The following is a 199,885-nucleotide window of genomic DNA, read 5'->3' as shown; positions in this document are numbered from 1 at the left end:
GACGTTTTCAAGACGCGATGGCGGGCCCGTTTGAGGTTGGCGCACCCGTGCGTTGACACCCCTGCCCTTACCGAGGAGTCTGACGAACGCCAATGGAGGAGCGTCATGAACGTCGCGGATCTTCTGTGTAGAAAAGGCCCTCGCATCCTCAGCGTAAAGATGGACGAACCCGTCGAAACGGCCGTCCGTCTCCTCAGCCGCGAAAACATCGGCGCGCTGGTCGTCAAGGACAGCGTCGGGAACGAAGCCGATACCGTCGTGGGCATGTTTTCGGAGCGCGACCTCCTGCATGCCATCGCCCTGCAGGGCCCGTCGATCCTCAAGAAACCGATCGGCGAATTGATGTCCCGGCGGGTCATCCACTGCACGCCGAAGGACAGTCTGGCCCATGTGTTGAACCTCATGGACCAGCATCATGTGCGCCATCTGCCGGTGCTCGAGGAGCATCAATTGATGGGCGTCATCTCGATCCGCGATTTCATCGCGCTTCGTCTGGAAGAATTGCAGTCTCATTCGGCCAGTCCCTGAAACGAAAAAGCCGGATGCGGGCCACCGCATCCGGCTCTCTATGTGTTGAGGCGGTCAGCCAACAGTTCCCGGTTCGGGTGCTTCCTCAGGCTTATTCCGGATCTTGTCGATCAGAGCCGACAGAAGCGGCCAGAAAAGCATGAGCAGAGCAAAGCTCACGAGACCGCCGACCAGCCAATTCGACCAGAACACGCTCACGTCGCCCTGCGACACCAGCATCGCCTGCCGGAACGCGCTCTCCGCCATGTCACCGAGAACCAGCGCCAGCACCAGCGGAGCCAGCGGATAGTTCAGCTTCTTGAACACATAGCCAAGCACGCCGAACACCAGCATCACCGCGATATCGCCGACGGCATTGTGCACCGTGTAGGCGCCCACCGCGCAGATCACGAGAATGACCGGAGCGATGATCGAGAACGGGATGCGCAGGATCGAGGCGAAGATCGGAACCGTTGTGAGGACGACCAGAAGGCCGGCCAGATTACCGAGATAGATGGAGGCGATGAGGCCCCACACGAAATCCGGCTGCTCCACGAACAGGAGCGGTCCCGGCTGAAGGCCCCAGATGAGAAGGCCGCCGAGCATCACGGCCGCCGTCGGCGAACCGGGAATGCCGAGCGTCAGCATCGGAAGCAGCGCCGACGTGCCGGCCGCATGGGCCGCGCATTCCGGTGCCACCACACCTTCCAGTTCACCCGTTCCGAAGAACCGGCCGCGCTTCGACATGCGCTTGGCAAGGCCATAGCTCATGAACGAGGCCGGGGTCGCGCCACCGGGCGTGATGCCCATCCAGCAGCCGACGACGCTGCCACGGATCGCCGTGACCCAATATTTCGGCAGCGTCTTCCAAGTTTGCCACACCACCGTGGGCGAGATCTTCGCCGACTTGCCGCGGAAAGCGAGGCCTTCCTCGATCGTCAGCAGGATTTCACCGACGCCGAACAGGCCGATAACCGCGATCAGGAAGTCGAAGCCGCGCAGCAATTCCATGGACCCGAAGGTCAGGCGCAACTGCCCGGTCACGGTATCGAGGCCCACAGCTGCCAGCGCGAAGCCGAGCATCATGGCGGACAAAACCTTGAATGGCGATTCCTTGCCCATGCCCACGAAGGAGCAGAACGTCAGAAGATACACCGCAAAGAATTCAGCCGGACCGAATTCCAACGCGAAATCGGCAATCACCGGCGCCAGGAAGGTCAGCAGAAGCACCGCCACCGTACCGCCGAAGAAGGACGAAGTGAAAGCGGCCGTCAACGCCTGACCCGCCTGCCCTTTCTGCGCCATCGGGTGGCCGTCAAAGGTGGTCGCAACCGACCAGGGTTCGCCCGGAATGTTGAACAGGACCGATGTGATGGCGCCGCCGAACAAGGCTCCCCAGTAGATGGAGGAGAGCATGATGATCGCCGACACGGGCGACATGGCGAAGGTCAAAGGCAGCAGAATGGCCACGCCGTTGGCCCCGCCGAGGCCCGGCAGAACGCCGATGAGAACGCCCAGGGTCACGCCCAGGAACATGTAGAAAATATTCCAGGGATCGGCGAGCACGCCGAACCCCCCAATCAATGACATAAATGCGTCCACGGTCCCCTCCCGCGGCAGGGCTCATTGGCTCCCGCCGTCAATTTTTCTTATTATCGCGAGGCCGCCGGCCAATATTCCGGCGGCCTGGGTTCGTCGGAGAACTCAGAAGCCCAACGCGGCTTCGATCGGTCCCTTCGGCAACGGCACCAGGAACCAGACCTCGAACATCATGAACAGGAAGGCCGGCACGCCGATCGCGACAGGCGCGATGATCATCGGGTTGTATTTGCCGATCCACGCCATGAAGAACGCGATGAAAATGGCCGAGGCCACGTAGATGCCGAGAAACGGGATCAGCGCGACATAGACAGCGGTGGGGATGAACACCCGCAGCACGGACGAGAGCTGGCTGCGTTCGACGAAGGTGTTCAGGTCGGGACTCTTGGAGATGATCGACATCACCATCGTGATCCCGCTGGAGATCAGCATGATCAGCCCGATATAGAATGGGAAATATCCGGCCTCGGGTCCGTCGGACGCCCATGCGGCGCCAACCCGCACGGAATCCCACATCACGACCGCGCCTACGAGGACAAAGAGGCCTGCGACCACCGCGTCCACGGCGCGGGTCGAGACTGTGTATTGGCCGGGATCGCCGGCCGATTCATGTGACATGTTTCCGCCCCTCAAAAGATCGTTTATCGACGCCGGCTCTTCGTGGGCCGGTTTCATCAGGTAAACCGCACCCCGATTTTGGGTCGGGGTGCGCAGACCGGATCAGCTCTTTGTGAAGCCGGCCTTGGTCATCAGATCCTGGTGGCGTTCAGAGGCTTCCGTGAGCCATTTCTTGAAGTCGTCGCCCGTCAGGAACGTGGTGTTGAACGCACCCTTGGACATGAAGTCCTTCCATTCGGGCGTTTCACGAACCTTGTTGAAGAGGTCGACGAAGTACTGCTTCTGCTCGTCGGTCACGCCCGGGGGCATGAAGATGCCGCGAAGCATCAGATAATCGACGTCCAGCCCCTGCGACTTGCAGGTCGGGATGTCTGCCCAGCCCTGCGTCTCCGTCACCTTTTCGGTGTAGGGCATGGTCTGGTCGTCGAAGACGCACAGGGGGCGCAGCTTTCCGGCGCGCCAGTGCGCCACGGCCTCGATCGGATTGTTCACGGAAGATGTGACATGGCCGCCGACGAGCTGTGCCGCCACGTCGCCACCGCCCTTATAGGGCACGTAGGTGATCTTGTGGCCGGTCACCTGCTCGATGGCTGCCGTGATGATCTGGTCTTCCTGCTTGGAGCCGGTACCAGCCATCTTGAACTCATTGTTCGCGCCGGCCTTGAGCGCGGAGAGATAGTCCGCGGCCGTCTTGTATGGGCTCTCGGCATTGACCCACAGCACGAATTCATCGAGCGCCAACATCGCAACCGGCGTGAGGTCTTCCCACTTGAACGGAATGCCCGTCGCGAGCGGCGTCGTGAAGAGGTTCGACAGGGTGATGATGATCTTGTGGGGGTTGCGGTTCGACCCCTTGGCATCGAGGAAGCCCTCGGCACCCGCGCCGCCGGACTTGTTGATGACCACCAGCGGCTGCGGCATCAGATTATGTTTCTGAATCACGCCCTGCAGCATGCGGGCCATCTGGTCCGCACCGCCGCCCGTTCCTGCCGGAACGATGAATTCGACGGTCTTTGTGGGCTCCCAGGCAGACGCCGAAAGAGGAGCCATGGCAAATCCAGCGACGCACGCAGCCGTCAGCCCACGCGCAAAAAGCCCGTTAAATGAAATCATTTTGTTTCTCTCCCAGACGTCTGCCGCTTTTTTTGTGCGTCGAGCGCGGAACGGCTTCGTCGATATCTGCCCGGATGCCGGGCGACGGGAGAAGTATACGGGATGCCAAACTTATGGCAACAGCGCGTTAGCCTTTAGTCGAAGGTAAAAACAAGGGCGGCATTGTCCGGTTCGCGCCGCCCCTTGCGCCGTGCCGAGGCCCCTAGCTTTTCACGTGAAGAACGATCTTGCCGATGTGCTGGCTGGACTCCATCAGCGCGTGCGCATCGGCGGCCTGATCCAGCGGAAATTCCTTGTAGATGACCGGGCTTACCGTCCGCGTCTCAAGCAGCGGCCAAACCTGATCACGCAGTTTTGCGGCGATGGCGGCCTTGTCTTCCACCGGGCGGGATCTCAGGGTCGAGCCCGTCAGAACGAGGCGCTTCATCATCACGGGGAAGAAGTTCAGGCTGACCTTGGGACTCTGCAGGAAGGCGATCGAAACGTGGCGGCCGTCCTGTGCCATAACGGACAGAGTACGGGCGATGTAATCGCCGCCGACCATGTCGAGCACCACATCGACACCGCGGCCCCCGGTCTCGGCCTTGATGACTTCGACGAAATCCTCTTCCTTGTAATTGATCGCCCGGTCTGCTCCCGCATGCTCGCATGCCGCACATTTTTCGGCGCTGCCCGCCGTGGTGAAGACGTTCGCGCCAAAGGCTTTGGCGAGCGGGATGGCCGTCATTCCGATGCCCGACGAACCCCCGTGGACGAGGAAGGTCTCGCCCTTCTTCAATGCGCCGCGGTCGAACACATTGCTCCAAACCGTAAAGAAGGTCTCGGGCAGGGCCGCGCCCTCGGCAAAGGAGAAGCCGCTGGGAAGCGGAAGCACCTGCGCTGCGGGCACCACGGCATATTCCGCGTAGCCTCCACCCGCGAGCAGCGCACACACCCGGTCGCCGACCTTGAAGTCGCTGGCGTCATCACCCGTGGCGGCCACGATCCCGGCCACCTCGAGCCCTGGGATATCGGTCGTGCCGGCCGGCGGCTCATACTTGCCGAGCCGCTGCAGCACGTCGGGACGGTTGATGCCCGCCGCATGCACTTCGATGAGTAGTTCACCGGCGCCCGGCGCGGGAACCGGCCGCTTCGTGGGCGTCAGCACTTCCGGGCCGCCGGGCGAAACGATCTCGATTGCTGTCATCGTGTTTGGCAGGGACATGCTCTGGCTCCGCTCGGTTGGTGTTGCTGTGCGCTAGCGCGAATCGCGATCCGGGGAAACCGATCACGCGAGAAAAACGCGTCAGATGGGCCCAGCACAGGCCCGTGGCCCTTCAAGAAATGAGAAATCGGTTGGCAAACATGATGTTTCGGTTGCGGCCCGCGATTTCGGGCTCTATACCCCGCCCCGCTGGTGTCGGAGTGTAGCGCAGCCTGGTAGCGCACCACGTTCGGGACGTGGGGGTCGCAGGTTCAAATCCTGCCACTCCGACCAGCCATTCCCGCCCATTCATCGCCTTGCTGTGCTAGCAATGCGCGATGGTGGAGAAACTCTCCTTCGATCGTTCGCATCCCGGCCCCTACGGCCAGGCCATAGTCCTGTCGCCGCTTGTGCGGCGCGTGGTGGCCAACAATCCCGGCCCGATGACGTTCACCGGCACCGTTACCCACATCGTGGGCCGCGGCCGCGTCGCGATCATCGACCCGGGGCCGGACGATGGGGATCACCTCACCGCGCTTCTTGCCGCCACGGCGGGGGAAACCATCAGCCACATCGTCGTCACCCACACCCACCGCGATCACATCGACGGCGTGGATGCACTGCGCCAGGCCACCGGCGCGATCATCGTCGGCTGCGCTGCGAAACGGGCCGGTGTCGATGAGGCCGCCTATGCCCCCGCACTCACCCTGGATCATGGCGATCTCGTCGAAGGCGATGGCTGGACGCTGGAAACCGTCGCCACGCCCGGCCACACCCCGGAGCATCTCGCCTTCGCCCTGCGCGGGGAAAATGCCCTCTTCTGCGGCGATCACGTGATGGCGTGGTCGACGAGCGTTGTCCTGCCGCCCGAAGGAAAAATGCGCGCCTACAAAGCGTCGCTGCGCCTCCTGCTGGAACGGGACGAGACGACCTATTACCCCGCCCATGGCGCCAGCATCGCCGACGCAAAGCCCTATGTCGCGGCTCTTCTCGGCCACAGGCACGATCGCGAACGGCAGATCGTGGGCGTACTCCGCACGGCGCCAGCCGGCGTCGACGACATCCGTGTCGCTCTTTATCCGAATCTGGCGCCCCCGCTCACCGAGGCGGCGCGGCTGTCCATCCTCGCCCACATCGAGGAATTGCGTGATGAGGGGCTCGTGGAGATCTTCCCGGAGGGAGCATCCCTCCGCTATCGGCTCACCTAGTTCAAGGCTGCGGCCAGATCCGTCACGAAGCGCCGGATAAGCCGTGCATTGCTGCCGAAATCTCGCTGCCCCCAGCGCAGCGCGCTACGAACATCGATTCGCGCTCCGCCAGTTGCCGGCCTTATCTCGATCGACACGTCCTGCGGCAAACGCAGCACCGGTGTCGTCGCCACCGCTTCGATTCGCCAAACCGCGCCATCCATATCCGTGCCCAGAACGCGCCAGCCACGCGTGCCGACCAGTTCCCGCGCCACGGAGAAGACCTCCTCGGGTGGAGTGGCGATCTGGAGCGGCGCGATGTCGGGATAGGCCTCCGTCTGGACGGCAGCGGATTGTACGGGATAATCGGCAGGGTTGTCCTGCGCCGTCCGTTCTCCGGCGCTTCGCAGGAAGGCCGGCGGGCTGGCAGGGTCGGTCGCAATATCAGAGATCGCCGGAAGCCGCCAAAACATCGTCGCGTAGCCGACCGGCGCTGCCAAAACGACCAGGCCTGCAAGCGCACCTATTATTGCCGCCCCTCCCCCTCGCACGCCTCGCCACCAGATGACTGCAAAGGCGGCAAGGGACAGCACGATGGCCAGCACGGCCAGAAGTCCGGCGGCTCCCAACGACGCGACGCTGGCGACCGGCTCCAGACGATCCGAACGCTGCGCGAACACCGCGACGATTGCGACCGCGACGGAAAAGCAGCCCAGACGGCGCGACCAAATCGCGGTTCTGGCATAAGGCTCATAATCGGAGGCGCGAAATCGATTATTCACCGGCCTCTCCGAAAGACCCGGCCGCGGCTCTTGCGACGGCGGTGCGCCAATGGTTCAACGCGATGCTCATTGTTGCGGAGGAAAGCACATGGATCGGCACGTCGTTCTTCCTGGAGGGGAAAAGGTTCCGGCTCTCGGCCAGGGCACGTGGTTCATGGGCGAGCGGTCCGACCGGCAGGCCGACGAAGTCGCCGCCATCCGTCTCGGCATAGAGCTTGGCATGACGCTTGTCGACACGGCCGAGATGTACGGAGATGGCGGGGCCGAACTCATGCTTGGCGAAGCATTGGACGGTCTTCGCGATGACGTCTTCCTGGTCAGCAAGGTTTATCCGCACAATGCCAGCTTTGCCGGTGTCCAGGCCGCCTGCGAGCGCAGCCTGAAGCGTATGAAGACGGACAGGATCGATCTATATCTCCTGCATTGGCGGGGCGGCGTTCCCCTTGAGGAGACCGTGCGCGCCTTTGAGGAGCTTCAGGAGGCCGGAAAAATCCGCCATTGGGGCGTCAGCAATTTCGACACCGACGATATGGAAGAATTGCTCGATGTCGTGGGCGGCGAAGCCTGCGCCGTCAATCAGGTGCTCTACAATCTGACCCGCCGAGGACCCGACTTCGATCTCCTGCCATTTCAGCAGAAGACCGAAATCCCGATCATGGCCTACAGCCCGATCGAGCAGGGCCGCCTTCCCGTGCAAGGCCCTCTCTCCGAGATCGGCGTGAAATATGGTGTAAGCCCTTTCCAGGTCGCACTCGCCTGGCTGCTTCGCAGGCCGGACGTCATCGCGATCCCGAAAGCATCATCGCTCGAGCATGTGCGGGCCAATCGCGCAGCCGCGAACCTGATCCTGGATGCGGACGATCTGGCGGCGTTGGACCGGGCGTTTCCGGCGCCGACGCGCAAGCGGCCCCTCGAAATGCTCTGAAAAAGTACACGTCCCTGCCCGCAAAGAGTGATTGATCATTATGGCTGAATCTCAGGGCGCGCCGGTGTGTGGCGGGTGCGCGGGGCAAGACGTTCCCGTTGCAGAGCAGCTCGCGGCCAAGCGCGAGACTGTCATTGCCGCGCTTCGCGCAGCCGGCATCGAAACCAAGGTCCAACCTTGCGTGGACGCCCACGGAGCCGGACGCCGACGGGCAACCGTGCACGCCCGCAGGAGTGACGACAGGGTGCTGCGCGTCGGCTTCGCCGAGGCGCGCTCCCACCGCATCGTTGATCTGGCCGACCATTCCTGCCCCATTCTGGTGCCCGCGCTGCAGAACGCAGCAGAGCCGGTGCGGGCACTGGCACGGCATCTCGGCGCGACCAAGGCTCCGATCGATGCGGTGCTGACGGTCACCGAGGCCGGGCTGGACGTCGATCTGCGCGGCGTGGGCAAAGTGCCCGACAAGCTCAGGCTGGGCCTGGGCGAACTGGCCGGGCGGTTCGATCTTGCCCGGCTCTCACTTCACGGCGATGTCGTGATTGAGTTGCGGCCGCCGATGGTGCGGTTCGGCAAAGCGGAAGTCGTCCTCCCGCCCGGCGGCTTCCTGCAAGCGACCTTGCTCGGAGAAGAGGCACTGGCTGGCCTTGTGCTTGAGGGCGTCGAAGGAGTGAAACGGGTGGCCGATCTGTTCAGCGGGTCAGGCACATTCGCGCTTCGCCTTGCCGAGAAGGCCGAAGTGCGCGCAGCGGAACAGGACCGCCCGGCGCTTGCAGCGCTCGACCGCGCCTGGCGGCGCACACCGGGCCTGAAGAAGATCGAGAGCGAGGCGCGCGATTTGTTCAGAAGGCCCATGATGGCTGCGGAATTGAAAAATTTCGATGCCGTGGTGTTCGACCCGCCCCGCGCGGGCGCTGAACATCAAGCCCATGAAATCGCAAAATCCGTGGTCAAGCGTGTCGTGGCGGTGTCGTGCAATGCCCAAAGTTTCGCGCGTGATGTGCGCATCCTGATCGACAGCGGCTTCAAGCTGGAGACCGTGACGCCGGTGGACCAGTTCCGGCATTCGAGCCATGTCGAGATTGTCGGGCTTCTGGCTCGCTGACACGCAGAATGGCGTCCGCGTTTGCGAGCCTTAATTCCTGGTGATCTGATGAAGCGCGCCGCCCGATGAGATCTTCGGTGGCGGCGCACCGGCTGTCACGGAATATGTCACGTTGTGCTCGATGCCATGAACATCGAGAGTGGATGCACCGGCAAAGGTCAGCTTGACCCGATTTTGCGCTCCCGCCACTTCGACGACTGCGCCGTCGGCCGAACGCACGACGGTTTCGACCTCGTTCTCGGTGGCATCGACGGATAGCTTGGCCGTTTCACCGCCGACGACCTTGTGCCGAAGACCGTTGACGGCCAGATCGACCGCCTTCTCGAAACGAAGCTTATGGGCGTTTCCCTCAACGAAGATGTGGCCGCATGCGCCCGTCAGGCGGATATCGTTCTCCGACCCATAGATCCCGACGTCGCCGCCGTTGCAGGCAATGTCACGGCTGATGCCAACGCCTTCGATCACCAATTCCTCAGCACGCGCACTTGTGCATGCAGCAGCGGCAATAAGGGCAATGGCCGCTGGGAAACGGTACACTCTGGTGATCACGAGAAACGTCCTTTGCTTGCAGTCCTATCAGAGCCATTGGGCCTTGCCGTCCTCGAACATGAGAGCGCGCCCCTGAATGATGTCCTGATTGGGCAGGTCGAAATTCGGCATGCCCGTCAGCAGGCCGAGCAGAACACGGGCCACGCCGCCATGCGTCACCGCGAGCGTCGGCTGCCGAAGCTCGCCCAGCCAGGTTCGCACGCGGGCTGACAGCATTTCATAACTTTCGCCCGAGGGAGGCACAAACGCCCATTTCCCGGCTTCGCGGGCAGCGGCGCCGGCGGGGTCGTGCACACGAACCTCGGGCCAGGTGAAGCCGGCCCAATTGCCGAACGTCAGCTCCATCAGACGGGAGTCCATGCGGTAGCCGGATGTCGGGAGGTCCATGGCGCGGCGCATGATCTCCATCGTCTCCCGCGTTCGGCCGAGAGGACTGGCGACGAAGTCGAAGCCAAGCACGTCCGGACGCTGCTTTTTCAGGAAACGTCCGACAGCCTCGGCCTGCGCACGGCCGCGACCATTGATGGGGATGTCCTTCTGCCCCTGCAAACGGCCCGCAGCGTTCCAATCCGTCTGGCCGTGACGGACGACGCAGATGGGAAAGCGGGCCATGGCAGCCTCAAACGACGCTGATGTCGGGGGCGTTCGGGTTCTTCATGCCGACGATGTGATAGCCGCTATCGACGTGATGGATCTCGCCCGTCACGCCACGTCCGAGATCGGACAGGAAATAGAGGGCCGCATCGCCAACTTCCTCGATCGTCGTGGTGCGGCGCAGGGGCGCGTTCAGCTCGTTCCATTTGAGGATGTAGCGGAAATCGCCGATGCCCGAAGCCGCCAGCGTCTTGATGGGGCCGGCCGAGATGGCATTGACGCGGATGTTCTTTTCACCGAGGTCGGCCGCGAGATAACGGACGCTGGCCTCCAGCGCTGCCTTGGCGACGCCCATAACATTGTAATGGGGCATCCACTTCTCGGCGCCGTAATAGGTAAGCGTCAGCAGCGATCCGCCCTTGTCCATCAGCTTCTCGGCGCGTTGTGCGATGGCCGTGAACGAATAGCAGGAGATGTCGAGCGTCTTGGTGAAATTGGCAGCCGTCGTATCGACGTAACGCCCGGTCAGCTCGTCCTTGTCCGAAAAGGCGATGGCGTGAACCACGAAGTCGAGGCGCCCCCAACGAGCCTCCACTTCCGCGAACACCGCGTCGATCGTTGCCGGGTCGGTAACGTCGCAATGACCCATCAGGGTCGCGCCGATTTCCTGCGCCAGCGGTTCCACGCGCTTCTTAAGCGCATCTCCCTGCCAGGTCAGGCCGATATCGGCACCCTGATCGGCACACGCCTTGGCGATGCCCCAAGCGATCGAGCGATTGTTCGCGAGGCCGAGAACCAAGCCTTTTTTGCCGGCCATCAGGCCCTGGACGTCACGCATAGCTCTTCCGGGAAATAGGGGGTCGGGTGGGTCGTATCGCATGGGTGCGAAGAGGCTTCAAGCACCTGTGATTAACCATTGCTGCGAGGGTCGTAGGGCGCCGTTTCGCGCATCTTTTCGGCGAAGGCCTCAAGTTCCGTATCCTGATGCCGTGGCAGCACGATCCGGAGCGACACCAGAAGATCGCCCGCCAGCCCGGTCTTGCCGGCAAGACCCTTCCCCTTCAGCCGCAATGTGCGGTTTCCCGAGAAATGACGCGGCACGTTCAGATCGACAGTACCATCCAGCGTCGGCACGCGGACCTTGCCGCCCAGCACAGCCTCATAAAGCGTAACCGGCACCTCGACGCGGACATTCTGCCCGTCCGCCCGAAACTGGGGATGCGGTTCCACGCGCACGCTCACCAGCGCATCGCCGGGCGCACCACCATAAACCGAAGCAAGCCCCTGACCTTTCAAGCGGACGGATTTTCCCTCGGGTAGCGCGGCCGGGATCGAAACTTCGAGTTCCTTGCCCGTCGGCAGCACCACCCGCGTTTTCGTCCCGCGTGCCCATTCGACGAAGGGAAGGGACACATCTATCGCCACATCCTCGCCGGCGGGCGCCTGCCCCCTCTGCGCTCGCCCCTGCCCCCGGCCACCGCCAAAGCTCGTGAAAAGGTCAGAGAAGAGATCTTCCGCCGAGAAGCCGCTTTGCCCACCCGAGCGATGGGAAAAATTCTCGAAGCCACCAGCACCACCCGACTGGAAGCCGCCGCTGCGAGAGCCATTCCCGAATCCCTGGAAGCGGGGCTTGCCATCGGCATCAATCTCGCCGCGATCGAACTGCGCCCTCTTCTCGTCGTCGGACAGCAATTCGTATGCGCTGCTGATCGAAGCGAACCGCTCCTGCGCTTTTGGATCGTTGGGGTTGCGGTCCGGATGATGCGTTTTAGCGAGGCGCCGAAACGCCTTCTTGATTTCGGCCGCGGGCGCCGATTTTGCGACGCCGAGAATGTCATATGGATCGCGCATGCGCGTCAGTTACCCCGAAAGCGTGAGTTCACAAACTCTTCTGCTGGGGATGTAACTAGCTGTTGCTGAAATGCAACATCTACAATGTGGCCCGGGTCGTGGGGGCGATGTCCCATTGGCCATCGGCATTCAGGCAGGCACGACCGTTGAGGCGCACCTCCTGACCGTTCTCCATGCGCGTGGCAACAAAGTCGCGGCAGGTCTTCCCTGCATCGGTCACGGCCGGGGCGACCGGCGCAAAATTGCCGCGCGTGCCGGTGTCCGGATTGGCCCAGGGAACCGGCGCCCCGGTCTGGTTGCTCGTCAGCGCAAGACCAAGCGCTCCCCGGGCGTATCCCCAATCCGCCTGTGCGACGGGAGAATTTCCTTGGGTTGCCGGCGCAAGCGGTGCGCGCTCGACCGCAGCGGAACGGCCGGTTCCGGGCAAACTGCCCGTGACGTCCGGCTTGCTGCTACTCTTGCTGTCGCCCATCAGCGCACCCATCGGCATGCTGCATCCACCCAAGGCGAGCCCAAACAATGTGAGGGCGATCAAGCGCTTCGAATCGGGACGCGGCAAACGTGATGGGCTATACATGCGTTCCGCACTCAAGATGCTTCGCAGGCGATCCGCGCACCATGCACGAACTCGATTCAATTGGACACCCTGAACCCTTAACAAAGGATGACTTCACCTTTGCTGAGGAACCGTTTCTCCTCTTCCAGCAATGGCTTTCGGAGGCGGAGGGATCAGAGGTCAATGACGCCAATGCGATGGCGCTGGCAACCGTAGGACCGGACTTTTTGCCGGATTGCCGCACGGTGCTACTCAAGGGCTTCGATGCGGGCGGATTTGTGTTCTACACGAATTCCGACAGCGCAAAAGGCGAGCAATTGGCGGCCAATCCGCAAGCAGCACTGCTGTTTCACTGGAAATCGCTTCGCAGGCAGGTCCGCGTCAGGGGCTCCATCGAAAAGGTGTCTCCGGAGGAGGCCGATGCCTATTTCGTCACCCGGCCGCGTCAGAGCCGCCTGGGCGCCTGGGCGTCGCAGCAATCGCGGCCTCTCGAGGACCGGGCGCTTTTCGAGGCGGCCTATGAGGATGTGAACACCCGCTACCCCGGCGAGGACATTCCCCGTCCGCAGCATTGGAACGGATACCGGCTTGATCCCTCCGCCATCGAATTCTGGCAGGACCGGCCGTTCCGTCTGCACGATCGCATCGTCTTTCGTCGCGCCGCGTCGGACCAGGCATGGGCCCGGTCCAGATTGTATCCCTGAGGGATTTCGATGAGCAATCGCCGCACTCTTCTTCTGACCGGCGCCTCGCGGGGCATCGGGCATGCCACCGTCAAGCGGTTTTCGGCGGCTGGTTGGCGAGTCATCACCTGCTCGCGGCATGCCTTTCCTGAGAATTGTCCCTGGGCGGCGGGGCCTGAGGATCATCTCCAGGTCGATCTGGCGGATATCGAGAGCACGCGTGCGGCCATCGTCGAGGTGCGCAAACGCCTTGAAGGCGGGATGCTGCACGCCCTCGTCAACAACGCCGCGATTTCTCCCAAGGGAGAGGGTGGATCGCGCCTCGGCACGCTGGAGACGAGCTTCGAAGACTGGACCCGCGTGTTCCAGGTGAACTTCTTCGCGCCGGTTCTGCTGGCCCGCGGATTGGTGGAGGAATTGAAGGCGGCGCAGGGCGCGATCGTCAATGTCAGCTCGATCGCCGGGTCCCGGGTGCACCCCTTCGCCGGCGCGGCCTATTCGACCTCAAAGGCAGCCCTCGCCTCCCTCACGCGGGAAATGGCGTCCGATTTCGGGCCGCTCGGCATCAGGGTGAATTCGATTGCTCCCGGCGAGATCGACACCGCCATCCTGTCGCCCGGAACGGAGAAGATCGTGGAGCAGATCCCGATGCGGCGGCTCGGCCGTCCGGAAGAAGTGGCCAGCGCCATCTATTTCCTGTGCGCCGAGCAATCCACCTACGTGAACGGGGCCGAGCTTCACATCAATGGCGGCCAGCACGTCTGACCGTCCGCCTCAAAGCCAGTGCTTCATGCGGAAGATGAGGTAGGGCACGACCGCCGAGGCTGCCATGGCCATCAGGGCCATGGGATAGCCAAAGCGGAAATGCAGCTCCGGCATCAGATCGAAGTTCATGCCGTAGATGGATGCGATCAATGTCGGCGGCATCAGGATGACCGAGACGATCGAGAACAGCTTCATGATGTCGTTCTGCTCGATGCTGACCATGCCCACCGTTGCGTCGAGCAGGAAGACGATCTTGTCGCCCAGATAGGACGTGTGGTCGCGCAGACCGGCTGCGTCGGTCATCATGACGCCGAGCTGCGAGCGCATGTCCTTGCCGAAGTTCATGCCCTCGAACTTGGCTGACAGGAATCCCACCATTCGGGAGATCGAGACGAGGCTTTCGCGGGTCATCGACAGCAGATCGCCCCTTCGGCCGATGTCGTGCAGCAGCGCCATGTAATCCTTCTTCTGGCGCGCGGGGGCGTGCTGGCGGGCGAAGATGCGGCGCGAGATCTCGTCCACCTCGGCGCCGACGCGCTCCAGGATGTCGGCGGTGCGGTCGATGACGGCTTCCAGCAGACCGACGAGCAAAGCCTCTCCCGTTTCAGGGCTGCGGGCCATCTTGCAGATGCGATTGCTGAACAGCTTCAGCACGCGTGGCTCGCCATGCCGAACGGTGACGAGGCGGCCGCGGGCAAGGACGAAGCCGACATTGACGAGACCGGGGCGGCCCTGCTGGGCGCCGGCCAGGATCGACGCCGTCATGTAGCGAACGCCGTCCTCGATGTAGAGGCGGCTCGACACCTCGATCTCGTTCATATCGGCTTCGGTGGGCACGGGCGCGCCGATGCAGGCTTCGACGGCCTTGTCCTCCTCCGGCGTCGGGCGCAGGAGGTCGAGCCAGATCGTTGTTTCGGGCAGCACGTCTCCGGGTGCCCAGATGGAGGGGATAAGGACCCCCGAGGTGACGGAATAAACCGTCAGCATCAGACGGGGTCGAGGGGCTCTGTGCCGGTCGGACGACCGGCCGCATCGGTTGTGATCTTTTCCACGCGGGCTTCGGCCGCCTTGAGCTGATTGTCGCAATGGCTCTTCAGCGCATTGCCCCGCTCGTAGAGCTCGATGGATTTCTCCAGCGGAACGTCACCGCGCTCAAGATCCGCGACAATGCGTTCAAGCTCGGCCAGGGCCTTCTCGAACGGCATCGCCGCGATGTCCGAATTCGCATCGGTCATGGATCAGCCCTTCATCAATTCCGTGACGTGGGCGGACACCGAACCGGCCAGGCCCTGCAAATCGTAGCCACCTTCCAGCACCGAAACCAGGCGGCCGCCGCACAGGCGTTCGGCGGAATCCATCAGCTTGCGCGTCACCCAGGCGAAATCGTCTTCGACCATGCGCAGGCTGGCGAGCGGATCGCGCTCATGCGCATCGAAGCCGGCCGAAACGATGATGAGCTCGGGCTTGAAATTGTCGAGCGCAGGCAGGATGCGGTTGGAGAAGGCGGCCTGAAGCGCCGAGCCGCCATCGCCCGGCGCGAGCGGCGTGTTGAAGATGTTTCCGGCGCCCGTCTCACGCTCCGCGCCGCTGCCGGGATAGAGCGGCATCTGGTGGGTGGAGGCGAACATCACGCTCGGATCGTCGTAGAAGATGTCCTGCGTGCCGTTGCCGTGATGGACGTCGAAATCGACGATGGCGACGCGACCCAGGCCGTGAACCTTCTGGGCGTGGCGGGCGGCAATGGCGACGTTGTTGAACAGGCAGAAGCCCATCGCCCGTTCCTTTTCGGCGTGGTGGCCGGGCGGGCGGGAGGCGACGAACGCGTTCTGAACATCACCATCGAGCACGCGGTCCACCGCCTGAAGGGAGCCGCCGACGCCGCGCAGCACAACCTCCCACGTCGAGGGCTCCATCATGGTGTCGCCGTCGAGATAGACGTAGCCCTCGTTCGGGCGGGCGCCTTCCAGCGCATCGACGTAGGCGTTGGTGTGAACGAGACGGGTGACGTCGACCGGTGCGACCTCGGCCTTCTCGCGCACGAGATCGCGGAACGCGTCCTGATCCAGCACCGCCTCGACGGCGCGATAGCGGTCCGGCCGCTCGGGATGGCCCGCCGATGTCTGATGATTCGCGAAGCTGGAATGATGGAGAAGCAGTGTCGTCACAGGGCAATGTCTCTCAGATGTCCGTTGCGCGGAGGAGACACTTTCCCGCCCCGGATGGCAACCGCAATAAAGGAATGGCACGGGCGGCTTAAGCCCACGCCCTGCGCCGAAAGCCCGCCATTGGCAGGGTGCTCGAGCCGGGCACTTGCCCTTTGGCTCCATCCTCGATCGAACCCCTGGAGGGGCGCGCGGGACGCCGGGAGATTGACCGCTCCCGCGGCGGTCTGGCTCAGTCTGTTTTTTGAGAGCCAAACCAGTTTTGCACTCACCGGGGAAAGCCTCTCTCGAGGCGTCCCGCGCGCGGTGTGTGAGGCTTGCTGTGCCGGACCTCCAGAGGATTAACTTGTTACCCTCTGCTGTAATCCCTCGACCGCCCTGGGGCGTTGGCACACCCCGTACGAACAGCCGCCAAGTGGATCGAGACGGACGTCCTCGCCGCCAAGAACCGGCACCTTGGGCCTCCGGACAGGGCTTGCGAATCCTTATCCGGCCACCGCACCCCCGGTCCGCATGGTCGACGCCTCTAGATGCGCCCTCCGCGACCGGAAGTGAGATTTGCTTAACAGATTATAGGAATAAAGTCAATATTATTCCTATCGTTAGAACACCACGAAGATCAGCGCGGCGATGGCGAAGCCCATCACGCTGATCAGGGTTTCCAGCACCGTCCACGTCTTCAGCGTGGTCTTCACGTCCATGTCGAAGAAGCGGCCCACCAGCCAGAAGCCGGAATCGTTGACATGGCTGGCGATGACCGAGCCCGCGGCCAGGGCAAGCACGATGGCCGCACGGTCCATTCCCTCATAGCCCGCCGCGGCAACCGCCGGCTGGACGAGCCCGGCAGCGGTGATGAGCGCGACCGTGGCGGAGCCCTGTGCGATGCGGAGCGCCGCCGCGATCACATAGGACGCGATGAAGATGTGCATGCCGAGATCGTTCAAGGCGCCCGCCAGCGCCGCGCCGATGCCGCTCTCGCGCAGCACGCCGCCGAACATGCCGCCGGCGCCCGTGATGAGCGTGATGGCGCAGATCGGGCCGAGCGCGCTGTCGACCAGCTTCTCGACCTCGAACAGACGCCGGCCGCGGCGAACGCCCAGCACATAGGACGAGACGAGCACCGCGACGAGAAGGGCGATCGGCGTCTGCCCGAGCCCGCGCGCCACCTGGAACCAGCGATCGCTGCGCTCGAACACGCCAGCGGCCGCAAGAAAATCCAGCCCCGTGTTCATGAAGATGATCACGAGCGGCAGGAGCAGCAGCAGAATGACGGTGGAGGATTTCGGCGGGTTCGGATCGCGTTCGCCCTGTGGGCCGCCGGTAAGGATATCCGGGACCTTGACCGGGATGCGGTCGCCGATCCACAGACCGAACAGGTAGCTCGTGACGTACCAGGTGGGCAGAGCGATGACCAAGCCGACCAGCGTGACGAGGCCGATATCCGATTGCAGAAGCTCGGTGGCGGCGACGGGACCCGGGTGCGGCGGCACGAAGACGTGCATGACGGAAAACGCGCCGGCGGCCGGAATGCCGTAGCGCAGCAGGCCGCCGCCCAGCCTTTTGGCCACCGAGAAGATGATGGGCAGCATCACCACGAGGCCGGCGTCGAAGAAGATGGGGAAGCCGAAGATGAGCGAGGCGACACCCAGCGCGAAGGGCGCCCGCTTCTCGCCGAAGAGCCGGATCAGATCATCCGCCAGAGCCTGAGCGCCGCCCGAGACCTCGACCAGCCGCCCCAGCATGGCGCCGAGACCCACCAGCAGCGCCACGGTGCCGAGCGTGGAACCGAAGCCGGAGATCAGCAGCGGCACCACCTTTTCCGGCGCGATGCCGGCGGCGAAGGCCGTGAGAAGGCTGACCAGGATGAGCGCCAGGAAGGCGTGCATCTTGAAGCGGATGATGAGGACGAGAAGGAAGACGATCGCGGCGGCCGCGATCAGGAGGAGAGGGCCGGCTCCGAGAGCAGGTGCTGCGGCGACTGGGTTCATCGGAAGCTTCCTGGCCTACGCGGCCCATGAATTTTTCTAGAGGGACAGATCTGGGTTCAACGTGCCGCGCTCTTCGGTGGCGCAGCCGTCTGGAGTTCGGACACGTCCGGACCGAGGCCGAGCGCCTGCAAGGCATTCGCCACGACGACATACGGCGGCACGCCGACATCGATCTTCACGCCATCCTCATCGTCGCCCAGCTCTTCGAGAGCGGAAAACTGGGAGGCGAGCAACGAAACCGGCATGTAATGGCCGACGCGCTTGGCCATGCGCGCCTCCACAAGCGCGGGAGACGCGATGAGCTCGACGAAGCGAACATGCGCATCCGCCTGGCGCAGCACATCGCGGTAACGGCGCTTCAGGGCCGAGCATGTGATGACGCTGCTCTGGCCGGCCCGTGCCTGCTCGCTGACCCAGTCACGGATCAGAACGAGCCAGGGTGCCCGGTCCTCGTCGTTGAGCGGGATGCCGGCCGACATCTTCTCGATGTTCGCCGGAGGGTGGAATTCATCGGCCTCGGCGCTGATCCAGCCCAGCCGTTCCGCCAGTATCTGAGCGATCGTGGTCTTGCCGACGCCGGACGGCCCCATAACCACCAGGCACAGGCTGCGATCCGCAGCCTCTGGACGCTCGGACATCGGGTTTCCTCCCGCCGGCTTGCCATGCCGGCCTTCTTCGTTCCTGCGCGGGCGCTGACGCCCGCCTGTTCAGACAACATCACCAAGCGCGCCCGCCCGCAAGAGGGGAATGGCGCCGTGCCAGGGCATTTCGCAGAGCGCCGCGCTGCTCTATGGAAACGGGCATGACCATGGACAATGCCCCTGCCCTCATCGAAAACGCCGCTGCCGCATTGCGCGCCGGACGGCTCGTGGCCTTCCCGACCGAAACCGTCTACGGCCTGGGCGCGGACGCCTCCAACGGCCGGGCGGTGGCGGCCATCTACGAGGCCAAGGGGCGGCCGAGCTTCAATCCTTTGATCGCGCATGTCGCGGAGGTGGAGCAGGCTTTCGCGCTTGGCACATTCGACGAGCGCGCACGTGCGCTGGCGGAGCGTTTCTGGCCGGGACCTTTGACGCTTGTAGTGCCTGCCGCCGCAGACGGGCCGGTGCATGAGCTGGCGCGCGCGGGACTGCCGAGCGTGGCCGTGCGGGTGCCGTCGCACCCTGTGGCGCGTGCGCTGCTGAACGCCTTCGGCGGGCCCGTGGTGGCCCCGTCCGCCAATCGCTCGGGCCATGTCAGCCCCACACGCGCCGAGCATGTGGCCGCCGACCTCGGAGAGCGCGTGGCCGCGATCCTCGATGGCGGGCCAACGGAGATCGGGCTCGAATCCACCGTGCTGCTCTGCCTGCCGAATGAACCCGTGCGGCTGCTGCGCCCGGGCGGGATTTCGCGTGCCGAAATCGAGGCGGTGCTGGGCGAGGCGCTGGGACAACGGCCCGACGACGTGCTGGCACCGGGCATGACGGCGCAACATTACGCACCCTCGGCCCGGGTGCGGCTGGCCGCGAGTGACGTGAACGAGGGCGAGGCGTGGCTGGGCTTCGGCCCAAATGCGCCGCTCGGCGGTCCTGGCATCGCCCACCTCAACCTCAGCCCGGCCGGCGATCTGACGGAGGCCGCGGCCAATTTGTTCGCCTATCTGCGCGAGCTGGATGCGCTAGGGCCGTCCACCATCGCGGTGGCGCCCATTCCGATGGACGGACTGGGCGAGGCGATCAACGACCGGCTGGGGCGCGCGGCGCTGCGCTGATGCCTTTACGGACGTGCGGCGAACTCTAAAGTTGTAAAGATGGACACGTCCCGCCTTCTCGACCGCCTTTCCTCAATTATCGGTTCCGAACACGTCCTGACCGACGCGGACCCGGCCCGATATCTCGACGATCGGCGCGGTCTCTATCACGGCCGGGCGCTGGCGGTGGTGCAGCCAGGTTCGACGGACGAAGTGTCCGCCCTCGTGCGGCTGGCGGCCGAGGAAGGCATCCCGATCGTCCCGCAGGGCGGCAACACCAGCCTCGTCGGTGGCGCGGTGCCGGATGAGAGCGGACGCGCCCTCCTCGTCTCGCTGGTGCGGATGGATGCGGTGCGCGCGCTCGATCCCGACGGCAACACGATGATCGTGGAAGCTGGCGCGACCCTGGCCCAGGTGCGGCGCGCGGCGGCAAGTGTGGGACGGCATTTCCCGCTGAGCCTTGCGCCGGAAGAACGCTGCACGATCGGCGGCAATCTGGGCACGAATGCCGGCGGGCTGGCGGTGCTGGCCTTCGGCTCGATGCGCGACCTGACGCTCGGCCTCGAAGTGGTGCTGCCCGACGGGCGCGTCTGGAACGGCCTGCGCACGCTGCGGAAGGACAACACCGGCTACGACCTCAAGAACCTGTTCATCGGCGCGGAGGGCACGCTGGGCATCATCACGGCGGCGGCGCTGAAGCTGTTTCCGCGTCTGACCGCGCAGGCCACGGCGTTCGCGGGCGTGGGTTCGGTGGAAGCCGCACTTGCCCTTTTCCAGCGGGCACGGGCCGCGGCCGGGCCGTCGCTGACGGCGGCCGAATTCCTGCCGCGCTTCGGACTGGAGCTGGCAGTGCGCCTCTCGGGCGCGCCCGACCCGCTGGACGAGCCCTACCCCTATTACGTGCTGCTGGAATTGTCGTCCTCGGTCGACCAGGGGGTGCGGGCGCTGCTGGACGCGGTGCTGGAGGACGCCAAGGCCGTCGGCGAGGTGCAGGAGGCGGTGCTCGCCTCCCGTCCTGCCGAACGGAAAGCTTTGTGGATCCTGCGCGAATCGATGTCGGACGCGCAGAAGCTGGCCGGGGCGTCGATCAAGCACGACGTGTCGGTGCCGGTGGCGGACGTGCCTGCCTTCATTGCCGAGGCGAATGTCGTCGCGCACAGCGTGGTGCCCGGATGCCGGCCGGTGCCGTTCGGCCATCTCGGCGACGGCAACGTGCACTTCAACATCACCCAGCCGGACGGCGCGGACCCGATCGGCTATCTCGGCCGCTGGAGCGAGATGAACGATGCGATTCATGCGGTGGCGGCGCGCTTCAACGGCTCGATCGCGGCCGAGCATGGCGTCGGCCGCCTGAAGCGCGATCTGCTGCCGGGCGTGAAGGATCCGGTCGAACTCGATCTGATGCGGGCGGTGAAGACGATGCTCGATCCTCAGGGGCTGATGAACCCCGGCGCCGTCTTGCCGGAAACCGCCGGCGGCTCTATGCCAGCGGCATGAAAAATCGTCCTGAGATCGGCGTTTCGACGGCGGTGTTCCGCGATGGCCGGGTGCTGCTGGCGCGGCGCGCGGTCGGCGCGCTTCAGAATTTGTGGTCGCTTCCCGGCGGTCGTCTCGAGCATGGCGAGCGGATGGCCGAGGCCGCGCTCCGGGAGCTCGACGAAGAGGTCGCGGTGAAGGCCGAGATCATCGATCTCGCCGGGATCGTCGAGGTGATGCCCCGCGCGGAGGGGCCGCAATTCCACTTCATTGTGATGGCGTTCGCGGCCAATTGGGTGTCCGGTGAACCGCAAACGGGGCCGGAAGCCTCCGACGTGTGCTGGGCAGATCCCGAGACGCTCGACAATCTCGACGTCACCGACGATCTGCACCGCATCGTGGCGAGCGCGGCCAGGCTCGTGGCCGAGCGCGGCCGCACGTGACGATGCGCAAAGCGCCCGTTTTCGTGCTCGGTGCGGCACTGCTGTTGAGCGGACAGGCGCAGGCGCAGGGCTTGTGGGATTTTTTCCGGCAGCGGCCGCGTCAGGAGCAGGCAGCGCCGCCGCCCGCGCCTCCGCAATCGCCCCGCCCGAAACCTGCGGCACCGCCCCGACCCAAGCCGGCCACACCACCGCCGGCACCACCGGCCCCGCCCCGCCCCGTGCCGCCCGCGCCCTATGAGAAGGACATGCAGCGCCTGAGCGAGATCATGGGTGCGCTGCATTATTTGCGCCCGCTGTGCGGCGCCGGCGACGGCGATGTCTGGCGGGACAAGATGAAGGAATTGATGGACGCCGATTCCGGCCCGCAAGACCGGCGCGAGCGTTTCGCGGGAGCCTTCAACAGCGGTTATGACGGCTTCAAACTGACCTATCGCACCTGCACGCCCTCGGCACAGGCCGCGATCCGACGCTATCTGGCGGAAGGCTCCAAGCTGTCGCAGGAGATCGCCACACGGCACGGCTATTGAGCCGGATCAGAGCCGCAGGACGATATCCCCGAGCAGCAGCACGCCGCATCCGGCCAAAGCCAGCCCCGAAGCCACGTTGATCATGCGCAGCCAGCGCCGCCCGATCTGGTGGCGGTAGCGGCTGATGAGCGTGGTGAGACCCAGCACCCAGATGAGGCTGCCCGCCGCGACGGCCAATGTGAGCGTGATCGCGGCGGCGGCGTGCAGCCGATCGTCCGCAAGGTCGTCGATGCCGCTGAACACCGCCGCGATGGCGAACAGGGTGGCGGGATTTGCGACGGCAAGCGCAAACCCCGCCGCTGCCGCCCCAGCCCAGCTGAGGCGCGTATCATTGCGCAGGCCGCCATCCGGATTGACGCGGTGCAGCGCCAGGAAGAGACCGAGCACAATGAGCAGGACGCCGCCCAGAACCTGCACGAGGGATCGCTGGCCCTCCACAAGTTCGGAAATGGCGTTGATGCCGAACGCCGCCACGCCGGCATAGACCGCATCGCCGACAGTCGCGCCGAGCCCGGCCGTGAACGCGGGCCAGAAACCGCGATGGATGGCGCGGTGGATAATCATGATGTTAATCGGGCCGATCGGCGCTGCAACGGCTATGCCGACACCAAGACCGATGCCGATCAGAGACCAGTCGAGCAAACGCACTCCTCCGGCGGCAGAATCAGGGCCGTTGCCCCTGTCTGATTAATCGAGCCGCCCCAGACCCGCAATTCGCGGCTTTCGCCAAAACGCGCTAGGATCGCCTTTCGTTTCGCCTGCCGGAGGATCAACATGCGCCTTGCGCGGACAATCGCCGCTGCCTTCATCATCCTGATGCCGCATATGGCGCTGGCCCAGTCCGGAGAGGACGCTCAATCTCCACCGAATCCGGCCGAAGCCGCGGAAGCGGAAGACGGCGCAAGCAATGCCGCGACGGAGCGCCCCGAGGTGCTGTACGATCCCGGTCTTCTGCCCGAGCCCGTCCGGCGCATGCGCGAACGCATCATCGAGGCGGCCTTGTCCGGCGATCCCGAGAAGATGCGCGCCCCCATCGAGAGCAATGAGATGCCGCCGGTGTTTTCCTTCTCGGAGGAAGCCGGCTCCGACCCGATCGAGGGGCTGAAGAAGACGTCGAGCGACGGCACCGGCCTCGAGATCATGGCCATCTTGTCCGAGGTGCTGGAGGCTGGCTACGTCCATGTCGACAAGGGCACGCCGCAGGAAATGTATGTGTGGCCCTATTTCGCCCAATATCCCATCACCGAGCTGACGCCGGCGCAGACGGTCGAGCTCTACAAGCTCGTGACCTTCTACGACCTTGAGCAGATGAAGGAATTCGGCGCCTACAATTTCTACCGCGTCGGCATCGCGCCGGACGGCGTGTGGCACTTCTTCGTGGCGGGGGATTGAGGGTCCGCCTTCGTACGACCCCATCCCGGTTTACGGCACCCTGTTTGTCTGCGAACATTGCTTCCCACGAGAAGGAAGACGTCATGCCAAACTCAGCACGCGCTCTTCAGAACCTCGATCCCCAGAGCGAGATCGCCGAATTGCGGGCCCTCGTGGCCGCGCATGACGAGGAATTGCGCCAGCGCGATCTGCTGATGCGGGAGGTGAACCACCGCGTCGCCAACAGCCTGCAACTGGCCTCCAGCATGCTGCGCATGCAGGCCCACCAGGAAGCGGACCAGCACACGCGCGATGCGCTGGAGAAGGCCGGGCTTCGGCTGAGCTCGATCCAGCACGTGCACGGACGGCTCTATCGCTCCGGCGACATGCGCACGATCGAGTTCTCGCAATATCTGCGGGAATTGTCGTCCGAGCTGTCGGCCTCGATGCTGCACGAGCGGGAGGAACCCGTTTTCACCATCGAGGTGGATTGCGAGCGGATGCGCCTTCCGACCGACCACGTCTCGAAGCTCGGTCTCGTGGTCAACGAATTCGTGACCAACGCCTTCAAGCACGCGCAGCGCGCCGGGGAACCGTGCCTGATCTGCATCTGTGCGCGAAAGGAAGACGAACAGCGCCTCGTGCTCGAAGTGAGCGATACCGGTGAGGGCCTTCCCGAGGATTTCGACATGGCGCGGGTGCGCGGCCTCGGCATGCGGCTGGTGCGCTTCGTGGCCGGCAGTCTGGGCGGGGACGCCGGCGCCCGCAATCGCGAGGGCCAGCCGGGCGCCGTGTTCTGGGTGAACATCTCGGTCGCCCCGCCGCCGCCGCCCGCCCACGACGAACCGGGCAATTAGGCCCGCACCTCAATCGGCGGCGCAAGGAACCGAAGCGTCGCCGAACGCTTTTCGAGAACGGGGTGCGGCACCGTGCACACGGCGCCATTGTTCATCGAGGAGACGACATGGCTCAGAAGACTCTCGCCGAAATCTCGGAAAAGATGCGGGACATCGATTTCGCAGTGCTCAACACCCACACGGAAAACGGCGCCATCGCCGGGCGGCCGATGAGCAACAACCGCGATGTGGAATTCGACGGCGATTCCTTCTTCTTCACCTATGAGAGCGCGCGCACCGTCTCGGATATCGAGCGCGATCCCAAGGTGTCGCTGTCCTTTGCCGGCTCCAAGGGGCTTTTCGGCAAGCCGCCGATCTTCATTGCCGTCGAGGGCAGTGCCGAACTGATCCGCGACAAGGCCGAATTCGAGGCGCACTGGACCTCGGACCTCGATTACTGGTTTAAGCAGGGCATCGACACGCCCGGCATTGTGCTCATCAAGGTGCACGCCAGCCGCGTCCATTACTGGGACGGCGAGGAAGAGACCGAGCTGACGCTGTAAGCGTCAGCCGCGCGGCAATGTCTCCAGAAAGCGGACGGGTTCGCCCTGCCCGCTTTCGAGCAATTCGTTTTCCCACATGACGCGGCGGCCACGCACCACGGTGCCGACCGGCCAGCCGGTGACCGCAACGCCGTCGTAAGGCGTCCATTGCGCTTTCGAGGCGATCCAGTCGTTCGTGATGGTCTCGCGCCGTTTCAGATCGACAATCGTGATATCGGCGTCGTAGCCCAAGGCCAGCCGCCCCTTGCCGGCGATGTTGAAAATGCGTGCCGGGCCGGCGCTCGACAGATCGACGAAGCGCTCGAGGCTGAGGCGACCGGCGGCGACATGGTTCAGCATGGTGGGCACGAGCGTCTGGACGCCCGTCATACCGGACGGCGATTCCGGATAGGGCTTGGCCTTCTCCTCCAGCGTGTGCGGTGCGTGGTCGGAGCCCAACACGTCGACGACGCCCTGCTCGACGCCCCACCAGATGCCGTCACGATGCGCGGCCGAGCGAACGGGCGGGTTCATCTGCAGCTTCGTGCCAAGCGTGGCGTAAAGCTCATCGGTCAGGGTCAGGTGATGCGGGGTGGCCTCACAGGTCGCGACATCCTTGTGATCGGCAAGGAAACGCATCTCCTCGGCAGTCGAAATATGGAGGACGTGGATACGCGCGCCCGTTTCGCGGGCGATGCGGACGAGGCGTTGCGTGCACATGAGCGCGGCTTCGGCATCGCGCCAGACCGGATGGCTGGAGGGATCGCCCGGCACGCGCAGATTCTTGCGGGCGTTGAGACGCGGCTCGTCCTCGGAATGGAAGGCCGCACGGCGGCGAATGGCGGAAAGGATGTTGCGGACGCCCGCATCGTCATCGACGAGAAGCGAGCCCGTCGAGGAGCCCATGAACACCTTGACGCCCGCGCAGCCCGGCAGGCGCTCCAGCTCTGGCAGATCGGCCACGTTCTCGTGGGTGCCGCCAATGAAAAAGGCGTGGTCGCAATGCATGCGGCCCTTGGCGCGGGCCAGCTTGTCGGCCAGCGCCTCGGCCGTGATGGTGAGCGGATTGGTGTTCGGCATTTCGAACACGGCGGTGACGCCACCCATCACCGCGGCGCGGGAGCCGGATTCCAGGTCTTCCTTGTGGGTCGGGCCGGGCTCACGAAAATGGACCTGTGTGTCGATGACGCCCGGCAGGAGATGGAGGCCGGTGCAATCCACGATCTCGCCGGCGCTGGCCGATGACAGATCGCCAAGGGCTGCGACACGGCCGTCGCGCACGGCGAGATCCGCGCGGTGAACGCCGTCGTGATTGGCGATGGTGCCGCCCTTGAAGATCAGATCGTAATTGCCGGACATGCCATCCCCGCACTTGTGAGCCTCGGGACCCGGAATTACGTTCCGGCGCTCCGGCGCGCAAGGAGGTGCACCATGATGAAAGCCGCTATTCTGACCGATCGCGCCGTGCTGCGCGTGGCAGGCCCCGATGCGCCGCACTTCCTGCACAACCTCGTCACCTCCTCGGTCGAGAGCCTGAAACCGGGCGAGGCGCGCTATTCGGCGCTGCTGACGCCTCAGGGGAAGATCATCGCGGACTTCATCGTGGTTCATGCCGAGGACGGCTATTTGCTCGACGTTCCGACGGCGCGAATCGAGGATTTGAAGAGGCGGCTGACGCTCTACAAGCTCAGAGCCAAGGTTACGTTAACCATCGAAGATTATGTCGTAGCTGCGTTTTTCGGCGATTTCGAAGGCGATGCATTAACCATGGGCGTCGTCGAGGATCCTCGGCTGGCGGCTCTCGGGCGGCGCGCTTTGCTGCCGCGCGACCAGGTGGGCGATCTCATTGCGGCACAATATGCGCAATTGGTGGACGAAGCGGCCTACCACACCCACCGCGTCAGCCTCGGCGTGCCGGAGGGTGGACGCGATTTCGGCTTCGAGGATGCGTTTCCGCACGAGGCCGATCTCGACCAGCTCGGCGGAGTCGATTTCCGAAAGGGCTGCTATATCGGCCAGGAAGTGGTGAGCCGCATGCAGCATCGCTCGACAGCGCGCACGCGCGTGGTGCCGGTGCGGCTATCCGGCCCCGCCCAGCCGGGTGACGAAATCCTGGCCGGAGAACGCAAGATCGGCACGCTCGGCTCGGTGGCGGACGACCGGGCGCTTGCCTTGCTGCGCATCGACCGCGCCGACGACGCGCTTGCGGCGGGTGAACCGATGATGGCCGGCTCCGCGCAGATCGTGCCGGTCAAGCCGGACTGGGCACGGTTCCGCTTCCCCGGCGAGCCTCTGCGCGACGCGGCTCAGTAAAGATCAGCCACGCCCGCGATAATTCGGCACGCCCTGATCCGGCGCCCACACGCCTGCCGGCAATGTGCCGTGCTGCCAGAACACGTCGATGGGGATGCCGCCGCGTGGATACCAATAGCCGCCGATGCGCAGCCAGACCGGCTCGATGGTTTCCACGATGCGCTTGCCGATGCCCACGGTGCAGCTTTCGTGGAACGAGCCGTGATTGCGGAACGAGAACAGGAACAGCTTCAGCGATTTCGACTCCAGCAGGTGCTGACCCGGCAGATAATCGATGACCAAGGTCGCGAAATCCGGCTGTCCCGTCACGGGGCAGAGCGCTGTGAATTCCGGACAGGTGAAACGGGCGATGTAGGCGGTGTCGGAATGCAGGTTCGGCACCCGTTCGAGCACCGCCTCTTCGGGCGCTTGGGGAACGCCGACGCTGTGGCCGAGCTGGAGGTTTTCACTGTTCATGAGGGATCTCTGTGCGGCCCAAGTGGACGGCCGATCGGGTTCTTGAAACGCCGGGCGATTGCTGCGAGGTATCCGTGATGTTCATCACGCCGCACGATCGTTCGGGGTTCCTGGCTGCCGCCATGGACCATTGCGCGGCCCGCACGGTCAAGTCGGCCATCCGGCGGGGCACATCGTCGTGAGTGCCGTGCTTCAGGCAGACGGCAAGGCACGCTGCCGCTGGCCGGGCACGGACCCGCTCTATCTCACCTATCACGACACGGAATGGGGCGTGCCGGAACATGACGACCGGGCGCTGTTCGAAAAGCTGGTGCTGGACGGATTTCAGGCCGGCCTGTCGTGGATCACCATTCTGCGCAAGCGCGAGAATTTCCGCGCGGCGTTCGATGACTTCGAGCCCGAGAAGATCGCCCGCTACGACGCGGCCAAGGTGGCGGCGCTGATGGACGATGCCGGCATCGTGCGCAATCGCCTGAAGATCGAGGGCGCGGTGCTGTCCGCCCGGGCCTGGCTGGAGATCATGGAGCGGGAGCGCGGCTTTTCGGATCTGCTGTGGGGCATAATGGGCGGCCAGCCGGTGCAGAACCGCTTCGCCGATTTTGGCGACGTGCCCACCGAAACCGAACTGGCGCGGACAATGTCGAAGGAGTTGAAGCGGCGCGGCTTCAAATTCTGCGGGCCGACCATCGTCTACGCCTTCATGCAGGCGACGGGCATGGTCAACGACCATCTGGTGGGCTGCTTCCGCCATGAGGAATGCGCGAGGCTGGGACATGGCCATGGCCAATGACGCGCCGCGCGCTTGGCAGCGCATGCTGTCCGGCCGCCGCCTCGATTTGCTAGATCCCTCGCCGCTCGATATCGAAATCGACGACATTGCCCATGGACTGGCGCGGGTGCCGCGCTGGAACGGGCAGACGCGGGGCGCGCACATCTTCTCGGTGGCGCAGCATTCCTTGCTGGTGGAACAGATCAGCCGCGCGCTGAAGCCCAACCTCGCCGACAAATGGCGGCTCGCCATCCTGCTGCACGACGCGCCGGAATATGTGGTCTCCGACATCATCAGCCCGTTCAAGGCGGTGCTCGGCGGCTCCTACAAGGACGTGGAATTGCGCCTGATGCGGGCAATCCATGTGCGCTTCGGCCTGCCGCCCGATCTGCCCGACATGCACCGCAAGGTGATGAAGCGCGCCGATCAGGCCGCCGCCTATCTCGAGGCGACGCGGCTAGCCGGCTTCGAACATGCGGAAGCGGTGAAGTTCTTCGGCCGCCCGGCCGGCGTGCCGGCCGATCCGCAGCTCGATCCCTGGCCTGCAGACACGGCCTCCGAACGCTTTCTGGCCCGTTTTCACGAACTCGTGCCCTGAGCGAACCGCCCACTGGAATGCGGCGGCGCATATTTTGTGGCAGGATCGTGCAGTTCTGCAACGGAGCGGCGATGCTGGCCTGGGACGATTTCAAGCTGGTGAAGGCGGTGGCGGATGCACGCTCGCTGGCCGGCGCCGCCGAGCGGCTCACCGTCAACACCTCGACCGTGTTCCGCCGCCTCGGCACGCTGGAGGCGCGGCTGGGGGCGCGCCTGTTCGAACGCAAGCGCGGCGGCTATTCGCTGACACCCGCGGGCGAGGAGATGGTGGGCCTGGCCTCGCGCATGGCCGATGACGTGGTCGCCTTCGAGCGCCGCATCGCGGGGCAGGACCTGAAACCGTCCGGCGACCTGCGCGTCACCACGAACGACGCCCTGCTCATCAATCCTCTGACCCCGATCCTCGCGCGCTTCCGGCTCGCTTATCCCGACATTCGGCTGGATGTGGTCAGCAGCAACGAGGCGCTCAACCTGTCGCGGCGCGACGCCGATGTGGCGATCCGCGCCACGGCCCATCCGCCGGAAACCCTGATCGGACGGCGCATCGCCGACATCGTGTGGGGCGTCTATGGGCGTGAGGATGAGCCGGAGGCGGAGGCGCTGGAGGAACTGGCCGAGCGGGACTGGGTGCTGCCGAGCGAAAGCCTGACATCCATCCGCATCGTGCGGCGCGTTCGCGACCTCGCTCCGAGGGAGCGGCAGGTGTATGCGCTGAGCACGGTATCCGGCCTGGCGGACGCCATCCAGGCGGGCATCGGCATCGGACCCCTGCCCTGTTATTTCGGCGCGGCGATGGGATTGAAACTGCTGCTGCCCATCGAACGCGACAGCGAAGCCTCGCTGTGGCTGCTGACCCATCCGGACATCAGGGGCAGCGCCCGTGTCCGGGCGTTCCTCGATTTCGTGGGCGGCGAACTCAACCGGCTGAAGCCCGCATTCGAGTGTCGCGACTGATCAGACGCCTTCGTTCGTCCAATTGCGGACGGTGTAGAAGATGTGACGGCCGATCTTCTCCTCCTTCACCATGTCGCGGATCCAGCGGGGACGGACATAGGTGGCGTGGTAGTGCGTCGAGGGGCCGATATCGGGCAGGTAGGCGCCGTTGATCAGAGTGTCGTCGGCGATCTCCTGAGCCTTGGCCCAGGATTCGCGGTCGAAGATGCGGTCGGGAATGCCGTCGCAGGCGAACGAGAACTGGCAGCGGTTGCGCTTGTTCTTGTTCTCGTAGACCACGCCGCACACGTCATCGGGATAATAGGGCGAGCGCGTGCGGTTCATGACGACCTGCGCCACGGCATATTGGCCGCGCTCGGGCTCGCCGCGCGCTTCGAAATAGATCGCCTCGGCCAGGCATTTCCTGGACCGCGCGAGATCTTTCTCCGGCATGTCGATGGTCGAAACGGACGATTTGAAGCGGGGCGCGATCAACGTCGCCGGTGCGACCTCCGCGGGAAAGCTGCCATTGGGCGTCAGCGCCGCGGTGATGAAGACGGGGGTCGGCGTCACCGTGCGGCCGCCCGAGGGCGTGAGCGAACCGGAGCGTGCGGCCTTCGGCGAGGCCTCGGAACGGGCCGCGAATGCAGTGCGCATGGCGGCCGTGCGGGCCATTTCGAGCGGCTGGGCGAACGCGAAGCGGGCGTTGACACCCCGCCCCCGGCTCGGCACGTCCACGAATGCGGGCGATGGCTCGGATGTGATCTCCGGCTCGGCCGTGGCGACGACGAAGCCTGACGAATGGGTTTCCGGGCTTGTCGGCGCGGCGAGATCGAAGGCATCGATCGGCACAGCCTGAATGTTGGGGCGCTGCGGCGCTTCCGTCAGATAGGTGCGCCAGCGGGTGCCGACCGCCGGCTGAGCGTGCCCAAGCGCGGCCGCATCCTGGAAGGCGATGACGCTCGGGAAGAACGCCGTCGCCGTGACCATGAGGCCGAAGGTTACGAGGGCCTGGCATGAAGACCGCATCTGGCCGTTCCAATCCGTCGCGCGTGTCCGGAAAGCCGGAGTGGCGCAAAAGCAACAACGGATTGGTTATCGAGCCTTAAGGTTGAGGCGCGGTTAATTCGCGGCGTTTCGCATTGCGCAACGTGGCCTGCGCCGCCGCCAGACGAGCGATCGGGACGCGATAGGGCGAGCACGAGACGTAGGTCAGCCCCAGTTCCTGGCAGAACGCGATGGAGGCCGGATCTCCGCCGTGCTCTCCGCACAGGCCGATCTTCATGCCGGGCTTGGTCTGCCGCCCGAAATCGGCGGCGATGCGCATGAGCTGGCCCACACCGTCGCGGTCGATCGAGCTGAACGGATCGAAGGGCATGATGCCCTTGAGGATGTAGGAGCCGAGAAACGTGCCGGCATCATCCCGCGACATGCCGAACACGGTCTGCGTCAGATCGTTGGTGCCGAAGGAGAAGAAATCCGCCGCACGTGCGATCTCCGCGGCGCACAAAGCCGCGCGCGGCAATTCGATCATGGTGCCGATGCGATAGCTGAGAGCGGCGCGCATCTCGATCTCGACGGCCCGCGCCGTGGCCTCGATGTGGGACCTGACGAGTTCGAGCTCGCTGCGCATGGACACGAGCGGCACCATGATCTCGACCTCGACGGCGGCTCCGCGCTCAAGGCCGACCTCCACCGCCGCTTCGAAAATGGCGCGCGACTGCATCTCCACGATCTCGGGATAGGCGATGGCCAGCCGGCAACCGCGAAAGCCGAGCATGGGATTGAATTCGTCGAGCTCGGCCTGCCGCCGCTTCATCTTCTCGGCCGACATGCCGAGCGATCTCGCGATATCGGCGGTGTCCTCCTCCGTCTTCGGCAGGAATTCGTGCAACGGCGGATCGAGCAGCCGGACGGTGACGGGCCGGCCCTCCATGATGCGGAAGATGCGGGCGAAATCGCCGCGCTGGACCGACAGGAGCGTGCCGAGCGAGGCGCGGCGGCGGTCCTCGCTCTCGGCGAGGATCATCTCGCGCACGGCGCGGATGCGCGCGGCATCGAAGAACATGTGCTCGGTGCGGCACAGGCCGATGCCTTCCGCCCCGAAGCGATGCGCCACCGAGACATCGCCCGGTGTGTCGGCATTGGCGCGGACGCCAATGTCGCGCACGGCATCCGCCCATTCCAGTACGGTCTCGAAATCGGGCGGCAGTTCCGGCTCGGTCATGGGGGCGGCACCTTCCAGCACCTGCCCCGCCGTGCCGTCGAGAGTAACGATATCGCCGGCCTTCAACTCCATGCCGCCGGCGAACATGACGCCGGCGCGCTCATCGACGCGGATCTCTCCGGCGCCGGTCACGCACGGCTTGCCCAGGCCTCGCGCCACGACGGCGGCGTGGCTGGTGCGGCCACCGCGCGCGGTGAGGATGGCGGACGCGGCATGCATGCCGTGAATGTCCTCGGGCGAGGTCTCGACGCGGACCAGAACGACACGCTGGCCATCCTCGGCAAGACGTTCAGCTTCACCGGGCGAGAAGACGATCCGGCCCCAGGCCGCGCCCGGCGATGCCGGCAGGCCCTTGGCGATCACGCAGCGCTGAAACAGCGGGTCAATGGTGGGATGGAGCAGCTCATCGAGCAGGTTCGGCGCGATGCGAAGCAGTGCCTCCTCGCGGGTCGCAGCACCGCTTTCGACGCGCCGCACGGCGTCTGCGAGCACGCGCTTCGCCCGGGATTGCGGAATTGCCGTGCCGTCCTTGTCCAGCGATGCGCCGGCCATCTGCGTTTCACCCCTTGTCGTTTTCTTTTGTGACCGGCGGATGCCGATCAGACAACGACTTTGCCCGAATATGACGTTCCGCAGATGAACGCGAAACGAACAAACGGCCGGTGCGGGGCACCGGCCGTTGTCTAATCAACGTCGTTCGAACGCCCGATTACTGCGCGGGAGCGCTCGACGGAGCACCCGGATCGGGCTGAGCCGGCGTGTCGGGCTGGATCGGAGCCGACGGCGCGTTGGCCGGGGCGTTGTCTGCCGGCATGGCCGGGGAAGCCGGAGCCGGAGCGGATTCAGTGGTGGCCGCGCGGCCGGTCTCGGCCGGAGCCTCGATGGCGGCCGGCTCATTGCTGGCCGTGTCGGTGTTGCCGCCGAAATAGAGGTAGCCGAGAACGCCGGCGCCAAGCACCAGCGCGGCGACGATGAACCAGGACATGCCACCGGTGCTGCCGCTGGCGGTGTTCACCGTCGTCGTGTGGGGCGTGTTCGGATCGACGCGGGGACGGGCGACGGGATCGTTCGGATCGGTGTAGCTCATGAATTCCTCCTCGGATTGATCGTTTGAAATGTACGGGGTTCGGGGATCAACGCCCCAGAAGCCCGGACAGACCGATGAAGATCAGATAGATCGCCACAATGTAATTCAGCAGCCGTGGCATGATGAGGATCAGCACGCCAGCAAGCAGGGCCACAATCGGCTGCAATGTGACGATATTGATCTCCACGATCTTCATCCTTCCTTCGAGACATCACGCATCTGGTGAGACTCTCCGAAGGTGGAACGTTCAATGTGCGAGGCGGTTCCCGATTATTTGATGCCGGCCGCCTTGATTTATTGCGAACGACAACAAGTACCTGAGTAGTTTTGCGAGGATGGCGGTTGAACTCCGCCCATCCCTGCTGGTTCGCTCACCCCTCGATGCGCGAGAAATCCGCGACGTTTCGCATGGCCGCACGCAGGCGGCCCATCAGCTTGAGGCGGTTCAGCCGCAGTGCCGCATCCTCGGCATTGACGGTAACTTGGTCGAAGAAGGCATCGACCGGCGCGCGGAGCACGGAGAGGGCCTGCATGGCCTCGCCGAACGCTTCGCGATGCACGGCGTCGCGGGCCCGATCCTCGGCGTGGTCGAGGGCCACATAGAGATCGCTCTCCTCGATCTCGGTGAAGGCAGCGGGATCAGGCATGCCCTCGAAGGCACTCTCGCCGTCCTTCTTCTCCTCGGCCTTGAGAATGTTGGCGGCGCGCTTGAAGCCGGCCAGCAGGTTCTTGCCGTCCTCGGAGCCGAGGAAGGCGCCGAGCGCCTCGACGCGGCGGGTGATGAGTACGAGATCGTCCTGCCCGCCGAGCGCGAACACGGCGTCCACCAGATCGTGCCGGGCTCCCTGCTCGCGCAGCTGGACCTTCAGGCGGTCGGCGAAGAAGGCGAGGAGGTCTTGCAGACTCTTTTCGTTCCCAAAGAACTCAGCTGCATCTTCAAGAGCCACAGCCTTCGTCGATCCGGCAAACAGAACAGATTCGCGTTCCAGTGCCTCACTGCCGAACTGATCCGCCATAGCTTCAAGGGTCTGAAGTTGCTCGCTACTATCTCGATAATACGAATGCAGTTCGTGAGCGGAGATTGACGTAGTTAAAATTGAACGTATTTCGATCCGCAACTCGTTGTCCAACACGATCCGGATCACGCCCAAAGCCGCGCGGCGCAGCGCATAGGGGTCCTTCGAGCCCGTCGGCTTCTCGTCGATGGCCCAGAAACCCGTCAGCGTATCGAGCTTGTCGGCAAGCGCAACCGCAATGGAAACCGGCGCGCTGGGCACACGATCGCCCTGCCCTTGCGGCTTCCAATGCTCCTCTATTGCCGCGGCAATCTCTGCGGGTTCGCCCTGCAACAGCGCCAGCTTATGGCCGGCAAGACCCTGCACTTCCGGGAACTCGCCCACCGTCTCGGTGACGAGGTCGGCCTTGGCAAGGCGGGCCGCGCGCTCGGCCGCATCCGGATCGGCGCCGACGAGCGGCGCGATCTCACGGGCCAGGGCCGCGATGCGCTCCACGCGTTCGGCCTGAGTGCCCAGCTTTTCGTGAAAGACGATGTTGTCGAGCTTCTTCGCACGCTCGTCGAGCTTCACGCCGCGATCGGTGTCCCAGAAGAACTTGGCGTCCGACAGGCGGGCACGCACCACACGCTGATTGCCGGCGACGATGGCCGCGCCGCCGTCCGTGGCCGCGAGGTTCGAGACGAGGATGAACTTGTTGGCCAAACGGTCGCCGCGCTTGAGCACGAAGCATTTCTGATTGGCGCGGATCGTGGTGCGGATCACCTCGTCCGGCACGTCGAGGAAGCTTTCGTCGAACGACCCCATCAGCACGATGGGCCATTCGACAAGGCCGGACACCTCGTCGAGCAGTGCGTCGTCCTCGACCAGTTCGAGCCCTTGTGCAAACGCCAGATCGCGCGCGTCATTGCGCATGATCTCGCGCCGGCGCTCGGGGTCGAGCACGACCTTGGCCTTTTCCAGCGCGGGCACGTAGTCGTCGAAACGCTTCACCAATATCTCGCCGGGAGCGAGAAAACGATGACCTCTCGTGACATTGCCCGAGGCGATGCCCTCAACCTCGAAGGGGACGATCTCCGGCTCCTCGTTGTGGGTGCCGAAGGTGCAGAGGATGGATTGCAGCGGCCGCACCCAGCGCAGGGTGCCGGTGCCCCAGCGCATGCTCTTCGGCCACGGGAATGCGCGGATGATGCCGGGCAGGATCTCGGCGATCAGCTCTGCCGCCGGGCGGCCGGGCTTTTCGGTGACGGCGATGTAGAAATCGCCCTTCGGATCGTGCTGCACCCGCGCCTGCTCGATCGAGTCCAGCCCCGCGGCCTTGAGGAAGCCCTTCAGCGCCCCCTCCGGCGCGCCGACGCGCGGACCCTTGCGCTCTTCCCGCCGGTCCGGCTGGCGGCCCGGCAGGCCCTGCACCGTCAGCGCCAGGCGACGCGGCGTGGCAAACGCCTTCGCGCCTTCATAGGTCAGACCCGCATCGACCAGAGCGTCGGTGACGAGCTTGCGCAGATCGTCGGCGGCGCGAGCCTGCATGCGGGCGGGGATTTCTTCGGAGAGGATTTCGAGCAGAAGATCGGGCATGGCGGCCACAGCCATACAGAGCGCCGCAAGAGGTGTCGAGCACGCAGAAGTGCCCTTAAGCATCCCGTTAAGGTTGTAATGGAAGATGATGGGCTCACAGCGGTTCGGAGCCCGGCTTTCGGTGTTTTAAGACCATGTCGCACATTCGCCTGGGGCGCCTTGCCGCGCGGCTGTTCAGTTCTCGGTGGATGGGCCGTCTGATGATCCTCCTGTTCCTGCTGGCCGTCCTTGCTTTTGTCCTCGTGGCGAAGGAAATCGAGCTTCTCGAACATTTCCGCACCTATACGGCGGCGCAGGACCTGCTGGACCTCGAGGAGGTGCTCGCGCTGACGGCGATCTGTGTTGGCGGGTTGCTGCTGTTCGCGCTGCGGCGCGTCATCCTGCAGAAGCGCGAGATCAAACGGCGCGAGGCAGCGGAGAATTATGCGCTCAACCTTGCCTGCCACGATCCGCTGACCGGCCTGCCGAACCGCCGCCATTTCATGGACGCGGTGGACCGCGCCATGACGGAATTGCCGCATGGCGAGCACGTGCATGCCGTGATGCTGATGGATCTCAATTCGTTCAAGGCGATCAATGACATTTATGGGCATCCGATCGGCGACGAATTGCTGATCGAGCTGGGGGGAATGCTGTCGGCGGCGGCCGGCAATGACGGCATGGTGGCCCGCCTCGGCGGCGACGAATTCGCGCTGATGGCGCGCGATCTGGCGAGCCCGGACGAAGCGGCTCGGCTCGGCCGTCGCCTGCTGGCCGTGCTGGAAAAGCCGATCCGCACGGCGCGGGGCGAGCACCGCCTCGGCCTGGGCATCGGCATCGCGCTGGCCCCTCGCGACGGCACCGAGCGGGCCGAACTGGTGCGTAAGGCCGATGTGGCGCTCTATCGCGCCAAGGCGGAGGGGTCCTCGTCGCTGTCGTTCTTCGAGCAGGAGATGGAAGCTCATCTCCGCGAGCGAAGCTATGTGGAACAGGAATTGCGCACCGCGCTCGACCTGAAGAGCATCGCCCCCGCGTTTCAGCCCAGCCTGGATCTCGAGACCGGACAGGTCACGGGGTTCGACGTGGTGCCGCACTGGTCGCATGCGATCCTGGGAGTGATGAGCCCGAAACGCTACGTCTCCGTGGCGGAGGATTCGGGCCTGATCCGCGACCTCACCGAGCAGGTGCTGCGGCAGGCCTGTTTTCAGGCCGCGACATGGCCATCCGAGCTGACATTGTCGTTCCGCCTGGCCGATGCCCTGATGCGCGACCCCGGATTGAGCGCGCGCGTGCTGAAGATCGTCTCCGACACACGGCTCGACCCCGCACGGCTCGAGATCGCCGTCAGCGAAGGCGCGGTGATGCGCGACGTCGACGAGAGCCGCAAGGTTCTCACGCCCCTGCGGCAGGCCGGCGTGAAGCTGGCCCTTGCCAATTTCGGCACAAGCTATGCCAGCATCTGGCATCTGCGCGACCTGCAGTTCGACAAGCTGAAGATCGACCGCAGCTTCATCGAGGATCTCGACCACAATCCCAACAGCGCGGTGGTGGTGCGCACGATCCTGGGGCTTGGCCGCGGACTGGGCCTCGCCATCTCGGCCGACGGCATCGAAAAGCCCGAGCAGCGCGACCTGCTGCACGATCAGGGACTGGAAGAAGGCCAGGGCCGCCTGTTCGGGCGCACCCTCACGGGCGAAGAGGCGATCGCGCTCGTCAGCCGGCAGGCGCTCGGACAGATGCCGCGCTAATGAGCGGGATGCAGGCGGGGATCGAGCGCAAATTGCTCCTGCCCGAGCAGATCGTACGAGCCGGCGGCTTTCGCTGCCACGAAGACGACGTTCCAGCTGTGCCGCGAGACGGCGCTGGGCACCAGGACGAATGCATGCCGTGCCAGAAGATCATCCCCGAACGCCTGCTGCCCTGCGCCGGGAATGCCGGGAACCAGCCAGTTTGGATTGGGCACATCCTCAGGCTGGACCACATGGGCGCGATCCGGGTGCCGGATGCGCGCCGAGGTGAGGATGTGCGGCACGGTGTCGAGCGCCGCGAAGCCCTTATGCACCGCGACTTCCAGAATCGCCGTCGCGGGATCGAGCGCGCAATAGACCGCGCGCATGCCCCGGCTGTTCCAGCGGCCGCCAGCGCGGTAGGCACCCTCACCGCTATCCCAGGACGGGGCGAATCTTTCCGCGTCGAGCCGCCAGAAGATGATATCGGTTCCACCGAGCGCCGCAGGCAGCGGCGTCACACATAGACCCCGTATTCGAGGCGGGTCAGAAGCTCCTCGACCAGTTCGACACCGGCCGGCGTGGCTAGAAGGTCGATGGGGCGTCGGCCGTCGAGCCCGACGGCCGGCTTGTCCAGCCAGGTCTCGGCCTCTTCCTGAGAGCCGAAAACGGACGTGGCGCGCGACAGGACTTCCGCGAACTTCCAGGCCTTGCCGCTCTGCTCCTGGCTGAGCGTCTTGCGCGCCTGTTCCTTGTGCCGCTGGAAAGTGCGCAGGCTCATGCCCACCGCGCGGTCGAGCGAGGCCGTCTTCTGAATGTTGAGGACGCGCAGATTGGCCAGCAGCGCGGTGAAGGCGCGCACCGGCAGGCCATCGAGCAACAGATCGTGCGCGTCGATGGACCGGCTCAGCGTATGCCGCAGCACCGCGGGCCCGCCGAGAAGATCGGCCACCCGGCCAACCTCACCGCGACCGCCGCCTGAAACATCCTGATGCGTCATCTCATCCACCCTGAAGGCATCCGCCATCTGTCGTCGATTAATATGACAGCTGACGCGACGGCTTCAAGGGGCGCGTTTCAGGCCGGAACCGCTTCCGGGGAAATCCCGCCGCCAGCCGCCGTCCTGAGCCAGGCTGCGCCACAGGCCTTGGCCAGTTCGCGCACGCGAAGAATGTAGCTCTGCCGCTCGGTGACGGAGATGACGCCGCGTGCATCCAGCAGATTGAAGACATGGCTGGCCTTGATGCATTGGTCATAGGCCGGCAGCACCATCAGGTGGCGCTCGCCCGCCTCTCCCTTGCCCAGCAGCGAGCGGCATTCGGCTTCCGCATCGCGGAAATGGCGAAACAGCATCTCGGTGTCGGCATGCTCGAAATTGTGCCGGGAATATTCCTCCTCGGCCTGCTTGAACACGTCGCCATAGGTGATGCGGGCTTCGCCCTCACCGCCGTTGAAATTGAGGTCGAAGCCGTTGTCGACGCCCTGCAGATACATGGCCAGACGCTCGAGGCCATAAGTGAGCTCGCCCGCCACCGGGCTGCACTCGATGCCGGCGACCTGCTGGAAATAGGTGAACTGCGACACCTCCATGCCGTCGCACCAGCATTCCCAGCCGAGCCCCCAGGCCCCGAGGGTCGGGCTTTCCCAATCATCCTCGACGAAGCGGATGTCGTGCAGCGCGGAATCGATGCCGATCGCCTTCAGCGATTCAAGATAGAGCTCCTGAAGGTTCGGCGGGTTCGGCTTCAGGATGACCTGAAACTGGTAATAATGCTGGAAGCGGTTGGGATTTTCGCCATAGCGGCCATCTTTCGGACGGCGCGAGGGCTGGACGTAGGCCGCGTTCCAATGCTTCGGCCCCAGCGCACGCAGCGTCGTGGCGGGATGGAAGGTGCCGGCGCCGACTTCCATGTCATAGGGCTGCAGAATGACGCAGCCGCGCTCCGCCCAGAAGGTCTGCAGGGTGAGGATCAGGCCCTGGAAGGATTTGGTGGGGCTGAGGGAGCCCGAGAGGTTCTGAGACATGGCCGGCGCGGTTGTGAAACGGGCCGGCACCCTAGCCAGCGGGCCTTGCGGCGGCAAGCCGCGACGAACTTACGGAGCGGGTCGCCAATCGCCGGTTTCCGGATCGCGCCGCAGAACCGGCCGGTCGTCCGGCGTTTCCGGGCGAATCTCATCAAGCTCGGCATTGATGCGCCGCCATTCCCGACGAGCCCAGCGCGCACCGTAAAGCGTGAGCGCGGCGAGAGCGGCAACTGGCAGAAGGGGTGGCATTCTCCGATTCTCCTTTTATCGGGAGCATTATGCGGGAACACGAGCCAGATCGCAGGGATGTTCCGGTCTCGATGAACGCCGGCTGAACACAGCCCTCAGAACGAGTTCAGCGCTTGCGCGTTAGACATCGTTGCATGGGGCGCACCGTTTCCAACGCCGCGCCCAAGGAGACACAGCATGTTTCGCAAACTTGCCCTGATCGTCGGAGCCGTCGTGGCTCTCGGAGGCGGCGTCGCGGCGACGTCCGCGCCGGCATCCGCCCAGCCGGCAGCCCGCATCGTCGTGGCACCGGCCGAAAATCTCGTGAACGTCCAATATTACGGCGAGCGCTATTATCCGCGCCATCGCGACCGCTATTACGATGACCGCCGCTATCGGGATCGGCGCTACCGCGACTACGGACCGCCGCGTTTCCGTGGCCCGCCGCCCCGCCATTGCGAGCGCGTTGTGGTGCGCAAGCGCGTCTATGGCGAATGGCGCCGCGTGGTGGAGCGTCGCTGCTATCCCCGCCGCTATTATTGATCGACTGCACGTGAACTTCGGGAGGGTGCCTTCGGGCGCCCTTTTGCGTTCAGGCCATGATGATGGGCTGCATGTTCCGGTGAATGGCTTCGGCCTGTTCCGAAAAAGTGCCGTCCTCCCCATTCAGAACGAGCGGCGGCAGAATTCGAAGCGGCGCGCGGCTTCCCTTCGTGCCCTGGGCCAGAACGCGGACAGCCAGCGCATCGGCCGTCGCATGGACGAACCGCAGCGCGACATTGCCGAACCGGCCGTCGAGCGCGGCCAGCAAGGGCGATAGCGCATCCGGCCGATGAATGATGCTGAACGTGCCCCCCGTTCTAAGAATGCGGGCAGCGGCGCGGCTCCAATCCTCGATCAGACCCGGCCCGGCCATATGGGCAAGGGCCTTGCCGTGATCGGGGGAACGGCGACCACGCGCATCGTGGAACGGTGGATTGGCGAGAACGTGATCGACCACCAGATCGGGGAAATCGCTGCCGGGCCGGCCCAGCGTGCAGACGTCTCCGACGCACAGGCGGGTGCGTTCCGACAGGCCGTTCCGCTCGGCATTGCGGCCGGCGAGCGCGGCAAGTCCGGGATCAATCTCGACGAGATGCATGCGCACATACGGAAGCCGTGTGAGAACAGCCAGGCCGGCGGCTCCGACGCCCGCCCCGAAATCGGCGATGTCTTCCCCCTCCCGCGCATCGATCATGGCGGCCACGAGCACGGAATCGCTGCCGGCGCGATGGCCCTTTGCGGGCTGAAACAGCTTGAGGCGGCCGCCGAGAATGGCGTCGTCCGTCAGAGGGTGCTCGGTCATCGCGGAGGACGCAATTCGTGGCCGAGGCCGTTTTCCCGAAGGATGCGGCGCGCGCGATGGATGTGATCCGCCGGCACCAGCACGCGCCGGGCAATGACGCCCAGCGATCCTTCAAGCACGCTCATATTGCCGTCGAACACCGCATGCTCCACACCGTCATCGTCGAGCAGCGACCGGACGAACGATATCAAGACGAGATCGTTGGTACGTAGCAATTCCTCCACCCGAATCACCCCCGTCGTCACGTCCGCGCAACCAATGAATACTTGCCCGCGACAGCAGGCGATGCATAAGGTCCCCAGCACCAGCGTTCAGGAAGGATCCTCGTGGGAGTAGTCATACCGCTTGAAGGCACGCGCCACGATGCCGAATCCGAACTCGATGCGCTGTCCAATCTCGTCGCCGCCGATCTGACACGCGTCAATGAACTGATCCTGTCGCGCACGGGGTCCGACGTTCAGATGATTCCGGAAGTGGCGAACCATCTGATTTCGTCCGGCGGCAAGCGGCTGCGTCCCCTTCTCACTCTCGCGACGGCGCAATTGGCCGATTATGGCGGCGACGGGCATATCCGCCTGGCCGCGGCCGTCGAATTCATGCACACGGCCACGCTGCTCCACGACGACGTGGTGGACGAGAGCGAGATGCGCCGGGGCAAGGCCTCCGCGCGCATGGTGTGGGGCAATCAGGCCAGCGTGCTGGTGGGCGATTTCCTGCTGGGCCAGGCCTTCCGCATGATGGTGGAAGTGGGCTCCCTGCGCTGCCTCGACATCCTCTCCACCGCCGCGACCGTGATCGCCGAGGGCGAGGTGATGCAGCTCGCGGCCGCGAAGAACATCGCGACAACGGAGGATGAATACCTCGCGGTGATCCGCGCCAAGACAGCCGCCCTGTTCGCCGCCGCCTGCGAAGTCGGGCCCGCGCTGACCGGCGCGCGCGACCAGGAGAACGCCTGCCGCGCCTATGGCGCCAATCTGGGCATCGCCTTCCAGCTGGTGGACGACGCGCTCGATTATGGCGGGCGCGAAGCCAAGCTCGGCAAGAAGGTCGGCGACGATTTCCGAGAGGGCAAGATCACCCTGCCCGTCATCTTCGCGGTACGCCGGGGCTCTCCGGGCGAGCGTGATTTCTGGAAGCGCACGCTGGAGGCCGGACAGGCCGACGACGAGGCTCTGGGCACGGCCATCGATCTTCTGCACCGCCATGGCGCCATCGACGAGACCCTGGCGCGTGCCCGCCATTACGGCACCATGGCGCGCGACGCGCTGGCGCTGTTTCCCGACAGCGAGCCCAAGCGCGCAATGCTGGACGTCGTGGATTTCGTGACGGCACGGGCGCGCTGAGCGCCCTTACCGCTTTCAGCGCAGCAGAGTGGGCTTCACCCAATAGGCCGGATGCGCGGCACGGAGGCTGCGCGCGGCGCGCGCGGCTGCGTGGCAATCGTCGAACAGGCCGAACACCGTCGCGCCTGATCCCGACATGCGCGCGAAGCGGCACCCTTCAGTCCCGGCAACGGCTTCCAGCGCTTCGCTGATCTGCGGTGAGAGCGCCCTCGCCGGCGGTTCAAGGTCGTTCACGTCATCGTTCAGGAGGCCGAGCAAGGCCTCGAACCCGACGGCAAAATCCGGATCGAAACTCGGCCGCGACGGGCCCGGCGCGCCGGGCTTGAGTTTGAGCGCGCGGAACACGTCGGCCGTGGACAGGTGAACACCCGGATTGACCAAGACCGTGTAAAGCGGCGGCAGCGCCATGGGCGCGCTGACCTCTTCACCACGACCACCGAACATGCGGGCGCTGGGCGTCAGGCAGACCGGCACGTCCGAGCCCACTTCGGCGGCCGCCTCGGCGATGCGGGGATCGGCGATATCCAGCCCGTTGAGCTGCGCCAAAAGGCGCAAAGCGGCCGCGGCATCCGACGAACCGCCGCCGAGGCCGGCCGCGACCGGGAGACGCTTCTTCAGAGTGAACCGGCCAAGGCGGAGGCCCGGCACCCGCTCTTCGAGAGCGCGGCCCGCGCGAATGACCAGATTGTCGCTGTCCGGCCCGGCCGCTGCAGCCGTTGGACCATCGATGTCGAGGCCGAAGGAGCGCTCCGGATCGAGCGCGACGAGATCGCACGTGCCGGCAAACGCCACGAGGCTTTCAAGCTCGTGATAGCCGTCGATGCGGCGGCCGAGCACCCGCAAGGTAAGGTTGATCTTCGCGGGTGCGCGCGCGGTCAGGTTCACGCCGGCAATTTCCTGTGGTGCGGGTGTCAGGTCAGTTGCGGCCGGTGGCCGGCTCGCCGGGTGTCGGAACGTCAGCCCGGCTGTCCTTTTCGGTCCCCACCGGATTCTCTGGAGGCGATGCCGGCGCGGGAGAAGGAGGCGGCACGGGCTCGCCGCGTTCCGCCGCACGCTGGGCGGCGATCTCGGCCTCGACGGGCTCCAGCCCTTCCTTCAGCTTGCGCTCGATGGGACCGCGCTTTTCATCCTCGATGTCGAGCGAGAGCGCGTGCAGCCATTGGAAGCGGGCTTCCAGCTTGCGGTCGGTCTTCCAGTAGACGTCGCCGAGATGGTCGTTGATTTCCCAGCTCTGCGGCTTCTGCTCGACGGCGCGTTCCAGCTCGGTCGTGGCCTCGGCGTATTTGCCGAGTCGGTAATAGGCCCAGCCCAGGCTGTCGATGATGTCGCCATCGTTGGGGCGCAGGTCGACGGCCTTCTTGATCAGCTCCAGGCCCTTGTCGATGTGCATGCCGCGATCGACCCAGGAATAGCCGAGGTAATTGAGCACCACGGGCTGCTCGGGATCGAGCTCGTTCGACTTGACGAGATCGGCTTCGGCGCGCGGAAAATCCTTGCCGGCGTCATAGGCAACACCCCGCGCGAAGAAGAGCGCCCAATCCGATTTCTTCGCCTCGCCCTCGATCAAGGCCACGGCCTTGGAGAAGGTCTCGGCGGCGGCGGGGTAATCCTTCTTGCGGTGCAGGAGGTTGGCCAGCGCGACGATCGCGTCGCGATCCTTCGGATCTTCGGCGATCAGGGTGCGCAGCCGCGTTTCGGCTTCCGCCTCGCGATTGTCCTGCGCAAGGTTCGCCGCGATCTTCAGATCGACGTCCTCGCTGAAGCCCGAAGATTTCGGCAGGACCTCGTACAGACGAATGGCCTCGGTGTGCTGGCCGAGGTTTTCCTGCACGTCCGCCAAGGTCAGCAGCGCGAGCTCGTGCTCCGGCTTCAGATAGAGCGCCAGATTGAGATAGATGAGGCTGAGTTCCACCGCATCGCGATTGGCGAGCTGGCCGAACACGAACAGGATCTCGGCAATGCCATCGGCGGGAGACGTCGCAACCGGCGGCAGCTTCCTGTTTTCTTCCAGCGCCTTGATCGAGGCGTTCAGAAGGGCATTGCGGGGCGTCTGCTCCGATAGCGCGCGGTAGACCGCCAATGCATCATCACGCTTGCCGGCACGGGCCAGGCTGCGCGCATAGGCGTCCACGATGACGTACATGGACTGATCGGTGCGGTAGGCCGCAGCGAGCCGTCGGTCAGCCTCTTCGAACCGGCCCGACGCTTCGGCGATCAGGCCGCCATGCAGATCACGGAACAGCTGCGACAGCTCGCTTCCCGTCAGGCCATCGAGCGTACGCAGCGCCCTCGCAGGCTCCTTAGAGCCCTGCCACGCCCAGGCGGAGGTGATGATGCCGATGACATCCGGCACCGAGTTGCGCGGGACCTTGCCCAATTGCGTGCGCGCGGTGACGTAATGCCGCTTCTTGATGGCCTGCGCCGCGAGCGCGAGACGCGCCCAGCGATTCGTCGGGTCCATGGTCACGATGCGCTCGGCCAGCGGAAACGCGCCCTCGACATCGCCGCTTGCCAGCGACAGGCGCATGGTTCGGTCGAGCAATTCAGGATTGCCGGGATCGGCCTTCAGCGCGGCGCGCAGGTAGATCGCGGCGGAGCGAATGTCGCGATCGGCCGCGGCAGACCGCCCCGAGAGGTAATTGCCCATGATCGATGGGCCCGGCTCGGGAAGACCGGCATCCGCCGATTCACGAGCGAAGACAGGTGCGGCAGCCAGAGCGCCAGTCACAAGCGCCGTGGATACGGCCAGACAGATGCGGAATTTCACCAACGGCCCTCGAATGGTGGATGGAGCGGCGTTCGGCTCCCGCCGGTCGATCTATGGAAAGACGGCCTTCATGGCTTTTTATCGTCGGACGCCCCGTGTTCCAAGCGCAAACCGAAATGCGAGGCCGGCGCGCCGGGCGAACCACCCCTACCTTTATCCCTTTGGCGGAGCCGTTCACCTCAATCCGGCGTGATCCCGGCGCGGAAGCGCGATAGAAAGAAGGGATGACCCATCCGCACGCCTCTCTTCCGGCCGAAGACGCCGCACGCCTCCTGGCGTGGTACGTGGAGATGGGCGTCGATCTGGCCATGGCCGAAGAAGGCTGGGACAGGTTCGTGCCGGTGGACACGGCACCTCTGCCCACGGCTTCCGCGCCCGAAATCACCGAATCACCGGCCTGGCCGCGGCCGCGCGAGGAAGCGGCGCCCGTGCCCAGCGCGGCGCTGGTGCGGCCACAGGACGAGCTGATCGCCGACGCCCGTTCAGCCGCGAGCACCGCGACATCCCTCGACGAGTTGCGCGCGCTGCTGGAACGCTATGACGGCATTTCCCTGAAGCGCAGCGCCACCCAGCTTGTCTTTTCCGACGGCAACCCCGATGCGCGCATCATGCTGGTGGGCGAAGCGCCGGGACGCGATGAAGACCGCGAGGGCCGGCCCTTCGTGGGCCGCGCGGGGCAATTGCTGGACCGGATGCTGACGGCCATCGGACTGGACCGCAACGCCGTCTACATCGCCAATATCGTGCCCTGGCGGCCTCCGGGGAACCGAACGCCAACGCCGCAGGAAACCGAACTCTGCCTGCCCTTCATCCGGCGGCAGATCGAACTTGCAAACCCCGATATCCTCATCCTGCTCGGTGGCTCGGCGGCCAGCAATCTGACCGGAGTGAAGGAAGGTATCCTCAGGATGCGCGGGCGCTGGATGGATTATTCCACGGGCACACGGACGATCCGTGCCCTGGCCACGCTGCACCCCGCCTACCTGCTGCGCACGCCCTTGCAGAAGCGTCTGGCCTGGCGCGATTTCCGGGCGTTGAAAGAGGAAATCGCCAAGCTCTGAAACGAAGGGTTGCTCCCGTCCTTTCTTCGCCCATTGAACCTCCGGGCGGGCCGTGCGTTCTTTCCTGCGCGCGGCAAGCTCGAAGGGGGTAGACATGCGGTGGGGTGATCTCAGGCAGAGCGGAAACGTCGAAGACCGGCGCGGCATGGGCGGCGGCATGCGGATGGGCGGCATCGGCATTGGCGGCCTGCTCATCGTCGGTGTGCTGTCCTGGGCGACGGGCATCGACCCGCGCCTGCTGATGAGCGGCTACGAGATGGTTCAGGGCGGCGGTCAGAGCCAGCAGCAGGCGGGCCGCGAAGGCACGCCGACCGACGAGACGGGACGCTTCGTCGCCTCCGTGCTCGGCAGCACCGAGGATGTCTGGAATCAGATTTTCAAGGAAAACGGCCAGACCTACCGCCAGCCGCGCCTTGTCCTGTTCAGCGGCGCGACGCAGACGGCCTGCGGGCTCGGCCAATCGGCCATGGGCCCGTTCTATTGCCCGCCCGACCGGCAGGTTTATCTCGACACCTCATTTTTCCGGGAAATGGAGCAGCGGTTCCGTGCGCCCGGAGAGTTTGCGTCGGCCTATGTCATCGCGCACGAAGTGGGCCACCACGTGCAGAACCTGCTCGGCATCATGGACAAGGTGAACGAGCAGAAGCAGCGCGGCTCCCGCGCACAGGCCAATGCGCTGTCGGTGCGGGTGGAGCTGCAGGCTGATTGCCTTGCCGGCGTCTGGGCGGCGCGCACGCAGAAGGGCGTGATCGAAGACGGCGATATCGAGCAGGCGCTCAACGCCGCGAGTGCCATCGGCGACGACCGCATCCAGAAGCAGACGCAGGGCCAGGTGGTGCCGGACTCCTTCACCCACGGCTCTTCGGCGCAGCGCGTGCGCTGGTTCAAGACCGGCTACGACAACGGCCGGGTGCAGGCCTGCAACACGTTCGCAGCCCAGAACCTCTAGGCCGTCATTCGGCGGCGGCGGCGCACCAGCCGCCAGCCCAGCCGAGCGGCCCCGCGCGTGACGATCATCCCGATCAAACCCGCGAACCAGACCACAAAGGCCAGGAAGTTCTCGGCCAGCACGCGCACCATGCGCACGCCCCCCTTGAAGGCGCGCAGGCTGGTGCGTCCGGTCAGCTCCACTACGCCACGTGTGGTGCGGCCGAAACGCGTGGTCATGATCGACAGATCCGCGAGCTGCTCCGGCGTATTCGCGTAGCGCAGCAGCCGAACGCTTTCCCCCGGACCGGTGATATCGGCCATGTGGCGCACGTCGCCGACCATCCGTGACAGGTCGCCCGTGGATGCGCGCCGGACCGCGACAGAAGCCGCCTCGCGAACGGCCGCTGAATCGAAGCGCGCCGCTGCCTTCACTACATTGCCCATTTCGTCGAAATCGACGCTGGCCCGCACCGCCCGCCCCAGCGAGCGGCCGAGGCCGGCGGTGAGATGTCCGGCACGGCGCGCCACCTTCAGCACGGAAATGCCGAGCTTGGCGGGCAGGCCCATGCCGCCCGTTGCGACAGTCGCGCCGGTTGCCGCGAGACCGACGGTCGCGAGACCCAGCATCAACTCATCGTAAGGCTGCCCGGTCAGCATCAGCCCGCCTTCGTGGATGATGTCGCGCACATCTCCCACGACGGTGAGATCCGATGTCACCGCGCCGGCGAGCCCCGCCACGCTGGCGCCCTGCCCCGTGACGAAGCCGGTGCCGAACTCAAGCGCGTTGCGCTGGGCCGCCGCACCAGGCTGCTCGGCAGCGGCGAGACGCTCGAGAAGATCGGGCCGAAGCACATGACCGTGCTCCACGGCAAGGTCGGCGTACATGCGCGCCTCCTCGACATCGCCCCGCCCCAGCGCCACCTCCATCTTCTCCTCGATGGCCGGCGCCGTGATCTTCTCGCGCAATTCGCGCGCGATCGCTTCCTCGGGCTCTTCCGGCAATTCCGCGTCGGCGAGCGCCAGTACGGCGACTAGCGCGAGGCTCACCAGCAAAGCTCCCCACAGGATGCGGCCCATGATCGCTCCCCTTGCCCCGTCAAGGCACGGACGGTTGAGAAAGACGGGACGCAGTGCCATCTAGCCCCGACAGGAGAAGCCCATGCCGCGCATCGATGAGAGCCGCCCCTTCATCCCGCTCAGCATAGCGGTGCTGACCGTTTCAGACACGCGCGTTCTGGCCGACGATCGATCCGGCGACGTTCTGGTCGAGCGCCTGACGACGGCAGGTCACACTCTGGCCGAGCGGGCCATCGTTGCCGATGAGGTGGAAGCGATCCGCGAACAGGTGGCGCACTGGATCGCAGACCCGAAGGTCGATGTCGTCATCACGACCGGCGGCACCGGCTTCACCGGGCGCGACGTGACGCCGGAAGCGCTGGAACCCGTGTTCGAAAAGCGCATGGATGGCTTTTCGACCATCTTCCATCGCATTTCCTTTGAGAAGATCGGCGTTTCCACGGTTCAATCGCGGGCGACGGCCGGCGTGGCCGGCGGCACCTTCATCTTTGCCTTGCCAGGATCGCCCGGCGCCTGCCGCGACGGCTGGGACGGCATCCTGCAAAGCCAGCTCGATTATCGCCATATGCCCTGCAATTTCGTGGAGATCGCGCCGCGGCTCGACGAGCATTTGCGGCGCGGCGCGAAACCTCAGGAATAGAACCGCGCCACGAAACGGGCTGGCACGCGAAGAGCCAGAAGGCCCGCGCCGAGCACACGGCCGAACCCGGGCTTCGGGCGGGCGCGGACGTCCGGAGCAGCCGGAATGAACAGGCGTGAGCGCAGGCGCACCAATCGCCTCCCTCCGATGCGCTGGACGAGATCGGCATATTCCAATCCCGGAACGGGACGCACGCCGCCGATCGCCTCCAGCAGCGAGCGATGGACGAGCACGGCGCCTGCCCGTACGCGCAGATCCACCAGATGGCCGAGACGGGCGATCAGCCCCTCCGCATCCTCTTCGCCCTCCACGGTAAATACAGCCGCCCGATAGGGCGTCGCCCCCTTCCGCTCCTCCCGCTCGACGAAAAGCCTGGCTTCGCGGGTCCATGCCGCATCCGGCTCGCCACCGGGCTCAACGAGGAGGAGCCATGCCCCCTTGGCCCGGCGAATTCCTTCCGCCAGCCGGCCGGCCCGGCCACCGGGGCCTTGCGCATACACGCAGCCGCAGCCTTCGGCGACTTTCCTGATGCGTTCGCTTGACGACCCGTCGACCACCACCACGTCGCGCACCGTGCCGTCGGCGGCGGCGGGCACGAGCGCACTCAACGTGCCAATCAGGGCATCCTCGTTTTCGAGGCTGGGTATCACGACGCTGATCATGAGGGCGCGTTATAGCACGCCGCATTCGCAGCAAGGGCCATTCCACACATTTTCGATACTTGCCCGTTTGTTCTCTTTATGTTCTAGTCGAGCCAAGGAGATCATCATGGCAGCGACGGCCTCTCTGCTGACTTACGAACGCGATGAGCTTGTCGGCGAGGCCCAGGCCGAGATTGCGCCCGAACGGCGGCGCGGCCGCGGTGCCCGCGCCAATCCGGACGGCCGTTTCGAGCCTTATGCGCGCGTGCTGGAGGATGACGGATGGGAAGGGCTGGCCGATCTGCCCCCCTTCAAGACCGAGATTTCGTTCGAAGCCGCGCGCAAGATCATCACCCGCAACGAATCGCCCGACATTTCATTCGACCGCTCCATCAATCCCTATCGGGGGTGCGAGCACGGCTGTGTCTATTGTTTCGCACGGCCGACCCATTCCTATCTCGGCCTGTCTCCAGGGCTTGATTTCGAGAGCAAGCTGACGGTGAAGCCGAACGCGGCTGAGCTTCTGGAGAAGGAACTCGCGAAGCCGGACTACGAAGTCCGCACCATGGCGCTGGGCACCAACACCGATCCCTACCAGCCCATCGAACGGCATTACCGCGTCACACGCGGCGTCATCGAGGTTCTGGCCCGGACGCGGCACCCCGTGGGAATCGTCACCAAATCGTCTTTGGTGACGCGGGACATAGACCTGCTGGCTCCAATGGCGGCGGAAGGACTGGCGCGCGTCGCCATCTCGATCACGACGCTCGATCCGAAGCTGGCGCGCGATCTCGAACCGCGCGCTCCCACGCCGTCGAAAAGACTGGAGACCGTTCGGAAGCTGAGCGAGGCCGGTATTCCCGTCACCGTTATGGTGGCGCCCATCATTCCCGCATTGAACGATGAAGAGATCGAGCGCGTGCTCGATGCCGCCCGCGCGGCCGGAGCCGTGAGTGCCGGATATGTGCTGCTGCGCCTTCCCTACGAAATCAAGGATCTGTTTCAGGAATGGCTGGCCGAACACAGGCCCGACCGCGCAAAGCACGTCATGAGCCTCGTTCGCTCGACGCGGGGCGGCAAGGATTACGAGGCGGAATGGGGAAAGCGCATGATCGGCGACGGCGTCTATGCCTGGACGATCGGCCGCCGCTTCGAGCTGGCAACGCGCCGCCTCAAGCTCAACGCGGAGCGCAAACCGCTGCGCAAGGACCTGTTCGTGCGGCCGGTACGCGCCGGAGAACAATTGAGGCTGTTCGCATGATGATCTCTGCTGCCCGTCAAACCGATTTAAGCTCGGCCTGCTCCGCAAGCGTCGTTCTGGCGGATGGTCGGCGTCGCACCAGATCCCTCCCGTCTCCTGCAGATAGAAAGCGCCGCTCGATGGTCATGGAATCGCGCATCAGCGTCATCACGCTCGGCGTGGCCGATGTGGGAGCCGCTGCAGCCTTCTACGGGCGCGTCGGTCTGGTGAGATCGCGCGAAAGCGATGGCAGCGTGGCGTTCTTCCAGCTTGGCGGCGGGCTTGTTCTTGCCTTGTTCGGACGAGAGGACCTGGCCCAAGATCAGGGCCTTGCCTCCCATTCGCCGCCAGGCGGCATGTCGATCGGCTACAACACACGGTCCATGCTGGAGGCCGACAAGCTGATCGCAGCATTCGTCGCATCCGGCGGAACACTGATTCGCGAGCCGGCGCGCACATTTTGGGGCGGATACAGCGGTTACGTGGCCGACCCGGACGGGCATGTCTGGGAAATCGTCCACAACCCCCATTGGCGATTGGATGACGAGGGCCACCTCACCCTTCCGGATTCCAAGCCGGCGACATAATCGCGGAACAAGCTGACGACTCGTCCTTCGCATGGCATAGGATTCGGGATGGCCGTCGTGAAGCCCGCTTCCAAACAGATCCGCCGTGTGCCCGGACCCGACTTCCGACGGGAACGCCGCTCCATAAAGGATGGATGCGAGATCGTGGCCGGCGTGGACGAGGCCGGTCGTGGACCGCTGGCAGGCCCGGTGGTTGCGGCGGCGGTCGTACTGAATCCCCGGAAGATTCCGAAGGGCCTCGACGATTCGAAAGCGCTCACGCCTGAAAGGCGCGAGGCCCTTTACCTCGACATCATGGAACACGCCGAAGTGGCGTTCGTCTCTGCTTCACCGGCGCGCATCGACCGCGACGACATCCGCAAGGCAACGCTTTGGGCGATGTGTGCCGCAGTCAGCGCATTGCCGCGCGCGCCCGGCCGCGTCTTCGTGGACGGGAAGGAATTTCCGAACGGATTGCCCTGCCCGGCTGAAGCCGTCATCGACGGCGATGCCAAGCTCGTATCGATTGCTGCGGCGTCGATCATTGCGAAAGTGACGCGCGACCGGCTCATGCGGCGATTGGCGCAGAGCGTCGAAGGATATGGATTCGAGCGGCACGTCGGATATGGAACCCGCGAACATCGTGCGGCTTTGGCCCGATTGGGCCCCACCTGCCATCACCGCCGCAGCTTCGCGCCGGTGCGTCTTGCGTGGGAGATACGAAGCGGCGGCGAGCCACTTCAAAAAGAATTAGCGCTCCTTACGGAGGGCGATCAGCTGATCAGCTGAGAAAGCCGGTCAGCCAGAGCACGATGATGATCGGGAGCGGAATACCGATCAGCCACAAAAGACCACCCTTGAACATTTTTGCCTCCAGAAACCTTGCACTTGTGGGGAATGCACGGTGGCGAGGCTTGTTCCTGTATGCCCAAGAAAAAAGCCGCTCCGAAGAGCGGCTTTTTCTATTTTTTGATGAACTTTTTCAGTGAAGCTTGGTGCGGACTTCCTGGAGACCGCGCTGCAGGAGCTCGTCACCCGCGGCACCGGCCGTCTTGCTCTGCAGAATGGTCGCCGCAGCGGCCGTCGCGGCATCGGCCGCAACCGCACGGACCTCCGCTAAGGCCTGAACCTCGGCCTGGGCAATCTTCACTTCCGCCATCTTCGTGCGACGGGCTACGAAGTCCTCGGCCTTGGTCTTGGCCTCATCGGCAATGCGCTGGGCCTCGGTGCGGGCGGACGCGACAATCGCCTCTGCCTCGTTCTCGGCGTCAAGCCGCTTGCGCTCGTATTCGGCAAGGACGCGCTGTGCCTCTTCGCGCAGACGGCGCGCCTCATCGATATCGTCAGCGATGCGCTTGGAACGTGCGTCGAGCGAACCGATGATCTTCTTGTGAACGCCGACATACATCATCAGGACGATGAAGATGATGAAGGCTGCGAGGACCCAGAATTCGGCAGTCATCAACATCCGCGTCAGCCTCTCAAAGTGGCGTCGACCGCCGATTCGACTTCGGACGAAGAGGGTTCCGCACCGGACAATTGTGCGACGATGGCCGACGCCGCGTCCACGGCGATGGTGCGCACATTGACCAGGGCCTGAGCCTTGGTTTCAGCGATCCGCGCTTCGGACTGCGCAAGACGCTCAGCAAGCTCGGCTTCGATGGCCTTGCGCTTGATGGCGGCTTCCGCATCCACTTCCGCACGGGCCTCGTTCGCGATCTTCTGGGCGCTGGAACGCGCGGCTGCCAGGGATGCCTCATATGAAGCGATCGCGGCATCCGTGTCGTTGCGCAGACGCTGCGCCTCGGCCAGATCGGTGGCGATCCGGTCGCTGCGAACCTCCAGCACCGACGCGATGCGCGGCAGCACGAAGCGGCTCAGCAGGAAGTAGAGCAAGCCGAAGGTGATCGCGAGCCAGAGAATCTGGGACGCGAAATAGGTCGACTCGAACGGCGGGAAGGCTCCGCCATGTGCCTCGTCGTGCAGCTCCGCCGACTGCTCGACGCTCTGCTGCAGATCGTGCTGAAATTCTGCTTCAGCCTGCGCCAAGAGCAGGACGTTCTGTGCCATCGTCACTTTCCCGTTCGGAGAGAACGCGGGCGCCGGATTATCCAACGCCCGTCAATGCGAACTCAGACGGCGAACAGAAGAAGAAGCGCGATGAGCAGGGAGAAGATGCCCAGAGCTTCCGTCACGGCGAAGCCGAAGATCAGGCGCGGGAACTGCGCATCGGCAGCGGACGGGTTGCGAAGCGCGCCCGTGAGGTAGCTGACGAAGATGTTGGCCACGCCGATGGCGGCGCCAGCCATGCCAAGGGTCGCGATACCGGCGGCGAGGAACTTTGCGGCTTCAGCGTCCATGATAAACTCTCCTAGATAAAGTGATGTGCTGAACTTCGATGCGCCGAACTCAGTGCCCCGGATGGAGCGCGTCGCTGAGATAGAGGCAGGTCAGAAGGGTGAAGACGTAGGCCTGAACGAAGGCCACGAAGAACTCGAAGCCCGTGAGAGCGACGGTCATGGCGAGCGGCAGGATACCGAGCACGAGACCGCCGGTGCCAAGCGCACCCCAGAGGCCGACGACGAAGCCCGCGAAGACCTTCAGCGTGATGTGGCCCGCCAGCATGTTGGCGAACAGACGCACCGAGAGGCTGATGGGGCGCGACAGGAACGACACGATCTCGATAGCGACCACCAGCGGCAGAAGGTAGCCCGGAATGCCCTTCGGCACGAAGACGTTCAGAAACTTCATGCCGTGCTTGACGAAGCCGTAAATGATGATGGTGCCGATGACGATCAGCGCCAGCGCGAACGTCACGATGATGTGGCTAGTGACCGTGAAGGCGTACGGCACCATGCCCAGCAGGTTCGCGACCAGCACGAACATGAAGAGCGAGAACACCAGCGGGAAGAACCGCATGCCCTCGTTGCCCGCCGACTGGCGAACCGTCGAGGCGACAAATTCGTAGGAGAGCTCGGCCAGCGACTGCCAGCGGCCCGGGATGAGCGAGCGGCCCTGCATGGCAAGCATGAGGAAGCCCACCGTCACCACCACGGTGATGATCATGAACAGCGAGGAATTCGTGAAGGCCAGAGGCCCGCTGCCGATGAGGGGCGTGATGTTAAACTGGTGGATCGGATCCATGTTTTCTTCCACACCTATCCGCCAGTGGAACCGCGCTCCCGGTCAAGGGCGGCGGAACGCAGGATGTTGAGCACGCCGGCGGCAAAGCCGAGCATCAGAAGCACGATCAGGCCCCAGGGGCTCGTTCCAAGGGCCTTATCGAAGAACCAGCCAAGGCCGGCACCTACGATCACCCCCGCAGCGAACTCGCTAGCGAGCCGCAGCGCCTGGGCCATGCCCTGAGCCGTCGAACTCGCATTCGCCAAGGATCCTTCGTCAGCTCCTGCCTTTGGACGCGCCTTTTTAAGGGCAGCATCCAGCTTGCTGAGCCGATTTTCGAGATCCCCCTCGGAATCTGGCACGCCCGCACCTTCAGCCCGGCCATCCAGGTCCTTGCTCATACCAGCATGATCCTGTCCAACCGGCGGCACCCACCTGCCAGCCCTGAAATTTGCCGGCACCATAGTGATGCCTCATTCTCAAGTCAAGGAAACCTAGACAGGTCTCAACCCGCTGATTTCACTTGTCTTTCCCATAATGGGAGCTGCGTCAGACCGCCTCACGTAGTTGTTCGGCGGCTTCCAGATCGACGGAGACCAACTGGCTGACGCCCCGTTCGGCCATCGTGACGCCAAACAGGCGGCTCATCCGGCTCATGGTCACCGGATTGTGGGTGACCACGAGGAAGCGCGTGTCGGTATCACGGCTCATCGATTCGAGCAGATCGCAGAACCTCTCCACATTGGCGTCATCGAGCGGCGCATCGACCTCGTCGAGGACGCACAAAGGCGCGGGATTGGTGAGGAAGATGGCGAAGATCAGTGCCATCGCCGTCAGGGCCTGCTCGCCGCCGGACAACAGGGACAGTGTCTGCGGCTTCTTGCCGGGAGGCCGTGCGATGACCTCCAGCCCTGCCGCAAGGGGATCGTCCGATTCGATGAGTTCCAGCCTGGCCTCGCCGCCTCCGAACAGGTTGGCATAGAGCTTCACGAAATGCGCATTTACGGCCTCGAAGGCCGCTGTCAGGCGCGTCTTCCCCTCGCGATTGAGGGACAGAATGGCCTGGCGCAATTGGCGGATCGCCTCGGTGAGATCGTCGCGTTCGCGGACGAGCCCGTCATGGCTGGCCTGCACCTCCTCCAATTCCTGTTCGCCGCGAAGATTGACGGCCCCCAGTCTTTCGCGATCCGCTTTCAGGCGCTCGAGGTCCATCGGGGAGCCGTCCTGAACGCGGCGATCCTCGTCGGAAAGGCCCGCCTCGACCAAGCGGGTCCAGGCCTCCCGCGCCCGTGCGCCGGCTGCCTCGCGGCGCGCTTCCTCACGCGCCAGAATCTCGCGGGCTTCGCCAAGCAGCTTCAACGCGTCGCGCGCGTCACGGTCGGCCGCGCCTTGCCGCGCTTCCGCCGCCGCCAGACCATCTCGCGCGGCGCGATCATCGGCCTCTGCCCGCTGGAAAGATTCGCGCAAAGCGCGCCGTTTCTCGGCAACAAGGTTCGGCATTTCGGCAAGAACGATCCGCTCCGATTCGGCCTCGGCGCGGCGTGCGCCCATCACCGCCAGACGCTCGGCCGCACCTTCGCCACGCGCCTGCCACGCGGAACGATCCCGCAGCAATGTTTCACGGCTTCGAACCCTCCTCTCCCGTTCGCGCCCAAGCGCCGCGTGATTGGCGCGCACGTCGGCGGCAATGGCGCGCTCGCGTTCGACCCGCGCCCGGGCATGGTCGCGCGCCTGTTCGACTTCGTGGCTGTCCGCCAAAGCGGTCAGGGCGTTACGGGCAGCCTCCAGTCGTTGAGCGGCGTCCGCCTCATCATTGGCGAGCCGGGTTTGCGATTCGGCCAGGGCGGCACGACGTGCCTCGTCGCGCGCGGCCAGACGCTCCGCCTCGACCCGACGATCCCGGGCGGCCTCAACGGACTTTCGGGCGGCACGCACGGCCTCGCGGGCGGCCTGTTCACAGCGCGCAGCATCGACGGAGGCCTGCCGAGCGGCTTCGGCATCCGCCTTCACGGCGGAGAATTTTTCTCCGGCCTGCGCGATGGCCTGCTCCAATTCCTTCAGCCGGTTGCGGCCGGCGAGTTGGCGCGCGAACGGCGTTTCGGCCTCGGCGGTGGCGGTAAAGCCGTCCCAGCGCCACAGATCGCCTTGCGCGGAGACGAGGCACTGACCGGCGGCAAGATGCGGCTGGAGCGCCGCGCCATCGTCGCGCGTCACGAGCCCTGTCTGCGCGAGGCGGCGGGCAAGCTCCGGAGGTCCATCCACATATTGCCCAAGCGGCTCAACACCTGCCGGCAGGGACGGATCGTCCGCAGGTGCGGCAAGGCGGGCCCAATAAGCGGGCGCCGCTTGATCGAGCGGGATCGAGAGATCCTCGCCGAGAGCCGCCACGAGCGCGGCCTCATAACCGGGCGCCGCCGAAACGCTGTCGATCAGCGGCGGCCATAACACGGCCTGACCGGGGTCGATGAGCTTCGCCAGCGTCTTTGCCTCCACTTCCAGGCGGCGCAGGGCGGCCTCCTGTTCGTGGGCCCGCTGCCGTGCATTGGCCTCCGCGGCACGAAGATCCGGAAGCGCCGCCTCGGCCGAGATCGCCGCCGCCTCGGCGTCCGACAGAATCGAAGACGCTCGGTCCAGCTCGGCGCTGAGAATTGCGAGGCGCCGCGCATGATCGCTGCCCTCAAGCGCGCGTTGCTCGACGGCAAGCCGCTGAAGCTCCACGCCCACGCGGCCCAGACGCGATTCCGCTTCTTCCCGCGCACGACCAAGCTGGGCGCGCTCTGCATCGCGGGCCGCGAGCACGGCGTTGATGCGGGTGAGTTCGGCCTCAGCCTCCGTCAGCGTTTTCGCCGCCGCGGCCATGCGCCGTTCGGCGTCGGCTTCACGCTCCAGCGCTCCGCTCTCTTCCGCGTCGAGCGCTGCGAGGTCTGCCTCGAAGCGGGCGAGTGTTTCATTGGCGTCGGCAGCAAGGGCCGTTTCGCGTGCGTGATCGTCGTCGAGCTGGGCGAGGCGACGGATCAGTTCGGCGAGCCGGTCCCGGGCCTGCCGCTCCTCACGGTCGAGATCATCGCGTGCGCGCCGCAGCCGGGCCAGAGCGGCACCCGCTGACGCTGCAGCGTCACGCTGGGCGGGAAGCTCGTGCGCGGCGACCGCTTCAGCGCGGGCCGCTTCGGCCTGCGACAGGGTGCGGGCGGCAACAGCGCGCTCGGCCTCCGAGACCGCGTCTTCGGCCGCTTTCTTCTCGGCAAGCGCCTCCGTGTGCGCGCGGGTCAGAAGCGCGCCTTCGAGACGTCGGATATCGGCAGAAAGCTGGCGATAGCGTGCGGCCTGGCGGGCCTGACGCTTCAGGCCTTCGATCTGTCCGCGAATGCGCTCCAGGACGTCTTCCACCCGCACGAGATTCTGCTCGGCGGCGCGCAGCTTCAGCTCGGCCTCATGACGGCGGGCGTGCAGGCCGGCAATCCCCGCGGCCTCCTCCAGCACACGGCGGCGGGCTTCGGGTCGGGCGTTGATGATTTCGCTGATCTGCCCCTGCCGCACCAGAGCCGGAGAGCGGGCACCCGTCGAGGCATCGGCGAACAGCAATTGCACGTCGCGGGCGCGCACCTCGCGGCCGTTGACGCGGTATGTGGAGCCCTTGTCGCGCTCGATGCGTCGGGAGATTTCAAGATCGTCGACTTCGGTGAAGGGCGATGGCGCGCGGTGGGCCCTGTTGTCGAGGACGATGACGACCTCGGCGTTGTTGCGCGAGGGCCGGCCACCCGATCCGGCGAAGATGACGTCGTTCATCTCCGCCGCGCGCAGGGCCTTGTGGGAACTCTCGCCCATGGCCCAACGCAGGGCCTCGACAAGATTGGACTTGCCGCAGCCGTTCGGGCCCACGATCCCCGTGAGCCCCGGCTCTATGACGAGCTCCGAGGCATCGACGAAGGATTTGAACCCGACCAGGCGAAGGCGCGTGAGCTTCATGCCAGACCGTTCATCCGGCGCGCGCCCCGCCCGATGCGGAGTTCAGGCGCCTCAGCTCTTGAGAAGCGGATCGATTTCCTTCGACAGCTCCTCGATGGTCATGCTGCCGCGACGGATCTTGCCGTTGATGAAGAAGGAAGGCGTGGAGCTCACGCCGAACTTTTCCGAAGCGCGCTGGCGAACCGCCATCACGTTGTCGAGCAGGTCCTGATTCGACAAGCAGGCGTCGAGCGACTCCTGTGTAAAGCCCACCTCCTTGCCGAACGCCTGGATCCACTGGAACGGGTCCGCCGCATCCAAGAAGGCGCGCTGCTGGGCGAAGAAGGCGTCGATGATGGGATAATATTTCGACTGGTCCGAGCAGCGGGCAAGCATGAAGCCGGCGGTGGCGTAATTGTCGAGCGGGAATTCGCGGAAGATATACCGCACCTTGCCGCTGTCGATGTAGTTCTGCTTCAGGGCCGGGAAGGTCTGGGTCTGGAACACGGCACAGTGAGGACAGGTCAGCGAGGCGTATTCGACGATCGTGACCGGAGCATTCTCCGCACCCAACGCGATATCCGGCAGCGCGCCTTCGGCCATCAGATCGCTGACGCTGACATCGCCGGCCGCCGGCGTGGACTGCGAGGAAGCGGCGCTCGTCTGACCCGAATTCTCGGTCGCGCCGTCGCTGACGGGGGTGTCCGATTCCTCGGAGCATGCGGCCAGGCCGGCGGTCAACACCAGCGCGGCCAACAGACTGGTCAGGGTAGAACGTTTCATCGCGACACCTGTGCGGCCGGCTGGCCTGGATGATTTGGCGGGGGCTCTGCCAACGATGGAAATGTGGCGAGTTTATGCGCCTGCGCGCCTTTTAACGCCATTGTGCGTGCGATACAGCCCGCCCGAGCCGTTTTAATGCCTCGGCCAGGCGGTCGTCCTCGATTCCGCCGACGAGGTCCTCGAGACGCTTCTCCTGCGACGGATCCACCTTCGGCTCGGCGGGAATTGCGGCGGGCCGGATATCGACGGGCCCCTGCTTGAGCTTGAGCGAACCGACGCAGCGCCAGCCGAAATAGCGGTTGATGCGCTCGATCAGGGCCGGCCCCTGCATCTGTAATTCGAGTGCGAAAGCACCTTCGACCTGGATGAGGAGCACCGCCGGCTCGCGGGCGCCCTCCTCCGCCTTGCGGCGCGGAAATGTCAGCTTCAGCGGACGCGAGCGGCGGGCGAGATCCGGACCCGCGATCTCCGCCCAGCGCAGCACGATCTCTCCGCCTGCAAAGCCCTGCTTGGCGAACGTGTCGCCCACGACCTTCGGCACGAAGTGCGCGAGCGAGCGGGCATTGGGACGGCTTTTCGGAGCGGACGACATGCTCCATATGCCTCATGAAAACGCAGCGCCGTCAAACCCGGCGCCAGACAAACGGCCGATGTCCCCATCCTCCACACAAAGTGCGGCGCAAATCGCGGCGCCCGATCCGTCCGATCTGCTTGCATGGTACGACCGCCATCGCCGCCGCCTGCCCTGGCGCGCGCTGCCGGGCGAGCGTGCCGACCCTTATCGCGTCTGGCTGTCGGAGATCATGCTGCAGCAAACCACGGTGGTGGCAGCCGGCCCCTATTTTCAGCGCTTCCTCGACCGCTTTCCCGATGTGCACGCGCTGGCGCAAGCACCTCTCGACGACGTGCTGCGGCTGTGGGCCGGGCTCGGCTATTATGCCCGCGCACGCAATCTCCATGCCTGTGCGAAAACCGTAAGTGAGCAGCATTCCGGGGTCTTTCCGGACACCGAGGAAGGCCTGCTCGCCCTGCCGGGCGTCGGCCCCTACACGGCGGCGGCCATTGCGGCAATTGCGCATGACCTTCCCGCGACCGTCGTGGACGGAAATGTGGAGCGAGTGGTCTCGCGCCTGTTCGCCGTTGAGGACGAGATGCCGCGCGCAAAGGCCCGTCTCCGCGCACTGGCCGCGACGCTGACGCCGCAAAAGCGCGCCGGCGACTTTGCCCAGGCGATGATGGATCTCGGCGCGACGATCTGCACGCCGCGTCGCCCGGCCTGTGCGCTCTGCCCGTATCGTGATGGCTGCGCGGCGCGGGCGCTCGGCCTGCAGGAGACGTTTCCCCGCAAGGCAGCGAAGGCAGAACGGCCGACACGCTATGGCGCGGCCTTCGTGGCGCAGCGTTCCGATGGCGCGATCCTGCTGCGGCGGCGGGCGGAAACGGGACTCCTCGGCAGCATGGTGGAGGTACCGGGGTCGGATTGGGGCCCGGCACTCGACGAGGCTGCCGCGCTCAGCCGCGCGCCGATGCGGGCCGTTTGGACGAAAGCCGGCGATGTCCGCCACGTCTTCTCGCATTTCGCACTGCATCTGGCCGTCTATCGCAGCCATGTCGAAGACGATGTCGCGATCCCAGATGGTTGCTGGTGGTCTCACGAAGTCGATGCCGAGGCGCTGCCTGGAGTGATGAGGAAGGTCGTGGCAGCCGCGCTCGTCTGAGGCCGGCCTCTATCAGACGACGACGATGCCCTCGTGCTTGGCTTTGTTGTCCGGCTCGACATGGATCGTGACGATGGCGCCTTCGATATCCTTTTTCAGCGCGCGCTCCAGACAATCGCAGATGTCGTGCGCGGACGAGACATCCATGTTGCCCCGGACCACGAGGTGAAAATCGATAAACACCGCCCGGCCGGCCTGCCGCGTGCGGATGTCATGCGCCTCGATCGCACCGTCCGCTCCGCGCGCAATGATGGACCTGATCTGGTCGAGCGTATCGTTCGGCACCGCTTCGTCGAGCAGACCGCCCATGGATTCCCGCATCAGTTTGTAACCCATCCACACGATATTGAGCGCGACGAGGGCCGCCAGAAGGGGATCGAGAATCGGCATGTCGAACACGACCGCCGCGACAAGGCCGAACAGAACGCCCACCGACGTGATCACGTCTGTCATCAGATGGCGCCCGTCGGCGGCCAGCGCAGGCGATTTTCGCCGCGTGCCGATATGAACGAGATATAGCGCCCAGCCGAAATTCACTGCAGTGGCCGCCATGTTGACCATGAGGCCTTCGATGGGGGCATCGAGCGGCTGCGGAGCGAGGAAGCCGGCATAGGCCTCGCGCAGAATCGAAACCGCCGCGAGGACGATCAGCACGCCCGCGAGAACAGCGGACAGATATTCCGCCTTATGGTGTCCGTAGGGATGCTTCTGGTCCGCAGGCTGGATGCTGAACCACAGCGCCCACAAGGCCGCCAGAGAAGTTACGACATTGATGACGCTCTCAAGCGCATCTGAATAAAGCGCAACCGAACCAGTAAGCGTGTAGGATAACGCTTTCAGGCCAAGGACAAGCAGACTTATCCCAACATTTCCGACGGCAATCTGAAGAAGAAGCCTGTCCGACGACATGATATACCTGCCCGCACAAGGCCGTCCCGACCCTGTCGAGGCAGGCGAATAGACCCGCTGCCGGGTTCTGACAACAGAGATCTTTGCAGATGCGAGGCGTTCGCGAGTCTAGACCGCGCCGCTCGCCATTTCGGAGCGGATCTGCGTGCGCAGATCGTCGATGGGAGCGAGGCCTTTCGGCGTGTCGTAATGCCAGAAGGTCCAGCCATTACAGGCGGCGGCATTCTGGACGAGAGCCCCGATCTTGTGGATGGAGCCGATCACATTCGCATGGGTCAGGGTACCATCCGCCCGGACAAGGGCGTGAACGCGGCCCTTCGAATCGGTAAGACGCGCGCCCGGATGCAGCAGGCCGCGTTCGATCAATGCGGAAAAAGCCACGCGGGGCGCCTCGCGCTTGGCCGGGGTCTCGGCCAGAACCTCGTCCGGAAGGGTATGGATTCCGGCAAGGCGTGCGCGAGACGCCTCCGCGTAGGTGCGATCTCGCTCGATCCCGAAGAATGAGCGCCCGAACCGCTTCGCAACGGCAGCCGTGGTGCCCGAACCCGAAAAAGGATCGAGAATCACGTCACCACGCTTGGTTGTAGAAAGCAAGACCCGCGCCAGCAGAGCCTCAGGTTTCTGAGTTGGGTGGACCTTGCGGCCATCTTCGTCCTTCAGGCGCTCCGATCCCGTGCAGATGGGCAGCAGCCAGTCCGAGCGCATCTGAAGGTCGTCATTGCCGGCCTTCATAATCTCGTAATTGAAGGTGTATTTCGCATCCGCCGAACGCGCGGCCCAGATCATCGTCTCATGCGCGTTCGTGAACCGGCGGCCGCGAAAATTCGGCATCGGGTTGTTCTTGCGCCACACGACGTCGTTCAGGATCCAGAACCCGAGATCCTGCAGGATGGCGCCGACGCGGAAGATGTTGTGGTAGGAGCCGATGACCCACAGCGCCCCATCCGGCTTCAGCACGCGGCGAGCGGCCAAAAGCCATGCGCGTGTGAACGCGTCATAGGCTTCGAAGCTCGCGAAACGATCCCATTCATCATCCACTGCATCGACTAGCGAATGATCGGGGCGGTGCAGATTGCCGTTCAGCTGAAGATTGTAGGGAGGATCGGCGAAGATCAGATCGACGGAGCCTGCCGCCATCTTCGACATTTCGGCCACGCAATCGCCCACGATGATCTCGTGGCTGAGGGAGATGTCCATCCCAGGCGCGCGCTGGGGCGCCTGGGTACGCAATACCGATCTGGACATTCAAGACTCTCGACGCGTGACCTGACGCCGACAATTTGAATGATCAACCTTAAGAGATACCTAAATGCCATGGTTAACAGGAGGTTAGCGCCCGGAATTAACGCCTTGCGAGATGTGTCAGCGGGTGCCTGACGGCGTGTCGAAGCCGACGCGGAAACTCCAATTGCGCAAGCCGCGCCCATCGACCGGCAGCACGCCGAGATCTTCCACATGAGTGAAGCTAACGCCTGTCTGCCCCGTGGGGATCGAGGCCTGGATGCGGGTAACGCGGGAGATCACCGGCTTATCGTCCGAATCCAGAACCACGAACCGAACGGGCACATCGACCCCGGTACCGGTGACGCCCTTCGGGCCCTGCATCACGCGGCCGGCCACACCGATGCGCAACCCGACATTCCCGCCCTGATTGGTGCATTCCCGGGCGATATCGCCGAACCGGGCCTGATTGCGGACGGCGAGGATGTTGCCCTCCTGACCGCGCTCGTAAACCGTATAGGCAGCCGTGCCGGCCTGGATCGACACCGAGGGGCAATAGACCGTCTCCTGCCCGACCGTAACGGTCTTCGGGGAGGATGTGTTGAAGGCGAACAGATTGGCCAGCCGGTTGCCGCCGCCGGCATCGGAATCGGCACGGTTACTGGAGCAGCCTGCAAGAATAATGGCCAAGGCCGCCAATGATGCGGCCTGCCTTGCGCGAGCAAAAGCGGTAACGGCCCGATTGTTCATGCCCCAAACCCTCCGGCGTCCTCTGCGACCAATGCGTCGCCCCAAGCGGCCGCTTTATAGCGCGGGAAGGGCGGAGCTTGACAAGAGCGGTGTGTGCCCCCCATTTCGCGGATGTCATGACGCTGCAAAAGCCCCCTCTGAAGGTTCTTCTGTGCGCGCCGCGCGGTTTCTGCGCCGGGGTCGTGCGGGCCATCGACGTCGTCGAGCAAGCTCTGAAGCTGTTCGGCGCGCCGGTCTATGTGCGCCACGAGATCGTCCACAACAAATACGTGGTCGAAAGTTTGCGCCGTAAGGGCGCGATCTTCGTGGAAGAGCTCGACGAGGTTCCGGACGGAGATGCGCCGGTCGTTTTCTCGGCCCATGGCGTCGCAAAGACCATTCCCGCCGAGGCGCAGCGCCGCAATTTCACGGTTCTGGACGCGACCTGCCCATTGGTGACCAAGGTGCACCGCGAGGCGGAAATCCACCACAAGCGCGGCCGCGAGATCGTGCTCGTCGGCCATGCCGGCCACCCGGAAGTGGTGGGCACGGTCGGGCAGCTGCCCGATGGGGCGGTGAAGCTCGTGCAGACGGTCGACGACGTCGAGCATTTCGTGCCGAACAATCCGGAAGCGCTCGCCTTCGTGACGCAGACCACGCTTTCGGTGGAAGAGACGTCCGAGATCGTGGAGGCGCTGAAGCGGCGGTTTCCGAAAATCATCGGCCCGCACAAGGAAGACATCTGCTACGCGACGACGAACCGGCAGGAAGCCGTGAAGTCCATTGCCGCGCAATGCGATGCGTTCGTCACCGTGGGCTCGCCGAATTCCTCGAATTCGCAGCGCCTGCGTGAAGTGGCGGAACGGATGGGCTGCCCCTATTCGCAGCTTGTCGACAGCGCCGAGCAGCTCGATTGGTCGCAGCTTCAGAATATCCGCACGCTGGGCGTGTCCGCCGGCGCCTCTGCCCCCGAAGTGCTGGTGGAGCGGATCATCGATGCGTTTGCCGAGCGCTACGAGGTGGAAGTGGAAACCGTGGCAACCGTGGAGGAGAACATGTTCTTCCCCCTGCCTCGGCCGCTGCGTGGCGCTGCCGCCTGAATTTGGACTTTTCTCAAGTCCGCTGCGTGTTTGACGGCTGGCCGGCCAGCCGGTAACACGCAGCCTGTGCGGCCTGACCGCGCCTTCTCCAGACCGACGCGAGCCGATGGCCGTCTACACAACAGTGCCCGAGGACGACCTCGTCCGTTTCCTCGCCGGCTACGACCTTGGCAAGCCGCTTTTCTTCAAGGGCATAGCCGAGGGGGTCGAGAACTCGAACTTCCTGCTGCGAACGGACAGGGGACGGTTCATCCTGACGCTCTATGAGAAGCGCGTCAGTGCGGGAGACCTGCCATTCTTTCTGGGCCTGATGGAGCATTGCGCCGAACACGGCCTGCGCTGCCCCTTGCCCGTCCGTGATCGCACGGGCGAAGCCCTGAACGAGATCTGCGGCCGCCCGGCCGCGATCGTGACCTTTCTCGAGGGCCTGTCCCGCACGCGGCCGGATGCGGAGCATTGCGCGCAGGCCGGCAAGGCGCTCGCACAATTGCACCTCAGCGCACGCGACTTTCCGCTCAGCCGCCCGAATGCGCTGAGCGAGGAAGGCTGGCGGAGGCTGGCCGAACAGGCCGGCGAACGAGCGGATGACGTGGTCACGGGCCTGTCCGGCGAGATCGCCGACGAGCTCGCCTTTCTGGGATCGCGCTGGCCGAGGGATCTGCCCAGCGGCATCATCCATGCCGATTTGTTCCCCGACAACGTGCTGTTCCTCGACGGATTTACGCCAGGAATCATCGACTTCTATTTCGCCTGCACAGATCTCCTCGCCTACGACCTCGCCATCTGCATCAACGCATGGTGTTTCGACGCCGACCATCAATTCGACGCCGAACGCGGGCGCGCGCTGATTACGGCTTATGACGGAGCACGGAAGCTGGATGATGCAGAGATCGTCGCCCTGCCGCTGCTGTGCCGGGGCGCGGCGCTGCGCTTTCTTTTGACGCGCCTCGTCGATTGGCTGTCGGTTCCGACTGGCGCGCTGGTCAGGCCCAAGGACCCGCTGGAATATCGTCGTAAGCTCGCCTTCCACCGGTCGGCGCGTGACGTCTCGGCCTATGGATGGTCACGATGAGCACCAGCGTGGACATCTGGACGGACGGCGCCTGCTCCGGCAATCCCGGGCCCGGCGGCTGGGGCGCCATCCTGACCATGGGCGACCTCAAGAAAGAGCTTTCCGGCGGCGAGGCGCTGACGACAAACAACCGCATGGAGCTATTGGCCGCGATCCGCGCGCTGGAAGCGTTGAAGCGGCCCTGCACCGTCAATGTGCACACCGACAGTCAATATCTGCGCGGCGGCGTCATGGGCTGGATCGCAGGCTGGAAGCGCAATGGCTGGAAAACGGCCGACCGCAAGCCGGTCAAGAATCAGGATCTCTGGGAAGAGCTGGATCGCCTGATGGCGATGCATGACGTGACCTGGCTATGGGTCAAAGGCCATGCCGGCAACGAGAACAACGAACGCGCCGATGAACTGGCGCGCGAGGGAATGAGGCCGTTCAAGCCGAAGAAGCTGTGAACGGCCCCTTTCCGAAGGATCAGAGGTGCTCGAGGACGTGCTCGGCCTTGGTCTTGTCGGCCTTCGGCGGGGCGTCCTCGACATCGAACCACGTAACCGCGCCGTCCTCGACGATCATCGCATAGCGCTTCGAACGGGTGCCGAGACCGGCCTCGCCCAGATCGATGTCGAGACCGATCGACTTCGCGAAACGGCCGGAGCCGTCGGCAATCGCCTCGACTTTTCCTTCGGCGTTGGAGGCCTTGATCCAGGCGTCCTGCACGAACACGTCGTTGACGCTGGTGACGACGATGCTGTCGACGCCCTTGGCTTTCAGTGCGTCGTAATTCTCGACGTAACTCGGCAAATGGTTCTTGTGGCAGGTGGGCGTGAATGCGCCGGGCACGGCGAACAGGACCACTTTCTTGCCTTTGAAGATCTCATCGGTGGTCTTCTTCGCCGGACCTTCCGGCCCCATCACGGTGAAGGTGGCTTCGGGAATCTTCTCGCCAATCTGAATCGCCATGGCAGACCTCGCAAAAACTAAATGAAAGCACGCCGCATCGTGCGACACGGCCTGCCCCATCTAGGGAGAGCCAAGGCTCCCGTCGAGAGGAAGGGCAACGGATATTGCCCGGCCATCGGCCACCGCAACGAGCGTGAGACCGGTCGGATGGCTGGATTTGCGCAATTGCAGGCGGTAAATCCGGCTGCCATCGCCCCTTTCGGCAAGACGTTTGGGCAGGGCCGACAGAACGCCATCGGGATCTTCCGCGAACAGATCGACCATCTTGGCAGTCTTCGGCGCACGCACCGCGACATCGACCGCATGGGGCTCGGAGCCGCGCACCGCCGAAACGATCGCGAGGTCGTCATCGTCGCCCAGGATGGACGCTGAAGGCACGCGCTGCTCGAAGCCCGCCAGCCGCGCCTCGCTCATCGCATCCGCCCCCGCGCCCGGCTTGAGCTCCAAGGCAAGCTGCGCACTGGCCGGCACGCAGATCGTGCTGCACAGACCGAACTCCATATTCAGGCGCAGATCCACCGGCTTGGCCGGGTCTTCGGCCGTGAGGCGCAGCGGCAGGATCACCGACCCCGAATAGCCAGCGGATTGCGAGGTGCCGTCATCGAAGCGGCGCGGCGCGGGCCACAGCACCTGGGCCGAGGCCAGATTGTGCGATCCCGCGAAATCGATCCGCGGGGGAAGGCCGACAGGCCCCGGGTAAAGCCAATAGGTCTTCCAGCCGGAATCGAGCTCGATGCTGAGCCCGGCGCCAAGCGGCGTATCGTCGCCACTCGCGGCAAACAGGCGCAGATCGGCCGCGCCCTCGCGAACGGTGCTGGATTGCGCGAACCCCATCCCCGCGGAAGCGGCAAGGAACAGGGCGCCGAGAAGCGAAGTTGACAGCGAGGATCGCGCATTCATGGCGGGTGGGCCTAACCTCTCCCGCCTGCGCGGGCCAGTGAAAAGGGCGTGAAGGGCGATACGATGGTTCGCAACATCTTTCAAAGCATGCCGGGCGTGCCTACACTTGGCGGCATGGATCTTGTTCATTCACGCACGGACGAAGACGGATATCTCGATGGCCAGCTGATCCTGGCCATGCCCGGAATGGCGGACGAGCGATTTGCGCGGGCCGTGATCTATGTGTGCGCCCATTCGCAGGAAGGCGCCATGGGCATCATCGTGAACCAGCCCGCGCCAAACATTCATTTGCCGGAACTGCTGATTCAACTGAACATCATTCCCGAGGATGAGAACATCCGGCTCCCGCCGCGCGCGGAGCAGATGGCCGTGCTGCGGGGCGGCCCTGTCGAAAGCGGACGCGGCTTCGTGCTGCACAGCGCGGACTTCTTCATCGAGAATTCGACGCTGCCGATCGACGATCACATCTCGTTGACGGCGACGCTCGATATCCTCAAGGCGATCGCCAACGGCGACGGCCCCTCGTCGGCAGTGCTGGCGCTGGGGTATGCCGGCTGGGCGCCCGGGCAGCTCGAGGGCGAGATCCAGGCCAATGGCTGGTTGCACTGCCCGGCCGATGCATCCCTGATCTTCGATACGCCGAACGAGGCGAAATACGACCGGGCCTTGCGCACTTTGGGCATCGAGCCGGCGATGCTTTCGTCCAACGCCGGCCACGCCTAAACCCGCCGCACGGCGGAAAGCGGTTTTTGCGTCAGGCGGGGCCGTTGGTCCGCAACGCACCCATGACGGCGCGCCGCGCGTTCGAGATCGGCGACGATTTCTCCGGATCGATGCCGAGAAGCTTTTCGACCGCCTCCGCCGTCATCGCCTCTCCGAACGCCGCGCCCTGAGCGAACTGGCACCCGAGCTGGTAGAGTTCGACCGCATCGGAATCCGTTTCCGCACCTTCGGCGATGACATCGAGGCCGAGTTCGCGGCCCAATTGGATCATCGACCGCAGGATCGCCATGCGGTGCGTCCTGCTCTGCTGGCGCAGGAAGCTGCGGTCCATCTTGACGGTGTCGAAGGCGAAGCGCTGGAGATATCCTAGGCTGGCATGGCCGGTGCCGAAATCATCGAGCGCCAGTCCGACACCCAGCTCCCGCAAGCGCTCCAGCACGTAGGCCGCACGCTCCGGATTCTGCACGACCACGGTTTCCGTCAGCTCCAGCTTCAGGGAGCCGCGCACAATGGTGGCACGCGACAGAACGGTCTTGAGATCCTGAAGAAGATCCTGACGATCGAATTGCTGGGCCGGCAGATTGACCGACAAGAACAGCGGCGGATCGACCGGCAGACGTCGCTGCCACTGGCCGAGCTGACGCGACGCGCGATCCAGCGCAAACAGGCTGAAATCGACGATCAGGCCGATTTCCTCCGCGACCGCCAGAAATTCCGCCGGAGGCCTCGTCCGGTAGCGCGGATGCTCCCAGCGCAGCACGCCCTCGAAGCCGACGATGGTGCGATCCTCAAGCCGAACGACGGGACGGTAGAGGACGCGAAGCTCCTCCCGCTCCAGTGCGCGGCGCAATTCGCCTTCCAGCGCCGAACGATCGGTTCGGGCCGTCCGCATCGACGGCTTGAAGATCTCCGTGCGGTCTCCGCCCATGCGTTTTGCCTGCAGCATCGCCATCTCGGCGTCGCGCACGGCCTCCTCGGCAGAGGTCGTGGTTCTGGGATCGACCATGACGAGGCCGATGGAGCCGGTGACCACGATGTCGCGGCCGGAGAAGCTGATCGGCGAGGCTAGAGCCTTGCGCAGCGCGTCGGCGAACGCGCCGATGCCCGGCCCGTCCGTTTCCGACAACAGGAGAATGCCGAATTCGTCGCCGCCCAGCCGGGCCAACGCATCCGGACGCTTGAGCAGTCGTCCCATACGGCGCACGAGCGTCAACAACAGAGTGTCGCCGACAGTCTGGCCCACCTGCTCGTTGATCTTGCGGAATTCATCGAGATTGATGGTGATGATCGTCAGGCGGATCGCGTCGTCGGCCTCGGCGAAGGAAAGCGCGCTCTCGATGCGGTCGAGGAACAATTGCCGGTTGGGGAGACCCGTCAGATTGTCCTGCACGGCGTTGGACAGGAGCCGTTCCTCGGCCTGCCGCGACTGGGTGATGTCGATCATGGTGCCGACGCAACGCGTCACCTCGCCATGAGGCGCGACCACGGGGCGCACGCGCAGCAGCATCCACACGTAATGACCATCCTGCGCGCGGAAGCGGAACTGCTCGTTCAAACGGCCCCGACGCTCGGTGACGATAAGGTCGAGCGCGGTGCGGAAGCGGTCCCGGTCGGCCGGATGCAGGACGTCGAGCCAGCTTGCGGCGGGCGCATGGAGATCGCCCTTTTTCAGACCCAGCAGATATTCGAAATCCTGCGTGACGTGGATGCGGTCGGCGGAGACGTCCCAATCCCAGACGATGTCGCCCGCCCCCGTGAGCGCGAGCGCGCGGCGCTCGAGATCCGAGCCCAGACCGTGCGCGAGACCGGCCCCGGCAAAGGCGTGCTGCATGACCGTGAGGGCAATCAGCAGGAGCAGAAGAACGAGGCCGCCTGTCAGTGTGGGGCTCGCCAGATCGCTGACCACGACGCCCGATACGACAAGTCCGCCGGCAGCTACCCACGTGATGAGCAGAAACCAGGTGGGGATGAGCATGACCGCGCGGTCGAAATTATGGAGCGCCAGCCAAACCACGACGCCGAAGCCCAGAACCGCGACCAGAAGAAGCGAAATGCGCGCAATGCCTGCCGCGATGGGGGCGTCGATCAAGGCAATACCGAACAGCGCCACAAGGCCCACGAGCCAGACCGCCGCGATGTGGGTGAAGCGGACATGCCATCGGTTGAGATTGAGGTAGGCGACAAGGAACACGATCATCGTGGCCGTCAGGGCCGCTTCCGCCCCTGCGCGATAGACGTGGTCCTCGCCCGGCCCGAGGTCGAAAATCTTGTGCCAAAAGCCAAAATCCACGGCCAGGAAGACAAGCACCGCCCACGCCAATGCGGCCGCTGCCGGGAACATGGCCGATCCCTTCACCACGAACACAATGGTGAGGATCATGGCCAACAGGCCGGCGATGCCGAGGACGATGCCCTTGTAGAGCGTGAGATCGTTGACGCTGTCCTTGTAGGCATCCGGGTCCCACAAATGCAGCTGCGGCAGGGTGGAGGATCCGAGCTCTGCAACGAAGGTGACAGTCGCCCCCGGATCGAGCGTGACCCGGAAGATGTCGGTGTCCTGAGCGTCCTCGCGGTCCGGGCGGAAACCCTGGCTCGATGTTACATCGACGAGACGCTGGGAGCCGAGGTCGGGCGACAACAGGCCCGAGCCCGTGAGGCGATAATGGGGCGCGACCAGAAGGCGGTCGATCTGTTCGTCGGACTGGTTTGTGAGGGCGAACACCGCCCAATTGGTGGGACCGCGCACATGCCCGCGCACCTCGATCCGGCGCACGATGCCATCAGCGGCCGGGGCTGTCGTGACCTGCACGCGATCGCTGTCGCTGGCAAAGCGGGAGACGACCCGCGTCAGGTCGATGGCCGAACGATCGGGAGGAACGATGATCGGCTCGAGCGCCGAAGCCGCATGGCCGGCCGTGGCCAGCCCGCACACGAGCAGCAATAGACAAATCGCAGCCTGAACGAGACGCAATACCAAAGTCCCCCACGGCGCAGAACATACGCCGTCATGCGTAGACGCCGCACCGGTGAACCGCAACGCCGCCAGACCTAAAAATCAGCGCAAGGGATCGCCCTTGAGATGGGCGAAAAGAAGGTGATCCTCCCAATGCCCGTCAATGCACAAATATTGCCGTGCATGACCCTCGCGCACGAACCCTGTCTTTTCGAGAAGCCGGATCGAGGCTGCGTTGACCGGCAGGCACGCCGCCTCGATCCGCCGAAGGCCGACGCGATCGTAAACGAATGGAATGGCGGCCCGAACACCTTCCGTCATGTAGCCGCGCCCGTGGAATGGCTCTCCCATCCAATAGCCGAGCGTGCAGGTCTGGGCGACGCCGCGGCGCACATTCGACAAGGTCAGCCCGCCGATCAGCGCATCCGTTTCGGCAGAGAACAAGAAGAAGGTGTAGGACTGGCCGAGCCGCCGATCGCCCAGATAGCGCCGGAGACGACGCCGGAAAGCCGGCCGGGTGAGATCATCGGATGGCCAGGTCGGTTCCCATTTCTGCAGGAAACGGCGCGACCGGCCGCGCAAATCGGCCCATTCCTCGTAATCGCCGGCGCGGGGAGTGCGCAGAAAAACGCCCTCCCCCTGAAGCACCAGATCGGGTTCGTCGGAGGTCAGGGAGCGGGCGAACATCGCCGGTCAGGCCGCGGCCCGGGGGGTACGCAGGCGTTCCGCCAGCCGATCGGCATGCGGCAGGCCGGCGAGCGGCCCGATAGCGGCCAGGGCCGGCGGCGCCGCGAGCATGGCTTCCGCCACGCGACGCACGTCGCTCACGGTCACAGCATCGAGACGCGCCATGATCTCCTCGGTCGGCACGATGCGGCCCAGCGTCAGGATCTGGCGCACAAGGCGTTCGGTCCGCGCGGTTGGCTGCTCCCGAACCAGTTCAAGGCTCATGCGCATCTGCGCTTTCGCGCGAAGTATCTCGCGCTCGGTGGCGCCGAGCGCGGCATCCGCGATCTCGTCCAGCATGACCGGCATCAATTCGCGAATATCATCCTCGCCGGTGCCGGCGTAGATGCCGAACAGGCCCGTGTCGGAAAACGACCAGTGGAAGGACTGGATCGTGTAGACCAACCCCCGCTTCTCGCGGATTTCCTGAAACAGGCGGGAGGACATGCCGCCGCCGAGCAGATTGGCGAACACGCCAAGCGCAATCGCGTCCTCGTCTCCGAAGGCACGTCCCGGAAAGCCCAGCACGAGATGCGCCTGTTCGAGATCGCGCTCCTCACGCACGTCGCCACCGGTCCAGGATGCCGGCGAAACAGCATGAGAAGGGCCTGCGGGAAGGCCGCCCAGGCAATCGGCGACCTGCGCCACGATCTCCTGATGATTGACCGCGCCCGACGCGGCAACGATGCCGCGCGGCGCATGATAATGGCGCGCAAGGAATGCCGAGATCGCATCGCGGTCCATGGCCTCGACCGAATCCGGCGTGCCGAGGATCGGACGTCCAATGGCCTGACCCGAGAAGGCGACGTTCTGAGCGAGATCGTAGACGAGATCGTCCGGGGTATCGTCGACTGCGCCAATCTCCTGAAGGATGACGCCCTTCTCGCGAACGAGCTCCTCCTCCGGAAACAGAGATCCGGTGAGGATGTCGGAGAGGATGTCGATCGCCAGCGGCACATCGGTCGCGAGAACACGGGCGTCGTAGGAGGTCTGCTCCACGCTGGTCGCGGCATTCAGATCGCCGCCGACCTCCTCGATTTCCTCGGCGATGCGTTGCGCCGTGCGCCGCCACGTTCCCTTGAATGCCATATGCTCCAGCAGATGCGCGAGGCCGTGCTCGCTCTCGGCTTCGCTGCGCGAGCCGGCGCCGAACGCCACGCTGATCGCAGCGGTGCCGACATTCTCCATCGTATCGGTTGCGACCGTCAGTCCGTTCGGCAGGATGGTGACCTCAATGCTCACGAGATCGCCTCCCGCGCCGATCGGCAGCGCGCCGCGACGAATTCCTCGATGGCGGCAAGGTCGTTCGGCACCACGCTCATGCGTTCGCGCCCGCTGAGAAGGTCGGCGAGATGCGGCGGCAGAGCCGGATGCTCCCCCGTTGCGGCGACAACCGCATCCGGGAATTTGGCCGGGTGAGCGGTGCCGAGCACCACCCGTGGCACGGCCGGGTCGTGCGCCAGAGCCTCACTCTGCGCGAGCGCGACGGCGGTATGGGGATCGGCAAGATATCCCGAATCACGGCGCAGGCGGCGCAGCGTCTCCGCGACGGCTGCTTCGTCCGCCCGACCGGCATCGAAGTCTCCGCGAATAGCGGCGAGAGGCCCCTCGGCGATGGTAAAGGCGCCGGACTGGCGCAGCGAATCCATGTGGCGGCGCACCGCGGCCGCGTCACGCTCTCCGGCCTCGAACAGAAGGCGCTCGAAATTCGACGAGACCTGGATATCCATCGAGGGCGATGAGGTGGGATGCACTCCCTTCACCTCATAACGTCCCGTCTCGATGGTGCGGGCGAGGATGTCGTTGGAATTGGTGGCCACCACGAGCCGCTCGATCGGCAGGCCCATGCGCTTGGCGACCCAGCCGGCGAAGACGTCGCCGAAATTGCCGGTCGGCACCACGAAGGACACCGGGCGATGAGGCGCACCAAGAGCGACCGCCGAGGTGAAGTAATAGACGATCTGGGCGACGATGCGGGCCCAGTTGATGGAGTTCACCGCGGCGAGGTTCATGCCGTCGCGAAAACGGTGATCGTTGAACATGGCCTTCACGAGAGCCTGGCAATCGTCGAAATTGCCCTCGACGGCAACCGCGTGGACATTCGGCGAATCGACCGTCGTCATCTGGCGGCGCTGAACGTCGCTGACGCGGTTGTGCGGGAACAGCACCACGACATCGACCCGCTCGCTGGTGCGGAAGGCTTCGATCGCGGCTCCGCCCGTATCGCCCGACGTGGCGGCCACAATGGTCGCGCGGTCTCCCCGTGCCGCCAAAGCATGGTCCATCATGCGGGCAAGAAGCTGCATGGCCACGTCCTTGAAGGCGAGCGTCGGGCCATGAAACAGCTCGAGCACGAACTCATTCGCACCCGTCTGCACGAGCGGAGCGACGGCCGGATGCCGGAACGTTGCGTAGGCCTCGTCGATCATCCGCCGGAGATCGGCCGCGGGGAAGGCATCCCCGGTAAACGGCGCGATGACGGCTTCAGCGACGTCCGCGTAGGAACGCCCGGCGAAGGACGCGATGGTATCGGCATCGAGAACAGGCCATTCGCGCGGCACATAGAGACCGCCATCGCGGGCAAGACCGGTCAGTAGAACGTCAGAGAAGCCGAGCGCCGGTGCGTCGCCCCGCGTCGAGATGTAATCAAAGGTCATCGGCCGGTCCTGGAATGGATCGTCAATCTAGAGTTCACTCGCGGCTGCGGCAAGCACGCCTCACAGAGTGCGCCGGAGCCGCCAGAGATGGGCGATAAGCACGGCCGCAAGGGCGCCCGCCAGCCCATACCAGGTCAGGGCATATTCGAGATGCCTGTTTGTGAAGGACAATCGTGTCTCCCCACCCTGCGGCAATCCTTGCGGACCACTGTCCCTGGCGTCGATGGTGAAGGGCGCGACCTCCTGCAAACTCAGGCCGGCGGCGATGGCCGCCGGATCGCGGGCGTAGAACAGGCGGTCTTGCGGCTTGTCGTCCGGCGTGAAGGGATTGCGGTCTTCCGGGCGGCGCAACAGCCCCTTCACCTGCACCTCGTCATCCACCTGCGAACCTGGGCGGCTCGCGGGCTCGGCACGATCGAGCGGCACGAAACCACGATTGACGATGATTGTGCCGCCCTCGTCACGTTCGAGCGGCGTCAGCACCCAATAGCCAGCCCCTGCAAGCGGGCCCCGAGCCTCACCCAGCAATGTGTAGACCCGCACTTCGAGATCGTTGCGGAAGCGCCCGCGCGCCTCGACGGGCCGATATTCCCAGGCATCGAGATCGAGACTTCGCCAATCGGCCGGAGGCGGCGCGTTCGTGACCGGCTCGGCCACGCGCGCGGATATGCGGGTGACGAGAGCCTCCTTCCATGACAGCCGCTGAAGCTGCCAGGTGCCCAGGCCGATGAGGATGGCAAAGGCGGTCGCAGACACAAACAGGGTAATCAGAAGACGGCGCGACATCGGCTTTTCCGGGGGATCATCGTCAGGCAAAAAGGACCCCGAATGCAGACCGGGCGCCCTAGGGCGCCCGGCGGGAAGGATCAGTGACCGCCGGCCACCGGGCCGCCGTAACCCCACACATAGATGGAGATGAACAGAAACAACCACACCACGTCGACAAAGTGCCAATACCAGGCAGCCGCCTCGAAGCCGAAATGCTGCTTCGGGGTGAGATCGCCCTTGTAAAGACGGAACAGGCACACAGCGAGGAAGATGGTGCCGACGATGACGTGGAAGCCGTGGAATCCCGTGGCCATGAAGAACGTCGCGCCGTAGATGTGGCCGGAGAAGCTGAACGCCGCATGGCTGTATTCGAAGGCCTGGAGCAGGCTGAAGAGCACGCCGAGCGCACAGGTGATCCACAGCGCCTGCTTCGCGCCCTGGCGATCCCCATGGACGATGGCATGATGCGCCCAGGTGACCGTGGTGCCAGACGTCAGCAGGATCAGCGTGTTGAGCAGCGGCAGATGCCAGGGATCGAAGGTCGCGATGCCCTGCGGCGGCCAGACGCCGCCAAGCACCTCGGTCCGCTCGAACTGGTGAATCTCGTTCGGGAACAGCGCCGGGTCGAAATAAGCCCAGAACCATGCCACGAAGAACATCACCTCGGAGGCGATGAACAGCATCACGCCATAGCGGTGATGGATCTGCACCACGCGGGTGTGTTCGCCGGCTTCCGCCTCGTTGCGGATGTCCCGGAACCACATTGCCATCACGTAGAGCGTAAGCAGCAGGCCCGGCGCAAGCGCCCATACCGTGCCGTCATGCATCGTGTAGATGCCACCGAGAGCCAGGAAGAAAACGGCAATCGTGGCCACCGCCGGCCAGGGGCTGGGCGGTACCATATGGTAGTCATGGTGCTTGATGTGCGCCTCGGCCATGTCCGTCTCCGTCACAATCCTCTTTGCGGCCGCCGCCGCTCGTTCATCAGGTCAGGGGCGCTTTGCGAGGCCGGCCTGCTTTGCAGGCGGCTGCGCGGCAAAGAACGTATACGACAGCGTGATCGTATTCACATTGTCCATTTCCGCGTCTTCCAGAAACGACGGGTCGACAAAGAACTGAATGGGCATGTCCAGCTTTTCGTTCGCCGTCAATTGCTGCTGGTCGAAGCAGAAGCATTGTATCTTGTTGAAATAGGCACCGGTGGTATCGGGCGTCACATTGTAGGTCGCCGTACCCCAACTGTCCTTGCCCGAGCGGTTCCTGGCCTCGAAGAAAGCCAGATTGGCCTCGCCTACCCGCACCACCATCTCGCGCTGGACAGGCCGGAAACCCCAATCGAGCCCGGGGGCGACGTTGGCGTCGAATCGCACGCGAACGGTGCGGGAATGAACCGCATCGGGTGCGGCCTGCGCGACTTGGGTGGTGCCGCCGAAGCCCGTTGCCCGGCAGAACAGATCATAGAGCGGAACAGCGGCATAGGCTGCGCCAACCATCGAGGCAACGAAGATGCCGCAATAGAGCGCCGTCCGACGATGGCGTCGTTGCAGCTGGGCCTGACGATCTTGATCCGAAACGGGCTGGTTCGCCATGGCTCAGAGGTTCCGCTGCGCCACGTCGGCACCGAGCCGGAAGATGGTGACGAGGTAGAACAGAACGATCAACCCGAACAGAACGAGCGCGAGCGCAATGTTGCGTTGCCGACGACGGCGAAGCTGCTCTTCCGTCAGGACGATGCCTGAATGCTCCGGCGGCTGCTCGCTCACGCCTGTACCCCGCCGATACCAGCCTCTCCCAAGAGCGTCGCGAACAGGACGAACAGGTAGAGAATCGAGAACGCGAACAGCTGGCGCGCCGCCTGGGAGGCCGGAGCACCTTCACGCTGGCGATAGACACGCACGGCAAGCAGAAGGAATACCGCGCCCATAGAGATCGATACGGCGCCATAGGTAAGCCCACCGAAGCCCATCCAGTAGGGCGCCGTCGCCAAGGGGGCCAACAGGATCGAATAGAGCAGGATCTGGCGGCGGGTCTCGCTCTCTCCCGAGACGACGGGGAGCATGGGCACGCCGGCGTTGGCATAATCGCCCGACTTCAACAGGGCCAGCGCCCAGAAATGCGGCGGCGTCCAGAAGAAGATGATCAGGAAAAGCACGATGGATTCGATGCCGACCGACCCCGTTGCGGCGGCCCAGCCGACCATGGGTGGGAACGCGCCGGCCGCACCGCCGATGACGATGTTCTGCGCCGTCCAGCGCTTCAGCCACATCGTATAGACGACGATGTAGAAGAAGATGGTGAAGGCCAGCAGTGCTGCGGCCTGCCAATTCGCCGCGAGGGCAAGCGTGCCGACGGAGAAAGCCGACAGCACGATGCCGAACGACAGAGCCTCTCCGGGCTCCATACGGCCGGCCGGAACCGGACGCCCGCGGGTGCGCGTCATCACGGCGTCGATATCGGCATCCCACCACATGTTCAACGCGCCGGCCGCACCTGCGCCGACGGCGATGCACAGCAGCGAGATCGCAGCCAGGACAGGGTGAATGCCCTGAGGGGCCAGCACCATGCCGACCAGAGCCGTGAAGACGACGAGCGACATCACCCGCGGCTTCAGGAGCGCCACGAAGTCGCGCACTTCCGCCCGGCTCGGTTCAGCGAAGCCGGTGGACAAGGCAGACGATTGTTCGGTGGTGAGGCTCATGGGCCCGTTTCATCCTGCTTGTCATGAACCGGCCGGACCGAGGCCCGACCGGTGTGTTCTCTTTTGCCGTCCGCGCGACCTTACTGAACGCGCGGCAGCGTCTCGTACGGATGGAAGGGCGGCGGAGACGACAGCGTCCATTCCAGTGTCGTTGCGCCCTCACCCCACGGATTGTCGCCAGCGGGAACCTTGCGGGCGAAAGCGTGGAACACGCCGTAGAGGAAGATCAGAACCGCGAAGCCGGAAATGTACGACCCGATGGAAGACACGTAGTTCCAGCCCGCGAATGCATCCGGATAATCCGCATACCGGCGCGGCATGCCGGCGAGGCCCAGGAAGTGCTGGGGGAAGAATACGAGGTTCACGCCGATGAAGGTGACCCAGAAGTGCAGATTGGCGATCTTCTCGGAGTACATGTAGCCGAACATCTTCGGGAACCAATAGTACCAGGCCGCGAAGATGGCGAACACGGCACCGAGCGACAGCACGTAGTGGAAGTGCGCCACCACGTAATAGGTGTCGTGGAGGTAACGGTCGATGCCTGCGTTCGACAGCACGACACCGGTGACGCCGCCCACCGTGAACAGGAAGATGAAGCCCATCGCCCAGTACATCGGCGTGCGGAACGAGATCGATCCACCCCACATCGTGGCGACCCACGAGAAGATCTTCACGCCCGTCGGAACCGCGATCACCATGGTGGCGAACACGAAATAGGCCTGCGTGTTTACCGAGATGCCCGAGGTGAACATGTGATGGGCCCACACCACGAAGCCGACCACGCCGATCGCGACCATGGCGTAGGCCATGCCGAGATAACCGAACACCGGCTTGCGCGAGAACGTCGACACGATGTGGCTGATGACGCCGAAGGCCGGCAGGATCAGAATGTAGACTTCGGGATGACCGAAGAACCAGAACAGGTGCTGGAACAGGATCGGATCACCGCCACCCGCCGGAGCGAAGAAGGTGGTGCCGAAATTGCGGTCCGTCAGCAGCATGGTGATCGCGCCCGCCAGAACCGGCAGGGACAGCAGAAGCAGGAAGGCGGTAACCAGCACGGCCCAGGCGAACAGGGGCATCTTGTGCAGCGTCATGCCCGGAGCGCGCATGTTGAAGATGGTCGTGATCAGATTGATCGCGCCCAGGATCGACGAGACGCCCGCGATATGCAGAGCCAGGATGGCATAATCCATGGCCGGCCCCGGCTGGCCCGACGTGGAGAGCGGGGGATAGATCGTCCAGCCGCCGCCCGCACCGTTGGCGCCGGCAGGACCGGGCACGAACATCGAGATGATGAGCAGGATGAAGGCCGGGATCAGCAGCCAGAACGCGATGTTGTTGATGCGCGGGAACGCCGTGTCGGGCGCGCCGATCATCAGCGGTACGAAATAATTGGCGAAGCCGCCCATCAGCGCCGGCATGACCATGAAGAAGATCATGACCAGAGCGTGCGCCGTGGTGAACACGTTGAACATATGGGGGTCGCCGAAGATCTGCATCCCCGGCTCCTGCAGTTCCGCGCGAATGGCGATCGACAGCGCGCCACCCACGATCCCCGCGAACACCGCGAAGATCAGGTACATGATGCCGATGTCTTTATTATTGGTCGAATAGACCCAGCGGCGCCAACCCGTCGGGTGGGCGTGCGCCGCGTGTTCGTGACCGACGGCTATGCTCTTCGCCATGATCGCTTTACCTCTCCCGACCCTGATCAGCGGCTTGCCGAAACCGTTGCGTCAGCAACGATCTGCGGCATGGGGTTCATTGCAAATTTCTGCCGGGCTTCGTTGAGCCAGACTGCGTATTCGGCTTCGCTGACCACACGCACGGTGATCGGCATGAAGGCGTGGTCGCGGCCGCACAACTCGGAGCACTGGCCGTAATAGACACCCTCGCGATCGGCGCGGAACCACGTCTCGTTCAGGCGGCCGGGAACACCGTCCACCTTGATGCCGAACGAAGGAACGGCGAACGAGTGGATCACGTCAGCCGCGGTGACCTGAACCCGAACCACCTTTCCGACCGGCACGACCACGTCGTTGTCAGTGGCGAGCAGACGGGGCTGACCTTCCTTCAGATCGGCTTCCTGGACCATGACCGAATCAAAGCCGAAATCGAGCGCGCCGGCCTCCGGATCGGTGGCCTTCTCGACGGCGGCCTGCGGTGCCTCGGCGGAACCCTCTGCCGGAGCCGCTTCACCCGTGGGGGCGGACGCGGTCTGATATTCGTAGGACCAATACCATTGCTTGCCCGTGGCCTTGATGGTGAGGTCGGCGACCGGCATGTCGTATTGCGCGAACAGAAGGCGGAACGAGGGCACCGCGATCACGATCAGAATGATCACCGGAGCGATCGTCCACACCACCTCGATGAGGGTGTTGTGAGTGGTTCGCGATGGGACGGGGTTCTTCTTCTCGTTGAAGCGGACGGCGCAGACGATCAGCAGGGCCAGCACGAACAGCACGACCACGACCATGATGATGGTGATGAACGTGTTGAAGCCGTGCATCTGCTCGGCAATGGGCGTGACAGCGCCCTGCATGTTGATCTGCCAGGGAGACGGCTGCCCCGTACCGGCCATCGCAGGGGCCGCGAAAAGGGCGAAAAGCGAGACGGCGGTCAGCCGAGAGGCGATGCCTGGGGTCATGTCCGGGGCGCACTCCTCAGAGGCGAAAGCATGAAGAAACCTGCCATAGGGCGGCAGCCCCTGGCCGGAGGTTGCCGTTCAAACACAAAGGCGACAAAGCCGCAACTTTGGTGCAGTTCCAGTCTATGCGGCATATGGGCGCGAAACAATCCATTCCGCTGCGCGCCTTCGCTCCGCCACAGTGCTGCCCTTGACTCGTCGCGACCGCATGCTAGGCGGAACCGGGATGTTGCCGCATGATGCGGCCCCGATCAGAACAGCCGAGCTGCCAATGTCTATTTCCCTGCGCCGCACCGGAATTCCGCGCCTGCGTCATGCTCTCGCGGTGTTGCTGGCGGGAACGATCGCTCTCGGATCGGCGACGCTGCCGGCGGCCGCGCAAGGGGCCGTGCGCGCCAGCCACGGTGATTGGCAAATCCGCTGCGATACGCCTCCCGGCGCGCAAGGCGAGCAATGCGCACTCGTGCAGAGCGTGACCGCGGAAGACCGTCCCAATGTCGGCCTCTCGATCATCGTGCTGAAGACGGCCGACAATCAGAGCCGCCTGCTGCGAATCCTGGCACCTCTCGGCGTTCTGCTGCCGGCTGGCCTCGGCCTTCGAATCGATGACGCGGAAATCGGACGCGCCGGCTTCGTGCGCTGCCTGCCCGACGGCTGCGTGGCCGAGGTGGTGCTGGACGATGCCCTGATCGGCAAGCTGCGAAACGGCCAGAACGCCGTGTTCATCATCTTCCAGACGCCTGAGGAAGGTATCGGCGTGCCGGTCTCGCTGAACGGATTCGGGCCGGGATACGATTCGCTGAAATAAGCGATCAGCCGTTCCGCAGGAACATGACCTGCGAATCGCCGTAGGTGCGCGTTTCGAGAGGGACGAACCCAGACGGCGGCTCGAACGCGATGTCAGCGGCCTCTTCCATCACGACGAGGGCGCCGGGGACGAGCCATCCTCCCTCACGCGCCGATTTAAGCGCCTGCTCACCAAGGCCCTTTCCATAGGGCGGATCGGCGAAGGCGAGGGAAAACGGCGCGACCGGATGTGCCGTGCCGAGCTTCGTGGCGTCGCGGCGGAAGATGCGCGAAATGCCGGCAATGCCAAACGCCTCGACATTGCCCCGCAGAAGGCCCCTCGCCTCCACACTGTCATCGACGAATTGGACATGGGCCGCGCCGCGCGACAGGGCCTCGATGCCCAGCGCTCCCGTGCCGGCAAACAGATCCAGCACGCGGGCATCGCGCACCGGATCGTCATAGGCGTGCGACAGCACGTTGAAGAGCGCTTCACGCAGCCGGTCCGAGGTGGGCCGGATGGTGGAGGTCTTCGGCGTCAGGAGCGCGCGCCCTCTGAACCGGCCTGCAACGATCCGCAATTTTCGTCAGCCTCTGGTGCGCGGCTTACCGCCACCACCGCCCGATGGCCGAGGCTTGCCACCGGTCGGACGACCTCCGCCGGGCCGATTCGGACCGGAGCCGGGCCCCCGCCCGCCGGGGGATCCGTCCCGTGGCCGTTCCGTGCGTTGGCCGCCGAACGGGCGATCCCCGCCGGCCCGGGGTTTCCCACCAAAGCCCGGTCTTTCGCCGTCGCGGCGCGGAGGACGTCCCTCGCGCGGCGGTCCGGAACGATCCGGACGGTCGTCCCTGTTGCGGGGTGTACGCGGCGCGCCGTCATCGCGGCGCGAAGGTCGGGCATCTCCGTGCTCGCGCGGCGGACGGCGGCCTTCGGAAGCGGGACCTGCGCTCGGGCGATCCGGCCGAGACCGGAACGGGCGCGGGGCGTCGCCATCACGCCGGGGCGGTCTGTCTCCCCCCTCGCCGCGCGAGGGCCGGCCATTGTCAGCCCGGGTCTCGCGGGGGCGGAACGAACGGGGGGCTTCCCCATCCCGTTCACGCTGCGGGGGGCGGCCAGGGCGTCCGCCTGTCCCACCGCGACGCTGTCCGCCCTCGTCGTCCCGACGCTGCGGACGGGAATCCCGATCCGGCCGGGGCGGACGCGGCGCGGACGAGCGGTCCTCGCGGGAAAGGTGATCACGAGGCGCGTCATTGTCGCGACGCGGTGAACGTCCATCAGGGCGGCGCTCGCCAAATCCGCGATCGTCACGCGGCGGGCGATCTCCCATCGGACGGGAGGGGCGCACCGGCTTTTCCTTCTCGATACGCTGGACCAGCACGCGGCGGCCCTTGCGATCCGTCGTCAGGGCATTGGTCTGCCGGACTCCTTCGCGCGGCTCATCCCGCATCGGTCGCTTCGCCTTGACCTGTGTGCGATCGACCACCGGAGCGTCGAAATCGCAGCCGGCCTCATCGGCGAGACTGCCGAGCTGGTCACGCAGGTAGCGCGTGCGGATTTCCTCGACCGTGCCTTCCGCCATGTCACCGAGCTGGAACGGCCCGAACGAGACGCGGATCAGGCGGTTCACCACGAGCCCGATATGCTCGAGGACGCGGCGAACCTCGCGGTTCTTGCCCTCGCGCAATCCAAGTGTAAGCCAGACATTGTCTCCGGTGCGGCGGTCGATCTCGGCGTCGATGGGGCCGTAGCTGAAGCCATCGATCTCGACACCCTTGCGCAACCCCTCCAGCACATCGGGCGTGACCTCGCCGAAGGCGCGCACACGGTATCGCCGCAGCCAGGCGGTGTCGGGATGCGACAGGACGCGGGCCAGGCCGCCGTCATTGGTGAGAAGCAGCAGCCCCTCGGTGTTCAGATCGAGGCGGCCGACCGACACCACGCGCGGCAGTTCGCGCGGAAGCACCTCGAAGACCGTGCGGCGGCCTTCGGGATCCTTCGCAGTGGTCACCAAGCCGCGCGGCTTGTGATAGAGCCACAGGCGGGTGCGCTCGCGCGCGGGCAGCGGCTGGCCGTCCACGGTTACGCGATCGCCCGGCCCGACATTGGTTGCGGGCGTGGTGATCGTGCGGCCGTTGACGGCGACGCGGCCCTCCTCGACCATCAACTCGGCATCGCGGCGGGAGGCAAGGCCTGCGCGGGCGATCACTTTTGCGATGCGGGCATTCTCGGCGTCGGCGGCTTTTCCGCCCGCCTTCGGTTCATTGATGTCGGTCATGGCGCTCGCCTATCACGCGATCCGTCCGGCGCGAAGAGGAAGTTAGAACATGCCGCGTCGCGACGTCATGGCAAGCGCCCTGGAAGAAGCCGTCAAGGCAGGGGAACGCGGCGAGGTGCCGGTCGGCGCGGTGATCGTGTGCGAGGGCCAGATCCTGGCCGCTGAGGGCAACCGCACGCGCGAGCTCTGCGACCCCACCGCCCATGCCGAAATGCTGGCCATTCGCGCCGCGGGCCGGATCCTCGAGTCGGAACGGCTGATCGACTGCGATCTGTGGGTGACACTGGAGCCCTGCCCCATGTGCGCGGCGGCGATCTCGTTCGCCCGCATCCGGCGGCTCTATTTCGGCACCGACGATCCCAAGGGCGGCGGCGTGGTGAACGGGCCGCGCCTCTACGAGCAGCCGGTGTGCCACCACGCGCCGGACGTCTATGGCGGGTTCGCCGAGACCGAGGCGCGCGGCCTGCTGCGGGATTTCTTCCGCAGCAGGCGCTGAATTTTATCAGTTCTTCTCGAACGCCACGGTGATGTCGAGTTCGACCTCGTCGCTGACCGCCGGCACGTATTTGCCGATGCCGAAATCGCTGCGCTTGATCGTGGTCTCGGCGGAGAAGCCGATCGTTTCCTTCTTGTTCATCGGATTGGTGCCGGCGCCCGAGAAATCGGCGTCGAGGACGACGCTCTTCGTCACGCCGTGAAGCGTCAGGTCGCCGGTGATGCGCGCATCGTCGCCATCGATCTCGACCTTCGTGGACTTGAAGGTCGCGGTCGGGAATTTCGTCGCATCGAAGAAATCGGCGGTCTTCAGATGGGTGACGAATTCAGGACTGGTGGAAACGACGCCGTCGATCGGGATCTCGATCTCGACAGAGGCCTTTTCCGGCGCCTTCGGGTCCAGCGTCAGGGTGCCGGACGAGGCGCCCAACATTCCATACAGGTCGCTGAAGCCGAAATGATCCACGGTGAACACGATTTGCGAGTGGGCCGGATCGGCGCTGTAGGTGCCAGCGGTGACGCGGCTCGTGTCCGCGGCGCCCGGCACCCCTTGGGCCTGTGCGAAGGCGGGCAATGCAGTGGCGCACAGAACGCCGGTGGCGATCAGAATCTGCTTCATGGCGATGGTCCTCGCATCATGGGTTTTGGGCGCTGCCAAGCAGCGGAGAGACTTGCAGCAAAGCCGGACAAAGCGGCGGAAGCTAGCCCGCCCTCGTTGCATCACGGCATGTTTATGCGTGCAGACGCGCGGCATCAGCGGCGCTGGAACAGCCGTTCCAGATCGGCACGCGACATCGTCACGAAGGTGGGGCGGCCGTGATTGCATTGCGCGGCCAGCGGCTCGGCCTCGATCTGGCGCAGCAGCGCATTCATTTCCTCGGGCTTGAGGCGACGGCCGGCGCGGATCGAATGATGGCAGGCGAACGTGCCGGCAAGCCGGTCGAGCCGCTCCTGAAGCGGCAGGGCCGCGCCCCATTCGGCGAGGCCGTCGGCGAGATCGCGGATAAGATTCGCCACGTCGAAATCTCCGAGCGCCGCCGGGGTCTCGCGCACCAGAACCGCGCCAGGACCGAACGATTCGATCACGAGGCCAAGGGCCGCAAGATCATCGGCCGACGCGGCGACACGCTCGGCTTCCGCCGGAGCGAGATCCACGATTTCGGGTACGAGAAGCAATTGCGTCTGCGGCCGGCCTCGCGTGCGTTTGATGGCTTCGAAGATCAGGCGCTCGTGAGCCGCATGCATGTCGGTGAGGACGAGGCCGTCCTCGGTCTGCGAAACGATGTAGGTATCGTGGATCTGGGCCTTTGCCGCGCCGAGCGGGTAGGCGATGGCCTCGTCCGGTGTGGCGTCGGCACGGGGATCTGCGGAGGGCGGCATGTCGAAACCCGCCTGCCGCTCGAACAGACCGGGCCCGGCTTCGGCAAAGGCTAGCGCGGCTTCCCGGGGCGGCGCGGGACGCAGCGGCATCGGCCGCGCCCAGGATTGCGCGGAAGAGGCGAGCGGACGGAATCGGCTCTCGGCGAATTCCGTGCCCGTGCTGGTGACGCGCGTCGCACCCTGCGTGAGAGCATTGCGAAGAGCGGAGACGATCAGGGCCCGCACCAAAGCCGAATCGCGGAAACGCACCTCGGCCTTTGCCGGATGGACATTGACGTCGACCTCGCGCGGGTCTGCCTCGATGAACAGCGCGACCACGGCATGCCGGTCGCGCGGAATGAGATCGCTGTAGGCGCCACGCAGAGCGCCGAGCAGCAGGCGATCCTTTACCGGCCGGCCATTGACGAAAAACAATTGATGCGCGGCCGTCGCGCGATTGTAGGTCGGCACACCGGCGAGCCCTGTCAGGGCGAAGCCTTCCCGCTGGGCGTGGATATCCAGCGCGTTGTCATGGAAATCGCGACCGACCACATCCGACAGGCGTGCGCGCATGCCCGCCGGGGTCCAATCCTGGGCGGCGAAACGGATGGTGCGCCCATCGAGCGCCAGAGTGAAATCGATCTCGGGATGAGCCGCGGCGAGCCGGCGCACGATCTCGGCGGCGGCCTCATTCTCGGCCCGATCGGATTTCAGGAATTTGAGCCGCGCGGGGACAAGGCCGAACAAATGCTCAACCTCGATCCGGGTGCCGTGTGGATGCCCGGCGGGCGCGATCTGACCCACCAAGCCATTTTCCACGATCAGTCGAGCGGCATGTTCCGCGTCCGCCGGACGCGAGGTGATCGCGAGGCGCGCCACCGAGCCGATGGAGGGCAATGCTTCGCCGCGAAAGCCCAGGAAACGGATGTCGAGCAGATCGTCGGAGGGCAATTTCGACGTGGCGTGACGCTCGACCGCCAGCGGCAGATCATTTGCCGCCATTCCGTGGCCGTCATCGACCACGCGGATAAGGTCCTTGCCGCCGCGCTGCAGGGCGATCTCGATGCGCCTTGCGCCGGCATCGAGCGCGTTCTCAACCAGCTCCTTCACGACGCTGGCCGGGCGTTCCACCACCTCGCCCGCGGCGATGCGGTTGGCGAGGTTTTCGGGAAGGCGGCGGATGGTCATGATTCGAGGAGGATCACCGCTCGCTCCTTCAAGGGCAAGCGGTGATCCTCACGCCTGGGGATAGTGGCCGACGGGCTCAGGCCTCCGCGAGGTATTTCTTGGCGAGGATCTTGCCTTCTTCCACCGCCGGCTGGTCGAACGCATCGACGCCGAGAAGCTGGCCGGCGATGATCGTCTCCAGCATGAAGTGCATGAGAAATTCGCCAAGCGAACGCTCGTCCAGGCGCTCAATGTGCAGCGTCCGCACCGGGCGACCGTTCTTGGCCAGGGTATCGGCCGTGGCACGGCCCTGGGCCGCCACGAGATCGCCCACGCTCTTGCCGGCGAACAGGGGCTCGCACGCCCGTTCCGCAAGATCATGATCGAGAACCGGCCCCGAGCCCGCAACGCCGGTGGTGACCACTGTGAAGAGCTTGTCGCGCGGGCCGCCGAGATGGAGCTGCAGCTGGCTGTGCTGATCGACAGGACCGAGTGCACGCAGGGGCGTGGTGCCCTTGCCGTCCTTGCCGAGGCTTTCCGACCAGAGCTGGACCCACCAGGCATTGGCCCGTTCCAGCCGGTCGGCATAGGCCATCATGACGGTGATGTTGCGCTTGTCGTCAGCGGCAGCGATCTGCAGCGCCGCACCCACGGCCGACGGCACGTCCTTCGGCTCGGCGCCGTCGAGCACGGGCTTCAATGCCGCGCCCGCGCCCGCACGGATTGCCTCGATATTGAGACCCGCTGCCAGCGCCGGCAGCAGCCCGACATTGGTGAGGACCGAGAAACGACCGCCGACGCCGGTATCATGCTCAAGAAAGCCCACGCCGAAAGGCTCGAGCAACGCACGCAGCGCGTTGCGCTTGGACGTCTCGGGCTCGGAAATGCCGAAGATGCGGCGGCCGATCTCATCGCCGAAGCCCGCTTTGCGCAGCGCCTCGATGACCGCGATGCATTGCAGGATCGTTTCGCCGGTGCCGCCCGATTTCGACGTCGCCACGAAATGCGTGGTCTTCAGAGGCAGTTTGCGCAGGAGGGCGTCCAGCGTCAGCGGATCGAGATTGTCGAGGAAATGGAGGCGCGGACCGTCGCGAAAGAAGCTGAGGCCCGGAACGTTGTAATCGGCCAATTGCGCCAGCGCCTGGCAGCCGAGACTTGACCCGCCGGTGCCGAGGAAGACGAGATCGCTCGCGCCGGCGACGATCTGCGCGGCCATGTCGCGAATGGCCGGCAAGTCCTCCGTGTGCTCCGGCATCCGCAGGATCGGGAGCGTGTTGTCGCGATAGGCCGCGCGCACCCAATCGAGCGCCGCGCGGGTTTCCTCAAGCCTGGCCGCATAAGCGGCATCCGGGATGCCCCCCTCCCCGATCGAAGACGTGAAGGCACGGTCGACGTTCTGGGTGACGGACATGTTGGTTCCCGCATTGTGAAATGACGGGTGTTAACCTAGCGCACGCTGCACGAAGGAGAAGCGACAATCGGTTGTACCGGCGCGATTATTGCGCCGGCGCCGCTTCCTTCGCCGCTGCCGGGTCAATGCCACCACGGCTCTCCGAACCGAAGCCGACAGGCTTCCCCACGGCAACGACGAGAAGATCGCCGTTGCCGAGGAGCCGTGCTGCCACGCGCTTCACATCGTCCACCGTGACGGCCTCGATCAGCGCATTGCGGTTGTCGATGTAGTCGATCGGCAGGCGGTTCAGACGAATCTGCTTGAGGCCGCGCGCGATCTTCACGGAAGAGTCGAAGTTCAGCGCGTAAGAGCCCGTCAGATATTTCTTTGCCTTGACCAGTTCGTCCTCGGTCGGGCCGTCCGCCGCGAAGGTCTTGAACTGCTCCTCGATAAGAGCGATCGCCTCGCCTGCCCGCTCGTTCTTGGTGGCCACGCCGCCGGCAAGGATGCCGGAGCGATCCATGGGATCGAGGTAGGAATAGACCGAATAGGCCAGCCCGCGCTTCTCACGCACTTCGCTGAACAGGCGCGAGGTGAACGTGCCACCACCGAGGATGTGGTTCATGACCACGGCGGGAATGTAATCCGGATCATCGCGCACGAGACCGCTGCGGCCGAACAGGATGGTGGTCTGCGGGACATCGAGATCGATGATCTGGTTTTCGCCGATGTTCTGCGGCGTCGTCTCCGCCACTGCCTTCAGCTGGGGCTCTGCCGGTAATGCACCGAAAATGCGGTCGAGTGCCGGGCCCAGTGTCGCGGCATCGATCGCACCGACCACGGCAACGACCAGATTGGAGCGGGCGAAATTCTTCGCACGAAAGTTCATGAGGTCGTCGCGCGTGATGGCGGCGACGCTCTCCTCGTTGCCGATGGTGCGCAGACCGTACGGATGGTTCGGGAAGGCGGCCGCGGCGAAAGCTTCGTGCGCGATGTCGCCGGGATCGGTGGAATTGTGCCGGATGCGGGCGAGCGTCTGGGCGCGGATGCGCTCGATGGGCTCGGCGTCAAGGCGGGCTTCGGTGACCGCAAGGCGCAGCAATTCGAACGCTTCGTCCTTCTTCTCGGCGAGCGTCTTCAGGCTGCCGTCGAAGCTGTCGCGCGTGGCGCCGAACGCCAGTTCTACCGACGTCTCCTCCAGGCGCTGCTGGAAGGCCTGCGAATCCAGATCGCCCGCGCCCTCATCGAGCAGGCCCGAGAGCAGATTGCCGACACCCGGCTTTACCGGATCGTCCTGCGCCGAGCCGCCACGGAAGGCGAATTCCATGGAGATCAGCGGGACCGTGTTTTCGGAAACGAGCCACGCCTCGATACCGCCGGGAGAAACCACGCGCTCGATCTTCGCCGCAGCGGATGCAGAGTGAATCATCAGGATGCTCATCGCAAGGAAGAGAAGGCCGTGGCGGATCATTGCGCCTCCCCGGCAGACGGTGCGGATTCCAGCAGGCCGGTCACGGATTGGCGTGCGACCAGGACCTCGCGGGCGGCTTTCACCAGATCCTCGGCGGACACGGCCTTGATGCGCTGCGGCCAGTCGATCACGTCCTGCACGCTCATGCCCGTGGTCATCGCGGCGCCGAAGGTGCGGGCAAGCGAGGCCTGGCTGTCGAGGTCGTAGATCGTATCCGCGATCAGGCGCGTCTTGGCGCGGTCGAGTTCTTCCGTCGTCACGCCATCCTTGATGAGGCGGGCGATCTCGCCCTCAATGGCCTTTTCGAGAGCCGGCAGTTCGATGCCGGGGCGCGGCAGCGCATAGACGGCGAAGCGGTTGGTATCCAGAGCGGTGCCGCTGTAATAGGCGCCGGCGGAAGCCGCCACGCCCTGCTCCACCACAAGGGCGCGGTAAAGACGGCTCGTCGAGCCGCCGCCGAGGACAACCGAGAGCAGGTCGAGAGCATAAGCCTGATCGCCCTCCGCCGTGCGATAGCTCGGCGCAAGATAGACGCGGCTCACGCTGGGCTGACGCACGCGTGGATCGGATAGGGTCACTTCGCGCGCGGCGAGCTGGCGCGGCTCCTGCGGGCGCTCGCGCTTCGGCGTCTCGAAGCGACGCGGCACCTTTGCGTAGGTCTCGCCGGCCAGTTTCTCGACCTCCGCGCGGTCGACATCGCCCGCCACGATAAGGATGGCGTTGTTGGGCGTGTAGAACCGCTCGTAGAACGCGATGGCGTCCTCGCGATTGAGGGTCTGCATCTCGTGCTCCCAGCCGATGATCGGGAGCCCATAAGGATGGTTCATCCACAGGGTGGCCGAAACGGCTTCGGAGAGCTGGGCGGATGGGTCGCTGTCGGTGCGCATGCGGCGCTCTTCCAGGATGACGTCACGCTCGGGCAGCACCACCTCGTCGGTGAGGACGAGATTCGTCATACGGTCGGCCTCGAACTCCATCACCGTCTTCAGCGCATCCTTGGGCACGCGCTGGAAATACGCCGTGTAATCATAGGACGTGAACGCATTTTCCTGCCCACCGAGCTCGGACACCGTGTTCGAGAACTGGCCAGCCGGATGCGTCTTCGTGCCCTTGAACATCAGATGCTCGAGGAAATGGGCGATGCCCGACTTGCCGCGCGGCTCGTCCGCCGAACCGGCGCGATACCAGATCATGTGCGTGACGACCGGGGCACGGCGGTCCGGCACGACAACGACCTCGAGCCCGTTGCCGAGCGTGAAGGTGTCCACCTGAGGGCTGACGCCCGTTGCGGTCTGCGCCATGGCAGCCGAGCCGAAGGCGGCACCGCACAAGGCAGCGCCGATGAATGCGTTGGTCATGGTGCGGAAGAGCTTCTTCATAAAGACCGGAGGGGTGCGAGGCCGGGAATGGCGCGTGTGTCCATCACAGCTAAGGCATCATATGGGCACGAACGCGCCGGCTGGAATGGGCCGCCATCACTTATGCGTGCGCGGCGGCCCTTCCCCGTCAGTTGAAGGGGTTGAGCTTGGAGAAGAAACTCTTTTTCGGCTCGCCCGTCTTCGGGTCGATATTCGCCGCGTAAGGCTGGTTCGGCGACGGTGTGCGATAGCCGACCGGCGGATCAGTGAGACGCTTGCGCTCCGGCTCCTGAACGAAGACCGTCGGATCCACCTTTTCCTTTTTCTTGATCGCCCGGAGTTCCTTCGGGCTCAGAACCTGGTTTCCACGGCCGGCAGAGGATTCATATTCGCTGCCCGCGCCGAGCACCACGCGCTTCTCCTGCCGGTTGATCTGGTAGATCTCCTCGGCGGCGTTTTCGGAATATTTGCGCTTGAACTGATCGGGAACGCGATCAAGCTCCTCCTCCCGGGCGCGGCGGGCGGCATCCGGATCGTTCGGCCATTGCGGATTGGCCGCGGTCAGGGCCTTCTCGTCCTCGGGTGGGGGAAGAACCTCGTATGACGGCGGCAGGACCAGAGGCGCGCGCTCACCGTAATTGATGTGCTGCTCCTTTTTCGACTGCAGGCCGAGATCGACCATGATGTCGTCGAAGGTCTGCGCATGCGCCGGCGCACCGGCAACCGACAGGGCCGCAGCCGCGGCAAATACAGCAAGAATCGGTTTCATATCTCTCGGCTCGGTCCCGTTCCGGAGCGGCCTCCCCAGAAGCCGCTTCAACCTTCATTCCCAGCCGCGGGCGCTTTCGCCTCTGCCGACTGGTTGCCCCGCCAGAGCGCACCATACAGAAGCAAAGCCACGCCGACAACGATCGCGGCGTCGGCAATGTTGAAGACGTACCATTCGAAGCTGCCGGCATGGAGCAGAACGAAATCGGCCACCGCCCCATAGGCTGCGCGATCGATGGCGTTGCCGACCGCGCCACCGAGGATCAGCCCGAGCGCCAATGCGGTGAAACGCGAGCTTTCCTTCCTCAACCAGAAGATGAGGAAAATGGACGCAATGACCGACACTGCCAGCAGAACGAGGCGCCCGATGAGCGTATCCTGCTGGAAGAGGCCGTAGGAAATGCCCCTGTTCCAGACCATCACGAAATCCATGAACGGCATGATGGGCACGCGCCCGCGACCGGCCAGTTCATAGACGAACAGCACCCAAAGCTTCAGCGCCTGATCAGCGACCAGAGTGGCGAGTGCGACCAGGAGGCCGAGGCGAAAGGCAGAATTCATGCGGCGTTTTTCGCCGCCCGCCATTCCCGCATCGCCGCCGCGTCGCGCGGCGTGATGTCCGGGAATTCCGGATCGCTGCCGACCTCGGGCGTGATCTTCCAGGAACGGGCGCATTTGTGCCCTTCCGCCTTCGCGGGCACCACGGCGACGCCGGGCACGTCATCCAGACGGAACGCATCTTCCGGACCGTCGCTTTGGCGAAGCGCGGCATCGGACGTGATGCAGATCTCGGCAAGGTCGACGCCCTCGAAGGCCGCGCGCAAGTCGACATCCGTGACGTGAACGATCGGAGCCGCTTCCAGGCTGGAGCCGATCCTTTTGTTGGAACGCTCGATTTCCAGCGCCCCTGTCACGACGCGGCGCACGCGGCGGATCCGCTCCCATTTCTCGGCGAGCTCATCATTGCGCCATTCGTCCGGAACGGCGGCAAAGTCCTCCAGATGGACAGAGCCGTTATCGTCGGGATGGCGCAGCAGCCAGGCCTCATCCGTGGTGAAGGGGATGAGCGGCGCCAGCCATTTCACCACGCAATCGAAGACGAGATCGATGACGGAAAGCGATGAGGCCCTGGCGTGCGAGGACAGCGGGTCGCAATACAACGTGTCCTTGCGGATGTCGAAATAGAACGCCGACAGCTCATTGGTGCAGAAATTCATCAGGGCATAGAGCGACTGACGGAAATTGTAGACGTCGTAACCGTCACGCACCTCCTGCTCCAGCCGCCACAGCTCGTGGAGGATGTAGCGCTCGGCCTCCGGCATGTCGGCTGGATCGACGCGGCGCGCGGGATCGAAATGGGTCAACGCGCCCAGCATCCAGCGCAGCGTGTTGCGCAGCTTGCGATAGGTATCGACCGAGGTCTTGAGAATTTCCGGGCCGATGCGCAGATCGTCGGAATAATCGGCGGCGGCCACCCACAGGCGCAGGATATCAGCGCCTGATTTGGCGATGACGTCCTGCGGCGTCGTGGTGTTTCCGAGCGATTTGGACATCTTGCGGCCCTGCTCGTCGAGCACGAAGCCGTGCGTCAGCAGGCTGAGATAGGGCGCCTGCCCGCGGGTGCCGCAGCTTTCCAGCAGCGAGGAGTGGAACCAGCCGCGGTGCTGGTCCGAACCCTCGAGATACATGTCGGCGGGCGTCTGCAGCGCCGGCTCACCTTCCAGCACGAAAGCGTGTGTCGAGCCTGAATCGAACCAGACGTCGAGAATGTCGTGGACCTTCTCGTACTCGTCGGCCGAATAATCGTTGCCGAGGAAGCGTGCGCCGCTTTCATCTGCGAACCAGGCGTCCGCACCTTCGGCTTCGAAAGCCTCGCGGATACGGGCGTTGACGCGCTCGTCGTTCAGGATTTCGCCCGTGGCCTTGCTCACGAAAACGGTGATCGGCACGCCCCAGGCGCGCTGGCGGGAGATGACCCAATCCGGCCGGGCCTCGATCATGCCGCGCAGGCGGTTCTCGCCCTGCGGCGGGAAGAATTGTGTGTCCGAGATGGCATTAAGCGCGCGAGCGCGCAGCGTATCACCCTCCCCGCCGTCCAACGCCCCATCCATGGCGATGAACCATTGCGGCGTGTTGCGGAAGATGAGCGGCGCCTTCGAGCGCCAGGAATGCGGATATTGATGGCGCAAACGACCGCGCGCGAGCAGATTGCCCGCCTCGATCAGCGCCTTCATGACGGCGTCGTTGGCGCCGCCATCCTTGCCCTTATCGTCGAGCACACGCACGCCCGTTCCCCCGAACAGCGGCACGTCCGGGAAATAGGAGCCGTCCGGCTGCACGGTATGCGGCACCGCGGTGCTGATGCCGAGCGATGCGATGTGTCGCTGCGACTTGATCCAGAGGATGTAGTCGTCGGCGCCATGGCCGGGGGCGGTGTGGACGAAGCCCGTGCCGGTGTCGGCGGTGACGAAATCGGCCGGCAGAACGGGGATTTTGAAGTCGTAACCCTGCGCGTGAAGGGGATGCTGGCAAAACGTAATTTGCTCAGGATCAACGCCACGAAGTCTTTTGAATTCGGTTACGCGAGCAGCAGAGAAAGTTTTTTCCGCAAGCTCATCCGCCAAAACTAAAAGATCGCCTTTTTGGACCCAGTTATCCGCGGCAAGTCCTTCTTGCGTAACGAGAAAAAGGCTGTACTCAATATCCTCAGAATAAGCGATGGCTCGATTGCCGGGGATCGTCCAGGGAGTAGTGGTCCAGATAACCACAGAGGCTCGCTGAAGCTCCTCGTCTTCCTTCATAGGCTCAGAAGCAGGGACCTCTCCGATCAAGCGGTTGCCGTGGGATTTCGGCGACGTAAGAGCATGCTTAATAGGGAACTTCACGAAGATCGTGGGGCTGGTGTGCTCGGCGTATTCCACCTCGGCCTCGGCAAGTGCCGTGCGCTCGACGATGGACCACATCACGGGCTTGGAGCCGCGATAAAGCTGGCCGGAGGCAGCGAACTTCATCAGTTCGGACGCGATGACCGCTTCGGAGCGGAACTTCATCGTGGTGTAGGGATCGGACCATTTGCCGACCACGCCGAGCCGCTGGAACTCCTCGCTCTGCACGCCGATCCATTTCTCGGCATAAGCGCGGCATTCGCGGCGGAAATCGACGACCGGCACCTCGTCCTTGTTCTTGCCGGCCGCGCGGTATTCCTCTTCCACTCGCCATTCGATAGGCAGGCCATGGCAGTCCCAGCCCGGCACGTAGGGCGCATCGAAGCCGCCCATCTGCTTGGTGCGAACCACGAAATCCTTCAACACCTTGTTGAGCGCGTGACCGATGTGGAGATGGCCGTTGGCATAGGGCGGGCCATCGTGCAGCACGAACTTCTCGCGCTCGGCAGACTTCTCCCGCAACCGCTCGTAAATGCCCAGCTCCTTCCAGCGCGCCAGCATATCGGGCTCGCGCTTGGGCAACTCCGCGCGCATGGCGAAGTCGGTCTTGGGCAGGAACAGCGTTTCGGAATAATCGAACGCGGCGGCTTGTGTGGTGTCGGTCATGGCGCGGCGCTTCTACCAAGTGGCCGCGCCATGGGAAAGGTGCATCGCGCGAAGGATCAGACGATCATGCTCGCAATAGCGGGGTCGGCCGGCGCGGCGGCGATGGTGCGTGCGCGTTCGGAATCGTGGCCCATCTGCGCGACGAGCTCGTCCACCCCCGCGAATTTCAGCTCCGGCCGGAGATAAGCGAGAAATTCCACCGCGAGTTCCTTGCCGTAGAGATCACCGCTGAAATCGAACAGGAAAGCCTCGAGGAAAGGAGGACCGTCCTCGTGGAATTGCGGACGGCGGCCGAAATTGGCCACGGCATCGTAGACCCGCCCCTCCACCGCGACCCGCACGGCGTAAACGCCTTGCGCCAAAGGCGTATCGGCTGGCAGGACGATGTTGGCCGTGGGATAGCCGATGGTGCGGCCGATCTTGTCGCCATGCACCACCTCGCCGAGCACGAACCAACGGTGTCCGAGCATGAGATTCGCGCCCTCGACATCGCCGGCCGCAAGACGGGCGCGGATGGCGCTGGAGGAAACCGGCTGGGCACCGCCATAGGGCGGAATGATGATGGTGGTGAAGCCGTGGCGCGGCCCGGCCTCCGCCAGAAAAGTGGGCGAACCGCCCCGCCCTTTTCCGAAATGAAAATCGAAACCCACGACCACGGTGCGCACCGCGAGCGCACCGACCAGGACGCGGGCGACGAAATCCTCCGCCTGCATTTCGGCCATGTTCGCATCGAATGCCAGTTCCAGCATCGCATCGATCGGCGTGTGGGCCAGTACCTGATGCTTTTCGCGCGGCGACGACAGGCGCGGCAACGCAATGTCGGGTCGAAAGAACAATCGCGGATGGGGCTCGAACGTGATCCCGACCACAGGCCCCTCGGGCACCGCCTGTCGGGCGGCATCGAACACCGCCTTGTGGCCGCGATGAACGCCGTCGAAATTTCCGATGGCCACGGCGCCCCCGCGCAGCTCGTCGGAAACATCCTCCAGCCGTTGCAGGATAGGGAGAGCACGAGGGGAACGAAGGGGCACGAAGACAATCCAGCGGAGGGGATGCGGCGCGGAACCTGACGCCCTGACCCTGTCCGGTCAAGCATAGCGGGGATTTACGAGAGCGCGACGTTGGGATTAGGACTGAGCCCATGAACAAGATCGACCCACCGCCGCGTTCCGGCAGCGAAGCCCAGGTGCATTATCTGGACGGCGATTTCCGCGTGATGAAGCCCGGCAGTTTCGTGCGCTGCGCGATCACGGGAGCCGCCATTCCGCTGGACGAATTGCGCTATTGGTCGGCAGACCGGCAGGAGGCCTATGCCAGCCTGCAGATCGCCGTCGACCGGCTGAAGGAACTGGGCCTCTTGCCGACGCAGCGAAAGGCCGGCTGACACCGGCAACTTGATCGTCACCCGGCGCGCAGGTGGGACAACTGGCTCCGAACCGCCGTTTCCTTCTCGAAACGCAGCGTGACCGGCAGAACATGCGTGCTCGACGCCAGCTCCGCGAGCGGGCCTTGAGCCGGTCGGCCGATCCGCACCCGATCCTTTTCCGTCGTAACGAGGATCAACTCATCGCGCCGGGAGCGATCGAGAAGGAGTGCGGCGTCTTCCGCCGTCAGCGGCCGGTGGTCTGCGAAGGAAACGAGGTCGACAACATCGGCACCGGTCCGGCGAAGCGTGTCCGCGAATTTCTCCGGGCGGCCGATTCCGGCAAAGGCCAGAACGCGACGGCCTGGGAGGCCGACCGCGATCTCGGGATCGGGAACGAGGTGGGCGCGGTGCACCGGCAGGGCCGCTGCGCGTGCCAGATCGGCGACGGCCTCTCCCGCTTCACCCTCTCCGATCAGGACCAGAGCGTGCGCACGGGGCAATTGGCGGCCGAGAGGCGCGCGCAACGGCCCTGCCGGCAGACACAGCCCATTCCCGATGCCGCTCCCGCCATCCACCACGAGAAACACGAGATCCTTTCGTAAGGAAGGATTCTGAAAACCGTCGTCCATGACGATGACGCTGCCATGCGCCGCCGCGAGCGATGCGCCGGCCACGCGATCGCGTGCGACGATTGTGGGAGCGGTACGCGCCAGGAGAAGCGGCTCATCGCCAGTTTCGGCCGCGCTATGGATTTGCGGGTCCACCAGAAGCGGGCCGACCGCGCGTCCGCCGTAGCCGCGGCTGAGAAAGACCGGGGCGTGGCCGAAGCCCTTCAAAAGCTCTGCCACAATCAGAGCCGTCGGGGTCTTGCCGGCCCCACCCGCGACAGGATTGCCGATGCAGACGACGGGAAGCGGCGATGGCGCACCCTCCTGCGCCATTCGGCGAGCCGTTATGGCGCCGAGGACGGCGCCCAGCGGCGACAAGGCCCGTGCAAAGAGGGTTGGCGGCGTCCGGGACCAGAAGCCGGGCGTCCGCATCAGGAGCGGTTCAGCGAAAGCTGCACGAGATAGGGATCGAGCGCCGTCAGCGTGCGCTCCAGCGCGCCGCTGTGCTGCTTCATCACCTCACCCGCCGCGCGCTTCATCGATTCCCGTTGGGAAGGATCGCTCATCAGCTCGGCCACCTGGGTCGGCAGCTCCTCGCCATCCTCGATCCTGACGGCACCACCGCAATCATCCAGCATCCCATAGATGTCCGTGAAGTTGCGCACATGGGGCCCATGCAGGATGGGCACCCCTAGTTTGGCCGGCTCTATCGGGTTCTGGCCGCCGTGCTCGACCAGCGAGCCTCCAACAAAGGCAAGCTCGGCGAGACGATAGAACAGGCCGAGCTCACCGATCGTGTCCACGATGAAGACATCTGTGTTGAACGCGGGCTCGGCCTTCTGCGACCTGAGATGCGGACGCAGCCCCGCCGCCTGGACCTGGGCAGCGAGCAATCCCGCGCTGTCGGGATGGCGCGGCGCCACGATGGTCAGAAGATTGCGCACATCTTCCCGGAGGGCCGTGTGGACGTCGATCAGGGAGACGAACTCACCCGGGTGAACGCTCGCTGCCAGGAAAACGCGACGTCCGAATGCCGCGGCACGCAGGCGCGCGAGAGGCTGAGCGGAGGCCGGTGGTGGTGGCGAATCGAATTTGAGATTGCCGATGCTGCGCACATTGGGCGCCCCCAACGCCTGAAGCCGCTCCGCATCTCCGTCGCTCTGCGCCAGGCACATATCCACGCCCGAGAGCAGCACCTTGATGGCACGCGGGCTGCGGCGCCAGCGTTGGAAGGAATGGTTCGACATGCGGGCATTCGCGATCACCACGGGGATCGCCGCCCGCTTCAAGGCCATCAGCATGTTCGGCCAGATCTCGGATTCCGTGAGGATCGCGATGTCCGGCCGCCAATGGCGCAGGAAGCGGCGAACGTAGGACGGCACGTCCACCGGGATGAATTGATGGATAGCGCCCTCCGGCAGGCGCGTTTCGGCGAGCCGGGCCGACGACACGGTGCCCGTTGTCACGAGAACGTGGACGCCCCGATCGCCAAGCGTCTGGGTGAGCGGCAGGATGGACATCAGCTCGCCCACACTCGCCGCGTGAAGCCAGATCAGCGAACCCTCCGGCCGCCCGACGCCGGCACGCCCGCGCCGTTCGCCGATGCGCTCTGCCATCTCCTTGCCTTGCCGGCGACGACGGGCCAGCAGGAGGCGTGCGGCCGGCGCGCCCGCGATCGACAGCAGGCCGCGATAAACGCTCAGGAGAAAGGCGCGCTCAGCCATCGCGGTCCTGCCACACATCGCCGCCCACGATCTCATAGGCCCGGGCATGCACATGGTTCAAATGGCGGCCGACATCCAGACGTGCGCGCTCCATCACCTCTTCATCGGCATCCGACGGCACGAAGACGGGCTCGCCCAGCACCATCGCACCACGCCCGAAGGGCAGGCTGAGCGTGGCCCGGTCCCAGGAATTGAAGTGGATCTTGCGGCGCGTGACCACGGCGACGGGATAGATCGGCCGGCCTGACAATCTCGCCAGAACGACGATCCCCTCCCCCACGACGCCGCCGATCTTCGGCACGTCGGCCGTGACCGCCACCGAGGTGCCTTCCTGCAGCGCACGGATCATCTGGCGAAGAGCCTGCATGCCGCCCCGTTTCAACAGTTTGCGCTGGCTGCCCTCGCCACCGGCGCCGCGAATGGTGCGGACACCCAGCTTCTCGACGGCGATCGCATTGATCTCTCCATCGGCATGACGCGCAACAAGTGCCGCAATGGGATATCCCTTGGGCCAGCCGATCGGCGCGAAGACGTGCTGCCCATGCCACATCGCGATGATGACGGGCATGTTCGCCGCCAGGGCCGCGTCGAAACTGCCGGGCTCGACGGTCCAGCGCGTGGTCTTCTCGACCACGCGAACATAGGCCGCGAACAGGCTGCCGAGCGCGTTCAGCACGAAAGGCGTGCGACCGATCTTCTTCAACATGGCGAAGGATTCAACGAGCCGCCTTCTCAGACCATGGGTTCGAGCAGGCGATGCAGGTGCACCACGAAATAACGCATCTGGGCATTGTCGACGCTGGCCTGGGCCTTCGCCTTCCACGCGGCATAAGCGGAGCGATAATCCGGATAAATGCCGACCACATCGAGCCCGTCCAGATCGCGGAAGCGGAGCCCCGAGATATCGTCGAGTTCGCCGCCGAACACGAGATGGAGAAGTTGCGTGGACTCGCGTTCCTGCGGTGTCGTGGTCGTCATTGTCGGCTCCTGTCAGGCCCAGGTGTTGGTCTGGCGGGCTGCGTCGGTCAACGCAAGTCGCAAAGCCCCGTTCAAGGGTTCTCGCGCGCCGATCAATGGCTGGTGAACGGGCGCGGGCCGATTGTAGATAGGCAGCGTTCCATCGAGTTCGAGAAGCGCGCCGCCGGCTTCGGAAAGAATAAGATCGGCGGCCGCGATGTCCCAATCCTTCGCGCGGGTGCTGGCGATAGCAGCATCGACACGGCCCGCCGCGACGGAGGCCATGCGATAAGCGAGCGCATAGACATAAGGCGCGCGCGCGATGCCCACGGATGCGCCAGTGCCCTCGAGGCCTTCCATCATGGTGCGGGGGCCGATGACGCGGGCATCCCGGATTTCCGGATGGACCGAAGCCGACAGGACCTCATTGTTGAGACGGGCCCCGCTGCCGGAAAGGGCCTCGAACATCTCATCGCGTGTCGGATTGAAAATGGTGCCCAGAACGGGGCGGCCGTGCTCGACCAGTCCGATCGACACCACCCATACAGGCACGCCCTCCACGAAAGCGCGCGTGCCGTCGATGGGATCGACCACCCATACCCGCTCGTGTTCGAGCCGTTCCGGCGTGTCCGTCGTCTCTTCCGAAAGCCAGCCGATGTCCGGATCGAGCTCGGTCAGGCGCGCTTGCAGGAAACGGTCGACCTTGATGTCGGCCTCGGTGACGATGGAACTGTCGCCCTTGGTCCATTTCTTCGCCCCGTCCCGGGCGAAATCGAGGGCGATGTCGCCGGCTTCGCGAATGATCTCCGCGACATTGGCCTGCAGGGATTGGAGAGCAGTGCTGGATATGGCCGAGCCCAAGGATAGCTCCTGACGCGTCTTGGTGTGCGGTGGTTAACCTCTGAGGCGAGCGGTAGCAAGAGGCCCGCGGCCATGAGCGAGTGAGAAATCGTTCATCATACCCGTCAAGTTACTCTTAGTATTCCGGCAAAGCATTTTATACCATTATTTCTGGTCACTTCCGCTTAACCAGAACTCTTAAGGCCTTCTGCTCCGCTCGACTGGCATTGTCGTGCCATGAGATCGAGAGCCGTGCACGACGCGGCCACAGAAGGAGAGTCTTCGTGAGGCAGCAGAACGAAGTCCAGGCCACTTTCGGCATCACCCGCCGCGTCGACCCCGCCGCCCTGCCGGCGCGCTTCGTCAGCCCGGATGCGGCGGCGAACGACGGTCAGCGGAACGTGGTCCTGGACGCGGAGCGCGTGGTTCTGGCCCGGCGGCTGGGGCCAGTGGCGATGAAGATCGAGCTGCCGCTGACCAGCTATCGCGGCGTCGTGGTTCGGATCATCCCCGGCCTGACGGAGGCCGAGGATCGCATCAGCGTCGTCCTCGTCCACGCCGACCGCGCGCTCGACGTACCCCTGTTCGAAGCATCCGACGATTGCGACGTGATCGCCGAATGGCGGATGTGGGGTTCCATCCTCAACCTCCCCCTTCTGATGGAAGGGCTGGATGGCTATGTGTTTGCGGCCGAAAGCCGGCTTGGCGATGTGGTGGTCGATACGCCGCTGGCCCGCCGCCGCCATGCGTTTCTCAGCAAGCGCCGACCGCGCTTCGCATCGCGCCGCCGCATGGGCACGAAGCCCATGGCCTCGGTCTATGTGAGGTAGGAAAGGTCAGAACACGCTTGGAAGGATCGCATCCAGCGCCAGCCCGGCGAATAGAATGATACCGGCCGGATGGTTGGATCGGAAAAGGGCAAGGCATTGGCGGGGATCGGACGGGCGCAGCGTCCAGACTTGCCAGAGGAGATGACCGGCAAAGAGCACAAGTCCGGCGAAGGCAAGAGGCCCCGCACCGGCAACGATCACGGAAACGAAGACGCAAGCAATCGTCAAAGCATAGAACGCGCTGAGCCAGATCTTTACTTGCTCGCCGAACCGGATGGCGGTGGAGCCCACGCCGGCCAAGGTATCGTCTTCGATATCCTGCAGCGCGTAGATCGTGTCGTAGCCGATGATCCAGCAGATGGCGCCGAGATAAAGAACCAGAGGTGCGACATCGAGCGCGCCGAACACCGCGGACCAGCCCACCAGAGCGCCCCAGCCGAAGCAGATGCCCAGATTGATCTGCGGCCAGAAGGTGATGCGTTTCATGAAGGGATAGGTGATGACCGGCACCACCGACGCACAGCCGAGCAGGATGGTGAAACCGTCAAATTGCAGCAGCACGACCAGCCCGGCGATGAGCTGGACGGCCAGGAAGGCCGCCGCGCCGCGTGTCGTGACTTGGCCGGAGGGAATCGGGCGCGACGCCGTTCGTGCGACACGGGCGTCGATGTCGCGATCCACGATATCGTTCCAGGTGCAGCCGGCGCCGCGCATGGCCACGGCACCCACGAAAAACAGGATGATGTTGACCGCGCTCGGCAGCTGGCCCGACGCGATCGCCGCAAGCGCCGCGGCCCAGGCGCATGGCCAGAACAGGAGCCAGAAACCGATCGGCCGGTCCCAGCGCGCCAGGCGCGCGAACGGTTTCAGCCAGTGCGGGGCATGGCGATCGACCAAGTTTCCCGGCGGGGCATCGGCGACGGACGAGGTGACGGGCGGCATGTGGCCGATAAGCCTCAACGCCTCGCCCTCTGCAAGTGCCGACTGGCCGGGACCCGGAAAATCATTATCTTGCCCACGCGTTGTGCGGGAGAATTGGACCCATGCGTCTTTTCGGTAAGTGGTTCGTGGCTTTTGGACTGGGTTGTTTGGCGGCATCGCCCTCGCTGGCGGCGCAATGCGTCCCCGCAAACGGCTTTCAAGGCTGGCTGTCCAGCTTCAAGGGAGAGGCAGCATCCCAGGGCATCGGCCGCAAGGGATTGGCGATCCTCGACGGCGTTTCCTACGATGCCAAGGTCATCGCATTCGACCGCAAGGTTCGCGCCGCGTTCAAGGGCAGCTTCGAGCAATTCGCCGCGCAGCGCGTGACGGCCGGCCGCGTCAGCAAGGCGCGCGCCTACCTCAAATCGCACAAGAGCCTGTTCGATCGGATCGAATCGCAATTCGGTGTTCCGGCCCCGATCCTTCTTGCCATCTGGGGCATGGAGACCGATTTCGGCGCTGTGACCGGCAAGCAGCCCATCATCAACGGCCTCGCCTCGCTCGCCTCGGATTGCCGGCGTCCGGAATTGTTTCAGCGCGAGCTGATCGCCGCCCTCAAGATCATCGACCAGAACATCCTGTCCGTCGCGGAAATGCGGGGCGCGGGCCATGGCGAGCTTGGCCAGACGCAGTTCCTGCCCTCCTCCTACCTGAAATACGCCGTGGACTTCGACGGCGACGGCAAGAAGGACCTGATGCGCAGCCAGGCCGACGTGCTGGCCTCCACCGCCAATTATCTGAAGGGATATGGCTGGCAGCGCGGCAGCGGATGGCAGCCGGGCTCGGCGAATTTCTCGGTGCTGGCGGGCTGGAACAAGAGCTCGAACTACCAGCGGGCCATTGCGCTGTTCGCCGACAAGGTGGCCGCCGGCCGGTGATCGCGCATGGCGCAGTATGATTTCTCGGCGCCGCGCCTCTTCGTCGAAGACGACCTCACCGCCCAGGGATCCCTGACGCCGCCGCCCGAAGCGCAGAATTATCTGCGCAACGTGCTGCGGCTCGGGCCCGGCGGCTCGGTGCTGGTCTTCAACGGGCGCGACGGTGAATGGCTGGCCATTATTGAGGAGGCCGGCAAGAAGCGCATCGACCTCCGCCTCGATCGGCAGATGCGCCACCAGACCCCTGCGGGCGATCTCTGGTATCTGTTCGCGCCGCTGAAACATGCCCGGCTTGATTATATGGTCCAGAAAACCGTCGAGATGGGCGCTGCCCGTCTCTGGCCGGTGATGACGCAGCGCACGCAGGCCAGCCGGATCAATCTCGACAGAATGCGGGCCAATGCCATCGAAGCCGCCGAGCAATGCGGCATCCTCACCCTGCCCGAGATTGTCGACCCGCAGTCGCTGCGCAGCGTGCTTGAGAACTGGCCCGACGGGCGCGCCCTCATCTTCTGCGACGAAAACGCGGAATCGGCCGACCCCCTGCCCGCTTTGCAGGCCGTGCGCACGCGCCCGCTGGCGGTGCTCATCGGGCCCGAGGGCGGCTTCGACGAATCAGAACGCGACCGCCTGCTGAAGCTTCCCTCGATCGTGCGATTGTCGCTTGGCCCCCGGATCCTCAGGGCCGACACCGCGGCCGTCGCCGCTCTGGCACTCGTTCAGGCCATTGTCGGTGATCGGGACACAACAGGAACGTGACCTTCGGGCCACAGTGTTGCAGTGTTTCATCGCCACACGCTGTCGTGAGGCTGTTTCGTCTGGCGAAAAGACCGGGCCGCGAAGTATGGGTCGGAAAGTTCGGACACCGAATACATTGCTTCTTAAGGTTTTGCCGCCCATGTCGCACGATTTCAATTCTGCCCGCCTGAGCCGCCGCGCCTTCGTGGCCGGGTTGCCGCTGTTCCTCGCGGCCTGCCAGACGGCCGGAACCTCGACGCCGACGACCTCTCTGGTCACACCGGTGGACCCGAACAATTCCGGCCGCACACGCGTCGTGAACGGTTACGAGGCGATCACCACCGAGCCGTGGCCGATCGCCGCGATCGACACCTCGAAGATCGATCCGCGCTTTCTGCGCCAGGAAGTCTCGAACCCCACCCGGGAAAAGCCCGGCACGATCGTCGTCGATACGCAGAACAAGTTCCTGTACCTCGTCGAAGACGGCGGACGTGCCCGCCGCTACGGCGTGGGTGTCGGCCGTGACGGCTTTGCCTGGAACGGCCGCGCGATCATCGACCGCAAGCAGGAATGGCCGAAATGGCATCCGCCCAAGGAGATGATGGCGCGCGACCCGGAAGCTGCGAAATGGCCGAACGGCATGCCCGGCGGCATCACCAACCCGCTCGGACCGCGCGCTCTCTACCTCGCCCAGAACGGCAAGGACACCTATTACCGCATTCACGGCACGACCCAGCCGCATTCCATCGGCAAGGCCATGTCGTCGGGCTGCATCCGCCTGTTCAACCAGGACATCATCGACCTCTACAACCGCGTGCCGATCGGCTCCGAGGTTGTGGTGATGCAGGCCGGAATCGCCTGAACCAAGGCTGGACGGAGGGCGGTGGAAGGCATACCTCTATCGCCCCACTTCCGCGAAGGACCTCATGGCGCGCGACGAGATCGACATGACACCCATCGAATCGCGCGACGAGCTCGTCGCGTGGTTCGAAGCGGGTGAGAAGCCTGCCCAGGCATGGCGTATCGGAACCGAGCACGAGAAGGTCCCCTTCCGCAGGGAAGATCACAGTCCCGTTTCCTATGAGGGACCGCGCGGCATCCGCGCGCTGCTCGAGGGCATGCAGGCCCTTCTCGGCTGGGAGCCCATCGTCGAGAACGGCAACATCATCGGCCTTCTCGACGTCACCGGCGGCGGCGCGATCTCCCTGGAACCGGGCGGCCAGTTCGAATTGTCCGGCGCCCCGGTCGAAGATCTCCACGGTACCTGCCGTGAGCTTCATTCCCATCTCGCGCAGGTCCGTCAGGTGGCCGAACCGCTCGGCATCGGGTTCCTGTCGCTGGGCATGAGCCCGAAATGGACCCTGGCGGAGACGCCGGTCATGCCCAAGCGCCGGTATGAGATCATGTCGGGCTATATGCCCAAGGTCGGCACGCGCGGGCTCGACATGATGTTCCGCACGGCTACCGTGCAGGTGAACCTGGATTTCGGCTCCGAAGCCGACATGGTGAAAAAGCTCCGGGTCAGCCTGGCGCTGCAGCCCATCGCGACCGCGCTGTTCGCCAATTCGCCCTTCACCGACGGTGTGCCGAACGGCCTGCTCTCGATGCGGTCGGAGATCTGGCTCGACACCGATCGCAACCGCACCGGCATGCTGCCCTGGGCGTTCGAGGACGGCATGGGCTATGAGGCCTATGTCGATTACGCGCTCGACGTGCCGATGTATTTCGTCAAGCGCGGCGACGTTTATCACGACGTCACGGGCGCTTCGTTCCGCGATCTCCTCGCCGGCAAGCTCGACCTCCTGCCCGGCGAGCGCGCGACCTTGTCGGACTGGTCCAATCACCTCACGACGATTTTCCCTGAGGTTCGCGCCAAGAGATTCCTCGAAATGCGCGGTGCGGATGTCGGCCGAACCAGCCGAATCTGCTCATTCTCGGCCTTCTGGGTCGGCCTTCTCTACGACGAGGCCAGCCTCGACGCGGCCTGGGACCTGGTGAAGGACTGGACCGCGGAAGACCGTGAAACTTTGCGCCGCGATGTGCCGAAACTCGGCCTGCGCGCGCAGATCCGCAACCGCCGCGTCCAGGAATTGGCCCGTGACGTGCTGGCAATTTCCCATGCCGGCCTCGCCGCCCGCAACCGCGACAATGGCCTCGGCGACGACGAGACCGTCCATCTCGGCACGCTCGACCAGATGGTTGAGAGCGGCCATACCAACGCCGACGACCTTCTGTCCCGCTGGCGCGGCCCCTGGGCCCGGTCGATCGAGCCGGCCTTCTTCGAGGAGGCTTATTGAGCCCGTCGCTGGAGCGGCGCCTTTTGCAGGCGGCAGTTGCTGTCGGCGGCATCGTACCTGTGGGCGCCGGTCTGGCCGGCATCCTGCTGGGTGCCGGCATGGTTCCGGACGGTACGGCCGCGGGGTTCTCGCTCGACAGCCACGTCCGCTATCTTTCCGGCCTTCTTTTGGGCATCGGCCTCGCCTTCTGGGCGGCCATTCCGCGCATCGAGCAGCATGAGCGGCGCTTTCGCCTGCTGACGCTCATCGTGTTCATTGGCGGACTGGCGCGATTGTTCGGCCTCGCGAAGGGTATTCCCTCGGGGCCCATGCTGTTCGGCCTCGGCATGGAATTGGTGACGACGCCTCTGATCTGCCTGTGGCAGAGCCGTATCGCTCGCATCAGCGGCGTGAATGTCGTCCATCAGCAAGGCTCGTTGGTCGGCTGAAGCCGTTTGCGGCACAAGCGGTTATGGTCGACCTTCCAGATGCCCGCAACGCCCGCCCGCTCCTCGGCTCCGTCGAGATCGTTCTGATCGTCTTCGTGGTTTTCGCGTGGAGCACCAGCTGGGTCGGCGTTCACCTCCAGCTTGGTCACGTGCCTCCGGAAATCTCGGTGATGTGGCGGTTCGTCCTTGCCGCCGTGTTCATGGTGGGGTGGTGCCTCGTCCGGGGTGAGAAGCTGCGGGGCTTCACGGCGCGCGAGCATCTGATGTTTGTCGGGCTCGGCCTGACCCTGTTCTCGATGAACTTCGTCCTGTTCTATTACGGCGGCCTGACCCTCGTCTCCGGCATGCTGTCCGTGGTGTTCGCCCTGGCGGCGCCCGGCAATGTGCTCATGCAATCGCTTGTGCTGAAGCGCCCGGTGCCGGCGCAGGTGGTCGCTGGTTCGATCATCGGCGTGTTCGGCGTCATGGCGCTGTTCGCGCCGGAGGTGATGGTCTCCGGCATCGGCCATATCGGCGGCCTTGCCGTCTCGATGATGGGAACGATCGTGTTCTGCACGGGCAATCTGATATCGGCCCGGGTGCAGGAGCGCGGCGTGCCCCTTGCATCCGCCACGGCCTGGGGAATGCTTTACGGGGCGGGCATCCTCGCCGCGTCATCGGCCCTGCGCGGGCTGGAGTTCCGGATCGACTGGTCGGAGGCCTATATCGGCTCTCTGATCTACCTCGCCCTCGTCGCGTCGGTCGTCGCCTTCATGTCGTATCTCTCGCTGCTGCGGCGGCTCGGCCCTGCAAGGGCCGGCTATCTCACGGTGCTCTTCCCCGTTTTCGCCCTCATGATTTCCACTGTTGTCGAGGGCTATCAATGGACGATCTGGTCGTTTGCCGGGGTTGCTGCGGTGGCGTTCGGCAATGTCCTCGTGCTGTGGCGCCGCTGAATTCTATTCCGCGGCGAGAGCCGTCTCGGACAAATTGTCGAGGCTGGCAACGATGTGATTGGCCAGCGCCTCACGCACTTTCGTGGGCTGGTGAGCGGCACGCACAAGCGCGATCTTGATCGGCGGCAGCGGCGGAAAGCCATCGGCCATGGTCAGCACGCGCATTCCGGGACGCAGCGCCGATTCGGCCGCCACCGATACAGCCAAGCCTGCGACCACCGCCGCATTGATCGCCGTGGAATTGGGGCTGGCGTACAGGATCCGGTGGGGACGATTGATCTCCGTCAGCACCCGCACCGCGCAGGTGCGCCATTCGCAGGGACCGTTCGAGAGCGCCAGAGGCAGGGGGTTTTCCTCATGCGCCGTGCCGCGCTGCGATGTGACCCAGTACAATTGCTCCTGGCGGATGACCTGGGCCTCCGCCGCCACCGACGCCGCGTGGGTGATGATGGCCAGGTCGAGCGCGCCATGTGCGATGCGCTGCAACAGCTCCACCGATGGCTCGCAGATAACCGTGACTTCGGCACGCGGATTGGAGCGTGAGAAGCGCGCCAGGATTTCCGGAAGATAGCGGTCGGCGTAATCGTCCGGAACGCCGAGGCGGACATGCCCCGCCACTTCGGCATCGGCCATGGCGGCCAGGGTCTCGTCCGACAATTTCACGATACGGCGGGCGTAACCCAGCAACCGCTCACCCTCGGGCGTCAGGCGGGATTGACGGCCATCGCGCACGAAGATCGGCTTTCCGATGCGTTCTTCCAGCCGTTTCATCTGCATGGAAACGGCCGATTGCGTCTTGAACACGATGTCGGCGGCCCGTGTGAACGAGCCGGAATCCGCAATGGCGACAAAGGTTTTCAGCTGATCCACGTCGAGCAGATTGCTCATATCGCAGCGTCCATCACATTATATGATGACAAATATTAGAAGCATTCGTTTGTCTTATCAATGGAGCGAGGCCATCTTCCCCCTGCGCGGCTTATCCGCGCAGGAAAGGAGAACACCATGACGCACACGACCAATGTCGCATGGGTTGCCCCTGGCCTCGCATCTTTTCACTTGCGCGATTTCGCGCGTGCCATCGGCGCGGCCTTCCAGGCGATCCTCAACCGTTACAGCGCGGGACGCGCGCTTGCCGGATTCGACCAGCGCATGCTTGCCGACATCGGCCTGACCGAGGCCGATGTTTCCTCCGCCTTCTCGGAGCCCTTGTGGCGCGACCCGACGCTGCGGCTGTCGGTGCTTGCGGTGGAGCGCCGCACGGCACGTGTTCGGCGCAAGCAGAGCGCAGCTAGCCTGGCCACGTCTCGGCAGGGTCTTGCCGCAACGTGCTGACGATCTGATGTGGGAGCGGCTCCCGCCGTTCCCACATCGTTCTTACAGGTATCTCAGAGGGTTCAGTCCACGCTCGCACCGAGCGCGCGCCAGCCGATGTCACGCCGGCAAAAGCCATCGTCCCATTCGACGAGGTCCACCGCTGCATAGGCCCGGTCGCGCGCCTCGAACAGAGTATTGCCGCTGGCTGCCACGTTCAGCACGCGGCCGCCATTGGCGAGAATGCGGGAACCTTCTTCCCGTGTTCCGGCCTGGAAGATCGTGACGCCCGGGAGTGCGCCAGCGTCATCGAGGCGGCGGATTTCGCCCCCCTTGCGCGGTTCACCGGGATAACCCTCGGCCGCCATGACGACGACAAGAGCTGGATCCGATGCAAAATCGGCGCTCTGGTCGGCAAGATTTCCCTTCGCCGTCGCCAGAAGAAGATCAAGCAGATCGCCTCCGTATCGGCGCATCAGCACCTGGCATTCGGGATCGCCGAAGCGAGTGTTGTATTCGACGAGCTTCGGCCCCTTCGGCGTCAGCATGAGGCCGGCATAGAGCACGCCGCGAAAGGGATTTCCGAGCGCCTTCATGGCCCGCACGGTGGGACGCACGATCTCCGCGAGGACACGCTGCTCCAGCTCTGGCGTGAACACAGGCGCGGGGGAATAGGCGCCCATGCCGCCGGTGTTGGGCCCTTCATCGCCGTCGAAGACGCGCTTATGGTCCTGCGCGCTGCCGAAGGGCACGACGCGGTCACCGTCGCAGAGGCAGAAATAGCTGACCTCCTCGCCGGTCATGAATTCCTCGATGACCACCTGCTCGCCGGCGCGCCCCAATGCGCCCTCGAACATCATGTCGATGGCCTCCTCGGCCTCTTCGACGCTCTGCGCCACAACGACCCCCTTGCCGGCGGCGAGGCCATCGGCCTTGACCACGATGGGGGCGCCCTGGGCCCGCACGTAATGCCTGGCGGCTGCGGGTTCGACGAAGCTGCGATGGCGCGCCGTGGGGATGCCGTAGGTGGCGCACAATTCCTTCGTGTAGGCCTTCGACCCTTCGAGCTGGGCCGCGGCGCGCGTCGGCCCGAAGGCGGGGATGCGAGCCGCCTCCAGATCGTCGACCAGACCCGCCACCAGGGGCACCTCCGGGCCGATGACCACAAGACCGATCTCGTTGTCGAGGCAGAACCGGACGACAGCCTCATGATCGGCAATATCGAGGGACACGATCTCGGCATGCTGCGCGATGCCGGGATTGCCGGGAGCGGCGTAGAGCCGGGTCAGCTTCGCGCTCTGAACCAGCTTCCAGGCCAAGGCATGTTCGCGCCCGCCCGAACCGATGAGAAGAACATTCATTCCGGCACCTCCGGCGCTCTTCTAGCGGCCGCGCACTTGCGCGTCACCCGTCGCGACCATGTTTCCCCGCGTGATCGACGGGTGATAGACTCCGTTAATGCCCACAGAGGAATCAACCAGCTCGAACGCGCCGGAGCTCAGTGTCTCCGAGCTTTCGTCCAGCCTGAAGCGCACCATCGAGGATGCGTTCGGCTATGTGCGCGTGCGCGGCGAGATTTCCGGCTATCGTGGGCCGCATTCGTCGGGCCATTGCTATTTCTGCCTGAAGGATGAAGGCGCGCGCATCGACGCCGTCATCTGGAAGAGTGCGTTCGCCCGGCTGAAGGTGAAGCCCGAGGAAGGGCTCGAGGTGATCGCCACCGGCAAGCTGACCACCTTCGCCGGGAAATCCAGCTACCAGATCATCGTGGAGAGCATCGCGCCGGCGGGCGTCGGGGCGCTCATGGCGCTTCTGGAGGAACGGCGGAAAAAGCTGGCGGCTGAAGGGCTGTTCGACGCCGCACGCAAAAGGCCGATCCCCTATCTGCCGCAGACGATCGGCGTCGTGACATCGCCCACGGGCGCCGTGATCCGCGACATCCTGCACCGGCTGTCCGACCGGTTCCCGCGCCACGTTCTGGTATGGCCCGTGCGGGTGCAGGGCGAGACGAGCGCGGCGGAGGTGGCCGCCGCCATTCGCGGCTTCAATGCTCTCGATCCGAGCGGCGCGATCCCCCGCCCTGACGTGCTCATCGTGGCGCGAGGCGGCGGCAGCCTCGAAGATCTTTGGGGCTTCAATGACGAAGCCGTGGTGCGCGCGGCAGCGGAAAGCGCCATCCCGCTGATCTCCGCCGTTGGCCACGAGACCGACACGACCCTCATCGACTTCGCCGCCGACCGACGCGCACCCACCCCCACCGGCGCGGCCGAGATGGCGGTGCCGGTGCGCAGCGAACTACTGGCCGGACTGGGCACCTGCGGCGCCCGGCTGCTGGGCGCACTGGGACGCTACATCCAGAACCGCCGTACCGAAGTGCGCTCCGCGGCCCGTGCGCTGCCGACGTCCGACACGCTGTTTGCCGCGCCACGGCAGAAACTGGATTCACTCGGCGCGCGGCTGGGCCCTGCCCTCGTCGCACACGAGCGGAAGAAACGCATCGCCTTTTCCAACGCCGCCGCGCATCTGCGGAAAGGCATTGTGCTCGGCCGGGTGCAGCGGTGCGGCGATCAGATAGACGCGCTCCATCGCCGGGCCTGCCGGGCGCTGGACACCAACACGACCGGCTGGCGCCGGCGCTGCGACGTGTCCGCCAAGCGCCTCGTTCCGGCCTTGCCATGGCGGGTGCTGAACGAGCACCGCCAGCGCCTTGCCGCCGTGCACAATCTTCTGCGCGCCTTCTCCTATGAACGCACGCTGGAACGCGGCTTCGCGCTGGTGCTCGATCCTTCCGGGGCCGTCATACGCTCGGCAAAGGACGTGCGGACGGGCGATGCGCTACAGCTGCGAATGCAGGATGGTAACATCGCCGCATGTGCCGGCGAGAAAAGTGCGCCTCCGATCGAACCTCCCCCACAATCGGATGCGCCTCAGCCTCCGAAAGTGCCCCGCGCCCGACGCAAAGTGGTCGAGCAGCAGGAAGATCTGTTCGGCTGAGCCGTCAGGCGTTCCAGCTGAGGCGCTGCGCCCAGCCGACGGGCATGGGACGAGCCGCCTGCAGGATATCCTGATAAGCATCCGGACGCGGCGGGTGACCGATATCTGCGCCATGAATGCCGCCCGTGACGAACAGGCAGTCCACGCCGAACCGGTTTGCGCCGGCCACATCGGTGATCATGCTGTCGCCGATTGCCAGAACGCGCTCCTTGCTCACGCGCGCGCCGCGATATTGCTGCGCGATCTCGAGCGCACGCTGATAGATGCCGGGATAGGGCTTGCCGATGTGCAGCACCTCGCCGCCGACTTTCTCGTAGAGATCGGCGATAGCGCCCGCGCACCAGACCAATGTGTTTCCACGTTCCACCACACGGTCCGGATTGGCGCAGATCAGATGGAGGCCGTGCGCCTGCATGTTGACGAGGCGCTCGCGATAATCCTCCGGCACTTCGTTGATGTCGTCGTCGAGGCCCGTGACGACGGCGAGCTGCGCCTCTTCCGGCACCACGAGTTCGAGCCCTTCGAAGATGCCTTCATCACGCTGCGGTCCGACGGCATGGACGAAGCGAACGCCCCTGCGATCGATCTCCTCGCGCGTCACGGCGCCCGACGTGATGACGCCATCATAGGCGTCCCGCGGTACGCCAAGGCTGTCCAGCATCGACACCACAGCGGACGTGGGCCGCGGCGCGTTCGACACCAAAACAACGGTGCCACCGCCTTCGCGAAACCGAACCAGCGCATCCGACGCGGATGGCCAGGCCGCGACGCCATTGTGCACCACCCCCCAGACATCGCAGAAAATCACGTCGTATCGGGAGGCAAGCGCGGACAGGCCGGTGCCGGGCGGGAGGGTGAAGACGTCGCTCATGATGCGGGGACCTGACCCATCCGGACGCACAAGGTCAAGCCCGCTTGCGCATCACCACTTCATCCAGCACATTGAAAGGACTGATTTAACGACCTGTTAACGCTTCGGCCACACGATTGCCTTTTCGCATGCCTAGGATGCCGGCGTTGAACAATTAGGAGGTGCGGGTCATGACGGGCTGGACAGGACGATTCGGGCCATTGCGCTCGAGAGTGCTTGTGGTGGAGCCCGATCTGTCCCGCGCGCGTCTGGTAGCCGCTGCCATCGCCGCCCGGCTTCCCCAGGCCGAGGTGGAAATCACATTCTCATTGTTTGCTGCCGAGGAGCGTCTGGCCGCCGTGCCTTTCGCGGCCGTGGTGGCCGGTGCCCGGCTGGGTGGCGGACCTCAGGATGTGATGGAACGGCTTAGGGGTAAGGTAAGGGGGCCCCTGATCGTGCTCGGTGTGAAGACCATGCCGGAAGCCCTTGAGGCCATGCGCCTGGGCGCTGAAGATGCCCTGATCCAGCCCGTGGTCCCGCACCTCGTGGCGGAACGCCTGGCGGCGCGGATGGCCGAGCATACGGCCAAGATCGCGGACCGCGCTCTGTCGATCTCGCGACGCCCCGTGACCTTGGGACTCGGCGGCCAGGCCGCCGAGTGACCTTTCAGAGTTTGCGTCGCAGCAGATACACGCCCGTGCCGAAAGCGATCAGGCATATCGCCAGCATATAATGGGCGTGTGCCAACGGATCGTTGCGCAGCATGAGCGTCAACAGCATCGGGGTCAGGCCGCCGAAGATCGCATACGACACGTTGTAGGCGAACGACACGCCGGTGAAGCGCACCGCCGCCGGGAATGATTTCACCATCACGAAGGGCACCGCGCCGATCGTTCCAACCGTAAAGCCGGTGATCGCATAGAGCGGCATCAGCCATTCCGGGTGAACGTGGAGCTGCGTGTAGAAAACGTAAGTCACCGCCGCGAGGACGAGGCTGCCGACGATGAAGAAGCGGCCGGCACCCACCTTGTCGACAATCCAGCCGGCCAGAACGCAGCCGAAGGAGAGGCACAGGGTGGCGAGGCTATTGGCCTCCAAGGATTGCACCGCGGTGAAGCCATATTGCTTCTGGAGGAAGGTCGGCGTCATCAGGATCACGACGACGATCGCAGCCGACAATACCCATGTCAGAAGCATCGAGACGACGATGGCCGCGCGATGATTACGCACCACGGTCTTCAGCGGCAGTTCCGACGCCAGGGCCTTCTTCTGCTTCATCTCCTCGAAGATCGGCGTCTCTTCCAGCCATCGGCGGAGATAGACGGCGACCAGCCCGAACACGCCGCCCAGGATGAAGGGAAAGCGCCAGGCGAAATCGTGCACTTCCTGCGGGGAATAGATGTTGTTCAGCGCGGTGGCGACGAGCGAGCCGAGAAGGATGCCGGCCGTGAGACCACAGGTCAGCGTGCCGCAGGCATAACCCACATGCCGGTCAGGAACGTGCTCGGCCACGAAGGTCCAGGCGCCTGGCACCTCGCCGCCGATGGCGGCACCTTGAGCAACGCGAAACAGCAGCAGGAGAAGCGGCGCCACGACGCCCAGCGTTTCATAGGTCGGCAGCAGGCCGATGCCGAGTGTGGACACGGCCATCAGCAGAATGCTGAGCGCGAACATGCGCTTGCGGCCCAGAATGTCGCCGAAATGCGCGAGGATGATCCCGCCGAGCGGACGCGCCAGATAACCGGCGGCGAAGATGCCGAAGGTTTGGAACTGGCGCAGCCAATCGGGCACTCCGGGCGGGAAGAACAATTCACCCAGCACGGCCACAAAGAAGACAAAGATCACAAAGTCATAGAATTCCAGGGCACCGCCGAGCGCGGCCAGCGCGAGCGTGCGGTAGTCCCGGCGGCCCAGCCGCCTGGCATCGGAAAGAGTGGCATCTGTCATCGGAAAGGTCTCATGTCCCGCCCGTCGCGGCCGGACATCTTTATCCGTCTGCGGAATGGAAAATTGCGCTGCTCTTAGCCCCATTCCTGCGCCCGGGGAATAGGCAAGGAGCCCTTACCTTATGCAACCTTCGATTCCGGCGCCGAAGTGTGGCCCTACCGCACGGGCGCGCTTGCTCCTGTGCGGCGTGCGCGCTACCACCGCGCCATGTCCAAGGAAAAAGACAATCTTCTGAAGGCCCGGTCCGCCCGGGGCTTCGCCGATCGCGGCCCGTCCGAGCTTGCCGCAACCCGCGCCATGACGGACACGATCCGCCGCGTCTATGAATTGTGGGGCTTCGAGGCGCTGGAAACGCCGTTCGTCGAATACACGGACGCGCTCGGCAAATTCCTGCCCGACCTCGACCGCCCGAACGAAGGCGTCTTCTCCTTTCAGGACGACGACGAGCAATGGCTGAGCCTGCGCTATGACCTGACCGCGCCGCTGGCCCGCTACGTCTCGGAAAACTGGGACCGCATCCCGAAACCCTTCCGCAGCTACCGGTTCGGCCCGGTTTTTCGCAATGAGAAGCCCGGCCCCGGCCGCTTCCGGCAATTCCTGCAATTCGATGCGGATACGGTGGGCTCCGCGAGCGTCGCTGCCGATGCCGAGATGTGCATGATGGCCGCTGATACGCTCGAGGCACTCGGCATCGAGCGCGGCCAGTACGTCATCAAGGTCAACAACCGCAAGGTGCTCGACGGCGTGATGGAAGCCATCGGCCTCGGCGGCGAGGAGAACGCGGCCAAACGGCTGATCGTGCTGCGCGCCATCGACAAGCTTGACCGGCTGGGTGTCGAGGGCGTGCGTGCTTTGCTGGGTTCCGGCCGAAAGGACGAAAGCGGCGATTTCACAAAAGGCGCCGGGCTGGACGAGGCCGCGGCCGACCGGGTAATCTCCTTCGTCTCGGCGCGCGCGGACGTCGCCACCGACACCATTCTCGCCCTCGGAATGCTGGTCAACGACACCTGCGGTGAACAGGGCGTGGCCGAGCTCGGCGAGATCGCGGCCGCGGTCGATGCCGCCGGCTATGCCGACCGCGTCATCATCGACCCATCGGTCGTGCGCGGCCTCGAATATTACACGGGCCCCGTTTACGAGGCTGAACTGACGTTCGAGGTCAAGGACGAGGACGGCCGCCCGATCCGGTTCGGTTCGGTCGGCGGCGGCGGCCGCTATGATGGCCTCGTGGCCCGCTTCCGGGGCGAGGCCGCGCCGGCAACCGGGTTTTCCATCGGCGTCTCGCGTCTTCAGGCGGCCCTTGCCGTGCTTGGCCGCGCGGTGCCGGAGCAACCAGGCCCTGTTGTGGTGCTGGTCATGGACCGCGACCGCACCAGCGATTATTTCGCAATGGCCCGCACGCTGCGCGAGGCCGGCATCGCCGCCGAGATCTATCTCGGCTCTGCCGGCATGAAAGCGCAGATGAAATATGCCGACCGACGGCGCTCTCCCGTCGCCGTTATCCAGGGGTCGAACGAGAAGGCCGCAGGGGAAATCACCATCAAGAACCTCGTGCTCGGCGAGCAGATGTCGGCCAAGATCGCGGATCGTTCGGAATGGACCGACAGCCGCCCGGCCCAGGTGACCGTCGCGGAAAGCGCACTTGTCGAGACCGTGCGGGCGATGCTGGGAGATATCTCGGGCAGCTAATCCTGCAGGCTGGAGAGCGCTTCATGGATGTCGGAATCCTCCACGAACGCCAGCGCCTTGCGGATCTTGGCGGCCTGCGTGCGACGGCCCTTGCGCATGACGAGCAGCACCGTCTCCGCGCCGCCTGCGCACGCCGGATCGCCACAGGCGATCTGGCTCACGGTAACCCCGTCCTCCTCGCCCATACCGAGGATCTGCCGCACCTTGGCGGCGATTGCGCGGGACTTTTCGGCAGCCGCCTCATCCCGGCGGCCCAGCGAGAACAATCTCATGCCGGGTTTTTGCCCCAGCAATGCCGAGCGCGCCAGCCGTAAAGAGGGATGAGGCATCTTTCCCGCCGAAAAGCCTCGCTCCCGGGCGGTGAGATTGCTAGACAGCGGACGAACCCGCACACGGTCCCGAGAAGAGATGCCCTCTCCTTTCCCTAACGACGCCGACTTTCTCGCGCGCCTCACCGATCACGGCTATGTCCGCGTCTTCCCGCCGATCCTGCAACCGGCGGGAGTCTTCATCGACGTGCTTGGCGAGGATCTGCGGCGGCGCATGTTCCTGACGGTCGATGCCGACGGCACGGAAATGTGCCTTCGCCCGGATCTGACGATCCCGACCGCGCTGGAGCATATCGGAACCGGACGGCCGAACGCAGAGGCCGCCTATTGCTATCTCGGGCCGGCTTTCCGTCACCGCGAAGCGGGCCATGGCGAATTCCTGCAGGGCGGCATCGAGATTTTCGGCCGTCAGGATCGCGAGGCCGCTGACGCCGAAATATTGTCGCGCGCGGCCGAGGCGATCGACTTCTATGGCATCGACGGTGCTGAGTTGCGGATCGGCGACCGTGCGCTGTTCAACGCCTTCATCGACGCGCTCGATATCCCAGCCGGATGGCAGCGCCGCCTGCTGCGCGACACCAATGGCGACGGCGCGCTGGGCCGCGACGTCGCGGCGCTGACGCCGGCCTCCGGATCGAACGGCGATCACACCGCTTTTCTTGCGGCGCTGGATGGTGCCGATCCGAAGGCGGCGAAGGCCGTCGTCGAGGATCTGCTTGCCATTGCCGGCATCAGCCAGGTGGGTGGGCGCACGGCCGGCGACATCGCCGAACGCTTCCTCGAACAGGCGCGCCTTCGGGCAACGTCCATCCTGCCCACGGTCACACACGAGGCGCTGACGGCTTTTCTTGCCATTCAGGGAGATCCGGTTTCGGCGCTGGGTGATATCCGGGCGCTGATCGTGGACGCCCGGCTTTCCGGCGCGTTGTCGTCCGGAGACGACGAGGCCGCCCCGCTCCGCGCCGCGCTGGATTCCTTCGAGACGCGCACCGAATTGATGCGTCAGGCAGGTCTCGATATCGAAGCCATCCGCTTCTCCACCGCGTTCGGCCGGCAGCTCGACTATTATACCGGTCTGGTGTTCGAATTCCGCGTGCCGTTGCGACCGGAACTCGGCCCGTTGGTCGGCGGCGGCCGCTACGACGACCTGATCCGCCAATTGGGCGCCGAAGCCTCTGCCCCGGCGGTGGGCTGCGCCATCTTTGTCGAACGCATCAAGGAGGCCATGCTGTGAGCAGCGAACCGCTTCTTCTGGCCGTTCCTTCAAAAGGCCGCCTTCAGGAAAACGCCTTCGCTTTCTTCGCCCAGGCCGGCCTGCCCTTCGTGCAGCCACGGGGTGCACGCGATTATCGCGGCACGGTCGCGGGCCTCAACGGCATGGCCGAGGTGCTGTTTCTGTCAGCGTCGGAGATCGCCAAGGAATTGAGCGCCGGCAATGTGCATCTGGGAGTGACGGGTGAGGATCTCATCCGCGAGCAGATCCCCGATGCGGATGCGCGCGTGCTGTTTCTCGCCCCGCTCGGCTTCGGTCCGGCCACTGTCGTCGTCGCCGTTCCGCAGGCCTGGATCGACGTGCGGACGATGGCGGATCTCGACGACATCGCCACCATCTTCCGCAGCCGACAGGGCCGTCCTCTCCGCGTCGCCACGAAGTACATCACGCTGACGCGGGCCTTCTTCGCGCGCCACGGTCTCGGCGATTACCGCATCGTCGAAAGCCTGGGAGCGACCGAGGGTGCACCCGCCTCCGGCACGGCCGACGTGATCGTAGACATCACCACGACCGGTGCGACGCTGACCGCGAACGGGCTCAAAATCCTCGATGATGGCGTGATCCTCAAAAGCCAGGCCAATCTGGTGGCGTCATTGCGTGCGCCGTGGGGCGACACCGCCCGCGAAGCCGGACGCGCCATTCTGGCCCGGCTCGGCGCTGCCGCGCGTGCGCGTGCGGTGCAGGAGGTCAAGGCGCTTCCCGATGGCGATCTGGTTTCGATCGCAGCAGAAGCCGCTGCCCGCTTTGGCACCGTTGCGCCTTACGGCGCGGGCCAAGGCCCTCTCATTCTGCACGCGACGAAGGATGTGATCTTCCCGCTCGCCGACTGGCTCATGAGCCTGGGCGCAGAGACAGTACAGACCACCAATCTGGATGATGTGTTTCAAAGGGGTAATCCCCTCCACGAAAAGCTGATCGGATCTCTTCCCTCCCCCTGAACGACAAAAGGCCCGCTTAAAGCGGGCCTTTTTCTTGCGTCCGGCTGGACCTCAGAGCGGCGGTGCGCGACGGCCGCGATAACCGAAGATAGCTGAGATCAGGAACAGCACGATCGCGACAAAGAAGATGATCTTCGCAATACCGATCGCGGTGCCGGCGATACCGCCAAAACCAAGAACGGCCGCGACCAGAGCGACGATCAGAAAGACGAGTGCCCAATAGAGCATCTGAATTCTCCTTGAAAGCGGATGTTACCGCCGGTTGCCTCTGGAACGGTGTCTCCCGTTCCTTGTCTCATCAACTTTGCTGCATCCAAAATGGTTCCTCTTCGAAGGAATCCGCACATCTACCGGGACAAACAAAAAGGGCGCGACCGAAGTCGCGCCCTTTGTATTTCTGCGGAGAGGCTTTCTTAAAAGTCCATGCCGCCATTGAAGTCGGTTGTTGCCGACTTCAACCATTCCAAGTAATGGGCGGCTTTCATGGACTTTCTTAGAAGTCCATACCGCCCATGCCGCCCATGCCGCCGCCGGGCATGCCGCCCGGCATGCCGCCAGCGCCTTCGCGCTTGGGAGCATCGGCAACCATCGCTTCCGTGGTGATGAGGAGCGAGGCAACCGAAGCCGCGTCCTGGAGAGCCGTGCGGACAACCTTCACCGGGTCGACGATGCCGAACTGGATCATATCGCCATAGGCTTCCTTCTGAGCGTCGAAGCCGTAGGTGGCTGCGTCGTTCTCAAGCACCTTGCCGACAACGATGGAGCCTTCGACACCTGCGTTCTCGACGATCTGGCGGATCGGGGCCTCAAGCGCGCGCTGCACGATCTTGATACCGGCCTGGATGTCGGCGTTGTCGTCGGTGAGACCGTCGATGGCCTTGCGAGCGCGGAGCAGCGCAATGCCGCCGCCGGGCACGATGCCTTCTTCAACCGCGGCGCGGGTCGCATTGAGAGCGTCATCGACGCGATCCTTGCGCTCCTTCACCTCGACCTCGGTCGAGCCGCCGACGCGGATAACGGCAACGCCGCCCGCGAGCTTGGCCAGACGCTCCTGCAGCTTCTCACGGTCGTAGTCCGAGGTGGTCTCCTCGATCTGCGCCTTGATCTGGCCAACACGGCCCTGGATGTCCTCGGACTGGCCGGCGCCGTCGACGATCGTGGTCTTCTCTTTCTCGATCACGACCTTCTTAGCGCGGCCGAGCATCTGGAGCGTCACGTTCTCGAGCTTGATGCCGAGGTCCTCGGAGATCACCTGGCCGCCCGTCAGGATGGCGATGTCCTCGAGCATGGCCTTGCGGCGATCGCCGAAGCCCGGAGCCTTGACGGCCGCGACCTTGAGGCCGCCACGCAGCTTGTTGACGACGAGCGTGGCCAGAGCCTCGCCTTCGACGTCCTCAGCGATGATGATGAGCGGACGCGAGGACTGCACGACAGCCTCGAGAACCGGAAGCATCGCCTGCAGGCCGGACAGCTTCTTCTCGTGGATGAGGATGTAGGGATCCTCGAGGTCGGCGATCATCTTCTCCGCGTTCGTGATGAAGTACGGGGAGAGATAGCCGCGGTCGAACTGCATGCCCTCGACCACTTCGAGCTCGGTCTCGGCGGTCTTGGCTTCCTCGACGGTGATGACACCCTCGTTGCCGACCTTCTGCATCGCATGCGCGATCATGTCGCCGATTTCCTTCTCGCCATTGGCGGAGATGGTGCCGACCTGCGCGACTTCATCGGACGAGTTGATCTTCTTGGCCGAAGCCTTGAGGCTCTCGATGACCGCGGCAACGGCGGTATCGACGCCGCGCTTCAGGTCCATCGGGTTCATGCCGGCGGCAACGAACTTGGCGCCTTCCTTGACGATGGCCTGGGCCAGAACCGTCGCGGTGGTGGTGCCGTCGCCGGCGAGGTCGTTGGTCTTCGAGGCCACTTCGCGCACCATCTGGGCGCCCATGTTCTCGAACTTGTCCTCGAGCTCGATCTCCTTGGCGACGGTCACGCCGTCCTTGGTGATGCGCGGCGCGCCGAACGAGCGGTCGATGACGACGTTGCGGCCCTTCGGACCGAGCGTGACCTTGACGGCGTTGGCGAGGATATCGACGCCACGGAGCATCCGCTCACGGGCATCGGCGGAAAAACGTACGTCTTTCGCGGCCATTGATGTGTTCCTTGTCTGAATTCAGAGATGAAAAGGGGCGGATGCTCAGGCGATGACGCCGAGGATGTCCGATTCCTTCATGATCAGAAGGTCTTCGCCGTCGATCTTGACTTCGGTGCCCGACCATTTGCCGAACAGAACCTTGTCGCCAGCCTTCACGTCGAGCGGGACAAGCTTGCCGGATTCGTCGCGCGCGCCGGAGCCGGCAGCGACGATCTCGCCCTCCTGGGGCTTCTCCTTGGCGGTGTCGGGAATGATGATGCCGCCCTTGGTCTTCTCTTCAGCGGTCAGGCGGCGGACGACCACGCGGTCGTGCAGCGGACGGAAGTTCATGGTGGGTTTTCCTTCAGGTATTCGCCGGGTGGCGAGCCTCGAATTTCGGTGCCGTTAGCACTCACGCGGGGTGAGTGCCAAAGGCGATCGGGAGGTAAGACGAGGCGTGGATTTTGTCAAGGAAACGGGCGCGAACCGCCGGGCATTTTCTTTGCGGCCACACCCCACCATGACGATCCGATACGACGTCAATATGGCGGTGTCGCCGCCCGGTGTACGGCTTATCGCCGTTCGCCCATGGCAGCTGTCAGAAATGACGCCAGATCGTCCGTGACGTGGTCGACATAGGGCCCTTGAAGGCTGTCCTCCGCGTGCATTGCGCGTTCGGGAACGTCCTCATCGGCGGGCACCACGAGAACGGTCGTCATGCCCAAAGCGTGAGGAACCGCGAGGTTGCGCGCCAGATCCTCGAACATGGCCGCGCGCTCCGGCTTCACGCCCAAAAGGCTGACGAAGCGGTCATAGGCGGCACGTTCGGGTTTCGGCACAAAATCGGCCTGCGCCACGTCGAAGATGTCGTGGAAGAGATCGCCAAGCCCGAGCGAGGCCGCGCACCGCTCGGCGTGATTGCGCGAGCCATTCGTCAGCACGTACCGTTTCCCGGGCAGCGCGCCGATCGCCTCGATCAGGGCCGGATTCGGCACCAATCGTTCGTGCGAAACATCGTGCACGAAATCCATGAATTCGTGCGGGTCGACGCCATCGACCTCCATCAGGCCGCGCAGGCTGGTGCCATAGCGGCGGTAATAATCCTTCTGCAGGGCGCGCGCCGACATGCCGTCCATGCCGAAGCGGTCGGCGATGAACATCATCATGCGCTGGTCGATCAGCTCGAACAGACGGCAGGACGGCGGATAAAGCGTGTTGTCGAGGTCGAAGATCCAGGTATCGACGCGTTCGAAACCGCGTCGCTCAGGACGTGTATCTTCGGCCATCGGGCTCACCTCAGCGCGTGACGAGAGTGCCGGCACCGTGATCGGTCAGGAGCTCCAGCAGCACGATGTGCGGCACCTTGCCGTCGAGGATCACCACGCCCTCCACGCCGCGTTCCAGCGCGTCGATGCAGGTTTCGACCTTCGGGATCATGCCGCCCGTAATGGTGCCGTCGGCGATGCGCATGCGGCTTTCATTGATCGTCATCTTGCGGATGAGCGTCTTTTCCTTGTCCAGCACGCCGGGAACGTCCGTAAGGAACAGGAGGCGGCGAGCACGCACCGCGCCGGCGATGGCGCCGGCAAACGTGTCCGCATTGACGTTAAAGGTCTCGCCCCACCGCGAGGCGGCGACGGGCGCCACCACGGGAATGATGTCGGACTGCGAGGCAAGCGTCAGGACGGCCGGATCGACGGCCTCCGGCTCGCCCACGAAACCGAGATCGACATCATCGCCGCCGGTCGGCACGCTTCTGTTGAGAGGCGCATATTTGCGTGCGGTGACCATGTGGCCATCCTTGCCGCTCAGGCCGATGGCGCGGCCCCCGGCCGCGTTGATGGCGGCGACGATGCCCTTGTTGACGAGACCCAGAACCATCTCGACGACTTCCATCGTCTCCTGATCGGTGACGCGGAGACCGTCATGGAAACGGCTCTCGATGTTCAGCCGCTTCAGCATGGAGCCGATCTGCGGACCACCGCCATGGACGACGATGGGATGCAGGCCCGACAGTTTCAGCATCACGATATCACGGGCGAAATCGCGGGCGGCGCTCTCCTCGCCCATGGCGTGGCCGCCGTACTTCACGACGACGGTTGCGTCGTCATAGCGCTGCATGTGCGGCAGCGCCTCAGCCAGGATGCGGGCGCGATCGAGGGGGGAGACGTCGGAGGTCATGCGGCGCAGTTCCGGTGAAGAAGAGATTGGGTTCTTAACGGCTTGAGCAAAGACGCTCAATCCATTGCGCGGCCACGTGGCAATAACGCGGCAATGCCGAGAATGAGCCAGCCCGCCATCATCGACATGCCACCAGTGGGCGCCGCCATCGGGAACAGGCTCTGCCCCACGAAATGGCGCATCACCAGATCGCCGGAGAACAGCATTGTTCCGACCGTAAGAACGACGCCTCCAGCCACGAACGCGCGCCCGGCGCCGGCAAAGCGGCCGAACAGCCCGAGCGCGATCAGGACCGGCGCATGAAACAGCAGCATCTGCGAAGCCGTGCCGAGGAAAGGCGCGGCCATGTGCGTGGAGGCGGCGGCGAGCGCCACGCCCGCAATGCCGAAGAGAGCCGCGACGAGGATGAAAAGACGACTCATTACACCGGCCGCTCCGCAACGAGACGGGCGATGGCCGCTTTCAGCTCGGCCAGCCCTTCCCCCTCCCGGGAAGAGGTGGCGATGATTTCGGGATAGGAGGCGGGACGCCGCGCCAATGCCGCCCTCACCTCGTCCTTGCGAGCCTCGAGCTGTGCCGGCTTCAACTGATCCACCTTGGTCAGCACAACCTGGTAGGACACCGCCGACGTGTCGAGCATATCGAGGATGGGAACATCGGTGTTCTTGATGCCGTGACGGCTGTCGATCAGCACGTAGACCCGCCCAAGCTGGGGACGGCTCCGCAGATAAATGCGGATCAGCCGTGTCCAGGCATGGACCTTGTCTTCCGGGGCCGCGGCGAAGCCGTAACCCGGCATATCGACCAACGTGAGCCGGTCCCCGATGTGGAAGAAGTTCAGCTCCTGCGTCCGCCCGGGCGTATTCGACACCTTGGCGAGAGTCTTGCGTCCCGTCAGCGCGTTGACGAGGCTGGACTTGCCGACATTGGAACGGCCGGCGAAGGCGATTTCGACACCCGCGCTTTCGGGCACCTGATCGAGTTTCACCGCTCCCTTGATGAAGGTGCACTCGCCGGCGAACATCAGCCGGCCGGGCTCCGCGAAAGCATCGGGTGCATCATCCTGGGGCGTGGCGTTGGGAGGCGGGGTCTCGGACATGAGGGCAGATGTGGCCGTAACAGGTGCGCCGTCAACCTGCGAGCGCGCAGGTTCGCCCCTACCATGCCGTCAGCATCTTTCAAATTAACGTTTCGGTAACCATAAAAACTCATGGCGACGCCGGTCGTCGCCATGACGCGCGTTCCAGCAAACGTGTTCATCAACGGTTTGGACGGATTGTGTAAAGTTCCGGACAGATCAGGCGTAGAGTTGCGAGTCGCCCATGAAGACCCAATCGCTCATCGTGCTTGCCGGCCTGCTTTCCCTCAGTGTCCCGGCCGTCGCACAGGATTATTATTACCCCCGCTCGGAGCGCTATTCCGAGCGCTACGTCCGCGAGCCGCGCGTCGAATATGTCGTGCCGCGCTACAGCCGGCGCGAACCTCTGTATGAGGTAGAGCCGAATTACCGGCCGCCCCGTATCTACGCGGTTCCGGATGGGCGTCCCTATGTTCGGGAGCGGCCGCGTTATGTGCGCCCTGTCGAGCCGTCGTCACCACGGGCCACTGCACCCTCGGTTTCCAAACCGATGCGGGCCCAGCCGGCTCCGGAATTCCAGAAGCAGGTGGTCTCCTACAACGGCCGGGAAGCGCCGGGCACGATCGTGATCGATACGTCGAAGCGCTTCCTCTATCTCGTGCAGGACGACGGCACGGCGCTGCGCTACGGCGTGGGCGTCGGCCGGGACGGCTTCTCCTGGACCGGCAGCCACAAGGTGACGGCGAAGAGGGAATGGCCGAGCTGGCATCCGCCGGCGGAAATGCGCAAGCGCCGTCCGGAACTGCCGAAGATGATGGAAGGCGGCCCGGATAATCCCCTGGGCGCACGCGCGCTCTATCTTGGCTCCACACTTTACCGAATCCATGGCTCCAACGAGCCCTGGACGATCGGCCAAGCGGTCTCGTCGGGTTGCTTCCGCATGACTAACGATGATGTCGAAGATTTATATGAGCGCGTGCCGGTGGGCGCCAAAGTCGTCGTCATCTGATCCGGCTCATCGAAAAGCCTACGGAACCCGCCGGCATGCCGGAGGGTTTTTCGTATGTCTTCTCATGATCAAAGCCCCATGAACCTCTCGCTTCACTTCAGCCGGCTGGCCAATTACGTGGCGCAGGCATCCGGCCGCCCGACGACGTTTGCTCTGTGCGGCGCGTTCGTCATCCTGTGGGCGGTGACGGGTCCGTTCTTCGGCTTTTCCGACACTTGGCAGCTCGTCATCAATACGGGCACCACCATCGTCACCTTCCTCATGGTGTTCCTCATTCAGAACACACAGAATCGAGACGGCGCGGCGATTCAGGCCAAGCTCGACGAGCTGATCCGCGCCAGCGCGGCGCAGAACACGTTCGTCGGCATAGAACGCCTGACGGAGGCCGAGGTCGAGGAAATCCGGGTGAAGTGCGAGGAGCGCGCCCGCCGCGAAGACCTCGCGGAAGAGGCTGAGGACGCGGCGGACGAGGCCGAAGAACGGGCTAACCGTAAGGCCGATCTCGCCGCGGAGCGCGCAACAGCCAGCTGACGCTCAGCGCGCGGCTTCGATCTCGCGGCGCAAATCGCGTGCAGCGGCTTGCGGATCGGCCGAACCGCAGATGGCCGAGACCACCGCCACGCCATCGGCCCCCTGCGCGATAAGATCGCCGATTTGACTCTGGGCCAATCCGCCAATCGCAACCACCGGCCGGTCCACCAATTTTCGCACCCGGGCAAAACCATCGATTCCAATAGCCGCGCCGGCATCCGATTTCGTGGAAGTGCCACGGACGGGGCCGATGCCGACGTAATCAACGAATGGAAGATCGTCGCGCGAGGCTTCGAACTCATCCGGCGAGCCGATCGAGAGGCCGAGGATCAGGTCTGGTCCCGCGGCGCGTCGTGCATCCCGCGCGCCCATATCGTCCTGGCCGAGATGCACGCCATCGGCTTCGACCGCGAGCGCAACGTCGACGCGATCATTGATGATGAGCGGGATGCCCCTCCCCTTCAGCAGACCTCGCAGGGCGCGCCCGTCCTCGACGAGTTCGCGAACCGGGAGATCGGGATCGCGCAATTGCACGATGGTGACGCCGCCGGCGAGAGCCTCTTCGACGAGGTCCAGAAGATTGCGGTCGCCGCAGGAGGTGCGGCCCGCCACGAGATAGAGCGACAGATCGAATTTAGGGGTCATGGGGCCGCGATCCTAGGCAGAGCGCAACAGGGCGGCAAGAGACGCTGAACCTTGCGGCGGGGTCGAACGTTCTGAGAGGACAGGTCATCGAGGCGAGGAGGGTGCGCATCATGAACGATAACGACCATCTGCGGGCAGACCAGGACCCCAAAGAGAGCTACGGCGAGAAGAAGCGCGAAGAGAAGAAGCTGGAAAAATCTGTCGAGGACACATTCCCCGCCAGCGACCCGCCCGCCGAGACCCAGCCCGGCAGCGGCATCACGGAATCGGAAGTTATCGATGAAACCAAGATTCGGCGGTGATGCCTTCACACCGGCGTGAGGATGCGAAAAAATACGCATGTGCTGCGCAGGGAGCACACAATCTGCCCGTTTGAAAGTCAGTCTCCCCGTCGGGGGAGAGCAAGTAGGAGGATGAGCGAGTGAGAAAGATCATCACCTGGTGCGTTGCGTCCATCATGGCGGCAAGCGCCTTCGTCGTGCCGGCTTCGGCCCAGATCGCAGGCACCCGCGCACCGGTCGCGGCCGCAGCCCAGGTCTCCACGGATGTCGAACAGGTGCAGCACCGCCGTCATTGGCGGGAAGGTCGTCACTACCGCGGCCATCGCCATTATCGCGGGCATCGCGGCTATTACCGCGGACACCGCGGCTATTATCGTGATCGTGGCTATTATCGTGGCCATCGCTATTACGGCCATCGCCGCCATAACAGCGGCGCGGCGGTTGCAGCGGGCGTGCTCGGCCTCGCCGCCGGTGCAGCCATTGCCAGCTCGGCCAACCGCGGCGGCAGCCATCATTCCTATTGCGCCTCGAAGTATCGTTCCTACGATGCGCGCACGGGCACCTATCTCGGCTATGACGGCCGTCGTCACGCCTGCCGCTAAGAAATTCCATCCCGGATGGACGGAAAGCCCCGCTTCGGCGGGGCTTTTTCGTTCGAATTCAGCCCAGCGGGGTGATGTGGTTATCCCACATGTAGCGGTCGAGATCGCTGCCGGAGACTCGCGAGAGCTGGTGCCCCTCGGCGCGCGCCATTCGTATCCCGGCATTGCCGGAACTGACGATGAAGGTTCCGGCCAATGGGGCCGCGGCCACGCCGCAAACATCCGGCAAAGTGGCCATGCCGAGATAGCGCCCGGTCAGCCTGTCCCAGAACGCAGCCTTGTTTCCGCGTGGACTGGTGGCGGCGATCAGCCGGCCGGACGCGTCGAGCTTCACCGCGCCCGTATAATTGTCGAGGAGGACGATTTCCTCCTCCGGCATCTCCAGCATGCGGGTGCGCCCATCGGACGTAAGGGTGCCGACAAGCGGCTGGATCTCATCGTCCGGGCCTTCGAACTGGCAAGCAAAAACGGCTTCCCCGTCCGGCGCCATTGCGAGATGGCGCACGGACAGGCCGCTGAGATCCCGCCCAAACGTCACCTTGTGGCGCAAATCCCCCGTGCCGGGGTCGCACAACGACAGACTCGGTTCCATCTTGTCGGCATTGAGGACCTCACGGCCGCTTGCCGGATCGGTGCGCGCGCCGCCATTGGCGACAAGAATGAGTTTTCCGCCGGGCATATAAGCCACGTCGTGCGGCCCGATGCCGTGGGTCGGCTGCTCGCCGATGCGCGTGTAGCCAGCCGCAACATCATAGATGCCAAGCACGCCCAGCCCGGCTGCCACATCGTTTTCGGTGGCGTAAAGCAGCCGGCCATCCGTCGAATAAAGCCCATGGCCGTAGAAATGACGGCCCGCCGGGCTGCGGATCAGATGGCGCACTTCCCCCGTGCGGCGATGGACGATGGCCGTCCAGTCACCCGGGCGACGCGCGAAGACGGCGATGTCCGCGTTGAACGGATTCAGTGCGATGTCATGGCCGCGATCGGGCAATCGCGTCTGGAACAACAGGCCGCCTTCGGGCGAAAATACGGCAACGTGCGAGACGCCGTCGCCATCGTCACAGGAAGAGACATAAAGCTGCTCGCTGTCGGCGCGTCCGGGCCCCGCCGCGAACGAGGCCGCAAGTGCCAGCAGAAAGGAGCGCCGGTCGATCTGCATCAATCGCCATCCAGGCTGTTGAAACCCACCATGACGCCCAATGCGGGAGGCACGCTGGCAGCGGTTTCCTCCCCGGCCATGCGGATGGCGTTTCGCAGAAGAAGAAGTTCCCGTCCGCCGTTCACATTGCCGACGAGATCGGACACCGGCGCGCTCAAATGCACCGCTCGATCCTCCGCTTCCCGCAATGCGCGTGTGGCAGGCGCATCCTCACCGACGACCGCTGCCGCGAGATCCGCAGCGGCCTTCAGATTGGCGGCGAGCACGCGGCTCGAAAGCCCGCTTCGCCAGAACTGGGCGGCCTTCGGTTTCGCCTCTTCGAGGCTGGGCCCCAGCGGCACGTCGATCTTGCGGTCACCGATCACGCCGAATGCTGTCACGAGATCGGTGGCGAATCGGGCCGCCATTTCGCGAACGACCACCTCATTGGCGGCATCGAGGCCGGCGGCAAGCGCTTTCCAGGCGTCCGCGACCTCATCGGATATGGCGGCGACATTATCCGCCATGGCACGGCCGGCGGCACATCGCCGGCGCCCCGGTTCATCGCTCGCCGCAAGCCGCGTGCCGGCATTGTCGTCGTGGAGCAACCGTTCGAGCGCCGCCAGCCCCTGAACGGCGACGCTTTTTCCCGGCATCGCCTGGGCGTCGATGCCGTCTTCGGCCAGAAGCCGCGTCAGTGCCCGGTCGACCTCGTTTCGGCGCTCCGGCCAATAGAGAAGGCGTTCATGGCGGAAGCCTTCCGAAACCGGTCCGAACCGGACGAGATCCACAGCCGACCAGGCAAGCGCCGTTTGGGCGAAAGCGTGCTTCAGCGCACCCAGCCCTTCGGCGGATGGGGCGGTGCAAAACATGTCCCAAGCCTGCTTCTGGCCGATAGCCGCATCTCTCAGCACCATGTAACGAGGCGCCACAAAATCGCGCGCCAGACGAATGACGATGGCTTTTTGAGCGTCCGGACGGACCGTGGCGTTTTGCGCCGATGCGGTCGTCGCGCCGAATAGAAAAACCAGAAGGCAAAGAACGGCGCGCATCACAGCCCCTCGACGAACCGGATCAAGCGGACACGCTCGGATTCAGACAATTCCTGCACGCACACTCGGGCCGCCATGGCCTCGCCTCCGTGAAACGCGATCGCCGTGGCGACATCCGGGGCGCGGCCATCGTGCAGCAGGCCCGTTCCGTTTGCGAGCGCAGCGCGGATGTTCCACAGCGGCGCGGTGCGCCATTCGGTCGAGGCGACACCCGGCTCCGTCGCACCACCATCGAGCCCGGGACCGAGATCGTGGAGCAGAAGATCGGTGAAGGCGGCGACATCACCGTTCGCAGACGGCAGTGTCGGCACATGGCACGCGCCGCAGCCCGCAGCAGTGAACAGACCTAAGCCCTCCGGATCCGGCCCGGCCGGCATCGGCGCGGGCACGTTCGCCAGAAAGGCTGCGAGCATCGCAACCAGATCGTCGCGAATCTCAGGCCGACCGCCCTCCCCGCCGGACGGTGCGCCACGGCAGGCTGCGCTCAGGCAATCGCCCCAGGCTGCCGGAAAAGCGATGCTCGACATGCCGATATCGGTCGCGAAGGCCTGTTCCACCTGGTGGTGCAAGGTTGCGCCTGAGGCCTTGAGCCCGAACCGGCCGACGGATATCCGCCCGTCTGCGCCTTTCACCCAGTTCACACGGCCGGAAATGCCGTCGCCGTCACGATCGTCGGGATCGGCTCGCGCGAGGATCGCTTCGTCCGGCACCTCCGCCAATAGCCCCAACCCGCGCAGATCCGGGGCGGCACGCAAGCCCGCGAGGGTGCCCGGTGCGAGAGGGCCGTCCGCAAAATCCGTCAACAAAAGCGCACCGGCTTTCATGGCGACGCGCGCCTCTGGCACGAAGCCCGGCACCGCTGCGCTCTGTATCTGGCTGCCATACAGCGGATCGGGCTGGCCGGCCGCATCGCTGAGCTTCACCACCATGCCCTGATGGGTGAACTTCCCCGCCGCGTCCGATGCGGAGGAGGCACGGCCCAGCCCCTGGTGGCAGGCCGAACAGGCCCGCGCGTTGAACACCGGACCCAGCCCGTCATTCGCCTTGGTGGACGACGGCGCCGGAACCCAGGCGCGCTCGAACAACGCCTTACCGATCGCATTCGTCAGATCGCCCCGTGCTAGCGCACCGAGGGGCAAAGCGACGCTCAGGGCAAAAGCGAGGACAAGCCGCCACCGCATCACGCCACCCGGAACCAGCCCATCATGCCGTTCTCCTGATGCTCCAGAATATGGCAGTGGAACATCCAGTCTCCTGGCGCCGCGACGAAGGCGATCTCGATTCGCTCCCTCGGCTGCAACAACACCGTATCCGCCGTGAAACGCGGCAGGTTTTGCCGGGAGGCCGAGACCACCTCGAACATGTGGCCATGCAGGTGGATGGGATGGGGATGGGGGGTCGCGTTCATCAGCTCGGCCACATAGGTGCGGCCGGACTGGAGCTGCGCGAGAGGTGGCGGAAGCTTGCGGTGATCGCCGGCGGGCCATTGGATCTTGTTGATGGCCCACATGCCCTGCTGGCCGGCGCAGAGATTATCGAGAAGCGCTTTCGCCAGCGGATCGTCCGACGGCAGGCCGGCCACGACGGCCGCGGAGCCACCGCTCGACGCCGTGAAGTGAAATTCCAGCCGCTCGGCGTTCGCCATATCGGGGCTTGGCACATGCGGCGCATAGAGGACGCGCGCCTCGACCGGACGCTCGGGACGATCCGGACCTTCGGCCGTGAAAACGGCGAGCGGCCATGGTTCGGCCGAGAAATAATCCAGCATGCGGAAGGAGTGCCCTGCTTTCGGAACACGCACATGCACGTCGATGCGCATGGCCGGACCCATGCGCCACAGATGCAGAGGAAACGGAGCGATGGCGTTGCCGTCGGTTGCGACGACGAAGGCGTCAGCACCCTCGATGCCGAGATCGATCATCCGCGTCGGGTCGACGCTGAGGATGCGCAGCCGGATGTCGCCGCCGGCCGGTACTTTGGCCGCATAGGCCTCGACACCGTTGACCGTGCGCAGGGTGCCGAAGGTTCCCGCTCGTCCTGCGCCTTCGGGCGTGAAGAACGGCAGCCATTCCCCGGTCTCGCTCAGCCGCCAATCCTTCATGGCCAGCACATGCTCGGCATCGAATGGCGCAGGCTCATCGCCCTCGACGATCAGAAGACCGGCCAGCCCGTGGCCCAATTGCTTGGGCGTGTCGCAATGGGAGTGGAAGAAGAAGGTGCCGGTATCGGGCGGCGTAAAATCGTAATCGTAGCTCTCGCCCGGCTCCACCGGTGGCTGGGTGATGTATTGCACCCCGTCCATTTTGTTGGGCAGGCGGATGCCATGCCAATGGATGGACGTATGCTCGGGCAGACGGTTTTCCAGACGCACGCGCATCCGATCGCCAAGGCGGATGCGGATCGTGTGAAACGGGTCCTCGTTGTAGAGCCACAACGGCGCCTTCGGACCGCCGAGAACGCCGAAGCGCGCCTTGGTCTCGGCCGCCACGAGCTCAATGTCATGGGTGCGGCCGGAAGGCATGGGCGGCGCGGCCGGAAGCGATGGCGCGGCGCGCGCACCGGAAATGCGCCCGGCGAGAGCCAGAGCCCCCACCGCGCACAAGCCCCCTAGCGTTGCACGCCGCGTCAGCATCACCGGATCACTGCACCGCGGAAGGATTATCCAGGCTGTCGGAACCCTCGATCTCGATCTTGAAACCGAGCTTCGCGACCAGCGCCTCGATCGCTCGCGCCTGGCCGACGAGGCCATCGACGGCAGCCTGGACGAGCTTGTTGCCCTCCTCATTGCCTTCGCCGATCATCTGGTCATAGGCCTCGGTGCCGTCGTCAGCGCGCTTCTTGATCGCGGCCAAGGCGGCCTCGGCCTTGTCCATGGCGGCATCAAGGGCCTTGGCTTCGTCCGGCGCCTTTTCAGAGGCGTAGGCGGCGAGGCTTGGCCCCTTGGTTTCCTTCCCGTCGGCCGCCTTGTAGGCGCCCTTGTAGATGCCGATCATGCCCACCTGATCGTAGTAATGCGAATTGTGGGTGTTGTCGGAAAAGCAATCGTGCTCCTCCTCCGGATCGTGAAGGATGAGACCGAGCTTGATGCGCTCGCCCGCCAATTCGCCATAGGACAGACTGCCCAGACCGGTCAGGATCGTGGCGAGCCCTTCGTCGGCGCTCTTTGCGGCCACGTCCTTGCGGGCGTCACCATCCTTCTCCCAGGCCTCGACGATCTCCTGGAGATCGTCGATCAGAAGGTCCGTCGCCGCCTTCAGGAAGGCGCGGCGGCGCTCGTTGTGGCCGCCCGTGCCGCCCTTTAGAAGGTAATCGGTGTGCGGCCGCGCGCCTGCTCCGGCATCGGTGCCGTTGAGATCCTGGCCCCAGAGCAGGAATTCGATGGCGTGGTAGCCGGTCGCCACGTTCGCCTCGACTCCGCCGGCCTCCTGCAGTTTCTGCAAGAGCTCCTTGTCGATCTTCGAGGCATCCACCTCGTCACGACCGATGCGGATCTTCTCGTTGGCGATGACGTTGGCCGTGTAGAGCGGATTGTCGTCGGAGCTCTCGCCATAGCTGCCAGCATCGACATAATCGATCAGCCCCTCGTCGAGCGGCCAGGCGTTCACCTTGCCTTCCCATTCGTCGACCACCGAATTGCCGAAGCGGAAGCCCTCGGTCTGCTGGTAGGGAACGCGCGCGGCCTTCCATGCGTCCTTGGCGGCCGCCAACGTCTCCTCGGAGGGTTTGGCAAGAAACGCGTCGATGGCGGTCTGAAGCTTTTTCGCCGTCGCAAGGCTGTCCGAATACATCACTTCCGCCAGATCGGCGTAATGCGTGACAACGGCTTCTGGCTTGGTCGCGGCGAAGCCGGGGTTTGCCAGCGCAAGGCTCAGCGCGGCTGTCGAGAACAGGACGGACAGCGATTTCATTGGAGGGCTCCTCTTTCCCACGCAGGCATGGCGGGCGACCGAATACCTGCTAGAAGCACCCGCAATCTGAAGCTGTCAACGAAATCGCATCAGACTGTATTTAGAATAAATCGAATATGCAGGATCGATACTTGATGAATTCGGTTTCAGTTCTTCTCTAGCCGAAGTTGCAACTATTGTGAGTCGGGATTCCCACGAATCTCGCGATCAGCGCTCACACCAGAATTCCGGGCCATCAGGCCAGCGCCGGGCAAGCCCTTCCGCAAGCAGCGTCTCACCGATGTCTTGCCGACCAACGGACACGTCCGCCAGCGTTCGGCCATAACGGTCTCGCCCCTTTCGCATGATCGATATCGTTCCGCTGTTCAGAAGGTCGAGCAATCTCTCTGCGGCACGTCCCCCAAGCGCCCGCTCCGCGGCACCCCGCAAAAATTACGATAGGTCTCGGGCGCGTCGATGTTGCGGATGCGGATACTCTCCTCATCCAGCCGAAACGTATCGCCATCGATCACACATGAGCGGCCCCGCCCTTTCACGCACATGCTGAAGCCTTCGACGCGGATATCCGAGCCGGGTGCCTGAGCGTTGCCGAAAGAGATCGACGTGGAGGGGCTCCGGGCCGGAAGCAATGGTGGACCGACCAGATCTCCGAAACCATAGGCACCGATGACGGCTACGATAATGATCGCTGCAGCGACGGGGCCAGCTGACCGAAAACGACGACGGGGCAAAAGTGAGGAATGGGCGCGAAGTGGCGCTCGTCTGGCGTGTCTCATACGCCAATAGATATCTAGGGTTGATTACCTGAAGGTTCGCCACCCTGGGTAGACATAGGCTCTCACGCGCGCAGGGTTCGATCGCCGCAATCCCGGACAGCAGGGAGCCTCCACCTTCTATCGGTGCGCTGAATGCCCCAGAAAGTTCTTGAGCTGCGGTGTCTGAGGCATCTCGAACAGGCTTTCAGGATCGCCCTGCTCGTGAATGCGGCCTTCGTGCATGAAGACAAGGCGGTCGCACACGTCGCGTGCGAACCGCATTTCGTGAGTGACCATGACCAATGTCATGCCGGAACGGGCGAGATCACGCACGACAGCGAGAACCTCGCCCACGAGTTCGGGATCGAGCGCGGAAGTAATTTCATCGCACAACAGCGCAACCGGGCGCATCGCCAAAGCACGCGCGATAGCGACACGCTGCTGCTGGCCACCGGACAATTGCGCCGGATAGGCGTCGAATTTCTCGGACAACCCAACCAGCCCGAGTGTCTCCTGGGCGATCTGCCTGGCTTCGTCACGCGAAACCTTGCGCACGACCTGCTGCGCCAGCATCACGTTTCGGCCGGCGGTGAGATGCGGGAAAAGGTTGAACTGCTGGAAGATCATGCCAACCTTCATCCGCAGCCGGCGCAGATGCACCTGATCCTGCAGCATGTGCTCGCCAGAGACGAGGATCGAACCCCCGTCGATCGTTTCCAGGCCGTTGATACAGCGCAGCAATGTGCTCTTGCCCGATCCGCTGCGTCCGATGATGGCGACGACCTGACCAGGCTCGATGTCGAGATTGATGCCCTTGAGAACCTCGGTGTCGCCGTAGCTCTTTCGGACCTCAGTAATCGCGATGATTGCCATAGAGTCTCCGCTCGAGTAAGCGGCTCGCCTTGGATATCGGCCAGCACATGCAGAAGTAGATGATCGCCACCATTCCGTAGACGGTGAACGGCTTGAAGGTTGCGTTGGCGATGTTGTTGCCCGCCTGGGCAAGCTCTACGAAGCCGATGATCGAGGTCAGTGAGGTGGACTTCAGGATCTGCACCGTGAATCCAACGGTCGGTGGAATGGCAATGCGTACGGCCTGAGGGAGTATGACGTGCCGCATCTGCTCGAAACGGCTCATACCGAGGCCCGCCGAGGCATCCCATTGACCGCGATTTATGGATTCGACGCAGCCGCGCCAGATCTCGGCGAGGAATGCGCTTGCCCACAGTGTGAGTGCGAACCCTGCGGCGGCCCAAGCCGGCAGCCGCAACCCCACTTGCGCAAGACCGAAGAAAACGACGAAGAGCTGCATCAGCAGCGGCGTGCCCTGAAGGAACTCGATGTAGGCCCGCGCGCCGTTGCGCAGCCCTGGATGACGGGAAATCCGCAGGAACAGAACCACCATTCCCAGCGCGCTGCCGCCCAGCAGGCACACCAGGAACAGCACCAACGTCCAGCGTGTCGCCGCCAGCAGATTGAAGAGAATGTCGGTGAAGGAATAAGCGACCATCTCCGACCTCACTTCCCGGAAAACAGAACGGGCAGCCGGCCGAGCAGCAGTCTCAAAAACAGCGCCATCACCAGGTAGGTCACGGTGGAGAAGAAATAGGTCTCGAACGCCCGGAAATTGCGGGTTTCGATAAACGACGTCGCGTAGCTGAGATCCTCGACCGAGATCAGGGACACCACGGCGGAGCCGAGCATTGCGATGATGATCTGGGAGGTCAGCGCCGGCCACACCCGCATGAAGGCGGGAACGAGTGCGACATGGAAAAACACCTCCGTGCGCGACATGCCAAGGCTCAGACCGGCCTCGATCTCGCCGGAAGGCGTGCCCGAAAGGCCGGCACGGATGATCTCGGTGGCGTAGGCCGCGACGTAGATCGTCATGGCCAGATAGGCCGCTTGCATCGGCGTCAGGCGAACCGCGATCTCAGGCAGGCCGAAAAAGAGGAAAAAGAGCTGGACCATGAAGGGCGTGTTGCGGATGGCCTCGACATAGGCCACCACCGGAGGACGCAGGCTGCGAGGACCCCAGCTCAGCACCCACGCGAACAATGTGCCGAAGGCCACGCCCACTATCGATCCCACGAAGGTGAGCTTCAGCGTGACGAAGATTCCGCTCACGATCAGTTCGCTGTAGTCGGCCACCCAATCCAGGTACATTTCCAGCGCCTTTCGGTGTCAGGGCAGCCGACCTGCGGCCACCGCCGGATCAGAGATCGGCCGGCAGCGGCGCCTTCATCCATTTCTGCGAGATGGCGTTGAGCGAGCCGTCGCTTTTCGCCTTGGAAAGCGCCTCGTTGACGGCCGCCAGCATGGCGGTTTCGCCCTTGCGCACGCCCACGTAGCAAGGCGAGTTCTTGATCAGGAATTTGAGCGCTAAGGGACGGGCCGGGTTGCTGTCGGCAACCGAGGCCACCACCACATTGGCGGCGGCGACCGCTTCGACCTGCCCCGACAGATAGGCGCTGAGCGTGCTTGCCGTGCCGTCGAAACGGCGGATCTGGGTGCCGCTCGGCGCAAGGGCAGTGAGATCCAGATCCTCGATAGTCCCCTTGCCCACCCCGATGGTGACGCCTGCCAGATCGGCGGCCTTCGTGACGGCGAGCGACGTGCCACCAAACACGCCGCTGTAGAAGGGCGCATAAGCCTGGCTGAAATCGATGATCTTCTCGCGCTCGGCGTTCTTGCCGAGACTCGCGATGACGAGATCCACACGCCCGCTCGACAGGAAGGGCACCCGGTTGTTGCCGGTGATGGGGACCAATTCGACCTCGACGCCAAGCCCGCGACCGACAAGACCGGCGACCTCGATATCGTATCCGATCCGGGTACCGTCGGGCGAAAGGGTGCCGAACAACGGGTTGTCCTGGGGAACGCCGATGCGAACCGTGCCCGCCGCGCGGACATCATCCAGTTGATCGGCGAAGACTGGTGTCGCGGCGGCGCCTGCCAAGAAAATCACGGCTGCAAGCAAGGATCTGCGGTCAAGCATGTGAGTTCTCCGTTTGACTGATGGACGAGGTGCGGCCCTGGGGAGCCTCGAACCGGGTGACAAAACGAAACAGAGCCGCCGCGCCGCGTGCGATGTCTTCCGGGCTCACATATTCCGCCGGATGATGGCTGAGCCCGCCTTTGCAGCGCACGAAGATCATGCCGATATCGGTGATGCGGCTCATGGAATTGCCGTCATGGCCCGCGCCGCTCGGCAGATCGATAACAGGGCTTCCGTCCGCGATGATCGCCTCCCGAATGCGCTCGCTCAGCCAGGGCGCGCAAGGCACGGTATCGCCTTCACCGAGGCGGGTGATCTCGACGCCCAGGCCACGCCGTCCGGCAATGGCGCCGATCTCGGCCTCCACCGCCGCGAGCGCCCGACGGCGGACGGCATTGTCGAAAGACCGGATGTCGACCGAGAAGCGCACATGGCCTGGAATGACGTTCATCGCCCCCGGACCGACCTCGAGCGCGCCGACCGTCCCGACGGAATCGACCCCATTGCAGATCTTCTCGATGGCCAGCACGCATTCCGCCGCACCGGCGAGCGCATCCCGGCGGCTTGCCATCGGCACGGTTCCGGCGTGCCCGGCCATGCCGGACAGATCGACCCACAAGCGCCCCGCACCCGAAATGCCGCTGACGCAGCCCAGGGCGACATCGTGCTCCTCGAGAACCGGCCCCTGCTCGATATGAAGCTCGACATAGCCGAGCAGATCTGTCGGCGCGATCGCCGCCTCCGGCACACGTTCCGGATCGAGACCATGCGCGACCAGCGCCTCAGCCGCGGAAGTGCCGCCCTCGTCGCGCAACCGCAATTGGCCCGGTTCGAACCGGCCGGCCACCGCTTTGGCACCGACTATGCCTGAGCCGAAACGCACGCCCTCCTCGTCCCCGAACGCGGCAATCTCGATCGCGAACGGCATTCGGGTGTCGGCATCCTGCAAGGCCTGGACGCAGGCGATCGCGGTGACGACGCCGAGTATGCCGTCGAAACGCCCCGCATCGCGGACCGTGTCGATGTGGGAGCCGAGCATCAGGGCCGGTTGCCCCGGCTCCCGGGCTTCGTACCTGCCGATCACATTACCGGCCGTGTCGAGGCGGACAGACATGCCCGCCTCCCGCATCCATTCCGCCACCAGAGCCATGGCGTCCGCCATGCTCGCGCTGAGCGCAAGCCGGGTGAGACGCCCGGCATCGGAGGACAGCGCCGCCAGTCCATCGATCCTCGCCTGGATCGCCTCGGCGGAGAGAGGGCTGATATCCTGTGTCGAGATCGGTGAGGTCATGACGGCGACCAGCCCTTGAATCAGGGAAGTGCGGCGGTGACGATGACCTCGACCAGATCACCGTCGGGCATGATCGACTGCACGAAGGAGCGCACCGGTCCGCAGCCTTCCGGCACCCATTCGCGCCAGATCGCGTCAAACTCCGGTTTGCGGTCATGGTCGGTGATGACGACCTCGGCCTTCAGAAGGCGCGATTTGTCGGTGCCACCCTCGGCGAGTCGGCGGTCGAGCTCTGCCAACACGTCATGGATTTGCCCTTCCAAATCCTTGCTCTGGTCGGGGGCGCTGGCGACACACCACACAAATCCACCGCCACCAGGAAAGCGGTACACGCTTGTGCGAGACTTACCGTTTTGGGTGGGAAAGCGCGTGATGTCGGAGGTTTCGGTCGGCACTTGGGAAGCATCCATCTGTTGGTGGCGGGCCGGTTTGCGCAGCAACCTTCCAAGCAGGAAAAGCTCCGCAAACTGGTCTGAACAGTTATGGCAGCCGCCCAATGAGATGCAATTGCCCAAACGTTGCTGGCATAAAATTTGCTCACGAAGTCTATTTATTTTGCAGTAAATGACGTTTTATTTCTCAGAATTGTTGCCACCCCATGTGGACCGACCACTTGTCCGAGCGTGGAGTCCTTCTCACCCAGATTGCCCTTGCTGGCGCAATCGCTTTGGATTAGCGCTCGGCGCCTGGGGTCGCGATGAAGATGATTACGGACGGATCTTCGGGGGGCAAACGCACCGTCGCGGATCAAATTTCGATCGAATTGCAGAGAATGATCATCGAGGGCGAGATCGATCCTGGAAAACCTCTGCCGTCGCAACGCGACATCGCAAACAGGTTCGGCGCGAGCCGAACATCGGTGCGCGAAGCAATCTCGGCACTTTCAGCGGCGGGGTTGGTTCAGGTCGAGCACGGGCGCGGCGTATTCGTTCGCTCACCGAGTGCGCAGCCCAGCCAGAACCGGCCCTCAAGCTGGATGTTCGACGGAACGCTGGCGCTCCGGGACGCCTACCAGATCCGCGCCCTGATCGAACCCTTCGCCGTGCGGATCGTGACACCCCTGCTGTCGCGCGAACATCTTGCCCGGCTTACGTCGATCATCGAGAACACGGAATCTCATCTCCTATCCGGAGATTATGTGGCATTGGCGAAAGAAGATTTCGCGTTCCACTTCGTCTTCGCCGAGCTTTCAGGAAATCAGCTGTTCGTCGATATCCTCTCTCGCTGCGCTTCCCTGCTCCCACCCGCCTTGGGGTCCGGCGCATCGATGATCGTGGAGGAGCACTCCGCGATCATTGAAGAAGTGGCGATGGGGCGCGGCGATTCCGCCGCGCATATGATGCATGACCACATCATCGGCGCCGCGAGCCGCGCCGGGATCACCCTCCCCGCTCCGTCCAACAGAAGCTGATCGCAACGTCTCCCGGCATCTCAGAGGCGGAGAGTGATCTGAGCATTCGTCGAGACGCGATGAAACAGCGAGAGCTCGATCAGACATGGAGCGGTGGATAGCGGGGACAGCCGTCAATCCGCACGATCTGCGTATGTTGCAAAACAGGCTTCGTCGCCTGATCGAGCGAAACATCGGAGAAACAACGGGATAGATGGTACAGCTACCCCGGCTCGAACGGGGGACCCCCAGATCCACAATCTGGTGCTCTAACCAACTGAGCTATAGCTGCACGACGGCGTTGGCCTATGGCGCTTACCTAAGAGAATTTGCGCGCCACGGCAAGACCGTGCTGATGCCTTGTTCACACCGCACGCATTAACTCTAGTTTTAATGATCTCTGGGGAGGCGGCGGGGCTCGATAGACGATGGTTCAAGGATGATCTAAGCGTTTAACGTCTTCTTAACCCTCAGGGGAACCATGGACGACGTCGCGCCTCTTCCGGACCTCGCCGACCTGCCGCAACTGGCAGGCCGCCGAAGCGATTCCGCGCCCACCTTCGTGGTGAGCCGAGAGGATGGAGCGATCCTTTGGAGCAACACCGCGGCCGCGGACCTGCTCCGTGCCGACCATGGGCGGCATCTCGGTCTCAGCGAACAATTCGCACGATTCCCCGTGCCCCGCCGTGGCTTTCGGCTGATGCGCCTCGCTTTGGCAGGCGATGAGGGCTCCGAGGTGCTCGTTTGCCGGGCGGAATGGATCGACGTCAATGGAGAGGATGCGGCCCTCGTGGTTGCCCTGAACACTCCCGCGCTCTCGGTGCGGTCGGCACCTGAAATTGATGCGCCGGTGCTGGCAGAAGAGCCGACGATCGCGCCCGAGCTCGCAGCGCCGGAGCCTTTGCCGAAGCCGATCCGTTTCACGTGGCAATCCGATGCAGACGGCCATGTGATGCAGGTTTCATCCGAACTGGTCGCCGCGTTCGATTCAGCTAAGGATATCGTCGGCCGCTCGTGGGACGATATCGCGAACGCTGTCGACACCGACGAGGCCGAACGTCTTTCCGACGCCTTGACGCGGCGCGATACCTGGAGCGGCATCGTCGTTCATTGGACGCTGCCGGAGGGGCGCATCGTTCCCCTGGAACTGGCGGGGCTGCCGCTCTACGACCGCGCCCGTGATTTCAAGGGTTTTCGTGGGTTCGGGGTCATCCGATACGCCCCCATGTTCGCTCCTTCCGATCAGGCGGCCCGTACTTCAATCCCCGCAGAACTTGATGCCAGTGCGTTGGAGGAACATCACGATTCGGATTCTGTGATCTCCGACGACAGTTCGGACGATGCGCAGACCGCACCTCTGGAACAGGCGGCCTTCATGCTGTCTCTCCTTGCCGAGGCGGAACCCGAAAGTTCTTCCTCGACGATCGAGGATGCCGCATTGGAGAATGCAAGCCTCTCGCCGCCCGAACAGGAAGAGGAAGAGGAAGAGGAAACAGACGAAAGCTCGCCTGAGTCCCGGGAGGATCGATCCCCCGTTTCTGCCCCGATCGTGCCCTTTCCGGTGTTCGGCCGCCCAAATCTGAAGCCGAACGAACATTCGGCGTTTGAGCAGATCGCACGCGCCCTCGGCGGCTCATTCCCGTTACGCCCTGCGGCAGCGACGGCGCGGCAGGTCGAAGATGCACCGCCCGCCCCGCGCCGTCCCGAGCCCCGGGCCCAGCTTCCGGGTACCGATTTTCCGGGGGATTTTAGTGATGTTCTCGACGCCGTGCCCCACGGTATCCTGATCCATCGATCCGGCACGGCTCTGTTCGCCAACCGCTTCCTGCTCGACCTTGCAGGGCTCGAACACCTGGACGCCCTCAACCGACACGGCATCGACCGGCTGATCGACGCGCGCGACGTCTCAGGTGTGCGTCTGCGGGGCGCAGGCGACATTTCCCTGCCGGTGCAGGCTCAGATCCGGGCCGTCGGCTGGAATGGAGAACCGGCCAGCCTCTCCCTCATCACGCCCGTTTCGCCGCCGCCCGTTCTGGAGGCTGACGAAACCGTGCGCCAGTTGCGGGCGATCCTGGACACCGCGACGGATGGGGTGCTGGTGCTCGATGAACAGGGGCGGATCGTCTCGGTCAACCGCAGCGCCGAAGCCCTGTTCGGCTATGAGTGCGCGGAACTGGAAGGCCGGCATTTCACGCTCGTACTGGCCACCGAAAGCCATCGAAGCGCGATCGATTATCTGGACGGCATCCGTGCCAACGGCGTCGCTTCGGTTCTGAACGACGGACGCGACGTCGCCGGTATCGCGCGTCGCGGCGGAGCCATCCCCCTGTTCATGACACTGGGTCGGGTCAGCGAAGGCAATGAAGCACGCTTCTGCGCGGTGCTGCGAGACCTCACCCAGTTCCGCAAAGCCGAGGAAGAGCTGCGGGCGGCCAAGGTGAAGGCCGAACGCGCCAGCTCCCAGAAATCGGACTTCCTCGCCCGTATCAGCCATGAAATCCGCACGCCCCTCAATGCCGTGCTCGGCTTTGCGGAACTTATGATGGAAGAGCGCTTCGGTCCGCTGGGCAATCAGCGCTACCGGGATTATCTGCGCGATATTCACGAATCAGGCGCCCACATCATCAGCCTGATCAATGATCTGCTGGATCTGTCGAAGGTGGAGGCGGGCAAGCTCGATCTCGACTTCACCAGCGTCAACATCAACGAGATCGTTGCGGGCTGCGTGGCCCTGCTGCAGCCACAGGCCAATCGCTCCTCCATCATCATCCGCACATCGCTTGGGCCGCGCATGCCCGCCGTGGTGGGCGATGCGCGAAGCCTGAAGCAGATCGTGCTCAATCTGCTGTCGAACGCTGTGAAATATACGCCTGCCGGTGGGCAGGTCATCGTCTCAACTGCCCTCACCGATCTCGGGCAGGCCGTCATTCGCGTGCGTGACACAGGGCTTGGCATGAGCGAGACCGAGATCACAACCGCACTCGAACCCTTCCGCCAGCTCTCCACCAGCAATGCCGGTGGCAGCACGGGTCTCGGCCTACCACTCACCAAGGCGCTGGTGGAAGCCAATCGGGCGACGTTCGCCATCCAGAGCGCGGTCGGTGCGGGCACCCTGGTCGAGGTGATTTTCCCGCCCACACGGGTTCTCGCGGAATAATTGCAAAGAACCCCTCCGTAGAAAGCCGGACATTGACTCCTCGGCCCGCAGACCCCAATTATACGTACGAGGCTTGTAATTTAGATTTCTTCTAAACTGGCGGCAGGAACCCGTTCTTCATGATCGTCTGCTCATGTAATGTGCTTAGCGAACGGGCCATCCGCGAAGCTTGTTCGGCGCCGGATCAGGCGCCCCGCACGCCAGGACAGGTCTATCGTTGTCTGGGCTGCAGCCCTCAATGCGGTCGCTGCTCCCGCACCATCCGCACCATCATCGACCAGGCTTTGTCGGTGTGCCCGGCCGCCTGCGCGGTCTGCCCGAACCATGGTCATCATCACGGCGCGGACAACGAAAACAGCACCCTTCCCCACCTCAGCGAACTGACCCATCTGGACGCTGCGGAATAATCTTCTCGATTTTTTTGGCGTGTCGGCATAGCCCCTTGCCATTGGCCATTCATCACTTTAGAACACCTCTAAACAAGGTGCGAGGAGAACGATTGTGAAGGGTGACCAGAAAGTCATTGAATATCTGAACCGGGGCCTGCGCTCCGAACTGACGGCCGTGAGCCAGTACTGGCTCCATTATCGCCTGTTCGACGATTGGGGATTCCGGGACCTGGCAAAGAAATGGCGCGCCGAGAGCATCGAGGAGATGCAGCACGCCGATCGTTTCATCGACCGGATCATCTTCCTCGAAGGGTTCCCGAACCTTCAGGTTCTCGACCCGCTGCGCATCGGCCAGTCCGTGGTCGAGATCCTCGAGAGCGATCTGGCCGCCGAGAACGATGCCCGCGCGCTCTATCTCGAAGCCGCCAAATATTGTGACAGCATCAACGATCGCGTCACCAAGGAGCTGTTCGAGGATCTGGCGTCCGACGAGGAAGGCCATATCGACTTCCTGGAGACCCAGCTCGAGACGATCCGCCAGATCGGCGTGGAGCGTTATTCGCAGCACCACATCGGCAAGTTCGAGGACTGATCTTCGAACGCTGCCCTGCAAAAAGCCCGGACAATCGTCCGGGCTTTTTCATTTTCAGCTGCTCGCGGTCTATCCCGCCTTGGCGAGCACCGGTGCCGCGCCGCCCTGCTCCGCCATGCGTTCGGCGCGTTCGCGCTCCAATTGGGCGCGCCGCGTCATGATCGAAACAACGACCACGACCGTCGCGACCATCCCGATCAGGATCGTGCAGATGGCGTTGATTTCCGGTGTCACGCCCAGTCGCACCGATGAGTAGATCCTCATCGGCAGCGTGGTGGCGCCCGGTCCCGTGGCGAAGCTCGCGATCACGAGATCGTCGAGCGACAGGGTAAAGGCCAGCATCCAGCCCGCGATCACCGCCGGTGCGATGATTGGCAGGGTGATGACGAAAAAAGTCTTGGTGGGTGTCGCACCGAGGTCCTGGGCTGCCTCTTCCAGCGAACGGTCGAAGCTCAGCAGTCGCGACTGCACGACAATCGCGACGTAGCACATGGAGAACGTGATGTGGGCGAGCGTCACGGTCCAGAAACCACGCGCCACCCCCAAAGCCACGAACAAAAGCAGGAGCGACAGGCCCGTGATGACTTCCGGCATGACGAGCGGCGCGTAGACGAGCCCGGAAAACAGGGTACGACCTCGAAAGCGGCCATGGCGGACAAGAGCAAGCGCAGCCATCGTGCCAAGCACGGTCGCGACGCTGGCCGACAGGAACGCCACACGCGCGGTGATCCACGCAGCATCCAGCAGCGCCTGATTTTGCAGCAACGCGCCATACCAATGGGTGGAGAAACCACCCCACACCGTGACCAGCCGCGACGCGTTGAAGCTATAGACGACGAGGATCACTATCGGGATGTAGAGAAACGCGAACCCGAACGTGAGCGCCACGAGATTGAAGGAGGACAGGCCTTTTTTCATCGGTCGGCCTCCAGCTGGCGCTGCTGGAAATTCTGGTAGATCACGATCGGAATGGTCAGGACGAGCAGCAGCAGTACGGCCACCGCCGCCGAAACGGGCCAGTCGCGATTGAGGAAGAACTCGTTCCACAAGGTACGGCCGATCATCAATGTTTCGGAGCCGCCGAGCAGATCGGGGATGACGAATTCGCCGACCGCCGGGATGAAGCAGAGGAACGAGCCCGCGATGACGCCCGGCAGAGACAGGGGGAAAGTGATCTGCCAGAAGGCGCGGATCGGCGGCGACCCCAGATCGGCTGCCGCCTCAAGCAAGGTGTCGTCCAGCTTTTCGAGGGCGGCATAGAGCGGCAGCACCATGAACGGCAGATAGGAATAGACGATGCCGATGAAGACCGCCTTCTCGGTGTTCATGATGGCGAGCGGCGTGTCGATGACGCCCAGCCAGATCAGGAAGGTGGAGAGCAATCCCTCCGGTTTCAGTATGCCGATCCACGCATAGACGCGGATCAGAAACGACGTCCAGAACGGCAGGATGACGAGCATCAGCAGCATGGGGCGGATGCTCTTGGGCGCGCGCGCCATGCCATAGGCCAGAGGATAGCCGATCAACAGCAACAGCAGCGTCGAGATCGCCGCGATGCGCAGGCTCGACAGGTAGGAATTGATGTAGAGCGCGTCACTCGCCAGAAAGGCGTAGTTGTCGAGCGTGAAGGTCCGGACCTTGTCCCAGGTGCCCGACACCCCGTCGGCCAAGACGCTGAAATTCGGCAGATAAGGCGGCTGGGCGATGGTGCCGGTCGACAGGCTGATCTTCAGCACGATCAGGAACGGCACGAGGAAAAAGGCGATCAGCCAGAGGAAGGGGAGCCACAATTCGAGGCGCCGCATCCATCCCGACCCGCCCGCAGGATTGGCCATGGCTCTACCTCATGCCGTGAGAAGAACGCCCTGCTCGGGCGCCCAATTGAGCCAGACCTTGTCTTCCCAGGATATCGGACGCTCGACCAGCCGCGTGCGGTTGGCAACCGAGACCTTGACAATATCGCCGGTGGCGATCTTCACCCGGTAGATCGACAGATCGCCGAGATAGCCGATGTCCCACACCTCTCCGGACAGAACGTTCGGCGTTCCGGGAGCAGGCGCTTCGCGCGAGATGAGCATCTTTTCGGGGCGCAGGGCCAGCCATGCCTCCGAACCGGAAGCCGCCGAGACATTTCCTGCCAGCTGGATGGGAGCTTCCGCCCAGGCGCTGCGCAGGATGGCGAGATCGCCCGACTTCTCGACGGTGCCAGGAATGATGTTCACGTCGCCGATGAAGTCTGCCACGTAGCGTGAGGCGGGCTGTTCGTAGATCTCGCCTGGTGTGGCCACCTGCACCATGCGCCCGCGATTCATCAGGGCAATGCGATCTGCCACCGTCATGGCCTCTTCCTGATCGTGGGTGACGATGAGGAACGTCATGCCGAGCGTGACCTGAAGGTCGGTCAGTTCGAATTGGGTCTCCTCGCGCAGCTTGCGATCGAGCGCGCCCAGCGGCTCATCGAGCAGCAGCACTTTCGGCTTCAGCGCCAGCGAGCGCGCCAGGGCTACACGCTGCCGCTGTCCCCCGGAGAGCTGGTGCGGCTTGCGTTTGGCGAAAGGCTCCAGCTTGACGAGCTTCAGCATTTCCTGAACGCGCGCCTCGCGGTCAGCCTTTGGCATCTTCGCCTGCTTCAGGCCGAACGCGATGTTGTCCGCCACGTTCATATGCGGGAACAGCGCGTAGGACTGGAACATCATGTTGACGGGGCGCCGATAGGGCGGCACGCCGACGAGGTCCTGCCCCGCCAGCAGGATGCGGCCCGATGTCGGTTCCTCAAACCCAGCGAGCATGCGCATCAGGGTCGTCTTGCCGCAGCCCGATGGCCCAAGCAGCGCGAAGAACTCGCGCTCATAGATGTTCAGCGTCAGGTTATCGACCGCCGTGAAATCACCGAATGTCTTGGTGACGTTCTCGAATCGGATAAGCGGCTTCGCATCTGGGTCAGTCCACGGGCTGAACGCCCTGCGGATCGGACCCAGCGCGGCTTTCAAGGGCGCAGACGGCATGGACGGGCTCCTGCCGGAGGGCGCAAAATTGCGCCCTGCCACGGCCAAGCGAGGGGCGGGATCACTGACCGGTTTTTGCGCGGGTCCATGTCCGCGTAATGACACGCTGCAGTCTGGGATCTTCCACGGTCGACACCGTGTAGAGGCGCTTCAACGTCTCGGCGTCCGGATAGATCGCAGGATTATCCAGGATTTCCTTGTCCACGAATTGCTGCGAAGCGAGGTTTGCGTTCGCATAGGCCACGTAATTGGTCGCCTTGGCGATCACCTCGGGCCGCATCATGTAATCGATGAATTTGTGCGCGCCCTCGGTGTTCGGAGCATCGGCAGGAATGGCGAACTGGTCGAACCAGAGCTGGGCGCCTTCCTTGGGAATGACGTACTGGATTTCGACGCCTTTACCGGCCTCTTCGGCACGGGTGGCCACCTGGAACACGTCACCCGAATAGCCGACGGCCACACAGATATCGCCATCGGCCAGCGCGTTCTTCCATTCGTCGGAATGGAATTTGCGGATGTGGCTGCGAACCTTGCCGAGATGCTCGCCGGCTTTCTCGATATCGGCGGCGTCCTTGAAGTCCGGCTTGACGCCGATGAAGTTCATCACCGACGGAAGCAGGTCTTCCGCCGAATCCAGCACCATGATTCCGCAGGACGCCAGCTTCTCGGCGTTGGCTGGATCGTAGATCAAACCCCAGGAATTGACCGGCGCATTGGGCAACGCCGCCTTTACCTTGGCCGCATTGATCCCGATACCTGTGGTGCCCCACATATAGGTGACGGAATATTCGTTGCCCGGATCGTAGATCGAAACACGATCCCGGATTTCCGGCCACATGTTCTTGAGGTTCGTGAGCTTCGACTTGTCGAGCTTCTGGAACACGCCGGCCTTGATCTGGCGGCTGAGGAATGTCGCGGTCGGCACGACGATATCGTAGCCCGTGCCGCCGGTCAGCAGCTTGGTCTCGAGCAATTCATTGGTGTCGAACGTGTCGTAGACCACGTTGATGCCGGTCTCGGCCGTGAAATCCTTGAGGATCTGGGCGTCGATATAATCCGACCAATTGTAGATGCGGATTTCCTCGGCCTGGGCAGACATCGCCCCGAGCGAGAACGTGGCAAGCGCGACGGCCGCGATGGGCCTAAGGAGGCGAGAAACCATCATCCGTTGCTTCCTCAGCTTGAGCGATTCAGACCTGCTCCAACGTTACGAAGCAACGCGCTGGCGCACAAGCCGTTCTCCCTATCGACGAGCGGCAAGGCCCACGATGTGCGGGTTGACGGTTTCCGCAACGCCCGGCACCATTATCGCGATCGGCGGACGCCCGTCCGTCGCAGGCACAATGGAGCGCCGCCGGACCGAACGGTCCGGACCGCATGGATCGACCGGACATTCTGTTCCGGACGATGCGGGGCCGACGCAATATGCGCATGAGCAAGAAGAAGATTCAGAAGGACGCCGCCGCCTCCCTGCGCGGCGTGGCGAACGTGGATGAGGCGCGCGCCTGGGTGAAGGCGCGCGGCATCGAGGAAATGGAATGCGTCGTGCCCGATCAGGCGGGTGTCGCGCGCGGCAAGATCATGCCTGCCTCGAAGTTCTTCAACGCGCCGGCGATGAACCTGCCCTCGTCCATCTTCCACCAGACGATTTCCGGCGAATATCCGGACGACGACGTTCCCGGCGCGGGAGATCCCGCCGATGCCGACCTCGTGCTGGTGCCCGACTTCTCGACGCTCACCGTGGTGCCTTGGGCCAGCGATCCGACGGCGCAGCTCATCCATGATTGCTTCAAGCGCGATGGTAGCCCCGTGGAGGTAGCGCCGCGCCAGGTGCTTCGCCGCGTGATCGACCTTTATGCCCGCAAGGGCCTCAAGGCCGTGGTGGCGCCGGAAATTGAGTTCTATCTTGTCAAGCCGAACACCGATCCGGATTATCCGCTGGAGCCGCCGGTCGGCCGTTCCGGGCGGCCTGAGACGGGGCGTGTGTCCTATTCGATCTCGGCCGTGAACGAATTCGATGACCTTTTCGAGGACATCTATGATTTCTCGGAATCGCAGGGCCTCGAGATCGACACCCTCATCCATGAGGAGGGCGCCGCGCAGATGGAGATCAATCTGCGCCACGGCGATCCGCTCGCTTTGGCCGACCAGGTCTTCATGTTCAAGCGCACGATCCGCGAAGCGGCGCTGACCCATAACATCTACGCCACTTTCATGGCCAAACCGATCGCCAACGAACCCGGCTCGGCCATGCATATCCATCAATCCGTGTGGGACACGAACGGCCGCAACATCTTCTCCGACAAGGACGGCGGCCCAACGCCGGAATTTTTCGCCTTCATCGCCGGCCAGCAGAAATATCTGCCGCATGTGATGTGCATCCTGGCGCCGTACGTGAACTCCTATCGCCGGCTGACCAAGGCGGCCACGGCCCCTATCAACGTGGCGTGGGGCTATGACAACCGCACCACGGGCCTGCGGGTGCCGCCGGCCGGTGCCGAAGCCCGTCGTGTCGAGAATCGCGTCCCCTCTTCCGATGCAAATCCCTATCTCGCCATCGCCGCGAGCCTGGTCTGCGGTTATCTCGGCATCGAGGAAGGGCTGACGCCGACCGATCCCGTCGAGGGATCCGCGCATGGCCTCGATTACGACCTTCCACGTGGGCTGCTCGAAGCCGTGTCCTCATTCGAACAATGCGAGCCATTGCGCGTTCTTCTCGGCGAAGCCTTCGTGTCTTCTTATGCGGCGTTGAAGCGCGGCGAATATGAAACGTTCATGCGGGTCATCAGCCCCTGGGAACGCGAATATCTGCTGCTGAACGTGTGAAAGAGGGCGCGGGCTTTATCGTCCGACGCTGTCGATACCGGCCACATAAAGCCGGATCGCGTGGCCGCACGAATATGGATTTCGACCATTTCTCTTGGTGTCCAGCCTCGGGACGAAATGCAGCTGGCTTTGGGTACGTGTGGGTATGACGGACACCTTTTACGAGCTCTCGGCCCCTCCGCTTCCAGCCTTCCCCCCTCTTTCCACCAACCAGCGCGTGGAGATCTGCGTCATTGGCGCAGGATTTACCGGTCTCGGCGCCGCGCTGAAGCTCGCCGAAAGCGGACGCAGCGTAATGCTGCTGGACCAGGGGCGCGTCGGCCAGGGCGCGTCGGGGCGCAATGGCGGCCAGATCCATACAGGCCTGCGGCGCGATCAGATTTTCCTGGAAAACAAATTCGGTCCCGAGGCCGCGCGTCAGTTATGGGATTTGAGCCAGAGCGCCGTTGCTCATCTCGATGCATGGATTGCCCGCTACGACATCGACTGCGATCGGCGGAACGGCATGATCTACGCCGATCACCGCGCCCGCCTCGTCTCCTCAAGCCATGATTATGTCCACCATCTGCGCTCGCATTACGCATACGGCAAGGCGGAATCCCTCAGCCGTGAGGCGATCCGCGAACTTGTCCGCTCCGACGATTATCATGGCGGCATGCTGGATCGGGGTGGCGGTCATCTCCACCCTCTGAAATACGCCCGGGGCCTGGCCAAGGCGGCCGCGGGGCTTGGCGTCGTCATTCACGAGCAGAGCAAGGCACTGGCCATCGAGCCTGGATCTCCGGCGAAAGTCCGCACCTCCGGCGGCACGGTAACGGCGGATTGGGTGGTGGTGGCAGGCGACAGCCTGATGCAGGGCCTCGTTCCGGATGCCGACACACGCATCCTGCCCATTGCCAGCACCGTCGCCATCACCGAAAAGCTAGGCGAAAGGTTGCGCGATTTTCTGACCAGCGACATGGCGGTCGCCGACAGCCGTTTCGTGGTCAATTACTTCCGCCCCACGGCTGACGGGCGCCTTCTGTTCGGCGGTGGCGAAAGCTATTCGAACACCCACGTCGCCGACCCCGAAAAGCTCGTGCGGTCGGCCTCCACGGCCGTTTTCCCCGCCTTGAAAGACGTCCGGTTCGATCATGCCTGGAGCGGCATCGTCGGCATCACCGTCAGCCGCCTGCCTCTTATCCGTCTCGCTCAGCCCAACGTGCTGCTCGCCGCGGGCTATTCAGGTCAGGGCGTGGCGCTCGCACCCTTCACGGGCGCCGTTCTCGCCGATGTCATTCTAGGCAACGCGCAGTGCTTCGAAGTGCTCGCCCGCCTTCCCTCCTCGCCTTTCCCGGGCGGGAAGGCATTGCGGCATCCGCTGATGGTGCTTGCCATGCTGTATTACGCCGCGCGCGACCGGATGTGAGCGGCCGTCGTTCACCCGATATTCAGCCATAATCGTGGAAGATCATGCGTCTGGTGGTCCTGAATGACCGTATCGCGCCGAACCGGCGACAGGGTGTTTGCCATGCGTATCACACGTCTTCTCATTTCCTCGGCGGCGATCTCGGCGCTTGCCGTGACGAGCCTGCCTGCCATTGCCATGCCGGCCGCGCCGGCCAGCGCGATCGGCGCGCCGTCTTCTCTGATCAAGGTTCACGATCATCACACCGGGGCGGTTGCGGGCGTGGCTCTCGGTGCCGGGCTTATCGCCGGGGCTGCCATTGCCAGTTCGAACCGGCCCCGCGAGGTCTATATCGAGGAGGCGCCTCCCCCGCCGCCGCGCACCCGTGTTTATTACGAGCGGCGTGAGACGGCCGATCAGGCCGTGCAGGCCTGCGCACGCGGGCTGCTCGACACGGCTCGCCGAGAGGGCGCCTACGATTCCGAGGTCGGCTTCATCGATTCCGTCATCGAAAAGCCGGACGGCGGGCACCGCGTCGAGGCTGAGATTACGCTCGTTTATCCCCGCTACGAGAAGACCTCCACGGTCGTTTGCCACACCGAGGATGGCTATCTCGTCAGCGCCCGCACAGGCTATTGAGCTCCACCGCCGAGTGAAATTCCAGGCCGGGCCCATCGCCCGGCCTTTTCTTTGCCGCAAGACCCGAGGTTCCGGCGCCGCGACATAGACGCGCTTCTCGCCGCCCAGGCTTGGTCAAATCGCGTCACACCGCCTAGATCAGATCATCGATCTCGCGGAAGCCTTCCATGACGTCCGATCCCTCGTCTCCGAATTCGGCCCGCCCGGCCGCGTCCTCCTATCGCCTGGCCGCTCTCGACCCCGATTTTCTTCTCCAGGAATCGATGCGCGGCGTGCGCTTTCTTCTGGAATACGCCAAGGCCGAGGACCGGCTGCAAGACTGGGCGGTGCAATCCACCATCGTGGTGTTCGGCAGTGCCCGCATCCTGCCGGGCGGCAGCGCCGACCCTGAAGACGCGACGGCGCCTCTGCTGCCCGGCGCGAAGCCGCGCGCGGGCTCTCGGTCGGCGCATTGGTATGAGGAAGCCCGCCGGTTCGCGCAGATCGCCTCAGAACGTGGGGGTGCGTTGAACACGCGGGATGGATTGCGCCGCAACGTCATCGCGACAGGTGGCGGGCCCGGCATCATGGAGGCCGCCAACAGAGGAGCGGCCGAAGCCGGCGCGCCGTCGATCGGCTTCAACATCCGCTTGCCCTTCGAGCAGGAGCCGAACGCCTATTCCACGCCCGATCTCACCTTCCTCTTCCATTACTTCGCAATGCGGAAGATGCATCTCGCGATGCGGGCAGCGGCTCTGGTCGCCTTTCCCGGCGGCTTCGGCACACTCGACGAATTGTTCGAGGTGCTGACCTTGCGACAGACGGGCAAGGCGCCCGCGGTCCCGATCGTGCTGTTTGATCGCGCTTATTGGACCAAGATCATCAATTTCGATGCGCTGGTGGAGGAGGGCATGATACGCGCCGACGACCTCGCGCTGTTCGATTACGCCGATAGCGCGGAAGAGGCTTGGGACCATCTCGTGGAGCATGGATTGCCCATCTTCCCCATGCTCGATATGTAATTATTCCACCTTTAACATATCCGTCGCCGGTGTTATGTCTGCCGGGCACCGCATATGGGCGGGCCGTTGGCGGAACGATGCGTTATTTTCCTATTTTCGTGGACCTGAAAGAGCGGCTGGTCCTGGTGTTCGGCGGCGGGGAAGCCGCAGTGAACAAGATCCGTCTTCTGCTGAAGACAGGCGCGCAAATCCGTGTCCTGGCAGACGATGCAGCGCACGATATCGCGGACCTCGCTGCCTCATCCCTGATTGATCTGCGTCCTTCCGCCGATCCCGCGAGCGTCGATCTTTCGGGAGTGGCCCTGATCATCTCCGCCGCCGGCGATCCGATCGACGGAGAGATTTCCCATCGGGCGCAGGCGCTCGGCATCCCCGTCAATGTGGTGGACCGTACGGAATTGTGCAGCTTCATCACGCCGGCGATCATCGATCGCGGCACGGTGCTTGCGGCCATCGGAACCGAGGGCGCGGCTCCGGTGCTGGCGCGCCGTCTGCGGGCGCGGCTGGAAAGCCTGCTGCCCGCACGGCTCGGCGCGCTTGCCGACCTGATCGGGTCGAGGCGCGAGCGCCTGAGTCACGCGGCACCCGACATCGCGGACCGCCGCATCTTCTGGGAACGTGTCGTCGATGGGCCCATCGGCGCATCCGTCCTGGCCGGCCGGGACACCGAAGCAGCAAACGCCCTCGACGCGTTGATCGACCAGACGAACCAAGAGGGTCCTCAGCCCCGGCGGGGCACGGTGTTCCTGGTAGGAGCCGGTCCGGGCGACCCGGAACTCCTGACGCTGAAAGCACTTCGCATCCTGCAGGACGCTGATGTGATCTTTCACGACGATCTCGTCACCCCAGAGATTCTCGATCTGGCGCGCCGCGATGCGGAACGCGTCTTCGTCGGCAAAAGGGCGGGCTCGTACTGCGTTCCGCAGGAGCAAACCAATCACTTGCTGGTTGAGGCAGCCGGGCGCGGCCTGCGTGTCGTCCGGCTCAAGGGCGGCGACCCCTTCGTATTCGGCCGCGGCGGCGAGGAGATCGACGCCATGGAGAAGGCCGGCATCGATGTGGTGGTCGTGCCGGGCATCACGGCGGCGCTCGGGTGCGCGGCCGAGGCCGAATTGCCGCTGACCCACCGGGAAGAGGCCGCGCGCCTTGTCCTCCTCACCGCCCATCGCGCGGCCGATGCCGCAGCCATCGATTGGTCCGGCCTCATTGCGCCTGACATGACGCTCGCCATCTATATGGGCAAAGCCAGCGCTCCATTGGTGGCTGACGGTCTCATCGCCGCCGGTCGGGACCCTTCGACCCCCGCCGCGGTCCTGGCGCGTGGAACGCGTCCAGATGCCAGCCATGTCGCAGGCCGGTTGGAGGAATTGCCCGCGCTCGTCGAGCAGGCGGGAAACGGGCCCGCTTTGCTGGTGCTCGGCGAAGTGGTGCGGCGCTCGAAGCCCTGGCGTCTCCGGGCCGCCATTCTGGCCGCAGCGCCGGAGATGACACTGGAACTTGCGGACTGACGACATGTTCGATCTTGCAACAATATCGACGAAAGACGTGACGGACCGCGCCGAAGCGCTCGACGCCCGGCTCACCGATCAGCCACCTCATCAGGTTTTGGAAGCCATCCTGTCGGAGAGTTTCGAGGGCGGCCCCGCTGTCGTGTCGTCCTTCGGCACGGAGTCTGCCGTTCTGCTGCACATGGTGGCAGAGATCGACCCCAAGGTGCCGGTCCTGTTCCTCGATACGGGCATGCTCTTTCCGGAGACGCTGGCCTATCGCGATGCGTTGCAGGAGCAGATCGGCATGACCGATATCCGGATCTTCACGCCGGATCCGGAAGATGAGCGGAGGCTGGACCCCGAGGCCATGCTCTGGTCCAGCGACACGGAGGCCTGCTGCGGATTCCGCAAGGTTCTGCCGCTTGCGCGCGCTCTGGATGGGTTCGGCGTCTGGTTCAATGGCCGGAAGCGCTATCACGGCGATAGCCGCTCTGCCCTGCCCGTGGTGGAAGCCGACGGCCCGCGCATCAAGGTCAATCCGCTCGCGAACTTCACCGGCCAGGACATCCAGACCTATTTCGTTCGCCACCATCTGCCGCTTCATCCGCTGCAGGCTCTCGGCTTCTCCTCCATTGGCTGCATGCCCTGCACCAGCCGCACCCGCCCAGGAGAAGGTCCCCGTTCGGGCCGCTGGCGTGGCAGCGCCAAAACCGAATGCGGCATTCACATCCCCTCCAACTAATTACGTATTATTTATGTTATGAAAATATTGATCCATTGCAGTTATGTTTTTTGTTGACTGATTAAGTCGAGTTGCGCAGTCTATTTCTATCAACCCCCTCGGGTTATCGTGATCGGGCTGGAGCAAATCACATGCTGAAACGACTGACACTGGCACTTGCAGCGGCGACCATCGCCGTTCCGGCCTATGCCGCCGATATCTCTCTGCTGAACGTCTCGTACGATCCCACGCGTGAATTGTATGAAGCTTTCAACAAGGCGTTTGCCGCCCATTGGAAGAAGGATCACCCCGGCGATACCGTCACGATCAAGCAGTCGCATGGCGGTTCCGGAAAGCAGGCGCGGTCGGTGATCGACGGCCTCGACGCCGACGTCGTCACCCTGGCCCTCGCCTATGATGTGGACGCGATCGCCGACAAGGGTTTCCTGTCCGGCGATTGGCAGAAGCGCCTCGAAGACAATTCGGCGCCGTATACGTCCACGATCGTGTTCCTCGTTCGCAAAGGCAATCCGAAGGGCATCAAGGATTGGGATGATCTCGTGAAGGACGGCGTCTCGGTCATCACGCCCAACCCCAAGACATCCGGCGGCGCGCGCTGGAACTACCTCGCTGCATGGGCCTTCGCGAAGAAGAAGTATGGCAGCGACGAGAAGGCCCAGGACTTCGTGAAGCAGCTTCTGGAGCACGTTCCGGTGCTCGACACCGGTGCCCGGGGCTCGACCGTTACCTTCGTCGAGCGCGGCCAGGGCGACGTGTTGCTGGCCTGGGAGAACGAAGCCTATCTCTCGGTAAACGAGCTCGGTCCGGACAAGTTCGAGATCGTGACCCCCAGCCTGTCCATCCTGGCCGAGCCCACGGTCGCTGTCGTCGACAAGGTTGTCGACAAGAAGGGCACGCGCGAGATTTCGGAAGCTTATCTGAAATATCTCTACTCGCCGGAAGGCCAGGAACTCGCAGCCAAGAACTATTACCGCCCCCGCGACGAGACGGTGGCTGAAAAGTACAAGGACAAGTTCGCCAAGGTCGACCTTGTCACCATCGACGATGAATTCGGCGGCTGGCGGAAGGCCCAGAAGGACCATTTCGAAGATGGCGGGACCTTCGACAAGATCTACACGAAGTAAGAACGGATAACGGGTCGGCCAATGGCGACGACATTCATTGGCCGGCCCGCGCGCCGGCGCGAAAAAAGCGTGATCCCCGGCTTCGGGATCACGCTCGGCCTCACGATCACCTGGCTCACGCTGATCATCCTGATCCCGCTGGCCGGGCTTTTCCTGAAGACGAGCGAGCTGACGTTTGACCAGTTCCTGGCGATCGTCACCAGCACCCGCGTCCTCAATTCACTCCGGATCAGTTTCGGCATCGCTCTGGCAGCCGCCGCCACCAACGCCGTTCTGGGACTTATCGTCGTCTGGGTTCTGGTGCGCTACCGCTTTCCCGGCCGGCGCGTCTTCGACGCCATCGTCGATATTCCCTTTGCGCTGCCGACGGCTGTGGCCGGCATCGCCCTGACGTCGCTCTATGCCAGCAATGGCTGGATCGGCAGCCTCCTGGAGCCGCTCGGCATCAAGGTGTCATACACGCCGCTCGGTATCTTCGTGGCCCTGGTCTTCATCGGACTGCCCTTCGTGGTGCGCACCGTACAGCCCGTTCTGGAAGACCTCGACGGCGAGCTGGAGGAAGCGTCATCCAGCCTCGGCGCCTCACGCTTTCAGACGATCACCAGGGTTGTCCTGCCCAGCATCCTGCCCGCGCTCCTGACGGGGTTCGCGCTGGCGTTCGCACGGGCGGTCGGTGAATACGGATCGGTCATCTTCATTGCCGGCAATCTGCCGAACGTTTCAGAAGTGGCCCCGCTCCTCATCGTCATCCGCCTTGAGGAATTCCGTTACGCCGACGCCACTGCCATCGCGGTCGTGATGCTGCTGGCGTCCTTTGCCCTTCTCCTCGTCATCAATCGCCTGCAGCGCTGGTCCGAAGCGCACAGACGGCCTGCCTGAGGACCTCCATGTCGTTCACTGACGCCGCCCCTCTACCGACCGCGCTTTCCCAGCGGACCGTCGAACGCCAGGTCCCAAGGTCCGTGCGCGCCGAGCCGCCTCTGGTGCGCTGGGCCCTGATTGCGATCACGATCGGCTTCCTGTCGCTGTTCATCGTTCTGCCGCTGGTTGCCGTTTTTCAGCAGGCGCTCTCCAGAGGGTGGGACACCTACATCAGCGCGCTCACCAACGACGACGCCGCCCACGCCATCTATCTCACGCTGGTGGCCGCGGCGATCTCGCTGGTCTGCAACGTGATCTTCGGACTGTGCGCCGCCTGGGCCATCGCCAAGTTCGAATTTCCCGGCAAGAGCGTGCTGATCTCGCTGATCGACCTGCCGTTCTCCGTCTCGCCGGTCGTGGCCGGCCTCGTCTTCGTGCTGCTGTTCGGCGCGCAGGGCTTTTTCGGCAGCTGGTTCATCGAGAACGATTACAAGATCATCTTCGCCCTGCCCGGCATCGTTCTGGCCACCGTGTTCGTCACCTTTCCTTTCATCGCACGCGAACTGATCCCGTTGATGCAGGAACAGGGGACGGAAGAGGAAGAGGCCGCCATTTCACTGGGCGCGTCAGGTATCGCCACCTTCCTCAAGGTCACGCTGCCGAACATCAAATGGGCGCTGCTCTATGGTGTGCTGCTCAGCAATGCGCGGGCCATGGGCGAATTCGGCGCGGTCTCGGTGGTGTCGGGCCATATCCGCAGCCAGACCAACACGATGCCGCTGCACATCGAGATTCTCTACAACGAGTATCAGTTCGCAGCGGCGTTCGCGGTGGCTTCGCTGCTGGCGCTTCTCGCCCTCGTCACACTCGTTCTGAAAACCATCCTCGAACATCGCCTCGCGGAAGAACACCGGCAATGAAGATCGACGTCCATTCCATTTCGAAGACCTTCGGGACGTTCAAGGCGCTCGATGATGTCAGCCTCAACATCCGTTCAGGAGAGCTGATCGCCCTGCTCGGCCCATCGGGCTCCGGAAAAACCTCGCTGCTTCGCATCATCGCCGGTCTGGAATGGCCGGATGCGGGTGATATCCATTTCGACGGCGCGGACGCGCTGCGCCTCAGCGTGAAGGAGCGCGACGTCGGCTTCGTGTTCCAGCATTACGCGCTGTTTCGGCATATGGACGTGTTCGACAACATCGCCTTCGGCTTGCGCGTGCGACCGCGCCGCATTCGCAAATCGGAAGCGGAGATCAAGGCGCGGGTCGAGAAGCTGCTCGACCTCGTCCAGATCGGCTCCCTTGCCCGTCGCTATCCCACTCAGCTTTCCGGCGGCCAACGGCAGCGCGTGGCGCTGGCCCGCGCATTGGCCATCGAGCCGAAGGTACTTCTTCTCGATGAGCCGTTTGGAGCGCTCGACGCCAAGGTCCGCAAGGATCTGCGGCGCTGGCTGCGCGACCTGCACAACGAGTTGCACGTTACGTCCATCCTGGTCACGCACGATCAGGAGGAGGCGCTCGAGGTGGCCGACCGCGTTGTCGTGATGGGGCACGGAAAGATCGAGCAGGTCGGCACCCCGGCCGAGGTCTACGACACGCCGGCCACAGCCTTCGTCCACGACTTCATCGGTGAATCGGCCATCTTGCCGGTGAACATCGACACCAATGGTGCGATTCTCGTCGGCGCAGAGAAGCTTGGCCTCGATGCGCAGGGCACGCCCTCCGGCCCGGCCCGCCTTTTCGTCCGGCCGCACGACATCGAAATCCGCGCCCCGGGGGCCGGCGCCCTGACGGCCCAGGTCCGCGCCATCCGCACCTTCGGGCCCACCAACCGCGTCGACCTCGATATCCCGGTCGATGGTGGCACCGCGACGCTGGAGGCCGCCTTCACCGCCGGCCATACGCCGCGTGTGGGGGATGTCGTCGGCCTCGTCCCCGAGCGTTACCGCATCTTCGCCGGCTGAACGCTGCCCGAGGTTGACATGCGGGCGTCACGCGGGCGTCTTGATGCGCTGCGCGTGATAGCGCCCGCGACGCGGGTCCGCGCCGCAGCCTCCGGAGATTCCGTCATGCCTGACGCCAAGAACCTTGCCCGCTTTCTCGCTGTTCCGGCGGACGACGAAGATGACGCCGTGCTTCTGACCATCGAAGCGGAAGACGGCACCAATGTCAGCTTCAAGGCCAGCGCAGAGCAGGTCGAGGACATCATCGACACGCTGGACATGCTGTTCGGCGACGACGAAGATTAAGTCTTGCCTGTCGCGAGCCGCATGGCGGCTCGCATTTTCCTTAAATAGCCGAACGAAAGGACGCCCCGATGCCTCTCACCGACATGGGACGCGACCCCCTCGCCAGCAGCACGGAGCTGCGCTGGCAGATGACGGACGGCGAAAAGGCAGTGGTGATTTCCACCACTGTCGACGTCATCTACGCCATGGAGCCCGGCGCGACCGACGAACCGGTCAACCGCTTCGAGCGCTACCGCCCCCACCTCAATTCCATTGCCAGCCGGAAATTCGACGCCGGCCAGATCGAAGATGGCGGCATGGTGCGGGTCCGCCAGCCGGACCTCTACGTCGCCTAGCCGGCAGACCTCCGCGATTCTTCCTCTTTCGACTAACCCGCCTTGTCGGCTCCACCCCGCGAGCCGACATCTACGGCCTTGGTCAACCGAAAGGAACGCATCGTGAGCAGCAAACATTTTGCGCCGCCCGGGCCGCTCGGCTTCGGCGGCGCGCCGCTGGGCAATATGTTCGACGTGGTGGATGACGCCACCGCCCGATGCGCGCTGACCGCCGCCTGGGATACGGGCGTCCGCTATTTCGATACCGCGCCCCATTATGGAAGCGGGCTTTCGGAACACCGTTTCGGAGAGGTTCTGCGGCGCTTTCCGCGTGCCGATTTTACCCTCTCCACAAAAGTAGGCCGGCTGCTCCGCCCGGACGCATCCGCAGAGAACCCGCCTTTCAAGCAGGGTCTGCCGTTTCGTCCGGACTACGATTATTCCTACGATGGCACGCTGCGGTCGATCGAGGACAGCCTGCAGCGGCTCGGCATGTCGCAAATCGAAGTCGCCTTCATTCATGACATCGCCGCCGATCATCACGGTGCCGAATGGGAGGAGATGTTTGCCACCGCAATGGAGGGATCGGCCCGTGCGCTGATCCGCCTGCGCGATGAGGGCGTCATCAAGGCTTGGGGACTGGGCGTGAACCTCACGGAACCGTGCGTGCGGGCGCTTCAGGAATCGGACCCGGACGTGTTCCTGCTGGCCGGGCGCTACAGCCTGCTGAACCAGCCGGCCCTGGACGAACTTTTTCCGCTTTGCGCCCAGCGCGGCGTGCATGTGGTGGTGGGCGGGCCCTACAATTCCGGGCTGCTGGCAGGCGGTCGCACCTTCGAATATGCAGACGCGCCACCCGAAATGGTGGCCAAACGCGACCGCATCTCCGCCATCTGCGAGCGCCATGGCGTGGACATCCGCGCAGCCGCGCTGCAATTCTGCGCTGCGCATCCCGTCGTTGCCGCGATCATACCGGGCGCGAAATCGGCGCGGAAGGTCGAAGACAATGCCCGTCTGATATCCGCGCCGATACCGGGCGAACTCTGGCAGGAACTCAAGAACGAGGGAATCCTTCCCGAAGACGCCGCGGTTCCTGCCGGCTAACCGGCACGCGCGCGGGTCAATTCGGCGGAGCGGCGAGATTCAGCTCCTGAATGCACACCGCGACACTGCCCAGCAGAACGGTCTGAATGCGCTCCATCTGGGCGGCCTCCGGCTGTGGGCCGCCCATCGCCAGCATCATCAGCGTGGTGGCATCGCTCATGCTGATGCGGTCGGCCAGCTTGTTCGCCACGCACTCGCACGAGCGATCGATCAAGCCCGGCGCCAGAAAGGCGGCCCGCTGATCATCCTTCAGCTTCAAGCAAGCCGTCGTTCCGGCCTGCACAGCGGTTGCGCGGAACTGACCCGTGAGGCCCGGCGCATTGGCGTCCTGCGCGAACGCCGCCGCACTCATCATCATCAAAGCCGCACAGACGGCGCTTCCCTTGAACACTCTCATCGGCCCCATCGTTTCTCTGCGTCCGTCATCCCGCAACATCGGCAAGACAAGGCGCCTTTTTCAAGACGCGCACCCAGGCTAAAACTTCATGGCCGCCAGCATCCGGCGAGCACGGCGCGCCCTTACCATCCCGAACGGTTGCGATCCAGCAGGTCAGGCGACAGCATGCTTTTCTCGTCGAAACCGTAATAGTCACTCGCTAGATCCGGATAAGAGAATCCGTTCTTGAAATCTGCCGTCTTCGCGGAGATGTCCTGGATCTCCACATCCTGCAATTCCTTGAGCGTCGCGGAAGGATCCAGGATTTTGGTAATGGGGATCAGATGCCCAATTCCGAGCCTCTTCAATCTCTTTGCCGGGGCGCCAAGATCGAAAACGACCGGGAAGACATCGAGCCGCAAAGCCTCCGACAGAGTGAAGCTGTATGTCTCGGGCAGGATCGACGACAGAAAGAAGAGGTCTGGATTTATTCCGGTAACGATCTCTTCCAATTGATCCGTCGTGTAACGACCGTGGACGGTGACGGCCCCGGTCTTTTCCAGATCCTCGTTGCGCTCACTGGACCCCACGAGATGGAAGTGAATCCGCGCTCCGGACGTCTGGCACAAACGCGCCATCTCCAGAATAAGCTTCAACCCTTTGTGTTCCCCGAGCGTTCCCAAGAGAAGGACTTCCCGCGTGGTCCCATGACCTTCTTTGGCTCGCGTGATGTGCCTTGAGATGCGCGGCTCGGCATGCGGCCGTACGAGGAAGCGCAGTTTGGGGAAGTAACGCCCCATTCTGTCCGCGACGTCCTGATCCGGAACGTAGATGTTGCGGCTGCTCTCCAGAAAACGCAGATGGCGTAATCTCCAATCGAAGACATTGACTCGCCCGAACGGCGATGAATCCCGGCTGATGCAGCTTTCACAGAAGCTCCGGGGCGGCTCTCCGCAGAACAGGCCGCTGCCATCGAACAAATGCACACGCGGACACACCGTCATGTAGTCATGAAGGGTCACATCGAAGGTCAGCCGCAGCGTCTGGAACACCGCCAAGAAGAAATCCGTGGCAATGGCACTGAATCCAGCAAGATGCTGAACATGGACATGATTTATTCCGAGTTCCCGGAGAACGATCCCGAAACGCTCGAAATCATATCGGACGTCGAAACCTTGGATATTCACAATCTCCGGCGTCCCGCTGTCCTCGATTGAGAACTCGACGTCATGGCGATGTGTCGGGCAGCACAGATAAACTTTGAAGCCTTGGCGTTCGAGTTCAGCCGCATGGTTCCGCACATGCTGCTCCGTGCCCCCTCCCCAATTGTGGGCGATCAGCAAAATGTTGCGTCCTGCGACAGATCCCAATTTTAGCCGTGCGACGTCGATCCTCTCTCTGACCACCGCCGCGGGGTCATCGCGGATGTGCTCGTCCACAGCGGGGAAGTAGAAGGGATGCAGTTCGTCCATCACGCGGCAGGCCTGTTCGATCCGGTCACGCTTCTCGGCGCCGAACGACGTGCCCCCGTAATGCCGAACGAAAACATCGGCCGCGAGAACGTTGCGATACCCCGCGGCGGCAGCGCGGCAACAAAGATCGTTCTCTTCTCCGTAGCCCTTCCCAAAACGGGCATAGTCGAACATTCCAACATGGTTCAGCACGCTTCTCTTGATCAGCATGCAGAAGCCAACTCCTGTCGGGAGATCTATCAGCTCCCCACGATTGACTTCGGCGCATAAGAGATCGAGCCGTTGATCCGATATTCCGAGATCAGCCACATTGTCGGATATATTGCGCGGGTAGCTGCAAATCTCCGCATTGCTCGAAAAAGGCGTCACCGTTCCTATCCGAGGCTCGCGGTATGCCGCCTCATACATCCGGTCCAGCCAATCGTTGTGGACTTCCGTGTCGGAGTTCAGCAACAGAACGTCTCGCTCGGGATGGAGCGACATGGCAAGGTTGCACGCCTGCACGAAACCAAGGTTTTCCCCAGCGTCGACAAGCTCGAAGGAGAAGCGTCCGGCCAGTTCCCGAAGCGCGTTTCTCAAATCCGGATCCGGGCCGTGGTCGTCCACGACGACAAGCCGGAAAGGCGTTCGCTGGACGGCTGCCAACACGCTGTAGACGCAGCGCAGCGTCTCGTCATACCCCTTGTAGACAGGCACGATCACGTCGATGAGCGGCGCCTCGGACGATCGATAAATTGCGCTTAACTGGTCCCACTCTCCGGCGGAGGGCGCTTGCGGTGGCGGAATTTGCGAAACCGGCACATCGAAGAATCGCTTTGGGCTCGCGATGGTCACAGTGCGACCCTTTTCCCTCGGATCCATCGACTGGCAGATCTGAAGGCTCGGGCGAATGCGCGCAGCGGCCGCGTAAATCGCCAGGATGAGGATCTCTCGATTTTCGACAAGCGAAATCGGAGATCTTCGAGTTCGCCGAGCGAGCCCGCATTATGCGTATCCTCCTCCCTTAGATGTTTCTCACGTTCACCCTGCAATTTCTGGAGGAGGTATTCTCTTATTTGAAATCGCTCGATGTCCTGCCGCGCGATTTCGTCTCCGCTTAAGCCAAGGTTCAGCAGAAGCCGAAGAAGAAGCTCGGGCCTTCGATCAAAAGGCGTCAGATCGCCAGAACGTGGCGCTTCCTGAAGGGCGCAGATGAGATCGCCTGTCGAGGCGACAGGCTTCAGCACAATTCCTGCGGTGACCGAGGGGGCATCGCGGCCTTTCGGAAGCGCGAGAAGGAACGTTTCCGTCGCGACCCCGAACATATTACCAGCGTTCGACTTGATGTTGCGTGGATTGAACGCGTCAGCCTGAACAATATAGGTCTCGTAAGGATATGATCTCAGTTGATCTCTGGCCGCGATCGCGCGTTGAACATCATCGATCTCGATAGAGATTACCGGGTTCTGCATTCCGATGATTTGAGACGCGCCTGAAATAATTGCGCATTCGTCTCCTCGAGCGCGAATTTTCAGAAGAGAACATTCCGTTACGTCCAAATCATCGACACGGATGACAGGAATCCCATCGTCTTCGGACACGCTCTGCGTGTGTCCCTTCGGTGAAACGACGTCAGGCCTGCCCCAGGCCGCAGGGCTGTGGACCACCACATTCTCGGTTGAATTGTTCTGCACATTCGCAGCGAGAAGGGCTGACAGGATCTCACGCGTTTCGATCGAGACAACGCGCCCGCTGCGTCCCAGCGCTTCCGCAAATGCGAGGGTGTGCACGCCGATATTCGCGCCGACTTCCACGACGGTGCTTCCGGGCCGAACGAATTGCAAAAGAAAGGCGAGCTCGTTCTCGGCCCACTCACCGTAATGTTCGAGCGACCTCCCGACGGTGTCATCGTTTTGGGGGAAGAACAATCGTCCGTGCTTGGACCGGCATATGGCGATGTCGCCCCCCTTCAGAGCGGGGAGAAGAACCTGACCGTTAGGCGGCGTTACAGGGCCGGAAAGACCTTGCGTAAGACCTCCTTTTGCGAGCACCCTACGATCCCCTCAACCATAGCGAGAAGATATACACCCAAACCCACTGCGATCAAGGAGGACCGTTCACAGCCTTAGAACACTATCGTTGGAAGTTCTCATAATAAATCGACTGGCGAATTGGATAATTAATCCAATGACTTATCCAGGAAACAAGATCTCTATAGGTAACATATCTGCCGAGCAATTGACGCTGGAAACAAGCGGCTCTGGGATCGAGATCGACATCGCACAACCTTCGAGTGTGCATCATCTCCACATCGTGGCCGGGCCGGCGTCGTCCGTGAAGATCGGGCAGAATTGCGTGCTCGGGTCGCTCTTCGTCTATGCCAGCGCCAATACGCAAGTCGTCATCGGAGCAAATGTGGGATTCAATGGTTGTGTGCGGCTCCTGCTCCACGAGCCCAAGGCCATCCATATCGGCGAAGGGTCTCTTTTTGCCGGCGGGATCGATGTTACCGTCAGTGACATGCACCCGATCTTTGATCTCGACACCGGTGAGCGTCTGAACAAAGCGAAAGACGTCATCATCGGCAAGCATGTGTGGATCGGCCAGCACAGCCAGATCCTGAAAGGGGCGGAGATTGGAGACGGATCGGTCATTGGAGCCGGATCCATCGTTACCGGTAAGATCCCCGCGAACCGGATGGCCGCTGGAAGCCCGGCTCGAATCATCGGTTCCCGTCGGGTCAGATGGGAGCACGTCTTGAGGGATTAGCCGGAGGCGGGACGCCGAAAGCCCCCGCGAATAATAGGGCTAAACGCTATCAGCCTCAGGGAGCGGGAGGCGTGGTGCCCAGGGACGGAATTGAACCGCCGACACTGCGATTTTCAGTCGCATGCTCTACCAACTGAGCTACCTGGGCATCGAAGCAGGGCACTGCCCGTTCGAGTGGCGCGGTTATAGAAAGCCGAATGCCGGCTGTCCAGCCGCTATTTGTCATCTTTCTGCGATGTGGATATCGCGTCGGGCGGCGCTTCGTCGGTCTCGATGCGGTAGACACCGCCAAGCCAGCGGTGCAGGTCCACGTCGGCGCAACGCTTGGAGCAGAAGGGGCGGGATTCCGGCATCGCCGGCTTGCCGCAGATCGGACACGGCCTGGCGCCCTCCGCAGCGCTCACGCCACACCTTCCAGCGGATTGCGCCATCCCTGGTGCACCTGCAGCCCTTCGCCCTGCAACAGGCTCAGCGTCTCGTACAGCGGCAGCCCGACGACAGCCGAATAGGAGCCGACCAGCTTCACCACGAAGCTGCCTGCGATGCCTTGGATCGCGTAGCCGCCGGCCTTGCCGTGCCATTCGCGCGAGGCGATGTAGCTGTCGATCTCGCCACGGGACAGATGTTTGAAGCGCACGCGCGTTTCCACCACCCGGCTGCGCTCCTTGCCACGGGGCGTGATCATACACAGGCCGGTATAGACGCGATGCGCACGGCCCGAGAGCAGACCCAGACATTCCTCGACATCTTCCAGCGTCTCAGCCTTGGGCATGATGCGGCGGCCGACCGCCACCACCGTGTCGGCGGCCAGGTAGAAGGCACCCTTCAACGCTTCATCCTGCTCGCCGATCGCGCGCGATGCCTTGGCCTTCTCCTCGGCCAGCCGCTGGGCCAGCACGCGCGGGCGTTCGAACCGGCCCGGCTCTTCATCCAGGCTGGCGGGCAACAGCGCGTCCGGCCGCAGGCCGATCTGCTCCAGCAGAGCGAGGCGGCGCGGCGATGCAGAGGCGAGAACAAGCTTGGGACGGCCGGTCATGTCGGCGCTCGAAGAAACGGACAGCGCGAGGGCGCGGTCACTTGAAGCGGTAGGTGATGCGGCCCTTCGTGAGATCGTACGGCGTCATCTCCACAAGGACACGGTCGCCGGCCAGAACCCGAATGCGGTTCTTGCGCATGCGCCCGGCGGTGTGGGCGACGATCTCGTGCTCGTTCTCGAGCCTCACGCGGAACATCGCATTCGGCAGGAGCTCGGACACCACGCCCGGGAATTCGAGCATTTCTTCTTTATTCGACATGAACACCTACGTTCGAAGGCGCCTGCTGCGACGAGCGGCGCCAGCTTCTGGACAATTGGATAACGCACCCGAACCATGCGGCCGGATCACACCCTTCATGGAAGGCGCGAAACCTAGCCAAAGCCGGACATTTTCACAATGTCCGATCGCCACCGTCCCGATGAAGACAATCTCCATATGGGATTTGATCGCAATACGCGGAAGGGTTCGCCGCGTTATTGATCCCAATTCAACGACACGAGAAGCGTGAACAGACGCCGCGCCGTATCGAAATCCATGGAGATCTTGCCGGACAGACGCTCCGTGAGAATGGTGGCCGATTCGTTGTGCAGACCGCGCCGGCCCATATCGATTGCCTCGATCTGAGAGGCGGACGCGGTGCGGATGGCAGCATAATGGCGCTGGCAGATCGTGAGGTAGTCCGTCACCATCCGGCGAAAAGGCCCGAGCGCCAGCAGATGCGTGACGATCTCGCGCCCGTCTTCACCCGAGACCGCGAACACCAGGCAATTGTTCGCCACCAGAAGGCGAAGCCGATAAGGACCGTCATCCCGCCCGATGGCGGCGAAGCTGTTCTCTTCGAGAAGATCGTAGATGGCGACTTCGCATTCGTGCTCGGCTTCGGCGCTGGCTGCGCCAAGGGACGCCTCGTCGATATCGACCGCGATCAGCCGGTTGCGGGCAGGCCCCTGCGAGGTGCTGCCCTCACCCATCAGGCGTCCTCGCGCAACCGGATCTCGACGGAACGCGCGTGGCCCTGCAAGCCCTCCGTTTCGGCCAGACGCACCGCAGCCGCGCCGATCTTGCGAAGCGAGGCCCGATCGCATTTCAGGATCGAGGTGCGCTTGACGAAATCGAGCACGGACAACCCCGACGAGAAGCGCGCGGAACGTGCGGTCGGCAGAACATGGTTCGAGCCGCCAACGTAATCGCCAATCGCTTCCGGCGTGTGGGAGCCAAGGAAGATGGCGCCGGCATTGCGCACCTTCGCCGCCAGGGCATCGGCATCCGGCGTCTCGATCTCGAGATGCTCGGGCGCCAGACGATCGACTAGCGGCACGCAGGCATCGAGCTCCGGCACCAGGATGATGGCGCCGTGATCGGCCCAGCTCGCGCCCGCAATGTTGCCGCGCGGGAGAACCGCGAGCTGGCGCGACACAGCTGCCTCGACCGAGGCCGCGAGCTTCGGCGAATCCGTGATGAGAATGGCCTGCGCAGCGGCGTCGTGCTCGGCCTGCGCCAGAAGATCGGCCGCCACCCATTCCGGGTCCGCCGCACCGTCAGCCACGATGACCACTTCGGAGGGACCGGCGATCATGTCGATGCCGACGGCCCCGAAAACCTGCCGCTTCGCGGCCGCAACATAGGCATTGCCGGGCCCGACGATCTTGGCGACCGGACGGATCGTGTCCGTGCCGTAGGCTAGAGCCGCCACCGCCTGCGCGCCGCCGATGCGGTAGACCTCGTCGACGCCCGAAAGGCGCGCGGCCGCCAGCACAAGCGGGTTGAGCTTCCCGTCCGGCGTGGGCACCACCATGACCAGGCGGGGCACGCCCGCCACCTTGGCCGGCACCGCGTTCATCAGTACGGAAGATGGATAGGCCGCCGTGCCGCCCGGCACGTAAAGGCCTGCGGCCTCGACCGCCGTCCAGCGATGGCCGAGCTGCACGCCGATCTCGTCGGTATAGAGCTCGTCCATCGGCATCTGGCGGGCGTGATGGCTCTGGATACGATCGCGGGCGAGTTCGAGGGCCGCCATGGTCTCGGCATCGATCTCGGCACACGCCGCGTCGATCTCGGCCTCACCGATGCGCAACGCCGCCGGGCTCACGTCGAAGCGGTCGAAACGGGCCGTGTAGTCGCACAAGGCCGCATCGCCCCGCGCACGCACCTCCGAGATGATCTCCCTTACCGCGTTGTCGACATCCTCGGCACTCTCGCGCTTGGCGCCGAGCAGCACCGAAAAACGCGCCTCGAAATCCGACGCGCCGGCATCCAGCAAAACGGCCATGGTTCAGGCGACCTCGGATTGGGACTGGTTTTCGACTTCGGGATGGGATGGGCAGCAGGTGCAGGTCCAGGTCGGCCCCAGATCCTTGAACGCAGCCTCGACGCATTCGACATCGAGCTTTACGCAACCGCCATTCAGAAACAGCATATGAACCGAGCCGGCCGGCGCTTCGCCGGGATCGAACGCCAGAGCGAGAAGAGTAAGCGGCGCCTCCTTGTTCTCAAGGTCGAGACCCCGAGAGCGCACGGATGTGACGCCTTCGAAATGCACCGCAGTGCGGCGGCGCCGATTGGTTTTCTCCGTCGCGGAGGCTTCCCAATCGAAGCGATCAGCCGCAAAGGCGAACCGCCGTTCGCGCGGCAGGAAAACAAGATCTCCGACCTTGAGCTCGGCATCCTGCAGATGCACGGAGAGGACCTTGAGATCCTCCGCGTCGAAGGCGAGAAGTTTGAGAGGTGCGTCGGACATTTCGCTGCCGCCTGATGGGTTTTCCCTGATCTAGGGGCCGCCCTTGTGGAGTGCAATGCTCTACGTGCTTATCCGGAGAGCCGGCGGTGCTCAGCCGCTGATGCGCTCGATGCGAGCACCGCACCGCGACAATTTCTGTTCCAGCCGCTCAAAACCGCGATCGAGATGATAGATGCGGTTGACGATGGTTTCGCCCTCGGCCGCCAAGCCGGCAATGACGAGCGAGACGGACGCGCGAAGGTCGGTCGCCATCACCGGCGCGCCCTTGAGGCGTTCGACGCCCTCCACGAAGGCGGTGTCGCCATCGAGCCGGATGCGGGCGCCGAGGCGCGCCAATTCCTGCACATGCATGAACCGGTTCTCGAAGATCGTCTCGCGGATGCGGGACGTACCCTGTGCCCGGGTCGCGAGCGCCATGAACTGGGCCTGCAAGTCTGTCGGAAACCCCGGAAAGGCTTCCGTGGTCACCTCGACCGCACGCAGGCCATTGCCGTTGCGGGCCACACGAATGCCGTTCGGAAGGGCCTCGATCTCGGCCCCTGCCTCACGCATGGAATCGAGCGCGCTGTCCAACAGATCGCTGCGCGTGCCCTGCAAGACGACATCGCCGCCGGCCATTGCCACGGCCAGCGCGAACGTGCCCGTCTCGATCCGATCCGGAATGACACGGTGGGTGGCGCCATGCAGGCTTGTCACGCCCGTCACCGTCAGCGTCGAGGTGCCGATCCCTTCGATCTTCGCGCCCATCTTCACGAGCAGTTCCGCGAGATCCGTGACTTCCGGCTCGCGCGCCGCGTTGCGGATGATCGTCTCGCCATCGGCCAGACTTGCTGCCATCAGCGCCGTGTGCGTCGCGCCGACCGACACCTTGGGAAAATCGATCTCGCCACCCTTGAGGCCATGGCGCGCGGTCGCGACCACATAGCCGGCTTCGATCTCGATCTGGGCGCCCAGGGCTTCCAGCACGTTCAGGAGGAAATCGACCGGCCGCGTACCGATCGCGCAGCCGCCCGGCAGCGAAACCTTGGCGTGCCCCATCCTCGCCACCAGCGGGCCGACCACCCAGAAGCTCGCGCGCATGGTGGAAACGAGATCGTAGGGTGCCGTGGTGTCGACGATGGTCTTGGCGTTCAGCGTCAGCGTCTCGCCATCGTCCTCGGTCTCGCCGTGGCGGCGGCCACGCACCGCGATGTCCACGCCGTGGTTGGACAGGATGCGCTTCAATTGGTGCACGTCGGCCAGGCGCGGAACGTTTTCGAGAACGATCGTGTCCTCGGTCAGGAGGCTCGCGATCATCAACGGCAGAGCCGCGTTCTTCGCGCCCGAAATCGGGATCGTGCCTTCGAGCGGGGCGCCGCCAAGAATGCGGATGCGGTCCATGTAACGAAACCTCGGAAATCGGCGGCGGCTCGGGAAGCCGTCCGATGTATCGGAAGCCTTCCCCGGAAACAAGCGGCGGCCGGATATCAGCCCTTGTCGGTCTCAGACGGGGGTGATGCCGGGGTGTTTTCCGTGCGGCGGCCACGCGCCTGCTGCTTGCGGCGCTTCAAATTCTCCCGCAGCGACGCTGCAAGGCGCTCCGCCCGGGCAGCCTGCTCGGGAGACAGGGTTTGAGACTTCGTCATCGCATGAACAAACAGAACCTGCTGGAAATTGGCAAGCACGGTTGCGCGACGATAGAGCTTGTGGCAGTTATCCGCCCGCGCCGCCCCCGCCGCTTCGCGAGGGCCATCAAACGCGCCATCGGCCGCAGTAGCTCAGTGGTAGAGCACACCATTGGTAATGGTGAGGTCGGGAGTTCAATCCTCCCCTGCGGCACCATGCTTTACTCATCCAAGATACGAGCTTCGCCCTCTTTCGGACATCCGGATGAGGTGTTCTCGAAGCCACTGTCTTCCCGGACGTAGTCCGTCGGATGAAGATGAACCCGAAGCAGGCGGTTGCGCAGCCGGATGAGGCGTTTCTACGAGTTTCTTCTGAACGCTCTGAAGCCGCGCCCTGCCCGCCGCGTGGTTTATACCTGCATGTTCGGGTATTCGGAGGCATTCGCGGACCACGAAACCTGCGACGACGGCAAGACCGATTACCTTTGCTTCACCGACGATCGCAGCCTGACATCCACGCGCTGGAAATTCATTTTCGTGGATCCCGTGGACCTCGGACCCGTTCGGACCGCGAAGATGATCAAGATCATGCCCCACCGATTTGTGGGCGCCTATGCGAGCAGCCTCTACATCGACAACACGGTGCAATTGATCGCATCACCCGACGAGATCTGGAGCCATTTGAGGCCAGACGGCAGCCCGCTCGTTTGCTTCCACCATCCGTGGTGGAATTGCATCTACACGGAAGCCGAAAAGATCATCGAACTGAATTACGCCGATCCTGACGTCGTAAATGCTCAGATCGGCGAATATCGTGCGGCCGGCTTTCCAGTCGAGGGTGGCCTGTCGCACAACGCGATTCTTTTGAGAAGGCATAAGGATCGACGTCTCAGGATGATATCAGAGGCATGGTGGGCGCAGATCCTGCGCTATTCCTATCGGGACCAATTGTCCCTGCCCTATGTCATGTGGAGACAGGGCTTCTCGGCGGATCATTTTCCGGGCCTCTCGGTGGACGGAAATCTCGTGAAATGGCCGGTTTTCTCAGGCCCGCGTATTCCGCGCGGCTTCAATGACGAAGTCTATCTCGCATTGCATGAGGATGTCCGCACGAGCGGCATGAATCCGAGAGAGCATTACCTGAAATGGGGACTCGCCGAAGGCAGGAGGTGGCAATAAAGCCTGCCCGCCTTCGGAGGTCCGTAATCCGCGAGATGTCGGCCGTCTGGATCGAGCGGCCGGGTTCATCTCAAGTGTTCAGCCCTCGATCAGGGCATCGGTTTTCTGTTCGGCACCGACGGCCGGCTTGACCTCGTACGCCTCGTCACGAGCGGCACCCGTCGGCGGAGGCGGCAACGGCATCCAATGCGACAATTCGGCCGTGCCCAGCAGATCGCCGTAATGCACCCAATTGCCCCAGCCTTCCGGGCCTTCCATGTACAGAGCAAGGGTCACGTCCTGGATGGCCACATCCCAAGCGATGATGTGAGTGCCATCCTTCGGCGCGGTCTCGATCGGCTGCCATTCCATTGCACGCCCCTTTCATATGTCGCGGGGGCTAAGTGCCTTTGGATTCATTGCCGAGAAGATAATTTAGCGCTCCTAGGCGCTTAGCCAGGGTGCCGGATCGTCCGGCACCCTTTCCAAAACCTAAAAAGGTTCGTCCGCATTCGACCAAAATGGTCGCTGGATCAGAAGCGGTAGGTGACGCCAGCCGCGATGAGCCACGGATTCAGCTCGGCCGTGCCGGAAAGCCGCGTACCTTCGAGCGTCGCCGTCCAGTCCGGCTCGAGGAACAGCTTCTTGACGTCGAGGTTCACGCCCCAATGCTCGTCGAGCATGTAATCGACACCGACCTGCAGCGCCGCGCCGAACGTGTTCTCGATGTCCATGTCGGCAAAGTCGCCGGACTCGGACTGATTGTAGAAGATCGTGTAGTTGATGCCGGCGCCGACATACGGCTTGAACTTGCCGAAATTGGTGAAGTGATATTGCAGCGTCAGCGTGGGCGGCAGGATCCACGTCTTGCCGACCTGACCGAGACCTTCGATCGAGCCTTCGGTGTAGACCTTGGCGTAGGTCGTGCCGAGGATCAGTTCTGCGGCGATGTTGTCGGTGAAGTAATAGGTGATGTCGAGTTCAGGCGTGACCGAGTTCGAGTAGGACAGGTCGGAACCGGCAATGCCATCGACGCTGCCGCCGTCCTCGGAGATCACGCCGAGCGCACGCACGCGGATCTGCCACGGGCTGCGCGCCTCGCTGGCGTAGGCCGGCGCCTGTTCCGGCGCGAAGAGATCCGCTGCGCGGCCTTCTCCAGCCAATACCATGCCGACGCCAAGCGCCAGACCACACACCGCTGCATATTTCATTGTCCCAACCCTCTTGAACGCACCGGCCTGTGAATTTCCGGTGACGGAGGAATGAAACGCCTGAAAGTGTTCGGCATTGAGCTTGATCAATTTTTCGGCCCGACCGCCCGGACAGAAGCACATTCCCCGCCTTTGTTGCGCCAGCGCAACCTTAAGGGATTTCCCTCACCGGCCGCGAAACCGCACGGCGCGGAATGGCGCGATGTCGATCGCCGGGGCGCGGCCCGCCACGAGATCGGCCACGATGTGGCCCGTGCGCGCCGCCGCCATGAGACCAAGATGGCCGTGTCCGAATGCATGGATCACATCGCGGGTGCGGGAGGACGGACCGATGACCGGCAGCGAATCCGGCATTGAGGGGCGGCGTCCCATCCAGACCGACACCCTTTCTTCCTCATACTCCTCCCGAAGGCGCGGAAAAAGTTTGCGCGCGAGAACGAGCAATTGACGCGCCCGTCGCCAATCGGGCTTGGCCTCCAGCCCGGCGAATTCGACGGTACCTGCCAGCCGCAAGCCTGAATCCATGGGCGTGGCGATGAACTTGCCGGACGCGTCGAGAATGGTGCGGCGGGGTACGATTTCGGGATCTGCGATGACCGCGTGATAGCCGCGCTCGGTGTCGAGCGGCACGGGGTCGCCCATTTCCTTCGCCAGAGCGCCCGAATACGCGCCGGCCGCGATTACCGCGGCATCAGCCGGAATGGCTCCGGCATCGGTGCGCACGGCCTGAAGCCTGCCCTCCGCGACGTCGAAGCCGAGCGCACGCGCGCGCAACAAATGGCCACCCCCTTGCAGGAAAGCCTCGGCCAGAGCCCGGACAAGCGCGCTTGGATCGGTTGTGTGGCCATTTCCACTGAAGAAGACGCCGAGCCGATATTCGCGGGCAAGCTCGGGTTCGATGTGCTGCAACGCATCGTCTTCGAGCACGTCGAAATCGATTCCGTTATCGCGACGCAAACGCCAGCCGAAGGCATCCCCTTCGAAATCCGCCCGGGACCGGTAGACGACGAGATGTCCGTCCCGCCGGATCAGATGCGCGGCGCCGGCCGCTCGCGCCAGCGGCTCATAGACGTCCAGGCAATCGTGGATCAGATCCCGCAGCGCCGCCGCCTGGGCAGAAACACGCTCGGGCGTGCCGGCGCGCAGAAAGCGGATCAGCCAGGGTGCGATCCGGGGGGCATAGGGCGCGCGGATCGCCAATGGTCCCAACGGGTCCGTCAGCCAGCCCGGCACCTTTTTCAGATTGCCCGGCAGCGACATCGGTACGATGGAGGATGGGTTCAGGCAGCCCGCATTGCCGAACGAGGCTCCGGCTGCGATCCCCTGGGCCTCGACGATGGTGACGTCATGACCATCGCGCAGAAGCCAACTCGCCGACGCGACGCCGATTGCGCCACCGCCGATCACGACCACCTTCATCGCCGGTCCTCCCGCCGCGCGTTCCTAAAGGAGCGTTGCGTGTTTGTCAGTGTCCGCCTCCGCCGGCGCCCGCCTTCGGCTTCCTGAGGATGGGTACGAAGCACACAGCCAGTCCGAACATGCAGGTCAGCAGGAAGAACGTATCCGCATAGGCCATGACAGTCGCCTGCTGACGCACCAGAAGACTCATGCGCTTGAGCGCCGCCAACTCGGCCTGATCGCCCAGCGCGGAGAGGCCGGCGGTCAGTGTCTGCAGATATTCGAGCGTGTAGGACTTCGCCCAGTTCGCGCCATCGTGCAGGCGTTGAAGGTGCAGGTCGAGGCGGCTGTTATAGGCCTGGTTGATGAGCGCCAATCCGACCGCCCCGCCTAGATTGCGGGTAAGGTTGAACAGGCCCGAGGCGTTCTTCATCATCTCCGGGGGAAGCGTGCCGAGGGCCACATTGGTGATGGGCACCATGCACAGCATCAGCCCCATGCCGCGCAGTATCTGCGGGATGAACAATTCCCAGAAATCCCAGTCTGCAGTCAGGCCGGTCGCCATCCAGGTGCCCGACCCGAAAATGAGCAGCCCCGCCGTCAGCAGAATGCGAATATCGAGCTTGCGCGACAGGATGCCCGTGACCGGCGCCATGAAGAACATGGTCAGGCCTGAGACGAACATCGTCTCGCCGATCTGGAGCGAATTGTAGCCGCGCACATGCGCCAGGTATTGCGGATAGACATAGGTCAGGCCGTAAAGGCCGATGCCGATCAGAAACGAGAATGCCGAGCCCGTCGCGAAATTGGCGTTGCGGAAGGCCGAAAGGCTGACGATCGGCTCCTTCGCGGTCAACACACGCCAGAAGAAGATGACAGCCGACGAGACGCAGATCACCGCGCAGATCGCGACGGCTTCATCGGCGAACCAATCATTGTTCGGCCCCTCCTCCAGAACATATTCGAGGCAGCCGAGAAAGCCGGCCATGGAGATCAGGCCCACCCAGTCGAAATGATCGAGCAGGGAAAAATCCGGCTCATCGAAATCGATCAGGGTCAGCGTGGTGAGTGTGACGATGATGCCCGGCACCACATTGATCAGGAACAGCCAGTGCCAGGACAGATATTCGGTCAGATAGCCGCCGATCGTCGGCCCGATCGTCGGCGCGAGAGTGGCGACAAGGCCGATCATGGGTGAGACGATGGCCTGCTTCGACTTCGGGAAAATGGTGAACGCGGCCGAGAACACGCTCGGGATCATGCCACCGCCGATAAAGCCTTGCAGCGCGCGGTAGATGATCATCTGGTCCATGCTGGTCGCCGTGGCACAAAGAAAGCTGGTCAGCGTGAAGCCAGCGGCCGCACCCGCAAAAAGCCAGCGTGTCGACAGCAATCGCGCCAAAAACCCCGAGAGCGGGATCATGATGACTTCGGCGATCAGATAGCTCGTCTGGACCCACGAGATTTCGTCGGCCGAGGCCGACAGACCGGCCTGAATTTCCGACAGCGACGCCGACACCACCTGGATGTCGAGGATCGACATGAACATGCCGAAGACCATCGCGAAGAAGGCGATGGTCCGGCGGGTCGTCACCACGGGCTCCGCCGACGCGGCTTCCGGGGCAGCTATCGTGGCGGTGGCCATGTTCAGCGCTCGGCTGTGTGAGTTGCCGGGGGCGCCGTGCGGGTATCGACGTCGACCACGACCGACAGCCCCGGCCGCAGATGGGCACGCACGGCCTCATCGGCATCAAGCGCGATACGCACCGGCACCCGCTGCACGATCTTGGTGAAATTGCCCGTCGCATTTTCCACCGGCAGCAGGCTGAAAACCGAGCCCGAAGCCGGCGCGATGCTTTCGACCCGGCCCCTGATCTCGATCTTCTCGATCGCATCCACGCTGAGGCTTACCTCCTGCCCGGGGACGATCTCGGCCAATTGCGTTTCCTTGAAATTGGCAGCGACGTAGACGGTCGAGGTGGGAACCAGAGCCATCATCCTGGTGCCGGTCGTGACATAAGAACCGACATCGATCGCGCGATTGCCGACCACTCCGTCCGCAGGCGCGTGGATCTGCGTGAACGAAAGATCGCGCTCCGCCGACGCCAGTTCCGTCCTCAGACCGTTAAGGGAGGCTTGCGCCTCCGTCAGCTGCGCTTTCGTGACGTCGACATTGGCCCTCGCCTGTGCCAGCCCGGCTTTCGCGCTTTCCAGGCTGGCCAAGGCGTTGTCGCGATTGGCGCGGGCCGTATCGAGCGCCTGACGCGAGCCAAAATCGCGCGCTGCAAGGGCCTCCGCGCGATCGAAATCAGACTGTGCACGAACGCGCGTGGCCTCGGCTGAAACGATCTGCGCCTGAGCCTGGGCAACGGCGGCCTCGGAGGCCGGAATCTGCGCGTTGATGCGGCCGATGCTGGCCTCCTGGGCCGCGATCTTGTCACGCGCTGCCTGTGCGGCCAGCTGGTAATCCCCGGCATCGATCTCCGCCAGCAGATCGCCGGCTTTCACCTGCGCATTATCCCGGACGTGGATTTTCGAGACGTAGCCGCTTGCCTTGGCGACAAGGGTCGTCACATCGGCCTGCACATAGGCGTCGTCCGTGGACACCATAAAGCGTCCCTCGGTCCAATACCCATAGCCGAAATAGCCCCCAACCCCCAGGGCCAGAACAGCCACCGCGAGAAGGATAAGTCGCGTGCGGCCGCCTTTATGCGCAGGGAGCTTTTCAGCCGGGCCGGCGTCCTGCTTCTCAGTCGATTGAGCCTCTGGAATTTGGGGTGCGTTCGGTTCGAGTTCGTTCGTTTTTGCTACCCGCGCGTCCATCGCCGAATTCCTATTATGACCGAACCGTTCGGTTCGATTGCGGTTGACGTAGTGCGCCAGGAACCTTACGTCAATATCGAACGAACGGTTCGGTCAAAGAATTGTAGGAGTCGTTAATCTAATGGCCGAAATCGCCGATCCGGCAGATGCACAGATCGAGTCCCAGAAGCGCCGCCAGATTATGGAAGGCGCAAGCCGTGTTTTTCTGTCCAGGGGGTTCAGCGGCGCAAGTATGGGAGAGATTGCCCGGATTGCGGAAGTCTCCAAAGGCACGCTCTATGTTTACTTCGAGAGCAAGGAGCAATTGTTCGAAGCCTGCGTCGAGGAGAAACGACGTGTGTTTCGTGAACAGGTTCTGGTCTTCGACCCCGCGCGCCCCTTGGAAGAAGAGCTGACCCGTTTCGGTCAAAACCTCGCCAGTTTCGTGACCACGCCTCACGTCATCATGGCGATGCGTGCGGTCATCGGCATCGCCGAGCAGATGCCGAAGCTTTCATCCGGATTTTACGTCAACGGCCCCGAACGCGGCGCCCGGGTCTTTGCTGACTATCTTGATGGCAAGGTAAAGGAGGGGGCACTCGCCATTCCCGATACTTATCTCGCTGCCTTGCAATTCATAGAACTCTGCCAGAGCAATCTGACACGTCCCTTTCTCTTCGGCCTTACGATGTCTCCGCAGGAACGGGAGACACGAATCGACCAGGCCGTCAGCGGTGCCGTTCGCCTTTTTCTTCGAGGCTATGCGCCGCTCGACACATCCGCCCTCGAAAATTGATCGCGTCACGTAGTCGCTCGGTAGGATTCCCGAGGCGACAGGCGTGGACGTTTGTGGTTAGACTAGTTCCATGGTTGAGCGCACACTCCTTCCCTCACCCGATTACGCGGCCCATTTCGATCAGGCACTGGAGCGTCTCCACAGCGAGCGACGCTACCGCGTATTCGCCGATCTCGAGCGGCAGAATGGCCGCTTCCCTCGCGCCGTCTGGCACAATCCGGCCGGGCAGCGGGAAATCGTGGTGTGGTGCTCGAACGATTATCTGGGCATGGGCCAGCATCCTGATGTGGTGAACGCCATGGCCCAGACGGCGCTGACCACGGGCGCGGGCGCGGGCGGCACGCGCAACATTTCAGGCAATCACCACCCGATCGTCGTGCTCGAAAATGAATTGGCCGATCTGCACGGCAAGGAAGCGGCCCTCGTCTTCTCGTCAGGCTTCGTAGCCAATGAGGCAGCGATTTCGACGCTCGCCAAAATCCTGCCGGACTGCCTGCTGATCTCGGACGAACTTAACCACGCTTCGATGATCGCAGGCGTGCGCAATTCCGGCGTCGAGAAGAAAATCTTCCGCCACAACGATCTGGGCCATCTCGAAGAGATCCTGAAGTCGGCCGGCCGCGGCCGCGCCAAGATCATCCTGTTCGAGAGCATCTATTCGATGGACGGCGACATCGCCCCCATCTCTGAAATCTGCGATCTTGCCGATCGTTACGGCGCTCTGACCTATCTCGACGAAGTGCACGCAGTGGGCATGTATGGCGACCACGGCGCCGGCGTCGCCGAGCGTGATGGCGTGATGCACCGCGTCGACATCATCGAGGGCACTCTGGCCAAGGGCTTCGGCGTGGTGGGCGGCTACATCGCCGCATCCGCCGCCATCGTCGATGTCGTGCGCTCCTATGCTGCGGGCTTCATCTTCACCAGCACCATGCCGCCGGCCGTGGCCGCGGCCGCCACTGCCTCCGTACGGCATCTGAAGACCTCCAGCCGCGAGCGGGACATGCAGCAGCGCCAGGCCGCCGCTACCAAGCGAGCACTTCTGGCGCGCGGCCTTCCGGTGATGCCGGGCGAGACGCACATCGTGCCCCTCCTCGTGGGTGACCCTTCCCTGGCCAAGGCCGCTTCGGATCGCCTGCTGGAACGGCATTTGATCTATGTCCAGCCCATCAATTATCCCACGGTGCCGCGCGGCACGGAACGGCTGCGCTTTACGCCCACGCCATTCCACACCGATGAGCTGATCGCCGAACTGGCCGATGCGCTGGAGGAAACCTGGGCGGCGTTGCAGCTGCGCAAGATTTCCATCGCGGCCGAGTAAAATTCCGCCTTACGGCATCTTTTGCACCGCGAGAAGGTCACGGATCTCTTCGAGAAGTTTCTGTTCGCGCGGTACGTCAGCGACGGGCGCGGGCTTCTCTTCTTCCGCCTTACGCAGACGGTTGATGCCGCGCACCGCGAGGAAGAGAATCCACGCCACGATCATGAAATTCAGCCCGATCGTGATGAACTGACCATACCCAATGGTTGCCCCGGCGGCTTTCGCCTGCGCGTAAGTGGCTGCAGGCTCGCCTGTAAGCTGGAAGAAATAGTTCGAAAAATCGAGACCGCCGGTGACAAAGCCGATGACCGGCATCACGACGTCCTGAACGAGAGACGTGACGATCTGACTGAACGCCGCTCCGATGATGACGCCGACCGCCAGATCGACGACATTGCCCTTCAGCGCGAATTTCCTGAATTCCTCAAGCATTCTGATTCCCCCTCATGGCCGGCTCAGGCAATGGTGCCTCAAAGCCGGATTCGAGAGAACCTTTCTCAGTTCGCCGCGACTTGCAGGCGACGCACCTCCGCCGGCAGGCGCTTATCGTCCTGATCGACGAAATCGCTCTCGTCGAACGGGGGGCTGCCTCGCCCGACGAACGTCTTGAAGCCGTCGGCCGTCGCGACGATGTCGCCATATTTCAGCGTGGCGTCGTGAAGCAACGGCACCATGAAAGGCTTGGCGGTCTGCGGCGCGGCGCAGGTCTGCGCGGACGCCTGAATCGCGTGAGGATCGGCAGCGGCCCGTCCTTCCAGAAGTGGCGGAGCGCTTGCGGTCTGGATTGCCGTGAAACCTGCGCCAGGTTTGAAGTCGTCGACCACGAGTTCCGCTTGCAGACCGTTGCCGGCCGCCTGGCACATAGCGCGCGCCTCCGCATGGTCACGGCTCTTGGGCACGATACCAAGCGCGAGTTCCCGACCATCGCAGATGCGCCGGCAGACGATGCGCTGAAAATCCTGATCGGTGCGCGCCACTTGACGTGCCGGCTGAGCCGGACGTTCCACCCGCCGAGGCTCCGGCTCGAAGAAGCGTTCGAAGAAACCTCGCCGTGGCGCTTCCTGCCGCTGGGGTTCCACCGACCGTTCGGCGGGCTTGCGTCCCATGTTCCGGAAGAAATCGAGTGGGGATTCAAATTCGGCATGCGCCGGCGTCACCGAGGCGCTGGCCATGACACCTGCCGCCACGATTGCGCAAAGAGCTAGGGACGAGGCAGTGCGGGCGTCGGGCATAGCGATGATCTCCTTCATCACAACGCCGACGGGCACCGAAAGTTCGTTCGAGTGCGGCGTCTGGCGAGGCGGAGCGGGCCCTGCTAAAGCATTTCCGAACGGTGATTGTGGAGTTGGCATGCTGCACGGCTGGGCTGTTATTGCCGTAGCCTTCGTCTATTTCGGCCTGTTGTTTGCTGTCGCCACCTATGGAGACCGCGCGCAACCGGCCTGGATGTCAGGCCGCGCACGTCCTTACATCTACGCCTTCTCCATCGCGGTCTTTTGCACCGCGTTCAGCTTCTTCGGCTCGGTCGGCTTCGCGGTCGGCCATGGGCTGGAGTTCTTCGCGCTCTACACCGGAATGATCCTGGCTTTCGGCCTCTGCATGCCTTTGTTCGTAAGGGTGGCGCGGATCGCCAAGGCGCAGAACATCACGTCCGTCGCCGATTTCATCGCGGCTCGTTACGGCAAGAGCCACGCTTTGGCCGTGCTGGTTTCGGTCGGTGCCCTGATCGGGCTCATTCCGTATATCGCTCTCCAATTGCGCGCGATCTCATCGGCCGTGGGCGTGATGATGGATTGGGACGGGCTGGTGCGCGCCACGAGCTTTCCCTTCTCTGACATCCCCTTGCTGGCAGCGGTTATCCTGGCCGGGTTCGCCGTGCTGTTCGGAACGCGCCGCGTCAACGCCAACGAAAGCCAGAAAGGGCTGATGCTGGCGGTAGCCATGGAATCGCTCCTCAAGCTGGTGGCATTCCTGGCGGTCGGATTTTTCGTGACATGGGTCATGTTCCACGGGCCCGACGATTTGATCGAACGCGCGGCCATGGTGAATTTTCTGGCTCCGTTCGAGCAGATGCCACGCCCGATGTACTGGCTGATCGGCATCCTGCTGGGCTTTCTCGGCGCATTCCTCCTGCCGCGCCAGTTTCACGTCACCATCGTGGAGAATGTCGGCGAGCGCGAAATGCGGAGGGCCGCATGGCTTGTGCCGCTTTACATCGTTGCCCTCAACATCTTCGTGGCGCCGCTCGCCTTGGCCGGCATGTTGATGTTCGGCGACGGATACACCTCGCCCGATATGTATGTCGTCGCGCTGCCGCTCAGCGCCGGGGCTCAAGGCATTGCCCTTCTGACCTTTATCGGGGGCCTGTCCGCCGCGACGGCCATGGTGATCGTGGAATCGGTCGCGCTCGCGATCATGCTGTCGAACAACATCGCCATCCCGCTTGCGCTTCACAGCCGTGATAGCGGCGTTCGCGATATGCGGCGCTTCCTGCTCATGGTCCGCCGCCTGACGATCCCCGGCATTCTGGCGCTAGCCTATCTCTATCATCGCACCGCCAGCCCGTTGCCGCTGTCTCACCTGGGCATGATCTCCCTCGTGGCCATTGCCCAGTTTGCGCCCGCCTTCTTCGGAGGCATGTTCTGGCGTGGAGCCAACAGCCGGGGGGCGCTCAGCGGCATTCTCGCCGGCCTTCTGGTCTGGTCCTACACGCTGCTTCTGCCCAGCCTGCGGGATTCCGGACTGATGGCCTCGCACGTGCTCGCCGACGGCCCGCTCGGCTTGGGCTGGCTCCGGCCCGAGGCGCTGTTCATGCTCGACCTCGGGGCGCTTCCCAACGGCCTGTTCTGGAGCCTTGGCGCCAACATCTTCGCTTATGTCGTGGGATCAGTGACGAGTTCCGGAACGCCCATGGAACGGCTTCAGGCGAACGCCTTCGTCGGCCTGGGCGGCGCCATGGCCCAGAGCGTGCGCACCTGGCACGCGTCGGTGAGCGTGGGCGAGTTGTACAGCGCCATTTCCCGCTATCTCGGAGAAGAGGCGACGCGGAAGGCCTTCAACACGTTCGAGGAGCAGCGCAGCACCCGGCTCTCCGCACTGGACGAGGCGGACGTTCATCTCGTCCGCTATGCCGAGCATCTCCTAACGGCCGCCATTGGCGCCTCCTCGTCACGGCTGGTCCTGTCCCTCCTGCTACGACGACGCGCCGTGACCAAGACGGCGGCGCTCAAACTGCTCGACGATGCCTCGCTCGCAATCCAGTACTCCCGCGATCTGCTGCAGACGGCTCTCGACCATGCCCATCACGGTATGGTGGTGCTCGACCGCGACCTGCGCCTCGTCTGCTGGAACAGGGAATATTCCCGCATTTTCAGCATCCCGCCCGATCTACTGAAGGTCGGCATGCCGGTCGACACAATCATTCGGTCGGTCGCCGAACGCGGCCTTTACGGGTTCGGCTCGTCCGACGAGCATCTCGCCGAGCGCTTCGAGCTCCTCTCTCACACAAGTACGCCGTACCGCACCGTCATCCACCCGGCCATGCGGGTGATCGAGACCCGGGTCGAGGCCATGCCGGATGGCGGCCTCGTGTTCACCTGCATCGACGTCACGGAGACGGTGGAGGCCGAGCGGGCTCTGGAGCAGCGGGTCAACGAACGCACCCGCGAACTGACCCATCTCAATCAGGAACTGGCGCGCGCGAAAGCGGCAGCAGACACCGCGAACTTCTCGAAGACGCGTTTTCTCGCCGCCGCCAGCCACGACATTCTGCAGCCGCTCAACGCCGCACGCCTGTACGTCTCGAGCCTTGCCGAACAGGTGCATAACCGGCCCGAGCAGCCGCTCGTTTCCAACATCGATGCAGCCCTCCAATCGGTAGAGGAAATTTTCTCCACGCTCCTCGACATTTCCCGGCTGGATGCGGGCGCGCTGAAGCCGGACATCACCACCTTCCAGGTTGGCGACGTCTTGCGTCCGCTGGAGCTGGAATTCAGGCCGCTGGCAGAGGCCAAGAACCTGCGGCTGCGCGTTATCGGCAGCCAATACTGGGTCAGTACGGACCGGCGCATGCTGCGGCGGCTATTGCAGAACCTTCTGTCGAACGCGATCAAGTACACGCAAAGCGGCAGCGTTCTTCTCGGATGCCGCCGGCGCGGCGATCGGCTGAGCATCGAGATCATGGACACCGGCCTCGGAATTGCGCCCTCGAAGCAGAAGCTCATCTTCAAGGAGTTCCAGAGGCTTGATTCCGGAGCCCGGATCGCGTCAGGCTTGGGGCTAGGCCTGTCGATCGTCGAGCGTCTGGCCCGTGTGCTCGACATTCCCCTGCGGATGACGTCGATCGTCGGAAAAGGCACGAATTTCCGCATCGACCTGCCGGTCTCCGTCGCCCCCGCCTTCATTACCATCAAGCCGCCCGCCGTCACGGCGACGTCCAGCCTCGTCCTCACCGGAACGCGCGTGCTGTGCATCGACAACGAAGTCGCCATCATCGAAGGCATGCGTATCCTCCTGACCGGATGGGGCTGTCATGTGGAAGATGCGCGTGATCTGGACCAGGCCTTGCGCGTGCTGAATGCCGCGGCCGCGCCCCCGGATGTCATCATCGCCGATTATCACCTCGATCACGGGAACGGCGTCGAGGCCGTTCGTGAGATCCGAAAGCATCTCGGCCTGAACATCCCGGCAGTGCTCGCGACGGCAGATCGCAGCTCGGCTGTTCGCGAAGCGGCGCAGCGCGACGGGCTGACCGTTCTGCACAAGCCGGTTCGGCCGGCATCGCTCCGCGCCATGCTTGCCCAATTCCGGCTGGCGCGAACCGCCGCCGCCGAATGAGGCTTATTCGCTACCGGTAAGGTCGAGCCATTGGCCCGCCTCGATGCGGGATGCCGCAATCACGGCCTGCGTGCGGCTGTCGACGTTGAGCTTCTGCAGGATCGCAGAGACGTGCGCCTTCACGGTCGCCTCGGAAACCGTGAGTTCATAGGCGATCTGCTTGTTCAGAAGGCCCCCCGAAAGCATCATCAGAACGCGCACCTGCTGGGGCGTCAGGGAAGCCAGCCGCCGCACCAGATCCGCAGTCTCGTCGTCGGCTTCGGCCGAGAGATCGAGATCCGGCGGCGTCCACGTCTCGCCATCCAGGATCGAGCTGATGGCGCCGCGCATGGTTTCCACGTCAGTGGTCTTCGGAATGAAGCCAGACGCGCCGAATTCCATGCAACGCCGCACCACCTCGGCTTCCTCGTGGGCGGATACCACCACAACGGGTATTCCCGGATGCTGCGCCCGCAGCAGCAGGAGTCCGGAGAAGCCCCTCACACCCGGCATCGCAAGGTCAAGCAGGATCAAATCGGTCTCGGGCGTGGCGTCGATCTCCGCCATGAGCGCCTCGATCGAGCCGGCTTCCTTGATATCGGCGCCCGGGAACGCACTCATAATGGCCGCGCGCAAGGCTCCCCGAAACAGGGGGTGGTCATCAGCAATGATGAAATTGTGCGCTTGCGCCATCGTGTCCGCCATAAAGGATTGTCCCACAACTCGCCCTGGACGTTCGCCTTCGCAACTACAGCTTGTTCTTCTGCTTGTCGAGTTGCTGCTGAGCGGGTGTGTTAGGGATCAAATGCTCCGGACTCAAGCTTCCAGCGCGACGGAACCCAGAAAGGTCATGGCGACGCTGCGGCGATGAGGCGCCGCACGGTGTTCGATGAGGTAGAGCGCCTGCCAGGTGCCGAGCACCATTTGTCCGTCGGAGACGGGTATTGTCACGCTGGTCGCCGTCAGCATGGTGCGGATATGGGCCGGCATGTCATCCGGCCCTTCCAGATCGTGGCGATAAGGATGGTCTTCGGGCGCAAAGCGGCGAAGGGCGTCGAGAAGATCCCGCCGCACGTCAGGGTCCGCGTTCTCCTGAATGGTCAGCGAGGCCGAGGTGTGCCGCAGGAACAGGGTGCACAGCCCATCACATGCCTGTGCCTCCGCGAGCCAGTCCTGCACAGGCCGCGTTATGTCGACGAAGCCCTCGCCCGGCGTATCGACCTCAACGCCGCCTGTTTTCACCAGAAGCGGCGCGGACGCGACCAAGCTCAGGCCCGCTCGCCCAGCAGATCGCGCACCGCATCGACCGCGCGCCGCAGCAGATCGTTGAGGAAATCGACGGCCCCCTGAACTTCCTGCTCGCTCGGCAATTTCAGGGTCACGGACTTGCCATCCTTGCTGACGCCCGTTTCGGGCTCCTTACCCGCGACTTGCGCGCGAAGCCGATCCACCTCTCCGGCCAGGCGGTCGATCTCGGCCTGCAGCGCAGCACGCTCATCGGCACTGGAACGGCAGTCCAGCGCGCCGTTCTGGTCGGTACAGGTGGAAATAGCCCCGGTCTGGCGGTCCAGGCGGATGATTTCGTTTCCGCGCCGTTCCATCTGGAAACGATCGCCGTCGGGGACATTGGCCTGGGCCAATGCCCCTGCCGGCAGGAGACCAATGGCAAGCGCAAACGCAACGACACGCATTGAAACTCTCCTCGCAATCACCTTGTTTACCAGAACGCACGAAGCCCTGAAAAGAAGCAGCATTGCGGCGCACAATGCACGGTCCGGCAAGTTTCTTCCCTCGATACTGCACTCGAACATTCGCCAGGACACCCGATGCCCGTTACCTGCGCCGCCTGCCGCGATGGAACGCCCCTGCCCTTCGATTTCACGATGGCGTTCCACCCGATCGTGAATCTCGATACGGCGCGGGTCTGGGGCTATGAAGCGCTGGTGCGCGGCCCCAACGGCGAAGGCGCGATGAGCGTTCTCTCGCAGGTGACGGACGAGGTGCTTTATAAATTCGATCAGGCCTGTCGGGTGAAAGCCATCGGGCTGGCCGGACAGCTTTTTGCCAGCGACGACGACACCCGCCTGTCGATCAATTTCCTGCCGAATGCGGTCTATGAACCCGCCGCCTGCATCCGCGCATCGCTTGCCGCAGCCCGCGAGGCGGGCTTTCCACACGCACGCATCATGTTCGAATTCACCGAGAACGAGCGGTTGGACGTCGCGCACGTGAAACGCATCGTCGATGAATATAAAAAGCTGGGCTTCATCACCGCGCTCGACGATTTCGGCGCAGGTTTTGCGGGCCTCGGCCTTCTGGCGGAATTTCAGCCCGATGTCCTGAAAATCGACATGCACCTGATCCGGAACATCGATCGCAGCGAGGCCCGGCAAGCCATCCTGCCCGGCATTGCCGGCATTGCTCGCACGCTTGACATCACCGTCATTGCCGAGGGCATCGAAACGTCCGAGGAACTCGCGCTCGTGCGTGCCGCCGGCATCTCGCTGGTTCAGGGCTACCTTCTCGCGCGTCCAACCATCGAGGCGCTGCCTGCGGTGGAATTTCCAGCCTTTCCCGCGCCACACCTATGACGATTATACGCCGCTTCAAGGTTGTATTTCGTTAACCCTTAACCCGGCGTTTACCAAACCCGCAGAAAACTGGCCTCCTCGGTCGCGAGTACGTTTCGTCGCAAGGGTTTGCTAAGCAAACCGCGCACGTCCCGCACCGAGCCAGCGGAGGCGGACATGGCGGCGAATGGCTCGCGCGGGCAAAGCACAACGAAATTCTTCGAACCGGTTCCCGGGCGGTCCACGGCAAAGGACAGCACGCGGATCCAGGACTGGCTGCGCGATCCCGAAACACCGGCTTCGGCGCGCCGCATGGATCCCCCGGCGGCCGAGCCCTCTTCGCACACCCCGGTGCTTAATCGCCTGACGGCCCAGTTCGATCGACTGCGGCATCCGGAAACCGATCCGGAGACGCCCGGTCTGACCGAGATGATGCAGCGCCGGCTGGAGGCCCGCCGCGCTCGTGAAGCTGAGATCGCCGCGCGAATTCTCGGCGACAGGGCCGAGCCGGTCGAGGATCACGTCGCCGAAACGCCGGACGATCTCAGCAAGACGCTACACGCCGCGATCGCCGATATCATCGATCGCCAGCACAGCCTGGACGAAACACACCGCGCTCACCCCGTGGTCGCCGCCCCTTCGGATTCAATAGACGCCTATTTCGGAATTGCCGAAGAGCCCGAGGCCGCCCCTCCGGCATTGCGAGTCAGCGCGCCCGTGGCCGGTTCCGGACATCTGCGCGGCTTCTTCAACCGCCTCGACAACCAATCCTCAATTGCCACCTCGCCGGTGCCTGCAAACGGCGACACGCACTCCGACGTGGTGGCGCGGATGGAAAGCGCCGTCGACCGTCTGGCCGAGCAATTCGAGCAGACGGCTCATCGCGGTTTCGAAACGCTCGAGAACTGCCATTCCGAAATCATGCGCACGATCCGTGAATCGCGCTCCATGACGATCGAAGCCGCCGAAGCCGCCGCGGCACGCAGCATCGAGACCAATCTGGAAACGCTGGGTGGCACGCTCGGTACGCGTTTCGACGACGTGGCGCATGCGCTTGCCGAATTGAAAGCCGATAACAGCGCCAGCGAACGCCGCACCTGCGACATGCTGGATGCGGTCCGCGAGACGCTTGAGATCGTGGCCGCGCGCCTGCCCGCGAAGAACGGCACGGCCCGCGAACCGGAGCTGCGGGCCGAGCGCCCGGTGCAGGCGCCGGAGCGCTCGCGCTTTATCGCCGCCGCCCGCCGCCAGGCTGGACCCGAAGTGCCATCGCCCGCAGCAAATGCCGAAATCCCGCCCGCCAAAACGGAAAAGGCGAACGCGGCTCCCGTCCTTGGAGCGGCCTCTCCCATTTCGGCTTCCAAGCCTAAAAAGGGCGCGTTGTCGCCCGCCAAGGCGTTGTTTCGCCGCCGGCTCATGTTCGGTGCGGCCGCAGCCGCCCTGCTTCTGGCATCCTATGGCGGCGCGATGATGATACTCGAGCGGACGCTGGCGCCCGCATCGGCGCCCATTGAACAAGCGCAGGAAGACCCGCTTGCTGTGGAGCCCGGCGCAGCTGACGATTTTAGCACCGTCGACGCTGGAGCACCACCGACCTACCGTCCGTCGGAGCCGGCTGAGATCGACGCCGTTCCGCCGCTGCCCGACACGGTGCCAGCTTCGCCGAGCCCGGCACCGGAAAGCCATATCGAACCGGACCTGTCCGAACCCTCGATGACCGGCTCCATCCCGAGCAACGCCGCGCTCTCGGTCGACCCGCTACCGCCGGGGATGAGCCCGCTGGAGCGTCGCCTCGCCGCGGGCGACCCGGCAGCCCTGCACGAACAGGCGCTGCGCTTCATCGAAGGACGCGGCGTTCCGCGCGATCCGTCGCAAGCCATCCCGTTGCTGCAGCAGGCGGCCGATGCCGGACTGGTGCCGGCGCAATATCTGCTTGGCAATCTCACGGAAAAGGGCACAGGCCTGCCCAAGGACATCACGGCTGCCCGCAAGCTCTACGAGCAGGCTGCCGCCAGCGGCAACATCCAGTCCATGCACAATCTCGGCGTGATGCAGGCCGAAGGCGCCTTCGGCAAGGCCGACATCACCGCTGCCGCCGACTGGTTCGCACGCGCTGCCGATCTCGGCCTCAAGGACAGCCAGTTCAATCTCGGCGTCATCAAAGCGCGTGGTCTCGGCGGCAAGCCGGATCTCGTCGCAGCCTATCAATGGTTCGCTATTGCCGCGGCTCAGGGTGATACCGACGCCGCCGCCAAGCGCGACCAGATCGGGGCCCGGCTCGGCAAGAGCGAGCTTGCCACGGCAAAGTCGCGGGTCACGCAATGGAAGGCGCTGCCCAACGTGGCAAAGGCCAACATCGTGTCGCCACCGTCAGAGGGCTGGGACCTCGCGCAGGCCGGCCGCGCCAGCACAAACGGCAGAATGCGGACAATCCGCTGAGCGACCGGTCAGTGGGTCGCCGAGGTCGAGAACAGATTGACGATCAACACGCCCGCAATGATCAGGCCCATCCCGATCATTGCGGCGGTATCGAGCTTCTGCCCGAACAGCAGCCAGCCGATGAGAGCGACAAGCACGATCCCGGCACCTGACCAGATGGCATAGGCGACGCCGACCGACATCGTCCGAAGCACAAGCGACAGGCAGTAGAAGGCTATTCCATAGCCGGCCACCACAACGAGGGATGGCATCAGCCGCGAAAATCCTTCGGACGCCTTCAGGGCCGATGTCGCGATCACTTCAGCCATGATCGCTATTCCCAGAATGAGATAGGTCATTTGCGCGCTCTCAGGGCTCTCGGCGGCAAGGCGCTGCTATCTGGCACCAACTTCTCTGCCGGCATGCGGTAAACGCTGCTCTTGCCCAGCATCCAAGCGCACAATTCACCAGGCCGGAATAGGCCTCCGAACGCTCGGTCGCGCACATTGAGGCCGCCGGCATAGACGCCGAAGGCCGGCAGGATGGCGCGTCGGCCATCGGTCGCCACGCAGCGCCGCCGTACGCTCGATCCCCGAACCCGGATCTTCGCGACCGGATGCAGATGTCCTGCAATCTCCCCATCCGCCGCGCCCACGGCGGGCTCGTGGCGCAGCGTCACGTTGCTCAGCCGCATCTCGGTCAGCCATTCCCCCTGCGCGCAGGACGGCGGCTCCGGGTCATGGTTCCCCGCGATCCACAACCAATCACGCCCCACCTGCAGGCCGCACAGAGTGGCGACATCTTCGCCCCGGATGCGCTCACCGGCCCGGCTGTCATGAAAGCTGTCTCCCAGCGCTACCACGCGTTTTGGCTGGAGGCGAGACATCAGCTTCCCCAGCATCGCCAGCGTCGCAGCCGTATCATAGGGAGGCAGAAAGCCACGTCCCCGCTGGGCGAAGGCCGACCCCTTTTCCAGATGAAGATCGGCCACGATCAGCGTGCGCTCGTCGGCATGCCACAACCCGCCTTCCGGCAAGACGTTGAATGTGGTGCCTGCAATGTCGAGTTCGTCCGTAAGCGACGTCAATGACCAGGCCCCATCGCTTCCAGCACGAGTTCTTCGGCCGCCTCCTCGATCAGAGCATCCTGCGCCTCGCCATAGATCGGCTCGCGCCCGATCTCGAGAATGCCCGGCACGGCCAACGGCGAAACTCGGTCGAGCGGCATGTGCACGATGTGACCGCGCACGCGGGCCAGCATCGCGCCGAGACGATGGATGTCGAGCAGACCGCGCGCCGCGTCGGCCCGGGCAGCGCGGAGCAATATGTGGTCCGGCTCATGCCGGCGCAGGACGTCGTAGACGAGATCGGAGGACATGGTGACCTGACGTCCGGTCTTTTTCTGACCGGGGAAATTTCGCTCGATTAAGCCGGCAATGATGGCGCAATCACGAAATGTTCTCTTCATCAGGCTGGATTCGGCAAGCCATTCTTCAAGATCGTCGCCCAGCATGTCCTGCGCGAACAGATCGCCCATAGTGAAGGAGCCGCGCGCGATTTCGGCCGCCACGTCCTTCATGCCCCACACAGTCACGGCATAGTCGGTGGCCACGAAGCCGAGCGGCCTCAGCCCGCCGCGCTCCATTCGCCGCGTCAGCAGCATGCCGAGCGTCTGGTGAGCCAGGCGGCCTTCAAAGGGGTAACACGTCAGGAAATAGCGCCCGCCGCGGGGAAAGGTCTCGATAAGAAGCTGGTCCGGCCCGGGGATGATCGAACGCTCGCGCTGGATCTCCAGCCAGTCGCGCACCTGCTCTGGAAAGACGTGCCAGCTGTCAGGGTCGGCGATCATCTTGCGGACGCGCGCCGCCACACCCGTCGTGAAGGGCATTTTCGAGCCCGCATAGGACGGCACCCGTGGGTCGGTGGCGTTCGAGCGCGAACAATAGGCGTTGTTTTCCTGCACGGCGTGGAAAGCCAGCACCTCTCCGCCGAACACGAACGTATCGCCGGGAGAGAGCGTGTTGACGAACCCTTCCTCCACCTCACCTAGCACGCGGCCGCCGCGCCCGATCGGGCCAGTCAGGCCATGACCCGCACCGCCGCGCATCAAGCGAATCTTGAGCATCTCGGCTTCGGTGATGGTGCCGACATTCATGCGGTATTGCTGAACGATCCGCGGGTTCGACACGCGCCAGCGGCCGTCCTTCGTCTGGCGAATTTTGGCGAAGCGCTCATAGCTTTTCAGGGCATATCCGCCCGTCGCCACGTAGTTCACCACGGCATCGAAATCCGCCCGCATGAGGCCGGCATAGGGCGCAGCAGAACAGATCTCGGCGTAGAGCTCGCCTGGATCGAACGGTGCGGTACAGGCCATGCCCAGCACATGCTGGGCCAGCACATCGAGCGAACCAGCCCGCACCATCTCGGCGTCCTGCTCGCCATCGAGAGCGGCCGCTCGTGTAGCCTCGCATTCCACGCGCTCGAAGCGGCTGCCCGGCACGATAATAGCCTTCGAAGGCTCGTCCATGCGGTGGTTGGCACGACCGATGCGCTGCAAGAGCCGCGAGGATCCTTTGGGCGAGCCGACATGGACGACGAGATCGATATCGCCCCAGTCGATACCGAGATCGAGCGTCGAGGTTGCCACCACCGCGCGCAGTTTCCCGGCCGCCATTGCCGCCTCCACCCGTCGCCGCTGCGCCACGTCCAATGAGCCGTGATGCAACGCAATCGGCAGATTTTCGGTGTTGAGCCGCCACAATTCCTGAAAGGCGAACTCGGCCACGAAGCGCGTGTTGACGAAGATCAGCGTCATGCGATGTCGCTTGATCTCGTCATAGATCGCCGGCAGCGCGTGCCGTGCGGCGTGGCCCGACCAGGGCAGATGCTCTTCGGTTTCGTGGATCGCGATATCCGGCGACGCGCCGCCTTCCACCACGACGAGATCGGCCAGCCCCTCCTGCACCTCGCCCTGGGCATCCGATTGCGCCAACAGCCAGCGCCGCAGATCGTCCGGATCGGCCACCGTGGCCGAAAGCCCGGTGATGGTCGCACCGGGCGCCAGCGTCCGCAGCCGCGCCAGGCCGAGGGACAGGAGATCGCCGCGCTTCGTTGGCGCCAGCGCGTGCAACTCGTCCACGATAATACGGCGCAAGGAGCCGAACAGGCTCTCCGCTTCCTTGCCCGAAATCAGCAGCGCCACCTGCTCCGGCGTGGTCAGCATGATGTCCGGCGGATCGATCTTCTGACGCTGACGCTTTGCCTGCGGCGTATCGCCGGTCCGGCTTTCCACACGGATCGGCAGGCTCATGTCCGAGACCGGCGCCTCGACATTGCGCGCCACGTCCACGGCCAGCGCCTTCAGTGGCGAGATGTAAAGCGTGTGGATGCCGCGTCTCTGATTGCGCTGCAGCGCGCCGCGTTCGGCCAGCTCCACGAGGCTCGGCAGGAAGCCCGCGAGCGTCTTGCCCGCGCCCGTGGGCGCGATCAGCAGAGTGGAGCGGCCCTCACGGGCATGGTGCAGGAGTTCGAGCTGATGGGAGCGTGGCGCCCAGCCGCGCGCGGCGAACCAGCCGGCGAAACCCGGCGGCAGGTCTATGTCATGCGCGGTGGCTGTGGCGATGGGCACGCGGCGTCAGAAGGTTCATCCCGCGCCAATGCGCGTGTCATGAAGATGGCGTCCGCGCCGTAACTCGCCAGCTTTTCTGTCAGCTCTGGCGTCATGGCGGGCAAAAATCCCTGACGCTGCCAAAACGGCGATGTCGCGTTCACGGCCACGAGGGAGGCCGATTGAAAGCCATGTCGCCGCGCGCAATTGAGGATCGTCTTTACCCCCCGCCTCGCATGTCCGCCGCCATGGGCGCGTTTCGCCAACGCCAGATCGTGCAGATAATAAGTACTCGGATCGCTTGGCAGGTTTCCCAGCTTGCGGCCCAATGGCGGCGGCGATGCCGCCCGCCAAGGATGGCTGATTGCATAGCCCAGCAGGCCGCCGCACCAATCCAGCGCGAAACATCCGGTGGGATAGAGTGCCAGCCGGTCCTCGAACACCTCGCGCTCTTCCTGATGCCGGGGATAGGCCTCTTGCTGCACCGCCATCACGCCGTTGAGGTCCGATGCGTGCAGAGGCCTCCATTCCGCGTGCTCCATGCCCTTCTCCCGCCCGCCGCGCGGACTATCTTCTCAGGTCTATGCGCCCTGAAGACCTTCTCTGCCGAACCAGCCATGGCCTGTGCTGCCGCCCCGCCGGTGTCCACATCGACCCGACACGCGCCGTCGAGAAGGCGTTGATCACCCACGGGCATTCCGACCATGCACGTGCCGGCCACGGCGCGGTCATGGCCACTCCCGAAACATTGCGCATCATGGCGCTCCGCTACGGCGCGGATTTTACGACGCATCAGCAGCCGGTGGAATACGGCGAGGTGGTCGATATCGGAGGCGGAGTGCAGGCCTCGCTCCATCCGGCCGGCCATGTGCTCGGGTCGGCGCAGATCCTGCTGGAATGGAAGGGTTACCGCGCGGTGATCTCGGGCGATTACAAGCGCGAGCGCGATCCCACTTGCGCACCGTTTCAGCCGGTGCCCTGCGACCTCTTCATCACCGAAGCAACCTTCGGCCTGCCGGTTTTTCGCCATCCGCCGGCGAGCGACGAGGTGGCGAAGCTGCTCGATTCCGTTTCGCTGTTTCCGGAACGGACCCATCTCGTCGGAGCCTATTCGCTCGGCAAGGCGCAGCGTGTGATGGCTCTGTTGCGTGAAGCGGGCTGGGAGAAACCCATCTACGTCCATGGCGCGATGGTGAAGATCACGGATTTCTACCTTTCAGAAGGCATTCCGCTGGGCGAGATTCGCCCGGTCATCGCCACCGAGCGCAAGAATATGGGCGGCGATATCGTCATCTGCCCGCCATCGGCGCTTCAGGATCTCTGGTCGCGCAAGTTTCCCGATCCGGTTGCCGCCATGGCGTCGGGCTGGATGCGGGTGCGTGCCCGCGCGCGCCAGAATGGCGCGGAACTGCCGCTCGTCATCTCCGACCATGCCGACTGGGCTGATCTCGGCCGCACCGTGCTCGATACGGGCGCCGAGGAAATCTGGGTGACCCATGGCGCGGAGGAAGCGCTGGTGCACTGGTGCGATCAGCAGGGCCTCATGGCCAAGCCCCTCCATCTCGTCGGCTATGGCGAGGAAGAGAGCGAACCGGGTGCCGGCCTCGGCGAGGGGAGCGAAGGCTGATGAACCGCTTCGCCGCTCTCCTCGACCGGCTCTCCTACGAACCGCGGCGCAATGCGAAAATCCGCCTCATCGCCGATTATTTCCGGGAGGTGCCGGATCCGGAGCGTGGCTACGCGCTGGCCGCCCTTACCGGCTCGTTGTTTTTCCGCCACGCCAAGCCGAACGTCATCCGCAGCCTGATCATAGAGCGGACCGATCCCTATCTCTTCGGCCTGTCTCGCGATTTCGTAGGTGATACCGCCGAGACGGTGGCCCTGATGTGGCCTGTCGAGCATCGTGCCAATTACGTGCCACCGCTCTCCGAAATCGTGGAGGGCCTCCATGAAGCCACGAAGGCCGATCTGCCAAACCGCATCGCTGGCTGGCTCGATGCACTCGACGAGACCGGCCGTTGGGCTTTGCTCAAGGTTATCACAGGCAGTTTGCGCATCGGCGTGTCGGCGCGCCTCGCGAAGACGGCCGTCGCCAGCCTCGGCGGCATCGAGCCTGACGAGGTCGAATTGATCTGGGCGGGCGTTCGCCTGCCTTATGAAGACCTGTTCGCCTGGGTGGAGGGTCGTGGGCCGAAGCCAGAGAACAACGATCCCGCACCATTTCGTCCGCCCATGCTGGCCACCGCCATCGAGGACACCGCTAATTGGCGCGAGGTGCTGACCCCGTCCGATTTCGCCGCCGAATGGAAATGGGACGGCATTCGCGTTCAGGCGGTAGCTGGGCGCGATGCCGAGGGCACGCTGTCGGCGCGGCTCTATTCCCGCACAGGCGAGGACGTGTCGGGCGCGTTTCCCGATCTCCTCGGCGCCATCAATTTCGAAGGCGCGATCGACGGCGAATTACTGATCCTGCGCGAGGGCCGCGTGCAGAGCTTTAACGTTCTACAGCAGAGACTTAACCGCAAGGCCATCACGCCAAAGCTCATGGCGGAATATCCGGCCCATATCCGGGCCTACGATCTCCTGGTCGATGGAAACGAGGACATTCGCGGCCTGCCCCTGACGGGGCGGCGCGAGCGGCTGGAGGCCCTGATCGAACGCATCGACAATCCGGTGATCGATCTGTCGCCGCAGGTGCCCTTTTCCGACTGGGAGGAACTGGCCGCCAAGCGTGCCGATCCGGCTGCCGGTGGTGCGCATGTGGATGCCGATGCCGTCGAAGGGCTGATCCTGAAGCGCACCGACAGCGCCTATGTGCCGGGCCGGCCGAAAGGCCCCTGGTTCAAGTGGAAGCGGGACCCGTTCAACGTCGACGCGGTGTTGATGTACGCCCAGCGCGGCTCCGGCAAACGCTCAAGCTTCTATTCCGACTACACGTTCGGCGTCTGGCGGAACGTGGATGGCGAGGAGGAATTGGTGCCCGTGGGCAAGGCCTATTCCGGCATGACCGACGAGGAATTGGCCCGCATCGACCGCTTCGTCCGCAAGAGCACCATCAACCGTTTCGGCCCGGTGCGGGAGGTCACCCACGATCCGGATCAGGGATTGGTGCTCGAAGTGGCGTTCGAGGGGCTGAACCGCTCCACCCGCCATCGCTCCGGCGTCGCCATGCGGTTTCCCCGCATCGCCCGCATCCGCTGGGACAAGCCGCCCCGCGAAGCCGACCGGCTCGAACATCTCGAGGCGCTGCTGCGCAACGTGCCGGATTAGCTCAGGCCGCCGCGTTCGATATCTCGGAGGCGAGGATGACGCGATTGCGGCCCCGATTCTTGGCCCTGTAAAGCGCCTCGTCCGCGCGCATCAGAAGCTCGCCGGCCTCCTCCGAATTCGCCGCGCCCGCCGCGACGCCGACACTGATCGTGGCCCCGACCGCCTCGCCGTCGACCTCCTCGGCCATCTCCTCGAAGGTGGCGCGCAGGCGCTCGGCAATCTGGATCGCATCCGCTTCCGAGACATTGGGCAGCAGGCAGACGAATTCCTCGCCGCCGATCCGGAACAGCCGGTCGCTGCGGCGCAGCGTCTGCTCCGCAGCGCGCACGGCCAGAAGAATGACGCCATCACCGAAGGCATGGCCGAAGCGGTCGTTCACCGATTTGAACCGGTCGATGTCGAACAGAAGGACTGCAAGACTGCTCGGCGTCTCGCCGCTTCGCCACAAGCCCTCAGCCGCTTCGAAGGCGCGGCGATTGTAGGTGCCCGTCAGAGGATCCATCATCGCCAGGTGGTAATTGTGCTGCGAGACCCGCTCGCGCATCATGGCGATGATGAAGGCCCCCACCAGCATCGCCTGCGTCACCGCCGCGAAGTTGAAGGTCACGACGGCCCACGCCTCCGTCGGAAGCGCTCCGAGCGGCTGGGGAAGAACGGCCGTGAACGGCACGCGCAGGATGGCCATCACCGCGTAAATCACGAAAACGCTGAACAGCACCGGCCGGGACGGCAACGTCTCATGGCGCCGCAGCCACAATTCCCGCGCCGCCATGCCGTTGTAGAAGGCGATCAAGGCCGCCCGCGCGGAGGCATTGAGCGCCAGCATGTCGATCGGCGCGAACACCAACGTATCCAACAGCAGCCAGGCCAGCGGCGGAAGAAGGATGAGCTTCAGCCGGATGCGGCGCCCATACATGGCGCGCACGGCCTGCCAGCCGGAGGCGTAGGCGAACAGGATGAAGCAGGTGCCGAGCCGCACCCGCAAGGGGTCCGGGAAGAACCCGTAGGACAACAGGCAAAGCCCGCCGAGAAAGCCCATGAGGAAGGGCATTCCGAACCAAAGATGCCGGACATTGCGGCCTTCCCGGATCCAGAAAAACAGGAACAGGCCACCGATCACGGCAAACACCGCGACACTGCAACCGATCAGGGTCGGGACATGGATCATTATGGCCCTGAAGCGTCGGAAGGGAGCTGTCTATCAGAAGTTGCAGCCGGCAACATCCTTGCCCAGCAGCTTCTCCGAAATAAGGCGCAGCGCGGCAATTTCCCCACAGAGCGGCATTTTAGCGCAACAGAGTGAATTCTCGGCCCACACGTCGCGTAAAATCCGCAAAACGGAGAGAGTAGCAAACCCGTAACCGCATGCTACATGATGAGCATGACCGACCTGCCTCCCGATCACGCCGCTCGCATTCACGACCGCCCCGATCCGCGCGCGGCGCGGCGCGTCGATCCGATCACCCGCTTTTTCGGCGGCTCGCCGGCCTGGGTGCTCGCCAAGCTGGTCATGCTTTCGCTCATCATCGGCGTCATCCTCGCCGTGTTCGGGCTGGATGTGCAGGGCCTGTTCTACGCGGCGCAGGACCTTTTCTACGCCTTCTTCGACAACATCTACGACGCCGGCGCCACGCTGCTGCGCTGGTTCCTTCTGGGCGCCGTCATCGTGTTCCCGCTCTGGCTGCTGAGCCGGCTGTTCAACCTCGGTTCCCGGCGGCGCTAATCGCCCGGGCCCTCGGCCGCGAGGGCGTCGCGGTCGCGCCCGACGAGGGCTGCCAGATCGGCGGCCCCCTCCTGTTCCAGCGCCGCAAGGAGGCCGGCCTTGATGTCTCCGATCAGGCCCGGCCCGTTATAGGTCAGCGCGGTGTAGAGCTGGATGAGGCTGGCGCCGGCCCGGATCTTGGCGAGCGCCGCTTCCGCGGAATCGACACCGCCCACACCGACCAGAGGCATCTTGCCCTCGACCCGCCTTGCCGTCTCCGCCAGGATCCAGGTGGCGCGGCGGAACAGCGGTCCGCCCGAAAGCCCGCCGGATTCACTCCGCGCCGCACCCTGCAGCGATGCCGGGCGGCCGATCGTGGTGTTGGACACGATGAGCCCGTCAATGCCGCGCCGCAGCGCCACGTCCACCACATCATCGAGATCGATCAGCGCGAGGTCCGGCGCCAGTTTCAGCAGGATAGGCCGCCGCTTGCGGGCTTCGTCGCGGGCCTGCACGGCCCGCGCCAGCAGATCGTCCAGCGCCTGCCGTCCCTGCAGGTCGCGCAGTCCGGGCGTGTTGGGCGACGAGACGTTGACCGTCAGATAATCCGCGAAATTCGCAAAGGCGCGAATGCCCGCCTCGTAATCGGCCAGCCGGTCGGCCGCGTCCTTGTTGGCGCCGATATTGACGCCGACGATGCCGGGACGGCCGGCGCGGTGCGCCAGCCGGGTCAGCGCCGCCTGATGGCCGCCATTGTTGAAACCCAGTCGGTTGATGACGCCCTTTTCCTCGGGCAGGCGGAAGATGCGCGGCTTCGGATTGCCCGCCTGAGCCTTGGGCGTGAGCGAACCCACTTCGACGAAGCCGAAGCCCAGCCGCAGCAGCGGGTCCGGCACGCGGGCATCCTTGTCGAACCCGGCGGCAAGCCCCACCGGGTTCGGGAAGCGCAGGCCGAAGGCCTCCACCGCCAGCCGGGCATCATCCGCGGCAGCCGCACGCAGCGGCACGTTCTCCAGCGCGGCGAGCGTCATATCGTGGGCCCGTTCGGGATCGACGCCCTGCAGGACGCTGCGAAGAAGAGGCCAGCCTGCGCTGATCATTCGGACAACTCCGGAAAGATGTGGCGTTCGCCGTTCCAGGGCAGCGGCTGAGCCCACAGAACGGCGGAAATGGGAAGAT

208 protein-coding genes, 4 tRNA genes and 1 pseudogene (1 of these 213 cut by a window edge) are annotated in these 199,885 nt (G+C 64.1%); 80 read left to right on the top strand and 133 right to left on the bottom strand.

Going from position 1 to position 199,885, the window contains the following annotated elements:
* Window positions 1–105: 105 nt before the first annotated feature.
* On the top strand, window positions 106–528 hold the full coding sequence (locus ACQ6S1_RS14960) for a CBS domain-containing protein (protein ID WP_445041999.1): 423 nt from the start codon (window positions 106–108) through the stop codon (window positions 526–528).
* 54 nt (window positions 529–582) lie between these two features.
* Here the strand turns inward: ACQ6S1_RS14960 and ACQ6S1_RS14955 are convergent, their stop codons facing one another.
* The 4 genes from ACQ6S1_RS14955 to ACQ6S1_RS14940 form a co-directional block, all read right to left on the bottom strand.
* Complete coding sequence (locus ACQ6S1_RS14955; RefSeq protein WP_445041998.1) at window positions 583–2,097, bottom strand: tripartite tricarboxylate transporter permease; 1,515 nt, start codon at window positions 2,095–2,097, stop codon at window positions 583–585.
* Window positions 2,098–2,211: 114 nt separating this feature from the next.
* Complete coding sequence (locus ACQ6S1_RS14950) at window positions 2,212–2,724, bottom strand: tripartite tricarboxylate transporter TctB family protein (protein ID WP_445041997.1); 513 nt, start codon at window positions 2,722–2,724, stop codon at window positions 2,212–2,214.
* 102 nt (window positions 2,725–2,826) lie between these two features.
* The gene (locus tag ACQ6S1_RS14945) at window positions 2,827–3,774 is read right to left on the bottom strand and encodes a Bug family tripartite tricarboxylate transporter substrate binding protein (RefSeq protein WP_445041996.1); all 948 of its coding nucleotides are present in this window, start codon (window positions 3,772–3,774) and stop codon (window positions 2,827–2,829) included.
* 265 nt (window positions 3,775–4,039) lie between these two features.
* Window positions 4,040–5,041 (bottom strand): NAD(P)H-quinone oxidoreductase, encoded by a 1,002-nt coding sequence (locus ACQ6S1_RS14940; protein WP_445041995.1) that lies wholly within the window; start codon window positions 5,039–5,041, stop codon window positions 4,040–4,042.
* A 196-nt stretch (window positions 5,042–5,237) separates the two neighbouring features.
* Here ACQ6S1_RS14940 and ACQ6S1_RS14935 point away from each other — a divergent pair.
* Both ACQ6S1_RS14935 and ACQ6S1_RS14930 read left to right on the top strand, forming a co-directional pair.
* Window positions 5,238–5,314: transfer RNA gene (locus ACQ6S1_RS14935), tRNA-Pro, on the top strand.
* Window positions 5,315–5,358: 44 nt separating this feature from the next.
* Window positions 5,359–6,228 carry an MBL fold metallo-hydrolase gene (locus ACQ6S1_RS14930; protein ID WP_445041994.1) on the top strand — a complete coding sequence of 290 codons (870 nt, stop codon included), beginning with the start codon at window positions 5,359–5,361 and terminating at the stop codon, window positions 6,226–6,228.
* Here ACQ6S1_RS14930 and ACQ6S1_RS14925 read toward each other — a convergent pair.
* Window positions 6,225–6,989, bottom strand: a complete 765-nt coding sequence (locus tag ACQ6S1_RS14925; RefSeq protein WP_445041993.1) for a DUF1499 domain-containing protein — start codon at window positions 6,987–6,989, stop codon at window positions 6,225–6,227. The genes ACQ6S1_RS14930 and ACQ6S1_RS14925 overlap by 4 nt on opposite strands.
* A gap of 88 nt (window positions 6,990–7,077) precedes the next feature.
* Between ACQ6S1_RS14925 and ACQ6S1_RS14920 the strand changes: the two genes are divergently transcribed.
* Complete coding sequence (locus ACQ6S1_RS14920; protein WP_445041992.1) at window positions 7,078–7,914, top strand: aldo/keto reductase; 837 nt, start codon at window positions 7,078–7,080, stop codon at window positions 7,912–7,914.
* 40 nt (window positions 7,915–7,954) lie between these two features.
* Window positions 7,955–9,016 (top strand): class I SAM-dependent RNA methyltransferase, encoded by a 1,062-nt coding sequence (locus ACQ6S1_RS14915; RefSeq protein ID WP_445041991.1) that lies wholly within the window; start codon window positions 7,955–7,957, stop codon window positions 9,014–9,016.
* A 30-nt stretch (window positions 9,017–9,046) separates the two neighbouring features.
* Here the strand turns inward: ACQ6S1_RS14915 and ACQ6S1_RS14910 are convergent, their stop codons facing one another.
* From ACQ6S1_RS14910 to ACQ6S1_RS14890, 5 genes are all read right to left on the bottom strand, one after another.
* Entirely contained in the window at window positions 9,047–9,481 is a 435-nt protein-coding gene (locus ACQ6S1_RS14910) for a DUF3060 domain-containing protein (RefSeq protein WP_445041990.1), read from the bottom strand.
* Between the two features lie 111 nt (window positions 9,482–9,592).
* Window positions 9,593–10,177 carry a histidine phosphatase family protein gene (locus ACQ6S1_RS14905; RefSeq protein ID WP_445041989.1) on the bottom strand — a complete coding sequence of 195 codons (585 nt, stop codon included), beginning with the start codon at window positions 10,175–10,177 and terminating at the stop codon, window positions 9,593–9,595.
* Between the two features lie 7 nt (window positions 10,178–10,184).
* Entirely contained in the window at window positions 10,185–10,997 is an 813-nt protein-coding gene (fabI, locus tag ACQ6S1_RS14900) for an enoyl-ACP reductase FabI (RefSeq protein WP_445041988.1), read from the bottom strand.
* A gap of 71 nt (window positions 10,998–11,068) precedes the next feature.
* Complete coding sequence (locus tag ACQ6S1_RS14895) at window positions 11,069–12,010, bottom strand: DnaJ C-terminal domain-containing protein (RefSeq protein ID WP_445041987.1); 942 nt, start codon at window positions 12,008–12,010, stop codon at window positions 11,069–11,071.
* A gap of 79 nt (window positions 12,011–12,089) precedes the next feature.
* Window positions 12,090–12,500: an RT0821/Lpp0805 family surface protein gene (locus ACQ6S1_RS14890; protein ID WP_445041986.1), complete on the bottom strand. Its 411-nt coding sequence runs from the start codon at window positions 12,498–12,500 to the stop codon at window positions 12,090–12,092.
* Between the two features lie 128 nt (window positions 12,501–12,628).
* Here ACQ6S1_RS14890 and pdxH point away from each other — a divergent pair, with 128 nt between their 5' ends.
* Both pdxH and ACQ6S1_RS14880 read left to right on the top strand, forming a co-directional pair.
* Window positions 12,629–13,270: a pyridoxamine 5'-phosphate oxidase gene (gene pdxH, locus ACQ6S1_RS14885; protein ID WP_445041985.1), complete on the top strand. Its 642-nt coding sequence runs from the start codon at window positions 12,629–12,631 to the stop codon at window positions 13,268–13,270.
* 9 nt (window positions 13,271–13,279) lie between these two features.
* Complete coding sequence (locus tag ACQ6S1_RS14880) at window positions 13,280–14,014, top strand: SDR family NAD(P)-dependent oxidoreductase (protein ID WP_445041984.1); 735 nt, start codon at window positions 13,280–13,282, stop codon at window positions 14,012–14,014.
* A gap of 9 nt (window positions 14,015–14,023) precedes the next feature.
* On the opposite strand, the gene ACQ6S1_RS14875 is transcribed toward ACQ6S1_RS14880, so the two are convergent.
* The 5 genes from ACQ6S1_RS14875 to ACQ6S1_RS14855 all read right to left on the bottom strand — a co-directional run bounded on the left by ACQ6S1_RS14875 (window position 14,024) and on the right by ACQ6S1_RS14855 (window position 18,802).
* Complete coding sequence (locus ACQ6S1_RS14875) at window positions 14,024–15,001, bottom strand: magnesium transporter CorA family protein (RefSeq protein WP_445041983.1); 978 nt, start codon at window positions 14,999–15,001, stop codon at window positions 14,024–14,026.
* Window positions 15,001–15,249: an exodeoxyribonuclease VII small subunit gene (locus tag ACQ6S1_RS14870; protein WP_445041982.1), complete on the bottom strand. Its 249-nt coding sequence runs from the start codon at window positions 15,247–15,249 to the stop codon at window positions 15,001–15,003. The genes ACQ6S1_RS14875 and ACQ6S1_RS14870 overlap by 1 nt, the downstream gene beginning before the upstream one ends.
* A gap of 3 nt (window positions 15,250–15,252) precedes the next feature.
* Entirely contained in the window at window positions 15,253–16,179 is a 927-nt protein-coding gene (locus ACQ6S1_RS14865; protein WP_445041981.1) for a histone deacetylase family protein, read from the bottom strand.
* Window positions 16,180–16,778: 599 nt separating this feature from the next.
* A complete protein-coding gene (locus ACQ6S1_RS14860; protein ID WP_445041980.1) occupies window positions 16,779–18,164 on the bottom strand; it encodes a GntP family permease in 1,386 nt (461 codons plus the stop codon).
* A 56-nt stretch (window positions 18,165–18,220) separates the two neighbouring features.
* Entirely contained in the window at window positions 18,221–18,802 is a 582-nt protein-coding gene (locus tag ACQ6S1_RS14855) for a gluconokinase (protein ID WP_445041979.1), read from the bottom strand.
* A gap of 152 nt (window positions 18,803–18,954) precedes the next feature.
* Between ACQ6S1_RS14855 and ACQ6S1_RS14850 the strand changes: the two genes are divergently transcribed.
* Genes ACQ6S1_RS14850 through ACQ6S1_RS14835 form a run of 4 tightly spaced genes read left to right on the top strand, consistent with a single transcriptional unit; the run spans window position 18,955 to window position 22,339 of the window.
* Complete coding sequence (locus tag ACQ6S1_RS14850; RefSeq protein ID WP_445041978.1) at window positions 18,955–19,914, top strand: L-threonylcarbamoyladenylate synthase; 960 nt, start codon at window positions 18,955–18,957, stop codon at window positions 19,912–19,914.
* 39 nt (window positions 19,915–19,953) lie between these two features.
* A complete protein-coding gene (locus tag ACQ6S1_RS14845; RefSeq protein ID WP_445041977.1) occupies window positions 19,954–21,390 on the top strand; it encodes an FAD-binding oxidoreductase in 1,437 nt (478 codons plus the stop codon).
* On the top strand, window positions 21,387–21,812 hold the full coding sequence (locus tag ACQ6S1_RS14840) for an NUDIX hydrolase (RefSeq protein WP_445041976.1): 426 nt from the start codon (window positions 21,387–21,389) through the stop codon (window positions 21,810–21,812). Before ACQ6S1_RS14845 ends, ACQ6S1_RS14840 begins: the two co-directional genes overlap by 4 nt.
* A 2-nt stretch (window positions 21,813–21,814) precedes the next feature.
* Window positions 21,815–22,339, top strand: coding sequence for a TIGR02301 family protein (locus tag ACQ6S1_RS14835; protein WP_445042039.1), 525 nt, complete (start codon window positions 21,815–21,817; stop codon window positions 22,337–22,339).
* A 6-nt stretch (window positions 22,340–22,345) separates the two neighbouring features.
* On the opposite strand, the gene ACQ6S1_RS14830 is transcribed toward ACQ6S1_RS14835, so the two are convergent.
* Window positions 22,346–22,981, bottom strand: a complete 636-nt coding sequence (locus ACQ6S1_RS14830) for a LysE family translocator (RefSeq protein ID WP_445041975.1) — start codon at window positions 22,979–22,981, stop codon at window positions 22,346–22,348.
* 132 nt (window positions 22,982–23,113) lie between these two features.
* Between ACQ6S1_RS14830 and ACQ6S1_RS14825 the strand changes: the two genes are divergently transcribed.
* The 3 genes from ACQ6S1_RS14825 (at window position 23,114) to ACQ6S1_RS14815 (ending at window position 25,109) form a co-directional block, all read left to right on the top strand.
* A complete protein-coding gene (locus tag ACQ6S1_RS14825; protein ID WP_445041974.1) occupies window positions 23,114–23,731 on the top strand; it encodes a hypothetical protein in 618 nt (205 codons plus the stop codon).
* 83 nt (window positions 23,732–23,814) lie between these two features.
* A complete protein-coding gene (locus tag ACQ6S1_RS14820; protein WP_445041973.1) occupies window positions 23,815–24,567 on the top strand; it encodes a sensor histidine kinase in 753 nt (250 codons plus the stop codon).
* A gap of 107 nt (window positions 24,568–24,674) precedes the next feature.
* Window positions 24,675–25,109, top strand: a complete 435-nt coding sequence (locus ACQ6S1_RS14815; RefSeq protein WP_445041972.1) for a pyridoxamine 5'-phosphate oxidase family protein — start codon at window positions 24,675–24,677, stop codon at window positions 25,107–25,109.
* 3 nt (window positions 25,110–25,112) lie between these two features.
* Here ACQ6S1_RS14815 and ACQ6S1_RS14810 read toward each other — a convergent pair whose 3' ends face one another.
* Window positions 25,113–26,447 (bottom strand): dihydroorotase, encoded by a 1,335-nt coding sequence (locus tag ACQ6S1_RS14810; protein WP_445041971.1) that lies wholly within the window; start codon window positions 26,445–26,447, stop codon window positions 25,113–25,115.
* 75 nt (window positions 26,448–26,522) lie between these two features.
* Between ACQ6S1_RS14810 and ygfZ the strand changes: the two genes are divergently transcribed.
* On the top strand, window positions 26,523–27,401 hold the full coding sequence (gene ygfZ, locus ACQ6S1_RS14805) for a CAF17-like 4Fe-4S cluster assembly/insertion protein YgfZ (protein ID WP_445042038.1): 879 nt from the start codon (window positions 26,523–26,525) through the stop codon (window positions 27,399–27,401).
* 3 nt (window positions 27,402–27,404) lie between these two features.
* Here ygfZ and queF read toward each other — a convergent pair whose 3' ends face one another.
* Window positions 27,405–27,857 (bottom strand): preQ(1) synthase, encoded by a 453-nt coding sequence (gene queF, locus ACQ6S1_RS14800; protein ID WP_445041970.1) that lies wholly within the window; start codon window positions 27,855–27,857, stop codon window positions 27,405–27,407.
* Between the two features lie 172 nt (window positions 27,858–28,029).
* Here queF and ACQ6S1_RS14795 point away from each other — a divergent pair, with 172 nt between their 5' ends.
* The 3 genes from ACQ6S1_RS14795 to ACQ6S1_RS14785 all read left to right on the top strand — a co-directional run bounded on the left by ACQ6S1_RS14795 (window position 28,030) and on the right by ACQ6S1_RS14785 (window position 30,177).
* Window positions 28,030–28,647 carry a DNA-3-methyladenine glycosylase I gene (locus ACQ6S1_RS14795; RefSeq protein ID WP_445042037.1) on the top strand — a complete coding sequence of 206 codons (618 nt, stop codon included), beginning with the start codon at window positions 28,030–28,032 and terminating at the stop codon, window positions 28,645–28,647.
* Window positions 28,637–29,224, top strand: coding sequence for an HD domain-containing protein (locus tag ACQ6S1_RS14790; RefSeq protein WP_445041969.1), 588 nt, complete (start codon window positions 28,637–28,639; stop codon window positions 29,222–29,224). Before ACQ6S1_RS14795 ends, ACQ6S1_RS14790 begins: the two co-directional genes overlap by 11 nt.
* Window positions 29,225–29,295: 71 nt before the next feature.
* A complete protein-coding gene (locus ACQ6S1_RS14785) occupies window positions 29,296–30,177 on the top strand; it encodes a LysR family transcriptional regulator (RefSeq protein WP_445041968.1) in 882 nt (293 codons plus the stop codon).
* Here ACQ6S1_RS14785 and ACQ6S1_RS14780 read toward each other — a convergent pair whose 3' ends face one another.
* The 5 genes and pseudogenes from ACQ6S1_RS14780 to glyS all read right to left on the bottom strand — a co-directional run bounded on the left by ACQ6S1_RS14780 (window position 30,178) and on the right by glyS (window position 36,061).
* Complete coding sequence (locus ACQ6S1_RS14780; protein WP_445041967.1) at window positions 30,178–31,185, bottom strand: cell wall hydrolase; 1,008 nt, start codon at window positions 31,183–31,185, stop codon at window positions 30,178–30,180.
* 76 nt (window positions 31,186–31,261) lie between these two features.
* A pseudogene (locus tag ACQ6S1_RS14775) lies at window positions 31,262–32,884 on the bottom strand (putative PEP-binding protein); the annotation flags it as partial.
* Window positions 32,885–33,092: 208 nt separating this feature from the next.
* Window positions 33,093–33,470, bottom strand: coding sequence for a hypothetical protein (locus tag ACQ6S1_RS14770; RefSeq protein WP_445041966.1), 378 nt, complete (start codon window positions 33,468–33,470; stop codon window positions 33,093–33,095).
* Between the two features lie 46 nt (window positions 33,471–33,516).
* Complete coding sequence (locus ACQ6S1_RS14765; protein WP_445041965.1) at window positions 33,517–33,666, bottom strand: DUF3096 domain-containing protein; 150 nt, start codon at window positions 33,664–33,666, stop codon at window positions 33,517–33,519.
* Between the two features lie 175 nt (window positions 33,667–33,841).
* A complete protein-coding gene (gene glyS, locus ACQ6S1_RS14760; protein ID WP_445042036.1) occupies window positions 33,842–36,061 on the bottom strand; it encodes a glycine--tRNA ligase subunit beta in 2,220 nt (739 codons plus the stop codon).
* Between the two features lie 134 nt (window positions 36,062–36,195).
* Between glyS and ACQ6S1_RS14755 the strand changes: the two genes are divergently transcribed.
* Window positions 36,196–37,788, top strand: a complete 1,593-nt coding sequence (locus ACQ6S1_RS14755; RefSeq protein ID WP_445041964.1) for a putative bifunctional diguanylate cyclase/phosphodiesterase — start codon at window positions 36,196–36,198, stop codon at window positions 37,786–37,788.
* On the opposite strand, the gene ACQ6S1_RS14750 is transcribed toward ACQ6S1_RS14755, so the two are convergent.
* The 4 genes from ACQ6S1_RS14750 to ACQ6S1_RS14735 form a co-directional block, all read right to left on the bottom strand.
* The gene (locus ACQ6S1_RS14750; RefSeq protein ID WP_445041963.1) at window positions 37,785–38,288 is read right to left on the bottom strand and encodes an RES family NAD+ phosphorylase; all 504 of its coding nucleotides are present in this window, start codon (window positions 38,286–38,288) and stop codon (window positions 37,785–37,787) included. The two genes, ACQ6S1_RS14755 and ACQ6S1_RS14750, sit on opposite strands and share 4 nt — an antisense overlap.
* Window positions 38,285–38,767 carry an Xre family toxin-antitoxin system antitoxin gene (locus tag ACQ6S1_RS14745; RefSeq protein WP_445041962.1) on the bottom strand — a complete coding sequence of 161 codons (483 nt, stop codon included), beginning with the start codon at window positions 38,765–38,767 and terminating at the stop codon, window positions 38,285–38,287. Before ACQ6S1_RS14745 ends, ACQ6S1_RS14750 begins: the two co-directional genes overlap by 4 nt.
* 77 nt (window positions 38,768–38,844) lie before the next feature.
* Complete coding sequence (locus tag ACQ6S1_RS14740) at window positions 38,845–39,792, bottom strand: glycine--tRNA ligase subunit alpha (protein WP_445041961.1); 948 nt, start codon at window positions 39,790–39,792, stop codon at window positions 38,845–38,847.
* 69 nt (window positions 39,793–39,861) lie between these two features.
* Complete coding sequence (locus ACQ6S1_RS14735) at window positions 39,862–40,041, bottom strand: hypothetical protein (RefSeq protein WP_445041960.1); 180 nt, start codon at window positions 40,039–40,041, stop codon at window positions 39,862–39,864.
* Window positions 40,042–40,218: 177 nt separating this feature from the next.
* Here ACQ6S1_RS14735 and ACQ6S1_RS14730 point away from each other — a divergent pair, with 177 nt between their 5' ends.
* Complete coding sequence (locus ACQ6S1_RS14730; protein WP_445041959.1) at window positions 40,219–40,563, top strand: hypothetical protein; 345 nt, start codon at window positions 40,219–40,221, stop codon at window positions 40,561–40,563.
* Between the two features lie 49 nt (window positions 40,564–40,612).
* Here the strand turns inward: ACQ6S1_RS14730 and ACQ6S1_RS14725 are convergent, their stop codons facing one another.
* Together ACQ6S1_RS14725 and ACQ6S1_RS14720 are read right to left on the bottom strand one after the other, a co-directional pair.
* Window positions 40,613–41,365: a tRNA1(Val) (adenine(37)-N6)-methyltransferase gene (locus tag ACQ6S1_RS14725; RefSeq protein ID WP_445041958.1), complete on the bottom strand. Its 753-nt coding sequence runs from the start codon at window positions 41,363–41,365 to the stop codon at window positions 40,613–40,615.
* Window positions 41,362–41,589 (bottom strand): putative signal transducing protein, encoded by a 228-nt coding sequence (locus ACQ6S1_RS14720; RefSeq protein WP_445042035.1) that lies wholly within the window; start codon window positions 41,587–41,589, stop codon window positions 41,362–41,364. Before ACQ6S1_RS14720 ends, ACQ6S1_RS14725 begins: the two co-directional genes overlap by 4 nt.
* A gap of 102 nt (window positions 41,590–41,691) precedes the next feature.
* Here ACQ6S1_RS14720 and ACQ6S1_RS14715 point away from each other — a divergent pair, with 102 nt between their 5' ends.
* The gene (locus tag ACQ6S1_RS14715) at window positions 41,692–42,708 is read left to right on the top strand and encodes a polyprenyl synthetase family protein (protein WP_445041957.1); all 1,017 of its coding nucleotides are present in this window, start codon (window positions 41,692–41,694) and stop codon (window positions 42,706–42,708) included.
* Between the two features lie 15 nt (window positions 42,709–42,723).
* On the opposite strand, the gene ACQ6S1_RS14710 is transcribed toward ACQ6S1_RS14715, so the two are convergent.
* On the bottom strand, window positions 42,724–43,593 hold the full coding sequence (locus tag ACQ6S1_RS14710; RefSeq protein ID WP_445041956.1) for a 4-(cytidine 5'-diphospho)-2-C-methyl-D-erythritol kinase: 870 nt from the start codon (window positions 43,591–43,593) through the stop codon (window positions 42,724–42,726).
* A gap of 31 nt (window positions 43,594–43,624) precedes the next feature.
* Complete coding sequence (locus ACQ6S1_RS14705) at window positions 43,625–45,475, bottom strand: tetratricopeptide repeat protein (RefSeq protein ID WP_445041955.1); 1,851 nt, start codon at window positions 45,473–45,475, stop codon at window positions 43,625–43,627.
* 224 nt (window positions 45,476–45,699) lie between these two features.
* Here ACQ6S1_RS14705 and ACQ6S1_RS14700 point away from each other — a divergent pair, with 224 nt between their 5' ends.
* Both ACQ6S1_RS14700 and ypfJ read left to right on the top strand, forming a co-directional pair.
* Complete coding sequence (locus ACQ6S1_RS14700; RefSeq protein WP_445041954.1) at window positions 45,700–46,536, top strand: uracil-DNA glycosylase; 837 nt, start codon at window positions 45,700–45,702, stop codon at window positions 46,534–46,536.
* 94 nt (window positions 46,537–46,630) lie between these two features.
* A complete protein-coding gene (gene ypfJ / locus ACQ6S1_RS14695) occupies window positions 46,631–47,485 on the top strand; it encodes a KPN_02809 family neutral zinc metallopeptidase (RefSeq protein ID WP_445041953.1) in 855 nt (284 codons plus the stop codon).
* Here the strand turns inward: ypfJ and ACQ6S1_RS14690 are convergent.
* The gene (locus ACQ6S1_RS14690; RefSeq protein ID WP_445041952.1) at window positions 47,482–48,603 is read right to left on the bottom strand and encodes a hypothetical protein; all 1,122 of its coding nucleotides are present in this window, start codon (window positions 48,601–48,603) and stop codon (window positions 47,482–47,484) included. The genes ypfJ and ACQ6S1_RS14690 overlap by 4 nt on opposite strands.
* Window positions 48,604–48,625: 22 nt before the next feature.
* Between ACQ6S1_RS14690 and moaB the strand changes: the two genes are divergently transcribed.
* Window positions 48,626–49,183 carry a molybdenum cofactor biosynthesis protein B gene (moaB, locus tag ACQ6S1_RS14685; RefSeq protein WP_445041951.1) on the top strand — a complete coding sequence of 186 codons (558 nt, stop codon included), beginning with the start codon at window positions 48,626–48,628 and terminating at the stop codon, window positions 49,181–49,183.
* On the opposite strand, the gene ACQ6S1_RS14680 is transcribed toward moaB, so the two are convergent.
* Window positions 49,174–49,845: a glycosyltransferase gene (locus tag ACQ6S1_RS14680; protein ID WP_445041950.1), complete on the bottom strand. Its 672-nt coding sequence runs from the start codon at window positions 49,843–49,845 to the stop codon at window positions 49,174–49,176. The genes moaB and ACQ6S1_RS14680 overlap by 10 nt on opposite strands.
* Window positions 49,846–49,951: 106 nt before the next feature.
* Between ACQ6S1_RS14680 and ACQ6S1_RS14675 the strand changes: the two genes are divergently transcribed.
* From ACQ6S1_RS14675 to rnhB, 3 genes are all read left to right on the top strand, one after another.
* A complete protein-coding gene (locus tag ACQ6S1_RS14675; RefSeq protein WP_445041949.1) occupies window positions 49,952–51,085 on the top strand; it encodes a PA0069 family radical SAM protein in 1,134 nt (377 codons plus the stop codon).
* Between the two features lie 119 nt (window positions 51,086–51,204).
* Window positions 51,205–51,651, top strand: coding sequence for a VOC family protein (locus ACQ6S1_RS14670; RefSeq protein ID WP_445041948.1), 447 nt, complete (start codon window positions 51,205–51,207; stop codon window positions 51,649–51,651).
* A gap of 48 nt (window positions 51,652–51,699) precedes the next feature.
* A complete protein-coding gene (gene rnhB / locus ACQ6S1_RS14665) occupies window positions 51,700–52,419 on the top strand; it encodes a ribonuclease HII (RefSeq protein ID WP_445041947.1) in 720 nt (239 codons plus the stop codon).
* Between the two features lie 193 nt (window positions 52,420–52,612).
* Here rnhB and ACQ6S1_RS14660 read toward each other — a convergent pair whose 3' ends face one another.
* From ACQ6S1_RS14660 to ACQ6S1_RS14625, 8 genes are all read right to left on the bottom strand, one after another.
* Window positions 52,613–53,098 (bottom strand): F0F1 ATP synthase subunit B family protein, encoded by a 486-nt coding sequence (locus ACQ6S1_RS14660; protein ID WP_445041946.1) that lies wholly within the window; start codon window positions 53,096–53,098, stop codon window positions 52,613–52,615.
* 5 nt (window positions 53,099–53,103) lie between these two features.
* Window positions 53,104–53,700: a F0F1 ATP synthase subunit B gene (locus ACQ6S1_RS14655; RefSeq protein ID WP_445041945.1), complete on the bottom strand. Its 597-nt coding sequence runs from the start codon at window positions 53,698–53,700 to the stop codon at window positions 53,104–53,106.
* A 62-nt stretch (window positions 53,701–53,762) separates the two neighbouring features.
* Window positions 53,763–53,990 carry a F0F1 ATP synthase subunit C gene (locus tag ACQ6S1_RS14650; protein WP_445041944.1) on the bottom strand — a complete coding sequence of 76 codons (228 nt, stop codon included), beginning with the start codon at window positions 53,988–53,990 and terminating at the stop codon, window positions 53,763–53,765.
* 49 nt (window positions 53,991–54,039) lie between these two features.
* On the bottom strand, window positions 54,040–54,774 hold the full coding sequence (locus ACQ6S1_RS14645; RefSeq protein ID WP_445041943.1) for a F0F1 ATP synthase subunit A: 735 nt from the start codon (window positions 54,772–54,774) through the stop codon (window positions 54,040–54,042).
* Window positions 54,775–54,788: 14 nt separating this feature from the next.
* A complete protein-coding gene (locus tag ACQ6S1_RS14640; protein ID WP_445041942.1) occupies window positions 54,789–55,154 on the bottom strand; it encodes an AtpZ/AtpI family protein in 366 nt (121 codons plus the stop codon).
* Between the two features lie 148 nt (window positions 55,155–55,302).
* Window positions 55,303–58,719, bottom strand: a complete 3,417-nt coding sequence (locus tag ACQ6S1_RS14635; RefSeq protein WP_445041941.1) for a chromosome segregation SMC family protein — start codon at window positions 58,717–58,719, stop codon at window positions 55,303–55,305.
* Between the two features lie 51 nt (window positions 58,720–58,770).
* The gene (locus ACQ6S1_RS14630; RefSeq protein ID WP_445041940.1) at window positions 58,771–59,481 is read right to left on the bottom strand and encodes a DsbA family protein; all 711 of its coding nucleotides are present in this window, start codon (window positions 59,479–59,481) and stop codon (window positions 58,771–58,773) included.
* Between the two features lie 91 nt (window positions 59,482–59,572).
* Complete coding sequence (locus ACQ6S1_RS14625; RefSeq protein ID WP_445041939.1) at window positions 59,573–60,073, bottom strand: DUF721 domain-containing protein; 501 nt, start codon at window positions 60,071–60,073, stop codon at window positions 59,573–59,575.
* 58 nt (window positions 60,074–60,131) lie between these two features.
* Between ACQ6S1_RS14625 and mutY the strand changes: the two genes are divergently transcribed.
* On the top strand, window positions 60,132–61,199 hold the full coding sequence (mutY, locus tag ACQ6S1_RS14620; protein ID WP_445041938.1) for an A/G-specific adenine glycosylase: 1,068 nt from the start codon (window positions 60,132–60,134) through the stop codon (window positions 61,197–61,199).
* A 12-nt stretch (window positions 61,200–61,211) separates the two neighbouring features.
* On the opposite strand, the gene ACQ6S1_RS14615 is transcribed toward mutY, so the two are convergent.
* The 3 genes from ACQ6S1_RS14615 to ACQ6S1_RS14605 form a co-directional block, all read right to left on the bottom strand.
* Window positions 61,212–62,108, bottom strand: coding sequence for a cation diffusion facilitator family transporter (locus ACQ6S1_RS14615; protein WP_445041937.1), 897 nt, complete (start codon window positions 62,106–62,108; stop codon window positions 61,212–61,214).
* A gap of 108 nt (window positions 62,109–62,216) precedes the next feature.
* Window positions 62,217–63,353: a site-specific DNA-methyltransferase gene (locus ACQ6S1_RS14610; protein WP_445041936.1), complete on the bottom strand. Its 1,137-nt coding sequence runs from the start codon at window positions 63,351–63,353 to the stop codon at window positions 62,217–62,219.
* Between the two features lie 117 nt (window positions 63,354–63,470).
* Window positions 63,471–64,079 (bottom strand): hypothetical protein, encoded by a 609-nt coding sequence (locus ACQ6S1_RS14605; protein ID WP_445041935.1) that lies wholly within the window; start codon window positions 64,077–64,079, stop codon window positions 63,471–63,473.
* A gap of 116 nt (window positions 64,080–64,195) precedes the next feature.
* On the opposite strand from ACQ6S1_RS14605, the gene ispH reads away from it, so the two are divergent.
* The 3 genes from ispH to rnhA all read left to right on the top strand — a co-directional run bounded on the left by ispH (window position 64,196) and on the right by rnhA (window position 66,676).
* Entirely contained in the window at window positions 64,196–65,158 is a 963-nt protein-coding gene (gene ispH, locus ACQ6S1_RS14600) for a 4-hydroxy-3-methylbut-2-enyl diphosphate reductase (protein ID WP_445041934.1), read from the top strand.
* Between the two features lie 106 nt (window positions 65,159–65,264).
* Window positions 65,265–66,230: a homoserine kinase gene (locus tag ACQ6S1_RS14595; protein WP_445041933.1), complete on the top strand. Its 966-nt coding sequence runs from the start codon at window positions 65,265–65,267 to the stop codon at window positions 66,228–66,230.
* The gene (rnhA, locus tag ACQ6S1_RS14590; RefSeq protein ID WP_445041932.1) at window positions 66,227–66,676 is read left to right on the top strand and encodes a ribonuclease HI; all 450 of its coding nucleotides are present in this window, start codon (window positions 66,227–66,229) and stop codon (window positions 66,674–66,676) included. Before ACQ6S1_RS14595 ends, rnhA begins: the two co-directional genes overlap by 4 nt.
* A 19-nt stretch (window positions 66,677–66,695) precedes the next feature.
* Here rnhA and ACQ6S1_RS14585 read toward each other — a convergent pair whose 3' ends face one another.
* On the bottom strand, window positions 66,696–67,181 hold the full coding sequence (locus ACQ6S1_RS14585) for a peroxiredoxin (protein ID WP_445041931.1): 486 nt from the start codon (window positions 67,179–67,181) through the stop codon (window positions 66,696–66,698).
* 60 nt (window positions 67,182–67,241) lie between these two features.
* Window positions 67,242–68,081, bottom strand: a complete 840-nt coding sequence (locus ACQ6S1_RS14580; RefSeq protein WP_445041930.1) for a protein-disulfide reductase DsbD domain-containing protein — start codon at window positions 68,079–68,081, stop codon at window positions 67,242–67,244.
* Window positions 68,082–68,195: 114 nt separating this feature from the next.
* Between ACQ6S1_RS14580 and ACQ6S1_RS14575 the strand changes: the two genes are divergently transcribed.
* Entirely contained in the window at window positions 68,196–68,804 is a 609-nt protein-coding gene (locus ACQ6S1_RS14575) for a YqgE/AlgH family protein (RefSeq protein ID WP_445042034.1), read from the top strand.
* A gap of 31 nt (window positions 68,805–68,835) precedes the next feature.
* Here the strand turns inward: ACQ6S1_RS14575 and ACQ6S1_RS14570 are convergent, their stop codons facing one another.
* From ACQ6S1_RS14570 to coxB, 11 genes are all read right to left on the bottom strand, one after another.
* The gene (locus tag ACQ6S1_RS14570) at window positions 68,836–71,775 is read right to left on the bottom strand and encodes an EAL domain-containing protein (RefSeq protein WP_445041929.1); all 2,940 of its coding nucleotides are present in this window, start codon (window positions 71,773–71,775) and stop codon (window positions 68,836–68,838) included.
* Window positions 71,776–71,859: 84 nt separating this feature from the next.
* Window positions 71,860–72,444 (bottom strand): GNAT family N-acetyltransferase, encoded by a 585-nt coding sequence (locus ACQ6S1_RS14565; RefSeq protein WP_445041928.1) that lies wholly within the window; start codon window positions 72,442–72,444, stop codon window positions 71,860–71,862.
* Between the two features lie 6 nt (window positions 72,445–72,450).
* Window positions 72,451–73,725 carry a M16 family metallopeptidase gene (locus ACQ6S1_RS14560; RefSeq protein ID WP_445041927.1) on the bottom strand — a complete coding sequence of 425 codons (1,275 nt, stop codon included), beginning with the start codon at window positions 73,723–73,725 and terminating at the stop codon, window positions 72,451–72,453.
* Entirely contained in the window at window positions 73,722–75,140 is a 1,419-nt protein-coding gene (thrC, locus tag ACQ6S1_RS14555; protein ID WP_445041926.1) for a threonine synthase, read from the bottom strand. Before thrC ends, ACQ6S1_RS14560 begins: the two co-directional genes overlap by 4 nt.
* 60 nt (window positions 75,141–75,200) lie before the next feature.
* Entirely contained in the window at window positions 75,201–75,926 is a 726-nt protein-coding gene (locus ACQ6S1_RS14550; protein WP_445041925.1) for an SURF1 family protein, read from the bottom strand.
* An 80-nt stretch (window positions 75,927–76,006) separates the two neighbouring features.
* The gene (locus tag ACQ6S1_RS14545; protein WP_445041924.1) at window positions 76,007–76,846 is read right to left on the bottom strand and encodes a cytochrome c oxidase subunit 3; all 840 of its coding nucleotides are present in this window, start codon (window positions 76,844–76,846) and stop codon (window positions 76,007–76,009) included.
* Window positions 76,847–76,897: 51 nt separating this feature from the next.
* Window positions 76,898–77,497 (bottom strand): cytochrome c oxidase assembly protein, encoded by a 600-nt coding sequence (locus tag ACQ6S1_RS14540; protein WP_445041923.1) that lies wholly within the window; start codon window positions 77,495–77,497, stop codon window positions 76,898–76,900.
* A gap of 3 nt (window positions 77,498–77,500) precedes the next feature.
* Window positions 77,501–77,671, bottom strand: a complete 171-nt coding sequence (locus ACQ6S1_RS14535) for a cytochrome c oxidase system small membrane protein (protein WP_445041922.1) — start codon at window positions 77,669–77,671, stop codon at window positions 77,501–77,503.
* Window positions 77,668–78,606 (bottom strand): heme o synthase, encoded by a 939-nt coding sequence (locus tag ACQ6S1_RS14530; RefSeq protein ID WP_445041921.1) that lies wholly within the window; start codon window positions 78,604–78,606, stop codon window positions 77,668–77,670. Before ACQ6S1_RS14530 ends, ACQ6S1_RS14535 begins: the two co-directional genes overlap by 4 nt.
* An 80-nt stretch (window positions 78,607–78,686) precedes the next feature.
* Window positions 78,687–80,294, bottom strand: coding sequence for a cytochrome c oxidase subunit I (ctaD, locus tag ACQ6S1_RS14525; RefSeq protein ID WP_445041920.1), 1,608 nt, complete (start codon window positions 80,292–80,294; stop codon window positions 78,687–78,689).
* A 26-nt stretch (window positions 80,295–80,320) separates the two neighbouring features.
* The gene (gene coxB, locus ACQ6S1_RS14520; protein ID WP_445041919.1) at window positions 80,321–81,256 is read right to left on the bottom strand and encodes a cytochrome c oxidase subunit II; all 936 of its coding nucleotides are present in this window, start codon (window positions 81,254–81,256) and stop codon (window positions 80,321–80,323) included.
* Between the two features lie 271 nt (window positions 81,257–81,527).
* Here coxB and ACQ6S1_RS14515 point away from each other — a divergent pair, with 271 nt between their 5' ends.
* Window positions 81,528–82,064, top strand: coding sequence for an invasion associated locus B family protein (locus tag ACQ6S1_RS14515; protein ID WP_445041918.1), 537 nt, complete (start codon window positions 81,528–81,530; stop codon window positions 82,062–82,064).
* A 4-nt stretch (window positions 82,065–82,068) separates the two neighbouring features.
* Here the strand turns inward: ACQ6S1_RS14515 and rsmD are convergent, their stop codons facing one another.
* Together rsmD and ACQ6S1_RS14505 are read right to left on the bottom strand one after the other, a co-directional pair.
* Window positions 82,069–82,623, bottom strand: a complete 555-nt coding sequence (rsmD, locus tag ACQ6S1_RS14510; protein WP_445041917.1) for a 16S rRNA (guanine(966)-N(2))-methyltransferase RsmD — start codon at window positions 82,621–82,623, stop codon at window positions 82,069–82,071.
* Between the two features lie 6 nt (window positions 82,624–82,629).
* Window positions 82,630–84,318: a pseudouridine synthase gene (locus tag ACQ6S1_RS14505; RefSeq protein WP_445041916.1), complete on the bottom strand. Its 1,689-nt coding sequence runs from the start codon at window positions 84,316–84,318 to the stop codon at window positions 82,630–82,632.
* A 67-nt stretch (window positions 84,319–84,385) separates the two neighbouring features.
* Between ACQ6S1_RS14505 and ACQ6S1_RS14500 the strand changes: the two genes are divergently transcribed.
* Window positions 84,386–84,814 carry a nucleoside deaminase gene (locus ACQ6S1_RS14500; RefSeq protein ID WP_445042033.1) on the top strand — a complete coding sequence of 143 codons (429 nt, stop codon included), beginning with the start codon at window positions 84,386–84,388 and terminating at the stop codon, window positions 84,812–84,814.
* Between the two features lie 6 nt (window positions 84,815–84,820).
* Here ACQ6S1_RS14500 and ACQ6S1_RS14495 read toward each other — a convergent pair whose 3' ends face one another.
* The 9 genes from ACQ6S1_RS14495 to ACQ6S1_RS14455 all read right to left on the bottom strand — a co-directional run bounded on the left by ACQ6S1_RS14495 (window position 84,821) and on the right by ACQ6S1_RS14455 (window position 96,911).
* A complete protein-coding gene (locus tag ACQ6S1_RS14495; protein WP_445041915.1) occupies window positions 84,821–85,432 on the bottom strand; it encodes a YceI family protein in 612 nt (203 codons plus the stop codon).
* 134 nt (window positions 85,433–85,566) lie between these two features.
* The gene (gene mutL, locus ACQ6S1_RS14490; protein ID WP_445041914.1) at window positions 85,567–87,360 is read right to left on the bottom strand and encodes a DNA mismatch repair endonuclease MutL; all 1,794 of its coding nucleotides are present in this window, start codon (window positions 87,358–87,360) and stop codon (window positions 85,567–85,569) included.
* Window positions 87,361–87,436: 76 nt separating this feature from the next.
* Window positions 87,437–88,750, bottom strand: a complete 1,314-nt coding sequence (locus tag ACQ6S1_RS14485) for a phosphoglucose isomerase-related protein (RefSeq protein WP_445041913.1) — start codon at window positions 88,748–88,750, stop codon at window positions 87,437–87,439.
* 85 nt (window positions 88,751–88,835) lie between these two features.
* The gene (locus ACQ6S1_RS14480) at window positions 88,836–90,161 is read right to left on the bottom strand and encodes a M16 family metallopeptidase (RefSeq protein WP_445041912.1); all 1,326 of its coding nucleotides are present in this window, start codon (window positions 90,159–90,161) and stop codon (window positions 88,836–88,838) included.
* 38 nt (window positions 90,162–90,199) lie between these two features.
* Window positions 90,200–91,561: a M16 family metallopeptidase gene (locus tag ACQ6S1_RS14475; RefSeq protein ID WP_445041911.1), complete on the bottom strand. Its 1,362-nt coding sequence runs from the start codon at window positions 91,559–91,561 to the stop codon at window positions 90,200–90,202.
* A 148-nt stretch (window positions 91,562–91,709) separates the two neighbouring features.
* Window positions 91,710–92,330 (bottom strand): hypothetical protein, encoded by a 621-nt coding sequence (locus ACQ6S1_RS14470; RefSeq protein WP_445041910.1) that lies wholly within the window; start codon window positions 92,328–92,330, stop codon window positions 91,710–91,712.
* A 47-nt stretch (window positions 92,331–92,377) separates the two neighbouring features.
* The gene (gene lspA, locus ACQ6S1_RS14465) at window positions 92,378–92,890 is read right to left on the bottom strand and encodes a signal peptidase II (RefSeq protein ID WP_445041909.1); all 513 of its coding nucleotides are present in this window, start codon (window positions 92,888–92,890) and stop codon (window positions 92,378–92,380) included.
* Window positions 92,887–95,880 (bottom strand): isoleucine--tRNA ligase, encoded by a 2,994-nt coding sequence (gene ileS / locus ACQ6S1_RS14460; protein ID WP_445041908.1) that lies wholly within the window; start codon window positions 95,878–95,880, stop codon window positions 92,887–92,889. The genes lspA and ileS overlap by 4 nt, the downstream gene beginning before the upstream one ends.
* Before the next feature lie 56 nt (window positions 95,881–95,936).
* The gene (locus ACQ6S1_RS14455; RefSeq protein ID WP_445041907.1) at window positions 95,937–96,911 is read right to left on the bottom strand and encodes a bifunctional riboflavin kinase/FAD synthetase; all 975 of its coding nucleotides are present in this window, start codon (window positions 96,909–96,911) and stop codon (window positions 95,937–95,939) included.
* A 110-nt stretch (window positions 96,912–97,021) separates the two neighbouring features.
* Here ACQ6S1_RS14455 and ACQ6S1_RS14450 point away from each other — a divergent pair, with 110 nt between their 5' ends.
* Window positions 97,022–97,264 carry a DUF2093 domain-containing protein gene (locus ACQ6S1_RS14450; protein WP_445041906.1) on the top strand — a complete coding sequence of 81 codons (243 nt, stop codon included), beginning with the start codon at window positions 97,022–97,024 and terminating at the stop codon, window positions 97,262–97,264.
* A 17-nt stretch (window positions 97,265–97,281) separates the two neighbouring features.
* On the opposite strand, the gene lpxK is transcribed toward ACQ6S1_RS14450, so the two are convergent.
* Genes lpxK through ACQ6S1_RS14425 form a run of 5 tightly spaced genes read right to left on the bottom strand, consistent with a single transcriptional unit; the run spans window position 97,282 to window position 101,396 of the window.
* Window positions 97,282–98,286, bottom strand: a complete 1,005-nt coding sequence (gene lpxK, locus ACQ6S1_RS14445) for a tetraacyldisaccharide 4'-kinase (protein WP_445041905.1) — start codon at window positions 98,284–98,286, stop codon at window positions 97,282–97,284.
* Complete coding sequence (locus ACQ6S1_RS14440) at window positions 98,286–99,578, bottom strand: 3-deoxy-D-manno-octulosonic acid transferase (protein WP_445041904.1); 1,293 nt, start codon at window positions 99,576–99,578, stop codon at window positions 98,286–98,288. The genes lpxK and ACQ6S1_RS14440 overlap by 1 nt, the downstream gene beginning before the upstream one ends.
* A complete protein-coding gene (locus ACQ6S1_RS14435) occupies window positions 99,571–100,284 on the bottom strand; it encodes a lysophospholipid acyltransferase family protein (protein WP_445041903.1) in 714 nt (237 codons plus the stop codon). The genes ACQ6S1_RS14440 and ACQ6S1_RS14435 overlap by 8 nt, the downstream gene beginning before the upstream one ends.
* Window positions 100,285–100,310: 26 nt before the next feature.
* Window positions 100,311–100,556 carry a DUF4170 domain-containing protein gene (locus ACQ6S1_RS14430; RefSeq protein ID WP_445041902.1) on the bottom strand — a complete coding sequence of 82 codons (246 nt, stop codon included), beginning with the start codon at window positions 100,554–100,556 and terminating at the stop codon, window positions 100,311–100,313.
* Window positions 100,557–100,568: 12 nt separating this feature from the next.
* The gene (locus ACQ6S1_RS14425; protein ID WP_445041901.1) at window positions 100,569–101,396 is read right to left on the bottom strand and encodes a 3'(2'),5'-bisphosphate nucleotidase CysQ; all 828 of its coding nucleotides are present in this window, start codon (window positions 101,394–101,396) and stop codon (window positions 100,569–100,571) included.
* 263 nt (window positions 101,397–101,659) lie between these two features.
* Here ACQ6S1_RS14425 and ACQ6S1_RS14420 point away from each other — a divergent pair, with 263 nt between their 5' ends.
* Entirely contained in the window at window positions 101,660–102,205 is a 546-nt protein-coding gene (locus ACQ6S1_RS14420; RefSeq protein WP_445041900.1) for a DUF6101 family protein, read from the top strand.
* Window positions 102,206–102,211: 6 nt separating this feature from the next.
* On the opposite strand, the gene ubiA is transcribed toward ACQ6S1_RS14420, so the two are convergent.
* Window positions 102,212–103,147, bottom strand: a complete 936-nt coding sequence (gene ubiA, locus ACQ6S1_RS14415) for a 4-hydroxybenzoate octaprenyltransferase (RefSeq protein WP_445041899.1) — start codon at window positions 103,145–103,147, stop codon at window positions 102,212–102,214.
* Window positions 103,148–103,248: 101 nt separating this feature from the next.
* Here ubiA and ACQ6S1_RS14410 point away from each other — a divergent pair, with 101 nt between their 5' ends.
* The 6 genes from ACQ6S1_RS14410 to ACQ6S1_RS14385 all read left to right on the top strand — a co-directional run bounded on the left by ACQ6S1_RS14410 (window position 103,249) and on the right by ACQ6S1_RS14385 (window position 108,462).
* Window positions 103,249–104,064 (top strand): lytic murein transglycosylase, encoded by an 816-nt coding sequence (locus ACQ6S1_RS14410; protein WP_445041898.1) that lies wholly within the window; start codon window positions 103,249–103,251, stop codon window positions 104,062–104,064.
* Between the two features lie 6 nt (window positions 104,065–104,070).
* Window positions 104,071–104,823 (top strand): 16S rRNA (uracil(1498)-N(3))-methyltransferase, encoded by a 753-nt coding sequence (locus ACQ6S1_RS14405; RefSeq protein WP_445041897.1) that lies wholly within the window; start codon window positions 104,071–104,073, stop codon window positions 104,821–104,823.
* Window positions 104,824–104,962: 139 nt separating this feature from the next.
* A complete protein-coding gene (locus tag ACQ6S1_RS14400; protein WP_445041896.1) occupies window positions 104,963–105,664 on the top strand; it encodes a L,D-transpeptidase in 702 nt (233 codons plus the stop codon).
* A gap of 64 nt (window positions 105,665–105,728) precedes the next feature.
* Window positions 105,729–107,099, top strand: a complete 1,371-nt coding sequence (locus tag ACQ6S1_RS14395; RefSeq protein ID WP_445041895.1) for a glutamate--cysteine ligase — start codon at window positions 105,729–105,731, stop codon at window positions 107,097–107,099.
* Window positions 107,096–107,527 carry a DUF4345 domain-containing protein gene (locus ACQ6S1_RS14390; protein ID WP_445041894.1) on the top strand — a complete coding sequence of 144 codons (432 nt, stop codon included), beginning with the start codon at window positions 107,096–107,098 and terminating at the stop codon, window positions 107,525–107,527. Before ACQ6S1_RS14395 ends, ACQ6S1_RS14390 begins: the two co-directional genes overlap by 4 nt.
* 23 nt (window positions 107,528–107,550) lie before the next feature.
* On the top strand, window positions 107,551–108,462 hold the full coding sequence (locus ACQ6S1_RS14385; RefSeq protein WP_445041893.1) for a DMT family transporter: 912 nt from the start codon (window positions 107,551–107,553) through the stop codon (window positions 108,460–108,462).
* A gap of 3 nt (window positions 108,463–108,465) precedes the next feature.
* Here ACQ6S1_RS14385 and ACQ6S1_RS14380 read toward each other — a convergent pair whose 3' ends face one another.
* Entirely contained in the window at window positions 108,466–109,350 is an 885-nt protein-coding gene (locus ACQ6S1_RS14380; RefSeq protein WP_445041892.1) for a LysR family transcriptional regulator, read from the bottom strand.
* Window positions 109,351–109,467: 117 nt separating this feature from the next.
* On the opposite strand from ACQ6S1_RS14380, the gene ACQ6S1_RS14375 reads away from it, so the two are divergent.
* Entirely contained in the window at window positions 109,468–109,797 is a 330-nt protein-coding gene (locus tag ACQ6S1_RS14375; protein WP_445041891.1) for a DUF1127 domain-containing protein, read from the top strand.
* Between the two features lie 62 nt (window positions 109,798–109,859).
* Here ACQ6S1_RS14375 and purD read toward each other — a convergent pair whose 3' ends face one another.
* A complete protein-coding gene (gene purD / locus ACQ6S1_RS14370; protein ID WP_445041890.1) occupies window positions 109,860–111,137 on the bottom strand; it encodes a phosphoribosylamine--glycine ligase in 1,278 nt (425 codons plus the stop codon).
* A 97-nt stretch (window positions 111,138–111,234) separates the two neighbouring features.
* Here purD and xseA point away from each other — a divergent pair, with 97 nt between their 5' ends.
* The gene (gene xseA / locus ACQ6S1_RS14365) at window positions 111,235–112,770 is read left to right on the top strand and encodes an exodeoxyribonuclease VII large subunit (RefSeq protein ID WP_445041889.1); all 1,536 of its coding nucleotides are present in this window, start codon (window positions 111,235–111,237) and stop codon (window positions 112,768–112,770) included.
* Between the two features lie 4 nt (window positions 112,771–112,774).
* Here xseA and ACQ6S1_RS14360 read toward each other — a convergent pair whose 3' ends face one another.
* On the bottom strand, window positions 112,775–113,641 hold the full coding sequence (locus ACQ6S1_RS14360) for a TIGR01459 family HAD-type hydrolase (protein WP_445041888.1): 867 nt from the start codon (window positions 113,639–113,641) through the stop codon (window positions 112,775–112,777).
* 170 nt (window positions 113,642–113,811) lie between these two features.
* Between ACQ6S1_RS14360 and ACQ6S1_RS14355 the strand changes: the two genes are divergently transcribed.
* Window positions 113,812–114,282 carry a hypothetical protein gene (locus ACQ6S1_RS14355; RefSeq protein ID WP_445041887.1) on the top strand — a complete coding sequence of 157 codons (471 nt, stop codon included), beginning with the start codon at window positions 113,812–113,814 and terminating at the stop codon, window positions 114,280–114,282.
* Window positions 114,283–114,286: 4 nt separating this feature from the next.
* On the opposite strand, the gene ACQ6S1_RS14350 is transcribed toward ACQ6S1_RS14355, so the two are convergent.
* Window positions 114,287–115,567: an MFS transporter gene (locus ACQ6S1_RS14350; protein ID WP_445041886.1), complete on the bottom strand. Its 1,281-nt coding sequence runs from the start codon at window positions 115,565–115,567 to the stop codon at window positions 114,287–114,289.
* A gap of 207 nt (window positions 115,568–115,774) precedes the next feature.
* On the opposite strand from ACQ6S1_RS14350, the gene hisS reads away from it, so the two are divergent.
* Window positions 115,775–117,256, top strand: coding sequence for a histidine--tRNA ligase (gene hisS / locus ACQ6S1_RS14345; RefSeq protein WP_445042032.1), 1,482 nt, complete (start codon window positions 115,775–115,777; stop codon window positions 117,254–117,256).
* Here the strand turns inward: hisS and ACQ6S1_RS14340 are convergent.
* Window positions 117,253–117,585 carry a hypothetical protein gene (locus ACQ6S1_RS14340; protein WP_445041885.1) on the bottom strand — a complete coding sequence of 111 codons (333 nt, stop codon included), beginning with the start codon at window positions 117,583–117,585 and terminating at the stop codon, window positions 117,253–117,255. The genes hisS and ACQ6S1_RS14340 overlap by 4 nt on opposite strands.
* 79 nt (window positions 117,586–117,664) lie before the next feature.
* Between ACQ6S1_RS14340 and ACQ6S1_RS14335 the strand changes: the two genes are divergently transcribed.
* Both ACQ6S1_RS14335 and hisG read left to right on the top strand, forming a co-directional pair.
* Entirely contained in the window at window positions 117,665–118,819 is a 1,155-nt protein-coding gene (locus ACQ6S1_RS14335) for an ATP phosphoribosyltransferase regulatory subunit (RefSeq protein ID WP_445041884.1), read from the top strand.
* Entirely contained in the window at window positions 118,816–119,796 is a 981-nt protein-coding gene (hisG, locus tag ACQ6S1_RS14330; RefSeq protein WP_445041883.1) for an ATP phosphoribosyltransferase, read from the top strand. Before ACQ6S1_RS14335 ends, hisG begins: the two co-directional genes overlap by 4 nt.
* A gap of 51 nt (window positions 119,797–119,847) precedes the next feature.
* On the opposite strand, the gene ACQ6S1_RS14325 is transcribed toward hisG, so the two are convergent.
* The 7 genes from ACQ6S1_RS14325 to yihA form a co-directional block, all read right to left on the bottom strand.
* Window positions 119,848–120,024 carry a DUF1328 domain-containing protein gene (locus tag ACQ6S1_RS14325; protein ID WP_445041882.1) on the bottom strand — a complete coding sequence of 59 codons (177 nt, stop codon included), beginning with the start codon at window positions 120,022–120,024 and terminating at the stop codon, window positions 119,848–119,850.
* A gap of 265 nt (window positions 120,025–120,289) precedes the next feature.
* Window positions 120,290–121,945: a chaperonin GroEL gene (groL, locus tag ACQ6S1_RS14320; RefSeq protein WP_445041881.1), complete on the bottom strand. Its 1,656-nt coding sequence runs from the start codon at window positions 121,943–121,945 to the stop codon at window positions 120,290–120,292.
* A gap of 45 nt (window positions 121,946–121,990) precedes the next feature.
* The gene (gene groES, locus ACQ6S1_RS14315) at window positions 121,991–122,278 is read right to left on the bottom strand and encodes a co-chaperone GroES (RefSeq protein ID WP_319844996.1); all 288 of its coding nucleotides are present in this window, start codon (window positions 122,276–122,278) and stop codon (window positions 121,991–121,993) included.
* 221 nt (window positions 122,279–122,499) lie between these two features.
* Window positions 122,500–123,213 carry a pyrimidine 5'-nucleotidase gene (locus ACQ6S1_RS14310; RefSeq protein ID WP_445041880.1) on the bottom strand — a complete coding sequence of 238 codons (714 nt, stop codon included), beginning with the start codon at window positions 123,211–123,213 and terminating at the stop codon, window positions 122,500–122,502.
* 10 nt (window positions 123,214–123,223) lie between these two features.
* Window positions 123,224–124,108: an acetylglutamate kinase gene (argB, locus tag ACQ6S1_RS14305; RefSeq protein ID WP_445041879.1), complete on the bottom strand. Its 885-nt coding sequence runs from the start codon at window positions 124,106–124,108 to the stop codon at window positions 123,224–123,226.
* A 56-nt stretch (window positions 124,109–124,164) separates the two neighbouring features.
* Complete coding sequence (locus ACQ6S1_RS14300) at window positions 124,165–124,530, bottom strand: DUF423 domain-containing protein (protein ID WP_445041878.1); 366 nt, start codon at window positions 124,528–124,530, stop codon at window positions 124,165–124,167.
* Entirely contained in the window at window positions 124,530–125,207 is a 678-nt protein-coding gene (gene yihA, locus ACQ6S1_RS14295) for a ribosome biogenesis GTP-binding protein YihA/YsxC (protein WP_445041877.1), read from the bottom strand. The genes ACQ6S1_RS14300 and yihA overlap by 1 nt, the downstream gene beginning before the upstream one ends.
* Window positions 125,208–125,430: 223 nt before the next feature.
* Here yihA and ACQ6S1_RS14290 point away from each other — a divergent pair, with 223 nt between their 5' ends.
* Both ACQ6S1_RS14290 and ACQ6S1_RS14285 read left to right on the top strand, forming a co-directional pair.
* Window positions 125,431–126,195 carry a L,D-transpeptidase gene (locus tag ACQ6S1_RS14290; protein ID WP_445041876.1) on the top strand — a complete coding sequence of 255 codons (765 nt, stop codon included), beginning with the start codon at window positions 125,431–125,433 and terminating at the stop codon, window positions 126,193–126,195.
* A gap of 78 nt (window positions 126,196–126,273) precedes the next feature.
* Window positions 126,274–126,726, top strand: a complete 453-nt coding sequence (locus ACQ6S1_RS14285; protein WP_445041875.1) for a low affinity iron permease family protein — start codon at window positions 126,274–126,276, stop codon at window positions 126,724–126,726.
* A gap of 3 nt (window positions 126,727–126,729) precedes the next feature.
* Here the strand turns inward: ACQ6S1_RS14285 and thiE are convergent, their stop codons facing one another.
* A complete protein-coding gene (gene thiE, locus ACQ6S1_RS14280; protein ID WP_445041874.1) occupies window positions 126,730–127,371 on the bottom strand; it encodes a thiamine phosphate synthase in 642 nt (213 codons plus the stop codon).
* 110 nt (window positions 127,372–127,481) lie between these two features.
* Between thiE and ACQ6S1_RS14275 the strand changes: the two genes are divergently transcribed.
* The gene (locus tag ACQ6S1_RS14275; RefSeq protein WP_445041873.1) at window positions 127,482–127,673 is read left to right on the top strand and encodes a hypothetical protein; all 192 of its coding nucleotides are present in this window, start codon (window positions 127,482–127,484) and stop codon (window positions 127,671–127,673) included.
* A gap of 119 nt (window positions 127,674–127,792) precedes the next feature.
* Window positions 127,793–128,254 (top strand): BA14K family protein, encoded by a 462-nt coding sequence (locus ACQ6S1_RS14270; RefSeq protein WP_445041872.1) that lies wholly within the window; start codon window positions 127,793–127,795, stop codon window positions 128,252–128,254.
* A gap of 58 nt (window positions 128,255–128,312) precedes the next feature.
* Here ACQ6S1_RS14270 and ACQ6S1_RS14265 read toward each other — a convergent pair whose 3' ends face one another.
* The 12 genes from ACQ6S1_RS14265 to ACQ6S1_RS14210 all read right to left on the bottom strand — a co-directional run bounded on the left by ACQ6S1_RS14265 (window position 128,313) and on the right by ACQ6S1_RS14210 (window position 139,836).
* The gene (locus tag ACQ6S1_RS14265; RefSeq protein WP_445041871.1) at window positions 128,313–129,413 is read right to left on the bottom strand and encodes a DUF1513 domain-containing protein; all 1,101 of its coding nucleotides are present in this window, start codon (window positions 129,411–129,413) and stop codon (window positions 128,313–128,315) included.
* A complete protein-coding gene (locus tag ACQ6S1_RS14260) occupies window positions 129,413–130,444 on the bottom strand; it encodes an imelysin family protein (RefSeq protein WP_445041870.1) in 1,032 nt (343 codons plus the stop codon). The genes ACQ6S1_RS14265 and ACQ6S1_RS14260 overlap by 1 nt, the downstream gene beginning before the upstream one ends.
* Entirely contained in the window at window positions 130,444–131,625 is a 1,182-nt protein-coding gene (locus ACQ6S1_RS14255; protein WP_445041869.1) for a di-heme oxidoredictase family protein, read from the bottom strand. The genes ACQ6S1_RS14260 and ACQ6S1_RS14255 overlap by 1 nt, the downstream gene beginning before the upstream one ends.
* The gene (locus ACQ6S1_RS14250; protein ID WP_445041868.1) at window positions 131,625–133,076 is read right to left on the bottom strand and encodes a multicopper oxidase family protein; all 1,452 of its coding nucleotides are present in this window, start codon (window positions 133,074–133,076) and stop codon (window positions 131,625–131,627) included. Before ACQ6S1_RS14250 ends, ACQ6S1_RS14255 begins: the two co-directional genes overlap by 1 nt.
* 7 nt (window positions 133,077–133,083) lie before the next feature.
* Entirely contained in the window at window positions 133,084–134,352 is a 1,269-nt protein-coding gene (locus tag ACQ6S1_RS14245) for an imelysin family protein (protein ID WP_445041867.1), read from the bottom strand.
* 207 nt (window positions 134,353–134,559) lie between these two features.
* A complete protein-coding gene (locus ACQ6S1_RS14240; protein WP_445041866.1) occupies window positions 134,560–134,781 on the bottom strand; it encodes a thermonuclease family protein in 222 nt (73 codons plus the stop codon).
* A 464-nt stretch (window positions 134,782–135,245) separates the two neighbouring features.
* On the bottom strand, window positions 135,246–135,980 hold the full coding sequence (locus tag ACQ6S1_RS14235) for an amino acid ABC transporter ATP-binding protein (RefSeq protein WP_445041865.1): 735 nt from the start codon (window positions 135,978–135,980) through the stop codon (window positions 135,246–135,248).
* Entirely contained in the window at window positions 135,958–136,617 is a 660-nt protein-coding gene (locus ACQ6S1_RS14230; RefSeq protein WP_445041864.1) for an amino acid ABC transporter permease, read from the bottom strand. Before ACQ6S1_RS14230 ends, ACQ6S1_RS14235 begins: the two co-directional genes overlap by 23 nt.
* 8 nt (window positions 136,618–136,625) lie before the next feature.
* Window positions 136,626–137,273 (bottom strand): amino acid ABC transporter permease, encoded by a 648-nt coding sequence (locus ACQ6S1_RS14225; protein WP_445041863.1) that lies wholly within the window; start codon window positions 137,271–137,273, stop codon window positions 136,626–136,628.
* Window positions 137,274–137,322: 49 nt separating this feature from the next.
* Window positions 137,323–138,105 carry a transporter substrate-binding domain-containing protein gene (locus tag ACQ6S1_RS14220; RefSeq protein WP_445041862.1) on the bottom strand — a complete coding sequence of 261 codons (783 nt, stop codon included), beginning with the start codon at window positions 138,103–138,105 and terminating at the stop codon, window positions 137,323–137,325.
* Entirely contained in the window at window positions 138,098–139,396 is a 1,299-nt protein-coding gene (locus ACQ6S1_RS14215) for an allantoate amidohydrolase (RefSeq protein WP_445041861.1), read from the bottom strand. Before ACQ6S1_RS14215 ends, ACQ6S1_RS14220 begins: the two co-directional genes overlap by 8 nt.
* Before the next feature lie 20 nt (window positions 139,397–139,416).
* Entirely contained in the window at window positions 139,417–139,836 is a 420-nt protein-coding gene (locus ACQ6S1_RS14210; protein WP_445041860.1) for a RidA family protein, read from the bottom strand.
* A 257-nt stretch (window positions 139,837–140,093) separates the two neighbouring features.
* On the opposite strand from ACQ6S1_RS14210, the gene ACQ6S1_RS14205 reads away from it, so the two are divergent.
* The gene (locus tag ACQ6S1_RS14205; protein ID WP_445041859.1) at window positions 140,094–140,807 is read left to right on the top strand and encodes a FadR/GntR family transcriptional regulator; all 714 of its coding nucleotides are present in this window, start codon (window positions 140,094–140,096) and stop codon (window positions 140,805–140,807) included.
* A gap of 194 nt (window positions 140,808–141,001) precedes the next feature.
* Here ACQ6S1_RS14205 and ACQ6S1_RS14200 read toward each other — a convergent pair.
* Window positions 141,002–141,078, bottom strand: a tRNA-His gene (locus tag ACQ6S1_RS14200).
* Between the two features lie 189 nt (window positions 141,079–141,267).
* On the opposite strand from ACQ6S1_RS14200, the gene ACQ6S1_RS14195 reads away from it, so the two are divergent.
* The 3 genes from ACQ6S1_RS14195 (at window position 141,268) to bfr (ending at window position 144,924) form a co-directional block, all read left to right on the top strand.
* Window positions 141,268–143,943 carry a PAS domain S-box protein gene (locus ACQ6S1_RS14195; protein ID WP_445041858.1) on the top strand — a complete coding sequence of 892 codons (2,676 nt, stop codon included), beginning with the start codon at window positions 141,268–141,270 and terminating at the stop codon, window positions 143,941–143,943.
* Between the two features lie 119 nt (window positions 143,944–144,062).
* Window positions 144,063–144,350 carry a (2Fe-2S)-binding protein gene (locus ACQ6S1_RS14190; RefSeq protein ID WP_445041857.1) on the top strand — a complete coding sequence of 96 codons (288 nt, stop codon included), beginning with the start codon at window positions 144,063–144,065 and terminating at the stop codon, window positions 144,348–144,350.
* Window positions 144,351–144,444: 94 nt separating this feature from the next.
* Entirely contained in the window at window positions 144,445–144,924 is a 480-nt protein-coding gene (gene bfr / locus ACQ6S1_RS14185; RefSeq protein ID WP_445041856.1) for a bacterioferritin, read from the top strand.
* A 69-nt stretch (window positions 144,925–144,993) separates the two neighbouring features.
* Here bfr and ACQ6S1_RS14180 read toward each other — a convergent pair whose 3' ends face one another.
* The 4 genes from ACQ6S1_RS14180 to ACQ6S1_RS14165 all read right to left on the bottom strand — a co-directional run bounded on the left by ACQ6S1_RS14180 (window position 144,994) and on the right by ACQ6S1_RS14165 (window position 149,091).
* Window positions 144,994–145,842 carry an ABC transporter permease gene (locus ACQ6S1_RS14180; RefSeq protein WP_445041855.1) on the bottom strand — a complete coding sequence of 283 codons (849 nt, stop codon included), beginning with the start codon at window positions 145,840–145,842 and terminating at the stop codon, window positions 144,994–144,996.
* Complete coding sequence (locus tag ACQ6S1_RS14175) at window positions 145,839–146,759, bottom strand: ABC transporter permease subunit (RefSeq protein ID WP_445041854.1); 921 nt, start codon at window positions 146,757–146,759, stop codon at window positions 145,839–145,841. The genes ACQ6S1_RS14180 and ACQ6S1_RS14175 overlap by 4 nt, the downstream gene beginning before the upstream one ends.
* Window positions 146,760–146,768: 9 nt before the next feature.
* Window positions 146,769–147,929, bottom strand: a complete 1,161-nt coding sequence (locus ACQ6S1_RS14170) for an ABC transporter ATP-binding protein (protein WP_445041853.1) — start codon at window positions 147,927–147,929, stop codon at window positions 146,769–146,771.
* A gap of 61 nt (window positions 147,930–147,990) precedes the next feature.
* Window positions 147,991–149,091 (bottom strand): polyamine ABC transporter substrate-binding protein, encoded by a 1,101-nt coding sequence (locus ACQ6S1_RS14165; RefSeq protein WP_445042031.1) that lies wholly within the window; start codon window positions 149,089–149,091, stop codon window positions 147,991–147,993.
* Between the two features lie 269 nt (window positions 149,092–149,360).
* Between ACQ6S1_RS14165 and ACQ6S1_RS14160 the strand changes: the two genes are divergently transcribed.
* The 13 genes from ACQ6S1_RS14160 (at window position 149,361) to ACQ6S1_RS14100 (ending at window position 161,665) form a co-directional block, all read left to right on the top strand.
* Window positions 149,361–150,755 carry a glutamine synthetase family protein gene (locus ACQ6S1_RS14160; RefSeq protein WP_445041852.1) on the top strand — a complete coding sequence of 465 codons (1,395 nt, stop codon included), beginning with the start codon at window positions 149,361–149,363 and terminating at the stop codon, window positions 150,753–150,755.
* A gap of 145 nt (window positions 150,756–150,900) precedes the next feature.
* Window positions 150,901–152,163, top strand: coding sequence for an NAD(P)/FAD-dependent oxidoreductase (locus ACQ6S1_RS14155; protein ID WP_445041851.1), 1,263 nt, complete (start codon window positions 150,901–150,903; stop codon window positions 152,161–152,163).
* A 102-nt stretch (window positions 152,164–152,265) separates the two neighbouring features.
* Window positions 152,266–152,781 (top strand): hypothetical protein, encoded by a 516-nt coding sequence (locus ACQ6S1_RS14150; RefSeq protein ID WP_445041850.1) that lies wholly within the window; start codon window positions 152,266–152,268, stop codon window positions 152,779–152,781.
* Between the two features lie 167 nt (window positions 152,782–152,948).
* Window positions 152,949–153,782: an LOG family protein gene (locus ACQ6S1_RS14145; protein ID WP_445041849.1), complete on the top strand. Its 834-nt coding sequence runs from the start codon at window positions 152,949–152,951 to the stop codon at window positions 153,780–153,782.
* Between the two features lie 77 nt (window positions 153,783–153,859).
* Window positions 153,860–155,290: a siroheme synthase CysG gene (gene cysG / locus ACQ6S1_RS14140; protein ID WP_445041848.1), complete on the top strand. Its 1,431-nt coding sequence runs from the start codon at window positions 153,860–153,862 to the stop codon at window positions 155,288–155,290.
* 4 nt (window positions 155,291–155,294) lie between these two features.
* Window positions 155,295–156,014 carry a phosphoadenylyl-sulfate reductase gene (locus tag ACQ6S1_RS14135; RefSeq protein WP_445041847.1) on the top strand — a complete coding sequence of 240 codons (720 nt, stop codon included), beginning with the start codon at window positions 155,295–155,297 and terminating at the stop codon, window positions 156,012–156,014.
* Between the two features lie 131 nt (window positions 156,015–156,145).
* Window positions 156,146–157,138, top strand: coding sequence for a sulfate ABC transporter substrate-binding protein (locus ACQ6S1_RS14130; protein WP_445041846.1), 993 nt, complete (start codon window positions 156,146–156,148; stop codon window positions 157,136–157,138).
* Window positions 157,139–157,159: 21 nt separating this feature from the next.
* Window positions 157,160–158,017 carry a sulfate ABC transporter permease subunit CysT gene (cysT, locus tag ACQ6S1_RS14125; protein ID WP_445041845.1) on the top strand — a complete coding sequence of 286 codons (858 nt, stop codon included), beginning with the start codon at window positions 157,160–157,162 and terminating at the stop codon, window positions 158,015–158,017.
* 8 nt (window positions 158,018–158,025) lie between these two features.
* Entirely contained in the window at window positions 158,026–158,919 is an 894-nt protein-coding gene (gene cysW / locus ACQ6S1_RS14120; RefSeq protein WP_445041844.1) for a sulfate ABC transporter permease subunit CysW, read from the top strand.
* Window positions 158,916–159,962 carry a sulfate/molybdate ABC transporter ATP-binding protein gene (locus tag ACQ6S1_RS14115; protein WP_445041843.1) on the top strand — a complete coding sequence of 349 codons (1,047 nt, stop codon included), beginning with the start codon at window positions 158,916–158,918 and terminating at the stop codon, window positions 159,960–159,962. Before cysW ends, ACQ6S1_RS14115 begins: the two co-directional genes overlap by 4 nt.
* Window positions 159,963–160,067: 105 nt before the next feature.
* Complete coding sequence (locus tag ACQ6S1_RS14110) at window positions 160,068–160,247, top strand: hypothetical protein (protein ID WP_445041842.1); 180 nt, start codon at window positions 160,068–160,070, stop codon at window positions 160,245–160,247.
* Window positions 160,248–160,315: 68 nt separating this feature from the next.
* Window positions 160,316–160,582, top strand: a complete 267-nt coding sequence (locus ACQ6S1_RS14105; protein WP_445041841.1) for a hypothetical protein — start codon at window positions 160,316–160,318, stop codon at window positions 160,580–160,582.
* A 102-nt stretch (window positions 160,583–160,684) separates the two neighbouring features.
* Window positions 160,685–161,665: an aldo/keto reductase gene (locus ACQ6S1_RS14100; protein ID WP_445041840.1), complete on the top strand. Its 981-nt coding sequence runs from the start codon at window positions 160,685–160,687 to the stop codon at window positions 161,663–161,665.
* A gap of 16 nt (window positions 161,666–161,681) precedes the next feature.
* Here the strand turns inward: ACQ6S1_RS14100 and ACQ6S1_RS14095 are convergent, their stop codons facing one another.
* From ACQ6S1_RS14095 to ACQ6S1_RS14085, 3 genes are all read right to left on the bottom strand, one after another.
* On the bottom strand, window positions 161,682–162,062 hold the full coding sequence (locus tag ACQ6S1_RS14095; protein WP_445041839.1) for a hypothetical protein: 381 nt from the start codon (window positions 162,060–162,062) through the stop codon (window positions 161,682–161,684).
* Between the two features lie 122 nt (window positions 162,063–162,184).
* A complete protein-coding gene (locus ACQ6S1_RS14090) occupies window positions 162,185–164,347 on the bottom strand; it encodes a glycosyltransferase (protein ID WP_445041838.1) in 2,163 nt (720 codons plus the stop codon).
* Window positions 164,344–165,543: an FkbM family methyltransferase gene (locus tag ACQ6S1_RS14085; RefSeq protein ID WP_445041837.1), complete on the bottom strand. Its 1,200-nt coding sequence runs from the start codon at window positions 165,541–165,543 to the stop codon at window positions 164,344–164,346. The genes ACQ6S1_RS14090 and ACQ6S1_RS14085 overlap by 4 nt, the downstream gene beginning before the upstream one ends.
* A gap of 136 nt (window positions 165,544–165,679) precedes the next feature.
* Between ACQ6S1_RS14085 and ACQ6S1_RS14080 the strand changes: the two genes are divergently transcribed.
* Entirely contained in the window at window positions 165,680–166,261 is a 582-nt protein-coding gene (locus ACQ6S1_RS14080; RefSeq protein ID WP_445041836.1) for an acyltransferase, read from the top strand.
* 72 nt (window positions 166,262–166,333) lie between these two features.
* On the opposite strand, the gene ACQ6S1_RS14075 is transcribed toward ACQ6S1_RS14080, so the two are convergent.
* From ACQ6S1_RS14075 to ACQ6S1_RS14035, 9 genes are all read right to left on the bottom strand, one after another.
* Window positions 166,334–166,409 (bottom strand) — tRNA-Phe (locus ACQ6S1_RS14075).
* 67 nt (window positions 166,410–166,476) lie between these two features.
* The gene (locus ACQ6S1_RS14070) at window positions 166,477–166,692 is read right to left on the bottom strand and encodes a DNA gyrase inhibitor YacG (RefSeq protein WP_445041835.1); all 216 of its coding nucleotides are present in this window, start codon (window positions 166,690–166,692) and stop codon (window positions 166,477–166,479) included.
* Window positions 166,662–167,297: a Maf family nucleotide pyrophosphatase gene (locus ACQ6S1_RS14065; RefSeq protein ID WP_445041834.1), complete on the bottom strand. Its 636-nt coding sequence runs from the start codon at window positions 167,295–167,297 to the stop codon at window positions 166,662–166,664. Before ACQ6S1_RS14065 ends, ACQ6S1_RS14070 begins: the two co-directional genes overlap by 31 nt.
* A 37-nt stretch (window positions 167,298–167,334) precedes the next feature.
* Window positions 167,335–167,556, bottom strand: a complete 222-nt coding sequence (gene infA, locus ACQ6S1_RS14060; RefSeq protein WP_445041833.1) for a translation initiation factor IF-1 — start codon at window positions 167,554–167,556, stop codon at window positions 167,335–167,337.
* A 215-nt stretch (window positions 167,557–167,771) separates the two neighbouring features.
* A complete protein-coding gene (locus tag ACQ6S1_RS14055) occupies window positions 167,772–168,269 on the bottom strand; it encodes a UPF0262 family protein (protein ID WP_445041832.1) in 498 nt (165 codons plus the stop codon).
* A complete protein-coding gene (gene hisD, locus ACQ6S1_RS14050; protein ID WP_445041831.1) occupies window positions 168,269–169,567 on the bottom strand; it encodes a histidinol dehydrogenase in 1,299 nt (432 codons plus the stop codon). The genes ACQ6S1_RS14055 and hisD overlap by 1 nt, the downstream gene beginning before the upstream one ends.
* Window positions 169,568–169,570: 3 nt before the next feature.
* Entirely contained in the window at window positions 169,571–170,035 is a 465-nt protein-coding gene (locus tag ACQ6S1_RS14045; RefSeq protein WP_445041830.1) for a DUF2948 family protein, read from the bottom strand.
* 90 nt (window positions 170,036–170,125) lie between these two features.
* Window positions 170,126–171,415: a UDP-N-acetylglucosamine 1-carboxyvinyltransferase gene (gene murA / locus ACQ6S1_RS14040; protein WP_445041829.1), complete on the bottom strand. Its 1,290-nt coding sequence runs from the start codon at window positions 171,413–171,415 to the stop codon at window positions 170,126–170,128.
* Between the two features lie 86 nt (window positions 171,416–171,501).
* The gene (locus ACQ6S1_RS14035) at window positions 171,502–171,660 is read right to left on the bottom strand and encodes a hypothetical protein (RefSeq protein WP_445041828.1); all 159 of its coding nucleotides are present in this window, start codon (window positions 171,658–171,660) and stop codon (window positions 171,502–171,504) included.
* 121 nt (window positions 171,661–171,781) lie between these two features.
* Here ACQ6S1_RS14035 and ACQ6S1_RS14030 point away from each other — a divergent pair.
* Window positions 171,782–171,856: transfer RNA gene (locus ACQ6S1_RS14030), tRNA-Thr, on the top strand.
* A 131-nt stretch (window positions 171,857–171,987) separates the two neighbouring features.
* Window positions 171,988–172,818, top strand: coding sequence for a glycosyltransferase domain-containing protein (locus ACQ6S1_RS14025; RefSeq protein WP_445041827.1), 831 nt, complete (start codon window positions 171,988–171,990; stop codon window positions 172,816–172,818).
* Between the two features lie 78 nt (window positions 172,819–172,896).
* Here ACQ6S1_RS14025 and ACQ6S1_RS14020 read toward each other — a convergent pair whose 3' ends face one another.
* From ACQ6S1_RS14020 to ACQ6S1_RS14000, 5 genes are all read right to left on the bottom strand, one after another.
* Window positions 172,897–173,169 (bottom strand): DUF551 domain-containing protein, encoded by a 273-nt coding sequence (locus ACQ6S1_RS14020; protein ID WP_445041826.1) that lies wholly within the window; start codon window positions 173,167–173,169, stop codon window positions 172,897–172,899.
* A 161-nt stretch (window positions 173,170–173,330) separates the two neighbouring features.
* Window positions 173,331–174,008, bottom strand: coding sequence for an OmpW/AlkL family protein (locus tag ACQ6S1_RS14015; RefSeq protein ID WP_445041825.1), 678 nt, complete (start codon window positions 174,006–174,008; stop codon window positions 173,331–173,333).
* Between the two features lie 165 nt (window positions 174,009–174,173).
* Window positions 174,174–175,427 (bottom strand): NAD(P)/FAD-dependent oxidoreductase, encoded by a 1,254-nt coding sequence (locus ACQ6S1_RS14010; RefSeq protein ID WP_445041824.1) that lies wholly within the window; start codon window positions 175,425–175,427, stop codon window positions 174,174–174,176.
* Window positions 175,428–175,473: 46 nt separating this feature from the next.
* Entirely contained in the window at window positions 175,474–177,051 is a 1,578-nt protein-coding gene (locus tag ACQ6S1_RS14005) for a DHA2 family efflux MFS transporter permease subunit (RefSeq protein ID WP_445041823.1), read from the bottom strand.
* 2 nt (window positions 177,052–177,053) lie between these two features.
* On the bottom strand, window positions 177,054–178,229 hold the full coding sequence (locus ACQ6S1_RS14000) for an HlyD family secretion protein (protein ID WP_445041822.1): 1,176 nt from the start codon (window positions 178,227–178,229) through the stop codon (window positions 177,054–177,056).
* A gap of 121 nt (window positions 178,230–178,350) precedes the next feature.
* Between ACQ6S1_RS14000 and ACQ6S1_RS13995 the strand changes: the two genes are divergently transcribed.
* Window positions 178,351–179,004 carry a TetR/AcrR family transcriptional regulator gene (locus ACQ6S1_RS13995; protein WP_445041821.1) on the top strand — a complete coding sequence of 218 codons (654 nt, stop codon included), beginning with the start codon at window positions 178,351–178,353 and terminating at the stop codon, window positions 179,002–179,004.
* A 70-nt stretch (window positions 179,005–179,074) separates the two neighbouring features.
* Entirely contained in the window at window positions 179,075–180,325 is a 1,251-nt protein-coding gene (gene hemA / locus ACQ6S1_RS13990) for a 5-aminolevulinate synthase (protein WP_445041820.1), read from the top strand.
* Window positions 180,326–180,334: 9 nt separating this feature from the next.
* On the opposite strand, the gene mscL is transcribed toward hemA, so the two are convergent.
* Both mscL and ACQ6S1_RS13980 read right to left on the bottom strand, forming a co-directional pair.
* Window positions 180,335–180,757, bottom strand: a complete 423-nt coding sequence (mscL, locus tag ACQ6S1_RS13985; protein ID WP_445041819.1) for a large conductance mechanosensitive channel protein MscL — start codon at window positions 180,755–180,757, stop codon at window positions 180,335–180,337.
* Between the two features lie 65 nt (window positions 180,758–180,822).
* A complete protein-coding gene (locus ACQ6S1_RS13980; RefSeq protein WP_445041818.1) occupies window positions 180,823–181,557 on the bottom strand; it encodes a hypothetical protein in 735 nt (244 codons plus the stop codon).
* A 118-nt stretch (window positions 181,558–181,675) separates the two neighbouring features.
* Between ACQ6S1_RS13980 and ACQ6S1_RS13975 the strand changes: the two genes are divergently transcribed.
* Window positions 181,676–185,161, top strand: coding sequence for a hybrid sensor histidine kinase/response regulator (locus tag ACQ6S1_RS13975; RefSeq protein ID WP_445041817.1), 3,486 nt, complete (start codon window positions 181,676–181,678; stop codon window positions 185,159–185,161).
* 3 nt (window positions 185,162–185,164) lie between these two features.
* Here ACQ6S1_RS13975 and ACQ6S1_RS13970 read toward each other — a convergent pair whose 3' ends face one another.
* The 3 genes from ACQ6S1_RS13970 to ACQ6S1_RS13960 form a co-directional block, all read right to left on the bottom strand.
* Window positions 185,165–185,845, bottom strand: a complete 681-nt coding sequence (locus ACQ6S1_RS13970) for a response regulator transcription factor (protein WP_445041816.1) — start codon at window positions 185,843–185,845, stop codon at window positions 185,165–185,167.
* Between the two features lie 111 nt (window positions 185,846–185,956).
* Window positions 185,957–186,406, bottom strand: a complete 450-nt coding sequence (locus ACQ6S1_RS13965) for a secondary thiamine-phosphate synthase enzyme YjbQ (RefSeq protein WP_445041815.1) — start codon at window positions 186,404–186,406, stop codon at window positions 185,957–185,959.
* A gap of 2 nt (window positions 186,407–186,408) precedes the next feature.
* Window positions 186,409–186,831, bottom strand: a complete 423-nt coding sequence (locus ACQ6S1_RS13960) for a hypothetical protein (RefSeq protein WP_445041814.1) — start codon at window positions 186,829–186,831, stop codon at window positions 186,409–186,411.
* A 135-nt stretch (window positions 186,832–186,966) separates the two neighbouring features.
* On the opposite strand from ACQ6S1_RS13960, the gene ACQ6S1_RS13955 reads away from it, so the two are divergent.
* The gene (locus ACQ6S1_RS13955) at window positions 186,967–187,731 is read left to right on the top strand and encodes an EAL domain-containing protein (RefSeq protein WP_445041813.1); all 765 of its coding nucleotides are present in this window, start codon (window positions 186,967–186,969) and stop codon (window positions 187,729–187,731) included.
* Between the two features lie 156 nt (window positions 187,732–187,887).
* Window positions 187,888–190,149, top strand: coding sequence for a tetratricopeptide repeat protein (locus ACQ6S1_RS13950; RefSeq protein WP_445041812.1), 2,262 nt, complete (start codon window positions 187,888–187,890; stop codon window positions 190,147–190,149).
* Window positions 190,150–190,157: 8 nt separating this feature from the next.
* Here the strand turns inward: ACQ6S1_RS13950 and ACQ6S1_RS13945 are convergent, their stop codons facing one another.
* From ACQ6S1_RS13945 to ACQ6S1_RS13930, 4 genes are read right to left on the bottom strand one after another with little or no spacing between them, the layout of a single operon-like run.
* Window positions 190,158–190,487 carry a DMT family transporter gene (locus ACQ6S1_RS13945; protein ID WP_445041811.1) on the bottom strand — a complete coding sequence of 110 codons (330 nt, stop codon included), beginning with the start codon at window positions 190,485–190,487 and terminating at the stop codon, window positions 190,158–190,160.
* Complete coding sequence (pdeM, locus tag ACQ6S1_RS13940) at window positions 190,484–191,215, bottom strand: ligase-associated DNA damage response endonuclease PdeM (protein WP_445041810.1); 732 nt, start codon at window positions 191,213–191,215, stop codon at window positions 190,484–190,486. Before pdeM ends, ACQ6S1_RS13945 begins: the two co-directional genes overlap by 4 nt.
* Window positions 191,212–193,755, bottom strand: a complete 2,544-nt coding sequence (locus ACQ6S1_RS13935) for a ligase-associated DNA damage response DEXH box helicase (RefSeq protein ID WP_445041809.1) — start codon at window positions 193,753–193,755, stop codon at window positions 191,212–191,214. The genes pdeM and ACQ6S1_RS13935 overlap by 4 nt, the downstream gene beginning before the upstream one ends.
* Window positions 193,722–194,276, bottom strand: a complete 555-nt coding sequence (locus ACQ6S1_RS13930) for a GNAT family N-acetyltransferase (RefSeq protein ID WP_445041808.1) — start codon at window positions 194,274–194,276, stop codon at window positions 193,722–193,724. Before ACQ6S1_RS13930 ends, ACQ6S1_RS13935 begins: the two co-directional genes overlap by 34 nt.
* A gap of 41 nt (window positions 194,277–194,317) precedes the next feature.
* On the opposite strand from ACQ6S1_RS13930, the gene ACQ6S1_RS13925 reads away from it, so the two are divergent.
* On the top strand, window positions 194,318–195,361 hold the full coding sequence (locus ACQ6S1_RS13925) for a ligase-associated DNA damage response exonuclease (protein WP_445041807.1): 1,044 nt from the start codon (window positions 194,318–194,320) through the stop codon (window positions 195,359–195,361).
* The gene (locus tag ACQ6S1_RS13920; protein ID WP_445041806.1) at window positions 195,361–197,004 is read left to right on the top strand and encodes a cisplatin damage response ATP-dependent DNA ligase; all 1,644 of its coding nucleotides are present in this window, start codon (window positions 195,361–195,363) and stop codon (window positions 197,002–197,004) included. Before ACQ6S1_RS13925 ends, ACQ6S1_RS13920 begins: the two co-directional genes overlap by 1 nt.
* A gap of 1 nt (window position 197,005) precedes the next feature.
* Here the strand turns inward: ACQ6S1_RS13920 and ACQ6S1_RS13915 are convergent, their stop codons facing one another.
* The gene (locus tag ACQ6S1_RS13915; RefSeq protein WP_445041805.1) at window positions 197,006–198,172 is read right to left on the bottom strand and encodes a GGDEF domain-containing protein; all 1,167 of its coding nucleotides are present in this window, start codon (window positions 198,170–198,172) and stop codon (window positions 197,006–197,008) included.
* A gap of 213 nt (window positions 198,173–198,385) precedes the next feature.
* Between ACQ6S1_RS13915 and ACQ6S1_RS13910 the strand changes: the two genes are divergently transcribed.
* A complete protein-coding gene (locus ACQ6S1_RS13910) occupies window positions 198,386–198,727 on the top strand; it encodes a DUF6460 domain-containing protein (protein ID WP_445041804.1) in 342 nt (113 codons plus the stop codon).
* On the opposite strand, the gene ACQ6S1_RS13905 is transcribed toward ACQ6S1_RS13910, so the two are convergent.
* Entirely contained in the window at window positions 198,724–199,806 is a 1,083-nt protein-coding gene (locus ACQ6S1_RS13905) for a quinone-dependent dihydroorotate dehydrogenase (protein ID WP_445041803.1), read from the bottom strand. The genes ACQ6S1_RS13910 and ACQ6S1_RS13905 overlap by 4 nt on opposite strands.
* Window positions 199,803–199,885: the end of a DUF952 domain-containing protein gene (locus ACQ6S1_RS13900; RefSeq protein ID WP_445042030.1), read on the bottom strand. 268 nt of this gene lie beyond the right edge of the window; the window shows 83 of its 351 coding nt (coding positions 269–351); its start codon lies off the right edge, out of view; it ends in the stop codon at window positions 199,803–199,805. Before ACQ6S1_RS13900 ends, ACQ6S1_RS13905 begins: the two co-directional genes overlap by 4 nt.

This window comes from Terrihabitans aquatilis (assembly GCF_052542005.1).
This window is presented reverse-complemented; position numbering and strand designations above follow the sequence as displayed.

Bases quoted from the DNA above. Each gene is read 5' to 3' on its own strand.
- ACQ6S1_RS14260 (WP_445041870.1), bottom strand. From the start codon at position 130,444: ATGCGCGCCGTTCTTTGCCTTCTGGTTTTTCTATTCGGCGCGACGACC.
- ACQ6S1_RS14930 (WP_445041994.1), top strand. From the start codon at position 5,359: ATGGTGGAGAAACTCTCCTTCGATCGTTCGCATCCCGGCCCCTACGGC.
- ispH (WP_445041934.1), top strand. From the start codon at position 64,196: ATGACGCTGCAAAAGCCCCCTCTGAAGGTTCTTCTGTGCGCGCCGCGC.
- ACQ6S1_RS14010 (WP_445041824.1), bottom strand. From the start codon at position 175,427: ATGAAGGTGGTCGTGATCGGCGGTGGCGCAATCGGCGTCGCGTCGGCG.
- cysW (WP_445041844.1), top strand. From the start codon at position 158,026: ATGTCGTTCACTGACGCCGCCCCTCTACCGACCGCGCTTTCCCAGCGG.
- ACQ6S1_RS14690 (WP_445041952.1), bottom strand. From the start codon at position 48,603: ATGGCACTGCGTCCCGTCTTTCTCAACCGTCCGTGCCTTGACGGGGCA.
- ACQ6S1_RS14300 (WP_445041878.1), bottom strand. From the start codon at position 124,530: ATGAGTCGTCTTTTCATCCTCGTCGCGGCTCTCTTCGGCATTGCGGGC.
- ACQ6S1_RS14290 (WP_445041876.1), top strand. From the start codon at position 125,431: ATGAAGACCCAATCGCTCATCGTGCTTGCCGGCCTGCTTTCCCTCAGT.
- ACQ6S1_RS14565 (WP_445041928.1), bottom strand. From the start codon at position 72,444: ATGTTCGCCCGCTCCCTGACCTCCGACGAACCCGATCTGGTGCTTCAG.
- ACQ6S1_RS14175 (WP_445041854.1), bottom strand. From the start codon at position 146,759: ATGGCCAATCCTGCGGGCGGGTCGGGATGGATGCGGCGCCTCGAATTG.
- ACQ6S1_RS14410 (WP_445041898.1), top strand. From the start codon at position 103,249: ATGCGTCTTTTCGGTAAGTGGTTCGTGGCTTTTGGACTGGGTTGTTTG.
- ACQ6S1_RS13960 (WP_445041814.1), bottom strand. From the start codon at position 186,831: ATGCGTGTCGTTGCGTTTGCGCTTGCCATTGGTCTCCTGCCGGCAGGG.
- ACQ6S1_RS14020 (WP_445041826.1), bottom strand. From the start codon at position 173,169: ATGGAATGGCAGCCGATCGAGACCGCGCCGAAGGATGGCACTCACATC.
- ACQ6S1_RS14920 (WP_445041992.1), top strand. From the start codon at position 7,078: ATGGATCGGCACGTCGTTCTTCCTGGAGGGGAAAAGGTTCCGGCTCTC.
- ACQ6S1_RS14170 (WP_445041853.1), bottom strand. From the start codon at position 147,929: ATGCCGTCTGCGCCCTTGAAAGCCGCGCTGGGTCCGATCCGCAGGGCG.
- ACQ6S1_RS14435 (WP_445041903.1), bottom strand. From the start codon at position 100,284: ATGTTGAAGAAGATCGGTCGCACGCCTTTCGTGCTGAACGCGCTCGGC.
- ACQ6S1_RS14870 (WP_445041982.1), bottom strand. From the start codon at position 15,249: ATGACCGATGCGAATTCGGACATCGCGGCGATGCCGTTCGAGAAGGCC.
- ACQ6S1_RS14835 (WP_445042039.1), top strand. From the start codon at position 21,815: ATGCGCAAAGCGCCCGTTTTCGTGCTCGGTGCGGCACTGCTGTTGAGC.
- ACQ6S1_RS14250 (WP_445041868.1), bottom strand. From the start codon at position 133,076: ATGCTGACGCGGCGTGCAACGCTAGGGGGCTTGTGCGCGGTGGGGGCT.
- ACQ6S1_RS14680 (WP_445041950.1), bottom strand. From the start codon at position 49,845: ATGATCAGCGTCGTGATACCCAGCCTCGAAAACGAGGATGCCCTGATT.
- ACQ6S1_RS14700 (WP_445041954.1), top strand. From the start codon at position 45,700: ATGACCCATCCGCACGCCTCTCTTCCGGCCGAAGACGCCGCACGCCTC.
- ACQ6S1_RS14500 (WP_445042033.1), top strand. From the start codon at position 84,386: ATGGCAAGCGCCCTGGAAGAAGCCGTCAAGGCAGGGGAACGCGGCGAG.
- ACQ6S1_RS14955 (WP_445041998.1), bottom strand. From the start codon at position 2,097: ATGTCATTGATTGGGGGGTTCGGCGTGCTCGCCGATCCCTGGAATATT.
- ACQ6S1_RS14540 (WP_445041923.1), bottom strand. From the start codon at position 77,497: ATGGCGAACCAGCCCGTTTCGGATCAAGATCGTCAGGCCCAGCTGCAA.
- ACQ6S1_RS13955 (WP_445041813.1), top strand. From the start codon at position 186,967: ATGCCCGTTACCTGCGCCGCCTGCCGCGATGGAACGCCCCTGCCCTTC.
- mutL (WP_445041914.1), bottom strand. From the start codon at position 87,360: ATGACCATCCGCCGCCTTCCCGAAAACCTCGCCAACCGCATCGCCGCG.
- ACQ6S1_RS14595 (WP_445041933.1), top strand. From the start codon at position 65,265: ATGGCCGTCTACACAACAGTGCCCGAGGACGACCTCGTCCGTTTCCTC.
- groL (WP_445041881.1), bottom strand. From the start codon at position 121,945: ATGGCCGCGAAAGACGTACGTTTTTCCGCCGATGCCCGTGAGCGGATG.
- ACQ6S1_RS14355 (WP_445041887.1), top strand. From the start codon at position 113,812: ATGACGGGCTGGACAGGACGATTCGGGCCATTGCGCTCGAGAGTGCTT.
- ACQ6S1_RS14875 (WP_445041983.1), bottom strand. From the start codon at position 15,001: ATGCTGACGGTTTATTCCGTCACCTCGGGGGTCCTTATCCCCTCCATC.
- ACQ6S1_RS14660 (WP_445041946.1), bottom strand. From the start codon at position 53,098: ATGTTGATGACTGCCGAATTCTGGGTCCTCGCAGCCTTCATCATCTTC.
- thrC (WP_445041926.1), bottom strand. From the start codon at position 75,140: ATGACCTTTGATTACATCTCGACGCGGGGCGACGCACCGGCGCTCGGC.
- lpxK (WP_445041905.1), bottom strand. From the start codon at position 98,286: ATGCGGACGCCCGGCTTCTGGTCCCGGACGCCGCCAACCCTCTTTGCA.
- ACQ6S1_RS14480 (WP_445041912.1), bottom strand. From the start codon at position 90,161: ATGATTCACTCTGCATCCGCTGCGGCGAAGATCGAGCGCGTGGTTTCT.
- ACQ6S1_RS14005 (WP_445041823.1), bottom strand. From the start codon at position 177,051: ATGGCCACCGCCACGATAGCTGCCCCGGAAGCCGCGTCGGCGGAGCCC.
- ACQ6S1_RS14960 (WP_445041999.1), top strand. From the start codon at position 106: ATGAACGTCGCGGATCTTCTGTGTAGAAAAGGCCCTCGCATCCTCAGC.
- ACQ6S1_RS14385 (WP_445041893.1), top strand. From the start codon at position 107,551: ATGGTCGACCTTCCAGATGCCCGCAACGCCCGCCCGCTCCTCGGCTCC.
- ACQ6S1_RS14815 (WP_445041972.1), top strand. From the start codon at position 24,675: ATGGCTCAGAAGACTCTCGCCGAAATCTCGGAAAAGATGCGGGACATC.
- ACQ6S1_RS13995 (WP_445041821.1), top strand. From the start codon at position 178,351: ATGGCCGAAATCGCCGATCCGGCAGATGCACAGATCGAGTCCCAGAAG.
- infA (WP_445041833.1), bottom strand. From the start codon at position 167,556: ATGTCGAATAAAGAAGAAATGCTCGAATTCCCGGGCGTGGTGTCCGAG.
- ACQ6S1_RS14335 (WP_445041884.1), top strand. From the start codon at position 117,665: ATGCCCTCTCCTTTCCCTAACGACGCCGACTTTCTCGCGCGCCTCACC.
- ACQ6S1_RS14880 (WP_445041984.1), top strand. From the start codon at position 13,280: ATGAGCAATCGCCGCACTCTTCTTCTGACCGGCGCCTCGCGGGGCATC.
- ACQ6S1_RS14255 (WP_445041869.1), bottom strand. From the start codon at position 131,625: ATGCGGTGGCGGCTTGTCCTCGCTTTTGCCCTGAGCGTCGCTTTGCCC.
- hisD (WP_445041831.1), bottom strand. From the start codon at position 169,567: ATGGCCGTTTTGCTGGATGCCGGCGCGTCGGATTTCGAGGCGCGTTTT.
- murA (WP_445041829.1), bottom strand. From the start codon at position 171,415: ATGGACCGCATCCGCATTCTTGGCGGCGCCCCGCTCGAAGGCACGATC.
- glyS (WP_445042036.1), bottom strand. From the start codon at position 36,061: ATGCCCGATCTTCTGCTCGAAATCCTCTCCGAAGAAATCCCCGCCCGC.
- ACQ6S1_RS14675 (WP_445041949.1), top strand. From the start codon at position 49,952: ATGGCAGCGACGGCCTCTCTGCTGACTTACGAACGCGATGAGCTTGTC.
- ACQ6S1_RS14115 (WP_445041843.1), top strand. From the start codon at position 158,916: ATGAAGATCGACGTCCATTCCATTTCGAAGACCTTCGGGACGTTCAAG.
- ACQ6S1_RS14095 (WP_445041839.1), bottom strand. From the start codon at position 162,062: ATGAGAGTGTTCAAGGGAAGCGCCGTCTGTGCGGCTTTGATGATGATG.
- ACQ6S1_RS14785 (WP_445041968.1), top strand. From the start codon at position 29,296: ATGCTGGCCTGGGACGATTTCAAGCTGGTGAAGGCGGTGGCGGATGCA.
- ACQ6S1_RS14360 (WP_445041888.1), bottom strand. From the start codon at position 113,641: ATGAGCGACGTCTTCACCCTCCCGCCCGGCACCGGCCTGTCCGCGCTT.
- ACQ6S1_RS14430 (WP_445041902.1), bottom strand. From the start codon at position 100,556: ATGACGACCACGACACCGCAGGAACGCGAGTCCACGCAACTTCTCCAT.
- ACQ6S1_RS14275 (WP_445041873.1), top strand. From the start codon at position 127,482: ATGAACGATAACGACCATCTGCGGGCAGACCAGGACCCCAAAGAGAGC.
- ACQ6S1_RS14505 (WP_445041916.1), bottom strand. From the start codon at position 84,318: ATGACCGACATCAATGAACCGAAGGCGGGCGGAAAAGCCGCCGACGCC.
- ACQ6S1_RS14325 (WP_445041882.1), bottom strand. From the start codon at position 120,024: ATGCTCTATTGGGCACTCGTCTTTCTGATCGTCGCTCTGGTCGCGGCC.
- ACQ6S1_RS14725 (WP_445041958.1), bottom strand. From the start codon at position 41,365: ATGACCGAGCACCCTCTGACGGACGACGCCATTCTCGGCGGCCGCCTC.
- ACQ6S1_RS13920 (WP_445041806.1), top strand. From the start codon at position 195,361: ATGAACCGCTTCGCCGCTCTCCTCGACCGGCTCTCCTACGAACCGCGG.
- ACQ6S1_RS14635 (WP_445041941.1), bottom strand. From the start codon at position 58,719: ATGAAGCTCACGCGCCTTCGCCTGGTCGGGTTCAAATCCTTCGTCGAT.
- ACQ6S1_RS14160 (WP_445041852.1), top strand. From the start codon at position 149,361: ATGAGCAAGAAGAAGATTCAGAAGGACGCCGCCGCCTCCCTGCGCGGC.
- ACQ6S1_RS14585 (WP_445041931.1), bottom strand. From the start codon at position 67,181: ATGGCGATTCAGATTGGCGAGAAGATTCCCGAAGCCACCTTCACCGTG.
- ACQ6S1_RS14610 (WP_445041936.1), bottom strand. From the start codon at position 63,353: ATGTCCAGATCGGTATTGCGTACCCAGGCGCCCCAGCGCGCGCCTGGG.
- ACQ6S1_RS14015 (WP_445041825.1), bottom strand. From the start codon at position 174,008: ATGAAATATGCAGCGGTGTGTGGTCTGGCGCTTGGCGTCGGCATGGTA.
- ACQ6S1_RS14940 (WP_445041995.1), bottom strand. From the start codon at position 5,041: ATGTCCCTGCCAAACACGATGACAGCAATCGAGATCGTTTCGCCCGGC.
- hemA (WP_445041820.1), top strand. From the start codon at position 179,075: ATGGTTGAGCGCACACTCCTTCCCTCACCCGATTACGCGGCCCATTTC.
- ACQ6S1_RS14395 (WP_445041895.1), top strand. From the start codon at position 105,729: ATGGCGCGCGACGAGATCGACATGACACCCATCGAATCGCGCGACGAG.
- ACQ6S1_RS14745 (WP_445041962.1), bottom strand. From the start codon at position 38,767: ATGACGCATCAGGATGTTTCAGGCGGCGGTCGCGGTGAGGTTGGCCGG.
- coxB (WP_445041919.1), bottom strand. From the start codon at position 81,256: ATGACCCCAGGCATCGCCTCTCGGCTGACCGCCGTCTCGCTTTTCGCC.
- ACQ6S1_RS14730 (WP_445041959.1), top strand. From the start codon at position 40,219: ATGTTTCGCAAACTTGCCCTGATCGTCGGAGCCGTCGTGGCTCTCGGA.
- ACQ6S1_RS14310 (WP_445041880.1), bottom strand. From the start codon at position 123,213: ATGGCCGAAGATACACGTCCTGAGCGACGCGGTTTCGAACGCGTCGAT.
- ACQ6S1_RS14825 (WP_445041974.1), top strand. From the start codon at position 23,114: ATGCGCCTTGCGCGGACAATCGCCGCTGCCTTCATCATCCTGATGCCG.
- ACQ6S1_RS13915 (WP_445041805.1), bottom strand. From the start codon at position 198,172: ATGATCCATGTCCCGACCCTGATCGGTTGCAGTGTCGCGGTGTTTGCC.
- ACQ6S1_RS14630 (WP_445041940.1), bottom strand. From the start codon at position 59,481: ATGAAACGTTCTACCCTGACCAGTCTGTTGGCCGCGCTGGTGTTGACC.
- ACQ6S1_RS14205 (WP_445041859.1), top strand. From the start codon at position 140,094: ATGAAGATGATTACGGACGGATCTTCGGGGGGCAAACGCACCGTCGCG.
- ACQ6S1_RS14245 (WP_445041867.1), bottom strand. From the start codon at position 134,352: ATGAAATCGCTGTCCGTCCTGTTCTCGACAGCCGCGCTGAGCCTTGCG.
- ACQ6S1_RS14945 (WP_445041996.1), bottom strand. From the start codon at position 3,774: ATGGCTCCTCTTTCGGCGTCTGCCTGGGAGCCCACAAAGACCGTCGAA.
- rnhA (WP_445041932.1), top strand. From the start codon at position 66,227: ATGAGCACCAGCGTGGACATCTGGACGGACGGCGCCTGCTCCGGCAAT.
- ACQ6S1_RS14655 (WP_445041945.1), bottom strand. From the start codon at position 53,700: ATGGCACAGAACGTCCTGCTCTTGGCGCAGGCTGAAGCAGAATTTCAG.
- ACQ6S1_RS14470 (WP_445041910.1), bottom strand. From the start codon at position 92,330: ATGAAACCGATTCTTGCTGTATTTGCCGCGGCTGCGGCCCTGTCGGTT.
- ACQ6S1_RS14230 (WP_445041864.1), bottom strand. From the start codon at position 136,617: ATGGTCGCTTATTCCTTCACCGACATTCTCTTCAATCTGCTGGCGGCG.
- ACQ6S1_RS14400 (WP_445041896.1), top strand. From the start codon at position 104,963: ATGTCGCACGATTTCAATTCTGCCCGCCTGAGCCGCCGCGCCTTCGTG.
- ACQ6S1_RS14650 (WP_445041944.1), bottom strand. From the start codon at position 53,990: ATGGACGCTGAAGCCGCAAAGTTCCTCGCCGCCGGTATCGCGACCCTT.
- ACQ6S1_RS13950 (WP_445041812.1), top strand. From the start codon at position 187,888: ATGGCGGCGAATGGCTCGCGCGGGCAAAGCACAACGAAATTCTTCGAA.
- rnhB (WP_445041947.1), top strand. From the start codon at position 51,700: ATGGCCGTCGTGAAGCCCGCTTCCAAACAGATCCGCCGTGTGCCCGGA.
- ACQ6S1_RS14740 (WP_445041961.1), bottom strand. From the start codon at position 39,792: ATGTCTCAGAACCTCTCGGGCTCCCTCAGCCCCACCAAATCCTTCCAG.
- ACQ6S1_RS14225 (WP_445041863.1), bottom strand. From the start codon at position 137,273: ATGTACCTGGATTGGGTGGCCGACTACAGCGAACTGATCGTGAGCGGA.
- ACQ6S1_RS14765 (WP_445041965.1), bottom strand. From the start codon at position 33,666: ATGAAGATCGTGGAGATCAATATCGTCACATTGCAGCCGATTGTGGCC.
- ACQ6S1_RS14645 (WP_445041943.1), bottom strand. From the start codon at position 54,774: ATGGATCCGATCCACCAGTTTAACATCACGCCCCTCATCGGCAGCGGG.
- ACQ6S1_RS14735 (WP_445041960.1), bottom strand. From the start codon at position 40,041: ATGCCACCCCTTCTGCCAGTTGCCGCTCTCGCCGCGCTCACGCTTTAC.
- ypfJ (WP_445041953.1), top strand. From the start codon at position 46,631: ATGCGGTGGGGTGATCTCAGGCAGAGCGGAAACGTCGAAGACCGGCGC.
- yihA (WP_445041877.1), bottom strand. From the start codon at position 125,207: ATGTCCGAGACCCCGCCTCCCAACGCCACGCCCCAGGATGATGCACCC.
- ACQ6S1_RS14475 (WP_445041911.1), bottom strand. From the start codon at position 91,561: ATGACCAACGCATTCATCGGCGCTGCCTTGTGCGGTGCCGCCTTCGGC.
- hisS (WP_445042032.1), top strand. From the start codon at position 115,775: ATGTCCAAGGAAAAAGACAATCTTCTGAAGGCCCGGTCCGCCCGGGGC.
- ACQ6S1_RS14375 (WP_445041891.1), top strand. From the start codon at position 109,468: ATGACGCACACGACCAATGTCGCATGGGTTGCCCCTGGCCTCGCATCT.
- ACQ6S1_RS14265 (WP_445041871.1), bottom strand. From the start codon at position 129,413: ATGCAGATCGACCGGCGCTCCTTTCTGCTGGCACTTGCGGCCTCGTTC.
- ACQ6S1_RS14950 (WP_445041997.1), bottom strand. From the start codon at position 2,724: ATGTCACATGAATCGGCCGGCGATCCCGGCCAATACACAGTCTCGACC.
- xseA (WP_445041889.1), top strand. From the start codon at position 111,235: ATGCCCACAGAGGAATCAACCAGCTCGAACGCGCCGGAGCTCAGTGTC.
- ACQ6S1_RS14405 (WP_445041897.1), top strand. From the start codon at position 104,071: ATGGCGCAGTATGATTTCTCGGCGCCGCGCCTCTTCGTCGAAGACGAC.
- ACQ6S1_RS14065 (WP_445041834.1), bottom strand. From the start codon at position 167,297: ATGACCGGCCGTCCCAAGCTTGTTCTCGCCTCTGCATCGCCGCGCCGC.
- ACQ6S1_RS14820 (WP_445041973.1), top strand. From the start codon at position 23,815: ATGCCAAACTCAGCACGCGCTCTTCAGAACCTCGATCCCCAGAGCGAG.
- cysT (WP_445041845.1), top strand. From the start codon at position 157,160: ATGGCGACGACATTCATTGGCCGGCCCGCGCGCCGGCGCGAAAAAAGC.
- ileS (WP_445041908.1), bottom strand. From the start codon at position 95,880: ATGACCGACACCACACAAGCCGCCGCGTTCGATTATTCCGAAACGCTG.
- ACQ6S1_RS14670 (WP_445041948.1), top strand. From the start codon at position 51,205: ATGGTCATGGAATCGCGCATCAGCGTCATCACGCTCGGCGTGGCCGAT.
- ACQ6S1_RS13905 (WP_445041803.1), bottom strand. From the start codon at position 199,806: ATGATCAGCGCAGGCTGGCCTCTTCTTCGCAGCGTCCTGCAGGGCGTC.
- ACQ6S1_RS14550 (WP_445041925.1), bottom strand. From the start codon at position 75,926: ATGTCGCGCCGTCTTCTGATTACCCTGTTTGTGTCTGCGACCGCCTTT.
- lspA (WP_445041909.1), bottom strand. From the start codon at position 92,890: ATGAATTCTGCCTTTCGCCTCGGCCTCCTGGTCGCACTCGCCACTCTG.
- ACQ6S1_RS14840 (WP_445041976.1), top strand. From the start codon at position 21,387: ATGAAAAATCGTCCTGAGATCGGCGTTTCGACGGCGGTGTTCCGCGAT.
- ACQ6S1_RS14055 (WP_445041832.1), bottom strand. From the start codon at position 168,269: ATGGGTGAGGGCAGCACCTCGCAGGGGCCTGCCCGCAACCGGCTGATC.
- ACQ6S1_RS14235 (WP_445041865.1), bottom strand. From the start codon at position 135,980: ATGGCAATCATCGCGATTACTGAGGTCCGAAAGAGCTACGGCGACACC.
- queF (WP_445041970.1), bottom strand. From the start codon at position 27,857: ATGAACAGTGAAAACCTCCAGCTCGGCCACAGCGTCGGCGTTCCCCAA.
- ACQ6S1_RS14850 (WP_445041978.1), top strand. From the start codon at position 18,955: ATGGAAACGGGCATGACCATGGACAATGCCCCTGCCCTCATCGAAAAC.
- ACQ6S1_RS14625 (WP_445041939.1), bottom strand. From the start codon at position 60,073: ATGTCGTCCGCTCCGAAAAGCCGTCCCAATGCCCGCTCGCTCGCGCAC.
- ACQ6S1_RS14755 (WP_445041964.1), top strand. From the start codon at position 36,196: ATGTCGCACATTCGCCTGGGGCGCCTTGCCGCGCGGCTGTTCAGTTCT.
- ACQ6S1_RS13945 (WP_445041811.1), bottom strand. From the start codon at position 190,487: ATGACCTATCTCATTCTGGGAATAGCGATCATGGCTGAAGTGATCGCG.
- ACQ6S1_RS14905 (WP_445041989.1), bottom strand. From the start codon at position 10,177: ATGGCCCGCTTTCCCATCTGCGTCGTCCGTCACGGCCAGACGGATTGG.
- argB (WP_445041879.1), bottom strand. From the start codon at position 124,108: ATGACCTCCGACGTCTCCCCCCTCGATCGCGCCCGCATCCTGGCTGAG.
- ACQ6S1_RS14190 (WP_445041857.1), top strand. From the start codon at position 144,063: ATGATCGTCTGCTCATGTAATGTGCTTAGCGAACGGGCCATCCGCGAA.
- ACQ6S1_RS14350 (WP_445041886.1), bottom strand. From the start codon at position 115,567: ATGACAGATGCCACTCTTTCCGATGCCAGGCGGCTGGGCCGCCGGGAC.
- ACQ6S1_RS14340 (WP_445041885.1), bottom strand. From the start codon at position 117,585: ATGCCTCATCCCTCTTTACGGCTGGCGCGCTCGGCATTGCTGGGGCAA.
- ACQ6S1_RS13980 (WP_445041818.1), bottom strand. From the start codon at position 181,557: ATGCCCGACGCCCGCACTGCCTCGTCCCTAGCTCTTTGCGCAATCGTG.
- ACQ6S1_RS14890 (WP_445041986.1), bottom strand. From the start codon at position 12,500: ATGCCGATGGGTGCGCTGATGGGCGACAGCAAGAGTAGCAGCAAGCCG.
- pdxH (WP_445041985.1), top strand. From the start codon at position 12,629: ATGCACGAACTCGATTCAATTGGACACCCTGAACCCTTAACAAAGGAT.
- ctaD (WP_445041920.1), bottom strand. From the start codon at position 80,294: ATGGCGAAGAGCATAGCCGTCGGTCACGAACACGCGGCGCACGCCCAC.
- ACQ6S1_RS14515 (WP_445041918.1), top strand. From the start codon at position 81,528: ATGTCTATTTCCCTGCGCCGCACCGGAATTCCGCGCCTGCGTCATGCT.
- ACQ6S1_RS14790 (WP_445041969.1), top strand. From the start codon at position 28,637: ATGGCCAATGACGCGCCGCGCGCTTGGCAGCGCATGCTGTCCGGCCGC.
- ACQ6S1_RS14105 (WP_445041841.1), top strand. From the start codon at position 160,316: ATGCCTCTCACCGACATGGGACGCGACCCCCTCGCCAGCAGCACGGAG.
- ACQ6S1_RS14025 (WP_445041827.1), top strand. From the start codon at position 171,988: ATGAGGCGTTTCTACGAGTTTCTTCTGAACGCTCTGAAGCCGCGCCCT.
- ACQ6S1_RS14860 (WP_445041980.1), bottom strand. From the start codon at position 18,164: ATGAACCCAGTCGCCGCAGCACCTGCTCTCGGAGCCGGCCCTCTCCTC.
- ACQ6S1_RS14845 (WP_445041977.1), top strand. From the start codon at position 19,954: ATGGACACGTCCCGCCTTCTCGACCGCCTTTCCTCAATTATCGGTTCC.
- thiE (WP_445041874.1), bottom strand. From the start codon at position 127,371: ATGACCCCTAAATTCGATCTGTCGCTCTATCTCGTGGCGGGCCGCACC.
- ACQ6S1_RS14220 (WP_445041862.1), bottom strand. From the start codon at position 138,105: ATGCTTGACCGCAGATCCTTGCTTGCAGCCGTGATTTTCTTGGCAGGC.
- mscL (WP_445041819.1), bottom strand. From the start codon at position 180,757: ATGCTTGAGGAATTCAGGAAATTCGCGCTGAAGGGCAATGTCGTCGAT.
- ACQ6S1_RS14150 (WP_445041850.1), top strand. From the start codon at position 152,266: ATGCGTATCACACGTCTTCTCATTTCCTCGGCGGCGATCTCGGCGCTT.
- ACQ6S1_RS14145 (WP_445041849.1), top strand. From the start codon at position 152,949: ATGACGTCCGATCCCTCGTCTCCGAATTCGGCCCGCCCGGCCGCGTCC.
- ACQ6S1_RS14440 (WP_445041904.1), bottom strand. From the start codon at position 99,578: ATGGCTGAGCGCGCCTTTCTCCTGAGCGTTTATCGCGGCCTGCTGTCG.
- moaB (WP_445041951.1), top strand. From the start codon at position 48,626: ATGCCGCGCATCGATGAGAGCCGCCCCTTCATCCCGCTCAGCATAGCG.
- ACQ6S1_RS14035 (WP_445041828.1), bottom strand. From the start codon at position 171,660: ATGACGAAGTCTCAAACCCTGTCTCCCGAGCAGGCTGCCCGGGCGGAG.
- ACQ6S1_RS14000 (WP_445041822.1), bottom strand. From the start codon at position 178,229: ATGGACGCGCGGGTAGCAAAAACGAACGAACTCGAACCGAACGCACCC.
- ACQ6S1_RS14080 (WP_445041836.1), top strand. From the start codon at position 165,680: ATGACTTATCCAGGAAACAAGATCTCTATAGGTAACATATCTGCCGAG.
- mutY (WP_445041938.1), top strand. From the start codon at position 60,132: ATGTCCCCATCCTCCACACAAAGTGCGGCGCAAATCGCGGCGCCCGAT.
- ACQ6S1_RS14135 (WP_445041847.1), top strand. From the start codon at position 155,295: ATGTTCGATCTTGCAACAATATCGACGAAAGACGTGACGGACCGCGCC.
- ACQ6S1_RS14640 (WP_445041942.1), bottom strand. From the start codon at position 55,154: ATGAGCAAGGACCTGGATGGCCGGGCTGAAGGTGCGGGCGTGCCAGAT.
- ACQ6S1_RS14180 (WP_445041855.1), bottom strand. From the start codon at position 145,842: ATGAAAAAAGGCCTGTCCTCCTTCAATCTCGTGGCGCTCACGTTCGGG.
- ACQ6S1_RS14130 (WP_445041846.1), top strand. From the start codon at position 156,146: ATGCTGAAACGACTGACACTGGCACTTGCAGCGGCGACCATCGCCGTT.
- ACQ6S1_RS14580 (WP_445041930.1), bottom strand. From the start codon at position 68,081: ATGAATGCGCGATCCTCGCTGTCAACTTCGCTTCTCGGCGCCCTGTTC.
- ACQ6S1_RS14380 (WP_445041892.1), bottom strand. From the start codon at position 109,350: ATGAGCAATCTGCTCGACGTGGATCAGCTGAAAACCTTTGTCGCCATT.
- ygfZ (WP_445042038.1), top strand. From the start codon at position 26,523: ATGAAAGCCGCTATTCTGACCGATCGCGCCGTGCTGCGCGTGGCAGGC.
- purD (WP_445041890.1), bottom strand. From the start codon at position 111,137: ATGAATGTTCTTCTCATCGGTTCGGGCGGGCGCGAACATGCCTTGGCC.
- ACQ6S1_RS14780 (WP_445041967.1), bottom strand. From the start codon at position 31,185: ATGCGGTCTTCATGCCAGGCCCTCGTAACCTTCGGCCTCATGGTCACG.
- ACQ6S1_RS13975 (WP_445041817.1), top strand. From the start codon at position 181,676: ATGCTGCACGGCTGGGCTGTTATTGCCGTAGCCTTCGTCTATTTCGGC.
- ACQ6S1_RS14215 (WP_445041861.1), bottom strand. From the start codon at position 139,396: ATGACCTCACCGATCTCGACACAGGATATCAGCCCTCTCTCCGCCGAG.
- ACQ6S1_RS13970 (WP_445041816.1), bottom strand. From the start codon at position 185,845: ATGGCGGACACGATGGCGCAAGCGCACAATTTCATCATTGCTGATGAC.
- fabI (WP_445041988.1), bottom strand. From the start codon at position 10,997: ATGCGTGACGTCCAGGGCCTGATGGCCGGCAAAAAAGGCTTGGTTCTC.
- ACQ6S1_RS14495 (WP_445041915.1), bottom strand. From the start codon at position 85,432: ATGAAGCAGATTCTGATCGCCACCGGCGTTCTGTGCGCCACTGCATTG.
- ACQ6S1_RS14045 (WP_445041830.1), bottom strand. From the start codon at position 170,035: ATGTCCGACGCACCTCTCAAACTTCTCGCCTTCGACGCGGAGGATCTC.
- ACQ6S1_RS13910 (WP_445041804.1), top strand. From the start codon at position 198,386: ATGACCGACCTGCCTCCCGATCACGCCGCTCGCATTCACGACCGCCCC.
- ACQ6S1_RS14810 (WP_445041971.1), bottom strand. From the start codon at position 26,447: ATGTCCGGCAATTACGATCTGATCTTCAAGGGCGGCACCATCGCCAAT.
- ACQ6S1_RS13925 (WP_445041807.1), top strand. From the start codon at position 194,318: ATGCGCCCTGAAGACCTTCTCTGCCGAACCAGCCATGGCCTGTGCTGC.
- ACQ6S1_RS13930 (WP_445041808.1), bottom strand. From the start codon at position 194,276: ATGGAGCACGCGGAATGGAGGCCTCTGCACGCATCGGACCTCAACGGC.
- groES (WP_319844996.1), bottom strand. From the start codon at position 122,278: ATGAACTTCCGTCCGCTGCACGACCGCGTGGTCGTCCGCCGCCTGACC.
- ACQ6S1_RS14485 (WP_445041913.1), bottom strand. From the start codon at position 88,750: ATGTCCGTCACCCAGAACGTCGACCGTGCCTTCACGTCTTCGATCGGG.
- ACQ6S1_RS14155 (WP_445041851.1), top strand. From the start codon at position 150,901: ATGACGGACACCTTTTACGAGCTCTCGGCCCCTCCGCTTCCAGCCTTC.
- ACQ6S1_RS14530 (WP_445041921.1), bottom strand. From the start codon at position 78,606: ATGAGCCTCACCACCGAACAATCGTCTGCCTTGTCCACCGGCTTCGCT.
- ACQ6S1_RS14110 (WP_445041842.1), top strand. From the start codon at position 160,068: ATGCCTGACGCCAAGAACCTTGCCCGCTTTCTCGCTGTTCCGGCGGAC.
- ACQ6S1_RS14770 (WP_445041966.1), bottom strand. From the start codon at position 33,470: ATGAGCTACACCGATCCGAACGATCCCGTCGCCCGTCCCCGCGTCGAT.
- ACQ6S1_RS14070 (WP_445041835.1), bottom strand. From the start codon at position 166,692: ATGGCGCAATCCGCTGGAAGGTGTGGCGTGAGCGCTGCGGAGGGCGCC.
- ACQ6S1_RS14285 (WP_445041875.1), top strand. From the start codon at position 126,274: ATGAACCTCTCGCTTCACTTCAGCCGGCTGGCCAATTACGTGGCGCAG.
- ACQ6S1_RS14915 (WP_445041991.1), top strand. From the start codon at position 7,955: ATGGCTGAATCTCAGGGCGCGCCGGTGTGTGGCGGGTGCGCGGGGCAA.
- ACQ6S1_RS14855 (WP_445041979.1), bottom strand. From the start codon at position 18,802: ATGTCCGAGCGTCCAGAGGCTGCGGATCGCAGCCTGTGCCTGGTGGTT.
- ACQ6S1_RS14615 (WP_445041937.1), bottom strand. From the start codon at position 62,108: ATGTCGTCGGACAGGCTTCTTCTTCAGATTGCCGTCGGAAATGTTGGG.
- ACQ6S1_RS14195 (WP_445041858.1), top strand. From the start codon at position 141,268: ATGGACGACGTCGCGCCTCTTCCGGACCTCGCCGACCTGCCGCAACTG.
- ACQ6S1_RS14545 (WP_445041924.1), bottom strand. From the start codon at position 76,846: ATGGCCGAGGCGCACATCAAGCACCATGACTACCATATGGTACCGCCC.
- ACQ6S1_RS14895 (WP_445041987.1), bottom strand. From the start codon at position 12,010: ATGCGCGATCCATATGACATTCTCGGCGTCGCAAAATCGGCGCCCGCG.
- ACQ6S1_RS14165 (WP_445042031.1), bottom strand. From the start codon at position 149,091: ATGGTTTCTCGCCTCCTTAGGCCCATCGCGGCCGTCGCGCTTGCCACG.
- ACQ6S1_RS14575 (WP_445042034.1), top strand. From the start codon at position 68,196: ATGGATCTTGTTCATTCACGCACGGACGAAGACGGATATCTCGATGGC.
- ACQ6S1_RS14605 (WP_445041935.1), bottom strand. From the start codon at position 64,079: ATGAACAATCGGGCCGTTACCGCTTTTGCTCGCGCAAGGCAGGCCGCA.
- cysG (WP_445041848.1), top strand. From the start codon at position 153,860: ATGCGTTATTTTCCTATTTTCGTGGACCTGAAAGAGCGGCTGGTCCTG.
- ACQ6S1_RS14450 (WP_445041906.1), top strand. From the start codon at position 97,022: ATGAACAAGATCGACCCACCGCCGCGTTCCGGCAGCGAAGCCCAGGTG.
- ubiA (WP_445041899.1), bottom strand. From the start codon at position 103,147: ATGCCGCCCGTCACCTCGTCCGTCGCCGATGCCCCGCCGGGAAACTTG.